Genomic DNA, 226963 nt, shown 5'->3' on the forward strand with positions numbered 1-226963 from the left:
ACGGTCGGACGGCCGCAGCACGCCTGCGGCGACTACTTCCCCGGCTTCCGGTACTCCGGCGGCTACCGCGAACCGTGGCGGCACCGGCACGTCGACACCGTGGAGATGTGCCGCGAGTGCAACGTGAAGCTGTTCTGCGGGGGTGGCGGCTGCCCGATCAAGGCGTGGGCGGCCAGCGGCGGCGACTTCAACACCTGCTACTGCCCGAAGGTCTCGACGATCAAGACCCGCGTCGAGAGCGAACTGGCCTACCTCCTGCCGATGGCCCTGCAGCGCAGGCAGTCCCGGACGGCGTCGGGGTCGCCGGAGAAAGGAATGGGAACATGGGATCAGATGACCACCGTGGGTTCGTTTCCCTGGATGACGTGATGAAGCCGCAGACGCCGACGACCGACGCCGGTGGCTGCTGCTCGTCCGGCGAGGCCGGCGCCGGGGCCTGCTGCGCCACCGAACCCACCGTCGTCGCGATCGCCTCGGTCCCGGTCGAGATCCAGGTGAAGGCCCGCTACGACGAACTGGCCGGGCAGGGCGCGAGCACACTCTGCTGCTCACCTCAGGCGGTCTACACCGACGAAGAGCTGGCCGGGATCCCGTCGTGGGTGCTGGAGCTCTCGAGCGGCTGTGGGTCGCCGCTCGACGCGATCGCCCTCGAACCCGGGCAAACCGTCGTGGACTTCGGCTGCGGCGCCGGGCTCGACCTGCTGATCGCGGCGCGCCGCGTCGGCCCGGCCGGCCGCGTGATCGGGATCGACGGCTCGATGAACATGGTGAAGACGGCCCGGCGCGCGGCCGCCGAGATGGGGCTGCGGAACATCGACGTCCGGGTCGGTGACATCCGCCGTCCCCCGGTCCGCGCGGAGACGGTGGACGTCCTGCTCAGCAACTGCGTGCTGGGCATGTTCCCCGACAAGCCCGAGGTGCTCGGCGCCATCGCGACAGTCCTGCGTCCCGGCGGGATGGCCGTGATCTCCGACGTCGTCTACGCCGACGGCACCCCGCCGGTCGACGTCACCACCGGGGACGCGGCCACCGCGGACGACTTCGCCCGGTGCGTGGTCGGCATGACCGAAACCGAGTACCGGGACATGGTCCTCGGTGCGGGCTTCGACCGGGTCGACTTCCGCAGCGACGGCCTCGTCCCCTACCGGGACGGCGCGCAGGTCACCAGCGCGATGATCTTCGCGCACCGCGGGACCGGCGAGCCCGCGCGGCCGTGCTGCTGACCGGCGGTGAGCCCGGCGTGTTCCGCCACGCCGGGCTCGCATCCGGGGACTACGCCGAGGTCCGGACCGAACGGACCCGGATTCTCGACATGGTCTGGCGTGGCGGCGACGTCGAGAGCGTCACCCTCAGCCGGGACGAGGGCCGGTGTGCGCGGGTCGTCGGTGCCGCCGGTTCGTCGTTCGTATCGTCCACTGAGGACAGTGCGACGGAGCTCGTCCGGCTGGCCAAGGCGAACGCCGCGCAGATCGCCGTGCCCGCCGGTGCCTTCGCGCCCGCGCGGCCCGGCGTGTCTTCGGATGACGTGCCTGGTGCCGACGTCGTCGAGTCCGTCCCGGTCGAGGAGAAGGCCGCTCTGCTCGGCGGCTACTACGATGCCGCGCTCAACGCCCACGCGAACGTGGCGGGCGCCCTGCTCTACTACCGCGAAGCCGTGTCGGACATCGACCTCGTGACCAGCGAGGGCCTCGCGCTGACGTGGCGCCGTCGCGACCTCACCCTCCAGCTCACCGTCTACGCCAGTGCAGCCGGCGACCGGACGGCCGGCTCGGTTTCGGTGGGCAGCGGCGGGGACTTCTCCGTGCTCCGGAAGCTCGACGAGCGGATCCAGGCCGCCGCCGAGACGGCGGTCGGCCTCGCGCGCGCTCCGGTGGTGGAGAGCGGCGGCTACGACGTCGTCTGCGACGGCCCGCTGGCCGGCGTCTGGGCCCACGAAACCATCGGTCATCTCTGCGAAGCCGATCACCACCTCGGGGACGCCGAGCTCCAGCGCGCCCTGCGCCCGGGCCGCGAACTCGGCTCGCCCCTGCTCACCATCACCGACGGTCCCGGGCTTCCCGGCGCACGCGGCTACGTACCGGTCGACGACGAAGGAACCGCCGGCCGCCCGATCCACCTCCTGCGTGACGGCGTCGTCGCGGCCGCGCGGCTCCACGACCGCGCCACGGCCGGCGCTTTCCGCGACGAGCCGACCGGCAACGCCCGATCCCTCGGCTATCGCCATCCCCCGCTCCCCCGCGTCCGAACGATCGCCATCGCCGCCGGCGACTCCTCCGACGCCGACCTCGTCGGCGGGATCGGGCGCGGGCTGCTCGCCCGCGGCGTCCTGGGCGGGCAGACCGACCGGGCCGGCTTCACCTTCCTGCCGGCCGAATGCCGGGAGATCCGTGACGGTCAGGTCGGCCGCCTGGTCCGCGGTGTCGTGCTCTCCGGCGGAGTCCTCGACGCGTTCCGGGCCGTCGACGGGGTCGGCCGGGACCAGTGGCGGGGAGACACCTCGGCCGGCTGCGGGAAACAGGGCCAGTACCCGTTGGCCGTCAGCTCGTGGGCGCCGTCGATCCGGCTGCGAGGTATCCATGTCCGCACTGGCTGAGTACGTCGACGCGATCGGCGAGGACGCCGGCCGCCGGTGTGACCGCTGGGAGGTCCTCGCGATCGACCGGGCCGACTCGGTCGTCGAGTTCGGTTCCGGAACACCCGACGCTTCCCGTGCGTCCCGCGAAACCAGCGTGTGTGTCCGGGTCCACGTCGCCGGCCGTGTCGGCACCGCGACCACCACCCGGCTCGACCGGCCCCGGGAGCTCATCGACGACGCCGTCCTCAGTGCGCGGTTCGGCCCGCGGACGCGATGGCCGGACCGACCGCCCGACGCACCCGCCCCGCGGCACGGCGAGGCATCCACCGAGAGCGCCGCCGAGCTGGCCCGGCAGGTCTGCGGTCTGCAGCGGTCCACCGGTCTCGCCGTCCACGGCACCGTCACCCGGACCCGGCAGCGGGTCCGGCGCGCGGACCGGCACCACTGCTCAGGAGACGACGAGACCTTCTTCCACCTCGCCGTCGTCGCCGAAGGCAGGCGGAATCCGCAGCTGCAGCTGCCCTGGACCGGCTGGACCCGCGCCGCCCGGCTGCCGGACGCGCTGCGCGAGTGGCTGACCACCGCGGCCGCCTGGGACGACCTGCCCGCCGACGTGGCCCCGCCTTCGCCGATGGGCGTCCTGCTCGGCCCGGCGGCCGTACACAGCCTCCTGACGCCGCTGATCGTCGGCCTCAGCGCCACGACCGCGGCGAGCGGCCGCTCTTTTGCCGCCGACGACCTCGGCACGCCCCTGCTGCACCGCGGGATCGACATCCGCGACGAACCCGTGCCGGCCGGCACCGGCTGCGGGCTGAGCTACCCGGCCGCGGACGACAACGGAGTCCCCACCGCTGCGCTGACGGTGGTGGAGAACGGCGCGCCCGCCCGGCTCTACCACAGCGTCCGCACCGCCGCCGACCTCGGCGTCGCCCCCACCGGCCACGGATTCCGGGGCAGTGCCGTCCGCAGGAAGCCTCGGCAACCGGTGACGCCGGTGCTCAACAACGCCACCTTCCACACCGACGGCGTCCCCGCCGCCGGCCTCGGCGACCTGATCACCGAACTGGACTCCGGCGTGTTCATCGACTCCCTGCTGGGCGGACACCAGCGGGCGGGGCTCTCCCCCGTGGTGGAAGGGCGGATCCGGCTCGGTTTCGTCGTCGAGCACGGCAAAGTGGTCGGCACGATGACCCCGGCCGCGGTCGCGCTCGACTTCCGGGAGATCCTCGGCTCCCGGCTCGCCGCCGTCTCGGCGCGCCACTGGGCGGTCAGCCGTACCTGGACGGGCCGATTGCCCTTCGTCCTCGCCGCCGCACGGAGGCCGTGATGTACGACGCGATCATCATCGGCGGCGGGGTCGCCGGGGCGGCAAGCGCGACACTGCTCGCGCGACGCGGGCTCCGTGTCCTGGTCACCGATCGAACCCCGCTGCCCGCGCCGGCGGTGTCCACGCACTTCTTCGGGCCGACCGTGCTGACGGCGCTCGACGAGCTCGGGCTGCTCGACCAGGTCCTCGCCACCGGCGCGCCGCCGTTGCGGCGCTGGCACCTCGAGGTCGAGGACGGTTACTACGGCGGCCCGATGCTGCCGCGGTCCGCCCACCCCTACAACCTCTGCGTCCGACGGGAAACGCTCAGCGGCATCCTGCTGGACGCCGCGGTGCGGGCGGGCGCCGAGGTCCGCGAGCGCTGCGCGGTGCGAACCCTGCTTCGAGACGGCGACCGCGTCATCGGCGTGGCCGGTGCCGGGTGGCAGGAGAAGAGCCACGTCGTCATCGGCGCCGACGGCCGGGGATCGGCGACAGCGCGACAGGCCGGCGCCGAGACCACGTTCGACGCCGGCGCCCTGCGGTGCACGTTCCACGCCTACTGGCGCGGCGTGGCCCCCCTTCCGGCAGCGTCCCTGGAGTTGTGGCACCACGACGGATCGCTGGTCCAGCTGGGCCCGTGCGACGGTGGGCTCTGGGTCGTCATGCTGTCCGCCCCGGTCGCCGGATTCGCCGCGTTGCGTGGCACGGATCGCGACGGCGTCAGCGGATACGAACACCGGCTCGCGGCCATCCCCGCCATGCGGACCCGGCTGGCGGACGCCGAGCGGATGTCGCCGGTGTTCGGATCCGGGACGCTGCGGAACTTCTCCCGTGCTCCGGCCGGCCCCGGCTGGCGGCTCGCCGGTGACGCGTACTGCCACAAGGATCCCCTGTTCGGTGCGGGAATCGCGGACGGTTTCGCGGCCGCCCGCGTGCTCGCGGACACGGTTCCCGGTGCGGTACAGGGGGAACTCCCCTGGGCGGAGGCGGAGACGAGGTACGCCGACGCGCTGGACGCACGGGTGGGCGCCCGGGTCCGATCGGGCATCGAGGGGCTGGACCTCGACCGGATCCGCCCCGAGCAACGCGCCTGGGTCCGCGGTGTGCTCGCGCACCCGGCGCTGGCACTCGAGCTGGTCCAGCAGTGCTCCGAGCTGTTCGCCGCGCTCCCGCCGGAGCGCCGGACGTTCTGGCAGGCCGTCGCGGACAGCACGGCAGACCTGCTCGACCTGCCCGCCCCCGCACGCATCGACACTCCGCGATGAGCCGCGGCACCGTCCCGGCGTACCTCGGCGACCACGCCGACGCCCTGACGACACTGCAGACCTCGCTCGCCGCCGAGCGCTGGCTGGTCAACACCGGCCAAGCCGAAACCCTCGGGCACCGACCGGGTTCCTGCCCGCCACTGGCCGACGGCACGCTGGTGCACGCCGCGCTCGACCACGGCGACCTCGGCTACGCGCGCGAGCTCGCCGCGTGGTACTTCCGGGAAAATCTGGTCGACGCGACGTCCGAACTCCGCCGCGCACAACGGTCGACGACCGTGGAAATCGGCGGCGTGCGACGCTCGATGGGCGAGCTGACCGCGTTGACCAGGTCCGCCACGTCGGCGACCGGACGATCGCAGGCCGCCGAGGCCCTCCGCCGGCTCGGCGGCGAGCTTCGGGCAGCTCGCCAGGCCTGGCTCAAAGCGCATGCCGCCGCCGTGCACCGGCTCGGGTTCGACACCCACGGTTCGCTGATCCGGGCCCTCCACCCGAGCGTCGACCGGTGGATCGAGCATGCCCGGCACTGGCTGTCCGACACTCGCGACGGCTACCTCGAGGAGGCGCGGTCGTGGCGGGAGCGCGACGGGCTGACGGCACCGGCGTTGAGCGACCCCCGGCTCGTCGCGGCGCGAGCCGTCGTCCCGGCCGGCGCCCCGCCCGCGCTGGCGGCCGTCCTGTCGACCATCCGCACCTGGGAGCTGGCGGAGCACACCCGGCACGTGCTCGTCGACGACGCCGACCGTCCGGGCAAGCTCGGGTTCGCGTTCTGCTCGCCGGTGTCCCCGCCGTCGGACATCCGGGTGTCCGTCGTCGACGGCCGGTCACTCGGGCACTACGCCACCCTCCTGCACGAATTCGGCCACGCGCTGCACTTCAGTGCCGGCATGACGCGGCCGCTCGACCTGTGGCGGCTGCCCACCGCCATGAGCGAGGCGTTCGGCTTCCTGCTGGAACGGCTGGTCCGCGAACCCGCCTGGCAGGAGCAGCAGCTCGGCGCGGCGCTGGGTGAGGAGGACGTCGAGCGGACGCGGTTCGGCCGCGAGCACGTCCGGCGGGTCGTCGCGGCCAGCCTGTGTTTCGAGATGACCGTGCACGACGGCGGCACCGACCCGGCCGGCGAGTATCGCCGGCTGTACGAGCGCGAATTCGGGGTCTCCGTCGACGGCGGCGCCGCGTGGGATCGGCTGCAGACATATCTGGAAGGGCAGCCCTGCTATCCGCTGGTGTACCACCAGGCGTTCACGACCCGGGACCGGCTGTGGACCGAGGCGGTGAGGCTGGCGGGTGAGCGGTGGTACACCTCACGCCGGGGCGGGCAAGCGGTCCGGTCGGTGCTGGACCTGCTCGACCGGGTCCGGCCCGACGATGTCATCGGGCCGGATTCCGGAGGGTGAGGGCGAGCAGGAGCTCCGCGCGTTCGTCCCGCACCAGCACTCGCAGGGCCGCCGGCAGGTCGGTGGCGAGCATCCGGTCGATGGTGTCCACTGTGTCCGGCGAGACCGCGGTGTGCGGGAAGAGACCGGTCACCGCCGCTCGGGTGATCTGGTGCGGCCGCTTGCGCCACAGGCCCGGGATGTCACGGACGTAGTCCTCCACGAAGGACTCGAGCAGCTTTCGCTGAGCCGGATGGCGGAACCCGGCGACGAGTGCGGTGAAACGCCCGGCCGGTGTCCCGGGATCCACGATCTCGCGCCAGGCTCCGGTCTTCGCCGCGAGGGTCGGCACCGAGGCGTCGAGCTGCGCTCGCGTCCGTTCGTCCGCGGCGGTCCGCGGCGACCGGTCTTCGGGCGGCGCGTGGCCGTGGGCGACGAGCGCGCGCAGCAACCGCCACCGGAGGTCGGCGTCCATCGGGAGCGCGCCGCCCAGCCACTCCCGGACGACGCCCTGCTGTTCCGTGGTCAAGGCCGCGGCGGCGACCGCCCGCGCGAACACGAGCCGGTGATCGGCGCCGGTCGCCGGGTCTTCGACCGCCGCGACCAGCGTGTCGACGAACCGCGGCCAGCCGACCCGGTCGGACCACCCGGGATCGGCATAGGCAGACAACACGGTCGCCGTCTGGCGCAGCACCCGTTGCACCACCGCGATCTGCGGCTCCTTCGCGAGTCCGCGGGCCGCCATCCTCAGGAACCCCGCCGCGGTCAGCCGGCCTCGGCGGGTCATGCCCCAGGCCGCGGACCAGCACAGCGACCGCGCCAGTGGGTCCGGGATGTCGGCGACCCGCTCGATCACCGTGGCCAGCGACCGGCTGTCCAGGTCCACCTGTGCGTAGGTCAGGTCGTCGTCGTTGGGCAGGACGAGCAGCCCGGCACGCTCACCGGCGAGCTGCGGCAGGTCCGTGACCGTGCCGGAGACGTCGAGGTCGATGCCGCGTACGCGGACGAGCGAACCTGTTCCGCTTTCGTCGTAGACGCCGACGGTGACGCGGTGGTCGAGCAACCCGGTGTCGCCGGACGCCGCGGGTTCCTGTGTGACGGCAGCCGAGGTGTACCGGCCTTCGGCGTCGATGCCGATGCAGGCGCGCAACGTCGTCGTCCCGGTGGTGGTCAGCCAGCTCCGGGCCCAGTCGCCGTCCGCGCCGAGGGCCCTGACCAGGTCGGCGAACTCGGCAACGCCGTAGGCGTGTTCGGCGAGGTACTTCCGGATCCCGTCGAAGAATCCGGCCGTGCCGAGGCGGGTGACCAGCTGCGACAGGACACTCGCACCCTTGTGGTAGGTCAGCGCGTCGAAAGTGACCATCGCGTGCTCGACGTCGGGGACGTCCGCGATGACCGGGTGCGCCGACGGGGCCTGGTCGAGTTCGTACGCGAGGCTCTTCTTCCGCGCGGCGAAGCCGGCCCAGGCGTCGGTGAACTCGGTGATCTGCGTCTGGGCGTGCAATGCGGCCCAGGTGGCGAACGCCTCGTTCAGCCACAGGTCGTCCCACCAACGGAAAGTAACCAGGTTGCCGAACCATTGATGGGAAACTTCGTGCAGCAGCATTTCCGACCGCTGCCGAAATGCCGCGCGCGTCACTTTCCGGTCGAAAACGAAACTTTCGCCCGCCATGACACACCCGGCGTTCTCCATGGCGCCGAAGCTGAACTCCGGGACGAAACACAGGTCGAGCTTGGCGAACGGGTAGCCGATGCCGAACCTTCCGGCGAAGAAATCGAGCCCGTCACGCAGCTGACCGGCCAGGTGATCGGCATCGACGTGCTCACGCAGTGACTTCCTGGCGTGCACCGCGAGCGGCGGGTTCCCGGTGAACCCCCAGCTCGCGAACGGGCCGGCCGCCAACGCGACGAGATAGGGACTGATCGGCGGAGTCGGCGCGAAGGTGTGCCGGGTCCCGGTGCTCGCCACGACCGGACCGTTCGAGACAGCGGTCCAGCCACGCGGCGTGGTCACGGTCAGCGAGAACGGCGCCTTCAGATCAGGTTGGTCGAAGCAGGCGAAGACGTGCGGGGCGTAGGCCGGCTGGAGGTGGCTGTAGACGTAGGTCTCGCCGTCGGCCGGGTCCACGAACCGGTGCAGGCCCTGCGACGACGTCGAGTAGTCGTGACTGCTCTCGACGATCAGCAGGTTGTCGACGTCAAGACCGGGCAGGACCAGGCGGTTTTCCTCGTGAGCGTCCTGGAGCGGGCGGCCGTTGAGCTCGACGGACGCGACCTGCCGTGCCACCAGATCCACCCAGCCGGCCGAGCCCGGTGAACGGCACGTGAATCTGATCACCGACCGCGACCAGAAGCCGTCGGCGCCGAGGTCGAGCGAGATTCGGTAGTCACCTACCGTGACTTCGCTCGCGCGCCGGGCTGCCTCGGCGCGGGTGAGCGGGAGGCCGTTCACCTCCTGGATCCTGAAGGATCGCCGCCTGATCGCCTAGACTGGACACCTGGTGCTCGTTCGTCCGAGACGACACGGGCCGGAGCGGAAGGAACCGACTTCGACATGGCGAAGCGTAGGGCGAGCTGCGACGACGCCGAGCTGAAGCCGGGCGAAAAGCTGCCGCCCGTGGAGCCGGAGGTGCCCCGCCCGCCCCGGATCGCGGAGCCGATGGACAGCGCTCGCAGCGCCACGCTTGCCGCGGGCTTCAAGGCGTTGGCCGACCCGGTGCGCCTCCGGCTGCTCTCCCTGGTCGCCTCGCATCTCGACGGAGAGGCGTGCGTCTGCGACCTCGTCGGCGCGTTCGACCTGACCCAGCCGACCATCAGCCACCACCTCAAGATCCTGCGCGACGCCGGACTCGTCGAGTCGACCCGCCGCGGGACGTGGGTGTACTACCGCCTCGTGCCCGAAGCCGTGACGGCACTGACCGGCGTCATCGGTATTCCACTGCCGGCCCGCTGACAAATTCGGCACTGCCGGAACAACAAGGCTGCCAGAACAACAAGAAAGCCCCCACGTCCCCTGACGGTATTTCCGCACTGTACTGATCAAATCGATGGTCATCAATACGGCGTTCAGGTGATGATCACGCCGTCACGTTTCCCCGCGGTTACGGCTGTCTTCGCTCTTGATGGCGGGGCAGGCGCTCGCTACCCTGCCTGAACGGGGGTTCTGTTTTCCCACCGCGTTGCGCACTCCCGAGCGAAGGGACGCAGAGCGATGATCACTTTTCTTGCCGTGAGCGGATTTCTGGGAGCCGGTAAGACGACGACGTTGATCGCCACGGCGAAACACCTTGAGGCGCAAGGCCGCCGCGTCGCGATCATCACCAACGACCAGGCCGCCGATCTGGTCGACACCCAGCTCGTCCGGTCCAGTGCGGCACGGGGTGCCGAGGTCACCGGCGGGTGCTTCTGTTGCCGCTTCGACGATCTGCTCACCGTCGCCCGGGAACTGGTCGACAGGCACGGCGTCGACACACTGCTGGCGGAGGCCGTCGGCAGCTGCACCGACCTGCAGGCAACGGTGATCCGTCCGTTGCGCGCCTACTACGGCGACACGTTCGCGGCCGGCCGGCTGGTCACCGTCGTCGAACCGCAGCGCCTGAGCGCGCTGCGCACGTCGCTCGCCCTCGACGACGCGGAGTCCGATCTGTCCTATCTCTTCGGCAAGCAGTTGCAGGAAGCCGACATCATCGCGGTGAACAAGCTCGACCTGCTGACCGGCAGCGCGGCGGCCTCGATCCTGGACCGGGTGCAGTCCTCGCACCCGTCGGCGACGGTCGTCGGCTACTCCGCGGCGACGGGCCGGGGGGTTGAAACGCTGGCCGAGCAGTGGCTCGGCGGCCACGAATCGCCGGACCGCGTCATCGACATCGACTACGACCGCTACGCCAACGCTGAAGCGGCACTCGCGTGGCTCAACCAGTCGCTCGTGGTCGGCTCCGCCGGCGGTTTCGATCCGGCTGCCTGGGCCAGAGCCCTGCTCGGCCACCTGTCGGCCACGTCCGCGGAGAACAGCTGGCTGATCGGGCACGCGAAGGCCGGCGTGCAGACCGCAGAAGGGCTGACGAAGTCGAGCGTGACCGAGGCCGGCGCCGAACCGACGATCGACGCCGCCGCCGTCACCTTCACGACGCTCGCGAACGTGACGATCAACGCCCGGGTCGCCTGCGCACCCGAACAGCTCGACATCGCCGTCAACTCCGCGGTCGAGCACGCGCTCGCAGCGACCGGCACCGTCCTTGCGGAGTCATCGACCTCACCGGCGTTCCAGCCCGGCTACCCGCGGCCGACGCACCGGCTGACCGCGAACTCACACTAGTCCAGGCCGGCGACGGCACTCCGGCGTTCGATGAACACGACGTCGCGCCACCGGTCACCGTGGCGCCCGATCCGCTCGCGGGTCCCCAGCACACGGAACCCGGCTCGCTCGTGCGCGACGAGGCTCGCCTTGTTCTCGGGGAAGATCCCGCTCTGGATCATCCACACGCCCGCCGCCTCCGTCGACGCGACCAAAGCCCTCAACAACGCCGGCCCGACACCGCGGCCCCGCGCATCCGCGGCCACGTAGACACTGTGCTCCACAACGCCGGCGTACACCGGCCTCGAGGAAACCCGGGTGACGGCGACCCAGCCGACGACGCGCCCGTCGACGTCCTCGGCGACGAGCCGGTGCTCGGCAAGGTGGGCCTCATCCCATGCGTCCCACGACGGCGCTTCGGTCTGGAAACTGGCGTCACCGGTGTCGAGCCCGTCCTGGTAGATCCTCAGCACGCTCTCCGCGTGGCGCGTCTCCATCGGAACGATCCGCACCGCCACCGGCTTCCTCGCCCGCACGATCACCGCCCGGCGCCCGCCTTCCATCCCTGCCGACGGCGTCACACTGACGTCGCCGAGCCCGGCGAGCTCGAGCAGCTCCGCGTACCGCGCTTCCGTCACCGCCCCGGCAAGGCAGTCCTCGTCGCACGGCGACGCGACCGCCCCTTCCTCGACGACGACGTCGGCGATCCCCACCCGGCCGCCGGGCTTCAACACCCGCGCGATCTCGCCGAACACCGCGGCCTTGTCCGGCGACAACGCGATCACGCAGTTGGAGATCACCACGTCGACCGACGCCTCCGGCAGCGGGACGTCCTCGATCCGTCCTTTGCGGAACTCCACATTGGACACCCCCGCGTTCGCGGCGTGCTCACGCGCGAGCTGCAGCATCTCGTCGGTCATGTCGATCCCGATCGCCCGCCCCGCCGGCCCCGCACGCTTCGCCGACAGCAGCACATCCAGGCCACCACCCGAACCGAGGTCCAGCACGACGTCCCCCGGCCGGATGTCCACCACCGCCAGCGGATTCCCGCACCCGAGACTGGCCTCGACGGCACGCGCCGGCACGCCGTCGACGTCGTGATACAGCGCCGGCCCGAGCTCAGCAGCTTCCTTGGCGTCCGTCAGCAGACCGGTCCCCTCCCCCGCCGCGACCCGCCGCGCCGCTGCCCGGTAGCGATCGTGCACCCTGCTCCACTGCTCGTCAGTCATCGCTCTCCCAGCGTCTGTAGCGTCAGTTCGTGGAGCTGCGGCGTTCGAGGAACACGGTGTCGTGCCAGACGCCGTCGCGTTGGGCGATGCGTTCGCGGACGCCGAGGGTGCGGTAGCCGGCCGCGCGGTGCAGCGCGATCGAGGCGCGGTTCTCGTTGAAGATTGACGTCTGCAGCGTCCAGAGCCCGGCGGCATCGGCTTCGGTGACCTGCGTGCGGATCAGCGCCTTGCCGACGCCGCGGCCACGATGGCCTTCGCCGACGTAGATCGAGGTTTCGGCGACCCCGGAGTAGCACTCCCGGGTGGACACCGGCGCTGCAGCGGCCCAGCCGACGACCTCGCCGTCGATCTCGGCGACCCAGCGGTGCCCGGGCAGCCACTTCGCATCCAGTTCGTCACGGCTGGGCACCGCGGTTTCGAACGCGGCGATACCGGTCGCGATGCCTTCGGCGTAGATGCGCCGGACCGCAGCCCAGTCGCCTCGGCGAAGAGGGCGCACGGCGACGTCGTCCGGGACGTCCTCGGGGCAGCAGGGGCGGGGAGCGAGCAGGCCCATGACCGCGTCGGCCGCGTGCGGCAGGCCGGCGCAGCAGGACTCGTTGACCGTGACGACCGTCGCGGTGCCGCGCTTGCGCATGTGCAGGAACCCGACGTCGGCGAGCTTGCGGACGTGGTGGGACACGTTGCCCTGGCTGATCTCCATGATCTCGGTCAGCCCGCCGATGGTGAGCTCGCGATTCGCGGTCGCCACGACGTGCAGGATCTTGACCCTGGTCGGTTCGGCCAGGCAGGCGAACCACTCGGCGTACCTGGCGGCCTCGGCTTCGGGCAGCAGCGGCGGCGTGACCGGCAGGGTCGTCGTCATGCCGCCAAGTATTGACCGCGGTCGATGGTTGCGTCAATCAATGCCGATCGATACATTGCTCGCCATCGCTTCATCAAGCAACGTCGATGAAAGGCCTGGGGATGGACGAGTTGCCTGTTGCCGTCGTCGGCGCCGGCCCGGTAGGGCTCGCCGCGGCCGCTGAGCTGCTGGAACGCGGCCTCGAACCGCTCGTGCTCGAACGAGGTGACCAGGCCGGGTCCGCCGTGGCGGCGTGGAACCACGTCCGCCTGTTCTCGCCCTGGTCGGAGCTGGTCGACCCGGCGGCCGCGCGGCTGCTGGAGCCAACCGGCTGGGCCCGGCCGAGTGGAGGCGTCCACCCGACGGGCGGCGAGTGGGCGCGGCGCTACCTCCAGCCGCTGGCTGAGGCACTCGGCGAGCGCGTGCGGTTCGGCGCCGAAGTGGTGGGGGTGGCCCGGCGCGGCCGGGACCGGATCGTCGACAGCGGCCGCGACGGCGAGCCGTTCTCCGTGCACGTCCGCTCCGCCGAGGGCGAGGAGCGGGTCCTGGCCCGCGCGGTGGTCGACGCGTCGGGGACGTGGACGACCCCGAACCCGCTCGGCGGCGAGGGCCTGCCCGCGATCGGAGAGCGGGCCGCGGCCGACCGGATCTCGTACCGGGTTCCTGACCTCGCGGCCGAACGAGTCCGGTACACGGGCAAGCACGTGGTCGTGGCGGGCAGCGGGCATTCCGCGCTGACGGCGCTGGCCGCGCTGGCCAGGCTCGGCGGTGGCACGCGGATCAGCTGGGTGCTGCGCCGAGGCGGGATCGGCAACACCTTCGGCGGCGGCGAGGCCGGCCAACTGCCCGCCCGCGGTGCTCTTGGCTTGCGCGCGAAGGAAGCGGTGGACGCGGGGCTGATCACGGTGGTGACCGGGTTCCGCACCGAAGCGGTCGAGCGCACCGGCGGATCGATCGCGCTGATCTCGGCGGACGGCCGACGGCTCGAAGACGTGGCCGAGGTGATCGCCCTGACCGGGTTCCGGCCCGAGCTGTCGTGGCTGTCGGAGATCCGCCTCGAACTGGACCCCACGCTGCAGGCGCCGGTCGCGCTGGCGCCGCTGGTCGACCCGAACGTCCACTCCTGCGGCACCGTCTACCCGCACGGCGCGAAGGAGCTGTCCCACCCGGAGCGGAACTTCTACCTCGCCGGGATGAAGAGCTACGGCCGCGCGCCGACGTTCCTGGCCCAGACCGGCTACGAGCAGGTCCGCAGCATCGCCGCCGAGCTGGCCGGTGACCACGAGGCCGCCGCGCGGGTCGAGCTGATCATGGCCGAAACGGGTGTCTGCGGCGGCGCCGGCCTGTTCGACGAGCCCGAGCTGCTGACGCTGTCGGCGCCGCCGGCCGCGTCGAACTGACCGGCGGTCTGCGTCACGGACCGGGCCTCCAGGGTCGGGATCGGGTGGATCAGGTGTCGAGGAGCTCGGCGAGCAGGCCGCGGACGCGGCGGTCGATCTCGTCCCGGATCGGGCGGACGGCGTCGACGCCCTGGCCGGCCGGGTCGTCCAGCGGCCAGTCCAGGTAGCGCTTGCCGGGGAAGATCGGGCAGGTGTCGCCGCAGCCCATGGTGATCACGACGTCGGAGGCTTCGACGTCCTCGGTCGAGAGCTTGGCCGGCACCTCGGCGGCGATGTCCAGGCCCCACTCGGCGAGCGCCGCGGCAGCGGCCGGGTTGACCTTGTCGGCCGGCTCGGACCCGGCCGAGCGGACGGCAACCCGGCCGAGCGCGTAGTGCCGCAGCAGCGCGGCGGCCAGCTGCGAGCGGCCGGCGTTGTGCACGCAGACGAACAGCACCTCGGGAGTGCGGGTCATCGGAATTCCTTTCACGGTTGGTCGCCGAGCTCGTCGAGCAGCCCGCGCACGTGACGGTCGATTTCGTCGCGGCTCGCCGGCCGGGTCGGGATGTCCCAGTCCACGTCGGGGCGCGCAGCACCATGAAGCACTCCTCGCGCGAACCGGCCTGGATCGAAGTCCGCCGCTGCGATTGAAGACGTTTGGATCGACTCTTGTCAATCCAGCTGCGGTACGCTCGACCACAAGCCGAGGCCGCCGAGTCGACAAGGAGATGCCGTGGCGACGCACAGCGGTCACGTCCGGTCGAAGCCGGTCGCGGTGGCGCTCCTGCCGGCCGGGCCCGCCGCCGTCGTCACCGACACCGAGGCCGAGACGGCCGCGAAACTGTTCAAAGCGCTGTCCGACCCGGTCCGGATCCGGCTCGTGTCCCTGATCCGGCGCTCCCCCGGCGGCGAAGCGTGCTTCTGCGACCTCGCCGAGGACTTCGCCATGCCTCAGCCGTCGCTGAGCCACCACCTGCGGGTCCTCGTCACCGCCGGCATCCTCACGCGCGAGCGCCGCGGCACCTGGAGCTGGTACCGCCTGGTCCCTGAGCCTCTCGAATCCCTCGGCTCTCTGCTTCGCGAAGGCGGCCCGCTCGCGGACCGGCCCGCGCCGTTACCGGACGAAGAGCGGAGCAAGCACCGCTGAGGCGAGCTCGCGCGCCTGCAGGTCTCACGCCCAAAATAGGTGAACGGAGCCCACAGGGTCGCCGGCGCACCGTGCTCACGTGCTTGCTCGATCGCCGAGCACCGGCCACAGTGCAGCCACGACCGCCGTTGAAGACGAACGTCACCGATCACCGCATGATCGCGGTGAGCACGTCGACTCCCATCGGCAGCAGGCGCTGGAGGTTCAGGCGGTGCTGGATCATCCGTCCGTCCCGGCGGGACACCAGCAGGCCCGCCTCGCGCAGGCGGCCGAGGTGGCGGGACACCTGCGGCACCGTCATACCGGTCCGGGCCGCGAGGTCGGAGGTCGTGATCGGCTCGTTGACCAGGTGGCGGCACAGCGACAGCCGGGCCGGGTCGGCGAGGATCGCCAGGCGCAGGCGAACCTGTGCCAGGGTGTCGCGGGCGCCGTCGCCCGCCACCGGGAAGTGCACGACCACCGGGTACTCCGGGTCGACCTTGACGATCAGGTGCGGCCGGGCGTGCACGGAGGGCACCAGCAGGCAGCGGCGACCGCGCAGGTCGGCGCGCAGCGACTGCAGCTTGTCGAACACCACCGACGCCGGATCGTGCCGGACCGACGCGTTCGGGCTCAGTGACGCCAGCACCTCGGCCACCGGCAGCGCACCCGCCCGGGCCCGCACCGCCGTGCACTCGGCTTCCAGCCGATGCGACACCCGCGCCCACTCGTCGGCGAAGAACTCCCCGGCGCAGGCGCGCAGCACGTCCAGCAGGTCCGCGCGGAAGGCCTCCGGATCGGCCACGAGGTGCCGGGCCAGCTCTCCACGGCCGAACGACCGCCGCTCACACGAGACGACATAGGCGTCCCTCGCCGCCGCGTCGGTCAGCAGGTCCCCGAGTTCGACCAGGCCGCCGTGGATCGCCTCCGCCGCGGTCGCGGCGAATCGACCGAGCGGCAAGGCTTCGATCCGCTGCAGCTCCGCCTCGAAGGTCTGGCCGAGCGGCAGCTCGAAGGGCAGCAACAGCCGGCAGCGGCGCCGGGCCCACAGGGGCGCGTAGGTCTTCAACCGGCCCTGCAGGTCCGCCGAGGTATCGGCGCGGATCCGGGTGAGCCACGGCCGGACCTCGAAGTGGTGTTCCGGCTCGGCGATCGAATGCAGGCACGCGAGCAGTTCGGCCAGCGGCGACACCCCCGTGACGAGGTCGGCCGCCCGCGCTCCCTGAACGGTCAGCACCACGGACATGACCGCAGCTTAGGACGGATGCTTACCGCGGTCGCGGTAAGCATCCGCGGCGCGGGCGGGAATCGGACCTAGCCTTCCGGGATCGCGACACGAGAGGCCAGGTCATGGACGACTTCCTCCGCACCTTCTTCGATCTCCGCGAGATCCTGGACGTGCTGCCCGCGCTGCTCACCGAGGGGCTGCGCAACACCTTGCTGATCGCCGCACTGGCGATCGTCTCCGGCGTCGTCGGCGGCGTGCTGCTGGCCATGCTCCTGCTGTCCCGGCGACGGCTGGTCCGGCTGCCCGCCCGGATCTACGTCGACGTCTTCCGCGGGCTGCCGGCGATCGTCACCGTCAGCCTGGTCGGCGTCGGCCTGCCCGCGGCGGGCCTGCGCCCGTTCGGCCGCGAACCGCTCGGCTACGCCGTGTTCGCCATCGCGCTGATCTCCGCCGCGTACTCGGCCGAGATCTTCCGCTCCGGCATCCAGGCGGTCCCGGCCGGTCAGCTGCACGCCGCACGCAGCCTCGGCATGCCGTACCTCACCGCCATGCGGGTGGTGGTCGTCCCGCAGGGCGTGCGGAACGTCCTGCCCGCACTGGCCGGTCAGTTCATCATCGACGTCAAGGAGAGCGCCCTGGTGTACCTGCTCGGGCTCGGCTTCGGCCAGCGGGAGCTGTACTTCATCGCCCAGGAACGGCAGGCGGCCACGTACAACTCGTCGGCGCTCGTCGCCGCAGGGCTCTGCTACCTGCTGCTGACCATTCCCCTCACCTACGCGGTGAACCGGCTCGACCGGCGCATGCGCGAAGGCCGGCGCTTCACCACGGCGGCGCCGGTGACGGCCGCCCCGGCGAAGGCGGCCGTCTGATGCCCGCGGTGTCCGTGCGCGGCCTGCACAAGCGGTACGGCCCGATCGAAGTGCTCCGCGACGTCGACCTCGACGTCGCCACCGGGGAGACCGTCTGCGTGATCGGGCGGTCCGGCTCCGGCAAGTCGACCCTGCTCAAATGCCTCAACCTGCTCGAGGAGCCGACGTCCGGGGAGATCCACATCGCCGGCGCGGCGATCACCGGCCAGGGCGTGGACGTCGATGCCGTCCGCACCCGCGTCGGCATGGTGTTCCAGCACTTCAACCTCTTCCCGCACCTGAGCGTGCTCAAGAACGTCACCGCCGCGCTGCGGCACGTCCGCCGCCTCGGCACAGAGGCGGCCGAAGCCGCCGCCATGACCCAGCTCGACCGGCTGGGCCTGGCGCACCTGGCCCACCAGCGGCCCGGCCGGCTCTCCGGCGGGCAGCAGCAGCGCGTCGCGATCGCCCGCGCGCTCGCCATGGAACCCGAGGTGATGCTCTTCGACGAGGCGACCTCCGCGCTCGACCCCGAACTGGTGAAGGACGTCCTCGACGTCATGCGCACGCTGGCCACGTCCGGCATGACCATGCTCGTCGTGACGCACGAGATCGGCTTCGCCCGCGAGGTGGCCGATCGCGTGGTGTTCATGGACGAAGGCCGCATCGCCGAAGCCGGTCCCGCTCGCACGACCCTCGAGGCCCCGGAAACCGCGCGGCTGCGCGACTTCCTCGCCCGCGTTCTCTGACGAAGCCCCGAAAGGATCACCCATGCGCTCATTCCTGATCGCCGCCGCGTGCGGGCTGCTGCTCGCCGGCTGCGGCGGCGGCGGTTCCGCTGCCGGCAACCCCTACGGCCTGATCGAGCCGGGCACCATCCGCGCCGCCACGCAGACGAGCCAGCCCCCGTTCGCCTTCGGCGACCCGTCGGGCAAGCCGGCCGGGTTCGTCATCGACCTCACCGACGAAGCCGCCAAACGGCTCGGGCTGAAGGTCGAGTACAAGTCGACCTCGGTCACGGCGTCACTGGCCGGTCTGACCAGCCGGCAGTACGACCTGGCCGCCGCGGGACTCGGCGTCACCGAGGAACGGCAGAAGAGTGTCTCCTTCACGAAACCGCTCTTCTGGAGCACCACGGCGGTGCTCACCACCGCGCAGAGCAGTGCGTCGAAGCTGACGGACTTCGCCGGCAAGAAGGTCGGCGCGGTGACCGGCTCGACGCAGGAACCGTTCGTCCCGGCCAAGCTGCCCGGCGCGGTCCCGATCGGGTTCCCCAACGCCAACGCCGCCGTGAGCCAGCTGCTCAACGGCAGCCTCGACGCCTTCGTCGTCGGCGGCCCCGACGCCGAGCACTTCCTCAAGCAGTACCCCGTCCTGCGCCAAGCCGCCTCGGCGCCGGTGGCGCACCCGACGTCGATGGCCGTGCCGAAGGACCACGGAGCACTGCTCACCGCGCTCGACAAGCAGCTCGGCGCGATGGTCGCCGACGGCACCTACGCGCGGCTGTACCGGAAGTACTTCACCACCGCTCCGCTCCCCCAGCTCGTGGCGGCCTGGCCCGACCTCGGCGCGCAGTTCGCGGGCGGGCTCTGATGGGCGGCTGGGAGCAGCTCGGTCCGGACTGCTGGCGGCTCGTGCTCGACGTCCCCGCGCGCGACGGCACCATCCTCGTCGCCGACCTCTACGCGCCCCGGCCGGATCCACCCGCCGGGCCGGTTCTCCTCGAGCGCACGCCGTACGGACGCCGGCTCGCGCGCCCCTCGGACGGCGCCGGCCCGCCGTCGCCCGAGGCGGTCGCTCGGCGGTTCGTCGCGGGCGGGTACTTGGTCGTGCGCCAGGACTGCCGCGGGCGGGGCGACTCCGGCGGCACGTTCACCAAGTACCTCAACGAGCCCGAAGACGGCTACGACACCGTCGAGTGGATCGCGGGCCGAGACTGGTGCGACGGCCGGGTCGCGACGATGGGCGTCTCCTATTCGGCGCACGCACAGACCGCCCTCGCGTCACTGGGTGCGCCCCACCTGGCGGCCATGTTCCTCGACTCCGGTGGATTCGCCAGCGCCTACGAAGCCGGCACCCGGATGGGCGGGGCGTTCGAGCTCAAGCAGGTGACGTGGGCGTTCCACCGTGCCCGCAGCAGCGCGAAGGTGCTCGCCGACCCGGTCCTGCGGGCCAGTCTGGACTCCGAAGACCTGCGGGCGTGGTTCACCCGGATGCCGTGGCGGCGCGGGGCGACCCCGTTGCGATTCGTCCCCGACTACGAGGACTACCTGCTGCAGCAGTGGGAACACGGCATCTTCGACGACTACTGGCGGCAGCCCGGCATTTTCGCCCGCGGCTTCTACGACCGCTTCCCGGACGTCCCGAGCCTGCACATCTCCAGCTGGTACGACCCCTACATCCGCACCGCGACCGAGAACTTCCGCGAGCTCGGCCGCAAGAAGCACAGCCCCGCCTACCTCGTGCTCGGGCCGTGGACCCACGGCGCACGCAGCGCGCAGCACGCCGGCGACGTCGACTTCGGCGAGGAAGCACCGCTGGAGGGAAACCTCGACGACGACTACGTGACGATGCGGCTCCGCTGGTTCGACGCGCACCTGGCCTCCTCCGGCGAGCCGCCCCCTCCGGTGCGGTACTTCCTGATGGGCGGCGGCTCCGGGCACCGCACGCCCGACGGGCGGCTCGACCACGGCGGCCGCTGGCTCACCGCCACGACGTGGCCGCCGGAGACAGCCGAAGAGCAGGTGTTCCACCTGGACGCCGACGGCGGTCTCACCCACGGCCCGAATCCGGCCGACGGCGGCTGCCTGGAGTACGACTACGACCCGGCGAACCCGGTGCCGACCCTCGGCGGCCAGGTCACCTCCGGCGAACCGGTGATGAGCGGCGGCGCCTTCCACCAGTGTCCCGACGAGCGGTTCTTCGGTGCGGCGCCGCCGTTCCTGCCCCTCGACAGCCGGCCCGACGTGCTCGTGTTCCAAACCCCGCCGCTGGCGCACGACGTCGCGGTCGCCGGGCCGGTGACCGTGCGGCTGGCCGTCTCTTCCACCGCGGCGGACACCGACTTCACCATCAAGCTGATCGACGTCCACCCACCGAGCACGGACTATCCCCGGGGCTTCGCGATGAACCTCACCGACGGCATCCTCCGCTGCCGCTACCGGAACTCCTTCGCCGAGCCGGAACCCCTCGTCCCGGGCGAGGTGTACGAGATCACCGTCGAAGCACCCGACACGGCCAACCTGTTCCGGGCCGGCCACCGGATCCGGCTCGACGTCAGCTCGAGCAACTTCCCCCGATTCGACGTCAACACCAACACCGGCGCCCGGGAGGTGGGCGACCGCCGGAAGGTCGTGGCCACCAACCGCGTCCACGTCGGCGGCCGTTCGTGGCTGACCCTGCCGGTGCTGCCGGACAGCGCCGAACGCCGGCACCGACAACGCTGAAACCGCCCCGCACCAGGTTCCAGGCCAGTTCGCCCGGCAGCTCATCCTGGTCTTCGACGGTGCCGACGCCCGGGCGGTGTGCCGAACCGACCGGACACGGGTCCACTTGCGACCGGAAACCTCAAAGCGGGCACCGGCGCTCCCCGCGTCCTGCTGCACACCGTCCGCACGCAGGCCGAGCACTTCCGCGCCCTGATTCCGCTGGTCGCGACCGGTACACCGGCTACGCCCCGACCTCCCCGGGATGCGCTACTCCGAGTTCGTGCCCGGCGCGTCCTACGAAGAGCCGGCGATGCGCGCGGGCGTCGGCCCCGTGATCACCGGGGGCAACCCAGGCTGGCCGCCCTTGGCTGCCCGCAACCCGCCTCTTGTCCGGCTCAGTCCGTCGATGAGCGGCCAAGCACGAGCCTGGTCCGGTCGCGAAGGGCGTCGAGTTCGGGGGAACCGCCTCTCACCTCGATGATGAGCTCGACGGCGGCCACCAGGTACTCGAGGGCGATGACGTGCTCGTCGAAGGGAGCGTCGACCTCGAACTCATCGAGCAGGACCTGGAAGTCGTCCAGTACCGCCTCGACGTGAGTGGCGGCTCGGTCGGGATCGCCGTTGCGCTGGATGCAGCGGGCCGACTCGATCATCACTCGCCCGACGAAGGCGTGACATTGGCCCAGCAGCCCGGTGACGATGCGTCCCACCAGTCCGAGGCCGCTCTCTTCGAGCTGCGGGTCGGGCTGGGCAGCGAACTTCGCGGTGACCTGACGGGCGGCCGCGGCGAGTGCGACACCGTCGACCCACTCCTGGGAACCCTCCGGGGCACAGGGCCGCTGCCCCAGCCGGGCGATGCACGCTTCGGCTGCGACCGACAGTGATGTCGCCGCTTCAAGGAGGAGATGGAAGCGTGTGCGCCCCGACTCCTGCGACGCGACCGCCAAGCGCGCGACCTCGAGCGCCACGGCGACGTCCTCCGTGCCATGCGTGGGCTCGCCACGGCGCGCTCGCTCCAGGAGCGCCTCCGCGGCCGCTTGCTCTGCCAAGGACGGCCCAGCCGCATCGTCGTCGACGGGCAGGCCGAGCTCGAGGCGGTAGGACATCCAGGCCAGCGGGTCCTTGACGGGGTCCGGCTCGTTGGCGGGGTTGCCGGACGCAGCCCGAACGGCTCCGCCCGCGACGCGGTCCATGGCGAGCCGCGCATCGTCGAACGGCAGCGCGAACCGTTCGGTCAAGACGGCAAGGACATCGCGACGGGACGCCCCCTCCGCGGGCGCCGCTCGCAGATACGAGACAAGGCCGCCCGTTGACGTTCCACGGGCAACGCGCACAGTCAGGTCGTCGGTCCACTCCACCGATCGATGATGCCCGTCCCGATCTTCAACGACAAGCGAGCCACGCTCGCGGTGAGTGCAACGTCGATGCAGCAGGTTGAGATCGACCAGCAGGACGTCGGCCTCGCCGCCAGAGCCTCGGAGCACTTCGTCGACGTCGTCTTCGGACGCTCTCATCCGGACCGGTACGCCCCCGGGCGCTCGGCCACGTCGAGGCACGCACGCACTTCGATCGAGGCGCAGGAACTCCGCGAGCCCGGTCAGCACGATCTTCCGCCGAGCGATCCTCAGTGCGACGTTGGAGCGGCTGGCGGTGCTCGACAACCCGGCTGGCTGACGCTACGTCCGCGCGTTGAGCACGATCACGCCGCACACGATCAGGACGATCCCGGCGAGTGCGGGACGGTGACGACCTCCGAGAACAGCACCGCGCCCGCCACGACGACCAGTGCGGACCCCGTTCCGGTCCAGACGATGTAGGCGATGCTCGCCGGAATCGTCGTGACGGTCCGGGCGAGCAGCACCACCGCGGCGAGGTAGCCGGCGAGCGCGCCGAGCGACGGCAGTGGCCGGGCGAAGCCGTCCGAGACCTTCAGCAGCAAAGTGGCGGTGACTTCGGCGGCGATCGTGAGTCCCAGGAGCAGCCGGCTCCGTGCCTTCGTCACAGGGCGCCGCCGACGTGGACCAGCGCGATGCCGCTGACGACCAGGCCGGCGCCGAGTGCATGGCGCCAGGTCAGCCGTTCCCCGAAGAACACGCGGTCGATGATGAGCAGCACCACGGCCGCGACGCCGCTCCACACGGCATAGACCACACCGACCGGCAGCACTTCCAGCAATCGGGCCAGCAGCACGGTGGCGCCGGTGTACGCGACAAGTGACCCGAGGGCCGGGCGCCACCGGCGGAATCCCCGGGAAAGCTTGACGAGCACGGTTCCCGCGACGCCGCAGAGCACGGCCGCCGCCAGCAGCAGGTAGGCCATCATACGTCGATGTTCGCAGCTACTTCCCGTTGAGGGTCAAGCTGTCGTCCTGCTTCCAGTTCGCCAGGATCTTCTGTGTGGTGCCGTCCGCCCGCAGCGCCGCGATGTCGGCGTTCAGGGCCTTCCCGAACTCGGTGTTGGTCTTGGCGAAGGGCATGTCGACGCCGTAGATCGGCTGCAGGTCCGGCGTCGCGGCACCGGGCACGAGGCGGGTCACCTGCAGTCCCGAGTAGCCGGACTTGTCGATCTGGTACCGCGCTTCGGCGGACGCGGCGACCGCGGCTTCCACCCGGTTGTTCTTCACGTCGGCGAGCAGGTCCGATGTGGACGGATACTCGCGGACGCGGTCGGCACCGAGTGCGGCACGCAGCGGTTCGACGTACGCGGCGCCCGACAGTGCACCGACCCGGCGTCCGCGCAGGGCGTCGATCGTGGCGGCCGGCGTCGCGGACACCGTCACGGTGTACTGGTAGTACAACGGATCCGTCTGCCCGACGACCTCGCCGCGCGCCGGGGTGATGTAGGCGCCCGCGGACAGCAGGTCGATCTTGCCCGCGTTCAGGCTCTGGATCGCGTCGGCGCCGCCGACCGCGACCGCGGTCACGGTCAGGCATTCCTTGGCCGCGATGGCCGCTCCGAATTCGGCGTCGATACCTTCCCACGTCTGGGAGACCGGGTTGACCGCGGAGTACGGCAGCGACGAGATCACCCCGACGGTCAGCGTCTTCGGCTTGACCGTCGGAAAAGTGTGAGCCGGTTTGCAGTCGGCGGCGACGGCGGGCGACGTTCCGGCGTCGGCACCGGAACAAGCGGCCAGCGACAGGGTGCCGAGGACGGCCACGGCGGCCATCGTGCGTCGAGCCATGGTGCGTCTGCCTTTCAGAGAGCGGGACGGCGCCGGTGCAACCGGGCCGCGAGCGCGAGGAACGGGATGCTGAGCGCGGCGTAGAAGACGGCGGCGAGCAGGATGTAGTAGGTGTAGGCGAACTGCTGCGCGCCCAGGCTCGTCGCGCGGGCGAACAGGTCGGACGCGCCGACCACGCTCGCCAGGGAAGTACCCTGGAACAGGATCACCGTCCAGGAGATCAGCGGGGGCGCCGCGGCCCGGATCGCCTGCGGCAGCACCACCTTGGTGTGCACGGTCCAGCGGGACAGCCCCAGCGCGTCCCCCGCCTCGACGTGGGCGTGGGGCACGGTGGCGATGGCCGCGGCCAGGATCGGTGCCGTGTAGGCGACGAACGTCAGCCCGAACGCGACACAGATGCTCAAGGTGTCGGTCAGGACGAAATCTGCCGCAGGTAGTCCGTAGTAGACGAAGTAGAGGGTGACCAGCGCGGGCATACCGCGGAGCACTTCGATCACGACGATCACGGGGACCGTCACCCCAGCGGCGGCCGCTGCGGAGGCAGACGGCGGCGACGACCGCAAGGGGCAGTCCCATCGCCAGGGTCAGCGCGGTCAGCCCGAGCGTGGTCACGAACCCCGGGAGAAGCAGCGCGAGGTCGTGCGGCACGCCGGTCATGACCGCCCCTGCAGGATGCGCTGTTCGACCCGGCGCGCGGGCACGGCGACAAGGACGCTCAGAACGATGTAGAACGCCGCGGCCACCGCGAACACCTGGATCGGCTCGCCGAGGGCCTGCCGGTACTGGTTCGCGCGGAAGGTCAGCTCCGACAGGGCGAGCAGGGAGGCCAGCGAGCTGTCCTTCAGCAACGAGATCGCGTACGACGCCGTGGACGCGGCCAGCAAAGCGGCCGTGTTCGGCAGCATCACGCGCCGGTACTTGTCCCAAATGGACAGTGCGAGCGCGTCAGCCGCGTCGATCTGCCCCTGCGGCACGGCCTCCAGCGCCGCCCGGTAGATCTCCGCCATGTAGGCGGCGCCGACCAGCCCGAGTGCCACGACGGCGGCCGCGATCGTCGGCAGCTCGACCACATTTCCCAGTCCATAGTAGACGGCCAGCAGCCAGGCAACCGGCGGAACTCCCCGGAGCACCGCCACGTACGCTCCCCCGGCGAGCCGCAGCACGGCGAGCGGGCTGCGCCTGGCGATCGTGACGAGGGCGCCGAGGACCGCGGCGACGGCGAACGCGCCGAGTGTCACCTGGACGGTCGCGAGGATGCCGCGGGCGAGAAAGTCGATCATCCCAGTGTCCCTTCCACCGCGGCCAGGAAGTTCCGCACCCGGTCGTGCCTCGGGTCGTCGAGCACCTGGCCCGGCGGGCCGCACTCGAGGACGGTGCCGGCGTCGAAGAACACGATCCGGTCGGCGACCTGCCGCGCGAAGCCGAGCTCGTGGGTCACGACGATCATCGTCATGCCGGCGTCGGCGAGGCCGCGCATGACGCGGAGGACCTCGATCCGCAGCTCCGGGTCGATCGCCGAGGTCGGCTCGTCGAACAGCATGATCTCCGGGTCGAGCGCGAGTGCGCGGGCGATCGCGACGCGCTGCTGCTGCCCGCCGGACAGCGTCAGCGGCCGCGCGCCGGCCTTGTCCGCCAGGCCCACCGACTCGAGCAGTTCGCGGGCCCGGCGCACGGCCGCGTCCCGGCTGCGGCCGAGGCTGCGGACCTGCGACATGGCCACGTTGTCCAGGACGGACATCGTGGGGAACAGGTGGAAGCCCTGGAACACCATCCCGATCCGGCGGCGCAGCTCCCGCAGCTCGCGCACCGACGGGCACACGGTGGCAGCGCCGTCGACGGCCTCGAAGACGAGGTCGCCGTCCAGCCGGACCGAGCCGGCATCGGGGCGTTCGAGCAGGTTGGTGCACCGCAGCGCGGTGCTCTTGCCCGAGCCGCTCGGGCCGATCATCGCGACGACTTCGCCGCGGCGGACGTCGAGGTCGACCCCGCGCAGCACCGGAACCTCCGCGTGGCGGTGCGGGTGGAAGGTCTTGGTCAGGCCTGACAGCCGCAGGACCGCGCCGGGCGTGGTCTGGACGGCGTCGAGGGCCGTCCGGGCTGGGGTGCTGTCCTGCATGATGCCCTCCGCTCTGGCGTGGGGTGCGGGAATCGTGGCAAGTCCGGACCCGCCGGGACGTCGTGCCGATGTCGGAACCTGGTGGCCGGCGCTGCTACAGCTGTCGAAGCCGGCGGCGCAGCGCACCGAACGCTCTCGGCCGATCGAGCGCGGCGACGGCCGTCACCCGGGTTTCGTCTTCGTAGACCCCTGCGAAGCTCTCGCCGTCCAGTTCCCCTTCGACGACGCGGAACGTGTCGCCCGGACCGGGGCGGCCCGCCAGCTGCAGCCGGCTCCCGTACTGGTCGGACCAGAAGTACGGCGGCCGGTCCCCGACCGCGGGGCCCGGCGAGCCGAGCAGCGCCGCGGCCGCGACCTGTGCCTGGTCGACGGCGTTCGTCCAGTGCTCGACCCTGGCCGGACCGCACGGGAACTCGGCCGTGGCGACGTCGCCGGCCGTGAACACCGACGGGACCGTGGTGCGGCAGTACCGGTCGGCGGCCACTCCGCCGTCCGCGGCGAGCGCGACGCCGGAGCCCCGCAACCAGTCCGTCTCCGGGACCGCGCCCACCGCGACCAGCACGACGTCGGCAGGCAGCTCGGTCCCGTCGCCGAGGACCACCGCGTGCGGCGTGATCGCCGAGACCGGAGCCCCGCAGACGACCCGGACGCCGTGTTCGCGGTGGGTCCGCAGCAGGCGGCCGGCCACGGCCGGTCCGAGCGGCGCGAGCACCGCCGGCCCCGCTTCCACGATGGTCACCTCGACGCCGAGGCCGCGGCCGGTCGCGGCGACTTCGCACCCGATGAACCCGCCCCCGACCACGACCAGGCGGGCACCCGGCAGCAGCACGGCGGCGAGCCGGCGGGCGTCCTCCAGCGTCCTCAGGACGTGCACCCCGCGCGGCGCCGGGATGCTCCTGGCTCGCGCGCCGGTCGCGACGACCACGGCATCCGCGCGGACGTCCGAACCGTCGTCGAGCCGGACCGCGCGGTCGCCGGGCACCAGCGACACGGCCCGGCGGCCGAGTCGCCATTCGACGTCGAGGTCTTCGTCGAGGGCGATGTCCGCGGCGGTCACCTTGCCCGCCAAGAGGTCCTTGGACAGCGGTGGCCGGTCGTAAGGCCGGTGGGGCTCCGCGCCGATCAACGTGACGCGTCCGTCGAAGCCGAGTTCGCGCAGCGCGCGGGCCGTGCCGGTACCGGCCAGGGACGCGCCGACGACGGCGACCGAGCCGATCACGGCGCCGGCCGGGTGACGAAGACGGAGCCGTCCCGGACGACCACCGGGTACGTCCGGACCGGACGCACGGCGGGCGGCCCGGACGGACGCCCGGTCCGCAGGTCGAAACAGGAGGCGTGGAGCGGGCATTCGACCGTGCGACCGTCGACGAAGCCTTTGGACAGGAACGCTTCCTGGTGGCTGCACCGGTCTTCGACGGCGAGGAACTCTCCGGCCACATTGAACACCGCGACCCGGGCGTCGAGTTCCACGACGACGGCGGCGCCCTCGGGGATGTCCGCCGCCCGCCCGGCGAAGACGGCCGCCCGCGTCATGCGACTTCTCCGAGCGAAGCCAGGTACCACTGGTAGAAGACGCCGATCTGGGTCTGCTCGCTGGGCACGAGCACGCCACCGTCGCGGTAGGCGCGCGAGGACATGTTCGGCTGGCACCACTGCGCGGCCGCGAAGTCCTGCTCGTTGACCTTGCCGAACAGCGCGATCGCGTCGCTGACGTCGTAGCCGCCCGAGTCGATGACCTCGGCCGGGAACAGCCACTCGCAGACGGCCTTGGTCCGGTCCGGGGCGAGCGGCTCGAAGCGGTGGACGATGACGTGGTCGGACACCAGGGAGATGAAGCAGTTCGGCCGGACGACCATGCCGTAGTAGAGCCGGTCGTCCTCCGGCAGCAGGTGGGGCAGCGTCGGCAGCACGGTGCGGCCGCTGAGCGAGAAGGAGTCCAGTTCGGCCGCGATGGCGTAGCCGGTCGGGTCATATCCGCCGGTGCCCATGGCCGGGGACTGGAACTCCGGGATCGTGTGCACCAGCTCCGGGTGGATCGTCCCGCAGTGGTAGCACTCCTGGAAGTTCTCGTAGATGAGCTTCCAGTTCGCCGCGACGTCGTACTCGACGCGCCCGCCGACCTTCAGTCCGCCCAGGTCGTACCGCTCGAACTTCGCGTAGTCGGCCAGCCGGGCCTCGATCTGCGGACGAAGCTGGTCCCGCAGGGGCTCGGGCCGCTCGGCGAGGCTGACCCACAACAGGCCTTCCCACTGCTCGACGTGCACGTCGTGCAGGCCGTACCCGTCCCGGTCGAGGCTGTCCATCGCCTGCCAGTTCGGCGCGGTGATCAGCCGGCCGTCCAGCCCGTAGGTCCAGGCGTGGTAAGGGCACCGGATCGCCTTTCCGGTGTCCCCCGTTTCGGTCAGGCACAGCTGCGCCCCGCGATGCCGGCAGACGTTGAGGAACCCGCGGATCACCTGGTCTCGCCCGCGCACCAGCAGGACGGTCTCGCGGCCGACCCGGCGGCGGAGGAACCGGCCGGGCGCCGGGATCTCGTCGGCGCGGCCGACGTAGTACCACTGGCTCTCGAAGATCAGCTCGTTCTCCGCCTCGAACACCGCGTCGTCGGTGTAGTAGTGGCTGCCCAGCGTCGGCATGAGGACGGAATCTCGGGTGGTGGACACGGTGTCTCCCGTTCTGTGGACGACCCGGAAACGGTAGGCAGGGCGCGAATTCACGCACGTCCGGCAGAAGTCGGGAGTTCCCGCCCCCGGCATCGACAGATGTAGGAGCGCGCGCCGAGACGGTTTCGTGACGGCGCCCGGCTGGCCACCCGTCCGTCGCTGTCGTAGCTTCGACAGATGTAGGAGTGAGGAGCGGACGATGCTGGAAGACGGCCTGCAGCTCGTCGTCGAACAGCTGGCCGAGCGCCTCGGGCGGTCGGTCATCGTCGACGACCCGGCGCTGCGCCCCCTGGCCGTCAGCGCCCAGCTGGGGCAGGTCGACCAGTCGCGGATCGACGCCGTGCTCCAGCGGCGCACGAGCGACCCGATCCGGGCGATGATCACCGAACACGGGCTCAGCCAGGCCCGCGGCCCGGTCCGCATCCCGGCCAACGCCGAGCTCGGCACGCTCCCCCGGCTGGCGATTCCTTTGGTGGACAAGGGGTACCACGTCGGCTACCTGTGGCTCATCGACGACCCCGCTCTCACCGAGGAGCAGGTCGGCGAAGCGGTCACGTGCGCGGCGGAGGTGGGCGGGCTGCTCGGCGAACGGCTCGCGCAGGAAACCGAGGAGACGGAGTCGACGCGCCGGTTGGTCGATGACCTTCTGCGACCCGACGCCGGGGTGCGCGAACGCGCTGCCGAGCGGATGCGTGACGTCCTCGACGGCACCGCACCCTACGTCGTCGGGGTGGTCCGCGCGCCCGGAGACCTCCGCCGGCTGGCGGGCGACGTGCGGCGCCGGGCGGGACGGCGGACCGTGGTGTGCGGCTCCGCCCGCACCGAGCTCGTGCTGATCACCCGCGAATCCCGGCGTGACCTCGTGGTCCGCGCCCTGCGGTCGGCCGCGCCCGGGTCCGTCATCGGCCTCCGCGGCGGCGTCGGATCCCTCGGGCTGGTCCGGGACGCCGGTGCGGACGCGCGATACGCCGCGGAGGTCGCCGAAGCAGTCACGACCTTCGACGGCCTGGCCGACTGGGCCGATCTCGGTCCGTACGCCGCTTTTCAGCACCTGGCGCGGACCGCGGACGGCCTGGAGCGGCTCTGCCCCGGGCGTGTCGGCGCTCTGGGACGGCAGCCACGAAATGTACGAGTCCACCATCCGCGCGTACCTGGACCACGGCGCGAACGCCCAGAAGACGGCGACCGCGTTGCACATCCACCGCACGACGCTCTACTGGCGGCTCGCCAACGCCGAACGCCTCCTGGGCCTCGACCTCGCCCGCGGCGACGACCGCCTGCGCCTGCACATGGCCCTGACGTTCGCCGACCTCGTGCCGATCCGACATCTGTCGCACGGCGCCGCCCCGGACCCCGACGATCGCCCGAGTCGGCACGCGACGCCGTCGGCCTAGGGTCAGCCGATGACCACAGCGGACGCGCAGACCGTCGTCATCGGAGCCGGTGCCCTCGGCAGCGCCGCGGCCTACTGGCTCGCCGAGCGCGGCCAGACCGACGTCGTCGTGCTCGAACAGTTCGACCTCGGCCACGGCAACGGCGCCTCGCAGGACCATTCGCGAGCCATCCGGCACAGCTACCACGACAACGCCTACGGCCGCCTGACCCAGGCGGCGTACGACAACTGGGACCGGCTCGCGACGGAGAGCGGCCAAGCCGTCCTGCTGCGGACCGGCGGCGTCGAGATCGGGCTGCGCGGGACCGTCGGCGAAGAGATGATCGGCCGGTACCGGAAGATCCTCGCCGACCAGGGCCACCCTTTCGAGGCGGGCGACAACGCCCTGCTCGCCGAGCGGTATCCGCAGTTCCGGGTGGACGAGCCCGCCACGGTGACCTTCCAGCCCGACATGGGACTCGTCGACATCGGCAAGGCCGGGCAGACCCACCGCGCGCTCGCCGCCGCGTCCGGCGTGACGTTCCGGCCGCGCACCACCGTGACCCGCCTCGAAAGCCTCGACGCCGCCGTGCGGGTCCACACCGGCTCCGGTTCGCTGCTGGCCCGGCACGTGGTCGTCACGGCCGGAGCCTGGACCGACTCGGTCCTCGCCGGGGCCGGCCAGACCTGGCGGACCACCGTCAGCCAGGAACAGGTCGCCTACTTCGTCCCCAAGGCACTGCGGCAGTTCACTCCCGACGTGTTCCCGGTGTGGGGCTGGTACGGTCCGACGCTGTTCTACGGTTTCCCGATCCACGGCGAGGTCGCGGTCAAGATCGCCCGCGACATGTCCGGCCGGTTCGTCACCACCTCGACCCGGTCGTTCGACCCCGTACCCGAGGAAACCGCTTTGCTGGAAGGGTTTTTGCGCGAGCGGCTGCCGGATGCGGCCGGGTTCGAGCTGTACAGCAAGACGTGCGTCTACGACATGCCCCCGGACCGCAACTTCGTCCTCGGCACCATGCCCGGCCACCCCCGGGTCGTCGTCGGGATCGGCGCCGGACACGCCGGGAAGTTCGCCGGGCTGTTCGGGGAGATCCTCTCCGAACTCGTCGTCGCGGGCCGGTCCCGCTACCCGATCGCCCCCTTCGCGGCCGACCGGCCGGCGCTCACCGACCCGTCGTTCACGCCGGTCTTCGCGCTCTAACCCATCACCGTGCCGGAGCTGCCGGAGTTGAGCGGCCGCCGGCGTGAGAAAGCCGCCAGCTCGATCTCCGCGCCGGTGTGCGGGGCGCGGAACCGCACCGGGAACTCGTCGTGGCTGCGGCCGTTCTCGACCTGCTCGACGATCGCGGCGAGGAACCGGCCCACGACCGGCGCGTTCTTGAACTGGTTGCCACTGGTCCCGATCGCCACGTAGAACCCGGGGAGATCGGTCTGGTCGTAGATCGGCGTCCAGTCGTCGGCGACGTCGTAGACACCGGCCACTCCCCTGGCCCGGTTCGGCACCGCCAGCTCCGGCAGCCGCCGCGCGGCCCGGGTCACCTGCGCGTCGAACACCGCTTGCGTCGGGTTCGGGTTCAGCGCGTCCGGGTCGTCGAGCCACTGCACCGGGTCGCACTCCGGCTCGGTCCCGCCCACCAGGAGACCGCCGCCGGTCTCGGGGCGGACGTAGGTGCCGAGATCCATGTCGGCGAAGCACATCCCCTTGGTGCGCAACGGCTCCGGCGCCGGCACGTGGTGCACCTCCTGCCGCATCGGCCGCAGCCCCACGGTGAAGTCCCCGCCGACCCCGGCGAGCGCGTTCACCCGGCTCGACCACGGCCCGGCCGCGTTCACCACGATGGCGCACGCGAGCCGTTCCCCGCCGGCGAGCCGGACACCGGTGACCCGCTCGCCCCGGTCGATGCCGATGACCTCGCGGCCCAGCCGGAACTCGGCGCCGCGCGTGGCGGCCGCGTCCGCGAGGTTCCGCGCGGCGAGCTGCGGATCGTTCACGTAACCACCGTCGGGCGTGTACACCGCGCCCAGCGTCGCCTCGGCGTCCTTCCAGAAAGCGTCGTCGTCGACGCGTTTCGGCGGCCAGTACTTGCCGACGTCGATCCCCGGCACCCGCGCGGCCAGCGTGACGGAATCCCATTCCTCATAAGGGATCCCGGCCGCGTCGAACAGGGGGAGGTAGGTCTTCCGCGGCGCGAGGTCGACGTCGAGCATCGCCAGCCCGGTCCGGACGTACCGGGCGAGGTCGTGGCCGGCCGGCAGCTCGAGGTGATCCGCCCAGCTCTCCCAACAGGCCCGCGACTCCCAAGCAGCATCGACACCGGCCGCGGTCGAGAAGTTGAAGCGCACCACCGCGCTCGACGCGCTGGTCGAGCCGTGCCCGACACCGGCCGCCTTGTCCACGACGACCACACCGTATCCGGCCTTGGCCAACTCGAAGGCGACCGACGCGCCCACCACCCCCGCCCCGATCACCACGACGTCCGCGCCCATGCTCGACTTCCTTCCCACCGGTCGTCCTTGCAGTGTCACGACCCGTCACACGACCGGCTTCAGGTCGCTGCCGAAGCTTGCCGAGGAGTTCTCCGACACCTGTAGGAGGTCGTCCCGATCACGGCGGCGGCCTGCCGCGTACGCTCCGCGATCGAGTACCTTGTCTACCGGCGCCTCGCCAGGCAGACCCGTCACCACACGTCGCCGTCGTTCCAGCCGCCGGGGTCCGGGTCGCCGTAGCAGTGGTCGCCGAACGCGTTGCTCAGCCCCTGGAACAGCAGCGCGCCACCGACGACCCCGCGGCCACCTTCAGGAAGCCTATCCAGTGCCGCCGGCGGCACTCACGTTCACGTACCCCATCATGCCGTTGTCCTCGTGGCCGGTGATGTGGCAGTGGAACATCCACTTCCCGGTGAAGTCGGTGAAGCGGATCCGGATCACCACTTTTCCGGCCACGCCGTCGACCGCGTGGGGAACGGTCACGCCGTCCATGTAGTCGGCCGGCGGCTGGGCCACACCGTTCACGCTGAGGACCTGGAACGGTGCGGTGTGGATGTGGAACGGGTGGTTCTGTCCACTGGTGTTCGTGAGCGTCCATTCTTCGACCGTGCCGAGGGTGGCCGGTTCCGCGAACGTCGGCTGCATGTCGAACAGCTTGCCGTTGATGGAGAAGTTGTTGCCGCCGTCGTCGTTGAGTTCCACGCTGCGAGACCGGGCGACCGGTTCCCCGGACAGATCGGGCAGGGCTCCCGGAAGCGGCCCGGCGACCTGGGGCGAGGCGCTCATGCCCGCGAGTCCAGCACCACCGCCCTGTTGGACGTCGACCTTCATCAGGGTCGTGTCGGGGTAGTTGTCGGCGGTCGGGCCGGTCGAGTAGGCCAGGGTTCGCAGCCAGGTCGATCCGGGGGCTCCGGCCGTCACCAGGACGTCGAAACGTCCGCCGGGTGGCAGCAGGAGGTGGTTCACCTGAGCCGGTGCCGCGGACGGGTTTCCGTCCTGGCCGACGATCGTGAAGCTGCCGCCGTCGAGCTGGAGGTCGTAGGCGATGGCGTAGCCCTCGTTGGCGATCCGCCACAACTGGGTTTCCCCGGCCGCCATGGTCAGCGTCGGCTGGTATTGGCCGTTGACCAGGCGAACCGTCGCCGAGGCGGGCTCGAGGACCCCGTCCGGGTAGACGATCGAACTGCCGTCTTTGAGCTGGGCGTCCTTGAGTGCCAGGGTGTGCGCGGTGACGCCGCGGTAGGCGGGCGGCAGCGATTCGCGGTTGTCCCCGACGATGATGGTTCCCGACAGCCCGGCCCCGATCTGGCTCTCGGTTCCGTCGCAGCGGCCGTTCGCCGGGTCGGCGGGCATCGTCATCCCGGGCATCGACTGGCCGCTCTTGGGGCACATGTCGTGGTCGTGGTACCAGTACGTCCCCGGCGGCTGGTTCGCGGGAATGTCGAGCTGGTAGGTCAGAGTCCGGCCGGGCTTGCCGGACAGGAAGATGTTGTCCGCGTTCCCCTCCGGGGACAGGTGCAGCCCGTGGAAGTGCAGGTTGGTCGACGTGCCCAGCTTGTTGACCAGGTTCAGGGTGACCCGCTGGCCGGGCACCACGTGCAGCGTCGGCCCGACGAGGCTCCCGTTGTAGGTCTCCGCCATCACCTTCTTGCCCGAGATCATCACCTCCTGCTGAACCGCCGTCAGCTCGACCGTCAGGTCCCCCGGGGCTGCCGGATTGAGGTCGGGCGGATCCGCCAGCGCGGCGCCGGGAACCATGCCGGACGCCTGCTCCTCGGCAGCCGGCACCTTCCCCCCTTTGGGCGCCGAGTCCGGCCCTGCGCTCTCGCACCCCACGAGGCAAGCGGACAACAGCGCGGCCCCGGCAGCGAGGGCCCCAAAGCGGGCAATGCGCGATTGAGGCGCGCTCGAGCGTGCGGTCAAGAAGGCCATTCCTCCCCGGGCGATCATCCCCGTTGAACGGGAAGATCATAAGTTCCCGGGGTGCACCTCCCGGGGCAAGCCATCTGACACAACCCGAAGGTGTGAGGACCGTGCCACGGCCCGCCTTCAGGCAGCGGTGCCCCGGGCGCCGAAGCCGGCGGCGGCCAGGACGCCCCGGCCGGTGTCGGTCAATCTCGCCGGGACCTGCTCGCCGATCCGGCCGGGCCTGGCCGGGCTGATCAGCCCGGCGTGGATCAGGGCGCGGGCGCCGGGTTGGTCGCTGAAGGCCAGGCCGTCGACGAAGATGTCCGGTTCGCAGCTGAGCGACACGTGGACGCGGCCGCACGCCGTCGCGCGGAGGATGGCGTGGGCTCGGTGCGTGAGCTGGGGGTTCGTCATGGTGGATCACCACTCGGTTCGTCCGCTGGGCTGCTGACCCCACCGACGTTAGGTGACCGGGGTCACTGCCGATATCCGCTGAGCGCGTCCGGCTGTCCGTTGTGCGACGCCAGCGCGGAAGCCGCGTTCGCCGAGGCGACCTTCCGCACGAACTCCGTGCCGCGGTGGGAAACTTGACCACGCGGGTCGTCGGCGCCCATCGTGAACGGCCAGTCGCTGCCGAGCACCATCCGGTCCTCCCCGAACACCGCGACGGCCTGGTCCACGAGCGCGGGGTCGTGGGCGAGGCAGTCGACGAACACGCGTCGCAACGCGACGAGGGGGTTCTCGGTCAGCGGCGCGACGCCCGGCCGGGCTGTGTCGACGCCGCGTTGCCAGCGTCCCGCGACCGTGGGCACGGCGCCGCCGCAGTGCACGAGCAGCACCCGCAGTCCCGGGTGGGTGGCGAGGACGTCGCCGAAGACGAGCTGCGCGGCCGCGACTGCCGTCTCGACCGGGTTGCCGAGCAGGTTGTGCAGGTAGAACGGGGAAAGCCGCTCGTCCGGCGACGTGCCGGGATGCAGCAGGAGCAGCCGCGAGTCCGTGTCCAGGACTTTCCACAGTGGACCGAAACGGGCGTCCGCGAGAGACAGGGACCGGCCGCCCGCGGCACCGCAGACCCCGGCGAACCGCGGTTCGGTCCGGACGCGGTCGTACTCGGCGGCCGCGAGTTCCGGTTCCTCCAGCGGAAGGTAGGCCAGCGGTCGCAGGCGCGGCCGCCCGTCGACCGCGCGCAGGATCCCGTCGTTGACCGCGCGCACCCACTCCGCCGTGGCGGGCTGCCGGAAGTACGGCGGCGGGATGGACACGACGCCCTCGTCCAGGCCCGCGCGGTCGAGGTGGGCCACGGCCTCGCCGGGCTGCTGGAGCAACGGCGGCCCCAGCGGATCCAGGCCGCGAGGAGCGAGGTGGACGTGCAGGTCGATCGACGTCATCAGGCCACCGCCGCGGTGTCGCGCAGGACTTCGTCGAGAGCCGCCGCGACGAGGTCGCGGACGACCCGCTGGCCGACGGTCGCGCCCGGGCCGCGGACGGCGACATCGGCGGCCCAGGACACGACCGTGGCCGTGCCGGAACGCGTGAACTCGAGCCGCAGCAGGACGTCCAGGGCGGTCGGGCCCCGGGTGCCGTGCACGGACAGCACCGCGGCCGCCGAGCCGGTTCGCTGGACCGCGATGGTGACCGCGAACGGCATGGGCACGAACGTGCTGCGCGGGGTGAAGACGGCGCGCAGCGTGCCCGAGGTGTCCAGGCGGACCTCCCTCAGGCTCGGCACCGCGGCCAGCGCCTCGGTCCCGCCGTGCAGGGAGAGCAGCGCGGCGGCACTCGCCGTCGTTTCGAACCGGCCGGTCAGTTTCATCGGGACACCTTGACCTTCTCCGCGTCGAGGCCCCGCAGCAGCGCCAGGACGCGTTCGGGCGGGTTGAACGATTCGAGCACCATGCCGTGGTCACCGACGGCGTCCTGGATGGCGGCACTCAGCGCGTGCAGCGGGGCGCCGCCGCCCTCCCCCATGCCCTTGGCGCCGATCGGGGTGAACGGCGACGGGCTCACGACGCTGCCGTAGGCGAAGCTGGGCAGGTCGAGCGCGGTGGCGGCGTGGTAGTCGTAGAAGTTGCCGGCGGCGAGCTGCCCGTCGCCGTCGTAAGCGAAGTGCTCGAACAGGGCGGCGGAGATGCCGTGCACGGTCGCGCCGTGGACCTGGCCCTCGATCACCATCGGGTTGATCGGGGTGCCGCAGTCGTCGACCATCGCGTACCGCAGCAGCTTCGTGTGTCCGGTTGCCTCATCGATCTCGACGACGCAGACGTGGATCTGGGTGGCATAGGTGAGGGTGAGGTTGCCGTACTTCCGGTCGAGGTCGGGCAGTTCGAACGGCGCCCGGTACACCGACCGGGCCACCAGGCCGACCTCTTCGGCGACGTCGGCGGGCAGGTCGGCCGGGGAAAAGTGGACGATCCCGGCGACGGCCGCGAGCGGCAGCGCGCGTTCGGGGTCACCGGCGACTCGCGCGGTGCCGTCGGCGAGTTCGATCTCCTCCGGGGTGCAGCCGAGCGTGGCCGCGGCGACCAGGGAGATCTCCCGGATCAGCCGTTTGGTGGCGTTGAGGATCGCGCCGATGCCGGTGACCGCGAACTGGGACGCGTACGAGCCCGAGAAACCGGTCTGCGCGGACAACGCCGAGTCGCTGCCACGCTGCACGTGGACGTCGTCGTAGCCGACGCCCAGCATGTCCGCGACGACCTGCGCGACGGTCGTTTCGTGGCCCTGGCCGAACGCGACGCCGCCGGTGGTGGCGTAGACGGACCCGTCCGCGCCAAGTTTCACCAGGCCGCCTTCGGTGTTGCCGCCGAAGGGCAGGTGCGCGTTGATCAGCCGAGCCTGGCCGAAGTTGTTCGTCCCGGAGTCCAATGTGGACCCGATGCCGATCCCGATCCGCTTGCCCGTACCGGCGACCTCCTGTTGCAGCTTCCGAGCCGAGCGGTAGTCGATGAGGTCGAGGGCCTTGCGCAGCGACAGCGGGAGGTCGCCGGAGTCGTAGACGCAGCCGTTGACCGTGGTGTACGGGTACTGGTCCGGCTGGACGTAGTTGTGCAGGCGGAACTCGACCGGGTCGAAGCCGAGCCGGTGCGCGGCGATGTCCATCATCCGCTCGACCAGCCACAGGTGCTGCATCCGGGAGTAGCCCCGGTTCGGGTGCACCGGGCCCTTGTTCGTGTACACCGATCGGTAGCGCACCTTGAGGTGCTTGAGCTGGTAGCAGGCGTTGGCGACCTGGGTCCAGATCACGCCGCCGAGCGGTTCGTAGCGGGTGTAGGCGCCGACGTCGTCGAGCGCGTCGTAGGTCAGGCCGAGGACGGTGCCGTCGGCCTGGAGCGCCATCTTGACGTTCCGGAACCAGCGTTCGTTGCCGTGCCCGCCCATCAGGTGCTGCTCGGAGCGGGTCTCGGTCCAGCGGACCGGCCGGCCGAGCTTGCGCGACAGCAGCGCCGCCGCGGTGGCCGGGATGTGGGTGTTGAGCTTGACGCCGAACGAGCCGCCGAAGTCCTTGCTCAGCACGCGCAGCCTGTTCGCCGGGTGCCGCAGGGCGACGGCCAGGTTGAACGTCGCGAGCTGCGGGGTCGCGAATCCGCCGGTGAAGGTGAAGGTGTCGACGCCGGCGTCGTACTCGACGGTGATCGCGCTGCATTCCAGGGGTGTCGAGGAGAACCGGTGGAAGTGCAGCTCGCCGACCTCGACGACGTGGTCGGCGTTCGCCAGTGCGAACTCGATGTCGCCCCAGTCGTAGAGCGTGTCGAAGGCGATGTTCGACCCGATTTGCGGGTGGACGAGCGGCGCGTCTTCACGGACGGCTTCACGCGCGTCGACGACGTGCGGCAGCGGCTCGTACTCGACGACGACCGCGGCGGCGGCATCCCGTGCGGCCTCGCGGGAGTCGCCCGCCACCGCGACGACCGGCTCGCCGGAGAACCGCACGCTGCCGCCGGAGGCCAGGCAGCGGTCCACTTCGGCGTCGCCGGGCGGGCCCTGCAGTTCCATGTACGGGTCGGTGAGCGTCTCGACCTCTTCCGGCAGCAGGCAGCCGAGGTAGCCGTCGACCTGCTCGGCCGCCGAGACGTCGATCGCGGTGATCCGGGCGTGCGCGTACGGGGACCGGACGAAGGCGAGGTAGCCGAGGTGCGCGACCGGGGTGTCGTCGCCGAACTCGCCCTGGGCCTTGAGCAGCCGGTCGTCCTCCTTGCGCGGCATCGGCTTCCCGGTGAACCGCCGGGTGGCCGGCCGCGCGATCTGTTCGGTGGTCACGGGCGCTCCCCGGCGGCGGCGCGGACGGCGCACACGATGTTGTGGTAGCCGGTGCAGCGGCAGATGTTGCCCTTGAGCGCCCGGCGGGTGGTCTCCTCGGTGACTTCCTCGCCGGAGTCGAGGAAGTCGGTGGCCGTCATGAGCATTCCGGATGTGCAGTAGCCGCACTGCAGGGCGTGGTGGTCCTTGAACGACTGCTGCAGCGGGTTGAGCGAGCCGTCCTCGTCGGACAGTGACGCGGCCGTCTCGACCGTACCGCCGTCGGCCTGCACGGCGAGCACCATGCACGACTTGACGAGCGTGTCGTCCCAGCGCACCGTGCAGGCGCCGCAGTTGCCGGTGTCGCAGCCGATCTTCGGGCCGCGTTTGTCGAGCGCGTCACGCAGCCAGTGCACCAGCAGCGTGCGGTCCTGGACCGCGGCGGTCTCGGGCTTGCCGTCCACCGTGACGGTGATCTCCCTGGTCATCGGGTGCTCCTCTGCACGGCGGCGAGCAGGGCCCGCCGCAGCTGGACTTCGGCCATCTCCCGGCGGTAGGCCGCCGAGCAGTGCACGTCGTCGGCGGCGTCGACGTCTCGGAGCACGCCGGCCACGTCCGCCAGGGACGGCGCCACCGCCGCTCCGACCAGGTGCCGTTCGACCTCGGGCAGCCGCAGCGGCGAACCGTAGACAGCGCCGAGGAAGACGCGCGCGTCGATGACGACGCCGTCGACGACGTCGAGCCGGACGACCGCCCGCGCGAGTGCCCACGAATCGGCCCCGACCTGCAGATGCTCGTGCGTGACGACGGCGTTGTCCGGCAGTGGCGGGATTTCGATCGCCGTCAGCAGTTCGCCGGGACGCACCGCCGTGGCCAGAGTGCCGAGGAAGAACTCGTCCGCGGGCAGCACCCGCTCCCCCGCCACGCCGAGAATCCGGAACCGGGCGCCGAGCGCCGACAGCAGCGGCGGGAAGTTGTTCGTCGGGTCGTTGAGACAACAGTTGCCGCCGATCGTGCCGCGGTTGCGCACCTGCCGGTCGACCAGGCCCGCCGCCATGTCGGCCACGGGATGGCCGTGCACGGCAGCCAGCGAGGCGTAGGTCGTCGCCGCGCCGATGACGAGCGTGCCGTCGTCGGCGGTCCGGACACCGCGGAGCCCGTCGATGCGGTGGACGTCGACCAGCGCCGACGGCTGGGCGAGGTCGAGCTTCAGCATGTTGAGCAACGTCTGCCCGCCGGCGAGCACGACGCTTCCGGCCACGTCGGACAGCATGGTGACGGCCTCGGCCGGGCTGGCGGGGCGCAGGTATTGCAGGGGCGGGAGGATCACGGGGACCGCCTCAGAACTCGGGGTGACGCGCGGCCACGTGGTACGCCCCGGCGTGGAACACCAGGGGCTCGCCGTCGCCGGTGTCGAAGCGCTCGACCTCGCCGAGGCAGATCAGGTGGTCGCCGGCGTCGACCCAGCGCACGGTCCGGCATTCGAACCGGACCAGCGCGCCGTCGATCAGCGGCACGCCGCCGAGGCCCTCCTGCACCACCACGCCGGCGAACTTGTCCGGAGCGCCGGTCGCGAACTGCCCGGACAGGTGGTGCTGGTCGGCGGCGAGCACGTTGACGGCGAAGTGCGTCGCCTGCTGCAGGTCGGGCAGGCTCGGTGCGCGCTTGGCCGGGCACCACGAAACGAGCGGCGGCTCCAGCGACACCGACGTGAACGAGTTCGCGGTGACGCCGATCCGGCGCCCGCCCGGCGCGCAGGCGGTGATCACGGTGACACCGGTGGCGTACCGGCCGAGGGCCGAACGCAGTTCGCGGGGGCCGAACTCGCGGGTCACGGGCAGCTCCGTCATGGCGGTCATGGCAGTCCTCCGGGTCAGGCCGCGACGGTGGCCAGGTAGCCCTGCGCGAGCGCGGGGTCCATGAACCAGTGGAAGAAGTCGCGCGGGTCGTCGAAGCCGTTGACGAACCGGCGCGCGATCCGCGGGTGCGCCCCGGCGGCGCCGAGCAGCTCCAGCGCGTGCGGCGGGGGCGGGGCCAGCAGGGCGTTCGTCCATCCGGCGACGTACTGCGCGTAGTCCCAGTACCGCTCGAAGGTCTGCCGCTGGAACTCGCGGTCGAACGGCCGGTCGCCGTGTTCGAGGATGCTGGACAGGTAGGACGTGGCGCATTTGCTCGCGTTGTTGGAGCCCTGGCCGGTGATCGGGTCGTTGAGCACGACGACGTCGGCCAGCCCCAGCACGGTGGCGCCCGACGGCAGCACGCCGACGGGCTTGCGGACGGTGGGCGGGAAGCGGCCGGCGAGCACGCCGTTGTCGTCGGTCAGGGCGAGGTCGCCGCAGCGTTCGGCCTCCCACGGCAGGAACTGCCGGACCAGCCGCAAGGACGTCTCGAGGTGCTCGGCGGGGGAACGGACGTCGCGCCAGCAGTCCAGCGGGCCGCCCGGGACGCCTTCGAAGACCATGATTTCGCACGGCCCGCTCGTGGTCAGTGCCGGGAAGACGAAGTACTCGCCGACGCCGGGGATGAGGTTGAACGAGACGGCGGAGTGTTCCTCGCGCGGGCGCATCCCGGTGACGTAGGTGAGCGCGAGCGACCGCTGCGGAGCGTCGTACGTCGACCGCTCGGTGTCGCGCTCGAAGAGGCGCGCGATGTCGCCCTTGCCCGCGGCCACGATCACCAGGTCGGACGACCGTGCGTAGCTCTCCAGGTGCTCGACGCCGGCGTCGGTGAAGTCGAGCTTGCCGCCGCGCAGCTCGAACTCGTTCATCCAGGCGGGCATCTTCACGCGCTGGTCGACCGACTGCGCGGGCACGTCGAGCCGCGAGGCCCACGAGATCGCCTTGCCGCCGCTGCCGTCGGGCACGGTGAACGAGATGCCCTCGACCGGTGGGCAGGCGTCGTCCCAGCGGTTGAGGCCCAGGCTGCGTTCGCGGGCGAGGGCGCCGCCGAACATGCACTGGCTGGACATGACCTTGCCGGCCCGGATCTCGTCCGGGGTCCGGTTCGAGACGATCGTGACGTCGTAGCCGTGGTCGAGCAGGCCGATGCCGAGCTGGAGCCCGGCCTGGCCGGCGCCGACGATGGTGATCGTGCGCATCGCTACCTCCGTGGGTCGCTGAGCTGGGGGATGGCCGGGACGGCCTGTTCGGGGCCCATCGCCGAGTAGCCGCCGTCGACGGCCCAGTCGGCTCCGGTGACGAAGGACGCCGCGTCGGAGCAGAGGAAGGCCACGACGTTCGCGACCTCTTCCGGGTCGCCGACCCGGCGCAGGACGTGGAAGGGGGCCGCGACCCGGTCGGTCCGGGCGCGGTCGGAGCCGGTGAGCTCGTCCATGACCTTCGACCAGGTCCAGCCGGGGCTGACCGAGTTCACCCGGATGCCGTCGCCGGCCAGGTCGAGGGCCATGTTCCGGGTCAGCTGGACCATCGCGGCCTTGCTCACCGGGTAGAGCCAGCGCCCGGTTTGGGCGACCTTGGCGGAGATGGACGTGAAGTTGACGATCGCGCCGCCGCGGGTGGCCAGGTGCGGGCGGACGGCCTGGGCGAACATCGCCGCGCTCACGACGTTGACGTCCAGGGCCTGCGCCCACTGCGCGCGGGTCGAGTCCGCACCCTCGTCGACGTAGGAACAGGCGAGGTTGACCAGGATGTCGATGCCGCTGAACCGGTCGACCGCGGTTTCGACGCACCGGCCGATCGCCGTGTCGTCGGTGATGTCGGTGGGCACGGCGACGACGTCGTCACCCAGTTCGTCGGCGACGGCCTTGGCGCCGGCGTCGTCGATGTCGGCGATGACGACCCTGGCGCCGGCGGTGTGCAGCGCGCGCACCACGGCCTGGCCGATGATCGTCGCGCCGCCGGTGACGACGGCGGTCCGTCCGGCGAGTCCCTGCATGGCACCTCCCTGTGTCCGGGTTGCCAGGGAAGGTAGGTCTGTGACGACGGCCTCAGCTATCCGTCCGGCGCGGCCACTGTGCGTTTTGCGCGGTCACCTGTCGCGTCGGGCGCCCGGAAAGCGGATAGTTACGGGTCAGCGGAGGTGACCCATGACCGACCAGGCGGAACCGGGTGCCGCCCTGCCCCTCGCGCACGGCGAGCACCTCAGCACCCGCGACGTCGACGAAGCGCGCGAGCTGGTGGCCCGTGCCTTCTGCTCGCACCAGCTCGTGCCGCTCGACGGCCACCGCAGCGTCGACGCGCGCTTCCACTCCGTGCGGCTCGGGCAGGTCGGGCTGCACTACCTCGACTACGGCGCCGAGGTCCGCATCGCGCCCGGGCAGTTGCAGGACTTCTTCCTCGTCCAGATGCCCCTGGCCGGCCGCGCCGAGATCACCTGCGGCAAGGAGTCCGTGGTATCCGACCCGCTGACCGCGTCGGTCCCGGCGCCCGACGAGGACCTCGTCATGCGGTGGGGCGCGGACAATCCGCAGCTCATCGTCTGGATCGACCGCGCCGGTCTCGAAGAGCACCTGAGCCGGATGCTCGGCAGGCCCCTGGTCCGGCCGCTGCGGTTCGACCTCGGGATGGACATGTCCCAGCAGGCCGTGCGGTCGTGGCGCAACGTCGTCGACCTGCTGCGCCGCGAGGTCGACACCGAGGGCGGCATCCCCGCCGAGCCGCTGGCGATGACCGAGCTGCAGCGGCTGCTGTTCAGCCAGCTCCTGCTCGCCCAGCCGAACAACTACAGCTCGGTGCTGCACCGCGAGCCGTTGCCGAGCGCGCCCAAGGTGATCAAGCAGGCCGTCGAGCTGATCGAGGCGCACGCGGCCGAGCCGCTGACCGTGGAGGACGTCGCGGAGGCGGTCGGGCTCGGCGTGCGGGCGCTGCAGGAGGGGTTCCGGCGGTTCCTCGACACGACGCCGATGAACCACCTGCGCGAGGTGCGGCTGCGGCGCGTCCACGAGGAGCTGCGGCTCGCCGACCCGGCCCGGACGAACGTCACGGAGGTCGCCGTGCGGTGGGGTTTCCTGCACGCGGGCCGGTTCTCGGTGCAGTACCGGCAGCGGTTCGGCGAATCGCCGTCGGCCACGCTGCGCGGCTAACGGCCTCGCTGAGCGGATAGCCGCCCGTTCTCCGCGCTCCTACCGTTTGCCGGAACGACCCGGCCGACGAAGGAGCGAGGTGCACGGTGGACGCAACCGACCCGGTGCCGATCGAGGAGCTGACCGGCGAGATCGGCCGGACCTTCGCCGCCGCGGGACTGTCCGCGAACGCCGCCCGCGTCGTCGCGGAGTCCCTTGTGGACGCCGATGCCCGCGGGATCCCCTCGCACGGCACGATGCTCGTCCCGATGTACCTCGAGCGGATCCGCCGCGGCTCGGTCAGCACGGAGGAAACCGCGGTCGTCGTCTCCGACGTCGGTGCGGTGGCCACTTTGGACGGTCGTAACGCGCTCGGGCAGCTCACCGGCGACCAGGCGATGCGGCTGGCGGTGGAAAAGGCAAAACGGTACGGCATCGGCGCCGTCACCGTCCGGCACGCGTTCCATTTCGGCGGCGCCTTCCGGTACGTCCTCGCCGCCGCCGAGCAGGGCTGCATCGGGATCGCCGCCGCGAACACCCGGCCGCTGATGCCCGCCCCGGGTGGCGCGGCGCCGGTCGTCGGCAACAACCCCTTGGCCCTGGCCGCCCCGGTTCCCGGTCGCGCGCCGATCGTCCTCGACATGGCCCTGTCCGAAGCCGCGCTCGGCAAGATCCGGCTCGCCGCGGCCGACGGCCGGACGATCCCCGCGACCTGGAGCACCGACGCCGACGGCGTCCCCACCACCGACCCGGCCGCCGCGCTCGCCGGGATGCTCCTGCCCGCAGCCGGCCCCAAGGGCTACGGCCTCGCCGTGCTGGTCGACGTCCTCACCGGCGTCCTGTCCGGCGGCGCGTCGGGCCCGGAGGTGGCCGGGCTCTACGCCGACACGGCCGTACCCAACGACTGCGCGCACTTCTTCCTCGCGCTCGACCCCGCCTGTTTCGGCGACGGCTTCCCCGAGCGGATCCGGACGTTCGCCGACCGGCTCGCGGCCTCGCCGGTCGCGCCGGGGCACGACCGCGTCTACCTGCCCGGTGAGCTGGAGGCCCTGCGGCACGAGCAGGCGCGGGCCGAAGGCATCCGGCTGACCCCGGCGGTCCGGGCCGCGCTGGCGGAGGAGGTGGGGGCGCGATGAACGAGTACGACGCCGTCGTCATCGGCTCCGGCATCAACGGCCTGGTCGCCGCCGCCGAGCTGGCCCGGGAGGGCTGGTCGGTCGCGGTGGCCGAGCGCAACGACACGCTCGGCGGCTTCATCGCGTCGGAGGAACGCACCCTGCCCGGCTACGTGCACGACACGTATTCGTCGTGGCACCCGCTGTTCGTCTCCGGCCCCGCCTACGCGGCGCTCGGCGACGACCTGCACCGGCTGGGCCTCGAGTACCGCAACACCGACGGCTGGGTGACCGCCAGCGTCGCCGACGACGGCCGCACGACCTACGCCCACCGCGACCCCGAGCGCACCGCCGCCCGCTTCGCCGACGGCCGCGACCGGGACACGTACCTGGCCGCGCTGAACGGATTCCTGGAGATCGCGGAACCCTTCGGCACGCTGATGGCGTCCGAGCTCAAGTCCGTGGCGGCGTTGCGGGCCGGGGCGAAGCTGGCCCGCCGGACGCGGCTGCTCCGTGACGCGGTGACGAGCGGGCGGTCGTTCTGCCGCCGCGAGTTCCGCGGGCCCGAGGTCGACCACCTGTGGACGCCGTGGCTGCTGCACGCCGGGCTGTCCCCCGACCACGCCGGGGGCGGGCTGATGGTCCCGGTGCTCGCCGCGACCATGCACGGCTTCGGCCTGCCGGTGGTCGCGGGCGGCTCGGCCCGGCTGGTCGACGCGTTCGGCAAGCTGTTCGCCGAACTCGGCGTCGAAGTCCACACCGGCACGGAGGTCGAGCACATCCTCGTCGAGGGCAAGCGCGCCGTCGGCGTCATCGCCGGCGGCCGCCGGCTGAAGGCCAAGACGGTGCTGGCGTCGTGCACCCCGACCGCGCTGGTCCGCGACCTGCTGCCACCCGGCGCGGTCGACGTCCGGTTCACCGGCGAGGCCGAGCGGTTCCGCTACGGACGTGGCGCGATGCAGATCCACGTCGCTCTGTCCGGTCCGCCGCGGTGGCGGGAGGACCGGCTCGCCGAGGTCCCGCTGATCCATCTCTCCGACGGCTCGGCGAGCACCGGGATCGCCTGCGCCCAGGCCGAAGCCGGGCTGCTGCCGGCGAAACCGACGGTCGTGGTGGGCAGGCAGGACGTCCTCGACCCGGCCCGCGTCCCGGACGGCGCGGCCGCCCTGTGGCTCCAGCTGCAGGAGGTGCCGTTCGCCCCGGCCGGGGACGCCGCCGGCGAGCTGGACACGACCGGCGGCTGGACGCCCGAGCTGGCCCGGGCGTTCGCGCGGCGCGTGCTCGACCGGGTCGCCGCCCACTCCCCCGGGCTGACGGACCTCGTCCGCGCGATCGACGTCGTCACGCCGGTGGACCTGGCCGCCCAGAACGTCAACGCCGTCCACGGCGATCCGTACGGCGGCTCGGCCGAGCTCGACCAGAACTTCCTCTGGCGCCCGACGCCTGCCGGCGCCCGGCACGCCACGCCGGTGCCCGGCCTCTGGCACATCGGCGCCTCGACCCACCCCGGTCCTGGCCTCGGCGGCGGCTCGGGTCACCTGGTCGCCCAGCGCCTGCTCCGCCACCGCTGACCCCTTCAGGAGGAGCCATGAATCCACCTTCGACGCCCAGGACGAGGTCCTGGTCGTGACCGGTGGCGCCCACGGCATCGGTGCCGCCACCGCCCGCGCCTTCGCCGAGCGCGGCGGCACCGCCATCGTCTTCGACGTCGTCCACGCCCCGGACCTCGACGGCCATGACCGGATCGAACAGCACCGCGTCGACGTCTCCGACCGGGAGCGCGTGCGGGACGCGGTCGACACCGTCCTGCTCCGGCACGGCCGGATCGACGCACTGGTGGCGGGCGCCGCGATCCAGCCGCGCTGCGACGTCGTCGGCATGGACCCCTACACGTGGCGGCAGACCCTGGCCGTGAACCTCGACGGCGTCGTCTGGAGCGCGCAGGCCGTGCTGCCCGGCATGATCGCCCGCCGGGCCGGCAGCATCGTGGTGTTCTCCTCCGGGCTCGCCCACGCCGGCCGCGCCCAGGCTTCCGCCTACGCGGCGAGCAAGGGCGCGTTGACGTCGTTCGCGAAGTCCCTGGCCGCCGAGGTCGCCGACTACCGCGTGCGGGTCAACACGATCTTCCCCGGCGTGATCGACACACCCCAGTTCCGCGCCGCCAACCCGGCCGGCGGCGAGCGCGAGCACTGGGCCGCGACGACCGGGATCGGCACCCCCGAGGACGTCGTCGGCTGCCTGCTCTTCCTGCTCTCGGACGCGGCCACGATGACCGGTTCCACGCTGACCCGCGACCGGGCATTCGCGCAGGAGGAATTGTGAGCGGACAGGAATCCCTGCCGGTCGCTGTCGTCGGCGGCGGTCCGATCGGTCTCATCACGGCGCTGGGGCTGGTCCGTTACGGCATCCCGGTCGTGGTGTTCGAAGAAGACGAGACGCTCTCGCTGGACACCAAGGCGGGCACCGTGCTCACCCGCACCCTCGAAGTCCTGCACCGCTACGACGCCGTGGACGACGTGCTGCGCGCGTCACTGCGGATCGACGAGATCGGCGACATCGACCGCGCCACCGGTACCGCCCGCGCAAGCGTCCACACCGGACTTCTCGGCGACGACACGCGCTTCCCGTTCGTGGTCAACATCCCGCAGCACCACCTCGAACCCGTGCTCCGCCGCAGGCTGGAGGAACTCGCCCCCGGTATTGTCCACATGGGACACCGGATGACCGGCTTCGACCAGCACGACGACCACGTCTCGCTCCGCCTGGACACGCCCACGGGTGAGCGGCGAGTGGCCGCGCGGTACCTGCTGGCCTGCGACGGCGGCCGGTCCCAGACCCGCGAACAGCTCGGCATCACCGTCGAAGGCCACACGCTGGACCAGCGGTACATGCTCGTCGACCTGGAGGCCGACCTCGACGTCGCCAATCCGCGCGACTACCCGTACCTCGCCTACTTCGGTGACCCCGCCGAGTGGATGATCCTCGTCCGGCAGCCGCACTGCTGGCGGTTCCTGTATCCCCTCGAACCCGGCGCGCCCGAGCCGGACCGGGCCGAACTCGCCGCGAAGGCGAAGCGGTTCATCGGCGACGTCGACGGGCTGCGCGTGCTCGGCACCAACATCTACCCGGTGCACCACCGGGTCGCCGACCGCTGGCGCGCCGGCCGTGTCTTCCTGATGGGCGACGCCGCCCACCTCATCACCCCGATGTGGGCGCTCGGCCTCAACACCGGCGTGCTCGACGCGTCGAACCTGCCCTGGCGGCTGGCGTGGGTGCTCCGCGGCTGGGCCGACGAGTCCCTCTTGGACGGCTACGAGCGCGAGCAGGCCCCGGTCGCGGTCCGCGGCTCCGGCGAGATGGCCGAAGCGGCCCGCGCCTACATGGACCGCCGCGACGACGGCGTGTCCGCGATGGCCGGCGGCGGCTGGGGCGTCGCGGTGACCCGCTCCCTGCTCGGCGTCCGCCTCGACGTCGACGGCACCGGGGACTGGTCGATGATCGCCACCGGCGAGACACCCCGCCCGCTGCGGGCCGGCGACCGGCTGCCGGACGTCCGCCTGTTCGGCCCGGACGGCGCCGTCCACGCGCACGACCTCTGCGCCGACACGTTCGTCGGCCTGTACTTCACCGACGCGCGCCGCAACCCGCGGCTACCCGCCGACGACACGCCCGGACTGCGCCGCCTCGTGGTCAGCCGGTGGGACGCCCCGCTGGACTCGCCCCTGCGCGACCGCGCCCTGTTCGACCCCGGTTCACGAGCCATGCGGCGGCTGGGCGTCGGGCCGGACACGGCGGTGCTGCTGCGGCCGGACGGCCACGTGGCGGCGATCGCCGCCTTCGACCCCACCATCGACGTCGACCCGCTCGGTGCCGCCCACGCGCGGATCACCGGCCGGGTCCCGGCGGAAGGAGCCCTGACGTGACCGCGGGAACCACCGTGCACGCACCGGACGGAACGCCGGTCGTGCTCGCCGAAATCGGCCAAACCGAACTCCTGGCCAACGACCACGTGCGCGTCTGGGAAGTGGCCCTGGAGCCCGGCGAGTCGCAGCCGTGGCACCTGCACCACCACCCGTACCTGGTCGTGAATCTCGAAGCCTCGCCGGGGCGGATGGACTGGCTCGACGGCTCGCCACCCCGGTTCGTGAACGAGTACGTCGGCGGCGTGATCTTCCGGCCGACCTCGCCCGTCCACATGCTCACCAACATCGGCCCGACACGGTACCGCAACCGGCTCGTCGAGCTGCTCGACCTCGGCGAACGAGTCGCCCCGGTGCCCGCCGAGCCGGTCGGCCACCACGTCGTGTTCGAAACCGACCTGGTGCGGGCGTGGGAAATCGTCCTCGACCCGGGCGCCTCGCTCGCGGGCCACCGGCACCGGCACCCGCACGTCGTGATCACCCTCGATGGTTCCGACACCCGCATCGACACCACCGACGGGCCGGGCCCGGTGGAGACCGAGGCACCCGGCGACGTCCGGTACCGCGAGCCCGGCGGCGTCCAGACCCTCGTCAACGTCGGGCCGACGCGTTACCGCAGCCGCCTGATCGAGCTGAAATACCTGGGAGAGAACCGATGACGACCAACCTCTCGACCCCCGCCGCGTACTCCGGCGAGGCCGCCGACCGCGCCCGCGTGGGTGAGCCTGGCGCGCTCAGCCGCTTCCGGGAGATCCTCGTCCAGACCCACGACCTGGACTGGATCGACAAGACCCTGGACGGCCTGTCCCACAAGATGCTCTGGCGCGACGACGAGACCGGCGCGTCGATCGCGCTCGTCCGGTTCCGGAAGGGCGCGGGCATTCCGTCCCGGCACGCCCACGCGTCGAACCAGTTCATGTTCTGCCTCAAGGGCCGCTACACGTACGTGCCGACCGGCATCACCCTCACCGAAGGCGCCTTCTACTGGAACCCCAAGGGATCCGAGCACGGCCCGACGCACGCCGACGAGGAGTCCGTGCTGCTCGAGATCTACGACGGCCCGCACTACCCGGCCCAGCCCGACTGGTATGACGACCCCGCCGACGCCCGCTGAAGGAACTCCCATGCCCAAACAGGAAATCGTCTCCCCGGACCTGGCCGTCCCCAATGGACACTTCGCGCAGGCGACCCGCGCGGGCCGGCTGGTCTTCATCTCCGGCATGACCGCTCGCAACGCCACCGGCGGCGTCACCGGCGTCGGCGACGTCAGCGCCCAGACCCACCAGGTGTGCCAGAACCTCGAAGCCGCGGTCAAGGCCGCCGGCGGCACGCTCGACGACATCGCGCGTGTCGACGTCTACGTCCGCAACATGGAGGACTTCGACGCCATCCACGCCGTGCGCCGGCAGTACTTCACCGGCGTGGCCCCCGCGTCGACCATGGTCGAAGTCTCGAAGTTCGTGAACAAGGACTACCTGATCGAGATCAACGCGATCGCCGTCCTCCCGGAGGACGCGCGATGAAGCTGGCCACGGTCCGCGTCGACGGCAGGGACCACCTCGGCGCGGTGGAGCCGGAGGAAGGCACGGTGACGATCCTGCCCGCCGCGGCCCCGACGCTCGACGACGTCGTCCGCGGCGACCTGGTGGACCTGCGCCACGGCACGCGCGTCACGTTGGACGCGGTCGAGATCGTCGCACCGCTGCGCCGGTTCAACCGCGACATCCTGTGCACGGGCTGGAACTACTGGGACCACTTCGAGGAATCCCGGGGCAAACGCGAGGGCCAGGACCCGGTCGACCGGCCGCAGCACCCGACGTTCTTCACCAAGGGCCCGGACACGGTGATCGGCCCGCACGACGACATCGCGTTCGACCCGGCGATCTCGGCCAAGTGGGACTACGAAGCCGAAGTCGCGCTGATCATCGGCAAGGACGGCCGGTCCATCCCGGAAGAGCGGGCCTGGGAGCACGTGTTCGGCCTGTGCGTCGCCAACGACGTGTCCCAGCGCGACCTGCAGCGCCGCCACGGCGGCCAATGGCTCAAGGGCAAGAGCATCGACGCGACCATGCCGCTGGGCCCCTGGATCACGACGTCCGACGAGGTCGCGGACCCGTACGACCTCACTGTGCGCTGCACCCTGAACGGCGAGGTCCTGCAGGAGGCCTCCACGCGCCAGGTCGCGTTCCGCTTCGAGCGCATCATCGCCGAACTGAGCTGGGGCATGACCCTGCGGGCCGGCGACGTGATCCTCACCGGAACCCCCAGCGGGATCGGCAACGCCCGCGAACCGCAAGTGTTCCTCGCGTCCGGGGACGAGGTCGTCACCTTCGTGAGCGGTCTCGGTGAGCTTCGCAACCGGGTTGTCGCGACCGACCTCAGCGGGCAGCCGTAGCATCACCAGCGGCGATTACGGCCCCGCCTCTCGACGAACGAATGTGCAACAGTAGTTGACGTACGTACAGAGGTAGCTAGCGTTACCTCGAACTCGGAAAGCTCCGATCAGTCGCCGGATGGAAAGGCACTCACCGGATGTCCGACAACCCGGGCGCACCCGCACAGGGAAAGCGCCCGCTTCGCTTCCCGGACGGCTTCCTCATCGGGGCGTCGACCGCGGGACACCAGACCGAGGGCAACAACACCAACTCGGACTGGTGGGAGTTCGAGCACCGCCCGGGTTCCCCGGTGCACGAGCCGTCGGGAGACGCCTGCGACTCCTACCATCGCTACCCCGAGGACATCGGTCTGGCCGCGGGCTCCGGGCTGAACGCCTACCGGTTCAGCGTCGAGTGGCCGCGGCTCGAGCCGGCCGAAGGGATGTTCTCCAGGGCCGAGACGGCACATTACCGCCGCGTGCTTGCCGCCTGCCACGAGCACGGCATCGTGCCCGTAGTGACCTACAACCACTTCACGCTGCCACTCTGGTTGCAGCGGCGCGGCGGTTTCGCGGCCGACGATTTCCCACAGCTCTTTCAGCGCTTCTGCACCCACATCACGCGGACTCTGGGCGATCTCATCGGCTGGGCGGTCACGATCAACGAACCGGAGGGAGCCGGTGATGCCGGATACGTCCTCGGCATCCACCCACCCGGCATCGTGGGCGACCGCGAGCTAGCTCACCGCGTCGCGGACAACGTGCTGACCGCCCACCACTTGGGAGTCAAGGCCATTCACGACCACGGTTCGATGCCGGTGGGAGTCTCCCTCGCCCTTCAGGACATGCAGTACGAAGACGGCGCGACACCCGGCAAAACCGAGTGGGAGCTCAACGCACTGATCAGCGAACGGTACATCGAAGCCGCCCAGGAGGACGACTTCGTCGGGCTGCAGACCTACACGCGCATCCGGTTCGGCCCCGAAGGGGAACGCGGACCGGGCCTGCACCCCGAGAGCAAGAACGGCCTTGCGGAAACCGACGACACGACGCAAGTCGGCTGGGAGTTCTACCCCGAAGCTCTCGACGGGGACGATCCGGCGGGTTCACCGAGTCAGCGGCGGCAAGCCGATCCTGCTCACCGAGAACGGCATCGCCACCACCCACGATCCGAAACGGGTGGCGTTCATGGACCGGGCGCTGCGCGCCGTGCACACGTGCCTGGCAGACGGTATCGACGTGCGCGGCTACCTCCACTGGTCACTTCTCGACAACTACGAGTGGTCAGGCGGATTCGAGCCGACCTTCGGTCTCGTCGCGGTCGACCGTCAGACCTTCGCTCGCCGGCCGAAGGAGAGCGCGTATTGGCTCGGAGACGTCGCACGTTCCCGATGCCTGCCGGCTGAGCCGGTGACGTGGCCCCCGCGGCGTAGGCGATCGGACAGGTCGTCAGCGCGGCGGCCACGGCTGGTTCTGTCTGCTCGAAGTGGGGCCGCGTTTCTTCGTCGGAGACGGCCTCGGGTCCAATGTGGACCACTGCTCGCCAAGAGCACCCAATGTATCGATGGCGTGGGCGACGTCTGCGGACGTCCACGGGAACGGATCCTGGTTGCCCCCCCCCCACATCGTCACGCTGCTGGCCTACGTCGTCCTGCTCTCCGGCGTCCTGCTCAACTTCCTGCCGCATTCCTGAAAGGACTTCCGATGACCGAGCAAAGCAGGGGACCAAGAAACGAGCCCGGCGTCTCATGCTTTCCAGTCACCTGGCTGGAAAGCCGTAGCCACCAGGCCGATGCGGATCTCGCGTAGGACCGGATACGGCGGAATCGCCACGACTGAGAAGACGCTGAGACCTGCGCACGGGCTCCTACCTTCGTCGAGTACCACCACCCGCACCGGCCGATAAAGTTCGACTTACCCGCGCTCCCCGAGCCGGGATTCGCCGAAACACCGTCCGCGACAGCCCTTATTTTTCTCCCCGTGATCGCGAGCAGCGCCGCCGAGGGCGCCTTCCGCCGTGCCCCGAGCAAGGCGGCCGCGCCGGCGTTCCACCACGCCTCTTCGGTCCCGGCCGTCAGCACGACACCCAGCGTGACGCAGATCCCGGTGACCGCCGCATCGACGATCAGCTCCCGGCTGCGTCCGCCGAGACCGTGCCACCGGGCCCCGAACCACTCGACAACGGAACTGTCCACGGCCACCAGTTTGACACCCTGCCGGAAGTCCGAAACCCGCGAGGTACTCGCTTGACACCATTCAGGCGTGGGCGGGGTCGTCCGGACGAGACAGGGAGGTGCGGACGCCCTTGCGGTCCGTGCCCAGCTTCGCCAGGATTCGAGCCACGTGTTTCTCGACCGTGCGGGGCGAGAGGAACAGGGTCTCGGCGATGTCGGAGTTGGTGGCACTGCGGCTGAGGAGTTCGGCGACCTCCAGCTCGCGGGGTGACAGCTCGTCGCCGTACCCCCGGCGTCCGCGCCGGCCTGATTCCTCGACCCCCAGCGCACGCAGAGTGTGCTGGCAGCGCAAGGCATCCGCGATCGCGCCGAGTCCGGTGTGGACACGTGCGGCGTCGGTGAGATGCGTGGCCGCGTCCTCGGGGCAGGAGGGCGCCAAGGCGTTCGCGAGGTGTTCCGCGGCCTGTGCCGCGTGGTAGGGCCTGCCGATGTCCTGCCATGTGGCGCGGGCCGCGGCGAAGTGCTCGGCGGCGGTGGCCGGTGCGCTGTCCCGCACGAGCAGTCCGGTGGCGAGCTCGAGTTCGGCCGTGGCAGCGGGAGCGTCCCGGCCCCGTACACCGCGTGCGGCATCGGCCACGAGCCGCTCGGCTTCCTCGCGGTGTCCATCGGCCAGTGCGGCTTCGACCGCGACCGAGACCAGGCCCGTGGTTCGCGTCCAGCTGCCGAGCCGGCGCAGCATGGTCACCGCTGGTTCGGCGCTCGCCCATGCCGCCCGCGGGTCCTTCTGTGCGAGTCGCACCGCGGTGAGGCCGGCGGCGATGCTCATGCTCACGTCCGCCTCGGACGTCTCACGTCCACGCCCGGCGGCGGCGAAGTGCTCAAGCGCCTGGGAGTGTCTGCCCTGGGCGAGCGCGAGATGTCCCCGATACAGGACGCGGTCGAGGTCGGCCTGCCGGACGTCGGGGTAGGCCCGGCACAGCACGTCGTACTGCTCGTCCAGACCGGCCCAGCGACCCGCCAGCCAGTCCGCGCGCAGCAGCCTGACCCGAGTGAGGCACTCGAGCGGGGCGTTCTCCGTGCGGGCGGCCAGCTCCTGGCTCTCCAGCATCAGGGCGCGGGCGCGCCGGTCGTGGCCGAGCTGGAGGGCCGCCTCGCTGAGGTTGTACAGCGCTTGGCACATCCGACGCAGCACGGGCTCGGCCGCGTCCCGGCGCGGCAGCCCGTCCACCAGCGGCCACACGGCCGGATCGCCGGCCCTGGCCATCAGCATGAGCCGGGTGACCTGGACGTCTGTCCGGGCCAGCTCATCAGTGCTGTCACACACGGCTTGCTCGGCCCGGTCGAGCCACTCCCACGCGTGCGCGGCGGCACCGTCGTACTCGTTCAGTGCCAGCGCGATCATGGCTCTGGCCGCTTTGTGCGGGAGCGTGCCCAGCTCGTCGACGGCGCGTTCGAGCTCGCAAAAACCCGCCGGGTCGCCCGCAAGGTTGAGCATGATCAGCCCCAGACCGAGGCGGATCTCGCCGCGGACCTCCTCCGGCAGCCGGTAGTCGGCGAGCACGGCGGTGAGCACGGAGGCGGTCGCGGCGTAGTCGACGCCGGCACTGGCAATCCTGGCGAGCCCGAGCGCGGCCCTGGACCGCCGGTCGGCGCCGATGTCCTGCCGGTTCAGGATCTGGCGCAGGAGGGTGGCGGTGGTGCCGGTGTCACCGAGCGCCACGGCCTGGTCGGCCGCTTGTTCCACGCGCACGAGCCAGGTTTCGTGGTCACCCGCGGCGAGCGTGTGGTGCGCGACCTGCACCAGCGGTGCCGGATCGTGGGTCTCGAACACCTCGACGGCCCGCCGGTGCAGGCGGATGCGACGCGGGCCGGGGATGTGCCGGTAGGCGACCTGCTGCGCCAGCACGTGCCGGAAGCCGTATCGGCCCGTGCCGACCTCCCTCAGCACGGCGGCGTCCAGTACGTCGATGATGCCCTGAGCGCCCTGCTCGGGATCCAGCCCGGCGATCTCCGCCAGCAGGGCTTCGGTGGCGGGGACGGCGAGCACGGCCGCCGCGTCGACCACCGCCGCCCCGGCCGGTGACAGGGCGACGAGCCGCTCGGTGATCGCCGCGCGCAGTCCTAGTGGCACGTCGGCGTGCTCCAGCGCGGCGGCGTCCTGGCGCGCCTGGTGGCGGAAGGTCAGCAGATCTTCCTCGGCGACCAGCGGCAACCCCTCGCTGCGGCGGTGCAGCACAGCGCAAAGCTCCGGTGTGGCCCTGGCACCCAGCACGGCCCCGGCCAGCTCGGCGACGTCGTTCTCGGTCAGCGGCGCCAGCCGGATCACCGTGGGGCGGCAGGCGCCACCGAGCACACAGGACCGCTCCTCGGCGCGCCAGGTCAGCACCAGGGCGAGGTGGTCGGGTAGGTCGCGGGCGAGCATCACGAGCAGCTCGCGGGTGGCGTCGTCGACCCAGTGCAGGTCCTCGACGACCACAATCACCCGGCCGAGCGAGGCGAGCACCGACCGCACGGCCTGGATCAGCTGGTGCCGGGCGACGCCCGGATCGTCCGGTGTCGACGGTGCGGGCGGCAGCAGGCCGGCGAGGTCCGGGAGCAGCGGTGCCAGCGCACCGGCTGTGGGCGGCAGCTCGGCACCCGGCAGCCAGGGGCCGACCTTGCGCAGCGCCTCCACCACGGGCCCGTAGGGCAACGGCTCGCGCAGCGGGTGGCAGAAGCCGGTCACCACCCGCCACCCCTCCCGCCCCAGGATCGTGGTGGCCTCACGCACCAGCCGGGACTTACCCATGCCGGCATCGCCTTCGACCACGACCACGGCCGGCGCGCGCCGGACGGCGTCGACCAGCTGCCCCAGTTCGTGACGGCGGCCGACGAATGCGAAACCCCGGCCAAATCCGGCATTCCGATCCACCGTGTCACCGCCCTCCCGCATACCCATCTTTTGCGCATACTACCCACTCAAATCCGTTTCCCATTGCCTTCGGCCTGCGCATGACCCGCATCGTCTGGATCGTTCCAGAGGCCGACGGCGCTTGCTGCCTCATAGGAGCACCACCAGGCCCGGGCGGTGCGGACCGGGCGCGGCGCACCTGCACTACACGCCCGCAGCCACGCCGCGAGCCGTGTCGTAGATCCAGGTCCGGAAGTCCGGCCAACTGGTGTAGACGGTCGGCGAGACTTCAGGTACTCGTCGGCAGCAAGGTGGCGAGCTACCTTGGCCGGAAGCCGGAGGACACGGCGACGGAGACGATTCACCCTGCCCCGCGCAGGCAGGTCCGGAGTCGGACGGAAACCCGCGCTCGTCCGGCCCCGTACGGAGCCATCAACGACACGGTACGCGGCGTCGTGGACCGGCCGGCGGCAATGCGGAGTGTGGACACCCTCGGCTGGAGGATCCGCGACAGTGGGAAGTGGCCCAATCCGTCCCTGATCGGGTCAAAACCCGGCGACATCGTGCTCATGCACGGCATCCGCCCCCACGACGGTCGCGGCCGCACCGAAATCCTCAATGGACTGAAAGAGGCCGGATACGACTTGTCACCGTCGGTGAGCTGTGACCTGGTGCGCTGGTGCTCGGCTGAGCAGCGGCATGCGGGAGTTCTCGACGAGGAACTGCCGGTCGGCCTCCGCATCACCGTCCTTTGCGGGCACCCTGCCCCCGGTCGGTCACGTGCAGTAATCGGGGCTGGGCAGGCGTCATCGGTTCTGCCCATCTATTGGGCGCAGCTACCCACTGAAATGCGTCCCCATTGTTTCGACCTGCCCAGGCTCGCATCGTCAATGCCGTCCACAAGCGTCAGTCCCGGACGCTTCCAGAGGCAGACATCGGTCTCTGGTCCCAAACAGCTGGAGAGTTCGGAGAACCATGTCCCACCCCGACGTCACGACGGCCGCCGAACCGGCGGTCACCTCCGTCAAGAAGCCCGCGCCCGCGAGGGCGTTCCGCAGGCTCCTCCCCACGACGTTCCTGGCGGCGACGCTCGCCGTAGCGACCCTCGTCTCCGAGGTCCACATCCCGGCCACACCCACGGTGCAGGCCGGCGGTGTCCCCGGTAGCAGCCAGAGCAGCCCGAGCATCAAGCTGGTCCAGGACCAGACCCCGATCTTCTGGTGGAACGGAAGCCGGTGGGACTACTTCGGCTTCATCAACGCGATCCGTCGTTCCATGAACGTCTACAACAACTATGTGCCGGGTTCCAGCAACACCATCGATCACACCGACCCGTGGAACCGCAGCGGCTCCTTGGACGTCGTCGTCGGGTCCCGGAACGGCCATCAGGTTCGCATCCGGCTGCGCCGCTCCGACATGTACGTCCTCGGCTGGTTCGACCGGAATGGCACGTACCAGTACCTCGGGAACTGGACCGAAGCCAACGGCCCGGGCGGCAGCAACATCCACCAGGCCCTGGACACGCCGTCCTACGACGGAATCGAACGGATGGCGAACCTCGGCAACCCCGGCCAGTGGCGCTCGCGCTACACAGCGCGGTTCAACCAGGACGTCGTCAGCGCTTCCGCGGACAACCTCTGGAACGCCGATTTCAACCACCCGGAACTCATCGGGCAGGCGCTGCTCGTGCTGGTGCAGTTCATCTCGGAAGCCACGCGGTTCCGTGGCATCTCGGACACGATCGGCTGGGGCGGGTTCGCCGACCGGTCGGCGGACAACTGGCAGTTCAACACCAACATCCCGTCGCAGCTCGTCGACATGGAGAACAACTGGGGGCAGCTGAGTGAGCGCTTCGACTGGATGCTGGAGAACAACGCGCAGGACAGCCCTGGCAACGCGTTCACCGGGTTCTGGCGGAACCCGGACGGCTCCATCGCCAGCCGGCTCCTGATCACCATGGCCGACTACGGGCTGGTGTTCAACCTCGTCAAGGGCTTCCCCGGTCGCCGGCAGTGACAACGAACAGATCTCCCCAGGGGGCCTGCCCTGGGGAGATCCGTCGTGCCCACCGGGTCAGCCGAAGATCGGCCAAGCCGAGCATTCCCACCCGCGAGTGACCCTGACAGTCGTCCGACGACCACGACATCCGGGGTGGGCGCGATCGTGGAGCACGGGACGACCGCCCGGCCTCACGGTGACAAGAGCGCACTGTGACGAGCGCAGCGGGAATCTCGCGCGGTCCGCCTGCTCCCTTCACCGCATCACCTTGATCAGCAGCCGGACGACAGCGAGGGAAGTGACCCGGTGCCCGCCGGGTGGAAGCGCGGCGGGCACCGGGTGTGGGTCACGGGCGGATGAGGTCGGCCCTGTCGTCCCACCAATCGTCCATGGGGCAATGATGACCATAGCGCCGCACGGCGGCTGTACGCCAGCCGGCACACGCCGGCGTCCGCCGAGGGTTGCCGAGCCGCACCGAAATCCGACACTACATATGCGTACATTGATCGCGAACGACGACGGGGCATCGGCTCGACACGCGAAACATGGTCCGAAGTGGACACCAGCCGGATCGGAATCGTAGCCCTGGTTCCTCGGCGACTACTACGCACCCCGCGCCGCGGCGTTCGAGAAGCGGTTCGCGCTCTGCGTCGCCTGGGGCGTCAACCCGGTCGATCAGCGCATGCCCGCGCTCGGAGGCATGGGCCAGGAACGTGTCGATCTGGCAGTTTCTCGATCCGCTTGCCTGCGGCCTGGCCGAAGAACACCGGCAACACCAGCAGGTCGTGGATCTCGGCCCGACCACACCCCGCGTCGCCTGATGTCCAGGCGCAGCGGCAAACGACACCAACTGTGCCTGCGCCGTACCCGAAAGCGCTGCGCGGACAACTTCGCGTCAGATCGCCGCTGGTGCTGAACCGTAGATTCCCAGCGGTCCTTCGGCGAGGTTGATGACGACTGCCTTGACTTGGGTGTAGTGGAGGAGCGTCTCGAAGGAGTTCTCCCGCCCGAAGCCGCTTTCCTTGTAGCCGCCGAGAGGTTGGCCCGGTACGAAGTTGTAGTACCGGTTGATCCAGACCGAGCCCGTCTGCATTTCGCGGGCGAACCTGTGGGCCCGGCCGAGGTCACGGGTCCAGACTCCGCCTCCGAGGCCGTACGGCGTCTCGTTGGCCAGGCGGAGGACCTCCTCCTCGTCGGTCCAGGCCTGGACGCAGGTGACCGGTCCGAAGATCTCCTCCTGCGCGATCCGCATGTCGTTCTCGACCTCGGTGAAGATGGTCGGTTCGATGAAGAGCCCCTTTTCCAGCCCAGGAATCCTCGCCGGAGCCCCACCCGTCAGCACCTTCGCGCCCTCCTGCGGACCGAGTTCGAGGTAGGACTTGACCTTGTCGAATTGCACCTGACTGGCCTGCGGGCCCAGCTGGGTCTCCGGCAGGGTCGGATCGCCCTGCGACACGCCGTGGAGGACGGTCTTCAGCTTCTCCAGGAACTCTTCCATGACCAGTTGCTGCACGAAGGTGCGGGTACCGGCGATGCAGACCTCGCCTTTGTTGAAGACCGTGGACATCACGACACCCTCGACCGCCGCGTCGAGATCCGCGTCCGCGCAGATGATGTTCGCCGACTTGCCGCCGAGTTCCATGGTCTGCGGGGCGATGTTCACCGCCGCGTACCCCATAATCTTGCGGGCCGTTGGCTTGGAGCCGGTGAACGACACCTTGCGGACGTCGGGGTGGGTCACCAGTGGCTCGCCGGTTTCGGGACCGTAACCGGTCACGATGTTGACGACGCCGGGAGGCAGGATGTCGGCACATTCGGCGAAGAACTCGAGGACAGCCAGACAGGTCGACTCGGCGGGCTTGAGAACCACCGTGTTGCCGGCGGCGAGCGCCGGCGCGAGCTTCAGCGCCGTGCAGTACATCGGGATGTTCCACGGCACGATCGCGGCGCACACGCCGAGGGGCTCACGGTGGACGAGCGAGACGGCGTCCGGGAAGTCCATGGTCTCGCCGCGCAGGTGCAGCGGCGTCGTCGAGTAGAAGTCGTAGACGGCCGCCGTGCCGGGCAGGTCGAACCCGGCGGAGTCGCGGATCGGTTTCCCGTTGTCGAGGGTCTCCATCATCGCGAAGTCGTCGATGCGGGCCGTCAACCGGCGCGCCATCTCCGCCAGCACGGCCTGGCGCTGCATCGGATGAGAACGTGACCAGGAGGGGAAGGCGGCCTTGGCGGCCGCCACCGCGCGGTTGACGTCCGCCGCGTCGCCTGCCTGGATCGTCGACAGCAACGTTCCATCGGCCGGGTTGGTGACGGGAATCGTTCGTCCGCTGTTGCCCTCCGTCCATTGGCCGCCGATGAAGTGGCCGTACTCCGCACGGAAGTACCGCTGTGCGCGTTCGGTCCTGGTCAGCACCTCGGACTCCGTCGTCATGGGCTCACTCCGTTCTGATCGGCCGCCTCGGCGCTCGGAGTGTAGACACAGCACAGACCCGAGTTCAACCTTACCGTCAATTTTTCGTACCAAGCGTCAAACGAGTGTGGCGGTCGGCACGGTGATCATCGTTGACGCGCTCAACTCACGCGTCTAACTTTCTACATAGACGACAAATTTGTGGTGCGGACCCCGCGCCTGCGTACAGGAAGACCTGGTCGAAGATGACGAAACTCAGAGATCGCCTCACGGCCGCGGACATCCGCGGTGCGTGGGCGATCATCCCGACACCCGCCACGGACGACGCTTCCGATTGGCGCGCGAGCAACACGGTGGACGTGGACGAGACGGCACGGGCGGTCGACGCCCTCGTCGAGGCCGGGATCGACGGCATTCTCAGTCTCGGCACGCTCGGCGAGACCGCCACACTCACCTGGGACGAGAAGCGCACCTTCATCACCACGATGGTCGAGGCCGCCGCGGGCCGGGTACCGGTGTTCGCCGGGACGTCGAGTCTGAGCACGCGCGAGACCATCCGGCAAACACGGGAAGCAAGCGATCTCGGTGTCGACGGAACCATGATCGGCCCGCCGATGTGGAACAGGCCGGACACCGCCACGGCCGCGCAGTTCTTCCGTGACGTGGCCGAGGCCGTGCCCGAAATCTCGATCTGCGTCTATGCCAACCCCGGCGTCTTCAAGTTCGGCTTCTCGCCCACGTTCTGGGCCCAGGTCGCCGACATCCCCCAGGTCGTCATGGCCAAGACCGCCGGGGCCGCGACCTACCTGCGTGACCTCGAGGCCAGTGCCGGCCGGATCCGGTTGATGCCGATCGACGCGGAGTTCTACTCCGCCGCCCGGATCGACCCGGACTCGGCCGTCGCGTTCTGGTCGAGCAGCGCCTCGTGCGGGCCGGCGCCGGCCATCGCCCTGCGGGAGCGGGTGGCCGAGGCGAAGCGCACCGGCGACTGGACCCTGGCCCGGAGGTTGAACGACCAGATCGGTGCGGCGGTACTGCCCACGATCGCCTACGGCGACATGGACACGTTCCAGACGCACAACATCGCCCTGGAGAAGGGGCGGATGAACGTGGCCGGCTTCCTCCGCGCCGGCCCGCACCGCCCACCGCACCACCTCGTGCCGGACCACATCGCCGAGCTCGGCCGGCTCGGCGGCGAAGCCTGGGCCGCGCTGCAGGAGGAATACCAGGAGTACGCGGCCTCGGTGACGCGTGCCGAAGTCCGGATCGGAGACCGCTGATGCCGCTCGTACCCCTCAACGGAATCGAGATCAACTACCGGGACGAGGGCCGGGGCGAAGACCTGCTGCTGGTCCACAACCTGACGTCGAACATCACGGGTTTCGATCGCAACTTCCCGGAGTTGTCCCGGCACTACCGCACAGTCGCGGCCGACCTGCGCGGACACGGCCTGACCACGCACGAGGAGAACGAGGCCGCCGCGGCGGGCTTCTACACGTTCGACAACATGGTCGACGACCAGCTGGCCCTGCTCGACAAGCTGGGCATCGAGCGGTTCTACCTATTCGGCCAGGCCTTCTGGGGCGCGAACGTCGCCCTGCACCTGTTCGACCGGGTCCCGGACCGGGTCAAGGGCCTCGTGATCTCGTCGACGTACATGATCATCAACGATGATCGCGAGAAGGCCTACGACGCCCTCGGGGAGAAGGCGCAGCAGAACTTCCGGCGCATGCACGAACAGGCGCGCACCGAGGGGATGATGACGGTCTACCAGGACCGGCTGGCTTCCGGGCAGTTCTGGGGCCCGAAGGTGCTGGGCAGCCCCGACATCCTCGAGGCGTTCGCCGCCGCCCACCGGCTCACCTCCCCCACCGCGTTCGTCACCATCCCTCAGCTGTCCCGCGAGCGGCGCGCCGGCATCGCCGCGAAGCTGTCCGACCGGGGGCTGCCCCTGATGCTGCTGCTCGGCGAGGACGAGACCCCGCACGAGCGGAAGCTGTTCATCGACGAGATGCGCGCCGACTATCCCGGCACCCACGTGCTGCTGCTGCCCGGCACCGGCCACTACCCGACCATCGAGAACCCCGCGGACTTCAACCGCGCGCTCCTCGACTTCTACGCAGGGGTCGCCCGGTACGGCGATACCCGCGCCGACACCGAGAACAACTCCGACACCACGCCCGAGGAGGCTTCCGCATGACCACCGCCGACTTCCGTTACCAGCGAGCCGGGTACGTCGCGCTCAACGTCACCGACCTCGCCCGCACCCACGACTTCGCCACCGGCATCTACGGCCTCACCTTCACCGGTGAGGGTCCATCGGGGGAAAGGTTCTACCGATCCGGCCCCCGGCACCACGAGGTGATGCTCCAGCCCGCGGCCGAGCCCGGCTTCGTGCGGGCCGGATGGGAGCTGGAGACCGAGGACGACGTCACGCGCGCGTTCCACCACTTCCTGCAGCTCGGCCTGAAGCCTCGCCGTGTCCCGGCGGAGGAGCGTGCCGCGCTGGGCCTGTCGATCAGCGACGCCTTCCGAGTGCGCGAGCCCGTCAACGGCGTCGAGTTCGAGTACTACTCGCGCATGGAGTACCTGAGCCGCCCGCTCGAGGGCGACCTGACGACCTTCAAGCGGTTCGCGCACGTCGGCATCGGTGTGCCGGACGTGCAGCGCTCCACCCAGTTCCTGCTGGACAACATGGGCTTTCTCGCATCCGACATCGTCGGCGACTACACCTCCGTCTTCATGCGGCCGTGGCCGGTGAGCGACCACCACGGCTTCGGATACCTGCCCACCCGCACCGGCGCCCCCGCGTTCCACCACCTCGCGTTCCTCGTCGACTCCATCGACGACATCGGCAAACTGTTCAACCGGATCGAGGAGCACGCCGTGGGACGCGCGTTCGGCATCGGCCGGCATCCCACCTCGGGCAGCGTCCACCTCTACATCACCGATCCCGACGGGATGCTCTGGGAGTACACGCTCGGCATGGAGCAGTTCCCGGAGACCGGTTACCGCGGGCCGCGCTTCATGTCGGCTGCCCCGGAGGACGCCGATCTGTGGCAGGCCAAGCCCAAGCCCGAGTTCGTGGGCAAGGGCGGCGTCGTGACCGGCGACGCCGGAATCGACGAGGCGCTCACCGAGCTCGTCGCGCAGGCCCGGAAGTGAGGAACTCCGCGATGAACGGCGACACCCCCGCTGCCGCGGGCCACGCGCCGAGGGCGATCGAGACCGCGGTCCTGGTCGTGGGCGCTGGCCCGGTGGGCCTGACCGCCGCGATGCAACTCGCTCACCGGGGCAACGACGTCGTGGTGATCGAGCAGCGCGGCGCCGACGTCCCGGCCAGCGCCAAGTGCAACCACATCAGCGCCCGGACGATGGAGATCTACCGCCGGCTCGACGTGGCCGACGCCATCCGGGCCGAGGGCCTGCCCGACGACTTCCCGAACGACGGCGTCTACGCCACCCGCCTCACCGGCTACGAACTCACCCGGTTCCGGATGCCCTGTCGCCGTGACCGCTTCGACGACCACGGCTACGACGACGGCGACCTGCCTTCGCCCGAGCGCGCGGCACGGGTCAGCCAGCTCTACCTCGAGCCGGTCCTGCGCCGTCACCTGCGCGAGCGGTTCAGCCAGGTGCCGGTGCTGCACGAGACCCGGTTCACCGGGTTCGAGCAGCACGACGACCACGTGATCTCGCACGCCGTGCGCGAGGACACCGGCGAGGAGCTCGAGATCCGCAGCCGGTACGTGATCGGAGCGGACGGCGCGTCCAGCAGCGTGCGCAAGGCGCTCGGACTGCGCCTGCGCGGTGACGACAACCTCACCCGGGCCCGTACCCGGTTGTTCCGGGCGCCGGATCTGCTGTCCCGCTTCAACTACCCACGGGCGTGGATGAACTGGTTCATCGTCGACGACATCTGGTCCTCGCTCATCGCCATCGACGGCGAGGAACTGTGGAACTTCCACTGCTTCATGCCGCCGACGCGCGAGTTCGCGGACCTCGACTTGGACAAGGCGCTACGCGACGCGCTGGGAGTGGGTCCGGACTTCACCTACGAGACCGTGCGCGACGAGGACTGGATCGGCCGCCGACTGGTCGCCGGCACCTTCCAGGTGGGCCGGGTGTTCCTCAGCGGGGATGCCGCCCACCTCTGGGTGCCCTACGGGGGCTACGGCATGAACGCCGGCATCGCGGACGTGGCCAACCTCGCCTGGATGATGGACGCCGTGCTCCAGGGGTGGGCGCCGGAATCACTCCTCACCGCACACGACGCCGAACGGCGGCCGGTCACCGAACAGGTGTCGGCCTTCGCCTCGAACTTCGTCGAGGTGCTCCAGGAGACCGAGTCGGAGGTCATCGAGGAGGACAGCGCGGCCGGTGCTGCGGCACGCCGGGCCTTCGGGCAGCGATTGCGCGACGCGAACATCCGGTCGATGGTGCCCACCGGGCTCAACTTCGGCTACGCGTACGGCACTTCACCGATCGTCGTGCACGACGGTGAGGAACCCCCGCCGTTCACGATGGGCGACTACCAGCCCTCCACGGCGCCGGGCGCCCGGCTGCCCCACTTCTGGTTCGCCGACGGAGAGTCGCTGTACGACGCCCTGCCGGACGGCTTCACACTGTTGCGCTTCGACGATAACGTCGACGTCGCGCCGTTGGCAGCCGCGGCCGCGGAGCGGAGCGTGCCGCTCCGGGTCATCAATGTCGACCCGGCCGAGGATGTCGAGAAGGGCATCGATCTCGCGGACCTGGGATACCGGCACGCTCTCGTGCTCGCCCGCCCCGACCAGCACGTCGCCTGGCGTGGGGCGGCACTGCCGCCCGACCCCGGCGCCCTGCTGGACCAGGTACGGGGCGCGGTGACCGCACAGTGCGACCGGCCGGAGCGTCAGGCGTCGAGGACCCTTTCCAGGTAGTCGAGGTCCTGGCGGAGCAGGGCCAGCGCGGCTTTCGGACCGGAGACCTCGGGGATCCGGTCGTCCGGCCGGATCACCATGGCCACGGCCATGTCGGCCACCAGCTCGGCGGCTTCTTCGTCGGTGTGCAGAGAGCCGCCGGGATGGTGCCACCACGCCACCCAGTTGCACATCCCGGCCACGGCGAGCGCCGCCGCCCGGGTGTCGACGGGCCGAAACCGGCCCTGCAGGACTCCCTGTTCCATCACGTGCATGAGACCGGTCAGGGCGGCGCGCTGGCCGGCTCTGTTCGCTTTGGCGGCGGCAGGCGGGAGGTCCGCCTCGGACCGGAGCAGCAACTGGAACCGGCTGGGGTTGCCGGCCCGCTGGAAGGCGATGAGATGAGCGATCTTGCGCAGCCTCGTGACCGGGTCGAGGGAGCCGTCCTGGGCAAGTGCCTCGATCTCCGCGGCGGGAGCTTCGGTCATCTGGGCCACGAGCTTGGCGAGCAGGTCGTCCTTGCTCTTCACGTAGTAGTAGAGCGCAGGCCGGGTGATGCCCATTGCGTCGGCGATGTCCTGGAGGTTCGTGCCGGCGAACCCGCGCTCCGCGAAGAGACGGGCGGCCTGCTCGAAGATCTCGTTCTCCACCAGTTCCCGCCGCGACGTGGGGCGCGTGGTGGTGTCCGCCGGCTTTTTCGGAGAGCGGCGTCCCGCCTCGCTCTTGGGCCGTGCTCGGCGCTGGCTCTCCGGCTTGGCACTCTTGGAGGCGTTCCCCGAGCGTTCCGTCATGTCTTGATACTAGCGACCGGCCTGAGTTCGGCACGCCGGGCACACATCGGCTCGAGTGCTGGTCAGCGCAGCCGCCGTTTCCCATTATTGACTCCATCGGCAAAACATGGACAGGCAAGTCAGCAAGATTTCCGGAAGGTCGATCATGAACAAGCCCGAACCCGACGTCGTGGTCGTGGGTGGGGGAATCGCCGGTCTCGCCGCGGCGTTCCGCCTCCAGCAGCAGGGCCGGACGGTCACCGTGTTCGAGGCAGCGGACTCCGTCGGCGGGATGATGCGGAGCACCCGGCGCGACGGCTTCGTGCTGAACCGCGCGGCGACGCTCCTCCCGGGTGGCCATGCCGCCGTCATCCGCCTCTGCGCTGACGCCGGCCTCGGCAACCCCTTCCGGCCGCTGCCCCTCAGCGTCGGCATTCCCCGTGACGGCAGGCTGCGGTCGCTGGGCGGGGAGGGCCTCGGCGCCGTCATGGAAAGTGTCCGCACCGACCTGTTGTCCTCGCGGAGCAAGTTGTTGCTGGGCCGGCTTCTCGTCGACCTGAGGCGGTGGAAGCGCCGGCTGGGGCACGACGACTACGAGGCGGCGGCCCGGCTGGACACCGAGACGGTGCCGACGTACGCGCGGCGCCGGCTGAACCAGGAGATCTACGACTACCTGATCGACCCCTTGCTCCGGGGCGTCTACCTGGAGGACCCGGCGAAGATGTCCGTCGTCGACCTCTTCGTGACGCTCGGCAAGTTCACCCAGGGCGGCCCGATGCGATATCCGACCGGTATCGACTTCTTGGCCAGGCACCTCGCCTCCCTGCTCGACGCGCGCACGGGAGCCACGGTCCAGGAGGTCCGGCGCACCGAGGCCGGGGTCCGGACCCGCTGGCACGACGCCGACGGCGACCACACGGTCGAGACCCGTGGCTGCGTGCTCGCCGTCAACGGTCCGGCGGTGCTGGACATCTATCCGGACCTGCCCGATGGCCAGCGCAAATTGATCGAGTCGATCCCGTACGCCGGTATCCTCAAAGGCATCTTCGCGCTCCGCCGTGCTCCGGCGAACCTGCCCGGCCTCATCGCCGTCCCCAGCAAGGCGGGTCTGAGCCTGGGCATCGTGACCTACGACTCCCGGTCCATGCCCGAGTCCGCGCCGGCCGGCAAAGCGGTCGTCTCCGGGCACTGGGTGGACAGCTACCTCACGGCGGCCGCCGGACGGCCGGACGACGAGCTGCTGGCCGAGATGCTGCGGCACATGGACGCCGTCGTCCCAGGATTCTCCGGTGAAGTGGAGTTCGCACAGCTCGAGCGCTGGGACGCCGCGGCGAACTCACGGTCCGTCGGGTTCTACCGGACGGTCGCGGAACTGCGCCGGCTGATGGACCCGGAGGACGTCGTCCAGCTCGCCGGGGACTACCTCGGGAACCCCAGCACCAATGGCTCGGCCGAGTCCGGTGAACGTGCCGCCGCCGCACTCGGCAATCGACTTCGGCGCCCATGACGGTGCATTCCTACGCGTCGCTGGTTTCCTCGGCCGCAAGGATCTCCGTGATCCTGGCCCGCAGGGCGCGCTTGTCGACCTTGGAGACGTTGGTGAGCGGGAACTCGCCGAGCGGCTCGATGCGCTCCGGCCACTTGAACTTCGCGACCCCGATCCCGTCGAGGTACCGCTGCACCTCGCCGAGGCCGGGGACCTGCGCACCATCCTTCGGGACGATGAAGGCACAGGCGCGTTCCCCGAGCCGTTCGTCGGGCATGGCCACCAAAGCCGCACGCTCCACGGCGGGATGACGGACGAGGAGGTTCTCCACCTCGGCCGCGTTGACCTTCTCGCCGCCCCGGTTGATGAGGTCCTTGATGCGGTCCTGGAGGCGATAGAAGCTGCGGCCGCCGTGCGGGACCTCGACGACGATGTCGCCGGTGCGGTAGAAGCCGTCGGAGGTGAAGGCTTCCGTGTTGCGCTCCGGCGCCCGGAAGTACCCGCGGATGGTCACCGGGCCACGGGCACAGAGCTCCCCCGGCGTGCCCGGCGGTACCGGGTCCTCGGTTCCCGGCGCGTACACGCGGATCTCGTCGAACGGGCTGAGCGGAGTGCCCACCGTCCGGTGCCTGATCTCGGCGGGCGCCGCGGCCGGGGTGGCCATGCACATCCCCTCGCCCATCCCGAACATCTGGATGATGGTGCGCGACGGCGTCTCGAACCTCGCCACGATGTCGGCAGGCAGAGGACCGTTCACCCACACGAGCCGGCGCAGGCCGGCCAGAGCGTCGAAGAGCCCGGGGTCCTGCGTCACCATGGCGGCCAGCGCCGGCGAGAGCATGGCGTGCGTGACCTGCGGGGCGATCACCTTGAGCTGGGCCGGCTCCGGTGCGGCGAGCGCGACACAGCCGCCCACGGAGTGCGCGGCGTGCAGCGCGCACACGATGCCCGCGTTGTGCACCATGGGCAGGAGATGGGCGACGGTGCCGGTGGAGTCGAGGTCGATGGCCTCGGCATAGGTCCGCGCATTGTACCAGTACTCGGTGTGCAACCGAGGAATCAGCTTGGGCGTGTTCGTGGTGCCGCCGGACGATCCGCCGACTCGAGCGACTCCAGGGTGATGGCGGCCGCGGGCGGTGTTGCCGTACCGATCGTGAGCAGCCGGCGCAGTGTCGGCTGCGCCTTGGTCACCTCGGCGGCGAGGGCGACCAGGTCGTGGCCGCGGAAGCCGGGTTCGATGAGATGGGCCACGGGTTCGGCCTGGCGGGCGATCTCGAGGATTTCGTGGCGGCGGTGCAGGGCCAGGGTGGCGATCGGCACCAGTCCGGCCTTGAGAAGCCCGTACCAGGCCAGCACCGCCCAGACGCCGTTGGTCACCTGCAGCAGCACCCGCTCGCCGGGCCGCAGCCCGAGATCGCGCAGCCCGAGAGCCAGCCGATCAGTGCGCCGGTCCAGCTCGGCGTAGGTCAGCCGGGCATCGGGGGTGATGACCGCTAGATGGCCGGGGTGGTAGTCGGCGATCGCGCGGAATTCCTGTGCCAGGGTCCGGTCGGACCACATGCCGGCCGCGCGGTAGCGGCGGATGACCTCCGGGGGAAATGGGACCAGGGTTTCCGGTGTCGACGCTGACTCGGATGTGGTCTTCATCGGCTCATGCGCTCCTCGGTCCAGGCAACCACTTCTCGTACGGTCACCGCGATCCCGGACTCGTCGCCTCCGGCGAGCGGCCTGCCGAAGTGGTCGGCCCAGATGCGCAGATGAGTGGAGTCCTCGGCCTTCAAGGCGGCGAGGGCGTCTTGGACGTCGCCGGGGAACACCGAGCAGTCCCCGGTGAACTCGATGGTCAGCGTCGGGATCGCCACTCCGCCGAGAGAACGGACGAGAGCGGCGTTCGACGAGAGGCCGGACCAGGTCGACAGCCAGGACTCCGGCGTGGTGAGGCGGCCGAAGCCGGTGACGCCGTAGTTCGACACGGACGGCCGCGCGCCGATCACCGAACCGTAGGGACGGTCGGACGGATCCAGGCGCAGGTCGGTGCAGCGTGGGTCGGCGTCCGTCCGATACGTGGTGATGATCGGCGTCAGGACACCGCGACGCCGGTCGGCGGGGTCGCCCGAGCCACTCTTGAACCGCTTCCGGGCCGCGAGCTGCCCGTCGATCAGGTCACGCGCCCGCTCGTCGATCCGCGCGACCCGCTCGTGCTGGGCCCGGCGGTACCGCTCGACGAACTCGGCCGGGTAGTGCGACCCCTCCGGCGCCTCGCCGAAGCCGTTCGCCGGGTGGTACGGGTCGAGATCCAGCTCCACCGAGAACGGATCGTTCTCATCCGTGACCGAGGGATCGATCATCGACAGCAGCAGACGCCCCTGGCCGGGGTGCGGCGCGACGAGAACGAGCCCGTCCGGCGCCGGCATTTCCGCCTCGGCCAGCCTGACCGGCGTCCCGCCCGGCGTCCGGGCGACGCGGTCGAAGGGGGCGGCGAGCGACTGCTCCGTGTAGAACGAGTAGAGGCCCGCTCCGCCCGAGTGACCGATGAGCACGATGTGCTCGAAGCCGCGCTCGCGCAGGAACTCCGTTCCGGCGGCCACGTCCAGCAGCGCGGTCTCGTGGACCAGCCGCAGGTCATTGCCCCCTTCACGTCCGGTCTGCGCCCAGACCGCGTGCCCGGCCGCCAGCAGCCCGGGGATCAACGGGTGCCGTTGGAGGTCCTGCCGGGGATGCATGAGGCAGAAGACTGTCCGGCTCGCCGTGCCGGGCTCGTAGAGGACGCCTCGGGACACCTCTCCGTCGTGAGTGATCAGGGTGCGCGGGCCGACAGCGGTCTTTTCCAGCAGGGACGCCGGGTACCAGTCCGTCGCCAGCGCTGCCCTGCCACGGCCGGACGGCACCCTGGCGGGGGCCGCGCTCACTCCTCCACCCTCAGCACCTCGCGGTCGAATCTCGTGATCCGGCCTTCCAGTCCACCCGCGGGCAGCGTGAACCACACCGCCAGGTTGAGCCCGGTTTCCCGGCGCCGGATCTCGAAGGGCCCACCGTGGATGACGACATAGCCGTCGCGCTGCTCGGTCTCGAGACCGGTCTTGCGCGCGAAGTCCACCGCGCCCTGCCACTCGGGTTGATCCACCACGTGGATCGCGGGGCCGCCGACCGGGGAGTTCGCCAGGGCCTTTGCCCGCCAGACGTCCTGGATGGACGTGCCGCCCGCGTCCAGGGCCGCGGTCAGCCCGTCCATCGTGCGCCTCGCGTCGTCGGCGTCGAGCCCGGTGAGGTCGCGCAGGGGACGGGTGAGCTCGAAGAAGATCCCGTTGGGGTCATCCACGTAGATCGATTCGATGGTCTCGTGCTCCACCGTCATGACCTCGTATCCGGCGGCCTGGAGTTTGTCCCGGAACGCCCGCAGGCCCGCCTCGTCCGGCACTTCGACGGCGATGTGGTTGGACTGCCGGAGCACCTGGTGGACCGGCTCCGGCCGCGGCCAGCCGAAGTAGTAGAAGAAAGCCAGGGTGTCGCCGTTCCCGATGTCGAAGAAGAAGTGGACCATATCGGGGTTGTCGTCCTTGCCCCAGCCGAGCGCGGGCACGGCGTGAACGAGGGGGAATCCGAGGATCTCCCCGTAGAACCGCATTGTCGCAACCGGGTCCCAGCAGGCGAACGCGGTGTGGTTGGCCCCGACGGTCCCGGCGCCGCTCACCTCGCCCTTGCCGGTGAAGAACTTCTGGGGAAGCACGACGTCTCCCTTCGCGAATATCCGAAGAATTTCTCCTGCGACTGCGCGCTCACGACCCGTCGCCTGTGCGGACGAGGTCCGCGCGGCCGGCCACGATGCCGTCCGCGGCGTGCCGCAGGTGTTCCGGGCTCGCCGTGACCTCGACGACGGCGGAGAGCTCCGTCTTGATCCGCTCCCCGATGGCCAGGCGGTCGAGGAGACCACTGCGTGAGTCCACGCCGGTGAGGCGGATGGCGTGGACGCCTTGACGCAGGAACTCCCTTGCCTGCGCCAAAACTTCGTCGGCGGCGAGTCCCCAGGCGTCCCCGGAGGTCACCTCGATGGACGCCGTGGGCTCGGCAGTCCCGGACTGCCTGTGCCGCTGTGCCGCCAACGGCCGGTCGAGCACCCAGTCGGTGATCCCCGAGCCGGGCACCTCGCTCGGCGCCACGTCGGCGAAGTCCACGAGGGCCAGCCTCACCAGCTGCGGGTCCGAGACGGCCAGGTCGTCGAGGGAGACGGCTCCGGAGCGGCTGAGGTAGGACACGGCCATGCGGGCGGGAGCGAGGTGCCGCCGAACTTCGAAGGACTCCCACCACAGCTGGCTGCGGGTGGCGCGTTCCTGGAGCCGTTCGACCTCGGGGCGCCGGGCGGCCTCGAAGCGCTCGAGGGCACCGGACACAGGTTCGTCCGTGAGGGTCGTCACCGCATCGACGAGGGCGATCGCGCTCTCCATGGCGATCTTCGTGCCGGAACCCAGGGAGGGGTGGGCGGTGGCCGCCGCGTCGCCCAGCAACACGGTCTTGCCGTGGTGCCAGCGGGTGCAGCGGACGGTGTTGAACCACCCCCACCGTGACCGGTTGCCGATGAAGGAGCCACCGCCGAGCAACTCGGAGAATGCCCTGGACAGGTACTCCAGGGCCGCCTCGTCCGACTCACCCTCGCCGGCCCATTGCCGGCCACCGAGGCCGGCTCTCGCCAAAGTCGAAGCAGACGCGTCGATGACGAAGCTGGACAGCCCCTCACCGTAGGGATAGCCGTGGGCGACGAAGAGTCCGTCCGGTGTGGTCACCGGCATGAAGATCCCGCCGTCGAGCGGCACTTCGGCGCCGCACCAGATGAGCCTGCCGCGCCCCGGGGTGACCTGGGCACCGAACTCCTGACGGAAGTGGTTACGGGTGGCGCTGGAGACCCCGTCGGCGGCGATCACGAGGTCCGCGTCTCCGAGTACTTCGGTGACCGTGCACGACCGGCCGATCTCCACCCGGACGCCCGCTTCGCGTGCTCCCTTCAGCAGCAGCCGGAGCAAGTGCGTGCGGGCGATCGCGCCACTGTGGAACCGGCCGAGCCGCGCCTCGCCCTGCGGAAGCCGGAAGCCGCTGGAAGAGAACCGGTACGCGGCATCCGTGATGCTCCGGTGCATGTCCGGGTCGGCCTCCTCCAACGCCCTGAGCAGGCCGCCGGTGAGGCCGATCGCGAAACCGAAGGTCTCCTCGGGAGGGTTCCGCTCGTACACGTGGACGTGCCAGCCGGGGCATCGGAGGGCCAGCAGCCGGGCCACGAAGAGGCCTGCGGGACCACCGCCGAGCACGTGCACACGTCGAGCTGTCATGGTCCAGGAGTACCGCCGTTTGACGTTAATGTCAATAATTCGCCGCATGCGTCACTCGCGAACGACCCCACGTGACGAGCAACACGGGAACCCTCGCCAAAACGGACCCGTGGGTCCGCTACCATCGAACCGGACCCACGGGTCCACTTGAGCTCCCGGCGTGAGGATTCCCGCAATGAGTCATGCCTGTATCAGCGAAGCCCTTCAGGCCCTGCTCTTCGAGCCCGACCTCGAACTGCACCAGGTCCTCGATCAGTACTACGCACCCGACTACACACACCGCAGCGACGGAAAGACGCTGAACCGCGACGAGTTCGCCAAGGTGATCCGTCGCGTGCGCAGCGAGGTCACCGGAGGCGCGGTCACCGTGCTCGACGAGCTCTGCGATGGTGTCACCTACGCCGAGCGGCACACCATCTGCCTGAGTCTCGCGGACGGTTCACTTCACCACCGGGAGATCGCGGTCTTCGGCACCTTCGCCGAGGACGGTCGCTTCCGGCGTCTGAGCGAGAGCGGCTTCGACATCGATCGACCTGACCAGGCTCCTTGATGGGCAGGGGTTTCGTCCTGTGAATTCGCCGAAAAATCCCGGACCGGCTCGACACGCGACTGCCTCGCCGGGGCGGGCAGACGCCCGCCGCAACCACGAACGGGTGATCACCGCCGCGATCGACCTGTTCCGCGAACACGGGGCGTTGGTCACGATTCCCCAGGTCGCCGCGAAAGCTCAGGTCGGCAAAGCAACGGTGTACCGAGGCTTTCCCACCAAGGAGGACTTGCTCGAGTCGATCACGCAGCTGGGCTTGGACGAGCTCGCACGACGCACAGCGAAGGCACGGCGCGAGGCCGACCCCTACGAGGGGTTCCGCGTCTATGTTTTCGAACTTTTCGATGTCCTGGCCCACGATCGCCTGCTGGCCGAACGGCTCGCGGACGCTGTTTCCCAGACCGCCCTGCCACTCCTGGAGCCGCTGATCGAGGTCATGGAGACCGCTCGGGCGACCGGGAAGCTGCGTGCGGACGCCACACCGCGGGACGTGCGTGTGCTCTTGTGCGGCGCGGCACTGCAGCTGGTGCGGTTCGGAGAACGTGACCCCGCGGTCTGGCGCCGATATGGGGACATGGTGCTACAGGCGCTATGCCATCGCCCCTGAATTGACCGTCCTAACGGGACAGTGCCACTCTCATCGCGCTGCGGTGTCGATCAACTGAGGAGAACCTGTCATGGATTTGAGGCTGAAGGACAAACGCGCGGTGGTCACCGGCGGCAGCCGGGGCATCGGCCTGGCAGTGGGCCGGGCTCTCGCCCAGGAAGGCGCCGATGTCGCACTCGTCGGCCGCAATGCGCAGGCGGCGGTCGAGCAGGCCACTCTGCTCGCCGCCGACACCGGGACACGCGTGATCGGGATCGGCGCGGACACCGGTGACGACGCCTCGGTAGCCGCCATGGCCACCACCGCCATCGAGCAACTGGGCGGCGTCGACATCCTGGTCAACAACGCGGCCATGACCAACCCCGGCGTGATCGCGGAGTCGGCGCTGGAAGCGGAGATCAACGTCAAAGTACGGGGCTATCTGCGTTGTGCCAGGGCGTTCGCGCCCGGCATGGTCGAGCGCGGCTGGGGCCGGATCATCAACGTCGGCGGCATCGCCGCGCGGCGCACCGGCTTGGTAACCGGCTCGGTACGCAACATCGCCGTTGCCGCGCTGACCAAGAACCTCGCCGACGAACTGGGCCCCCGTGGCGTGAACGTCACCGTCGTACACCCCGGCGCCACCAGCACCGACACCGCAACCAAGGCGCTCGCCGCCAAAGCCGAGTCCCGCGGGCTGACGCCGGAGGAGGTCGAACGCGAGTTCAGCGCGACGATCTCGATCGGCCGGATCGTCACCCCGGACGAGGTCGCCGCCGTGGTCGCGTTTCTGGCCAGCCCGCGCAGTGTCGCGCTCAACGGCGATCCGATCATCGCCGGCGGCGGTGATCTCGGTCCGATCTATTACTGATCTCCTGGCGGACCGGTCCGAACCACATCGACCACACACGAATCGAAGGGCGGGCAACCATGGCTCGTATCGGCTATCCGGAACTTCCCGCGGACGAAAGGACAGTCAACATCGTCCGCATGCTCGGGCATTCACCCGATATCGGCTCCGCCGTCAGCAAGCTGGGCGCAGCCCAGTTCGCCGCGGGGGCACTGCCCGCGGTCGACCGTGAGCTGGTCATCATGAACAGCGGCGTAGCGTTCTCGGCCCCGTACGAATGGGAGCAACACATCTCCATCTCGCGATCGGTGGGAGTCACCGACGCCCAGCGCGACGCGCTGGCCGCCCGCGACCTCACTTCCAGCGAGTTCACCGAGGCCCAGCGCACCCTGCTCGCGTTCGCCGACAGCGCCGCACGATCACCCGAAGTGCCGGACGAGATCTTCGAGGCGGCGCGCGGCCACTACACCGACCGACAACTGGTCGAGACCGTCATCATGGTCGGTTTCTACTTCCTCATTGCCCGCGTGAGCACCGTCTTCCAGCTGGAGATCGACCCACCCGACGACAGCTCGGTGCTCAACACGATCGTGGACGAATACAAGACTTCCCAGCAGCACATTCCGACATCTTGAGAAAGCGCCGGGATGAACCGCCGTGGTGCCGCCTGGTCGCCCTCGACGGCGACCGGGGGCAGTATCCGCTGTGCCGGCCGGCCGACGCCCCGTCCCGGGTGCCTCGCTGACCCGGCCGGGTTGCCGGTAGCCGAGCCGCGCACCTAACCTCGCGCCCATGACCAGCGAGCAGACCGCCCGGTCCGGGGCGGCGTCCCGGGGCAGGCCGAGAGACCCCGCGGTGGAGAGCGCGATCCTCAGGGCGACGTTGGAGCGGCTGGCGGCGGACGGATACGCGCGCACGTCCCTCGGAGACATCGCCAAGGCGGCCGGCGTCACGCGTCCGACGATCTACCTGCGCTGGGCGAACCTGCACGAGCTCGTGGTCGATGCGCTCGGCCTGATCGCACCGGGCGCGGCCGGTGCCGATGTGGACGGACTCGACCCGCAGGACGCCCTCAAGGCAGCCCTGCGCGCGGTGATGCCGGCAGAGGTGCGGGAGCGGGGCCTGGGCCTGATGGGCCACATCCTGGCTGACGCCGGACGCCACCCGGACCTGCTCGAGATCTTCCGGGAACGGACGATCGCTCCGCAGCTGAACATCCTGATCGACACGATGCGGCAGTTGCAGGACCACGGCTCGGTCAAGGCGGACGTCGACGTCGAGGTCCTCGCCGACCTGTGCCTGGGCAGCTACCTCGCGACCTTCCTGCGCACCGGCGAGCTCGATCCCGCCGAGGCCGACCGGGTGATCGACACCCTGTGGCCGTTGATCAGCACCGACGACTGAAACCCTCCCCAGCGATGACGCGGCGGCACTGCTGCCCGGGCTAGGACCCGAGACCGAGCAGTGCGGCGGCGTTGCCGCCGGCCACCTTCTGTTTGTCGGCGGGGGCGAGCGGCAGCGCGTCGAGCACGGCGCGGACCGGACCCATCTGAGTGAGCGGGTAGTCGACGCTGAACAGGACGCGGTCGACGCCGAAGACCTGCAGGGCGCACAGGACGGGCGGCAGCGCGGTGAGGGCGCTGGTGGTCACCCAGAAGTTCCGCAGGAAGTAGGCGGACGGCAGTTCCGCGAGCCCGGTCCGTTCCGGGAGCAGGAATTCGTCGATGCGGGCCATCATGAACGGCAGCATTTCCCCGCCGTGCCCCAGGACCACGCGCAGATCCGGGTGGCGCTCGAAGACGCCGGCCAGGACCATGCGCAGGCTGTGGAGCCCGAGTTCGGAGTGCCAGCCCCAGGCGGCCGTCTCGAGGAGGTGGCCGACGACCGGCGTGAAGCCGTCGAACAGCAGGTTCCGCAGGGCCTGCGGCGGTGCGGCAGGGTGGAGGTAGAGCGGCACGCCGAGCTGTTCGATCCGGGCGAGCAGCGGCTCGAACCGGGGGTCGTCCAGGAAGGCGCCGTTGGTGCCGAACGTGCTGTTCACCAGTGCCCCGGCGAGGCCGAGCTCGCTCACGGCCCGGTCCAGTTCGTCCGCGGCGGCCCGGGGGTCGTCCGTGGGCAGCGCGGCCCATCCCATGAATCGCGTCGGGTGTTCCCGCACGGCCTTGGCCAGCAGGTCGTTGGAGTTCCGGGCGGTCTGCACCGCCTCCTGACCGGTGAGCAGTTGCACGCCGGGCGAGAGGAGGGAAAGGACCTGGATGTCGATTCCGTGGGCGTCCATCTCCTGGAGCCGCCCTTCGCCGAGGTCGTCGAGTTGGCCGGCCAGCCAGTCCCCCTGCATCTCAGGGACCCACTTGCTGGCTGCCGGAACTCCGAAGTGTTCTTCAAGGGTGATCGTCTTCATGCCCCCAGCATGCGATTAATTTACAGTCTAGTCAAGTAAATTATTGTGAGGCTGGACACCAGACGCGCCCGGGTATCCGGCACCACTCGCGAACCCGGCCAGCACGAGCGCGATTGCGGCGTCCACCTCGGCCGTGAGCGCCCCGCGCGGCGGAGCCTCTTGGGAGAGCCGTCGCACGACTGCGCCCTGGAAGACGTCGTAGAGCACGTCCACGGTCAGGGCGGGATCGGCAGCGGGTGCCGGTCCGTTGCCCGGCCGCTCCCGTTGAGAGGCGAGCAGCCAGTCGCGCAGTTCCGCGGAAAGCTGCGAGCGGTGGGCCGGTGCGCCGTGTCCGCGCAGCAGCCCGGTTGTCATCTGCCGGGTCTCATCCCAGTCCCGCTCCGCCCGCAGGGCCAGCTCGTGGAAATACGCCCGCACCCGGCCTGCGGCCGAGGCGATGTGGCCGACGTCGCAGACCAGCGCGAACACCGCCTCCCCGACTCGTACGGCCCACTCGGTGGCGATGTCCGACTTCGCGGGGAAGTGATTGAACGCGGTCCGCCGGACCACGCCGGCCTCTGCCGCGATCTCGTCCATCGTGGCGGCGTCGTAGCCGCGCGAGGCGAACACCTTGATCGCTGCCGCATAGACGCGCTCCCGGTTGATCTGGGCGTTGCGCGTCCTGCCGTCCTGCTTCCCACCATCCGCCTGCCTCATGTTGACATTATTGCACTCCAGTGCAACCATCGAACTTGTTGCACCTGAGTGCAATTTGATGTGAGGAGAACGCGTCATGGACAAGATCAACGGCTGGGTGGACATCCACGCACATTTCACCCCGCCGACCACGGCAGAGGCCCGGGAAACCCAGTGGCGTCAACTGAGGGACGCACACCTCCTGACGCCCGAGCCCCACCACTGGCGACCCGAGATGATGCTCGCCACCATGGATCGCCTCGGCATCGCGACGCAGCTGCTCAGCCCGGCGCTACTCGATGCCCCGCTTCCGCAACTGCGCGCCTGGAACGACTACGGCGCCCAGCTCGTGGCCGACCACCCCGGCCGCTTCGGCCTGCTCGCCGCCTTGCCCACGGACGACCCCGACGCAGCTCTGGCCGAGATCGCGCGTGGCGACACCGAAACACACCCTGACGGCTACATCCTGTTCACCCGCTGGGCAGGTGTCGCGCTCGGGGACCCACGTCTGGCGCCGATGTGGGAGGAGCTCGACCGGCGCTCGGCCGTGCTGTTCGTCCACCCGAGCGCCGTAGCGCCCGTGTTCCGGCAGACCGCCGTCCTGGTCGAGTTTCCGTTCGAGACCACCCGGACCGTCGTGGACCTGCTCTACGCAGGATTCTTCCGCCGGTACCCCCGGCTCACGGTCGTCCTCGCCCACTGCGGCGGCGCCCTGCCCGCACTCTCCGGCCGCCTCGGGCTGCTGGGGGCGGAGGAGTACGTGTTCAACCCACTGGGCTTGACCGCCGAGGACATCCGCACCGACCTGGCGAAGCTCTACCTCGACACCGCCGCGTCCGGCACCGACGCCAACCTTGCCGCAGCAGTCACGATGGTGCCCCGCGACCACATCGTCTACGGGGCCGACGCCGGAGTCCCCTGCTCGAACGAGAACAACATGAAACGCAACATCGACGCGCTCCGGAACTCCCACGTCCTCGCACCGCAAGAAGTCGAGGAACTCGGCCGCCGAGCCTTCGACCTCTTCCCCGCAGCCGCCCAACGCCACCGCGACGCCATCGCAGCACCAGCCTGAGAGGCCGACGAGGCTACATCAGCCGGGCCTGAGCGCCGAGCAGGCGACCGCCATCCTGGACACCAACGCAGCCGCGATCTTCGGGCTCCAGGCCGGGCATGATCGCCGGCTGTGACGTGCGTCTGCGTCACCCGATCTTCCAGCCCGGGCCGGAGGGTCACGCGGTGCGATCTCGGCCGGTGCGCGCCATGTCCCTGAGGGCATCGGCGAGGTACTCGAGGGACAGGTCCACCTCTCGCAGCGACGGGGTCCGGTTGAGGTGACCGTGAGGCATGCCGGTGGCGAGGTACGCGTCCGCCGCCACCCCCACCTCGGCCAGCTGCTCGAGGAGCAGCTCCCCGGAGCCTCGCAGGTCGTCCAGCTCACTGAGCACCACGCTGGTCGGCGGCAAGCCCGAGAGGTCACCTGCACCAGGTATCGCGTCGGCAGGCAGGTCGGAGATGCGCCCGACGTAGTTGCGCACCGTCTCCGCGATCGTTGCCGGCTCGAAACGCATCGCCAGCGGCAGCAGCTGCATGTCGGCCGCGGTGCTGCTGTCGAGCGCAGGGACCGGGAAGTGCGCGAAGGGGTACGCCAGCAGCAACCGGTCCGGCCGGCGAGGCGAGGCGCGGTGGCGAAGAGCCGTCGAGAGCGCGAGCGTGGCGCCGGCGCTCGCACCACCGAGTGCGTAGGAGCCGGCATCCGGACAGCCCTGGTCGACCACCCAGCACCACGCTGCTTCCGCGTCGTCGACGGGTACCGGGTATCGCACGCCGTCCCGCGCGAGCCGGTACCCGACAGTCACCACGGTGACGCCCGCTCGGGCCGCCAGTTCGACCGCGACGACGTGCGACTCGGGCATGTCGACGTCCCCGCCGGAGAACCCGCCTCCGTGCAGCCAGACCAGCACGGCCTCCTGGCCTGCGGACGATCGGTAGCTGCGGATGGGAATGCGACCGCGCGGACCGTCGATCGTGCGGTCCTCGATCGAGACGCCTGGTGGCGTCACCCACGCGGCCGGGTCGACTTCGAACTCGGCAAAGCGGTGGGCCACGGCCGGGTCGTCACGATCGGCCCAGCTCAGGCCCTCGAGCAGATGGACTTTCGCGGCGAGAAAGGAGTCAAGCGGCACAGCAACCTACTTTCATCACTAGGGAAGGACGGACAGTGCACCGTCGGCGAGCCGTACTGAGATCGCGATCCCGCGATCTTCGGCATCGTCGGCGATCGTCAGCTCGTAGACCCCGTCCTTCTCGACCAGATCGTCGGCACCTTCGTCGTACGACAGCCAAGCCTGCGGCTCGACCACCACGGGAACTTCCACGCTCTCCCCCGGCGCCAGCGACACGCGCCGGAACGCGACGAGCCGCCGAGGCTCGGTGGCGGTCGTCTCCGGCCGCACGTAGACCTGGATCACGGCTTCCGTTGCCCGGCCCGACGTTTCGCTGACCCGCAAGCGAAGCCGGACCGAGGCTCCTTCGACGTCCGTCCCGATCAGCTCGTTCGCATGGACGCCGTACGAAAGACCATGACCGAAGGGGAAGAGCGCCGGCTTGCCGGCGGCGGCGAGGTGGCGGTACCCGACCAGGGTGCCCTCGTCGTAGGCGACGACTTCGGGGAACGAACCGGTGTCCGGGCGACCCGGGAGATCAGAGGCCGCCACCGGGAAGGTCACCGGAAGACGCCCACCGGGCGCGACGTCGCCGAAGACGATGTCCGCGAGCGCGTTGCCGAACTGCTCGCCCGGATACCACATCTCGAGCACTGCCCCGACTTCGTCGATCCAGGGCATCAAGACCGGCCCCGGCGTGTTGAGCACCACGATCGTCCGGGCGTTCACCGCCGCGATCCGCTCGACGAGGACGTCCTGATCACCAGGCAGGCCCAGGCCCGCGCGATCCATCCCCTCGCCCGATGCCGCGTTCACGAGGACGATCGCCGCGTCGCACCCGGCCGCCACGGCGGCCGCCTCCTCGTGCATGGCCGCCGGGTGCTGCCACCCGAGCCGGACCCCGGGAACGAGGTCCACCTCGGCCATCTCGATCGCGGGCCCGGGCTCGTAGGTCAACTCGAGCAGCACGCCTTGGTGCGCGGGCAGGGTGACAACAGCCTGCAACGGGTAAGCCGGACCGCCGAGAAATCGGGAAGCTTCCCGCGCCCCGGCCATGACTTTCGTTCCGTTCACTGACAGTTCGGCGTGGCCGCCCACCAGCAGCGAGAGCCGATAGTCACCACCCTGCTCGACGGTCAGGAACGTGCGCAGGGTGGCCTTCCAGGCACCCGCCACTCCCTCGGGCGCACCGATGAACGACATCATCGGGAGGACGTCTCGACGCTCTTGCTCGACTCCCCTCTCGTCCCGGTACGACAGCACGAGCTCGACGCCGGCACCGGCACCGTCCGGTGTCGTGAAGAGCTCCGCCGGGACGTCGGGCAGCGGTGCGTCTCCGAGGCTGCCCTGCGCGACTGCCAGCCGTACCTGTTCGCCGGCGCGCGCTTGAAGACCGGCGAGAGGCGTGACGACTCGTTGCGCTTCGAGAGAGACCGAGGCGGAGCCGCCCATGACATAGATCGCGTCGAGACCGGATGGGCCGACGACGGCGATCGAGCCGACGTTTCCGTCGAGCGGAAGCAAACCTTCGACGTTCTTGAGCAGCACGGCTCCACGAGTTGCCACCCGACGGGCGAGATCGCGATGTGCCGCGGTGGATGGGGAACCATCGCCGTCCGCCGTCACGCGGTCCATCATCCCGCTCGCGATCATGGCTCGGGCGACTCGACGGACCGAGGGAGCAGGATCGATGCCGCTTCGACGGACGATCTCGGCCGTTCGGCCGGAGTCTCCTTCGATCCCGGGCAGGTCCAGCCCCGCGCGCCAGGCCGACTCGACGTCGCGGACCGCGAAGATGTAGTCGGGCGCGAAGAATCCCAGCCAGCCCCAGCGCCGTCTCGGGATGTCCAAGAGGTCGCTCGACTCGCAGGTGTAATGGCCGTTCAACCGGTTGTAGGACCCCATGAAGGCCCAGGCGCCGGCCTGAGCGACCCGGCGGAACGGCCAGAGGTAGGTCTCCCAGAGGGCAGCCCTCCCGAGCCGGATGTCGACGCTGTCGCCACGCTCGAGGACTGGTCCCCAGCCGGTGCGGCGGGACTCGAAGTTGTTGGCCACGAAGTGCTTGACCATGACGAGGACGCCATTGTCCTGCACTCCGCGCACGTACGCCTCGCCGATACCAGCGACCAGCTCGGGGGCCTCGCCGTAGCCTTCGGGAAGCCGTCCGCCCGACGGGTCACGTGCGATGTCCAGACTCGGTCCCAGGAGACAGTTGTGCTGCGCGTGCTTGGCCTCCGCGGCGAGGACCTGTCCGTAGCCGTAGGCCTCTGCCGGATCGAACGTGGCCGCAAGGGCAACCGCGACCGGCAATGCCGTCGCGCCTTCCACGTCTCGCAGACCGCAGGGGCCATCGGTGTACGCCGGGGCCGGGACTCCCCGTTGCACGAACGGGCGGAAGTCGTTGCAGACGATGGATACCAGCTCGTCGTAATGCAAGTCCTCCATGATCGCGGCCACGCGGTCCTCCGCAGACAGGCTCCGGTCCGACCATGCTCCGGTCCGGCCGTTCAGCGCGCCTCCCACAGGCTCGCGCATCGTCGTGTCATCGAGTGGCATCGAGAACTCCCGGGTCATCGGCTGGGGCACGGAAGGGACACTCGAAAGAGTGCCGGCCAGGACCGACCTCGACTTCGGCGCGGCCGGGGAGCCGGACCCGCGCGAGTGTGCCGGTGGGGACCACGACATCCACGAACAACACCTCGTCGACACGACGCCACGAAACCTCTGCGCGGCCATACGGCGTCACGTGGGCGGTCCTTGCGGACGTGAGGCCGCCGCCGGGGTGTGGCGCGACATCGAGCACGCGATAGCCGGGGGCACCGGGAGCGAGCCCGCCGACCACGCGGTGCATCCAGTCGGCCACGGCTCCAAACGCGTAGTGGTTGAACGAGGTCATCTCGCCTGGGTTGATACGTCCGTTCGGCAAGAGTGCGTCCCAGCGCTCCCAGATGGTGGTGGCGCCCATGGTGACCGCATAGAGCCACGAGGGAGGCTCCGTCTGGGTCAACATGCCGTACGCGTCGTCAACCGCGCCAACTCTAGTGAGCGCGTCGAGGATCAGTGGCGTCCCCAGGAATCCGGTGGCGATCCGGTGCCCTTTGCTCCGGACCGCTTCCACGAGCCGTTGTGCAGCCACGCGCCGCTCACGGTCGTCGGCGAGCAGTGCGAACTCCAGGGCCAAGGCATACCCGGTTTGTGAGTCACCGAGGAGGCTGCCGTCCTGCCTGACGTACTTGTCCCGAAAGGCCTGTCGCACCGTTTCGGCCAGGTCGGCGTATTTGGCCGCATCGGCCTCCTCGCCGAGCAGGGTTGCCACTCGCGAGAGGAGATCGGCCGAGCGCGCGCGGTAGGCCGTGGCGACGAGAATCGGATCGGTCGCTCCGGCGGCGGGGTCCTCGGGAGGCGCCGCCGGGTCGAGCCAGTCTCCCAGCTGCGCGGCCGGCTCGTCGAACAACCCCCGGGTTCCCAGGATGCTGGTCACCCCGTCCACCCAGCCGCGCATGCTCGAGTACTGCCGGCGCAGGAATTCCCGGTCCCCGAACCGCTGGTACATGACCCACGGCACCATCACCGCAGCGTCGCCCCAGCCCGCGTAGGGCGTGACCTCGCCCCGGGACCGGTTTATGTCGACCCATGGGACGAACATGGGCACGATGCCTTCGGGAGTCTGGTCGGCAGCCAGGTCCTTGAGCCAGGACGAGAGGAATCCGGCACAGTCGTACAGGTAGGCCGCGGTCGGCGCGAACACCTGGATGTCCCCGGTCCAGCCGAGCCGCTCGTCACGCTGCGGACAGTCGGTGGGGACGTCCAGGAAGTTGCCCCGCATCCCCCACACCACGTTCTCGTGCAACCTCGTGAGCAACGGGTCCGAGCACTCGAACCAGCCGGTGCGCTCCATGTCCGAGTGGTGGACGACCGCCTTGACCGCGTCCGGATCCAGTTTTCCGGGCCAGCCGGTCACTTCGGCGTACCGGAAGCCGTGGAAGGTGAACATGGGCTCCCACGACTCCGGAGCCTCGTCCCCTCGGAGCGTGTAGCTGTCCGTCGCGGTAGCGGTACGCAGCGGTCGCACCGCCGGCTCTCCATCCTCAAGGACTTCGGCGTGCCGGAGAGTAACGACCGTGCCCGCGGGGCCACGTACCTTGATGCGCAGCTTCCCGACGAGGTTCTGTCCGAAATCGAGCAGCGTCCGCCCGGAAGGCGAGGTGATCACCTCTCGCACCGCCACTTCCTCGACGGCACGCACGGGCGGACCGTCGGGTGCCACCAGGATGCCGGCGTCGAACTCGTTCGGGGAACAAGGAAGCCAGTCGGTGTCGTCGAATCCGGGAAGCGACCACCCGGGTGGCTCGAGCCTCGCGTCGTGGTGCTCGCCCTCGTACAAGTCCGCCTTCAGGATCGGGCCCGTAGCGGAGCGCCACGACCCGTCGGTGGCCACGACGACTCGCTCTCCATCCTCGAGCACCACCTCGAGCTGCGCGAGCAGACCAAGCCGATTGCCGTAGACGTTTCGCTTGCCTTCAAGGAAGGTCAGCCGGCCGCGGAACCATCCGTCGGCCATCCTCGCGCCAAGGACGTTGTCACCGTCGCGAAGCAGGTCGGTCACGTCATAAGTCTGGTAGCGAAGGCGGCGGCGGTAGGTGGTCCAGCCGGGCGTGAACGCCTCGTCGCCGACCGGGCGGCCGTTGATCTCGGCCCGGTACAGCCCGTGCGCCGTGACGTAGAGCCGTGCCGACACGGCCCCACTCGGCAGCCGGAACGCACGCCGCACCAAGGGCGCCGGGTCCCCGTGCGGCGTGATCATCCACGCCTGCCAGTCGGCAGGACGCACCAAGCCCGCCTCGACGACCGACGGCTCGCTCCAGGACGACTTCGTGCCATCGACGCCCCGGACGCGCACCCGAACGGTTTTCCGCTCTCGCGATGTCAACGGTGGAGCCGGCCAAGGCACCAGCACCGACTCAGCCGAGTCCACCCGACGCACATCTGCGTCGATCATCAGCTCATAACCAGCCTGGCGCCACGACGGGCCCGCGGTGACACGCCACGACAGCCGCGGTGCCGTTTCAGCGACGCCCAGCGCCGATCGGTGCGCTTCGAACCGCACGGGAGACACACGAGGCCCTTCGGACACGACACTCCTAAGCCTTGTCGGTTGCCGACTTCAGGGCCTGCGAAGCTGCCTGGACGGTGGCGAGCTGGTCGAGCAGGAACGCAACGGTGGTATCGATGACGGCGTCGATGTCGCCGCCGAAGAAGCCGTGGTCGGCTCCCTCGACGAGCTCGAGCTTGCTGGGGACGCCGGCCTCGTCGAGCGCACCGTGGTACGCAATGCTCTGCTGGTGCGGGACCACCTGGTCGAGGGTGCCGTGGACGAGCAGGGTCGGGGCGGTCGCGTCGTTGATGTGCGCGATCGGGCTGGCGTGCCGGGCGAGTTCGGGGCGCTCGCCGACGGTGTGACCGATCAGGCGCGATTCCGGCGAGCCCGCAGCGCTGTGCGCGGTGAAGGGCGTCCCGGGGATGCTTTCGGCCTCCATCGTGTCCAGCCGGGTGGGCGGGTACCAGCCGACGCTTGCCGTTACCGCCGAGGAGGTGCCGGTCAGGCCGACGGTGCCCTCGAGCTCCGGCACGGTCGTGTTGGTGCCGAGGAAGACGGCGAGGTGGCCGCCGGCGGAGGCGCCGAGGCTCGCGATCCGGCCGGGGTCGATGCCGACGGCGGGCGCCGCGGTGCGCAACCACCGGATCGCGGCCTTGATGTCGTGCAGCTGGGCGGGGAAGGCCGCCTCCCCCGAGAGCCGGTACTGGACGGCGGCGACCGCGAACCCCTCCTCGTGCAGTCGCACCCGCACAGCGCCGAAGTCGTCGAGGCCGCCGAGCTGGATGTTCTTGGTTCCGCCCAGCCAGGCGCCACCGTGGATGAGCACGACCAGGGGAACCGGTCCGTGCGCGTCGGGGATGCTGAGGTCGAGAAGCAGCGGCCGGTACCCGGCGACGAGGGCGTATTCGACGTCCCGCCACCACCGGACACCGTCGGCCTCGACGGGCGTGAGGACCGCGGGGTCGACGAACGCGGGAGGCACGCCGTCGATGGGCACACGCAGCGGCATCTTGATCGTCATCGGTTCTCCATGGGGGACAGCGCGCTCCTGAGGCAGGCCCGGACTTTCCGGGCGAGCTCGAGTCCGGGCTGGTGGGCACCGGCGGGGGTGGGGACGCGGCTGGTGGTGTAGCCGAACGCGAGGTCGCGGGCGGGGTCGGCGAAGCCGATGGCGCCGCCGGCGCCGTCGTGGCCGAACGCCCACGGGCTTCCGTAGTCGAGGCGGGCGTCGGGGACCTGGAACACGAGTCCGAACCGGGTCTCGATACCGAGGACGAGGTCGGTGCCGTTGGCTTGGATCTGGCTCATCCTCCGGAGCGCGCCGACCGGGAAGAGACCGTCACCGAGGCCCTGGGCGTATAGGTGAGCCATGCTTCGTGCGTTCCCGAACCCTCCGAACCCGACCGGTCCGTTCGCGACCACGAGCGGGTGACGGACGAGCTCGCGCATCGGCGGCATGAGGCCACCTCCGAAGGCCAATTCGACCAGGCTCATCGGCTCCGGCTCTTCCGGTTGCTCCTCGTCCGCCTTCGGGGGCAGCGCCTCCACGATGCGTGCCTGGTCGGCTTCGGGGACGCCGAAGTGGAAGTCGGCTCCGATGGCGTCGATCACGTTGGTGCGGAAGAACGTCTGCAACGACGTGCCGGTGATGCGGGCGACGAGCTCGGCCATGATGGTGCCGATGGTGACGCCGTGGTAGCCGTGCGCTGCCCCGGGCACCCACAGCGGTGAGGCTGCGGCGAGCCGAGCGGCGAGGTCGTGGTGTTCGACGACGTCCTCGATGGTGAACCCGCCGGCGACTCCGATGAGCCCGGCTTGGTGCGACAACGCCGTGCGGACGGTGACCGCTTCCTTGCCGGCGGCGGCGAACTCGGGCCAGTAGCGCGCGACCGGGGCGTCCGGGTCGAGGTCTCCGGAGCCGAGGAGCAACGACAGGCTCAACGCGGCGATGCCCTTGCTGCAGGAGAACACGCTGATGAGGCTGTCCGCGGCCAAGTCGTCGCCGACGACGAGGTCGACGACCGTTTCGCCCTCGTGGACGGCGCAGACGTGAGCGCTGTACGTGGGGTCGGCATCGCCGAGTGCCTCGAGGGCGTCCGCGATGGACTCGAACCCGGCAACCGTCACGCCCTTCACACCGCTCATGCGGCCCTACCTCCTTGAGTGGATCTCGCGAGTTCGCGACTCCGGGATCGCGCGGGTGGGACAGGGATGGTGCTCAGCCCTTTATGCCGCCTTCGGCCAAACCACCGACCACCCGCCGCTGGACCAGCAGGTAGAGGAGGATCAACGGCAAGCTGGTGAGGACGATGTGGGCGAAGATCAGGTTCCAGCGCATCGCGGAGACGTCTGTCGATGCCGAGGCGAACTGGTACAGCGCGAGAGGCAGGGTGGCCCGATCGGAACCTTGGAGCAAGAAGGACGCGAAGAAGAAATCGTTCCAGGTGGAGATGATCAGGATGACGCAGCCGACCAGCAGCACGGGAACCAGCAGCGGCAGGATGATGATCCGGTAGACCTGCAGGCGGTTCGCGCCGTCGGTCAACGCTGCTTCCTCGAGGTCCCGTGGCAGGGCCTTGATGAAGCCGGTGGCCAGGAAGACGACCGTGCCTATCCGGGTGCCGGTCATGACGAGGAAGTAGCCCAGCCGGGTGCCGTCGATGTGCAGGGTCTGCAGCTCGTAGACCGTGGGCAGGATCGCCGGCGGCAAGAGGATGGAGAGCACGGTCAGGCTGTACGCGATCTTCATCGGCAGCGAGGACGAGCGCGCGTAGGCCCATGCGGCCATGGAGCCGAGCACGACCACGACGACCAGGGTGGGGACGATGACCAGGAGGCTGTTCGTCAAGGCCCGGCCGTAGTGGCCCTCGCCGAGCACGGTGGAGTAGTTGTCCCCCAACGCCCACTTGGCGGGCAGTGACAGCGAGAGCGAACTCGCTTCACTCAGTGGCTTGGCCGAGTTGACGAGCAGGAGCCACAGCGGCAGTACCACCCAGGGCAACGCGACCAGCAGCAGGACGAGGGGACGGATCAGGCGGCGGGACGTCTTGCTGATGCTGGTCATCCTTCGATCTCCCGTCGGCGCAGGAAGAAGATGAGGGGCACGCCGATCACCAGCACCAGGATCGTGACGATGAGGCTCAGGGCGCTGGACGTGCCGAAGAAACCGCTGGCGTACTGGTTGAACATGGCGACGTTGAGGACGGTCGTCGCGGTGCCGGGGCCGCCGTGCGTCGTCGCCATGGCGATGTCGAAGGCGTTCAGGGCACCGAGCAGCGTCACCACGACGGTGAAGGTGAACGCCGGGGCGAGGAGCGGGAACCGGATCTTCCAGAAGCGTTTCCAGCCGTTGGCGCCGTCGAGGGTGGCCGCCTCGATCAGCGACGCGGGAATGGCGTTCAGGCCCGCGATGTAGACCAGCGTGATCAGCCCGCTCCACTTCCAGGCGTCGATGAAGGCGACGGACGCCAATGCGCTGCCGGAGTGGCCCAGCCAGGCGTATTCGAAGCCCGGCTTGACGATCCCGATCGCCTTGTTGAGCGGGCCGGACGGCGCCAGGATCGCGCTCCAGATGTAGCCGGCCGCGACCGGTGCGATCAGGACCGGGATGAAGAACAGGGAACGGAAGAACCCGTTGACCCGTGTGCGGCGCTGGAGGAGCAGGGCCGCCGACAGGCTGAAGACGTTCTGCACCAGCATCGCGATCACGGCGTAGATCAAGGTTGCGCGAATGGCGTTCCAGAGCAGGTCCTGGTCCGCCAGCGTCCGGAAGTTGTCGAGTCCGTTCGCGGTGATGGCATCCGAGTAGCCGCTCCAGTCGGTGAAGGCGAAGCGGATGTTCAGCACGAACGGCACGACGAAGAACCCGGCGACCAGGACGAAGGCCGGCAGCGCGAAGGGCCACCACCGCCGAGCCGGACCTGGCCTGGGTGATCCCCGGCGCCGAGGCGGGCGGACCGTGCGCCCACCGGCCCCGGGTCCGGTGCCGGGGTCGATGGCGGTGACGCCCGTGCGGCCGGCCGTCGAGTCGTCGTCGAATCGGGTCATCGCAGCATCTCCACGCACGGTCGCCTACCAGCCGGGAAGCTTGGCCGTCTTGGCGCCCTGGGCCAGTGCTTTCTGCGCGAGCGCACCGACCTGCTCCGGCGAATACTGACCGCTGAGCAGCCCGGTCATCCAGGCGACGGACTGCGAGTTGAAGCCGACCAGGTTCGTGTTGAACGCGAGGGACCGGTTCGCCTCATAGGCCGCATGGATCTCCTGCTGGATTCCCGGCGTGTTGTCGGGCCCCTTCGCCCCGGTGAGGATCGGGAACGACTGCTGCGCGTTGACGTAGTCCTGGTAGCCGGCGCCGGTGATCCACTGCACGAAGGCCAACGCCGAGCTCTCCTTGTCGGTGTCGCCGGTCCGGGGGATGTACCAGGTGCCGCTGACCGACGGTGCCCACGCCGCGGTGGCGTCGGAAGCGGAGGGTGACGCCCAGCCGATGGCGTCACTGGCCTTGGCGAGGTCATCGCCGAACTGGGCGGCGAACATCGACACCAAATCGCTGTGCAGCGCGGTCATCGCCGTGGTCCCGCTGGCGACGGCCTTGATCGAGTCCTCGAACTTGGCGGTGGTGGCGTCCTTGTTGTAGCACCCCATGGAATGCAGCTTCTTGTACTCGGCCATCGCGGCGGTGAACGGGCCGGACGGGTCGTCCATCGTGGTCTTCTTGTTCAGCAGTTCGGTCGAGTAGCCCTTCGCCTTCTCCGCGTCGGCGACGTACAGCAGACTCAGGATCTGTGTCGGCCAGCCCGAGCCGCCGCTCTCCCAGAGCGGCGTGACCGTCGGGTTCTTCTGCTTCAACGTGGTGCAGATGTTCTCGATGTCCGCGAAGGTCTTGGGCGCCGACAGGCCGGCGTCGGCCAGTGTCTTCTTGTTGTAGTAGAGACCGAAAAGCACTGGAGCCGAGGTGATCGCGGCGTAGACCTTCCCCTGGTACGAGCCGCCGCTCTGGTACACGTCGCCCGACTTGGCCACGTACGGCATCTTGGACATGTCGATCATGTTCGAGGCCGGGTTCAACGCCCAGAAGAGCGACGTGGCGTGGTACTCGAGGAGGTCGGGGCGGTCGCCGCTGGCCCACTTGGTCTGAACCTGGCTCTCGAACGAGTCAGCCGGGATCTTGACGATGTTCATCGTGACACCGAACTTCTTCCCGAAGTCGGTGTATGCGTCGGTCACGTAGGCCGGGTCGGCCGCGTTCGTCCACACCGTGAGGCTCTTGGCCTTGACAGTGGCCGAGCCGTCGGCGGCGACGCCCGGCGTCGAGCCCCCCGAACTGCCGTTGTGGGCCGAGCAGGCCGACAGCGCGAGCCCGAATGCGGCGAGCACGCTCACGGCACGAAGCAACAGTTTCATGGCTGGTTCGACTCCTTCGTCGTCCGGGCGCAACCGGCGTACCGTGAAAAGTTGTGGACCGGTTTACATCGGCAGATGCTAGGTCCGCCCCCGCGCGGTCGTCAAGCGTCGGAAACCCGGTCATGGTCGAGCGCCAACTGACCCGGTGTCTTCCGGTGACGGCGCGGTGACCTGCGAATGCGAATCACCAACCCTGGAGCAGCGGCAGACGGTTGGCGGTTGTGGAGGTGCCTGCGATCCTGTAAAACGGTACACAATCGTTTGTCGCGACCTCGACGAGGAGACCATGAGGGCCACCGATCCGCGCAGTATCACCATTCGCGATGTCGCGCGCGAGGCCGGCGTGTCGCCGGCAGCGGTCTCCAAGGTGCTCAACAACGCCTACGGGGTCAGCGACGCCATGCGTGAGCGGGTCACCGCAGCGACCCGGAAGCTGGGATATCGCCCCAAGCCCGCCGCGCGGGCGATGCGAGGCCGTTCCTACACGATCGGCGTACTGCTGGCCGACGTGGCTTCGCCGTTCGCGCCGATGATCGTCGACGGGATTCAACGCGAGATCGACGACACCGGCCTGCAGGTCCTCCTCGGCCCGGGCGGCGCGTCGCCCGAGCGGCAGCAGCGAAGCATCGAAGCGATGGTCGACCGCCAGATGGACGGGCTGATCCTCATCGCCCCGAACGTGCCCACCACCTGGCTGGAAACGCTGGCCGAGGAGATCCCGGTCGTCGTCATCGCACGGCACGGCACGGGGCGCAACTACGACAGCGTGGTGGACGACGACGTCGCGGGCGCCGAGCTGGTCGTCAAGCACTTGAGCGAACTCGGCCACGAGCACATCACCCACATCGCGCATCCGATCGGCAAGCTGCGGCGACCTTCGGTGTTATCGCACACGGCGCGTGAGGACGGTTACTGCCGGGCCATGACCGACCGCGGGCTGGTCCCGCACGTCGTCACGACGTCCTACACCGAGGAAGGTGGCTACACCGGCGCGATGGCGGCCCTCCGTTCCGAGCGTCCGCCGACCGCCATCTTCGCCGGAGCCGACGTCGCCGCCTTCGGCGTGCTGCGCGCAGCCGCGGAGCTGGGGTTGGACGTACCGGGGGACGTGAGTGTGGTGGGCTACGACAACGTTGCCATCTCGGGCTTGCCGCAGATCTCGCTGACCACCGTCGACCAGTCGGGAGAGCTCACCGGATCGATGAGTGCCCGGTTGCTGCGCGAACGCCTGGACGGCCGTGACAAACCGGTCACCTTCTCCGTCTCGACCCGGCTCGTCGAACGCCGCAGCACGGCGGCGGTTCGTCCTGCGAAAGGCGCACCGTGACCCACACCGTCAGCGACGTCGACGTCGCACCCAGTCCCCCGACGTTCGAGCATCACCGGGACGCGTTCGGGATCGGCGACGTCCGGCCGCGCCTGTCGTGGCAGGTACCGCCGGCGGGCATCGCGTGGCGGCAAGCGGGCTACGAGATCGAGATCAGCGACCCGGACACGGCGACGGTCTCCAGGCACGTACGGGATTCCGAAGCCAGCGTGCTGGTGCCGTGGCCCGGTCCGGACCTCCTTTCCGGTCAACGTCTGACCGTCCGGGTGCGCGTACGGGGAACGAGCGGTGAGTGTTCACGCTGGAGCCGCCCCAGTTCCGTCGAGGCCGGCTTGCTCGAACCGGGCGACTGGTCGGCCGACCTCATCCGGCCCGGGGGCGTCCACCCATCCCCCGTCTTGTTCCGGCGCGAGTTCACCGCCCGGCACCCGATCGTCGCTGCTCGCCTCTACATCACGGCCCAGGGCGTGTACTCGGTGAGGCTCAACGGCACCCGAGTCGGCGAAGATACGCTGGCGCCCGGCTGGACGAGCTACGGCAGCCGCTTGCGCTACCAGACCTATGACGTCACCGATGCGCTGCGCACCGGCGACAACGCCATCGGGGTCACCGTGGCCGATGGTTGGTGGCGCGGGCGCCTCGGCTGGACCGGCCTGCGCAACGTCTTCGGCGACCGCCTCGGGCTGCTGGCGCAGCTCGTCATCACCCACGACGACGGATCGAAGACGACGCTCGTCAGCAACAGCGCCTGGCACTGGTCGACCGGGCCCGTGCAGACCGCTGACCTGTACGACGGGGAAACCCACGACGCCCGTCTGGCGCGGCCCGGATGGGCCGAGCCGGGCTACGACGAAACCGGCTGGAAACCGGTTGAAGCGACAGCCGCGCCGACCGAGCTGCTCTGCGCGCCGGATGGGCCCCCCGTACGCCGGACCGAAGAGATCCCGGCCAGGCAGGTGATCACGACACCGTCGGGCGCGACCGTCCTCGACTTCGGTCAGAACCTCGTCGGTCGCCTCCGCATCCGGGTAACGGGGCCTGCGGGGACCGAGATCACGCTGCGGCACGCCGAGGTCCTGGAGAACGGAGAACTCGGCGTTCGCCCACTGCGCAGCGCCAAGGCCACCGACACCTACGTCCTGCGCGGCGACGTCGAGGGTGAGGTGTGGGAGCCGGAGTTCACCTACCACGGGTTTCGCTACGCCGAGGTCACCGGTTGGCCGACCGCGTTGAACCCCGCGGACGTCGTCGCCGTCGTGCTGCACACCGACCTGCGACGCACCGGATGGTTCGAATGCTCCGATGAGCGGGTCAACCAGTTGCACGACAACGTCGTCTGGAGCATGCGAGGCAACTTCGTCGACCTGCCGACCGACTGCCCACAGCGTGACGAGAGACTCGGCTGGACGGGCGACATCCAGGTGTTCGCGCCCACGGCGAGCTACCTCTACGACTGCGCGGGCTTCCTCATCTCGTGGCTCAAGGACCTGGCGGCCGACCAGCGAGCCGACGGCGACGTGCCGGTGTTCATCCCCTTCGTGCCCATCCCCGGACAGACCGCCGGCGCGTTGGCCGGCCAAGCGGGTTGGGGTGATGCCGCGGTCATCGTCCCGTGGGTGCTCTACCAGCGGTTCGGCGACCTGGAAGTGCTGCGCACGCACTACGGCAGCATGTGTGCCTGGGTCGATCGCTTTCACACCGGCGATCCGTCCGGGCACGGCGGCGACAACCAATTCCAGCTGGGGGACTGGCTCGACCCGAACGCGCCACCGGATGATCCGGCACACGCCGAGACCGACCCCATCCTGGTCGCCACGGCTTACCGAGTACACGTCGCCCGTCTGCTCGCCCGCATCGCCGGGCTCCTCGACCAGGAGGCCGACTCCGGCAAGTACGACGACCTGGCCGACTGCCTTTGCGCGCGGTTCAACGACGAGTACGTCACGCCGAACGGCCGTCTCGTGAGCGACTCCCAAACCGCCTACGCCCTCGCGCTGAGCTTCGGCCTGCTCTCCGCCGACCGCACGCCGCACGCCGCCGAGCGATTGGTCGAGCTGGTCCGCGCAAAGGGTCACCGCATCAGTACCGGTTTCCTCGGGACGCCGCTGATCTGTGACGCGTTGACCCAGGCCGGCGCACTGGATGACGCCTACCGCATGCTGCTGCAAACCGAGTGCCCGTCGTGGCTCTACCCCGTCTCGATGGGGGCGACCACGATCTGGGAACGTTGGGACAGCATGCTGCCCGACGGCCGCATCAATCCGGGCGAGATGACGTCCTTCAACCACTACGCACTGGGGGCGGTGGCCGACTGGCTGCACCGCGTCGTCGGTGGGCTTCGATCGACAGCGCCCGGCTTCCGCACCTTCGACGTCACCCCGCAACCGGGCGGCGGCCTGAACTGGGCGCGCACCGCCCACGAGACCCCCTACGGGCTGGCCGAGGTGTCCTGGCGCCGTGCGGACGGCAGGTGGGAGGTCGACGTGACCGTGCCGTTCGGGAGCCAAGCGACGATCCACCTCCCCGTGCCGGAGTGGACGCCCGTCGTGGTCGGTGCCGGTCGCCATCGGTTCACCCACCCGGACACGCCCGGCCCCCTCGGCGACGCCACGCCTCCGGCTCAACGCTGAAAACGGCCCCCGCGCCCACCCACCGTGCGTTCGCCGGACACCCGGCGCTGCTCGACGGCATCCCAGCATTCGCCGACGCCTGACATCGTGGCGAAGCTTGAAGAATTCGCTGTCGCCACCGGTCTCGGAGAACCGAGTTCCAAGATCGGGAGACGTCGTCGGGGTGGCAGCGGGAGGTCGCCGAGGAGACGGTCCGCGGGCACGGTGTGATCGTGACGAAGGATGTTCGCGCCAGCTGGAAGCCGAGCAGGTAGCCGTGATCTACGGCTCGCCCGGCTACTTCCGCATCTCCTTCGCCACCTCCGACGACGTGCTCGCCGAAGCGGGCACCCGCATCGCGCGCGCCTGCGCCGCCCTCACCGAGGAGCCGTCATGACCCCGTTCACCCGCCCCGACCCGGCCCTGGTCAAGGACCTGAGCCGGTTCTCCGCGGCGACGATCCACGAAGCACAGGGCCGTCGCGGCGCGCTGGCGTCGTCGATCAAGCCGGTGGACCACCGCATGGCGCTGTGCGGCCCGGCTTTCCCGGTGCGCTGCGCCCCGCGCGACTACCTCATGCTGCAAGTGGCGATCTCCTGCGCGCAGCCGGGCGACGTCATCGTGGTATCGGCCGGCGAATACCCCGAGGCCGGCTCGTTCGGCGACGTGCTGGCCAACGCGTGCCTCGCGAAGGGCATCGCCGGCCTCGTCACCGACACCGGTGTGCGGGACACAGCCGAGCTGCGGGAACTCGGGTTCCCGGTGTTCTCCCGCAGCGTGTCGATCAAGGGAACGGTCAAGGAGACGGTCAGCCCGCTGGCGGAACCGGTGCTGATCGGCGGCGAACTGGTCCGCCCGGGGGACGTCGTCCGCGGCGACGCCGACGGGGTCGTCGTGGTCCGGCAGGAAGAGCTCGCCGAAGTCATCGACGCGTCTCAGGCTCGCGAAGCCGCCGAAGCCGCGTACATCGCGGCCTACCACGCCGGGAAATCGGTCATCGAGGTCAGCGGTCTCGCGCCCGTCCTGGCCGCGAAGGGGCTCGTCCTCGACTGACTCCCCCGGTCAGAGGTGACCGGCTCGCCGCAGCCGGGCGAAGGCGAACCAGCCCACCGGGACCCGGGACCAGAAGGTGACCACGCGGTGCAGCACGGCCGCCGCGAGCGCGACCGGGGGCTGGAGCCCCAGCGCGGTCAGCTGGGCCGCCAGGATCACCTCCGCCCCACCCGCTCCGCCGGGGACGGGCAGGACGCCGGCGAGCGCGCTGCCCGCCACGACGAGCAGGAGGTCGCCGAACGACCGCGTGGCGCCGAACGCCTGGACGGCCGCGGCCAGTGCCGCCGTCGTGCCCAGGGTCACCAGGAGGTTCCCGGCCAGCGCGAGCCCGGCTCGGCCCGGCGTGGCCAGCGCGAGCCGGAACGCCGTGAGCGTGGCGGCGGCGACCGACCGCACCCGGCCCGTCCACCGGCGGCCGGTCGCCGTGCACCGCAGCGCCGCCGCGGCGGCGGCGAGCAGCACCAGCACGACGATCGTCACCACCGGAACCGAAACCAGCGCACCGGCACCGGCCAGCCGCCCCGAGGCGATCAGGCCCGGCAGCGCCAGCGACACCGTCACGGCCACCGCGGCGGCCTGTGCCGCCCCGACCGCGCCCGCCGCGCCGGTGGTCGCGACCCCGCGCCGGTGCAGGAACCGGACGTTGGTGGCCATCCCGCCGAGGTTGGCGGGCGCGACCAGGTTCCCGAACGCGCCCGCCAGCTGCGCGGCCGTCGTCAGCCCCCACGGCAGCCGCACCGGCGCGACGGCCCGCAAGGCCAGCACGTTGCCGAGCAACGGCACGAGGAACACCGCCACCGCCGCGAAAACCCAGGCGGGGTCGGCGGTCCCGAAGACCGCACCGAGGTCGGCGACGCCGGCCGTGCGGACGAAGGACACCAACGCCACCACGACGACCACGACGGCCGCGACACGGATCAGCAAGTTGGCCGTGATCCGGCGTTTCGCGGGCGGGCAAGCAGCATTTCGGGTGTCGATCACGGATCCATGCTCGGCGGCGCGGCCCCGGAAATCGTCAACCCCGCGCGGTCATCTCGCTACCGCAGCCGCGGTACTCGGTAGGGTGCGGTCGTGGGCCAGACGATCGCGCTGGTGGGAATGTTCGCGGTGAGCTGCCGGAAGTCGGCGGCGGGCACCGCTCCCTGGTCGCGCAGGGCGGTGGCGACGAGCCGGGCCACCTCGATCGCCCCGAGCGCCTGGAAGTGCGTGTTGTCCGCGCTGCCACTGGGGTAGTTCGGGTACTTGCCCGCCGGGAAGATCATGAAGTAGTTCTTCGTCCCTTCGACGCCCGCGCGGTTCCACAGCGCCGTGCTCAGCACGGTCAGGTCGACCAACGGCACCCGCTTGGCCGCCGCGAGTTCGCGCATCGCCCCCGGGTAGGCTCCGTGCGACGGGGCGATGACGCCCGCGCTGCCGAAGTGGCGGCGCTCGACCGGGGTCAGCCCGCCGCGCCGGCGGCGGTCATGCTGAGGAACGTCCGGCGTTGCATGGTCATGACTGACTCCCGGGGTGAGGGGTGGGCGGCTACTTGAGGTAGCCGGCGAGGCCGATCTTCTGGTCGCGCAGCGCCTTCGCCACGACCCGCGCGATCCGGTCCGCGCCCGCGGCCTCGAAGTGCGTGTGGTCGTTGCAGAAGAACGCACCTACGGCACCCTTGCTGTAGTCACCGTCGTTCGGGCACAGCTTGAGGGCGTTGTAGAGGGTGTAGCTCAGCTTGTGCAGGTCGATCACGGGCGCGCCGGTGGCGGTGCCCGCGGCCGTGGTCGGAGTGAGGAACCCCCGGTTCCCGACGGCCGTGCTGCCGCTGCAGGTGATGGCCGCGACGGGGGTCAGCAGGACCGGGTGCGCGCCACGGCTCTTCGCCGCGTCGGCCATCATGGTGAGCAGGCTCTGGTAGCGTGCCGAGCCGACGTGCCGCGGACAGTTCGCATCGCCGTCGTTGATGCCGAACTGGATGAACAGGTAGTCGCCCGCGTGCATCCCGTTCACCGGATCGAGCATGTCCCGCCACCGCTGGGCGAACGCGTTCGGGCTCACCACGCATTCACCGGCGGAGTTCTTGGTGCCGGTCACGTTCGACTCGTACAGCCACGTTTGGATGCTGCGGCCCGACACGGCCTTGTTGACCACGCTCACCTGGTCGGTGAACAGCGCGTCGAACCGGTTGCCCCAGCCGACCGGGCACGACGACCTCGGATCTGCCATCGTCGAGTCACCAGCGAGCCAGACCTTGACCGTGGACGCTGCCGCCGCGGCCGGCCTCGCCGGCCGCGCCGCACAGGCCGGTGCGGCGCCCGTCCGCAGAAACGCCGCGGCGGGCAGGTGAGCGTCGGCCATGCCCTGGGTGACGAGGCCGGCCATGACCGTTCCGCCGTGCTCGGAGAAATGCGTCGAGTCCTGGACCCCGTCGTGCTGAGTGGTCAGGTAGATCGGCCAGGAAGCGCTTTCTCCGAGCTTTTCCAGCAGGGCCCGGCTGCGCGCGGTGAGGTCGACCAACGGCGTGCCGAGCTTGCCGGCGACGTCGCGGATGACCGCGGGCAGGTCGACACCGAGGGTGTTGACTACCAGTCCGGTCGGGGTGAGCTTGCCGTTCGCCCCGAACAGGTGCCGCACCGGCGGGGTGACCAGGACGGGCAGCCCACCACGCTGACGGACGCCGTCGACGAGCTTGCCCAGGTTGGCCCGGAACGTGCTTTCGGGCGTGGTCTTGTCGTTGTGCGCCAGCTGGATCAGCACTTGGTCGCCGGCCCGGATCAACGGCTGCACGGTGGCGAACAGCCGCGGGTTGCTCAGCCAGCTCACGGTGCTCTCCCCCGAGTCCGCGTAGTTGGCGACCACGGTCCCCGGCTTGAGCAGCTGCGGCAGTTTCTGCGCCCAGCCCCGCTTCGGGCCGTTGAGCCAGTCCGACGCGGTGGAGTCGCTGATCACGAACAGCCGGGGCCGGCGCACGGGTGTCACGGAGACGTTCGACGCGGCAGGCCGGCTTCCGGTGAGGTGGACCTGCAGGCCGGGCTTCCCCGTTCCCTCCTCGCCGGTGGGCATGCTTTCCGGGCTGCGCACGTTCACCGCCAGCACCTCCCGGCGGAACTCCCCGGCGCGGGTGCTCACCGGCGCGAGCATCGTGCGGCGCGCTTCGACCTGCACACCGGTCTGCGCGGCCTGGCTCGCGCTGCCCAAGTTCACCGTGACCTCGTAGTCGCCGGGCGCGACGTTGAAGGAGTAGTCGACAGCGGTCGGCGTGGCGGCGCCGGCAGCCCCCTCGGTCACGGCGAGCCCGGCCACGAGCAGCACGGCGGCTCCGGCAGTGCGCCGCACCCGGCTCACCGGAACCCGTCCATGATGGCGGTGGGCCGGCGGGTGGCGGCGTCCCAGGCGACGTTGGCGTAGCCGGTGAACGGCGAGTAGCCCTCGGGTTCCCAGTAGAAGAGGCCCTGCCCGCCGTTGCTCTTGAGCGCGTTGAGGTAGGCGACCAATGAGGCCTTGGTGGCGGAGACCTTGCTGACGGGACCGCCGAACTCGCTCTGCATGAACGGCTTGCGGTAGGCGTCGGAGATCTTCTTCATGTTCCCGACGATCCCGGCAGCCAGGCTCGCGCTGCCGTAGGAGGAGAACACGGACATGTCCCACTTGCCGCCGTTGCCCGCGTACCGGCTGAAGAAGGTCTGCATCGAATCGTACTTCTGGGGCTGGGCGAGGTGGATGCACACGGTCGTGTACGGCGAGACCTGCTTGACCTGGTTGTAGGCCGCATTCAGCAGGCCGGTCATCTGACCTGGGTTCGAAACGCCGCCGATCGGGCGGCAGATGCCACTGTTGATCTCATTGCCGATCTGAACCCACGTGGGGAGCACGTCGTTGCTCTTCATGACGTTCATCGTCTGGTTGACGTAGGAGTTCATGGCCGACAACATCTGGTTGTAGTTCATGTTCTTCCACGCCCCTGGCGGGTTCTGCACGCCGACGGAGTTCCAGGTGTCGCCGAACATGTAGTCCAGCATGATGGCCATACCCGCAGCCTTGATCCGCTTGGCGAAGGTGGCGACTTCGGTGATGCTGCAGTGGCCGTTGGCCGGGTCGCCGGGCGGGTTGACGAACGTGCGCAACCGGATGGCGTTGATGCCGTAGCCCTTGAGGATGGTCAGCAGGTCCTGGCTCTGCCCGGCGGCGTTCTTCCAAGTGTAGCCACGGGCTTCCATCTGCGGCGCCCAGCTGATGTCGGCGCCTTTGAAGAAGGCGGCCGCGGCATTCGCGGTATGCGCTCCCAAGGCGAGCGCGCCCACGCCGGCGGCCGCGCCGAGGAGCACGCTGCGGCGCGCCAGCCGGGTCGAGCCGATTCCTGGCTTTTCGTCCGGAGTTCCACAACCGGTCATTCGATCTCCCTTGATCGACGACAAGCCGCGCGGGTCCGAATTGAACGTTCAAAACCTATGCGCGGTATTGGTGATAATGGAACCTCATATGCGCCGTCCTGACAAGACTCCATTGATTGGAGTTATTCGTTCCCGTCGGTCGAATTCATCGAATCGCGCCGCTGCCACTGATGGCTATCCACATAGGACTCGATGCGTGCCCGGTCCCACGCTCCGTTCCCCACCACGACGCGGTAACACAGTCGCAAGGTTTCCCCCGGCTCGAGGACGAGCTTGTCGAAGAACGCGAAGGAAGGGTTCACCGCGGGGAACGGGTCGGTGCGCACGAACCAGCGCGTGACCTCGTTGCCCGGGTGGTCGAGGAACACCAGCGTCGACGCCCGGTCCACCTCGTCGTGCTGCCCGACATAGGCGAGCCAGGACGCCCCCTTGCCCATCATCTCCGGACCACCCTGCCCGTCCGCGGCGATGACCTCCCCACCGGTGAACGCCCGCGGCCCGCGCCAGAACAGTCCCGTGTACCCGGCCAGGTCCCGCCCGCTCGTCGTCGGGCTGCCGAAGACAAGCGGCTCGCCGCGGACGTTCGTCAGCTCGGTGCTGAACCGCAAGGCCCACGAGTCGCTTTCGACGTCCTGAACGGCGAGCTCCCGGATCTCGTCCACCCAGTGCTCGCCGGCCTGGGTGTGCCAGGTCAGCCGTTCGGCGAAGCCGGTGGCGTGCGGCACCAGCTCCTCGTGCCGCATGGTGCCGACGTTCGCCAGTTCCAGGTAGCCGCGGTCCCGCACATAGGTCACCCCGCCCCAGAAGTTCTGCCCGGACACGTCCGTGGCGGTCATCTGGATCCCCTTGTGCCACCGGTGGTCGTTCGGCCGGTAGGCCGTCACGACGTCGCCCGCCAGCGTGCGCACGGGGTGTAGGTACGGCTTCGGGCCTTCGAACGCCGATCCCTCCGGCCGGTACACGTAGCGGAACAGCTCGGCATCCCCGGCGCGCACCGTCAGGACGTCATCCACCCGGTCGATGGCGAGGTTCATCGGGCCACCACCGCCCACGGTGCTCCGGTGCCGTCCATCCGCTGGTAGAACGGGCTCTCCGGAGTTATCTCTCCACACTGGACCGGTTGCCCGGTGAACGCGGAGGCGTACAGCGCCGCGATGAATTCCATGGTGTTCCGCGCGTCCGCACTCGTCACCGGCGGCGGGTCGCCCCGGTCGAGCGCGTCGAGCACCGCCACCACCTGGCTTTCGTGGCTGCTGGGTGAACTCGGCTTGCCGTGGGGCCACCGCGCCAGGGCGTCCTCGTGCCCGCGGGCCGGGGTCACCGTCCAGTCCTCGTCGGTGTAGCCGTACAAGTGCTCCACCTCCACCGTGGCGTGCTCGTAGTCGAATCTCAGCGAGGACGTCTCTCTCGGCGAGAGCACGGAGTTCACGACCGTCGCCACCGCTCCGCACGCGAAGGTGACCAGCGCCATCGACACGTCCTCGGTACTCACCGCGCGCGCCTGCCGCGCGGCGAGCGCCCGGACCTCCCGCCAGGGGCCGAGCACGGACAGCAGCAGGTCGAACTGGTGGATGCCGTGGCCCATCGTCGGGCCGCCGCCCTCGCTGTCCCAGGACCCTCGCCACGGCACCGCGAAGTAGTCGTCGTCGCGGTACCAGAGAGTGGCGCAGGTGGCCAGCAAGGGCCTGCCCAGCTGTCCCGCTTCGGTCAACGCGCGCAGCCGGACGGCCGCGGCCCCGAAACGGTGCTGGAAGACGGTGGCGACCTGGGCACTCGAACGCCGCTCCGCCGCGACCAGTTCGTCCATCTCCGCCAGGGACCGCGCCGGCGGCTTCTCCACCAGCACGGTGACCCCCGCGTCCAGGCACTCGATCGCCAGTGGCGCGTGCTGCCCCGGCGGGGTGCACAGGTGCACCAGGTCCACGTCCTCGTGCGCGAGCTGCTCGGTCAGGTTCGGGTACTTGCGGGGAACGCCGTGCTCGGCGGCGAAGGCCCGGGCCCGGCCGAGGTCGAGGTCGACGACCGCGACCAGGCGGGCCCGCTCGCCCGCGGCGCGTACGGCCGAGGCGTGGGCGTTCGCGATCGCCCCGGTTCCGACGATCGCGGTGCGGTGGATCCGCGCCGGCATGGCGCTCCCTTCTCCGGTCCGGAGACCTACTTGGCGGCGTCGACGTCGGCCTGCAGTTCGGTGCGGAACGCCTTCGCGGCCGCGTCCGGCGTGGCCCGGGCGAACAGGACGTCCTCGGCGTGCCGCTTGAGGATCGTCTCGACGGTGCTGGCGCCGTTGGGCGTCACCCGTGGCGGGTCACTGACCTTGAGCTGGTTCAGGAAGTCGGCCGCGGCCTTGTCGGTGGGCTTGAGACTGCCGTCGATGCCCGCGCGGATCTTCGGGTTGGCCGGGACGCCGCGGTCGGTCAGCATGATCTTCGCCGCGTCCGGGTCGTTGGCGAGGAAGTCCAGCAGCAGCGCGGCTTCCGCCGGGTGCTTCGAACGAGCCGAGACGGACCAGAACATCGAGGGCTTGTAGTACGCGGCGGGCGTCGTGGCCTCACCGGGCATCCTGAGCAGCTTCAGTTTCTGGCCGCTGGCCGCCGATAGCGCGGTCAGCTGGGTGTTCCAGCAGAAGCCGAACGCGGTCGCGTGGGTGGCCACGGCCGTCTGGGCGAGCGTGCCGCCCGCCTTCTCGATGGTGACCGAAGGCGGCGGTGCGGCCCCACCGTGGGCCAGGTCGAGCAGGTAGGCGAAGTAGCGGGTGAGGACTTCGGGTTTGACGGCGACGTTGCCCTTGTCGTCGAACAGTGACCCGCCCGCCTGCCGGGCCCAGACCTGCAGCCCGCCTGCGTCGCTGAACCCGGGCGACTGCACGCCCCACACCGAGCCGCCGCCGGCCTTCGACACCTGTTCCCCGACCCGCTTCAGGTCGTCCCACGTCCAGGTGTTGTCGTTCGGAAGCGGGACGTGGTATTTGGCCAGCAGGTCGGTGTTGGCCACGATGGCGTACGAGCCGAGGCCCACCGGCAAGCCGTACTGCTGTCCGTCGATCGCACCGGTGGCCAGCGCCTTGGCGTCGAAGTCGGCCGTGTTCAGGTGCGACTTCTCGGTGTTCAGGTCCAGCAACGCGCCGCGCTGGGCGTAGGAAGCCAGGTAGAGCTCGTCCATCTGGATGACGTCCGGCGCATCGTTCGCCGCGACGGTGGTCGCCAGGCTGTCCCAGTAGCTGTTCCAGTCCTTGAACTCCCCGCGCACGGTGATGTTCGGGTGCTTCTTCTGGAACAGCTCGATCACCTGCTGGGTCCGCTTGTGCCGGTCGTCGGCGCCCCACCAGGAGAAGCGCAGCGTCACCGGCCCCGCCGAGAGCTCGTCACCCCCGCCTGAGGAGGACGAACAAGCGACCGCCAAGGACGCGGTCATCGACAGCAGGACCGCCCACACGAGGTGTCTCGTCCGCATGGCCTTGTTTCCTTTCCGGGGCTACTTGCCCCCGGTCGTGGCGATTCCGCGGACGAGGTAGCGCTGTCCGAAGAGGAAGGCCAGGAAGATCGGGAGGAGTGAGAGCACGCTCATCGCGAACAGCGAGCCCCACGAGGTGGTCGACGTGGCGTCGACGAACGAGCGCAGGGCGACCGGCACGGTGTACATCTGCGGGTCGGTCAGGTAGATCAGCTGGCTGAAGAAGTCGTTCCACGTCCAGATGAACGTGAAGATCGTCGTGGTGGCCAGCGCCGGCTTCATCAGCGGCAGGATGACGCGCAGGAAAATCCTCGGGTGCCCGCAGCCGTCGATGCGGGCCGCCTCGTCCAGCTCCCGCGGCAGCCCGCGGATGAACTGCACCATGAGGAAGACGAAGAACGCGTCGGTGGCCAGCACCTTCGGCACGATCAGCGGCAGGAACGTGTTCACCCAGCCCAGCTGGGAGAACAGGATGTACTGCGGCACGATGATCACGTGGATCGGCAGCATGATGGTGCCGAGCATGACGGCGAACCACCAGCGCTTGCCGGTGAATTCCAAGCGCGCGAACGCATAAGCCGCCATGGAGCAGGACACCAGGTTGCCGAGGATGCAGCCCAGGACGACGATCGCCGAGTTGATCAGGTAGTGGCCGAACGGCGACGCGAGCGCGTTCCAGCCGTCGGCGTAGTTCTGCACCCGCAGGTGGTCCAGCACCAGGCCGGGGCTGCGGAAGATCTCGTCGTTCGGCCGCAGCGAGCTGACGACCATCCACAGCACGGGGTAGAGCATGACCACGGCGAGCAGCACCAGGCCGAGGTGCTTGCCGGCGGCCCGCAGGCGCGTGAGCTCAGTTGTCATAGAACACCCAGAACCTCGACGCCCAGAAGTTGAGACCGGTGATCCCGGCGATCATCAGCAGCAGCGACCACGCCAGCGCCGAGGCGTAACCCATGTCGAAGCGCGCGAAACCCTGCTGGTACAGGTAAAGCGTGTAGAGCATGGTGGAGTCCGAGGGACCGCCGGTGCCGCCGGAGACGACGAACGCCTGGGTGAACGACTGGAACGCGTGGATGATCTGCAGCACCACGTTGAAGAAGACGATCGGTGACAGCAGCGGCAGCGTAATCCGCCGGAATCGCGTCCACCGGCCCGCACCGTCGATGGCGGCGGCCTCGTAGTACATCGCCGGGATCTGCCGCAGCCCGGCCAGGAAGATGACCATCGGCGCGCCGAACGTCCACACGTTGAGCACGATCAGGGTGGACAGCGCGGAAGACGGGTCGGAGATCCAGCCGTGCCCGCTGATCCCGACAAGGCCGAGCGCGCGGTTGACCAGTCCCTCGGTGCCGAAGATCTGCCGCCACAGCACCGCGATCGCGACGCTCGAGCCCAGCAGCGACGGCAGGTAGAACGCCGATCGGTAGAACGCCAGCCCGCGCATACCCCGGTCCAGCAGCATCGCGATCCCCAGTGCGCACGCCAGCTGCAAAGGCACGGACACCAGGACGTAGGTGAAGGTCACGCCCAATGCGTTGTGCAGCCGTTCGTCGGTGAAGATCCGGGCGAAGTTGCCCAGCCCGATGAACCGGGGCGGCTGGATCAGGTTGTACTTGGTGAACCCGAGCCCGAGTGACGCCGCGATCGGCCCGGCGGTGAAGAACACCAGGCCGGCGAACCACGGCAGCAGGAACCAGAACGCGGCCTTGTTGTTCCGCCCGGAGGACCGCACGCCGCGGCGCCGCAGTCCACGGAGTTCGTCGAGGCTGCTCACCCCGTCGACTCTTCGGCGAGTCTCGGAAAACGCATTCCTGGAGTGTGGCGCGCGACACCCCGACCGTCAAGAGCCGATCAGCGGGTGCGTTCGGCGGTGCTGTCCCGGACCACCAGGCGTCCTTCGACGGTCACGTGGGTGATCGCTCCGGGGTCGCCCAGCGCGAGGCGGATCGCCTCGGTGCCGGCGTAGGCCAGTGGCAGCGCCACGGTGGTGAGCCTCGGCGTGACGTTGACCGCCAGCCGGATGTCGTCGAACCCGGTCAGCGACACGTCGGCCGGCACCGACACCCCCGCCTCGCGGAAGGCCCGGAGCACGCCGACCGCGATCAGGTCGTTGGCCGCCACCACGGCGTCGGTCCCGGCCAGCCCCTCGGCGACCAGCCGGCGGCCCGCCTCGATACCGCCCTCCCGGCTCACCGCGCAGTGCACGATCCGCACCTCGGCCTCCGTGACACCGCCCGCCCGGAGCCCGTCGAGGAACCCGGCGGTCCGGGCGGCCGGAGCGGCCTGGTCACGGGCGCCCGCGATGATCGTGACGCGCCGGTGTCCCGTCCCGGCCACGAACTCGCCGAGCCGGCGGGCGGCGCCCCGGTTGTCGAACCCGACCGAGTGGAACGGCAGGTCCGTGTCGCCGACGACCACCACCCGCCCCCCGTCGCGCTCGTAGGCGCGCAGTTCTTCGAGGAGCCGGCCGGCCAGCGCGCCGGCCTCCACCCGGCCCGAGGTCAGGACCAGCGCCCGCGGCCGCAGCGCCCGGACGTTGCGGATGGTCTCCAGCTGCCGCCCGGGATCGCCGTGGGTCGCCGACACCGTGACGAACGCGCCGGTCGTACTGGCCGCCCGCTCCATCGCCGACACCACGATCGCCATCGACGGCGTGGTGAGGTCATCGGCAACCAGCGCCAGCGACCCGCTCGTCCCCCGCATCGCCCGCGCGGACGCGTCCGCGGTGTACCGCAGCCGCTCGGCCGCAGCCAGCACGCGCTCCCGGTACTCGGGCGCAACGGTCCGTGAGCTGGCGCCCAGCACCCGCGAGGCGGTGGCCAGCGACACCCCGGCCGCCGCCGCCACGTCGTGCAGCGTCACCGTGTCCCGTGCCGGATGCGGCATCCCCACCCCACTTCGAACGCGCCGACGTCCGGACACCATAAGCTCCGGGCAGCCGCCGGGGAATTGCCTGTCATCGTCGAGTCACTGTCGGAAAACGTATTCCATCACCTATCGTCGGGCTTGACAAGAACCTCGCGAAGCAAGGGAAAGAGTTCGCCCCGTATGACAGAGCAAGGCACCGGCTCCTCCCCCACCCTGCTGGACGTCGCCAGGGAAGCAGGCGTGTCGGCGGCCACGGCCTCGCGCGCGCTCAACGGCAGTACCCGCACCGTCAGTGCGGAGAAGCTGGCCCTGGTGCTCCAGGCCGCGGAGCGGCTCGGCTACGCGCCGAACCTTTCCGCGCAGGCCACCGCCCGGGGCTCGACGAAGACGGTGGCGCTGATCGTGCACGACATCGCCGACCCGTACTTCTCCTCCATCGCCGCGGGGATCGTGGAAGGCGCCGAGGCCGCGGGGCTGACCGTGACCATGGCGGTCACCGGCCGGTCACCGGACCGGGAACTGGAGATCGTTTCGATCCTGCGTGGCCACCGGCCGCACGCCATCGTGCTCGCCGGCAGCCGGATCGGGGACGACCAGGAAACCCTCGCCGGGGAGCTGCGCGCGTACCGGACCGCGGGCGGACGCGTGGCGGTAGTGAGCCAGCCGGGACTGCCGCACGGAACCGTCACGATCGACAACCGCGCGGGGGCCGAGGCACTGGCGGACGCGCTGGTCGCGCACGGGTACCGGCGATTCGCCATCCTGCGTGGGCCGGACGCCCTCCACACCTCCCGCGACCGAGCGGACGGGTTCGCCGCCGGGCTGGCCCGGGCCGGGATCGAGGCGCTCGACGCGGTCGAAGCCGAATTCACCGAAGACGGTGGCCACGCTGCCATGACCGGCCTGCTCGGCCGCGGCAGCGACGACATCGAGCTCGTGTTCGCGGTCAACGATGTCATGGCGATCGGCGCCATGCGAGCACTGCGCGACGCGGGCCTGGTTCCCGGACGCGACCTCGCCGTGGCGGGGTTCGACGACGTCGCCGCGGCCGTCGACGTCGACCCCGCCCTGACCACCGTCACCGTGCCCACGCGGGCGATGGGCCTGCGCGCAATCGAACTCGCACTGGCCGGGGCGGACGAGCCCGAGCTCGTGTGGCTGCCGACGAGCGTCGTCCTGCGGGAAAGCACTCCTCGGCGCGGCTAGGCCTTGTGGTAGGCCCGGAAGTAGTCGACCACGAACTCCTTCGGCCTCGGGTCCTTCGGGTCCACGGTGCCCGTCCAGCCCGCGTTCTCGTAGATGCCCAGCAGGAACACCGAGGCGTAGGCCGGGGAGGCATTGATCGTCTTCGTGAGCTTGTTGTCGACGTAGAGCTTGAGCTGCGTCGGCGTCCACTCGAGCCCGTAGATGTGCATCCCGCCCGCCAGGTCGAAGCCGGTCCCGATCGAGTTGTTGACCTCCGGGACAGCCGGATCCGACCACTTGTGCAGGCTGAAGTTGAAGTTGCGCGGCGTGCGGCCCGGGTGCTCCATGATGTCGATTTCGGCGTTCTGGGTCGCCGTGTCCTGCTTCCCGACCGTCCAGAACGCGGCGTGGAGACCGCTTCTCGCGGAGGTCCTGCCGCGGATCTCGAAGTACCCGTACTTGGGCGCGTACTTCCAGACGGCGGGGATCGTGTGGTCCTGCGGGGAGGTCTTGTGCAGTCCGGTCCGCTGCCCGGTCTGGATGCTGGAGACCTTCATCGGATCGCCGGCGTAGTAGGTCGGCTGGTCGTCGTCGATCCGCAGCACGAGGGCGCCGTTGCGGAACCCGTACCGTGCACGCGAACGCCATTCCGGCGTGCGCGATTCCAGGTAGTGCGTGACCCAGAGGTTTGGGTCGAGACTCCCGTTGAACTCGTCGTGCCGGTCGAGTACCCACCCGGGCTTGTCCAGCGGGTTCGGCGGCGTGTCCGCCCCCTGGGCGGCGGGGGCGAACCCGACGCAGGCCAGCACCGCGGCGGCCAGCGCCGGCCAGACGGAGGTTCTTCCGGTGAAGCGTCGCATGCCTGTCATGGTTCTCCCGCCCGTCCGGTGGCTCCGATGCCTTGGAAAGCGTTTTCCGACCTGTCGGCCCATGATGCCGCAAAACTCCGACCGGCAACACCCCTTCGACTGATCTACCTCGATCGAAGTGCAGCTGACCCGGCCATCGGTTCGGAACGCGTTTTCCGAAAGTTCGATCGACAGTCCTGCGTGCGCCCGAGTGGCCTCGTACGATGCGGGAGCAAGATCGACACCGGCGGGAAAGGCTGGACGTATGACCGAGGCACTCTTCGTGGTCACCGGAGCGGACCACTGGACCTTGACCGACGGCACGAAGCACCCGACCGGCTACTGGGCCGAGGAGCTGGCGGAGCCGCACCGGATCTTCCGCGAAGCGGGTTTCACGATCACGGTCGTCACCCCGGGTGGCGTAGCGCCCACGGTGGACGGCACCAGCCGGTCCGCGGCGGGCAACGGCGGCGACGAGCAGCGCGCCCACCGGCTCGGCGAGTACCTCGACGGCATCAAGGCCGAACTCGACCACCCCGCCCGGCTCGAAGAGGTGAACCCGGAGGACTACGACCTGGTGTTCGTCCCCGGCGGACACGGCCCCATGGAAGACCTCGCCGTCTCCCCCGCCACCGGCCGGCTCCTGACCTCCACCCTCGACGCCGGCAAGATCCTCGGAGTCCTTTGCCACGCACCCGCCGCCCTGCTCGCAGCCGAGCGCCCGGACGGCTCGTGGCCCTTCGCGGGCTACCGCATGACTTCGTTCACCAACGCCGAAGAAGCGGCGAACGGCTTCGCGGCCAAAGCCCCATGGCTGGTCGAGGACCGCCTCCGAGCCCTCGGAGCGGATTTCGTCGCGGCGGCGCCGTGGTCGTCGCACGTCGTCGTCGACCGCAACCTCTACACCGGGCAGAACCCCTTCTCCTCGGTGGAGCTCGCGAACACGATCGTCACCGCGACCGGTCGGTGATCCCTCGTGTCAGGCCACTCCTGAGATGGTCGAGTCTGCCGCTGATCGAGGCCCGAACCTATGCGGCCCGCTGATATTGCCGCGCACTGGACAGGTCTCGCTGGCGGCGTGCCGCGAGCGGGTGGGGCTCCCCCGTCATGGCTGCAAGAGCAGCACCGACTTCGTGGAGATCGGCGCGGACGTAGGTGGTCGTGGTGCCGGCGTCGCTTTTACCGGTATGTCCCGCATACTCCCGCACGATCCCGTACCCGAAGTTCCGCTCGACCCAGGTCAGGGTCGTGTGCCGTAGCCAGTGCGTGGTGACCCCCTGCCTCGCGACCCACGGCAGGTGCTTGCCCAAGCGCGTCCACTTCTCGGTGTGCAGCCGCAGGATGAGCAGGTCGAGTTCCGGGTCGTTTCCGGTCGCCGCGGCGACGTCGTTGATCTCGGCGAGCCGATCGTTCGGCAAGGCTCGTCGGGTGCTGGCCGGCCGCCGAGGCTTGGGAACGCGTGTCGCCGGGTTGTCCGCCTCGGCGATCAGCTGATCGGCGACAGCGTGCCGGTACATGCACCGGAGCGCAGCGATCAAATGCTCGCTTGATCAGCGTGTTGAAGTTCAAACGACCGGCTGACCGGGGACGTCGACCACCGGTCAGAGGCGTCGCCCGTCGCCTGCGCGACGACGGCCTGGGCCGCTGCTCCCCGCTTGGACCCGAACCAAGAACCCTCCGGTTGACTGGAGGTTCCAGAGGTGGGGCGGCGTCAGTCGATCAAGCTGGGATGTTTGCATTCGCCCTTACCCTGATTCGGTGTCAATCGACACCGTTCATGGAGCATGAATACTCCCTCGTTTTTGATCATCAAGCGACGAAGGCAGCTCGTCAGGGTGACCTGATCGTGACGATCGGGAAGCCCTCTATTTTCGGCATGCTTCGCCTGACGCCAATCAACTCGGCTTCGCCCAACCTCCCGGCCGACGGCGTTGCTACGCGAGCCGAACGTCTCGACTTTGCCGCCTCTGCCCCGGTCTCGCGTGGAGTTCCTGCTGGTGCTCGACGGCGAGCCGGACGATGTCGGCGACGTGGGGGTCGTCGAGGATGTAGATCTGGTGCTTGCCCTTGCGCCGGGAGCGGACCAGGCCGGCGAGTTTGAGCTTGCCGAGGTGGTGGCTGACCGTGGCGACGCTCTGCCCGGTTTCCTCGGCGAGGGTGCCGACGTCGTGTTCGGACCGGGTGAGCAGCCAGAGCAGGTGCAGCCTGACCGTTCCGGACAGCAGGCCGAAGGTGGCGGCCGCGTCCTGGAGCACGTCGGGTGGCAGCGGATCAGGTGGGGCGGTCACGGGTTCATCCTTCCGGGTGTCCGGGCAGTGTGACTCACCCCCCGTCACTTGGACAAGTGTTTGACTGTTCCGGTCCTGGTGCGCTGTACTGGGTCCCGGCCGCCGCCCTGCCGGGTGGTGGCGCGTGTCCGGGGAAGGAGGTGAGCCGGGTGACCGGCGAAGGAAGTAGTTGCCGCGGCCGCGCGGCGATCCGGTCCTTTCCCGCCGAGCCGGGGTAGGCCGGGCACGTCCGTGTGGTCCGGGCCCGCCGCCGTTCTGGTGGCTCCGACCTCGATGGACAGGACCTCCCCCGATGACCCGTTTTCCTGCCGTACGTGCCCAGCGCACGATCGGTGACAACCTGCTGGCCGGGCTGGGTGAAGCCCCCGTGCTCACCGTCTTCCAGCAGCTCGAGAGCTCGCCCAAGGGGCTGACCGAGACGGACGCCGCCGAGCGGCTCGGCCGGTGCGCTGACAACGACGCCGGACCGGCTGGTGCCCCGGGGCGGCTGCGGCGGGGTTGGGCGGCCGCGCGCAGCCCGTTCGTCGCGCTGCTGACCGGGCTCGGGGTCGTGTTCGTGGTGGTCGGTGACGCGCGGGGGGCGCTGACCACCGGCGTGATGGTGCTGCTGAGCGTCGTCTTGCGGTTCTGGCAGCAGACGCGCTCCGAGCGCGCGGTCTCCGCGTTGCGGGCGCGGGTCAGCACGACGGTGACGGTGCGGCGCCGGGCCGGTGAGCGGTTTCCCGGTGTCGAGCGTGAGGTGCCGGTGGCCGACCTCGTGCCCGGCGACGTGGTGCTGCTGGGTCCCGGTGACGTCGTGCCGGCCGACTTGCGGGTGGTGGCCGCCGCGGACCTGATAGTGGACCAGTCGGCCTTGTCGGGCGAGGCGCTGCCGGTGGTGAAGCGCGTCCCCACCCGGCCTCGGCACGCGGCGCCGCGGCCGGAGCTGGTGGACGCGCCCGGTCTGGTGTTCGCGGGGACGTCCGTGGTGGGCGGGACCGCGACCGCGGTGGTCGCCGCCACCGGCGCCGGGACATACGGCGGCATGCTGGCCGCGCAGGCCGCCGCACCGCGGGCGGAGTCGAGCTTCGACGCCGGCGTGCGGCGGGTCGGCTGGACGCTGGTCCGGTTCATGCTGGTGATGGTGCCGATCGTGCTGGTCGTCAACGGCACGGTCACGGGCGACTGGGCGCAGGCGGCGACGTTCGCCCTCGCCGTCGCGGTCGGGCTGACGCCGGAGATGCTGCCGGTCGTCGTGACGACGAACCTGGCGCGCGGCGCGGTGCGGCTCTCCCGGCAGCGGGTGATCGTCAAGCGGCTCAACGCGATCCAGGACCTCGCCGCGATGGACGTGCTGTGCGTGGACAAGACCGGCACGCTCACCGAGGACCGGGCCGCCTACGCCCACAGCATCGACCTGGCCGGCCGCCCGGACGGCGAGGCCGCCGAGTACGCCCACCTGGCCGTGCACTTCCAGGCCGACCGGCGCGACCGCCTGGACGAGGCGATCCTCGCGCAGCTCGCCGACGACGACGCGCCGGCGACCGAGGCAGTGTTCAGCAAGGTCGACGAGATCGGCTTCGACCACACCCGCCGCCGCGCCACCGTCGTCGTCCGCCGCGGCGACGAGCACCTGCTGATCACCAAGGGCGATCCGGACGAGATCCTGCCGCGCTGCGGCCACGCCCACCGCCTCGGCGCCGTGGTCGCGCTGGCCGACGACCTCCGCCGCGACACCGAAGAGCTGGTCCGCGGCTACGCCGAGCACGGGATGCGAATCCTCGCCGTCGCGGCCCGGGAACTGCCCGCCCGCCCCGGCGGCTACGGCGAGGACGACGAACGTGGACTGGTGCTGGTCGGGTTCGTCGGGTTCGTCGACCCCGTGCGCGACGGCGCCGCCGCGGCCGTCCGCGCGCTGGCCGAGCACGGTGTCGGGGTCAAGATCCTCACCGGGGACAACCGGCACGTCGCCGCCCGCGTCGCCCAGGATGTCGGCGTCCCGGTCGGCGAGATCGTGCCAGGCCACCGGATCGACGTCACCGACGACGCCGAACTGCGGGAACTCGCCGAGCGCACGACCGTGTTCGCCAAGCTCACCCCGGCCCACAAGGCCCGGCTGGTCACCGCGTTGCGGGAGAACGGGCACGCGGTCGGATTCGTCGGCGACGGCGTCAACGACGTCACCGCGCTGCGGGCCGCCGACGTCGGGATAGCCCCGGACACCGCGACCGACGTCGCGAAGGACGCCGCGGACCTCGTGCTGCTCGAACGGGACCTCGGGGTACTGGCCCGCGGGGTCGTCGAGGGCCGGCGGACGCTGGGCAACACGCTCAAGTACGTGCACATCACCGCGAGCTCGAACTTCGGGAACGTGTTGACGGTGCTGGCCGCGGGCGCCTTCCTGCCGTTCCTGCCGATGCTGCCGGTCCAGCTGATGGTGGCCAACCTGCTCTACGACGCCGCGCAGCTCGCGCTGGCCTGGGACCGGGTCGACGAGCACTATCTGCGCGCGCCGCGACGCTGGGACGCGCGCGGCCTGGCCCGGTTCATGCTCGTGTTCGGGCCGCTGTCCTCGCTGTTCGACCTGTCGACGTTCGCGGTCCTGTGGTGGGCGTTCGACGCGAGCACCGATCCGCTTGCGTTCCAGACCGGCTGGTTCGTCGAAAGCCTGCTCTCCCAGCTGCTGATCGTCCTCGCTCTGCGCAGCCGCGCGGCTTCAGGGCGCGGTTCGCGGCCGTCCCGGCCGGTGCTGCTCGCGGCCCCGATCGCGGCCCTGACGGCGCTGGCGCTGCCGGTGTCCCCGCTGGCCGGGTTCCTGCACCTGACCCCGTTACCCATGAGCTATTTCCCCTGGCTGGCAACGATCCTGCTCACCTATGCGCTCGCCGCGCAGCTGATCAAACGACTGTACGTGCGCCGCACGGCCACCTGGCTGTAGCCGTCTCTCGACACGGAGAAGAAAACTGATGTCTTTGCTGCGCGATTTTCCCAGCCGCGGGGTGCTGGCCCGGCCCCGGCGGACCGCCGCCGACGTCGTGGTGTTCCTCGGCGCCGCGGCGCTGCTGTGGCTGATCGTGCGGCTCGCCCACGGCGTCACGGTGCCGTGGGACGAGGTCACCGCACCGTCCACAGTGTCCACCGACCCGGCGGAACTGCCTTACTACGCGGCGCGATCGCTGCTGCGGATGTTCGCCGCACTCGTGGTGTCGGTGCTGTTCACCTTCGTCTACGCCACCGCCGCGGCCCGGCTGCGCCGGGCGGAGAAGGTCCTGATCCCGTTGCTGGACATCCTGCAGTCGGTACCGATCCTCGGGTTCCTGTCGGTGACGATCACCGGGTTCATCGCGCTGTTCCCGGGTTCGCAGCTCGGCTTGGAGTGCGCCTCGGTTTTCGCGATCTTCACTTCCCAGGCCTGGAACATGACCTTCGCCTTCTACCACTCGCTGGTGTCCCAGCCGCGGGAGCTGGACGAGGCGGCGCGGCTGCTGCGGCTGTCGAAGTGGCAGCGGTTCTGGCGGCTGGACGTGCCGGGCGGGATGATCCCGCTGACTTGGAACGGGATGATGAGCTTCGGCGGCGGCTGGTTCTTCCTCGTCGCCTCCGAAGCCCTGAGCGTCAACAACCACAACTGGGCGCTGCCCGGCGTCGGCGCCTATGTCGCCGCCGCCACCGGCGAGGGCGACCTGGGCAAGGTGCTGCTCGCGATCGCGGTGATGATCGTCATGGTGGTCGGGGTGAACGTGCTGTTCTGGCGGCCGCTGACCGCGTGGGCCGAACGGTTCCGGGTCGAGGAGTCCGAGGCCGCCGAGACACCTCGCAGCGTCACGCTCACCCTGCTGCGCCGTTCCCGCATTCCGGCTTTCCTGGGCCGGCTGCTGGGGAGGCTGGTGTTCCCGCTCGACCGGGTGATGGCGGTGTTCGGGCGCGCGGAGTACCCGCTTCGGACGTCTCCGGTCCGGCGCCGGGTCGGTGACGTCGTGTTCGCGGTGGTCGTGCTCGCCTTGATCGGGTACGGCGTGGCCCGGATGCTCGGGTTCATCGCCGGCACCGCCGGGTTCGGCGAAGTCGGGCACGCGCTGCTGCTCGGCCTGGTCACCTTCGGCCGGGTCGTCGTCCTGGTGCTCGTCGCGACGGTGGTCTGGGTGCCGGTCGGGGTGTGGATCGGGCTCAACCCGCGCGTGTCCCGGCTGGCGCAGCCGGTCGTGCAGGTCCTCGCATCGTTTCCGGCGAACTTCCTGTTCCCGCTGATCACCGGCGTGCTGGTCGCCACCGGGATTTCGCTGAACTGGGGCGGGATCCTGCTCATGGCACTGGGCGCGCAGTGGTACATCCTGTTCAACGTCATCGCCGGCGCCTCGGCCATCCCCCACGACCTGCGCGAAGCCGCCGCCAACCTGCGGCTCCCGCGCGCCCTGTGGTGGCGCAGGCTGATCCTGCCCGCGATCTTCCCCAGCTACGTCACCGGCGGCATCACCGCCGCCGGCGGCGCCTGGAACGCCTCGATCGTCGCCGAAATCGTCAGCTACGGCACCACCACCCTGACCGCCACCGGCCTCGGCGCCTACATCAAGGACGCCACCAGCACCGGCGACGCCGCCCGGATCCTGATCGGCGTCGCCGTGATGAGCCTCTACGTCGTCGGCCTCAACCGCCTGTTCTGGCGCCGCCTCTACACCCTGGCCGAACGCCGCTTCTCCCTCTGAAACCCCGAATTGCGAAGGGCACTCCCATGACCCCGTTGATCACCGTCGAGAAGGTGAGCAAGAGCTTCACCGGCTCGGAAGGCGACGAACTGCGCGTCCTCGACGACATCACCCTCGAACTGCGCGCCGGGGAGATCGTCGCGCTGCTCGGCCGCTCCGGCTCCGGCAAGTCCACCCTCCTGCGCACGATCGCCGGGCTGATCGCCCTCACCGGCGGCTCGGTCCGCTACCGCGGGGAGGAGCTCAACGGCGCCAACCCCGGCACCGCGATGGTGTTCCAGTCGTTCGCGCTGATGCCGTGGCTGACCGTGCAGGACAACGTCGAACTCGGTCTCGCCGCTCGCGGCGTCCCCCCGGCCGAACGCCGCGAGCGGGCGCTGGCCGCGATCGACCTGATCGGGCTCGACGGCTTCGAATCCGCCTACCCCAAAGAACTCTCCGGCGGCATGCGCCAGCGCGTCGGGTTCGCCCGCGCCCTCGTGCTCGAACCCGACCTGCTGCTCATGGACGAGCCCTTCTCCGCCCTCGACGTCCTCACCTCGGAGAACCTGCGCACCGAGCTGATGAGCCTGTGGACCGGACAGCGGTTCCCCACCAAGGCAATCTGCATCGTCACCCACAACATCGAAGAAGCCGTCCAGCTCGCCGACCGGGTCCTCGTGCTCGGCGCCAACCCCGGCCACCTCCGCGCCGAAGTCACCATCGACCTCGCCCGGCCCCGCGACCGCAAATCACCCGCGTTCGCCGCGCTGGTCGACCGGCTCTACGACCTGCTCACCGGCCGCAAACCCGACCTCACCGAGCCCGAGCCGACCGAGGCCACGCCCACCGCCCGGCCGCTGCCCGCCGCGTCGGTCGGCGGCCTGGCCGGGCTCGCCGAGATCGTCCACGCCCGCGGTGGCCGCGCCGACCTGCCCGACCTCGCCGCCGAACTCAACTTCGAGGTCGACGACCTGCTGCCCCTCGTCGACGCAGCCGCGCAGCTCGGCCTGCTGTTCGTCGCCGGCGCCGACCTCCACCTCACCCCGATCGGGCAGGCGTTCACCACCGCCGACATCCAGCAGAGCAAGAAGATTTTCGCCGAACAGGCCCGCGACCGCGCCCCGCTGGTCCGCACCATCTACAAGGCCCTCGCGGCCAGCGCCGACGGCAGCCTGCGCGCCGGGTTCTTCCTCGACCTGCTCCGCCGCGGCTTCTCCGCCGAGGACGCCCAGCAACAGCTCGACACCGCGATCGACTGGGGACGCTACGGAGAGCTGTTCGACTTCGACACCGACACCGGGCAAATCGCCCTCGACCCCGCCCACCGGGCCACGGCCGAGCGCGCTCCAGCCTGATCACCAGTCCGGACGGTCCGGTGAACGCCGGACCGTCCGGCCGCCGCTGTGCCATCCTGAACCCGCGCCGAGGAGAAGGAGACCGGGGTATGCGAGCAGCCGCCGCTGTGTCGATCAACGCTGTGTCGATCAACGCTGTATCGATCATCGCTGTTTTGCTCGGCGTGCTCACCGCCTGCACCTCCGCCCCGGCCGGGCCGCAGCGTCTCTCGCCTCCCATCGCCGCAGACCCCATCGACCTCACCTCGTTCGCGGCGGCCCCGTGTGGACTACTGCCGGCCCAACAGCTCGCGCACTACTTCGTCACCGCTCCCGGCGTCGTGCACCCACCGGCCTGCGTCTGGACCCCGAGCGACACCCAGGCGCTCACCTACCAGGCCGCGGTCCACGTCACCTCCGGCGGGCTCGAGAACCTCTACCAGCACCGCGCCACCATCGCCGGCTTCGACCCCACCGACGTCCACAGCTACCCGGGCATCCACCGCGACACCGGCACCGGCCGCTGCACCGTCGACGTCGGCGTCGCGAACGACACCATTCTCGCCGTCACCGTCGACGCCACCGACCCGCAGCTGTCCGCCCACGCCGACCCCTGCGGCGAAGCCGACCGCTTCGCCGGAACCGTCATCGGCTACCAAGGCCACCGGGCACCGTGAGCACCACACCTGGCAAGGTGGCGTGAATGACGTCCCCGGCCACTGACCCCTCGGCGAGCCGCGAGAGGCCGTCACTGACCTCGGTGGTCGACTGCGCGGTCTACGTCGACGGCGTCCGGCAGCCCGGGCGCTGGACCCACGACGAAGCCATCGCCGAAGTCCGCCGGCGCGGCACCGGCTTCGTGTGGATCGGGTTGTTCGAGCCCGGCGCCGACCAGATCCAGGGCATAGCCGCGACGTTCGGCCTGCACGAGCTGGCCGTCGAAGACGCGGTGTGCGCGCACCAGCGGCCGAAGCTGGACCGCTACGGCGAGACGCTCTTCATGGTGCTCAAAACCGTCCGGTACGTCGAGCACGAGTCACCCACCACGGCGAACGAGATCGTGGAAAGCGGCGAAATCATGGCGTTCGTCGGCCACGACTTCGTCGTCACCGTCCGCCACGGCGACCACTCCCAGCTGGGCGTGCTGCGCGCCGACCTCGAAGGCGCTCCGGAGCGGCTGCAAGCCGGGCCCGCCGCGGTCCTGTACGGGCTCACCGACCACGTCATCGACAACTACCTGGCCGTGACCGAGGCCTTCGAGAGCGACATCGACCAGATCGAGGCGTTGGTGTTCGCCCCGCGCAGCCCTGTCGAAGTCGAGCAGATGTACCTGATGAAACGGGAGATCCTCGAGCTACGCCGCGCGGTGGCCCCGCTGCAGGCACCGCTGCGCCGGCTGGCCGAAGGGGCGGACCGAGTGGTGCCCGACCAGATCCGCTCGTACTTCCGCAATGCCGAAGACCACCTGACGGTCGTGGCCGAGCGGGTGGCCGGCTTCGACGACCTGCTGACCACGCTGGTGAACGTGACGGCGGCGAAGGTGTCGCTGCAACAGAACGGCGACATGCGCAAGATCACCGCGTGGGCGGCGATCGTCGCGGTGCCGACAATGGTGGTCGGCATCTACGGGATGAACTTCGACCACATGCCCGAGCTGCACTGGACGTTCGGCTACCCGCTCGTGATGGGCGTGGTCCTGCTCGCCTGCCTCCTGCTGTACCGGACCTTCCGGCGCAATAACTGGCTGTGACCATCCGCATCGGACGCGACCGGGTTCACACGTCGATGTGCGAGCCCATGATGACCGTGCGGTCGCGCGGCAGGCCGAAGTACTCGGCGGCGTCGGCTGTGATGTAGGAGGTGGCGATGAACAGCCGTTTGCGCCAGCTCGCCATGGTCGGTTCCGGACCGCGCTGCAGCTCGATCTTGGACAGGAAGTACGACGCCTCGTCCAGCTGCAGCCGGCCTTCGGTCTGCGCCGGGTCCAGCCGGGCGAGCGCGCCCGGGACGTCCGGGGTCTCCATGTAGCCGTAGCGAGCGGTGACGAAGACGATCCCGTCGTCGGCGTGGCCCAGGTCTTCGACGGTCACCCGCTGCTCGACCGGTACCCGCGGCACCGGCTCGGTCTCCAGCGACAGGATCACGACGTGCTCGTGCCGCACGTGGTTGTGCTCGGCGTTCGCCCGCAACGCCAAGGGCGCGGTCTGCCCGCCGCGGTTGAGGAACACAGCCGTCCCCGGAACCCGCTGCACCGGGGCCTCGCGCAGTCCCTCGACGAACTCCGGCAGCGAACCCTCCCGGCGCTCCCGCTCGGCGGTGACGATCCGGCGGCCACGCTGCCAGGTCGTCATGATCGTGAACGCCGTCAAGCCGATCAGCAACGGCAACCACGCACCGTGCACCAGCTTCGTCAGGTTGGCCGCCACGAACAGCAAATCCACGCCCAATAGCACGGTCGCGCCGACCCCGATCAGCCAGCGCGGTGTTCCCCACCGAGACCGGGCGATGTAGAAGAACAGCAGGGTCGTGATCGTGATCGTGCCGGTCACCGCCATGCCGAACGCGAAGGCCAGCGCGGCGGAGCTGCGGAAGGCGAACACCAGCGTGAGCACCGAGACCATCAGCAGCCAGTTGATCCACGGCACGTAGATCTGGCCCCGCTCGGTCTCGGAGGTGTGCGCGATCCGCAGCCGCGGCAGGTAGCCGAGCTGGGCGGCCTGGGCGGCGACCGAGTACGCGCCGGTGATCACCGCCTGGGACGCGATCACCGTCGCCGCCGTCGCCAGCACCACCAGGGGCAGCCGCGCCCAGGAGGGTACGAGCAGGAAGAACGGGCTGCTGACGTTCGCCGGGTTCTCCAGGATCAGCGCGCCCTGGCCGAGGTAGCTGAGCACACAGGCGGGCAGCACCAGCAGCAGCCAGCCACGGGTGATCGCCCGCCGGCCGAAGTGGCCCATGTCGGCGTAAAGGGCTTCGGCACCGGTCACCGACAGCACCACCGCGGCCAGCGCGAAGAACGCGATGTCGAAATGACCTGCCATGAACCCGATCGCATAGGTCGGCGAGAGCGCCTTGAGGATGTCCGGGTGCCCGGCGATGCCGACCACGCCGAACCCGCCGACGGTGACGAACCAGGCGATCATCACCGGCCCGAACACCCGCCCGACCGCGGCCGTCCCCCGCCGCTGCACCAGGAACAACCCGACGATGATCACCGCGGTGATCGGCACGATCCAGTCCTCGAGACCGTCGGAGACGACCTTGAGCCCCTCGACCGCGGAGAGCACGGAGATCGCCGGGGTGATCATGCTGTCGCCGAAGAACAACGCGGCGCCGAAGATGCCCAGCCCGGCCAGCACGACGGCGGCGCGTTTGCCGCGTTGCGCACCCCAGCGACGCAGCAGGGTGATCAGGGCCATGATGCCGCCCTCACCGTCGTTGTCGGCGCGCATGGCGAGCAGCACGTACGTGACGGTGACGATGATCATCACCGACCAAAAGATCAGCGACACCACCCCGAACACGTTGTCCGTGCTCACCGGCACCGGGTGCGGATCGGCCGGATTGAACACCGTCTGCAGCGTGTAGATCGGGCTGGTCCCGATGTCCCCGAAGACGACGCCGAGCGCGCCGACCACGAGCCCGAGTCGCACGACGTCATGCGCGGGCGACGTCGCCGGTGTCTTGCTGGTCGTCGCCTGACTCACGCACTTCCCCCTGCCTCGCCGGTCACGACGCGGACCCTACCGGTCCACTGTGGCCGGACGCCGGTCATCGTGGCGGGTCCGAGGCGGCCTTTACGCGTCTTTACGAAACTTTAGCGCCGACGCGCGCGAACGTACCGGATCGGATGAACGACCCAGTAGAAGTTCAGGTTGTACCCCCAGCCGAACGTCTTCGGCGTCCACAACCGCGGATCGCCGGCGTTCCACACCCGGGCCCGGATTCGCTCCGCGGTGGGTGAGCGCCAGTCGTAGGGCAGCCCGGCCGCACGGCCTTGAGGCGGCTCGACCGGCCGCTTGCCGTCGTCGTCGGTATCGGCCATGACCACCACGGTCCACCCAGACGCGTTCCGTGGTCAAGGCGGCGTCAAAGTTGCGCCGACGGGCTCGCCCGGCCGGCAGGCCGGGTCCATCCCTCTGTTCCATGAGCGATTTCTGGTGGGCGTTGACGCTGATGGGCGGCTTCACGCTGGTGGCCATCCTCCTGCGGCTCGCCGGCACGTGGCTCGGAACCCCCGACGACGATCCCCGGTGGGCCCCGCTCAGTCCTCCAGCCCCGCGTGTTCCAGGTCCAGCAACCGCTGGATGCGTCGCCGGGTGCCATCGGTGATCTCGCCCGCCTCGAACAGCCTCGTCAGCTCGGCCGCTTCCACGTCGATCAGCTCGCGCTTCAAGGCGCGGTAGTCGATCCCGCGCACCCAGTCCTCCGCCTCCTCGCCGGTGTCGCCGCGAATGTGGTCGAGCCGGGCCTGCCAGCCCGCCCGCAGCTGGTCGACCACAAACGCTGACGCCGACTCGGTTTCGGCCAGGTGGTCCACGTGCGAGAGACCGGCTTCGGCGAGCTTCCGGCGCGCGGTGGCGTATTCGGTGCGCAGGTCGGCCGGATCGAGCGCGATGCCCGCCCGGCGCACCAGCGGGGCCAGCGTGAAGCCCTGGACCACCAGCGTCAGCACGATCACCGCCGTCGTCAGCAACAGGACGAGGTCACGCGCGGGCAGCTCGGAACCGTCCAAGGTGGCCACTGGCAGGGACAGCGCCGCCGCCAGCGGCACCACGCCCCGCGCGCCAGCCCACGACACGACCGCCGGCACCTGCCAGGAGATCCGGCCGTCCTCCCGCCGCTGCCGCACCGCCGAGAGCACGAACACCAGCAGCAGCCGCGCCACGACCAGAGTCGCCGCGATGGCGAGCGCCTGCAACAGCCACCACGGCCCGCCGCCCGCCACCCGGCGCATCAGGGCGGGCAGCTGCAGGCCGATCAGGCCGAACACGACGCTCTCCAGCAGGAACACCACGGTCTGGTACACCGCGCCGACCTGCAGCCGGATGCGTGCCGTCGTCAGCCGCTCGGCCTGGGTCCCGAGGATCACGCTCGCCACCACGACCGCGGTCACCCCCGATCCACCGAACGACTCCGCCACGACGTACCCCGCGTACGGCGTGACCAGGGAGATCACCGTCTCCAGCACTGGATCTTCGGTACGTCGCCGGATCAGGAACGCGCCGAGCGCGGTCAGCACGCCGACGGCGACGCCGCCGCCCGCGAGCACCCCGAACTCGGCCAGCGTCCGGCCCCACGACGCGGCCCCGCCGGCGACGGCGAGGAACAGCGCCACCCGGAACAGCAGCAGGCTGGTCGCGTCGTTGAAGAGGCTCTCGGCCTGGATCAGTGCCTGCACCCGCGGCGGCAGGGCCAGCCGCCGCGCCAGCGCCGTCACCGCGACCGGGTCGGTGCTCGCCAGCACCGCACCCAGCACGAACGCCATCCCGACCGGCAACGGCGTCACCACGACCGCGACCCCGATCACCGCCGCGGCCGACAGCAGCACCAGCCCGACCGACAGCACCGCGACCGGCCGCCCGACCGCCCGCAGGTCCCGCCACGGCAACTCCTCCCCCGCCGCGAACAGCAACGGCGGGAGCACGATCAGGCTGATCACCTCGGGCGTCACCTGCACGACGGGCACGCCGGGCAGCAGTCCGACCACCACGCCGACGACGACCAGCAGCGACGGCGCCGGCACCCGCAGCCGCCGGGCGAACGTGGCCACCACGGTCGCCACGACCACGAGGAACAGGACAGTTTCGACCCCGCGCATCAGCCGGTCCTTCCGATCCGAATCCGGATGCCGACCAGACTTCCCGGCGCGCCGCGCTCAGCCTACGTGAGCCACCCCATCGGCGACACACGCGTCACCGAAGGTACGTCTCGGCCATGGCATGGAAGGACTTCTTCGGCGCGAGGCTGCCATCGGGCATCACCTTGCAGACCCCGTAGGAGGCCACGTCGAGGTCGAGACGCGGGTCGGCGTGATGTGGGTATTCGTAGCCGGCGAAGGTGAACCAGAACGCGGTGTCCACGCCTTCCTCGTCGAAGAGCGCGATCATCTCGCGCAGGTAGCGGGCCTGTTCGTCCTCGTCGCGCAGGTAATTTCCGGTGACGTGGGGCGGATCGGCGTCGTGGTCGACGACGCCCAGCCAGCCCATGCCGCCGCGCTCGGCGGCGCCCCGGTAGGTGCAGCAGCCGAACTCGGTCGCCGCATGCGGCTTTCCGTGCCGTCGGTATTCCCGCAGGCCCTGGCGGAACGCGTCACCGGGATCGCCATAGGCGTCGGCGCTCACGATGTCGAAGGGCGTCCAGTCGATCTGCTCCCACGTTCCGGAGGCGTAGGTGAGCTTGCCGCGGAACCGGGTACGCACCGCGTCCGCGATGCCGGCCAGCAACGTGTCCAGCTTCGCGGGCACCTCGGCGACCTGAGCCAATGCCTCGGGGGCGCCGCCAACCAGGGCGTCGATCCTGGCCAGGCTGTCGCCGCCCAAGAAGAAACCGGGGGCGAACAGGCTCAGCTCGCAGCCGGCGACGAAGACCTCCGCCCCCACCTCTTCGGCACGGTCCGCGCAGTCGGCGAAGTACGGCACCAGCTCCGCCTCGGACAGTTCGCAGGGGAACGGGGAGAACCAGACCTCCAGCCCGGCGTCGGCGGCGTACCGGGCCGCGACGGCCAGCCGCTCGGGGTCGCCGCCGGTGATCCGCACCGCGTCGCAGTGCAGGTCTTCGGCGATCACGTGGATCTCCCGTCGCACTGCCTCGGCGTCGAAAACGGGCCGCGAACACCGCCCGCCGGGCGTGAAGCCGGTGTCGTACGTGATACCTCGAGCTCTCATCGGATTTCCCCACAGGGTTGCCGGACAACTGTCGAGCCGGAACGTTAGGAGTGAGCCGAACTCCGATCAACGAGAACAGCCGGTGATCGACGCGATTTGCGCAGTTCAGGGCCGAAGTGATCATTGCAATGACCTTGCCGGCTAATGCACGCGAACGCCGACGCGTTGCAAAGATCGAAGAGCGGCACGAATACTGGCCGCACCACCACGGGAACGGGGGAGCCGACCAGATGCCAGGACTGAGGCTGACCAGCACTGACCGGCAGCGGATCGCCGAGGGGCTGGCCAAGGACCTGGATTACGCGGAGATCGCGCGCGGCCTCGGCCGTCCGACCTCGACAGTGAGCCGCGAGGTCGCGCGCAACGGTGGGCCGGGCCGCTACCGCGCCGAGCTGGCGCAGCTCGCGACCACCCACCGCGCCCGGCGCCGGCCGCGCCCGCCCGGCACGCGGGAAACCGGCGACCACCCCGGCCCGGATCTCGACGCGGCAACGGCGTTCGTCACCGAACTCACCACGGCTCTCGTCCATACCGGCATGCCGCGCACCGCCGCCGGCGTGCTGGCCTGCCTGTTCACCTCCGATAGCGGCAGCCACACGGCCGCCGAATTGGCGCAGCACCTGCGGGTCAGCGCGGCGACCATCTCGCACGCGGTCACCGTGCTGGACGACCACGGCCTGATCCGCCGCGGCCGCGACGGCCGGCGACACCGCTACTTCCTCGACGAGAACGCGGGCATCCGCTCAGCGGTGACCGGCGCCCGCGCCAACCAGCAGCTCGCCACCACGGTGCTGCGCGGCGCCGGCATCTTCGCCGACACGACCGTCGGAACCCGCCTCGCTGCCGCCAGCCGGTTCCTCGAACAATTCGGCGACGACGTCCTCCGCGCCGCTGAAAGACACGCACGCGCCGGAGCCGAACACACCGTGCGATGAGCCGCCCGCCGCGCTGAACCCGTATCAGCCGACCGCAGCCGCCGCTCCGGTCCGGCGGTCGCCGGCCGCTGGGTTCGGCCTCTTGCCTCGTCCGGGCGAACACGGTGCACCCGCCACTAGCCTGAGGCGGTGACGATCGAGCTGGTCCTGCTGCCGCGAGTGGCCTACCGCGGCCGGGAGATCACCAGCCCCCGCCTGGGCGGGCTGCTTGCCCTGCTCGCTGACGACCTCCGGACCGGCGCGAGCACCGCCCGTCTCATCGAAGGGCTCTGGCCCGACGAGCGACCGAAACACCCGGCCAAGGCGCTGCAGGTCCTGGTGTCCCGCGCTCGAGCGCAGCTCGGCCCCGACGTCATCGAGGCCACGCCGTCCGGCTACCGGCTCGCCCTGGCCGACGATCAGGTCGACGCCGCCGCCCTGGTGCTCAGCGCGACGGCCTGCGCCCGGCTCTCCCGCGCCGGCGACCACGAAGCCGCGCTCGCCCACGCCGAGGCGGGCTTGGCGCTCTGGACGGCGCACGACGACCCGGGCCGCGCCGATCCGCTCGGCGCGCTGCGGGCGGCCCGTGCGTCGACCGGCCGGTGGCTGGTCCGGGCCCGCGCGCTGTCCCGCTCGCAGCTGGGCCGGGCCGCGGAGGCGATCGACGAGCTGACCGAGCTGGTGGCCGAACGACCGCGCGACGAGGAACTGCTCCTGGAACTGCTGCGCAGCGAAGCCGCGACGGCCGGGGCCGCCGCCGCGCTGGCCCGCTACGAGGACTACCGGCGCCGGGTCCGCGACGAGCTCGGCAGTGATCCCGGACCGGCGCTGCGTGAGCTGCACCAACAGCTCCTGCAGGGCGAAGCACCCGTAGTGCGCCACGGTGTCGCCCATGAGCCGAACCCGCTGCTGGGCCGGGACGCCGACCTGGCCGCCGTCGCCGGGCTGCTCCGGACGTCCCGGGTCACGTCGATCGTCGGTGCGGGCGGGCTGGGCAAGACCCGGCTGGCCCATGCCGTCAGCCGCCGTGCCGAGCAGCGGATCGTGCACTTCGTGCCGCTCGCCGGCATCACCCGTGACGACGAGGTCGCCGCGGAAGTCGCTTCGGCGGTCGGTGGCGCCGAGGTGGGAGGCCCGCGGGGCAGCCGTCCGGCCGCCCCGCGCGACGCCGTGACCGCCGTCCTCGACGGGCTCGGCCCTGGCCCGGCGCTGCTGGTGCTCGACAACTGCGAACACGTCGTGCGCGGCGCGGCCGACTTGGTCCGGACGCTGGTCGCGCTCAGCGCCGACCTGCGGGTGCTCACGACCAGCCGGACTCCCCTCGCCCTCTCCTCCGAAGCGGTCCACGCCCTGCCAGAGCTGACTGCGACGGCCGCCGCGGAGCTGTTCCGGCAGCGGGCCCGCGCTGTCCGTCCGGACGTCGAGCTGCCGGAGGAGGCCGTCCGGGAGCTGTGTGCGCACCTTGACGGCCTGCCCCTTGCCATCGAGCTGGCCGCGGCCCGCAGCCGGGTCATGTCGGTCCCCGAGATCGCCCGCCACCTCGACGACCGGTTCGCGCTGCTGCGGGGCGGCGCCCGCGACGCCCCGCCGCGTCACCACACGCTGCACGCCGTCATCGACTGGAGCTGGTCCCTTCTGGACCAGCGGGGGCAGGCCGCCATGCGGGCCCTGTCGGTCTTTCCCGACGGCTTCACCGCCGAGGCCGCCCGGCCGCTGCTCTTGGCCGGCGAGCTGGTCGACCTGCTCGACCAGCTCGCCGGCCACTCGCTGCTCAAGGTTCAGAACACCCCGGTGGGGACGCGGTTCCGGATGCTGGAGACGGTCCGCGAGTTCAGCGCCGCTCGCCGCGAGGAAGCGGGCGAGACCGAAAAGGCCACCACCGGCTTCCTGGCCTGGGTGGTCGACTTCGCGCTGGCCCACCGTGAATCCCTCTTCGCCGCCGACCTCGTGCCGGCCATGCGCCGGGTCTGTGCCGAGCAGGACAACTTGGTGCACGCGCTGCGGCTCGGTATCGACCACGAGGACGGCGCGCTCGTGGCGGCGACGACCGCCGTCCTGGCCGGGTTGTGGACGTTCGAGTCGAATTTCGGCCGCACGGCCGCCCTCGTCGAGGACACCGCCTGGCTGCTCTCGCACTACCGACCCGAGCCCGGCTTCGTGGCCGCGACCCGGGCGGCGCTGGTGTTGAGCGCCGTGAACAGCTTCCTGTTGCAAGGGCCGCGGCCCGCTCGCGCGCTGATCGCCCTCCGCCGTCTTCCGCCCGCCGCACCTGGCACTTTGGTGCACGCCGTCGAGACGGTGCTCCTCACTGTGGCCGCGCCGGACTTCGCTCCGTTGTTCGCGTTGTGCGGTGACGACGACCCGCTCGTCGCCGGGCTGGCCGAGGGCGTCGCCAGCTATGCGTGGTCGGCACTCGATGATCCCGAGCGCGCGCTGGCCGCGGCCGAGCGCATGGTCGCGGTGTTCGACGGCCGGGAGTCGCCGTGGCTGCGCGCCGTCGCCCACGCCCGGGTCGGCGAGCTGTGCCTCGAACTGGAACGCGGCGAAGAAGCACGGCGGTCGATCGGCACGGTGCTCGCGGTACTCGACGAGACCGGCACCTGGTCCGGCGGCGCCCGCATCCGGGGCGCGCTGGTGCTCGCCAACCTGCAGAGCGGCGCGATCGACGAAGCGGAACACTGGCTCGAACAGGCCATGCTGACCGGCGGCAGCGAGGTCGCCGGGGCGTCCATGGTGGACGTCGGCGCCCGCGCGGAGATCCTGCTCGCCCGCGGCGACATCGAGACGGGCCTGCGCCTGTGGCGGCAGGCCGCAGAACGACTCCGGTCCACAAAGGATACTGGGCCCGGCGCCGACGGCTGGGCGTGGGAAACCCAGGCCGTCACTGTGGTGGCCCACGCCCACCACGGACGCCTCGACCTCGTCACCGAGATCACCGACGACCTCCTCCGCGCACTGCCCGGCCTCCTCGAAGACCCGGGGACGTCGGTCCCGGTCTGCGGTGCCCTGCTGCTGGCGCTGGCCCTGACCGACCTCGACCGCGCGCAGACGGCCGCCGAGCGCGCCACGGCAGTACGAATGATCGCCCTGGCTGAGCGCTTCCGGTACGTGCGGGGCTTCCACCCGACGATGTCTTCGGCCCGCATCCGCGCCCTGGCCGAGCAGGCCGACGAGCCGGCGTACACCGACGCGCTGTCGGAATACGCCGGCCTCGCCCGCGAAGAGCTACGCGCCACGGCACTCGCGGCGCTGACGGTCAGGCCGCGGGATCGCGCCTGAACAACGCCCGCGCCCAGACGTACCCCGCGAGCGCGAACCCGGCGCACCACGCCACGGCGATCCACGCACTGCTCCCGACCGGCGTGCCCAGCAGCAACCCGCGCAGGGTGTCGATCACCGGGGTGAACGGCTCGTTTCGGGCGAACCAGCGCACGGCTCCCGACATCGTGTCCGTGGGCACGAACGCGCTGCTGACAAAGGGCAGCACCTGCACGAGGAGGATGAACAGGTTCGCGCCTTCGGCGTTCTTCGCCGCCAGCCCGACAGCGACCGCCAACCAGGTCAGCGCCAACGCCAGCAGGACCACCAGCCCCAGCGTCGCCAACCAGCCGGCCGGCCCCGCGGCGGGCCGGAACCCGAACAGCAGCGCCACGCCGACGACGAGGACCGCGCTGACCACGGTGCGGAGCAGCGCGCCCAGGACGTGGCCGGTCAGCACCGACACCCGGGCGATCGCCATGGTCCGGAACCGCGAGATGATCCCCTCGGTCATGTCCCGGTTCACCGCCAGCGCCGTCATCGACGCCCCGTACCCCACGGTCATCAGCAGGATTCCCGGCACCAGATAGTCGACGTACGCCCCGGTGCGGACACCCGCCTGCATCGCGCCGCCGAACACCCCGACGAACAGCAGCAGGAGCAGCACCGGCATGCCCAGCGCCATGATCATCATCCCGGGGTACCGGCGCAGGTGCTTCAGGTTGCGCCGCAGCATGGTCGCCGAATCGCGCACCGCGTAGCTCATCGGACGGCCTCCTTCTCGGTCGTGAGGGCGAAGAAGACGTCGTCGAGGTCCGGGGTGTGCACCGACAGGCTGTCGACGTCGACCCCGGCACCGTCCAAGCGGTCGAGGAGGTCGCGCAACGAGCGGACCCCGCCGTCGCCGGGCACCGACAGCGTGAACGCGGACTCGTCGCGCGTCCCTTCGCCGAGCGCCCGGGCGGCGACGTCGAGACTGGCGGCGTCGGCAAACTGCAGCCGGACGTGCCCGCCCGGGACCCGCCGCTTGAGCTCGTCCGGTGTGCCCTCGGCGACCACCCGCCCGTGGTCGAGCACCGCGACCCGGCCGGCCAGCTCGTCGGCCTCCTCCAGGTACTGCGTCGTCAGGAAGACGGTGACACCGCCGGCGACGAGGTCCCGGATGATCCGCCACATCGTGTGCCGACTGCGCGGGTCGAGCCCGGTCGTCGGCTCGTCGAGGAAAAGCACGCGCGGCGCACCGGTGAGGGTCATCGCCAGGTCGAGCCGCCGCCGCATCCCACCGGAGTAGGCGGACACCAGTTTGCCCGCGGACTCGACGAGGTCGAACCGCTCGAGCAAGTCGGCCGCCTTCCGCCGCCCCTCGGTGCGGCCGAGGTGGTGCAGGTCCGCCATCAGCAGCAGGTTCTCCTCGCCGGTCAGCAGATTGTCGACCGCCGAGAACTGCCCGGTGACGCCGATCGCGGCCCGAACTGCGTCCGGGTCGGCGGCCACGTCGTGCCCCGCGACGGAAGCCTGCCCGCCGTCCGCGCGGATCAGGGTGGACAGGATCCGCACCGCGGTCGTCTTGCCCGCGCCGTTGGGCCCGAGCAGGGCGAAGATCGTGCCCTCGGCGACCTGCAGATCGATGCCGTCGAGCACGACCTGGTCGCGGAAGGTTTTGCGCAGCCCGCTGGCCGCTATCGCGGGGGTGGTCACGGTTCTCCTCTCGTCCGCCGTGACCTCGGCGGCCACGGCTGCGACGAGAGTGCGTGACCCGGGTTTCAGTCCGGTTTCACGCCGCTTTCCGGCTGCTTCTCACCCTTGTCCTTGAGCGACTCCTGGTAGCGGTCGGCGTAGGTCGGCGAGTCCTTGATCAGCTCGTCGCAGAACGCGGCGACGTCCTCGCCGATCACTTCGAGGACTCCCCGGCCGGTCGTGGCGCTTTCGGCGAAGAAGTCGACGATCCCCGAGAGCAGGTTTCCCTCGAGCAGGTCGACCGGGCCGACCTTGAACAGGTACTTCTGCATCTCCTTGTAGACGATCTGGTAGTCCGGCGGCAGGGCTTTGACCCGGGCCATGTGCGCCCGCCACTGCTTCTTGCCTTCGATGACGTCCTGGATGCCCATCTCAGCCTCCCAGCCGACCCAGTTTTTTCGCGACATTCCGGTTCAACTGCTTCCGCCACCGGTCACGGAAGTTCTTGGCGCCTTCACCGCCGGCGAGCGCCGCACAGAAACCCTCGACGTCATCTCCCAGCACGTCGTGGACGCTCTGCCCCTCCGCCGCGGTTTCTTCGAGCAGTCCCAGCGCGCCGTCGAGGATCGGCATCAGATTGCGGCCCGAGAAATCCCCGTACGGGAAGAGGTGTGCCTTGATCTGTTCCCACGCCGCCCGGTAGTCCTCCGGCAACGCCCCGGCCCTGGCCTCGAAAGCCTGGTACTCCCGGGTCATGTCGCTGCCGGTGATGGTCTCCCAGAAGTTCATTCCCCACCTTCCTTCAGTTTGTCGATGCGCGAAGAGACGTACTGCCACTTCGCCCAGAACCGCCCAAGCTCTTCGCGACCGGCGTCGTTGAGCGCGTAGAACTTGCGCGGCGGCCCCTTCTCCGACGGCCGCTTCGTCACCTGGACCAGCTTGTTCTTCTCCAGCCGCAACAGGATCGTGTACACCGTTCCCTCGACGACGTCGCCGAAGCCGAGGTCGTTCAGCCGACGCGTGATGGCGTAGCCGTAGGTCTCCTCCTTGCCGATGATCTCGAGCACACAGCCTTCAAGGGTGCCCTTCAACATCTCCGTCAGGTCGTCCATCGCTCCTCCGAGCTCACCCTGGCACCACTACCCAGTAGCACTGTATACCAGTACTCAGCAGTACTGACTAGCTGGATGAGGGGATGACCGATGACAGCGATACGAGTTCGTGGCCTCGAGAAGTCGTACAAACAGCTGCACGTCTTGCGCGGCGTGGACTTCGACGTGGCACGGGGCAGCATCTTCGCCTTGCTCGGCTCGAACGGCGCCGGCAAGACCACCGTCGTACGAATCCTGGCTACGCTGCTGAAGCCGGACGCGGGGACCGCCACCGTCAACGGCTTCGACGTCGTCACTCAGGCCGACGACGTGCGCGCGGCGATCAGCCTCACCGGGCAGTTCGCCGCAGTCGACGAAATCCTCAGCGGCCGGGAAAACCTCGTCCTCATCGCCAGGCTGCGCCGCCTGAAGCACCCCGGCAAGATCGCCGACGACCTGCTGGCGCGCTTCTCCCTGACCGAGGCGGCCACGCGGAAGGTGTCGACGTACTCCGGGGGCATGCGACGGCGTCTGGACATCGCCATGAGCCTCATCGGCGATCCCCGGTGATCTTCCTGGACGAGCCGACCACCGGCCTCGACCCCGAAGCCCGCGTCGAGGTGTGGGACGCGGTGAAGGGCCTCGCCGCGCGCGGCACGACGGTGCTGCTGACCACCCAGTACCTGGACGAGGCCGAGCAGCTCGCCGACCGGATCACGATCCTGCACGAGGGCCGGATCATTCTTCGCCGTCGTCAGCAATCGCACGGAAAGCGAGACCCGATGACCACGGACACCACCATCCTTTTGGGACGGTCGCTGCGTCACATCACCCGCAGCCTGGACACGATCATTACGACCGTCATCACGCCGGTCGCCATGATGCTGATGTTCGTCTACGTCTTCGGCGGCGCGATCGACACCGGATCGGGCTCCTATATCGACTACATGCTGCCCGGCATCCTGCTGATCACCATCGCCTCCGGCATCGCCTACACCGCGCTGCGCCTGTTCACCGACCTCAAAAGCGGGATCTTCGAACGCTTCCACTCCATGCCGATCACCCGCTCGGCCGTGCTGTGGGCGCACGTGCTGACCTCGCTGGTCGCCAACCTGATCTCGCTCGTGATCGTCGTGGGCGTCGCACTGGTCATGGGCTTCCGCTCCGGAGCGGGACCACTGGCGTGGCTCGCGATCACCGGCATCCTGCTCCTGTTCACCCTGGCCCTGACCTGGGTCGCGTTGATCGCCGGCCTCACCGCGAAGACCGCGGAAGGCGGCGGCGCGTTCTCCTACCCGCTCATCTTCCTGCCATTCCTCAGCTCGGCCTTCGTCCCCACCGCCACGATGCCCGGCCCGGTGCGCTGGTTCGCCGAACACCAGCCGGTGACGTCCATCGTCAACACCATCCGCGCCCTGTTCACCCAAGCGCCGGTCGGCACCGACATCTGGATCGCCCTCGCCTGGTGCGCCGGGATCCTCGTCGTCGCCTACGTCTTCGCCACCGCGGCGTACCGCCGCAAGGTCTCCTGAGTTTCGAAGCAGAAGGGATCACCGCACGACTTCGACGACTCCGATGTCGCGGTCGGTGCCGCCACGACATTCTCAGAGCCGTGGCGGGCTGATCCTCATTGAGCCGATCCTCGCCGCATCGTTCCCCTGGCGAAGGCTGCGAACAAGACATTGAGACCGAAACCGAGCGCCGCGAACAACCTTTGACTGCCGGCGAGCTCGTGCAGGTACTCGGTGCGGGTGATCGGTGTGCTGCCGAGCCGGGTGTAAAGCTGATAGCCAGTGGCAGTCACCTCGGGTGTTCCGTTGCGGAGCCCCGCAGCAGCTATCGCCGCAACCACACCTGCCGCGAGAACAAGAATCGCAGCAGCCCACCGCTCCCCCGACGACAACGATCTGCCCGCTCCGAACACCGCGTGCACTGGCGACTCACGCTCACGTCGGAGCGCCAGTGCCGCCGCGACGACGAGCACGATCGGAAACACACCGACCAACGGGACCACCCACAGCACACTAGGAAGATGCGGGGCCCATTCGGTGAACGAGTCGATGATTCCGGCCAGGCAGCCTACTGTAGCCAAGCTGCACCAGATCAGCATTGCACGCACGGTTAAAGTTACCATTCACTGAAACAGCCCGAACATAGAGAAATTGACGTGTTTGTGGTCACTGTGCGTGTACCGAGCCGAGGTTCCACGCCTTCGTGTAGGTGGTGCCACCCCACAAGCCCATCCCGAGCCCGAACGCGATGCCGAACACGCTGACGAAGCCGTCGTCGGACGGGCCACCGAAGTACGACGCCCCGAACGGGCCCAGACCGGACGCCGACCCGCCCGTGAACGGGCCGCCGAGGTCATCCGGTTTGCGGGCGTTCGACGAGAAGCCCGTGATCCCGATCTCGCCGCCGGCTCCGCAGATACGCCCGCCGGTCGCGGTGATGCCATAGCTGGATCCGCTCGCGGTGAGGCAGACGCTGCCGGTGATTCCCTCGCCGACGGCGATTGTGCCACCGATGCAGATCCCGGCGGTACCGGTACTGAAGGGGTGGGCGGCATTCCAGGCGGCATCGGCACAGCCTGGCCCGTCGGTGTTGAACCGGGGGCAGCGGTCCGGGTTGGCGGTGTAGGCCGGCGGCTTGCAGTAGCGGTCCATCATCGCCGTGTCGTGTTTTTCCTGTGCGCCGGTACACAGGCTGGCCAGCCCGCTGGGATCAGTGGCGTTGGCAGGGTTTCCGCCCGCGTACGAATAGGGCGCGTGCGTCGTGTCGACCTGCGGGTCGACGGTGAGGAACTCCGCGGTCGAGGGGTCGTAGTAGCGGGCCCGCAGGTACAGGAAACCCGATTCGGCATCGGCGTACTGGCCGGTGTACTGCAACGGTGTCACCGCAGTGCCGCTGTAGATCGGCGTGCCGTAGGCGTCGTAGCTGTATCTTGCCGCGTTGGCACCTGTGTTGTTCGTCAGCGCGATGGTCGAGCCGACGTTGTCGTGGACGTACCAGAAGCTGCCGCTCGCCCCGGTTTGCTCGAGCGGCAGACCGTCCGGGCCGTAGAGGTAGCTCGTGGTGCCGTCGCTGAGCAGGTTGGCATTCTCGGAGTTGTCCCAGACGAACGACGTCGTCGCGGTCCCGATGGTCTTGCCGGTGCGCCGCCCGAGGCCGTCGTACTGGTAGGCCGCCGTGCCGCCGGGGCCGGTGAAGGTGGTGAGCCGGCCGGCCTGGTCGTAGCCGAGCGTGCTGTGGGGCCCGGTGGCCGGGATGGCACCGGTGCGCTGGGCTTCGGAGTTGAACGTGTAGGTCGTGGCCCCCGCGGGTGTCGTCGCGCAAGCCGGGTTGGTGAGCGTGCCCGTGGGCAGGGTCCAGCACAGCTGGCCGGCGGCATCGAACGTCTGGGTGGCGGTTCCGACGCGGACCGGGTTGTCGGCGGCGTCGTTGTCGTAGCCGGTACTGGCGCTCCCGACGGTGACCGTGGACAGCTGTTCGCGCGGAGTGTACCCGAAGCCCTGGCCGACACCGTCGGTGGTGCGCGTGGTGACCTGACCGAGCGGATCGCGGTCGTAGGTCAGGGAGACGTCGGTGACTGTTCCCGTGACGGCGTTCGTGCTGTGCAACCGCGCTGCCGGGTCGTAGCCGTTGGTGACGACGACGCCGTTCGGGTAGGTGGTGGTCTGGACGTCACCGTCCCGGGTGTAACCGAATCCGGTCGTGTTGCCTCCGGCGTCGGTGACGCTGGACATGCGGTCGGCGAGGTCGAACTGCCGGGCGACCGCGGTGGTCTGCGCCGGGTAGGTGATCGAGGTCTGGTTGCCGTTGTCGTCGTAGCCGTAGGCGACCGTGGCCCCGGAGCCTTGCTTGCTGCTCGTGAGCTCACCGAAGGTGTCGTAGGTCCAGGACGAGGTCCCCGTGCCGTCGGTCATCGTGGTCCGGTGGCCGACCGGGTCGTAGCCGTAGCCGACCGGCGGGGTGACGCCGTCGGAGTAGGTGATCGAGGTGAGTTTCCCGGCGGCGTCGTAGCCCATGGTCGTTGTGCGGTTGTCCGGGTCGGTCAGGGTGAGTGGCCGGCCGGCTGGGTCGAGGTGCCTGGTCGTGCTGCGGTTGTCGGGATCGGTGCGACGCTGGGGACGACCTTGGCCGTCGTAGCCGAAGACGGTCTGCTTTCCGAGACCGTCGATGGTGTCCGCAGCCGTCCCGTCCGGGTTGTAGTCGGTGACGCGGGTGGTCGTGTCCGGCAGTGTCGTCTTCACCAACCTGGCCGCGGAGTCGAAGGTGTATCCGGTGGTCTGGCCGTTCGCGTCGACGGAGGAGCTCTTGTTCCCGTCGGCGTCGTAGGTGTTGCTGGTGGAGTTGCCGAGCGCGTCGGTGGTCTGCAGCAGCTGCCCCTTGACGTCATAGCGGTAGGTGGTGCAGCCCGTTGCCGGTGGCGTGCAGCCGGGCGTGACGCCGGCGGCGGTACCGACCGCGTCCACGGTGGAGGTTCGCAGGCCGGTCGCCGTGTCGTAGCCGTATTGCGTCTTGTCCCCGGCGGGATCGGTCACCGAGGTGCTGTCGCCGAAGGCGTCGTAGGTTTCGGTGGTGGTGTGTCCCTTGGGATCGGTCGTGCGGGTGCGGTCGGCCGGGTGCGCCGCATCGTCGTAGAAGTAGCTGACGCTGCGCGTCGGTTCCGGGCCGAAGTTCCCCGTGGTCGACTCGACGACGTTGTTCACCAGCGTGGTGGTCGTGGACGTGAGGTCACGCAGTCCCGCCGCGCCGCTCGGGATCTGCCCGGCCTGGTCGAACTGGTTGACCGTGGCGACACCGTTCGCGTCGATCGTCTCGACAACGTCGCCTGCGTCGTCGTAGGCGTAGTTCGTCGTGTACCCCAGTGCGTCGGACTCGGAGGTCTTGTTGCCGTGGTCGTCGTAGGCGAAGGTCTCGACGTATCCGTCCGGGTCGGTCTGGGTCGACACGCCGAGGGTGACCGGGTCGTAGGTGTAGGAGGTGGTCCCCGCGTCCGCCGTTCCGTATCCCTTGGCCTCGCTGGTCAGCAGGCCGTTCTGGTAGGTGTCGAGTGTTTTGTGCCCGGAGGGGTCCGTTACCAGCGTCTGCCCGGCGGCGAGCCCTCCGTCGGGGCCGTAGGTGAAGGTGGTGGTGTTGCCGTCGGCGTCGGTCTGGGTGTGGACCCGTTCAGCGGAGTCGTAGGCCATCGCGGTGACCGCGGCAGCCGCGCCGCCGAAGTTGCGCGGGGTACGCATCGACGTCATCAGGTGGTGGGCGTCGTAGGTGTACTGCGCGTGGTCGTCGTCCTTGCGCGTCGGTGTCCGCGTGGTGCCCACTCCGTAGACGTCGGTGAGGTTGCCGGCCGCATCGTAGCCGTAGGTGACGGTGCGGCCGGCGTCGTCGCTGAGGGCGGTGATGTGGTTCCCGGTCCAGGCGAGGGTGTACTTGCGTTGTGCCGGGTCGGTGATGGTCGCCAGGTGCCCGCTGGTGTCGTACGTGAAGGTGGTTTGGTACGGCGGAGTGGCTTTGGTGCCGGCCAAGTCGGTTTCGGCGGTGAGGTGGCCGCTGGCTGGCCGTGGCATCGTGATTTGGCCCCGGTTCGGCACCGTTAGCGGGCCCCACCGATCGGGCGAATTCCTGCTCGTGGTGTGCGAGTCGGTGGGTCGAGGAGAGGGTCCTGGGTGGACAGTGCCGGGGAGGGGCCGTCCGCGTGGGAGCCGGGATGGTGTCCAGGGTGGAGTTGTTCGCGCTGATCCGGCGAGATGCCCGGGTGGAAGGCCTGTCTGTCCGGGCGCTGGCTGACCGGCATGGGGTGCATCGCCGGACGGTGCGTCAGGCGCTCGGCTCGGCCGTCCCGCCGCCGCGGAAGACACCAGCCCGGTCCTCGCCGGTGACGGGTCCGCTGCGTGAGGCGATGGACGAGATCCTGCGAGCGGATCTGGACGCGCCGCGCAAGCAGCGGCATACCGCGCACCGGATCTGGGAGCGGCTGGTCGACGAGCACGACGCCGAGATCGCCTACCGCACCGTGTCGAAGTACGTCGCCCGCCGCCGCCCGGAGATCCTGCTGGAAGCCAGAAACCGGGCAGGAGTGATGGACGGATTTGTTCCACAGACGCATCTTCCGGGCCAGGACGCTGAGGTCGACTTCGCCGAGGTCTGGGTCAACGTCGGCGGTGTCGACACCAAGTGCTTCCTCTTCACGCTGCGAATGTCCTTTTCTGGTAAGGCAATTCATCGCGTCTACTCCTCGCAAGGGCAGGAAGCGTTCTTTGCCGGGCATGTCGCAGCGTTCACCGAACTTGGCGGTGTCCCGGCCGGGGAGATCCGTTACGACAACCTGTCCTCGGCGGTCCGGCGGGTCTGCTTCGGACGATCACGAGTGGAAACCGAGAAGTGGGTGCTGTTCAAGTCCGCCTACGGTGTCACCAGTTTCTATTGCATGCCAGGCAAAGAAGGCGCCCACGAGAAGGGTGGTGTCGAAGGCGAAGGCGGGCGGTTCCGGCGACGCTGGTTCGTCCCGGTCCCGAAAATCGCCGACATCTCCGGCCTGGCCGGCATCAACGACCGGCTCGCCGCAGCCGACCATGCGGAGGACGCCCGGCACATCGACCAGCGGACGGCCACGATCGGGCAGGACTTCGCGCTCGAAGCACCGCTGCTGGCGGCGTTGCCGGTCGACGAGTTCGACATCGCGCTGACCACGACACCGCGCGTCGACCGCTACGCCAGGATCACCGTCCGCCAAGCGCTCTACTCAGTTCCCGCGCGGCTGATCGGGCAGACGGTCCGGGCAAAGCTCGACGCGGAGGAACTGGTGGTATTGCACGGATCCGCCGAGGTCGCCCGGCACCCGCGGCTGACCACCAAGGGCGGCCAGCACCTGGTGCTCGATCACTACCTCGAAGTCCTGGCCGGCAAACCGGGTGCGCTGCGCGGGGCGACTGCGTTGGTCCACGCACGGCAGAAGGGCTGGTTCACCGCCACCCACGACGCGTTCTGGGCCGCCGCCCGCGCCAAACACGGCGACCAGGCCGGCACCCGGCTGCTAATCGAGGTTCTGCTGCTGCACCGGCGGATGGCCCACGCGCATGTGATCGCTGGGATCCGCGTCACGCTGGAGGCCGGGTCGGTCTCGCCGGACGTGGTCGCGATCGAGGCCCGCAAACACGCCGCCGCAGCAGGAAGCACCGCCGGCGATGTCGAAGTTGAGCCTCCGGGGCCGCAGCGCAGCCGCAGCAAAGTCGTCTCGCTGCCCGAACGCCGCCGCGACTCCGACCTGCCACCGGACTCCCGCCCCGCCCCGTCGGTCGCCGCCTACGACCAGTTACTCAGCAATACTCCGAAGAAGGGGAACGCGTCATGACCCGCACCACCAGCCGCGGCCGGGACCAGCTCACCGAGGAAGCCGCCGACGCCGCGATCGAGCAGGCCTGCCGGATCCTGCGGCTGCCGACGATCCGCGACCGCTTCGGCGACCAGGCCGCCGCCGCGGCCCGCCAGCAGGCCACCTACAAGAGCTTCCTGTCCGAGCTGCTGTTCATCGAGTGCGAGGACCGCGAGGTCCGCCGCAAGGCCCGCCTGGTCAAGCAGGCCGGTTTCCCGCGCACCAAACGCATCGAGGACTTCGACTTCGCCGCGAACCCGAACGTCCCGCCCGCCCTCGTGCACACCCTCGCCAAGGGCGCCTGGATCCGCGCCGGGCAACCGGTCTGCCTGATCGGCGACTCCGGCACCGGCAAGTCCCACCTGCTGATCGGGCTCGGCACCGCCGCCGCGGAAGCCGGGTTCAAGGTCCGTTATGTCACCGCCGCCGCGCTGGTTAACGAGCTCGTCGAGGCCGCCGACGACAAGCACCTGTCCAAGACCATCGCCCGCTACGGCCGAGTCGACCTGCTTTGCCTCGACGAACTGGGGTATCTCGAGCTCGATCGGCGCGGCGCGGAGCTGCTGTTCCAGGTGTTCACCGAGCGGGAGGAACGCTCCAGCATCGCCATCGCCAGCAACTCGGCGTTCAGCGAGTGGGCTCGCACCTTCACCGACCCGCGGCTCTGCGCCGCGATCGTCGACCGCTTGACGTTCGACGCCTCGATCATCGAGACCGGCACCGAGTCGTTCCGGCTGCGCACCACCAAACGCCGCCGCAGCAGCACCCGGGCCAGCTGAATACCCGGGTCAGAACGGCGCGTCGCGCCAGTCCACCTCGACCGGCCCGGTCGGCGGGACACGGATCGTTCCCGCGTCGATCTCGACCCGGTCGCCGGCGGCGATCTCGGCCGCGAACACGTCCAACGTGTCCTCATCCAGCCGGCAGTCCCACGTCTCGCAGGCGGCCTCCAACTCGCGGCGGACCACCGCGACCGGCCGGCCCGCGAACCCGATGAACACCTCGTCCAGCGCCCACACCAACGTCACCACTGGGCCGGGCTCACGCTCGCTCACCACGCCATCGTGACCAGCCAGCACTCGACTCGACCAGCAGAAACACCCGAACGAGGTGGGGCCAAATCAGAATGCCGCCCCGACGCCAACGGCGGCAGGTGGGGCCACATCAAGATGCCGACCGATCCCGCAACCCAGCCGCCGGGGCCAAATCAGAATGCCGAACCGGGGCCAAATCAACTTGCCGAAATCAGCTGGCCGCGTCGAAGGTGAAGAACTGGCTGCCGCGGCGGGCGTAGACGTAGCTGGTGCCGTTCTTGGTCAGAGACGCATCGTAGCGTGGCGCAGCCGGGGTGTAGGTCCCCGCGGTGTCGACGAAGGACACGGCGGAACCGTCCTCTTGATGGACCGTGACGTTCCCGGTGCCCGCGTCGGTGCCGGCGGCGAGGTTGTAGGAGTCGGTCCAGCCGTAGCCGAACGGACCGTCCGCGGCGAGGGTGCCGTTCGGGCCCCCGGGGTCGGCGATGCTTTCGGCGTAGCTGCGGGTGAACTTCAGGGTCATCCCGCGGCCCGGGGTGGCCAGGTCGGTGAAATCCTGGCCGAAGTAGCCGGTCGAGGTGTCGACCGGATCACCGGCCGTGCGGCGGGCGCAGCCGCAGGCGATGAACGCCGGGTTCGATCCCTTGGGCGCGTCCTGGATGCCAGGCGGGCCACCGATGGGCTGCCCCGGGGTGCCGCCCATCGGGATGAAGGCGATCGCGTCCCAGGCGACGTCGAAGTCGGCGAGGTTGGTGTTGCCGGTGTTCACGTTGGCGCTCTGGTTGGTCAGGACGACGTTCGCGCCGTTCTGCATCGCGAATGTGCCGATGGTGACCCACTGTTCGGAGTTCCATGCCTGGTTGACCCGGAAACGCCACGGCGACGCGCCGCCGCCGGGGTTGATGGTGTAGACGACGTTCGTGGCGTCCGCGCCGAGGCCGGGGATGTGGAGCTTCATCTTGTAGTACTGCAGCGACGGCAGGTTCGGCGTCCAGGTTCCGGTGTTGATCAGGCTGGGCTCGGAACCGGATTCGGTGTGGCTGAACAGGATGTGGCCGCCCAAGCCCGTGCCGAGCTGGTGGGTGTCGATCGCGCCGATCGGGTCGCCGGCGGAGTTCGCGCCGTAATGGAACGAGAACGAGCCGTTACTGGACCAATTCGAGCTGCCACAGCCCTGCAGGTTCAGCGGCAGGGACGGTTCGTCGTCCACGATGATGGCGTTGGCCGCTACCTTCGCGGTGTCGAGCGTGCACGTCGGCGGATTGCGCGTGGGATTGGCGGGTTCGGACGAGCCGGTACCGACCGCGTAGGCGCTCGTGGCGCAGGTCGTGGCGCACGTCGGGATCCAAGTGACCGGCTTGTGCCACCAACACTGGAAGTCGTTGAGCATGCAGTGGCTGGCGCCGGGGTTGCTCGGGTTCGTGTTGTTCGGGTCGCACTGGTTGTCCGTCAGCGTGCAGAAAGTGGCGAACGGCGCGGGCTGGATCCAGCTCGCCCCGCCGTTGTAGGTCGGCTTGGCGTAGGCCCGGCTGCCGTAGCGGATGAGCGGGCTGGCCATCCAGCCGAGCACACGTTCCTGGTACGGCCAGCTCGCCGGGTGCGCTGCGTCGGCGTAAGTGTCCTTCAGGTACGGATCACGGTTGGGCGGGTAGTCCAGGTTGTCCGGGTTGTTCGTCCAGCCCAGTCCCCACGTCCCGTGTGGCCCGGTGCAGGTCGGCCCAGGCGTGCACCCTGTGGTGTTGCCATTGGCCGCGTTCGGCTGGATGCCCGAGTTGTAGGCCCAGATCGCGAAGTACCAGTTCTCCAGGTACTTCGGGTCGCCGTTGTTGGCGACGATGCCGTCGGTGTAGAGCTGGTTCCACGTGTCCTCGAGGATCTGCAGCGCCGCAGCGATGTTTTCCTGGTAGTCGACCGCGACCTTGATCTGGCCGTGGGCGGACAGCGCATGGTCGCCGACGTGCATGCCGGAGGTGACCTGGCCGATGCCGTAGCCGCAGTCGGCGCCGGCGTAGTTGATCGAACGGATGTCGCCGCCGGCGCCGTAGTAGTCGGCGATCAACGGGTCACCGGCGGTGCCGGCGGGTGCGTGCCACGAGGCCTGCGACCAGTTCGACTCCTGGGCCATGATGCCCTCGAACACGGATCGGGGAACCGTGCTCCAGCCGCCTGTCGGGTGTTGGAGCGGGATCAGCGGAAAGTCGCTGTTCGGCGCGTAGGCGACGAGGCCCAGGTTGTCGAAACCGGCGGGCCGGGTGTAGGCACTGCCAGTGAGCAGGCCCTGTTCGGCCATCTGCGCCGCCCAGTCGACCTGAGCCGGGGCAGGCTGCATGACCTGCTTCGCCGTGTCGAGCCGAGGCACCGCGCAAGTCGGAGTCTGCGCGGTTGTCGTGGCTTGCGTGTTCGGTGAAACCTGCACCGGTGCGGCGTCGGCCTTGGGCTGGGTGCGTCCCGACGGCGCAGCATTCGGCACGGCCGGTTCCGACGCGTGATAAGACGGCAACGCAGTCGTGGGTGTGGCTGAGCGCTTGGTCGCAGCAGGCGTGAGCACCTTGCCGGTCCGCGATGATCGCGCTAGCAGATCACTCTTCGTGCCGTCGGCATCCGCGCCGAGCAGCGCATCACCGTCGAGCGACGATGTCGCCGCAGCATGGGCGAGACCGGTGTCAGGCACGTCACGGACACTCAGGGTCTTGAGCAACGCGGGCTCGGTGTGCTGAGCACCAGTCAGGACAGCGCGGCCGGCCCGGCCGGGAAACAGCTGCAGGCGCGTGCGGTCACCGGTCGCGAAGGCGGTGATCTTTCCGTTGTTCTCGTGTCCGGCGGTCGCCGTGGCGGCACCTGCCTTGGTGGCGAGGAAATTGACGCCGCCGTCCACGGACGGACGGACGTCGAAGACGTCGCCGTCGGCGGTGGCGAGAATGGTGGTCCGATCGGTGGCCACGGACACGAGCCGGTTGCCTGCCACCCCGACGATCCCGTTGCCGACCGGTACGGCGGAGGTGATCTGCCCGGATGCAGTGATCGAGCCGTCGACCTTGCCCATGGCCAGGTTCGCGGTCAGCAGCTGGGTGTTCTGATCATTCGCGCCGACCTCCAGGGTGAAGACCGCTTGATCGCCCATACCACAGCCGGGCGAGTAGTACTTGAGCCCGACCCCGGTGGCGATCGGCTTGACCACACCCGAAGCGACATCGATCGCATAGGCGAACGCACCGTGGTCCCGGGCAGCCTGCTGATTGACGGCCGAACCGGGCAGCACCGCAACCGCGACGAAACGCCCGTCCCCGGACAAGCACTGATACCCGGTCCAGGACGCCTCATCGAAGCCGGCCGGGCTGATCAGAGCGATCTCCTGCCACGCGAACCCGGCATTCTCCTTGGCTACCCGGACGTGGTAGCCCGCCTGGTCGCCCCACCCGTCCACGGCGAGATCGCCGGATCGCACAGCGTCCGGACCGAAGTCACCCGGCCCGGCGACGGTTGCCGTCTTCGCTGAGGCCGCCTCGGCCGGCGCAACGATCGGGACAGCCGTCACGACAGTGGCGGCCAAGCCGACGATCACCAAGAGAGCGACGAATGTTCTTCCGGACAGCAGAGATCTCCGCGCATTGCGCACAGCACAAGCCTTCCCACCCCAGTACGGCTTCAACAGCCGTCCAGCTCGCGCGTGCCCGCAATCCGGGCCGCTCAGCGAAAACTACGCACAGGTGACCAAAAATGGGATCGACCATTCGGGGGAATATGGCAAGCCGACCGTAAGAAAAGCATTAAAAGTCACCAAGAGCTTTCTTTACCAGGGTATTGAAAACGCTTGAATCGATCTGGCCAAATTGAACTTTTCGTATGTTTGCAGGCGTCCCGATCCTACGGCCCCGGCGGGCTCCCTGGTCGCGCCCTCAGCCGTCGGCACGGCCAAGAGTCGTGACCTCGCGGACAGCCGCGGCGACGGCCGGCGCATCTTTCTTCAGGATCGCCCCGTGGTTGCTCTTGACCTTCGAGCTCACCTTGATGTTCGAGTTGCGGTCGGTCACCCCGTCGAGGCTGACACGCAGACGTTCCTGTTCATCATCCTTGCTTCCGAAGGACGTGCCCGAAGCGACCACGTACCGCACTGGAACGGTGATCCCGTCCAGCACCGGGCCCAGCTCGCGCTCGCGCGACAGCACTCCCAGTTCGATGTTGCTCTCGGCCTGCTGCTCGGCGCTCATCCGCGGGGTCAGGCCGGTCGGGCGCAGCAAGGGCATGACCAGGTTCAGCCGCTTGAACAGCTTCCGGATGCGCTGCTCCATCGCCTCGTCGAGCCAGTCGTACGGGTACGCCCCGTCCACCAGGACCGCCCCCATCGCCCGCTGCGGGTTCCGCTCGGCCCAGTGCGCCGCGACCACCGCCCCGTAGGACCAGCCCACCACCAACGCCCGCTCCACACCTCGCGCCGCCAGCACGGCGTCGACGTCCCGGACAGCGGCTTCGAAGGAGTAGTCCGCCGACCGCTTCGACTTGCCGCGGGCCCGCTCGTCGAAGGTGATGTGCCGGAATTCGCCGCCGAGTTCGGCCAGCACCCGTCGCCAGTAGCCCTGGGTGGCGAACTGGCCGTTGCAGTAGAGCACCGGGATGCCGGTGCCACCGGTGTCAGTGACGGCGAGGGCCGTGTCGTCGACCGGGAGCATGCCGGTCCAGGCCGAGCCGGTGGAGGAAGCGTTGCTGTTCGTCATGCCGCTACTGTCGGCGGTTCGCCTGACATGCCCCTGACTCCGCTCTGACACGGGCTCCGGCAGGTGGCCAACCCTGAGTTTTCCCCTGATCTCGGAACACTTCCGAACCGCAAACCCTCGCCTTCTCCGACGATCGGGCGACCTGACCAGGGGTGTTGCCATGCTTCGACCGCTCACGAGATCACGCGCCGTCGTCCTCGCCGTCTGGATTCAGCTGCTGACCGCGCTGTCGTTCGTGCTGTCGATCATCGTCGTCTGGACCTCCGGAGCCGATGCACAGGCCGCAGCAGAAGCCGAACTCGCCCGGCAGGGACTGCCCGCGTCCTTGCTCGCCGAGCACGGGGTCAGCTTCGGCTCGAACACCGCCGAGACGCCGTTGCCGGCGGCGATCATCACCGTCCTCGTCGTGCTGGCACGGTTGAACCTGACCGGGCGGCGGGCCGGTCAGGTGCTGTCCTGGGTCTTCCATCCGTTGCTGGCGGTGGCCGGGGCGCTGATCGTGCCGGCTCAGCTGTTCACGGCCACGTTCCTCGCCACGAGCTTCCGGGACTCCGGCGATCCGGTGCTCCGGCAGGTCGACGTCCCGAAGCTGGTCGACGCCGCTCGCGAGGCCATGCCGAGCTGGCTTCCGGTCGTCGACGGCGCGAAGCTGGTCCTGACCACGGCCGGTTCCCTGCTGGTGATCGTCCTGCTGGCGCTACCGGCGTCGCGTGCGTTCTTCCGGGGGCGAAAGCGGATCAATCCAACGTCAAAATCCGAGAGCACAGCGTGAAAGACATGCCGGTGCGACGTGTGCGGGCGGCCACGGCACGCCATCGTTCGGTGACGAAGTTCCGGCGATCCGAAGGATTTCGATGAGCGACCTGGCCTACACGCTGATGCTGATCGGCGGTTTCGTTGCACTGGCTGTGGTGCTCCGTGTGGCGGAACGCTGGTGCCAGGAGCACCCGCGCCGGGACGAGCGGTACTAGCTACGTACGGTTCCTGGCTATTCGCCTTCGATCTCGGCGAGCACCTCGGCCGCGGTCTGGCTGCCTTCGTCGGCGAGCCGGCGGAGTTCGTCGAGGTCTTCTCGTTCGGTGGCGAGCTCGATGAGCAGGTCGACGGCGTCGGAATGCCCGGCGGCAGCCCACCTGCGCAGTTCGGCGGTGTCGCCGCGCGCGGCCGCCAGCTCGATGGCTTCGCTGGGATCGATCACGGTGACTCCTCCGGGACGAAGCGGTACCCGATGCCGGTCTCGGTGATCAGGTACCGCGGGTGGGACGGCTCGGGTTCGAGCTTGCGCCGCAGCTGTGCCATGTAGACGCGCAGATAGTGCCCACGGTCCGCGTAGTCCGGTCCCCAGACCTTGGTCAGCAGATGTTTACCACTGATCAGCGAGTCGGGGTTGCGGACGAGCTGTTCGAGGATGGCCCATTCCGTGCGGGTCAGGTGCACCGCCACGTCACCCCGGCGGACAGTCTTCGATGAGACGTCCACGGTGAACGCGGCGGTCTCGACGACGAGGTCCGGTTCGGGCGGCGCGCCGAGGGCCAGCCGCCGTTCCGCGACGCGCAGGCACGCGAACAGCTCGTCCATCCCGAACGGCTTGGTGACGTAGGTGTCGGCACCGGTGTCGAGGGCCCGGATCTTGTCCGCGGACCGGTCCCGGGCCGAGAGCACGATGATCGGCATCGCGCTCCAGGTCCGCAGCTCGCGGATCACCTCGATGCCGTCGATGTCGGGCAACCCGAGGTCGAGCAGCACCAGGTCCGGGTGCTCGGTCGCCGCGGTCAGCAGCGCCGAGGCACCGTCGGTGGCCGTGACCACGGAGTAGCCGCGGGCGGTGAGGTTGATCCGCAGCGCCCGCACGAGCGCGGTTTCGTCGTCGACCACGAGCACAGACGTCATCGCGTCACCTCCGGCAGGGACACCACGATCGTCAGGCCGCCACCCGGGGTGTCCTCGGCCCGGATGTCCCCGTCCATCGCCTCCACGAACCCCTTCGCGACCGACAGCCCCAGCCCGACACCGGGAGTTGTGTTGCGGTCGCCGAGCCGCTGGAACGGCGCGAACGCCGAATCGGCCGTGCCTTTCGGCAAGCCGGGGCCGTGGTCGACGATCCGCAGCTCGACGCGGCCCCCGTACGCGCTCGCGCGCACGGCGACCTCGCCGCCGCCGTGGCGGAGCGCGTTGTCGATCACGTTGGCGATCGCCCGTTCCAGCAGGCCGGGATCAGCGGTGACCGCGGGCAGCCGGTCGTCGATGTCGACCGCGATCTTCGCGCCGCCGTCCACCGCGGCCAGCGCCGTCGCGACGACCTCGTCGTACCCGACCGGCCGGAGCAGCGGCTGCACCGCGCCGGTCGCCAGGCGCGACGAATCCAGGAGGTTGTCGACCAGCCCGGAAAGCCGGTCCGTCGACTCTTCACCGGCACTCAGCAGTTCCTCGGTGTCCTCTTCGGACAAGCTGATGTCGTGGGCGCGCAGCCCGCCGAAGACGGCCTTGATGGACGTGAGCGGGGTGCGCAGGTCGTGGCCGATGGCCGAGAGCAAGGCCGTCCGCAGCTCGGTGGTTTCCGCCCGCCGCTGTGCCTCCTGCGTCTGCGCGGCCATCCGCTGCTGCCGCAGGGCGAGCAGGGCCTGACCCGCCGCGGCCTCGAGCACCCGCTGGTCGTGTGCCGGCAGCGTCCGGCCGCGCAACGCGAGGTGGACGTCGTCGGTGACCGGGACGTCGACGTCGGCTTCGTCCGGGTCGTCGCACGGCCGTTCCCCCGTGCAGGCCGCGCGGACCCATTCGTCGTCCTGTTTCTCCAGCAGCGAGACGGATTCGAGCCCGAAGTTCTCCCGCACCTTTTCCAGCAGCCGCTGCAGTGGGTCGCCGTCGCCGAGCACGGTCCGTGCGTAGGAGGCCAGCAGCGCGGCCTCGGTCCGGGCCCGCGCGGCGGCGTCGGCCCGGCGGGAGGCCCGGTCGACGACGAGCGCGAAGGCCACCGCGACGACGACCATCGCGATCAGCGTGATGATGTTCTGCTGGGCGTCGACGGTCAGCGTGTACAGCGGCGGGGTGAAGAAGAAGTTCAGCAGCAACGCGCTCGCGATCGACGCGAACAGCGCGGGCCCGAGCCCGCCGACGAGGGCCACGATGATCGTCGCGAGGAAGTAGTCGATCACGTTGGTGGACAGAATCAGCGTCTGCCGCAGCACCACGCCGATCAGCGTCGCCACCGCAGGCAGGAGCAGCGCGAGCGCCCAGCCGAGCACCTGCCGCCGCCGGGCCAGAGAGCTGCGCGGGAACAGCTTCGCGCGCAGGCGCCCGCCGGACTCGTCGTGGGTGACCATGTGCACGTCGATCGGCCCGGACTCCTGCACCACCGTGGCGCCGATGCCCTCGTCGAACAGCCGCGCCACCCGGGAGCGCCGGGACGTGCCCACGACGACCTGCGTCGCGTTCACGCCGCGGGCGAAGTCGAGCAGCGCGGTCGGGACGTCGTCGCCAACCACGGTGTGGAAGGTGGCGCCGACGTCTTCGGCGAGCTTGCGGTACTCGGCGATCGCCTGCGGGGATGCCCCAGCCAGGCCGTCGCCGCGCAGGATCTGGAGCACCAACAGTTCGGCGCCGGCCCGTTTGGCGATGCGGCGGGCCCGCCGGATCAGCGTCTCGCTCTCCCGGCCGCCGCTGATCGCCACGACCACCCGCTCCCGCGCCTCCCACGTGTCGGTGATGTCGCGCTCGCTGCGATAGCGCTGCAGCGCGACGTCGACCTGATCGGCCACCCACAGCAGGGCGAGCTCCCGCAGTGCGGTGAGGTTGCCGGGCCGGAAGTAGTTGCCCAGCGCGGCGTCGATCCGGTTGGCCGGGTAGACGTTGCCGTGCGCGAGCCGCCGCCGCAGCGCCTCGGGCGTGATGTCGACCAGTTCGAGTTGCTCGGCGCGGCGGACGACCTCGTCCGGGACGGTCTCCTGCTGGGCGATGCCGGTGATCCGCTCGACGACGTCGTTGAGACTCTCCAGGTGCTGCACGTTCACCGTCGAGAGCACGTCGATCCCGGCGTCCAGGAGTTCCTCGATGTCCTGCCAGCGCTTCTCGTTGCGCGAGCCGGCCACGTTGGTGTGCGCCAGCTCGTCCACGACCGCGACTTCCGGGGCGCGGGCGAGGATCGCATCGACGTCCATCTCCTCAAAGTCGTGCCCGCGGTAGGCCAGCGTGTGCCGCGGGACAGCTTCGAGCCCGTCCAGGAGCTCAGCGGTCTTGCGCCGGCCGTGCGTCTCCACCAGGCCGACGACGACGTCGGTGCCGCGGCCGAGCCGGCGGCGGGCCTCCCCGAGCATGGCGAAGGTCTTCCCCACGCCCGGGGCGGCCCCCAGGTAGATCCGCAGCTCACCGCGACGGCGCTTGCCCGCGTCCGCTGTCGTCACCGGTCAGTGCCTGGCCGCCGCGACGGCGAGGTTGAGCTGCAGCACGGTGACCGCCGGGTCGCCGAGCACGCCGAGCCCACGCCCGGTCGTGTTCTCGGCGACGAGCTTGCGGACCTCGTCCTCGCTCAGGCCGTTCTCCCGTGCGACCCGCGGCACCTGCAGCTCGGCGTAGGCCGGGCTGATCTGCGGATCGAGGCCCGAGGCCGACGCGGTGACGGCGTCGGCCGGGATCTTCGAGACGTCGACGCCTTCGCGCTTGGCGATCAGCTCCTGCCGCTGCTTGACCAGCGCGAGCAGGTCGTCGTTGCCGGTGCCCTTGTTCGACGCACCCGAGGTGGACGGGTCACCCGGGCCGAGCGGGTCCTTCGACCCCGCCGAGGGCCGGTTGTGGAAGTACGGGTCGTGGGCCGGGTCCTTCGCCACCGGGTCGACGCCGATCAGCGACGACCCGACGGCTTGCCCGTTCTGCGTGACGATCGAGCCTTCGGCCTGGTCCGAGAGGCCGGGGATCCGGGCCACCGCCCAGACGGCCAGGGGGTAGACGACGCCCAGCAGCACGGTCAGCACCAGCAGCATCTTCAGGCCGGCGACGGTCTGCTTGTACAGCACCTTCATGATCACATTCCCGGAATCAGTCGGACGAGCAGGTCGATCAGCCAGATCCCGGCGAACGGCGTCACGATGCCGCCGAGGCCGTAGATCAGCAGGTTGCGTCGCAGCAGCGCCTTCGCGGTGGAGGGCTTGTACCGCACGCCACGCAGCGCCAGCGGGATCAGCGCCACGATGATCAGCGCGTTGAAGATGACCGCGGACAGGATCGCCGAGTTCGGCGAGTGCAGCCGCATGATGTTGAGCGTGTCGAGCTGCGGGTAGATCGCCGCGAACATCGCGGGCAGGATCGCGAAGTACTTCGCCAGGTCGTTGGCGATGGAGAACGTCGTCAGCGCACCGCGGGTGATGAGCAGCTGCTTGCCGATCTCGACGATCTCGATCAGCTTCGTCGGGTTGGAGTCGAGGTCGACCATGTTGCCGGCCTCCTTGGCCGCCATGGTCCCGGTGTTCATCGCCACCCCGACGTCCGCTTGCGCGAGGGCGGGGGCGTCGTTGGTGCCGTCGCCGGTCATCGCGACCAGCCGGCCACCCTCCTGCTCCTTCTTGATCAGCGCCATCTTGTCTTCGGGCTTGGCCTCGGCCAGGAAGTCGTCGACGCCGGCCTCCGCGGCGATCGCCCGCGCGGTGAGCGGGTTGTCCCCGGTGATCATGACGGTCTTGATGCCCATCGTGCGCAGCTCGGCGAAGCGCTCCTTCATGCCGGGCTTGACGACGTCGGACAGCCGGATCACCCCTCGCACGGCGGCGACGCCTTCGACTTGTTCGGCGACGACGAGCGGGGTACCACCTTCGGCGCTGATCGTGTCGACGATGGTGTGCACCTCGTCCGGCACGGTGCCACCGTGCTCCGCGACCCAGGCCCGCACGGCGCTGGCGGCGCCCTTGCGGACGATCCGGCCGTTCAGGTCGATGCCGGACATCCGGGTCTGCGCGGTGAACGGCACGAATTCGCCGGACTTCTCCGCTTCGTTCGGCTCGGCCGCGAGGTCGTGCTCGCGGCCGCACAGGTCGACGATGCTGCGGCCTTCGGGCGTGCCGTCGGCCAGGCTCGAGAGCCGCGCCGCGATCGCCAGGTCCTCCACCGTGGACGATCCGGCGGGCAGCAACTCGGTCGCCTGGCGGTTGCCGAAGGTGATCGTGCCGGTCTTGTCCAGCAGCAGCGTCGATACGTCGCCGGCGGCCTCGACCGCGCGGCCGCTGGTCGCCAGCACGTTGCGCTGGACCAGGCGGTCCATGCCCGCGATGCCGATGGCGCTCAGCAGGGCGCCGATCGTCGTGGGGATCAGGCAAACCAGCAGTGCGGTCAGCACGATCACCGAGACCAGGCCGCCCGAGTAGCCGGCCATCGGCTGCAGCGCCACGACCGCGAGGACGAAGATGATCGTCAGCACGGCCAGCAGGATGGTCAGCGCGATCTCGTTCGGCGTCTTCTGCCGCGAAGCGCCCTCCACCAAGGCGATCATGCGGTCCACGAAGGACTCGCCCGGCTTGGTCGTGATCTTGACGACGATCCGGTCGCTCAGCACGGTCGTGCCGCCGGTGACCGCGGACCGGTCGCCGCCGGACTCGCGGATGACCGGGGCCGACTCACCCGTGATGGCCGACTCGTCGACGGTCGCGATGCCCTCGACGACGTCGCCGTCACCCGGGATCACCTCGCCCGCCTCGACGACCACCAGGTCACCGATCCGCAGGTCGACGCCCGGTACACGCTCCTCGGAACCGTCCTCGGTCAGGCGGCGGGCGACGGTCTCCTTCTTGGTCTTGCGGAGGGACTCGGCTTGGGCCTTGCCACGGCCTTCGGCGACAGCTTCGGCGAGGTTGGCGAACAGGACGGTGAACCACAGCCACAGCGCGACGCCGATGTTGAACACGCCCGGGTCGGTGATCGCGAAGACGGTCACCAGCACCGACCCGACCCAGACCACGAACATGACGGGGTTGCGCAGCTGGTGGCGCGGGCTGAGCTTGCGGAAGGCGTCCGGCAGGGACGTCCAGAGCTGGCGGGGGTTGAACACGCCCGCGCCGACCCGGCCGGCGTTCTCGACGTGGTGCTGGGTGGCTTCCTCGGGGGTGCGGTCGGTGGTCATGGTCATGCGAGAGCCTCGGCAATCGGCCCGAGGGCCAGGGCGGGGATGAAGGTCAGGGCCGCGACCAGCACAACCGTGCCGGCGAGCATCGTCGCGAACAGCGGGCTGGTGGTCGGCAGCGTGCCGGCGGTCTCCGGCACCTTCTTCTGCGCGGCCAGCGAACCGGCCAAGCAGAGCACAGCGAGGATGGGGATGAACCGGCCCAGCGCCATGCAGACACCGAGAGTCGACTGGTACCAGTCGTTGGTCACGGTGATTCCGGCGAAGGCGCTGCCGTTGTTGTTGCTGGCCGAGGTGTAGGCGTAGAGCAGCTCGGAGAAGCCGTGCGCGCCCGGGTTGTTGAACGCGGCGGTGTTGCCCGGGATCAGCAGGGCTGCGCCCGCGCCGATCAGCACCACGGCAGGCATGGCCAGCATCGCGATCGAGGCGCAGGTGACCTCACGCTTGCCGAGCTTCTTGCCCAGGTACTCCGGCGTGCGCCCGACCATCAGGCCGGCCAGGAACATGGCGATGATCGCCATCACCAGGATGCTGTAGAGGCCGGTGCCGACACCGCCGGGCGAGAGCTCGCCGAACATCATGTTCAGCAGCGTCCCGAAGCCGCCGAGCCCGGTGAAGCTGTCGTGCATCGAGTTCACCGCACCGGTCGACGTGCCGGTCGTCGAGTCGGCGAACAACGCCGACCCCGCGATCCCGAAGCGGGTTTCCTTGCCCTCCAGGGCCGCGCCGGCCAGCCTGGCAGCCGCACCGTTCGCGTGCGTCTCGCCCCACCAGATCACCGCGAGCATCCCAGCCCACAACGCACCCATGACGCTGAGGAGGACGTAACCCTGCTTGGTGTTGCCCACCAGCTTGCCGAAGGTGCGGGTCAGGGCGACCGGGATCACCAGCAGCAGGAAGATCTCGATCAGGTTGGACCACGAGTTCGGGTTCTCGAACGGGTGGGCGGAGTTGGCGTTGAAGATGCCGCCGCCGTTGGTGCCGATCTCCTTGATCGCCTCCTGGCTCGCCGCCGGCGCGAGCGCGATGGTGCTGGCCGAGCCGTCCGGGTTGAGCACCGAGACGCCGGACTTGAGGCTCTGCACCACGCCGAGCGCGACCAGCACGATCGCGAAGAGGAACGACAGCGGCAGCAGGATCCGGACCGTGCCGCGGGTCAGGTCGACCCAGAAGTTGCCGAGCCGGTCGCTCTGCGAGCGGACGAACGCACGGGTCAGCGCGATCGCCACCGCCAGGCCGACGCCGGCGGAGACGAAGTTCTGCACGGTCAGCCCGGCCATCTGGACCACGTGGCCCATGACGCCCTCGGGGACGTAGGACTGCCAGTTCGTGTTGGTGACGAAACTGATCGCGGTGTTGAAGGCGACCCCGGGGTCGACGGTGCGGCCGAAGTTCAGCGGCAGCAGCGGCTGAATGCGCTGCAGCAGGTAGAGGAACAGCACCGAGACGAACGAGAAGCCCAGCACGCCCGAGGCATAGGTCTTCCAGTGCTGCTCGGACTCCGGATCCGCGCGCACGATCTTGTAAACGGCCTTCTCCAGCCGCCAATGTTTCGTGCTCGTGAACACGCGGTGCATGTAGTCGCCCAGCGGCCGGTACACCAGCGCCAGGGCGAGCAGGAGGAGGCCGACCTGTCCCAGGCCGGCCCACGTCGAGGACATCAGAACTTCTCCGGTTTGATCAGCGCGATGAACAGGTAGACGATCAGGGCCAACGCCAGGACGCCGCCGACGACGTTGGCGACCACGCCGGTGCCGCTCACAACCGCTCCAATCCACGCAGGGTCAAGGCCAGCACGGCGAACACCACGATCGCCAGCAGCACATAGGCCAGATCGGCCATCGCACTGCTCCTTTCTCACGCACGACAAACCCGAGGTCGACCAGAATGGTGACCGGGCTTGCGGAAGCCTGCCTCCCGGATCTCCCGTTCGGATGTCACCTGACAGAGTCTTGATGCCTTGCCACGGCGCGTTGACGCGTTCTTGACGGAGCGCCGGATGTCCATTCCGGACTTGGTCACAACTCGGCGTCGACGGGGTGAACGGCTCGCATCGCGGGGAATTCGGGGCCACTCTTGAACGATCACGTCTTCAGCCCGATCCGGATCTCATCCCGGGAGTTCTCCTTGGCAGCCGACCCCGAGCTCCGCACGTCCCTTCCCCGCCAGAGCAGCGTCCAGGTGAGCCACAGCAGTCACGACGGCGCTATCTCGGTCGTCGTGACCCTCGACGGCCAGGTGCGCGATCTGCAACTGGCCGACACCGTGTCCACCCGCCCGGCGGCCCAGCTGGCGCGCGACATCCTCGAGTGCATCCACGACGCGCAGGCCTTGTTCGACCTGGGCCCGGCTACCCGTTGAGGTAGCGCTCGTACACCTCGACCCACACGTCCAATTCAGACAATCCGGCAACAAACCGGTGGCCGACGGCGGTGAGGGAGAACATCACCTCATCGCCCGGCCGGCCGTCCCAGGTACCCACCACTGAACGTCGGATCGCGCCTTCGGCCGCCAGCGCCCGCAACGCGGGGGCGAGCACTCGCCGCGGGACCGCCCGGCGCAGCGCGGCGACGGTACGGGCGCCGGACGCGAGTTCGTCGAGCAGCTCCACCGCACCGGGGCAGCGGATCACGCGCGTGAGACCAGCTTCGGCCATGGCAGCTCCCGGGGACGATGTGCCGGAACCGTAGGCAGGTGACCGCGGAGGACCAGCGCCGTTGACGAGAACCTGACGATCACCCGGGCGACACTTACGATTTCCCTACGCCGATGCTCGCATCTTGACGGTTTCTCTACGCCGATCCGCCGCGGCACCAGGCACGCTGCGATGTGTGCCAGCACCCACGTCATGGCTCAAACGGCTGGTACTCGGACGGCCGTTCCGGAGCGACACCCTCGGCGAGACCCTGCTGCCCAAATGGCTCGCGCTGCCGATCTTCGCCAGTGACCCGCTGTCGTCGGTCGCCTACGCGACCCAGGAGATCCTGCTCATCCTGAGCATCGGCGGCCTGGCGTACCTCACACTCGCGCCGTGGATCGGCCTCGCGGTCGCTGTGCTGCTGACCGTCGTCGTGATCTCCTACCGCCAGGTCGTGAAGGCCTACCCCAGTGGCGGTGGCTCCTACGAAGTCGCTTCACGCAACCTCGGGAGCTCCGCGGGACTCGTCGTCGCCGGCGCCCTGATGGTCGACTACATCATGACGGTCGCGGTATCGGTGGCGTCCGGTGTGGACAACATCATCTCCGCGGTGCCCGAGCTCAACGACCACCGCATCGCCTTGAACCTGGGCTTCATCGTGGTGCTGATGGCGATGAACCTGCGCGGCATCCGGGAGTCCGGCCGCGCGTTCGCCATCCCGACCTACCTGTTCATCGGCGGGGTCGTGCTGATGATCGCGCTCGGCCTCGGCCAGGCCGTCGCCGGCCACGCGCCGGTCGCCGAGAGCGCCGGCTACGAAGTCCGCCCCGAACAGGTCGGACTGACCGGCCTGGCACTGGTGTTCCTGCTGCTGCGGTCGTTCTCCTCCGGCTGCACCGCGCTCACCGGTGTCGAAGCGATCTCCAACGGCGTGCCCGCGTTCCGCAAACCCAAGAGCGCCAACGCCGCGCGCACCATGACGGCGATGGGCGTCATCGCCGTCACCATGTTCGGCGGCATCACCGCGCTGGCCATGATCAGCCACGTGCGGATCGCCGAGAACACCTGCGACCTCACCGGGTTCCGCGGCGACTGCACCACCGACCCGCAGCGCACGGTGATCAGCCAGATCGCCGCCGCGGTGTTCGGCGGCGACCACTCGGTGCTGTTCTACTTCCTCCAGGCCGCCACCGCGCTGATCCTGATCCTCGCGGCGAACACCGCGTTCAACGGGTTCCCGCTGCTGGCCTCGATCCTGGCCCAGGACCGCTACCTGCCCCGCCAGCTGCACACCCGCGGCGACCGGCTCGCCTTCTCCAACGGGATCGTCGCGCTCGCGGTCGTCGCCGGGATCCTGATCTTCGCCTTCGACGGCTCGACCACCCGCCTGATCCAGCTCTACATCCTCGGCGTCTTCACGTCGTTCACGCTGTGCCAGGCCGGCATGGTTCGGCACTGGAACCGCGCGCTGGCCGACAGCACCGACGCCCGCGAACGCCGGTCGATCCACCGTTCCCGGCTGATCAACGCCGTCGGTGCGGTGCTCACCGCCGTGGTCCTGGTAGTCGTGATGATCACCAAGTTCACCCACGGCGCCTACCTCGTCGTCATCGCCATCCCGGTGCTCTATGTCCTCATGCGGGGCATCCACCGCCACTACACCCACGTCCGCGAGGAACTCCAGCCCGACGACGAGTTCGAATTGCTCCCGAGCCGCGTCCACGCGATCGTGCTCGTGTCCACATTGCACAAGCCCAGCCAGCGCGCGATCGCGTTCGGCCGTGCTACCCGCCCCGACACGCTCAGCGCCATCACCGTCAACGTCGACGATGCCGACACCCGCGAACTGCAACGACAGTGGGAACAGCGCTCGATGAAGATCCCGCTCAAGGTGATCGAATCCCCCTACCGCGAGATCACCCGCCCCATCGTCCAGTACATCAAGAACCTCCGCCGCGACAGCCCCCGCGACGTGGTCTGCATCTACATCCCCGAATACGTCGTCGGCCGCTGGTGGGAGAACGTCCTCCACAACCAGAGCTCCCTGCGGCTCAAGGGACGTCTCCTGTTCGAGCCCGGGGTGATGGTGACGAGCGTGCCGTGGCAGCTCAGCTCCACCAACCGCCGCGACCTCCAGCGCGTCCGCCCCCTCCCCGGCGACATCCGCCGCGGCGTCACCACCCAGCGCCGATCCTGACCGCTCACCCGCTCGGGTGTGGTATCGAGTCACCCTGTCGCGGAAGCGGGATGGTCACCTGGCCGACGTGATTGTGTTCGTGCGCCGGAACGCGGGCCGCGCGCAGAGTGGATGCGAAACCCAGCGCGGTGAGGGCGCACAAGCCCAGCACGAGCGCGGCATGGCCGGCTTGGGGCGTGAAGACCGGCTCGCCGTTCCGGTCGAGGACGAAACCGATGTCGAGCGCCCAGCAGACGGCCGCAGTCGCCAAGGTGGCCCAGACGGTCGTGACCATGGCGATCGCGTCGACCACCGCCACCATCGCGACAAGCGAGATGATCGGAACGCTCCTGGCACCGGCGGCGACCGACAACACTGTGGCGGTCGCGCCAAGCGCCATTCCGAGCGCGATCCCGAACCCCGCTGGGACAGGCGGAGCTATGCGCATGTCGGCAAGTTCAGCCGGTCGCGGGCGTGGCGGCGATGCTGCATACGTGTTCCGGACGGGGCAGCGGCCGTTATTGATGTTTTGTTGTCACCGCCTTCGAACAGAATTTCGTGCGGATTCGATGATCAGGTGGCCGCCGCGGCCGGCTCAGCAGCCGTGGCAGCCGGTCGCCGAGACGCTCCGGAATCGGTCGGCGTGCTGTTCGCCGAAGGCAAGATCCGGTCGTCCGGACCGCCGCTCAGGCCGTGGTCCGGCGCGTGGTCGACAAGTTTGCCGGCCGAGTGCCTGTGGTCCGGCGAACTGTGCGCAGCGGTCGCGCCCAGCCCGCGAACGGCCCACACCCCGGCCGGGCGCGCTACCTGCTCAGCCCGGTCCTTTCCCGAGCGAGCCGCCCCGGTTGAGCGCGAGATCCGTTCACATCGGTGGCACGATGCAGCGCCAGGCGTCGCCATGACACCTGGCGCTGCCGGCCTTCAGGCGGTACAGAATTCTTTTTGCAGCAGGCTTTGCACAGCCTTCTGGTAAGCCGCCGTGGGGGCGATCCCGGTGTCCACGTAGGTCACCGATGCCTGCAGCGTCTTCCTGCCGTCGGGTGTGCTGTACACCAGGGTTCCGTAGCCTTGGACGCTGCCGTTGTGCGTCAGCAGCATTTCACCGCTGCAGTTCGCGTCCGCGTGCAGCTCGAAGATCCCGAGGCCGTAGTCGCTCGTCGAGTCGGGAGTCGCGTGCGGCTTCAGCATCTCGGCCAGCTGCGGGGCGGGGAGGAGCTTTCCGCCCAGCAGCGCGGAGAAGAACCTGCCGAGGTCCTTGGTCGTCGAGATCATCTCGCCGGCGCTGGAGATCCAGGAGGGGTTCTGCCGGCTGATGTCGACCGTCTTCTCCTGCCCGCCGTCGGAGTACCGGTAGTAGGCGTGGGCGTGCGGCCCGGGCAGCTCCGGCGAGGTGCCCGGCACCACCGTGTCACGCAGCCCGAGCGGACGCAGCACCCGCCGTTGCATCTCGTCGGCGTAGGAGTGACCGGTGACCTTCTCGATCAGCAGCCGGGCGACGACGTAGTTGGTGTTGGCGTAGCTCCAGCCGGTGCCCGGCGCGAACCGCGCTGGCCTGGCCAGCGAGTACCGCACGAGGTCCTGCGGCGGGTAGGTGTGGAACCGGTTGTCCACCCACTCCTTACCCGACCACGGGATCCCCGGTGCGACCGTCCCGTCGTCGTAGTACTCGCCGGTGTAGTTGAACAGTCCACTGGTGTGCTGCGGCAGCATCCGCACCGTGATCCGCCGGTCGAAGCCGAAGTCGGGCAGGTATCCGGCGACCGGGGCGTCCAGCCCGATCCGGCCGTCGGCCACCAGCTGTAGCACCAGGACCGCGGTGAAGGTCTTGGTGGTGCTGCCGATCCGGAACCGCCCGTCCGTCGGCGGTTGCGCGGTCCCGCCCAGCGCGCGACCCAGCGCTGCCGGTCCAGTCGCCGCGCCGGTCGTGCACCCGCAGCTGCACCCCGGTGAACCCGGAGTCGACGATCTCCTGGATCGCCGCCCGCAGCTCCGGCCGGTCCGGCCCGGCAGCGGCGACCGGGGCGACCACCCCGGCCAGCAGCGTGACGGCCAGCGCCGTCACCCCCACGCGCCGCAACACCCGCGCCCTGTTCACCCTGCTCATGTTCCGAACCTCTCGTTCGTCGTCGCTCGCCGTCACGACAACCACGGTCACGGAACGCGCTGACGCGAAGAAGACATCGCGCTGACACGGTGCTACTTCTCCGCGGCGAGGGGTCGATCTACATCATCCTGGACAATCTCTCCGCCCACCGCGGCCAGCCGATCCGCACCCGGGCGGCCCGCAACAAGGTCGAGCTGTGCTTCACCCCCGACCTACTCGTCATGGGCCAACCCGATCGAGGCGCACTTCGGGCCGCTGCGCAAGTTCGTCATCGCCGGATCGAACCACACCAACCACCCGGTGCTGGCTCGTCGATTGCACGACTATCTGCCCTGGCGCAACGCCAACGCCCGCCACCCTGACCTGCTCACCGCACAACGTCGTGAACGCGCACGAGTCCGCAGCGAGAAGGGCATCCGCTGGGGCGGGCAACACCTCACCCCAGCCGCCTGACCAACCCGGCGAACCTATCTGGAAAGGGCACTTAGCGTCCTCACCCATGCGTTGATCGCTTCAGCCTCGCCGCGTACGTCGTTATACGGGATCGTTCAGCCGATCCGTTGCGCCGAACGGGCGAACGAACTCGAACACGCCGTCATAAGGTGCCCGCCTCGCCATCGGTCCAACGTGCATCCGCATCAACAACACCCAGCTCTGTTCCCTCCAGCGGACGACGCCGCGGACATGCTCGCGCAGTGGATAAGCAGTAAGAACCAGGCTGGCGCAGGATCCACAGACTCTCCGGTCAACGGCCTACGGTTCGCCTTCTACGGCCGCACGTCGACCACCCGCCATCAAGATCGTGTGTCGTCACAGGGCTGGCAGCGCGACATCGCTGAGGAGTTGGTCGCGGGTCACGGCCAGGTCGTCGCCACCTACTTCGACGCCGGCACCTCACGCCGCGTCCCATGGACACAACGGCCGCACGCAGCGCGGCTCATGGCCGAGATCGTCAGGTCAGATCAGACGATCGATGCGATCGTGGTCGGCGAGTACGAGCGAGCCTTCACCGGCACCCAGTTCGCCACCCTCTACACCTGGTGCACTCGGCATGGCCTCCAGCTGTGGCTGCCCGAGACGGGAGGCCCGGTCGACCTCGGCAACCGCGATCACCGGGTCCTGCTGGCGCTGCTGGCCACCCAGTCGCAACGGGAGGTGCTGCGTGCCCGGCACCGAGTACTGGCAGCGATGCACAACCAGGTCACCCAGCAGGGCCGCTACCTCGGCGGAAGGCCGCCCTACGGCTACCGGCTCGTCGACGCCGGCCCGCACCCCAACCCCGCAAACGCCCGCTGGGGCCGACGACTACAGCGCCTCGCGCCCGACGAACGCACAGCACCACACGTCACTTGGATGTTCCGGCAGCGTCTGGCCGGACACAGCGTCGCGAGCATCGCCCGACACCTCAACGAACGCGGTGTCCCCTGTCCATCCAGCGCCGACCCGGACCGCAATCGCCATCGAACCCGTAGGACCTGGACCCTACGTACCGTCGCTGTCATTCTTGCCAACCCGCGCTATACCGGCCGACAGGCCTGGAACCGGCGCGCTACCCACACCAGCGGCCCAGCCTCATCGCCGGCGCCTTCGGCGAAGGCGGCACATCCGGCACTCGTCACGGAGCAGGACTTCATCGCCGCTCAGCAAATCCGAGCCGCACGACCAACCACGGACGGCGGACCTCGCCGGTTTGCGCTCGCGGGTCTGATCCACTGCGGCGTTTGCGATCGCCGCCTGGACTCGCACTGGAACCACGGGCGTCCGACCTACCGCTGCCGCCACGGCCACACCAGCACCCAACTCGCCGGCCACCCGCGACCGAAGACGCTCTACATCCGCGAGGACCACCTCGTCGAGGCGATCCGTATCCGACTTGGAGATCAAGACGGTGACGGCCACGCCACGCTGGAGTCTGATCGGACACGAAGCAGCCGTGTTGCATCAGCTTTGCGCAACTCAGGGCGGTTCGTTGTCTGCGACAACGCCGGTTGGCAACTGGAGGAGATCGATTCGAGCTGAGCTAGAATCGACCCAGCTTCAAGATCGCGTTTCGCGATCCGTGGGGTAATACTGTGTCCGAGGGGGGACTTGAACCCCCACGCCCGTTAAGGGCACTAGCACCTCAAGCTAGCGCGTCTGCCATTCCGCCACTCGGACCTGCTGAAGAAAGAGTATACGGCCCCCCGCGCCCCTCGTTCAGGGGGGTGCACATCGACCTCTCGACCCCCTCTGGCATGATCGACAGGTTTCGACTCCCTGCATCGATCCAGCTGCGCTCCGTCACCCGGGAACCTCCTGGTGATGCAGGCCGTCAAATGGTCACCTGGCTGCGAAACCCGTTTGTCCACATGGTTTACAAGACCGGTTTCGCTTCCTAGGATTCGCCGGGCAAGCCAGCGCGTTCGAGCGCCCCTCAGGACCTGGAGGTTCCGGTTATGGCGCGCGCCGGGTGGCGGCCTGATGATGAGGTCTCCGTTGACGATCTGCTGCGGGAAACCGGGGCCATGCCTCGGTCGCTGGGGGCCTACTCGCCCCTCACTCGGCCGCGGGAAGACGACACCGGGGTCGGGTACCGGGAACGGCTCGAGCAGCGTGCCAAAGAGGCCGCCGCCGCTCAGCAGCGGGCCGGGCGGCGGATTCGGTGGGTTTCCGCTCTCTGTGGGGGCCTTGTTGTCGTCGGGAGCCTCGTGATCATTGCCGTCACCTCCGAAAGCTCGCCCGGGCGGCAAGCCGCCGTTGCGCCCGACTCGCTTGCTCCCGCCACCACCACTCCGCGGGCGCTGACCAGCTCCTCCGCTCCGGCGCCGGTGCCCACCGTCATCCGGCAGACCTCCGCCTCCCCCACCACCTCCGCGCCCAAGACCACGGCCGGCTCCACCAGCCCGACGCAGGCCCCTCCGCCGCCGCCTGCTCCGGTTGCCTCGTGCACCGTTCGGTATGCCGTCACCGATCAGTGGCCCAACGGCTTCACCGCCAACGTCTGGGTCACCAACACCGGCAACCAGACGCTCAACCCGTGGACCTCCACCTGGAACTTCACCGCCGGGCAGCGGGTCACCCACAGCTGGAACGGCGACTTCTCCCAGAGCGGTTCGCGGGTCACCATGAAAGCGGTTTCCTACAACCTGAGCCTCGCCCCCGGCGCGACCGTCAACATCGGCTTCAACGGCTCCTTCGACCGCAGCAACCCGACGCCCGTCGGGTTCACCCTCTCCGGCGCGCGCTGCACCACGACCTAACCCAGCACCTCGCGCATGAACCCCACCAGCCAGTGCTGGGCCGGGCTGCGGGCGTGCGTGTGCCGCGTGTACACCGACACCTGGGCCGGCTCGACCTCGAGCGGCAGCTCGAACAGCCGGACCCGGTGGTCGGCCGCGAACATCTCCGCCACCAGGCGCGGGACCATCGCCACCAGCTCGCCGTCCTGGACCAGGTACGGCAGGGCCGCGAAGCGCGTCACCTCGAGGACCACGCGGTCGAGCAGGCCGGACGTCTCCAGCGCGCGACGCGGGCCGTCGTGGCCGGTCGGGCCGAACACCGTCACGTGGCGCTCCGCCGCCAGCTGCTCCACCGAGACCGCCGAGGAAAGCCGCGGGTGGTCCGCCGCCACCATGCCCAGGTAGCCCTCGGAAAACAGCGGGATCCGGGCGACGCGCTGGGAACTGATCAGCGAAGACGCGATGAACGCGTCGATCTCGCCGCGGCCGAGCTGGTCGGCCGCGCGGTCGACGTCCAGCGGCCGGACCGTCAGCGTCACCCCGGGCGCCCGCGCCGGCAGCGCCGCCATCAGGCGCGGCAGCAACGAGATCTCCCCCAGGTCCGACAGGCACAGCGTGAACGCCGCCCGAGCCGTCGACGGCGAGAACGACTTCGCCCCGCTCACCGCCGTCTCGATCTCCGACAGCGCGCTGTGCAGGGGCTCGTACAGCGCGCGGGCCGTCGTCGTCGGGACCAGGCCGCCGCCGGTGCGGCGGAACAGCTCGTCCGAGAACCGGCGCCGCAGCTTCTGCAGGCTGTAGCTGATCGTCGGCTGCGTGACGTGCAGGGACTCGGCCGTCGCCGTGACGCTGCGGGTCTCGTACAGCAGCACGAACGTGCGCACCAGGTTCAGGTCGAAGTCGCGCATCATCGATCCCATCTATGAACGACCGAGCCAACATTTATTGGAACACAGGCCGCCGTGCTCCATAGGGTCCGCCCATGCCCACTGTCCGCCGCCTCGCCCACGAGTTCCTGGACCGCCGTGGCCTGACCACGGTCTTCGGCAACCCCGGGTCCAACGAGCTCCCCTTCCTCGCCGAGCTGCCCGGGAACTTCCGGTACGTCCTCGGCCTGCACGAAGGCGCCGTCGTCGGGATGGCCGACGGCTACGCCCAGGTGACCGGCCGCCCGGTGCTGGTCAACCTGCACGCCGCCGCCGGCTCCGGCAACGCGATGGGCGCGCTCACCAACGCCGTCTACTCGCGCTCTCCCCTGGTGCTCACCGCCGGCCAGCAGGTCCGGACCGCGATCGGGCCGGAGGCCATGCTCGCCAACGTCGACGCGACGCAGCTGATGCGGCCCCTGGTCGGCTGGGCCGGCGAGCCGAGCTGCGCCGCGGACGTCCCGCGCTCGCTCGCGCAGGCCGTGTTCGAGGCCGAGCTGCAGCGGCGTCCGACCTACCTCTCCGTGCCCTACGACGACTGGGCCGCCGAGCTGCCCGAGACGGCGACGCTCGACCGGCAGGTCCAGCGAGGCTTCACGCCGAGCGCAGCCCAGCTCGACGATCTCGCCGCGAGCGTCGCCGGGGCGAAGAACCCGGCACTGGTCCTGGGCGGCGACATCGACGCCACCGGGCTCTTCGACCGGGCCGTCGCGCTGGCCGAGCACCTCGGCCTGCCGACCTGGGTGGCGCCGTCGCCGCACCGGCTGCCCTTCCCCAACCGGCACCCGCTCTTCCGCGGCGTGCTGCCCGCCGGCATCGCGCCGGTTTCGGCCGCGCTGACCGGGCACGACCTCGTGCTGGTGCTCGGCGCGCCGGTCTTCCGCTACCACCAGCACGTTCCCGGCGCCTACCTGCCCGACGGCACCCGGCTGGTCCAGGTCACCGACGACGTCGGCGCCGCGGCCCGCGCGCCGATGGGCGAGGCGCTGGTCGCCGACCCCGCGCCGGTGATCGAAGCGCTGCTGGAGAAGGTCCCCGCCCGCAGAACAGAACGCACTTACGTCGAGAACCCGCAGCCCCGGACCGGTGAGAAAGCGCTGCACCCGGAGCAGGTGTTCGCCGCCCTGCGCGACACCCAGGCCGCCGACACGCGGTACGTCGTCGAGTCGACGTCGACGAATTCCGCCTGGTGGCGGCAGATGGACCTGCGGCGCGCAGGCTCCTACTTCTTCCCGGCCGCCGGCGGGCTCGGGTTCGGCCTGCCCGCCGCCGTCGGCGTGGCGATGGGCGACCCGGACCGCCCGGTCGTCGGCGTCATCGGCGACGGCTCGGCCAACTACGGCATCACGGCGCTGTGGACCGCCGCGCACTACCGCGTGCCGGTCACCTTCGTGATCCTGCGCAACGGCGTCTACGGCGCCCTGCAGTGGTTCGGCGAGCTGCTCGGGACGCCGGACGTGCCCGGCACGCAGATCCCCGGCATGGACTTCACGGCCATCGCCGCCGGATACGGCGTCGAAGCCACGGCTGTCACCAGCGAAGACGACTTGCGCGCCCAGCTCAAGACGACCCCGGACGGCCCGCGGCTGATCCAGGTCGACACCGAACCGACCACACCGGAGTGATCATGCTGGAGAACGAATTCCGCGGCGGCAGCGGCGGGACCCACCAGGTCGTCGAACCGGCCACCGGCACCGTGCTGGGCCAGGTGGGCATCGCGACGCCGGGCGACGTCGCCGAAGCCGCCGCGATCGCCGCGAAGGCCCAGCGCGACTGGGCCCGGCGCAAGCCCGCCGAACGCGCCGCGGTGCTGCGCCGCGCCGGCGAGCTGTGGGAGACGCACGCCGCCGAGGTGCAGGACTGGATCGTCCGCGAGGCCGGTTCGACGAGGCCCAAGGCCGGGATCGAGACCGAGATGGCGGCCGGGATCTGCTTCGAGGCCGCCGCCCTGCCCGCCCATCCGCTCGGCGAGGTGCTGAGCACCGGCGAACCCCGCTGGTCGCTGGCCCGGCGGGTGCCGGCCGGCGTCGTTTCGGTGATCTCGCCGTTCAACTTCCCGCTGATCCTGGCCATCCGCTCGGTCGCGCCCGCCCTCGCGCTCGGCAACGCCGTGCTGCTCAAGCCCGACCTGCGGACCGCGGTGTGCGGCGGCGTGAGCATCCTGCGCGTCTTCGAAGCGGCCGGGCTGCCCGAGGGGCTGCTGCACCTGCTGCCCGGGGACACGGGAGTCGGCGCCGCCGTGGTCGACGCGCCGGAGGTGTCGGTCGTGTCGTTCACCGGCTCGACCGCGGCCGGGCGGAAGGTCGGCGAGGCCGCCGCGCGCTCGCTCAAGCGCGTGCACCTGGAGCTGGGCGGGAACAACGCGCTCGTCGTGCTGCCGGGCGCCGACGTCGCCAAGGCGGCCTCCGCCGGCGCGTTCGGGTCCTTCCTGCACCAGGGCCAGATCTGCATGACCACCGGCCGCCACCTCGTCCACGAGTCCCAGGTGGACGAATACGTCGCGGCCCTGGCGGAGAAGGCACGCCTGCTGCCCGTGGGGAACCCGGCCGAGGGCGACGTCGCGCTCGGCCCGATCATCGACGACCGCCAGCTCGCGCACGTCACCGACGTCGTCGACCGCAGCGTCGCGGCCGGCGCGCAGGTGCTGGCGGGCGGCAAGCCCGACGCTCCGTTCTACCCGCCGACCGTCCTCTTCGGACTCGACGACGCGAGCCCGGCTTGGCGCGAGGAGATCTTCGGCCCGGTCGCGCCGGTGCGCGCCTACCGCGACCTCGACGAGGCCGCGCGGCTGGTCAACGACTCCGAGTACGGCCTGTCGGTGGGCATCCTCGGCGACGTCGGCACGGCGATGAAGCTGGCCGAGGAGGTCCGCTCGGGCAAGGTGCACATCAACGAGCAGACCGTCGGCGACGAGCCGACCGCGCCCTTCGGCGGCGTCGGCGACTCCGGCAACGGCTCCCGCTTCGGCGGGGCGAAGGCCAACATCGAGGCCTTCACCGAGACCCAGTGGCTGACCGTCCGCGCGGACATCGCGCCCTACCCGTTCTGAGGAGCACGACGATGAAGACGTCCGCATGGACGGCGGTCCTCTGCTGGCTGACCGTCCTGCTCGAGGGCTACGACCTGGTCGCGCTCGGCGCCACCATCCCGACCCTGCTCAAGAGCGGCCACCTCGGCTTCACCGCGGCCGGCGCGACCGCGGTCGCCACGGTGTCGCTGATCGGCGTGGCCGTCGGCGCGGCGTTCCTCGGCCCGCTCACCGACCGCTTCGGCCGCCGCGTGCTGCTGATCGGCTCGGTCCTGCTGTTCTCGCTGTTCACCCTGCTGACGCCGCTCGCGCCGAACGTGGCGACGTTCGGCGTGTTCCGGTTCGCCGCCGGGCTCGGCCTCGGCGCGTGCATGCCGGTGGCGCTCACGGTCATGTCGGAGAACCTGCCCGCCCGGCGGCGCGCCAGCGCGAGCACGTTCACCATGACCGGTTACCACGTCGGCGCGGTGCTGACGTCGGTCCTCGCGCTGTCCGCGCAGGAGAACTGGCACCTGCTGTTCTACGGCGGCGGGATCGCCGGGCTGCTGGCCGTGCCGCTGATGTGGTGGCGGCTGCCGGAGTCCGCCGCCTACCTCGCCGCCCGGGAGGAGCCCGAGCGCGTGGCGCTGAAGGACCTGCTGGGCGGGAGGTTCCGGCGGATCAGCATCGCCGTGTGGACCGGGTCGTTCATGGGCCTGCTGCTGGTCTACGGGCTCAACACGTGGCTGCCGCAGCTGATGCGGACGGCGGGCTACCCGATCTCGACGTCGATCACCCTGCTGCTGGTGCTCAACATCGGCGCGGTGCTCGGGCTGGTGCTGGCCGGCACGATCGCCGACCGCTTCGGCATCCGGCCGATCGCGCGGATCTGGTTCGGCGCCGGCGCGGTGCTGCTCGCCGCGCTGAGCCTGAAGATCGGCAACGCCGTCCTGCTCAACGCGGTCGTGCTGCTCACCGGCGTGTTCGTGTTCTCCGCGCAGGTGCTGATCTACGGCTACGTCGCCCACGCGTTCCCGGCGTCGGCACGGGGCACCGCGCTCGGGCTGACGTCGGCGGTCGGCAGGCTGGGCTCGATCCTCGGCCCGTTCGTCACCGGGGCGCTGGTCACCGCCGGTATCGCCTACCCGTGGGGCTTCTGGTTCTTCGCCGTCGTGGCCGCGCTCGGCTTGGTCGCGGTCCTGCAGCTGCGCGGCGAGGAGCGGTTGACGCCGGTGTCCGCCGGGTAGCCGCGAAGGAAGGCCACCTGCAAGGAGGAGCGATGTCGCAGCCGCACGACGAGACCGGCGAAGTCGACTCGAGCGGGAATCCCGTGGACGAGCCGCCCCGCGAAGAACCCGACGGGCCGTTGGAAGACGACGACGCGAAGGCGCGGCCGGGACACCCGGGCGCGCAGGAGAACTTCCGCGGCGGCGGCTAGACGAGTAATGCGTAACTCGGTCAGTGGTCGTAGGCGGTCAGTGATCGGGTGATGGGTTGGCCGGTGGCGCGGTTGTGCCAGATGGCGGCGGTGAGGGCCAGGAGGCGTTGGGCGACGCGGACGCCGACGCCTTCGATGGTGCGTCCACCGTGCTGTTCCAGGTTCAGCTGGCCCTTGAGGGTGTCGTTGACCGACTCGATGAGCTGGCGGATGGACTTGAGCAGCGGCTCACCGGGATGCGGCTTGCGGTTGCGGTAGGACGGCCGGATCAGCCGGACCCCGCGCTCGGCCAGGAAGCGGTCCAGTTCCGCGGAGACGTAGCCCTTGTCGGCGATGATCAGCAGCCCCGGACGTTCGGTGAGCAGGTGGGGTTCGTGGTCGCAGATGGCCATGAGCACCTGCCGCTCGTCGACCTTCGGGTCGGCCAGCGCCCAGGCGACCGGGAGTCCGGCCGGGGTGCAGACCAGATGCAGCCGCAGTCCCCAGAACCAGCGCGAGTGGGAGCGGCAGAAGCCATACTTTGCCCAGCCGGCCAACTCCGAACGCTGGACCGTGGGTCGGGAGCGACCGCATTCGACCGGGGTGGAGTCCACGATCCAGGTGGTGTCGGTCCACAGGTCGGTGTCCGCCGCCAGCCAGCGCATGACCTGCTTGACCAGCGGCAACGCGGCACGCAGCCGACGGTTGTAGCCGGACTGGCCAGGCAGATAGCGGAACGCGCCGGGCATCCGGGCGGGCAGGAACCGCAGCCAGCGGGCCTCGGAGGTGAACCCCAGCAACGCCTGGGCCACGGCCAAGGTCACCAGCTCCGCGTCGGTCAGCTTCGGCGGCCTGCCCACCCGCCGCCTGCCGGCGAGGTGGTCGTCGATCTTGACGTAGAGTGCGGTGAGAAGGGTGTTCAGGTCTGTCGTCACAAACCGATCTTGAACACCCTTCGCCCATCTCCAGCCACCACCCAGACTTACGCATTACTCGTCTAGACCGTGTCCTCGGGCTTGCGGCGCCCCAGCGTCGCCTCCGGGTGCTCGGTGCGGCGGTCGGAGTCGCGCAGGACCTCGCGGGCCTGGCCCTCGGGGTCCGCGCTGTCGACGGCCTGTTCTTCGGGCAGCAGCTCGGCCCGGGTTTCGGTCCGGTCAGGGGTGTCGTCCATGCTTCGCGGGTACCCGGATCTCAGATACGCAACCAGCCGACGGCCAGCGCGATCACGAGTCCGGCGACCATCAGCACGAGCACGCCGGTGAGGACCAGCCACAGCACCGGCATCGCCTTCGACGGCATCGGCTGCGGGTGGGACAGGCCCGACGTCTGGGCGGAGTCGGGCGGCGTGCTGCCCGGGGGCACCCCGCCCCCGGGGTCGAGGTCCGGGGTCCGGCGGGGATCCGGATCCGGGGGTTCGGCGGTCATGGCGGCACCGTCCTTCCGTCGCTCCCGCCGCGGGTGCCCGGCACGCGGCCGGGCAAACCCGGTCACTCCCGGGCGCGGCGGTTGCCGGCGGCGTCCCGGCGCAGCTGGTCGGTGTGGGCGGAGATCTCCCCGAGCTGCTCGGCCAGCGCGCCGGTCAGGTGCGGCCGGGCGGCGGCCAGCGGCGGGAGCAGCGTCGCCGGGTCGTCGTCGCCGAGGGCCGCGCCGAGGCGGTCGGCGCTCTCCTGCGCGGCGGGCCCCAGCCCGTCGAGCGCGCTGACCCGGCCGGCGAGCTGGCGCAGGATGGCGGAGTTGCGCCGGGCCCAGTCGGCGACCGCCCGGTCGCCCGCGCGCCGGTCACGTTCCGCGTCGACCCGCGCCTCGCCGGTCTTCTCGCCCGTGTGCGACGGCTGCAGCCGCAGGTAACGCCGTTCGGCGGCCTGGCGGCTGGCGACGCCCAGCGCGGGCGCGAGCGCCACCCAGCTGGCGCCGGCCGCCCTGGCCGCCGTGATCAGCTCCGGTTCCCAGCGCGCCAGCTCCTCCCGCAGCAGCCGCAGGCCGGTCAGCGCCGCCAGCACCTGGTCCTGGTCACCGGCCCCGGCCCGGGCGGCCGTGACCACCTCCTGGATCCGGCGCACCGTGCCGGTGGGGTCGATTACGTCCATCGCGTCATCCTTTCGACGACCCATATCTTGTCATCGTTTTGACGACATGCTAGAACAGACCCGCGTGTTGACACCAGAGCTGTCAAATCCAGGAGGTGGATCCCGATGTTGATGCGCACCGATCCGTTCCGCGACTTCGACCGGCTCGCCCAGCAGGTCTTCGGTGCCGGCACCTGGTCGAAACCGGCCGCGATGCCGATGGACGCCTACCGCTCCGGCGACGAGTTCGTGGTGTGCTTCGACCTCCCCGGCGTCGATCCCGATGCCGTCGAGCTGGACGTCGAGCGCAATGTCCTCACGGTCAAGGCCGAGCGACGGCCCCTGCCGACCGGTGACGACGTCCGGATGCACGTTTCCGAGCGGCGGCTGGGCGTGTTCTCCCGCCAGCTGTTCCTCGGCGACACCCTGGACACCGAGCACATCACCGCGAGCTACGACGCCGGGGTGCTGACCGTCCGCATCCCGATCGTCGAGAAGGCGAAGCCGCGGCGCATCGCGGTCGACGGCACCGGCGACCACCAGCAGATCAAGGCCTGACCTCCGATCGAGGCGGGGCCGGCGTGCACCGGCCCCGCCTCCACCGCGCCGAGGAGGGTTTGCGGTGACTGTCATTCCCACGACGCACGGAATCAGCTCCTTGCTGGAGGAACTCCTCGCGCGGATCGCCGACGACGTGCCGGGCGCACTCGGCGCCGCGTTGTCCGTGCACCACCGCGGCGGCCCCCCGCTCGTGGCGGCCGCACACGGGCTCTCCGCGGCTCTGGTCCCGGCCCAGCTGGACAGGTTCGGCGGGCCGGTCCCGACCGCGGGCCGCACCGGCGAGCCGGTGGTGACCGCGGACGTCTACGCCGACGACCGCTGGCCGCACCTGACGCTGAGCGGCCTGCTGGAGCACCACCCCGCCCACGCCGCGTACTGGCCGCGCGTGCGCGGGATCGCGGCCCTGCCCTCGACGTGGGACACCGAAGGGACGCTGGTCCTGTCGGTGGCGCTCGACCGGCCCGCCACCGAAGAGACCCTGGACGTGCTGCGGCGCCACGAGCGGCTCGCCGCGATGGCACTGGTCGTCGCCGAGGCGACCCGGCCGGACCGGACCGACCAGATGCTGGAGCTCCTGCAGTCGCGCGCGGCGCTGGAGGAGGCCAAGGGCATCGTCATCGCCCTCCGCCGCTGCGACCCCGAGGAAGCCTGGCACACGCTGCGCCGGGCGAGCCAGGAGCGCAACGTCAAGGTCCGCGAGCTCGCCGTCGCGCTGGTGGAACTGCTCGCCGGCGCACCGGCACCCCAGCCGGACGGCGAGCGCACGATCCACCCGGCTCCGGAGGCCCGCCGCGCGGCCCGGCAGCTGCTGCGCGCCCTCGAACGACGCCGCTGAGTCAGCCCTGTTCCACCCGGAAGACCGCGATGTGGCCGGCGGCCGCCGCGACGGCGTCCGGTGTCGGCGCCGCGGCCAGGCCGGTCGTCACGAACCGCTTCCCCACGCTCGCCGGGCTCGTCTCGACCAGCCGGCGCAGCACCGGGCCCCGCTCCTCCACCGGCAGCTCGACCAGCCGCGCGGCCGACGAGCGGCGGCCCCGGGTGAGCGTCACCTCGCCGGCGGCCCGCACGTTCGCCACCCAGGCCGCCTTCGGATAGGCCTGGACGACGTAGTGGTGCCCGTCGATCGGGTTGACCGCGATCGGGAAGGTGCGGGGAACGCCGGTGCGCCGCCCGGGCACGGTGAGCAGCTGCATCGGACCGAAGGCGACGCCGAGGCGCTGCAGTCCGACGACGATCTTGTTGCCGGTGTTGACCAGCCGGCGGTAGCTCTGCGCTGTTGTCATGCCTCGACGGTACACAAGTTTGTATGGAACTCATATGATCTGACTCTCGTAGTTAATCTCGCTCGGGTCCCGGCTTCGGTTCGGGCGGCACCGGGTCCGGCACGGGCACGCCGGGGTCCGGGAGTGGGTCCGGACCCGGCCCGGGCGGCCCCGGATCAGGGACAGCAGGATGGGGCAAGCCAGGGTCGGGCACGACGGGATCAGGCAGGCCGGGATCGGGCTGGACGGGTTCGGGCGACACCGGGGGTGCGGTCGACATCGGTCATCCCCTCCGCCACGCTGCACCGCCCGCGATTCGGGCGGCGATCACCAGAGGGGCTACCCCCTGCGGCGGGCCGGGGAAACGCCGATCAGCGGTTCACGGGTGGTGGGCGTGGTCGCCCGCGGGGATGTCGCGGTCCACGTGGTCCGCGTGGTGCAGGGCCTGGGCCAGCAGGCCGCGGACGTGGTTGTCGGCCGCCGAGTAGTAGACGAACGTGCCTTCGCGGCGGCCCTTCACCAGGCCCGCCAGGCGCAGCTTGGCCAGGTGCTGGCTGACCGCCGTCGGGGCGGCGCCGGCCAGCTCGGCCAGGCAGGCCACCGACGATTCGCCCTGGAGCAGGGCCCACAGCACCTTGATGCGGGTCGGGTCGGCCAGCAGGCGGAACGACTCCGCCGCCAGGTGGACCTGCTCTTCGGTGGGCATGTCGAACTCCGGCAGCGACGCGTGCATGACCACAACCTTACTACTTGCGTATCTGCGTGCTTGCGCAGATAGACTCAGCCCCATGACCGGACACGGACACGGGCACCGCCACTCGCGGTGGCGGCCGCACAGCCACGACAGCGCCGACCGGGTCGACCGCGCCCTCGAAACCAGCCGGCGCGGCCTGCGGGTGCTCGGGTGGTCGTTCGCCGCGCTCTTCGTCACCGCCGTCGCGCAGCTCGTGCTCGTGCTGCTCACCGGCTCGGTCGCGCTGCTGGGCGACACCGTCCACAACTTCGCCGACGCGCTGACCGCCGTCCCGCTCGGGGTGGCCTTCCTGCTCGGCCGTCGGGCGGCGACCCGGCGCTACACCTACGGTTTCGGCCGCGCCGAAGACCTGGCCGGCGTGGTCGTCGTGCTCGTCGTCGCCGCTTCGGCCGCGATCGCCGGCTACGAATCGGTGGTGCGGCTGCTCGACCCGCAGCCGGTCGCGCACCCGTGGGTGGTCGCCGCGGCCGGTGTGATCGGCTTCGCCGGCAACGAACTCGTGGCGCGGTACCGGATCAAGGTCGGCCGCGAGATCGGCTCGGCCGCGCTGGTCGCCGACGGCGTGCACGCCCGCACGGACGGCTTCACGTCGCTGGCGGTCGTCGGCGGGGCCGCGGGCGTCGCGTTCGGCTTTCCCGCCGCCGACCCGATCGTCGGGCTCGGGATCACGGTCGCCATCCTGTTCGTCCTGCGCGACACGGCCAAAGAAGTCTTCCGGCGGCTGCTGGACGCCGTCGACCCGGCGTCGGTCGAGCTGGCCGAACGGACGGCCCGCGAGGTCGACGGCGTACTCGGGGCGCGGGACCTGCGGATGCGCTGGATCGGGCACCACCTGCGGGCCGAGCTGGCGGTGACGGTGGCCGCCGGCCTGACCATCGAGGCCGCCCACGCACTGGCCCACGAGGTGGAACACCGGCTGCTGCACACGATCCCGCGCCTCACCGCGGTCGTCGTCCACACGGAACCGGCCCGCGGGGCGGATCAGGCCCACGAAACCGTTGCCCACCACCGCTGATCCGGTTTTTGTCGGTGCCGGCCGCTAACGTCGGGTCCGTGATCGACCACGAAGCGGAGATCGAGCGGATCCTGGACGGACCGCCGGGCCGGCTCGCGTTCCGGGCGCTGTGCGGCGTCCTCGGCCGGGCCGGCAGCCCGGGGCCCCTCGTCGAGCGGTGCGAACAACGGCTCGCGGTCTGGCCCGACGAGGTCCGGGAAGCGCCGTGGTCGTGGCTCGCGGCGTTGCACGCGGGCCACTCGCGGCCGGGCTGGCGACTCGCGCGCTCGATCGCGCTGAAGTCCTTGCACTACAGCACGGTCGACCCGCCGTTCCCGGATCCCCTCACCCAGCCGGAGTTCCGCGCGATCACCGGTCTCGACCTCGGCTCGTTCGCCGCCGACCAGCTCGCGGCGGTCGTCCGCGATCTGCCGCACTGGGAAAGCCTGCGCTCGCTGCGCATCGGCTTCCTCACGGAGATGGACGGCGAGCTGGTCGCGGACTTCGCGGCGGCGCCCGGCCTCGCGCGGTTCGAGGCGCTGAACCTCATCGACATCCACGAAGACATGTGGCACTTCGAGAAACCGCCGTTCCGCCCGCCCGCCGGGCGGCCGCTGCGGCTGCGGCACGCCGGGCTGCGCGCGCCCGACCTGGTGTCCCTGCTGCGCTCGGACCTCGTCCCCAGGCTGCGCTCGGCCGACGTCCTCGTGTGCAGCGCCGGCGAAGCGCGTGACCTCGCGGCCTGCCCGGAGCTCGCCGGCGTCGAGCGGCTGGCGATCGGCTTCCGCTGTGGCCGCAACGGAAGCCAGCCGCTGTGGGAGCCGTTCTTCGGCAACGTCATCGCCGAAGACGACGAAGCCGCCGAAATCTTCTTCGGGCAGGCCGACCTCTCCGGGCTGAAAGCGCTGACGCTGCAGGGAACTCCGATGGGGCTGGGGCGCGAAGGCCTCGGCGCGCGCGGCGTCGCGGCCACCGCCGGCCTGCTCCCCCAGCTGACCGAGCTGACGCTCACCCAGCTGCCCCTCGGCGACGGCCCGCTCACGCGCGTGCTCGGCGCGCTCGACCCCGAGCGCCTCGAAAAGCTGGCTCTCGTCGACGTCGTGGCGACCGACGTGACGGCCGCGGCGTTCCCCGGGTCCTTCCCACGGCTGCGCCGCCTCGACCTGAGCCGGAACCAGCTGACCGGAGCCGGCGCGCGGCACCTGGCGGCCGAGGTCCGGTTCCCCGCGTTGGCACACCTCGACCTGTCCGGCTGGACCAGCTCGCCGTACTACTCGCGGCCCGCCGTCCAGCCGATCGGCGACGACGGCGCCCGCGCCTGGGCCGGCTCTCCCCATGCGGCCGGCCTGAAGTCGCTGAACCTGTCCGCCACCGGGCTCGGGAGCGAGGGACTGCTCGCCCTCCTGCACTCCGCACGCCTGGCAAGCCTCGCCGAGCTGGACCTGTCCGGCAACAGGCTGGCCGGCTGGCCCGCGGACGTCCCGCTCCCACCCACCGTGCGCACGGTGGACGTCTCCGACTGCGGTCTCGACGACAACGCGATCCGAGCACTGACGTCGTCCGGGCCGACACCCGCGCTGACCGCGATTTCACTGGCCTACAACACCATCGGCACGGCGGGCGCCCAGGCGCTGGCGGTGTGGGACGCGCTGCCCGGGCTGTGGCAGCTGAACCTGTACGACAACGTCATCGGCGACGACGGCCTGACCGCGCTGGCCACTTCGCGGGCGGCGCAGTTGCTGGTCGAGCTGGATCTCCAGCAGGACTGCTGGAACAGCGCACGCCGGCCGCTCGCCGAACCGCTCCCGGCCGAAGTCGTCGATCCGGCGTCGTTCCCGAACCTCGACGCGATCTTTCTCGGCGTCGTCGACGAATACCACGGCGCGCGGTACTCCAGCGGGTTCCCGCCGCACGTCCGGGAACAGCTCGCCACGGCGGAGACGACCCGCCCCGAGCTGGTCGCGTTCCTCACGCACCTCGAGCTGAGCGAACAGGAAACCGGCACGGGCGGCGACCGCGACTTCCGGCCCACGGCCGCCGAAAAGCACCGCGAACACGTGGCCGAGGCCCGCGAGTTCGCCCGGCGCATGCGGGAGGGCGCCCCTGGCTGATCACCCGACGGGCTGCTCCACCGGTTCCGGCTTCGGGCTCAGCACCCCGGCGAACAGGGCCGCCAGCACGCACAGCACCACGGGCACCGCGAAGGCGACGTTCAGCGGCATCCAGTGCGTCAGCCCGCCGATGAGCGCCGGGCCGGCCAGCAGGCCGACGTAGCCGAGGCCGACCACCCGGGCCATCAGCGCGCCGGACGCCCGCGTGTCCAGGTTGCCTGCCGCGGTGAACAGCTGCGGGACGCCACCCGAAAGGCCCAGGCCGAACAGCGCCCAGCCGACCAGGGACACCGGCACCCACGGCGCCGCCGCGGCCACGGTCAGCCCCACCGCGGCCAGCACGGCGCCGTAGCGGACGATCGCGGCCGGGCCCGCCCAGGCGGCGACACGGTCGGTGAGGAACCGGCCGGTCGTCATCGCCACCGCGAACGCGCCGTACGCCAGCGCGGCCGTCGACGCCGAGGTGCCGAGCACCTTCTCCATGTGCAGGGCGGCCCAGTCGTTCGCGACGCCCTCCGACAGCATCAGCGCCAGCGCCAGCAGGCCGAGCAGCCACACCGTGCGACCCGGGGTCCGGCGGCGCGCGGCCGGCTCGTCGGCGGTGTCATCGTCGTCAGCAGAAGCGACAGTGGCAGCGGCCCCCGAGGCGGCCGGCTCCATCAGGAACCGCGCCGACACCAGGGAAAGCAGCACACACACCAGGCCGGTGCCGGTGAGCGTGACCCCGGTGGGCACGCCCGCGCCGAGCGTCGCCGCGCCGATCACCGCGGCGATCGCGCCGCCGATCGACCACATCGCGTGGAAGGCCGCCATGATCGGGCGCGGGTAGGCCCGTTCCACCACGACCGCGTGGGCGTTCATCCCGACGTCGATGGCACCGTTGCCGAACCCGAAGCCGATCAGCGCCAACCCGAGTGCCCACCACGAATCCGCGAACCCGGGCAGGCACACCGCGAGGCCGAGCAGGATCCCGGCGGCCGGCACCAGCCGCCGCTGCCCGAGCCGGTCGACGAGCGGGCCGGCCACCTGCATGCCCAGGAACGCGGCGCCGCCGAGCACCAGCAGCAGCGCGCCCAGCGTGCTGTGCGAGATGCCCGTCGCGCGCTCGACGTTCGGGATGTGCACCACCCACATGCCCATCGCGAAGCCGTTGAGGCCGAAGAACATGAAGGTCGCGAACCGGGCGGCACGCAGGCGGGACAGGACGGTCGTCATCGGCTCTCCGTGGGGGTGGGGACAGCAACGTGCACCAGCACGCCGCGCTCGGTCAGCGCGGCACGCTGGTCTTCGGGGGCGCCGGGATCGGTGATGACCACGTCGGCGCGGTCGGCGGGACAGATGCAGGCGAGCGTGGCGCGGCCCCACTTGGCGCCGTCGGCGAGCACGACCGCCCGCGCCGAGACGTCGAGCGCGGTCCGCTTGACCTCGGCGTCGTCCAGGTCGAAGGCGGTGAACCCGGAGTCGACGCCGACCGCGCACGGGCTCAGCACGGCGATGTCGAACCGCAGCGACCGCAGCGACGCGCACGTCAGCGGGCCCACCAGGGCCTGCTCTCCCGGCCGCGCTTCGCCGCCGGGCAGCAGCAGCCGGACGCCGGGTTCCGCCGCCAGCTCGTGGGCCGCGTGCAGGGACAGGGGCACCACGGTGATCGAGCGTCCGCGCAGCAGCCGCGCCAGTTCCAGCGCCGTCGTGCCGCTGTCGAGGACGACCGTCTCGCCGTCGCGGATCAGCTCGGCCGCGGCGGCGGCGATGGCCTGCTTCGCCGCGACCGCGGTCGCGGCCCGGGCGGCGAACGGCGGTTCGACCCCGGACGGCGTGGCCGGGACCGCGCCGCCGTGCACCCGGCGCACCAGGCCACGGGACGCCAGCTGGTCGAGGTCACGGCGGACGGTCATCTCCGACGCGCCGGTCGCCGCGGCCAGTTCGGCGACGCCCACCTGCTCGGCGTCACGCAACCGCTCCACGATCATCCGGTGCCGTTCCGCGCTTTTCACGCCCCGATCCTCCCAAGCCGCGAGAATTCGCACAATCGCTTTGTTCGTTCGATCACGCGGTTTGTGCGAACTATCGCTGCGGCATGATGGTGCCGTGCACGCCGCCGAGACCACCGCGACCCCGTGACCGGGGGCTACCTGAAGGGCCGGATCCGCCGCGAGGACATCATCACGGCGGCGGCCGCGGCGTACGGCGAACTCGGCTACCACGGCTCGTCGCTGCGGGAGATCGCCAAGCGCGTCGGGATCTCGCACGCGGGCCTCCTGTACTACTTCCCCACCAAGGAAGCCCTGCTCGCCGCCGTGCTCGAACGCCGGGACGCCGAGGACTCCGAGCGCGAGCAGCTCACCGTGCCACCCGGGCTCGCGGTCTTGCGCCACTTCGTCGCGCTCGCCGAGCACAACGTCCGCCACCCCGGGATCGTCGACCTCTACTCGCGGCTCGCCGCCGAAGCGGTCGCCCCGGACCACCCGGCGCACGAGTACTTCGTGCGCCACTACCGGGCCGCCCGCGACGGCGTCCACGAGTCGTTCGCCGCCCTCGCGGCCCGCGGCGAACTGCGGGACGGCGTCGAGCCCGCGCTGGCGGCGCTGACGTTCATCGCCCTGATGGACGGCCTGCAGGTGCAGTGGCTGACCGTGCCCGGCGACGTCGACCTGGTCGGCTCGCTGCGCTTCTACCTGCAGAACCTGCTCACCGTCCCGCTCTAGAGCGTCTTCGCGTACGGGTCCCAGCCCGCCGGCAGCAGCGGCGGGACGTCGACCGTGCTCGCGACCTCCACGCTCTGCCCGCGGGTCATGGACTCGTCGATGGCCAGCATCGCGTCGAGCACGTGGTAGGCCAGCTCCCCCGACGCGCGTTCCGGCACCCCGGCCCGGATGGCCCGCGCGAGTTCCAGCGCGCCGGTGCCGCGGGAAGCCGGATGTCCCTGCGGCGCCAGCTCTTCCGGCTCGTCCCGGTCGAGCAGGTGCAGCCGGGTCGGCTCGTCGAACCGGTTGGGGTCGGGCAGCACGGCGGTGCCGAGCGTGCCGGTGAGCTCGGCCAGCGCCGGCCGCTTGAGCGCCGAGTCGAAGCTCAGGACCAGCTGGGCCGACGCGCGTTCGAACTCGACGAGCGCGGTGACCGTGGTCGCCACCGACACGGGGAACTCGGTGCCCGCCCGCGGCCCGGACCCGACGACCCGGGTGTCCCGCGCCCGCCCGCCGGCCCCGGTGACGCGCCGGATCGGGCCGAGCAGGTGCACCAGCGCCGTCAGGTAGTACGGGCCCATGTCGAGCAGCGGCCCGCCGCCGGGCTGGAAGTAGAACTCCGGCGCCGGGTGCCACAGCTCCGGGCCCGGCACCTGGAACAGCGCCAGCGCGGTCAGCGGACGGCCGATCCGGCCCGTGTCGACGGCGTGGCGCGCGGTCTGCAGCGCGGCGCCGAGCACGGTGTCGGGCGCGCAGGCCACCCGCAGGTTCTTTTCCCGGGCGCGGTCGAGGAGCTTGCGGCCGGTCTGGCGGTCGAGCGCGAGGGGCTTCTCCGTCCACACGTGCTTGCCCGCTTCGAGCGCGGCGAGCCCGACCTCGACGTGCGCGGCCGGGATGGTCAGGTTGACGACCAGCTCGACGTCCGGGTCGGCGAGCAGCTCGGCCACGGTGCCCGAGCGCGGCACGCCGTACTCGGCCGCGCGCGCCGCCGCGCGGGCGGTGTCGAGGTCGGCGACCCGCACCACGCGGACGTCCGGGAACGCGGTGAGGTTCTCGAGGTAGGTGCCGCTGATGACGCCGGTGCCGATGATGCCGACACCGACCGGCCCGCCGGTCACCGGTCCGCGCCGGTCAGGAAGGCGTGGCTGGCGGCGAGGGCCTCGAAGAGGTCGCCGTCGAAGGCGTCGAACTCCACCACGCGCAGGGCGTCCGGCGCGGCGGCCAGGACCTCGGCGAGCGGCACGCGGCCCTGGCCGGCCGGGACCTGGCCGGTGGCGTCGGTGGCGAGCCCGCCGTCCTTGACGTGGATGGCGCGCACGCGCTCGCCGAGCCGTCGCAGCAGGGCGGGGGCGTCCTCGCCGCCCGCGGTGGCCCAGTAGGCGTCGACCTCGAGGGCGACCGCCGGGTCGAGCTGGTCGGCGAACACCTCGAAGGCGCTGCGGCCGTCGATCCGGGATTCCAGTTCCCACCAGTGGTTGTGGTAGCCGACGCGGACGCCGTGCTCGGCCGCGAGCTTCGCGGCGGCGTTGAGCCCGTCGGCGGTGGCCGCGATGTCGGCCGCCTCCTGCCACCGCTCCGGCGGCACGAACGGGTCGATCACCAGGCCGATGCCCAGCTCGGCCGCGGCGGCGAACACGGCGTGCTGGTCGGTGCCGAGCAGCTGCGCGTGCGCGGTCGGGGCGGTCAGGCCGGTGGCGGGCAGCCCGGTTCGCAGTGCTTCGACGTTTTCGACGACACCGTACGGCTCGACCTGCGTGAACCCGATCGCGGCGAGCCGCCGCAGGGTGTCGGCGGGGTCGGCCGCGAAGGCGTCTCGGACCGAGTACAGCTGCACGGAAGGCACGCTCATCGCCGGCTCCTCCAGCTCCGGTGGCGGCCGTCCGCCACGGCTCCTCAATTTCTACCACCTGGTCAAAATTGTGACCAGGGCTTTCCTCCGGACGGCCGCCCGCGTGCCCCGACTCACGCCGACCCGTGTTTTGGCAAGCGCCCGATGGGGCAGTAACGCCAAGAGCAGGCAGCCAGGGCGGATCCGGGAGGTGCCGGGAGTGGACAGGGCAGGGGACGAAAGGGACACGGGGGCCGCCACCGGGCGCCCGAGGTCCCGTCGCGACCTGACGGACCTGTCCGAGGCCGCGCGCGACCTCGACCGGCGGATCGAACAGCACCTCGAACGGCTGCGCCGGGAGCGCGCCCAGCGCGCCGCCGACATCCCGGACCAGCGGCTCCGGCCCAGCGGCTGAGCGGACCACCTCGCGTTCACCGCGCGGACGCGACCTACTACTCTGGGTGGCCCCACGCCACGCCGAAGTCCTGCGAGGTCGCCATGTCCGTGTCCCCGAGCCAGACGCCGGTGGGGGTCGACCCGACCCGACCGAGCATCGCGCGGATCTACGACGGCTTCCTCGGCGGCAACAACTTCTACGAGGTCGACCGCGTGGTGATGGACAAGATCCGCGCCGCGGTCCCGGAGGCGGTGGACATCGCCCGCGGCAACCGCGGCTTCCACAACCGCGCGCTGCGGATGCTGGCCGGCCAGACGAAGATCCGCCAGTACGTCGACTGCGGGTCCGGGCTGCCGACGGCCGAGAACACCCACCAGATCGTGCAGCGCATCGACAAGGACAACACGGTCGTCTACCTCGACAACGACCCGGTGGTCCTCGCCCACGGCCGCGCGCTGCTCGTCGAGAACGACTTCACGCACATGGTCGAGGCGGACATCTTCAAGCCGCAGGAAGTGCTGGGGCACCCCGAAGTCCTGGCGCACGTCGATTTCACCGAGCCGGTCGCCCTGCTGCAGGTGGGCACGATGCACCACTGCGAGGGCGACGGCGTCTTCGACATCATGCGCGAGTACATCGACGCGCTGCCGTCGGGCTCGTACGTGGTGCTGTCGCACTTCTTCGACCCCGAAGTGCCCGAGCTGACTGCGATCGCCAAGCGCATCGAGCAGATCCTCGTCTCCGGCCCGCTCGGCGCCGGCCGGTTCCGCACCCGCGCGGAGATCGAAGCGATGATGACCGGCCTCGAGATCGTGCAGCCGAACGCGACGTCCGCACCGGGCATGGCGGTCTGCGACGAGTGGTGGCCGGACGGTCCCCGGCTCACGCCGCTGAGCGACTCGGCCCGGTGCGTCGCGGGGATCGTCGGCTACAAGCCGTAGCGCGTCACCCTTCCGGTTCCGCGGGCGCTTCTTCGGACGGCGCCGCCCCTTCGCGCACCCACTTCAGCTTGACCTCGAACTGGCCCTGCAGACCGGTGCGCGCGATCACCGCACCGGCCTGGGCGTCGAGCTTGACGCCGAACTTGAGCTCGACCTCGTCCGGGCCCAGGTTGCGGAACTGGGCCAGCGCCGCGGCCGCGGCCGTGCGGACCTCGCCCAGCGCGTGCTCGAACGTCGTGGACGCCTTGCGCAGCACGCCCGAGGGCACCGAGGCTCGTTCCAGGCCCGGCTCCCCTTCGACCTCGACGACGACCGTTCCGCCGTCGGCCAGCGGGAACCGCACGAACTCCTGCACGAAATCTCCTTCGGTAGTGACGATTCTCAGCACGGCAGGTCGAGCCACTGGTCCCGGCCGATGTCCCGGCGGACCCGGTCCAGCTGGTCGAGCAGGGTGGGCAGCCGGGCCGGGTCGGCCAGGTACTCCAGCACCGCCTGGTAGAAGGCGCTGGTCATCGCCGCGGGCATCAGGTCCGACGCGTCGAAGCACAGGTTGCCGCCCTTGGCGAGGGTCGTCGCGATCCGCCGGGTGACGTCGCTGCGGTAGACGTCCTCGTCGACGAGGCGCTGGTGCACCGAGAACGTGGTCCCGCCGGACGGCCAGATCCGCTGGCCCGCCGCCCCGGCCAGGTAGGCCATGAGCCGCCGCGCGGCGGGCGTGTCGCGGAACATCCCGGCGAGGTCGGCCGAGACCTCCGACGGCCCGGTACCGCCGGCGCCGGGGAACGGGAAGAACCGGAAGTCCCGGTCGGGTACCGGTGGCCCGGCCGGCCGCGGGACGGCGGCGTACCCGCCGATCGCGAACGAGCCGAGGTGCTCCAGCGCGCACCCGGGCGGGTCGGCGAACATGGCTCGGCCGGCGTCGGCGAACGAGGTGAGCAGGGCCGCCGTGCTGCCGCCGCCGGGCGCCGGCACCAGCGCGCCCCAGCTCTGCCACGCGTCGGCGACCGCGGGGTCGGTCCAGGCCAGCCGGCCCGCCGCCCAGCTGCTGTAGACGCCCGGCCCGGCGCGGTGCAGCAGGATGTCCTCGAGCCAGTCCGTGCCGGGGAACCCGGAGTTCGGCGGGGCGCCCATGCCGAGGCACCACGGCCGCTGCCCGGCCGCGGCCAGCCGCCGCGACACGGCCACCAGTTCGTCCCAAGTGGACGGAACCGGCCCGGGGAACGACTTGGGCGTGTACCAGACGATGCTCTTCAGGTCGGCCTTCACCACCACCGCGTACACGGCGTTGCCGCCGAGCTGCTGCAGCCGCCGCCACTGCGGGCTGTAGGCCGCGCGGACCTCCGCGTCGAGAACGGCGTCCAGGGGTTTCACGTCGCCGGAGCCCACGTACCCCGCGAGTTCGGCCGGGTTGGACAGCACCGCCACGTGGGGCGGGGTGCCCTGCTGCAGGTCGCCGCGCAGCACCTGGTTCTGCGCGCGGGTGCCCTGGTAGTCCACCGGGATCCCGGTCTCCCGGGTGAAGCCGTCGAGCACCTGCCGGAACGCCTTCTGCTCGTCGCCGGTCCACGGCCCCAGCACCGTCACGACCTCCGTGCCGCTCCCGGCGGCACACCCGGACAGCAGCAGGACGACGACCAGCACCAGGCCGGCACAGCGATTCACGACGCTCTCCTCGTGCGGAACCGGTATTCGTCGAGGCGGGGTTGCAGGCCACCCACCGCCAGGACGCCGATCCCGGCGGCCAGCAGGGGGATGCCGTACCCGAGGACGCCGCTCCAGCCGGGTTCGGTGAGCCCCGGCCCCAGCAGGGCCGCCTCGTCGACCTCGGGAGGCGGCTGGGCCCCGACGGTCGGCGGCACGGGCGTGGCCGCGGCGAACGCGGCGACCGTGTCGCCACAGGCGGCCACGCCTCCCGGGCACTGGACGGCCAGTACCTGGACGAGCGTCCACCGGGTCACCCCGGCGACCGCCGCGGTGGCGGCGGAGCGGGTGTCCACGGTCCGTTCCAGCGCGGCGGCGCTGTCGCGCGCGTCGGCCTGGACGCCCAGCAGCAGCGCGGTTCCCGTGCCCAGCAGCACGCACGCCGCCGTGGCGGCCAGCAGCGCGGCGTTCACGGTGCGCCGGAACCGCCGGGCGAGGAACCGCTGGGTCCACGCCAGCGTGCCGAGCAGGACGGCCAGCGGCAGCGCCCAGAGCACCGTGATCGCGGGGTCCAGCCAGTCGGCGCCCAGCTGGACGTCGAGGGCGGCGCGCTGGGCGGCTTCGAGCGTGTCGAGCCGCGCGAGGATGCCGTTTTCCGGCGCGGTCAGCAGATCCGACGCCGAGAGCAGGTAGCTCGCGCCGAGCGGCCCGCCCGTGTCCTGGCGGAAGTGGGCGTCGGCCTGCCCGATGAAGCTGTTGTACGCCGGCAGCAGCCCTTCGATCAGCTGGAGCGTCCGGCTGCCCTGTGCCCCGGCCGCGTTGTGCTCCGCGACCTGCGCGAGCTGCTGGCTGGCGAGGGCGATTCCGTCTTCGTACTGCTCGCTGGGCCCGGTCAGTTTCGCCTGGCCGTGGTCGAAGGCCCGCACCGCCGCGTCGTGCGCGTGCACGAGCGCCTCCTTGGCCAGCGACACCTCGAGCACCGCGGGCGCGGTCCGCTCCCGCACCTCGGCGATGCTGGACCGGACGCCGAGGAAGGTCGCCAGCGCGGTCCCGAGCACCAGCACGCTGCCGGCCACCAGGCCCAGCCGCAGCCACCACAGGGTCTGCCGGGTCGTGCTGACCGCGGTCACGACGGCGAGCCTTCGAACGGTTCACCACAGTGCCCGCACCGCTTCGCCGACGGCCGCGCTTTGTGTCCACAGTGGACGCACTGGCGCGGTGCCCCGCCGGGTTCGGGTGGCACGGCGACGGCGGCGGGTTCCACCGCCCCGGTGTAGGTCGAGATGGTCGAGCCGAGCACCAGGGAGAAGCCATCGCGCGGGCGTACGCCGTCCTTGATCGTGACGGCGCCGTCGTCGCGCACGTCGACGAGCCGGCCCAGGCGCTTGAGGATCTCCGCGTTGCCCAGCTCGGTCGCGAGCCGGACCGCGGTGCCCCATTCGCGCGCCGCCACCGCCCGGTCTTCGCGCTCGAACGCGTCCCAGCCCGCCCGGACCGCGCAGCCCAGCTCGGCCTGCCCGGTGACGCGGGCGACGTTGTCGTCCGGGACGCTGGACAGCGCGAGGTCGTCGGTCAGGTACCCCACGACGGCCTGCGGCTCGCCGACCGGCTCGCCCGCGAAGAGCGTGACGGTGCCCAGCAGCCTGTCCTCGTACCGCGTCAGCTCCCCCGCCTCGACGTCGAGGCAGAGGTGGTACTCGCGCAGCTCGTCGCCCCACGCGCCGGTGGGCAGCTCGACCAGGCGATCCCGGGTCCGGCACTGCCCGGTGAGCTCCACCTCGGCCGGGAACACCTGCTTGACGAAGCGCAGCCTGCTGTAGGGCATCGTGGTCAGCCGCAGCCGCAGGTCCGGCACGGTCCGGCCCATCGCCCGCTCGACCAGCTGCCGGAAGTCGCCGGCGAGTTCGCTGTCCTCCAGCACGGCGTCCGCGCTGCCGCGCAGGACCGACGCGATGCGCTGCAGCTCCCGCGGCTCCCAGTCGTCCCCGATTCCCCTGGCATCGCAGGCGAACTGCCCCCGGCACCGGTCGAGCGCGGCGTCCAGCGCCCCCGTGCGCTCGGATTCGTTGCGGCCGTCGGTGAGCAGCACGGCGTGCCGGATCGCGGCCGGGGTCTGCTCGAACAGGGTCCTGGCCAGGTCCAGCCACGTGCTCATCGCGGTGCCGCCGCCGGCGATCAGGCCGGCGGCCGCCGCCTTCGCCGCCCGGCGGGTCCGCTCGCCGGCCACCGCCAGCGGCGGCTCGGCCGGGTACACCAGCCGGGCGCGCCCGGTGCCTTCGACGACCCCGAACAGCACGCCGTCCCGCAGCGAGCCGATCGCCGCCCGGCAGGCGTGCCGCGCGGCCTCGATCTTCGTCGGCGGCCAGTCCATCGAGCTGGAGCAGTCCACCAGCAGCAGCTCGGCGGTGGCCGGCGGCCCGGCCGCGGCGACACCGGCGTCGCCCACCCGCACCGTGAGGACGACGTCCATCCGGTCGTCGCTCGGCGCCAGGTACTTGTTCTGGCTCAGCTGGAGGGTGAACGACGGGCGGTCCGGGTCGGGCATCCGATCACCTTCTCGTCTTCGGCCGGACGGAGTTCGCGAGGTCGACGAGCACGCCGTGGGCGTCGCGGTCGGCCGCCTGCTCGGCGAGCCGGCGCAGGGACTGCTCCAGCAGCGACCGCAGGCCGCGTTCGGAGACGCGCTCGCCGAGGAGCGCGCCGCCGTCCCAGCCGTACGGGCCGATTTCCCCGGCCAGTGCGGGCAGCGCGGCCAGTGCGGCCTCGCGCACGAGCGCCTCCAGCCGGTCCTGCGCCTCCCGGTCGAGGTAGAGCTCGGGCAGCCGCCGCGCCGCGTCGGCGAAGTCGTCCCGGTCCGGTGCCCCGTACGACAGGCGCCCGGCCCGGATCCGCACGGCCGCGATCCGCGCCGCGTCGTAGTGGCGCGAGATCGGCGGAACGGCGTCCAGCAGGGCGACCGCGGCATCGCGGCCCGCGGTCCGCAGGTAGCAGCGGGCCAGGCCGAAGGCCGCGCTGGCCTGGTTGTGGTCGCGGTGCCACACCGAGCGGTACCAGCGTTCCGCCTGCGCGGTGTGCCCGCGCAGTTCGGCGCAGAACCCGAGCGCCAGCTTCGGCGCGATCTCGCCGGGCCAGCTGCGGTGCACCCGGTCGAACGCGGCCGCGGCCTGCTCGGCGTCTTCGCGGGCCAGCGCCAGCAGGCCGTGGTGCCAGGCCGCCCGCCAGTCGCGCGCGGCCTCGGCCCCCAGCTGCTCTTCGGCGTTCGCCAGTGCCGCGGCCGCCGCCGCGGCGTCGCCCAGCGCGACCAGCGCCCGCGTCCGGGCGAACGCGATCTCCACCGAGCTCTCGCCGAACATCGCGAGCTTGTCCAGCCAGCGGTGCGGCCCGGGCGCGCCCGCGATGGCGATGAACTCGGCCGCGGCGTCGTCGGCCGCCACCCGCGGGATCGGCAGCCGGCCCGCGCCGTCGGCGGCGCCCGGCAGGCCGAGGTCCAGCGGGCCGGCGGCCCCTTCGCCGGCGACCCAGTGGTCGAGGCCGGGTACCGCGCCGAGGCCGTCGTCGAGCAGCTCCGCCGTGTCCTCGAACAGCGCCGACGGCACCGGCCGCGGCCGTTCGTCGCGCAGCGACAGGATTTCCCGGCGCACGCCGTCGAGCTGCTCGGCCGTCTCCGACGCCGTGGCGAACCGCCGCTCGAACGGCGCGACCGCGCGTTCGAGCACCCGGTGCAGCGAGTCCAGCCCGCCGGCGATCCGGTCCGGGGCGACGTCTTCGCTCGCGGCTTCGAGCAGCACCTGCAGCGTCCGGCCGACGGTGTGCAGGTCCGAGCGCACGGTCAGGCCGTGCCGGGCCAGCTCGTGCGCCGGTGCCTGGAAGCCTTCGGTGCCGACGCTCGGCCCGGTCCGGTCGCCGATCGGGCGGGCCGCGCCGAGGTCGATGACCTTGACCCGCTTGTCGCCGTGGATCACGTTCTCCGGCTTCATGTCGCAGTAGAGCAGGCCTTCGCCGTGGAGGTAGTCGAGCGCGCCGAGGATCGCCCGGCCGTAGACGATCACGTGCTCGACCCGCGGCGGCGGCCCCTGCCGCAGGAGATCGCGCAGCGACCGCCCGCCGACGTACTCCATCACCAGGTAGGTGTCCGGCTCGCCGCCGCCGGGCGGCGGGTGCTCGACGAAGTCGCTGATGCGCACGATGTTCGGGTGGTCGAGCCGGACGAGCACGTCGCGCTCGACCCGCGCGAGCGCGCGCAGCACGGCGTTGCCGCTGTTGATCACGCCCTTGAGCGCGACGTGCTGGCCGGCGAGCGCGGTGTCGGCGGCCAGGTACACCCAGCCGAGCCCGCCGCGGGCGAAGCAGCCGAGGACGTCGTAGCGGTCACCGACCCGTTCGCCGCGTTTCAGCTTGGGCAGGAAGGAGAAGCGCTCGCCGCAGTTCTCGCAGAACCCCTCGGCGAACGCCGGTTCACCGGCGTAGGCGCGGCCGACGGGTTCCCCGCAGTGGCCGCAGAACCGGTGCTGCTCGGGGTAGTCCGGGTCGGCGAGGACGAGCTTCTCCGGGTCCGGCACCTCGATGGCAGGCAGGGACTGGAAGTCCGCTTCGCCGCTCCAGAGTTCGACACTGCGTTTGAATTCGATACTGCGGTGGGTGCTCTCCGGCGCCGGCACCGACGGGGCGGACGGTGCCACCGGCACCCGGCGGCGCCCGCACACCTCGCAGAACCCGATGGGCCCGACCGGCCGCCCGTGGCACCACGTGGTCGTCACGCGCCCTCCAGCCTGCGGCGCACCGCGCGCACGTACCGCTCGACCGGCTCGGCCGCCGCCTCCGGTTCGGCCGGCCGCGTGGTCAGCACCGCCATGGCCGCGCGGTACAGCTCGCCCAGCTCTTCGTCCTCCATCAGGCCCGCGCCGGTCGCCTTGGCGTTGTAGCCGCGCAGCCGTCCGCGCAGTTCGTCGTGCCGGTCGGCCAGCGCGTCGAGCCTGCCGTACAGCCGGACCAGCTCCCACCGGGCCGCTTCCGCGTCGCGTTCGGTCGCCGCCAGCGCGCGCCGCACGCGCCCCGGCTCGATCCGCTCGCCCGCCGAACGCAGCGCGGCCAGCCGCAGGCGCAGGTCCGCGGAACCGCCGGGCACCGCCACCGGCGAACCGAGCCGGGCGGCCCGCTCCCGCGTGCGTTCCTCTTCGTGCTCCACCATTTCGACCAGCAGCGCCAGCCGGTCCAGGCGCCGCGCGTTGCGCTCGATCTCCCAGCGCCGCGCCAGCCGCACCCCGGGCGAGTCCGGCGTGCTGAACTGGACCAGCACGGTGGCGCCCTTGTCGACCAGCGGCCGCACCACGTCGGTGAGCACTTCCTCCGGTGCCCGCGCGTCTTCGACGCCGGTCACCGCCACCGCGACGTCCTCGGGGTTGGTCTCCAGGACGGTGAGCACCTCGCCGGTGCTGATGCCCGCACTGACGTGCTCGGCCACCTCGCCGGTGGTCTTGCCGGTCGCGTCCACGATCGCGTCGAGCCGCTCGCCGGAGATCCGGGATCCCCGGCGCTCGCGCCGCACCTGCGCCAGGAAACCCTGCCGGACGGCCGAGTCGCGGTCGCCGATGACCACGATCAGCGGTCCCGCCGGCGGCCGCGGCGGCTCGCCCACCCACCGGGCGACGTCCGGCACGTGCCGGACGATCACCTCGACCGGGATCAGGTAGGCGAGCCCGGCCCGTTCGTCGGTGTACTCGGTGACCACCATGCCCAGCACGGCACCGGTCGCCTTGTCGATCACGCCGGCACCGCTGAAGCCGCGCCGGACCCGCTCGCCGGGCAGCGGCGAGTTGAGCTGGATCCACTCCCCGGCGGCGCCGGCCGGACCGGCCAGCTCGGCGTTGTTCACCCAGACGCCGTACCGGTGCGGCGCCGGAAAGCCGTAGGTGTGGACCACCCGGTCGCGCACCGCACCCAGGCGCACCAGCGGGGCGCCGGGCACGTGCGGGAACGCTTCGGCGAGGTCGAGCAGGGCGATGTCACCCCGGCCGTCGTCCGTCTGCGGCACCCAGCAGCCGGGCCGCACGGTGGCCTGCGCTTCCGGCATGCCCGTCAGGCCGACGAACCGCACCAGCACGGGCCCGCCCGAAAGCGCTTCCTCCCCGGCTGCCTGCACCACGTGCGCGCAGGTGAGCACCGTGGCTTCGCCCAGCAGCATCCCGGCGCCCAGTGCCCGGCCCGACGAGTCCGACAGGCACACCCGCCACGGTTCCGGATCCCCCGCGCGCCCCTCGGCAGAACCGTTGTGCTCCCTCACCGCAAGCGACCTTACGACCCGGCACCGGCACTCCGGGGCGGGTTCGCCCGCTTACCCGGGCAGATCACCCGATCGGCCGCAGCACGGCCGGCGACCGTGGAAAACTCACGAACCCGCGGCCCGGTCAGGCGATCGTGCGCACCCGGTGGAGAGCGAAGAGCACGAGCACCGCCGCCAGGAGCACGAAGATCCCGGCTTCGATGCCCTGGAAGAGCCAGAACCGGTCCCCCGGCTGGAACTGCACCCAGTTCTGCGCGCCGGGACCGGCGACGGTGTCGAAGCAGCCATCGGGCGGGCACGGGCCGAGCTGGGCGTTCGGCAGGACGAGGTCACCGGCCGCGTTGCGGACACCGACGTCCATCACCCAGTTGCCGGCCCCGGGGTTCGGCGTCTGCCCGCCGGCCGGCGCGAACGTGAGGTTCTGCGCGGGCAGGAACCGCGGCCGGGCGAGCACCTCGACCGCGATGCGGACCACCGCGAAGCCGACCAGGGAGATCCCCATGGCGGGCAGGACTTTCCGCCAGTACGTCCCGGCGAAGACGCCCAGCGCCAATGCGAACAGCGTGTACGCGACCGGGACGATCCCCTGCACGTCGAACGAGAAGTAGCCCAGCCGGCCGTTGCCCGCGCTGACCAGCGGCCGGAACCACCACGACACGCCCAGCGCGTACCCGATCGCCAGCACGGCGGTCATCGCCCCGACCAGCCCGAACTTCGCCAGCGCCCACTGCAGGCGGGTCACCCCCTGTGTCCACACCAGACGGTGGGTGCCCTGTTCGACCTCGCGGGCGACCAGCGGCGCGCCGAAGAACACGCCGACCAGCACCGGCAGGACCACGAACAGGATGGCGACGAACACCATGCCGCCGAACTCCTGCTGGAACTCGTGGCCGAGGTTTTCGCAGCGGGCAACCGCGTCGGTCTGCGTGATCATCGACGCACCGCCGAGCGCGGCCCGGCAGGCGGCCAGCCCCATGCTGTCGTACTTCGCGTGCATCGCCAGGCCTGTGGGCACCATCAGCGCGCCGAGCGCGGCCAGTGCGGCGAGGGTGAACAGCACCTGCTTGCGGTGCTGCCGCCAGATCAGCCAGATCACGCCGGCACCCCCCACGCGGACGCCGGGACGCGGGTCTCGGCGTCGGCCTCGGCGAGGTGGGCCAGCACCACGTCTTCCAGGGTCACTTCATGCTCCGTCCACAGTGGATCGATCGGCCCGTCGCCGCGGCGGACCAGCAGCGTCGACTGGCGTTCGGTGTGGCTCGCCCGGACGACCTCCGCCACCCCGGCGATGGATTCGCTGCCGGCCCGCGGCCCGGTGAGCGTGCGGTGGCCGGCGAGCAGCTCGTCGACCGCGCCCGCCAGCCGGACGCGGGACCACTGCAGGACGATCAGGTGGTCGCAGCTGCGTTCGAGGTCGGCGAGCAGGTGCGAGGACAGCAGCACGGTCGTCTCGCTGTCGGCCACGGCACCCATCAGCGTCTGCATGAACTCCCGGCGCGCGAGGGGGTCGAGGCTGGCGATGGGTTCGTCGAGCAGCAGCAGCCGGGGCCGCTTGGCCAGTGCCAGTGCCAGCGCGACCTGGGCGCGTTGCCCGCCGGACAGCTTCCCGACCGGCTTGTCCGGCGGGATGCCGAGCGCGGCGAGCCGGTCGCGGGCCAGCGCGGCGTCCCAGCGGCGGCGGTTGAGCTTGCCGCCCATGGTGACCAGCTCCGCCGCGGTGAAGTCGCGGTAGAGCGGGGTGTCCTGCGCGACGAACCCGATGTCCGGCAGCGCTTCCCCCGGCGCCCGCCCGAAGACGCGCACCTCGCCCGCGTCGGGTTTCAGCAGGCCGACGGCCAGGTGCAGCAGCGTCGTCTTGCCCGCGCCGTTGGGGCCGACGAGCGCGGCGATCCGCCCGGCAGGCACCTCCAGCGCGCAGTCGCGCAACGCCCAGGTGCGGCCGTAGCGCTTGCCCAGCGCCGCGGCTTCCACCGCCAGTTCCATTCCGGACTCCCTACGACAGGTCGTGCGGCACCCGGGTGCCGCGGATCGTGGTTTCGATGAGGGCGGCGATGTCGTCGGGCGACATCCCCGCGGCTTCGGCGCGCTCCAGCCAGGTCTTCAGCTCGTCGCGCAGCTGTCCCTGGTGGCCCAGCGAGGGCCCGGCCAGGCTGCCGGTGACGAACGTGCCCACCCCCGGGCGGCCTTCGGCGAGCCCCTCCAGCACCAGCTCGCGGTAGGCCTTGAGCACGGTGTTCGGGTTGATCGCCAGCGCCTCGGCCACGTCCCGCACCTTCGGCAGCTGGTCGCCGGGCCGCAGGAGGCCGACGCGCAGCGCCTGCTTCACCTGGACGACGAGCTGCATGTACGTGGCCACCCGGGAACGGCCGTCGAGCACGAACTCGATCACCCTGCCCACCCTCCTATTGTCTTACGACATTAAGACAACACCTGACGGCGCCCGGCTGTCAAGGCATAGAGTTCTCGATCGAGACGCACACCGGCACCGGGAGGCAGGCATGTCGTTGTTGGACGGGCTGAGCAAGGCGATCGCGGGCGGGGCGGTCGAGATCGTCGACCTCACCGCGCCCCTGAGCTCGAGCACGCCGATCCTGCGGCTGCCGGAACCGTTCGCCAACACGATCCCGTTCCGGCTGGAGGAGATCAGCCGCTACGACGAGCGCGGCCCGCGGTGGTACTGGAACGACATCCACACCGGCGAGCACACCGGCACCCACCTGGACGTCCCGGTGCACTGGCTGTCCGGAAAGGACGGTCACGACGTCTCGCAGGTGCCGCTGGAGACGCTGGTGGCGCCCGCGGTCGTGCTCGACTTCTCGGCGCGGGCGGCCGAGGACCCGGACTTCCTGCTCTCGGTCGACGACGTCCGGGCGTGGACGGCGGAGCACGGGCCCCTGCCCGACGGCGGCTGGCTGCTGTACCGCACCGGCTGGGACACCCGCAGCGGCGACCAGGAGGAGTTCCTCAACGCCGACGAAACCGGCTCGCACACCCCGGGCGTGTCCCCCGACTGCGCGCGGTGGCTCGCCGAGGAAACGCCGATCACCGGGCTCGGCGTCGAGACGGTCGGCACGGACGCGGGTCAGGCGCCCGGCCTGGAGCCGATGTTCCCCTGCCACGAACTGCTGCTGGGCGCGGGCAAGCACGGCCTGACGCAGCTGCAGAACCTCGCGACCCTGCCGCCGACCGGCGTGCTGCTGGTGGTTTCCCCGTTGCCGATCGTCGGCGGCTCGGGCAGTCCCGCCCGGGTGCTGGCCCTGGTGGAGCGGTGAACGTCGCCGAACTGGTCGGCCGGACACTGGCCGGCCTCGGCGCCGGCCCGGCGTTCGGCGTGGTGGGCAGCGGCAACTTCGAGGTGACGAACGCGCTGCGCGCGGGCGGCGTCCGGTTCGTCGCGGCCCGCCACGAGGGCGGCGCGGCGAGCATGGCCGACGCCTACGCCCGGATCAGCGGCAAGGTGTCGGTGCTGTCGCTGCACCAGGGCTGCGGCCTGACCAACGCCGTCACCGGGATCACCGAAGCGGCCAAGAGCCGGACGCCGCTGCTGGTGCTCACGGCGGACTCGGCGGGCGCGTCGGTGCTGTCGAACTTCCGCATCGACCAGGACGGCCTGGCCACGGCGGTCGGCGCGGTGCCCGAGCGCGTGCACTCGGCCGCGAGCGCGGTGGCCGACACGGTCCGGGCGTTCCGGACGGCGCACCAGCAGCGCCGGACGGTGGTGCTGAACCTGCCCCTCGACGTCCAGGCGGCGCCGGCGCCCGACTTGCCCGCGCTGCCGGTGGTGGCCGGGGCCGCCCCGGTGCGGCCGGACGCCGCCTCGGCGGCCGCGTTGTCGGCCGAGTTGGCCGGGCCCGCCGCGGTGCGGCCGGACGCCGCGTCGGCGGCCGCGTTGGCGGACCTGCTGGCGGCTGCCGAGCGGCCGGTGTTCATCGCCGGCCGGGGCGCCCGTTCGAGTGGCGACGTGCTGCGGGAGCTGGCCGCGCGGTGCGGTGCGCTGCTGGCGACGTCCGCCGTGGCGCACGGCCTGTTCCAAGGCGACCCGTTCGCGCTGGGCATCTCGGGCGGCTTCGCGTCCCCGGCGGCGGCCGAGCTGATCGTGGGCGCCGACCTGGTCGTCGGCTGGGGGTGCGCGCTGAACATGTGGACGACCCGCCACGGCAAGCTGCTCAGCCCGCACGCCAAGCTGGCCCAGGTCGACGTCGAGCAGGCGGCGCTGGGCGCCCACCGCCCGAACGACCTGGGCGTGGTCGGCGACGTCGCGTGCACCGTGTCGGACGTCCTCGCCCTGACCCCCGCGCGCCCGGGCTACCGCACGGACGAGGTGGCGGCCCGGATCGCGGCCGGCCGCTGGAACGACGTCTTGTACGAGGACCTGTCCGGCGACGGCCGGATCGACCCGCGGACGTTGAGCAGGCTCCTGGACGAGCTGCTCCCGGCCGAGCGGATCGTCTCGATCGACTCGGGCAACTTCATGGGCTACCCGAGCGCGTACCTGTCGGTCCCCGACGAGCAGGGGTTCTGCTTCACGCAGGCGTTCCAGAGCATCGGCCTGGGCCTGGGCACGGCGATCGGGGCGGCACTGGCCCGCCCGGACCGCCTGCCGGTACTGGGCACGGGCGACGGCGGTTTCCACATGGCACTGTCCGAACTGGACACGGCGGTCCGCCTGGGCCTGCCGCTGGTGGTGATCGTCTACAACGACGCGGCGTACGGAGCGGAGATCCACCACTTCGGCGACGCGGACATGACGACGGTCCGCTTCCCGGACTCGGACCTGGCGGCGATCGCCCGCGGCTTCGGCTGCACGGGCATCACGGTGCGGTCGCCGGGTGATCTGCCGGCGGTGCGCGAATGGCTTGCGGGACCGCGTTCGGCGCCGCTGGTGATCGACGCCAAGATCGCCGACGACGGCGGATCGTGGTGGCTGGCGGAGGCGTTCCGCCACTGACCCAGCCTTGACACGGTCCAGCAGGCCCTGAATGCTGGCCGAGTTGTCTTACAGTCGTAGGACAGTGGGGAAACTAGCCGAGGAGCTTCGATGCGACTCTTGATGGCCGTGCTCGCGGCCGCGGCCCTGCTGGTCTCACCGGCGGACGCGGCCCCGCAACGCCCCGACCCGGCGGGCGCGCTGCTCGCGGCGTTCGACAGCCACGCGATAGTGGCGAAGTCCAGCCCGGACGTGGGAACGTTCGTGTTCGACCTGATCCGCGACCCCCGGTTCCCGGGCCGGGTGAACGACGTGGCGGTCGAGTGCGGCAACGCGCGCCTCCAGCCGTTGCTGGACGCGTACATTTTCGGGGCAGCGGTCCCGGAGATCAGCCACGTGTGGCGCGACACGACGCAGCCGAGCTGCGGCTTCTCGACGTTTTACGAGCAACTGTTCGCGTTGATCCGGCAGGTCAACACGACACTGCCTTCTTCGCGGAAGATCCGCGTGCTGGCCGGTGATCCGCCGATCGACTGGAGCCGGGTCCACACCCCGGCGGACCTGGAGCCGTTCCTGGACCGCGACGCCTCGATCACGTCGGTGGTGAAAACCCAGGTGCTGCAGCGAAATCGCAAGGTCTTGATGCTGTTCGGCTTGGGTCATTTGACGCACAACGGAGGAAGCGCGGCGGTGGCCCAGCTGGAGCGCGAGTACCCGGGGGCGGCGTATGTGATCGCGGACCACCGGGGGTTCACCTCGGACAACGCGCGCCTGGAGCAGCGGTTGGGTCGGTGGCCGGCTTTGGTGCCGGTGCAGGGTTCGTGGCTGGGTTCGCTGGAGACGACGTACTTCCCGGTGAACCGGGACTATCCGCCGGGCACCCGGGGGTATCCGGGCGTGGACGCGTATATGTACGAGGGGCCGGCGGATCTGTTGGTGCGCGAGCCGTTGTCGGCTCGGGCGGTGTTGGACACGGAGTACCTGACGGAGCTTCGACGTCGCGCATCGGCGATCGATGCGCCGCCGGATTCGATCGAGTGGCCGGAGACGTTCTTCGAGCGCGAACGCAGCTCGGGAGTGCTGTTGCGGGGCTAGTTCGATGGGCGGGACCGGCCCGCTGGGCGGCTCGTGCTGACCGAGGGCGCCGGAAGTGCTGGTTCGCTGCGGGGCGGGTTTGTTCCGAGGAAGCGGCTTCGGTAGCGCCGGCTGGACTTGCGGTGAGTGCGGGGCGGTCGGCCGGCCGAGGTTGAGGGGTTCGCTGTTCTCGCCCAGGACTGCGGGGATGACCATGGCATCACAGGCATGCACCCGGGCCTCGGCTGCGGTCATGGTTCCGGCTTCGCCGCAGCGTTGTGGGGTGGCGCGGAAGTCGGGGCCGTCGTCGCCAGTGCGGCGCTCGGCCAAGGCATCGAGCAACGCACTGGCGCGGGTGCCGGTCTCGTCGTCGAACCGGCCGCTCAGCTCCCACACCCCGGTTCTTTTGCGGCGCAGGAACACCTCCCGCGCCGGCGCCACCGGCTCGGTGTCATCCGGGGCGGAACCGTCGGGAGCCAGGTGGGCGAGGATGCGGGCACCGAGAGCAGTCACTGCCGCGTTGTCGGTCATACCTCCAAGCTACCGACCATCGAACACACAGGCATCACTCGATCGGGCAAGAATCCCGAGTCACCCGATGAGACACCCACACATTGGGCTCCACGTACACCGCAAAGTCGTCCAAAGTAGACACAAGCACCGGCGCAAGAGCCCCGGCAACAACAACGCCACCACCACGATCAAAGGGCAACCCGGTCCACCGCCGCCAGTCGGCCAACGGCGCCTGCACGGTCGCGGAACACGAAGCAACGCCCTCGATCCGCCCTCCAGCCCGGACATGGGTACGCAACCACCGATCCTCAGGCAACCCGTCCGAACGAACCGAGCGCGCATACTCCTTCATGGACAAACCAGGCACCAAAGCCTTGTCCGGCGGACGCACCGGAATCACCAGCGACGCAAGACCGGAATCAGCAACCGCGTCCCGCATGGCCGCCAGGACAACGGAAGACAGCCCCCGTCCCTGCCACGCGGGATGCACGGCGATCTCCAAACCACAAGCGGTATCCGGAGCAACACCGTCGAGCGCGTCCTCGGCCGCCCAGACGGCGACCGCGTCCCAGCCGAGGTCCGGCAACACCGAACGGCTGCGGAACGGCACCATGATCCCCCGCGCGACAGGCACAGCGTCTTCCACCAACGCCACGACCAAGTGCGGCCACAACCGCGCCACGCGACGACCGCGCACCAGCAAGCTCGTCAGGCTGCCCGCCATGAACCGCGGCGAGCCCGGCGGATAAGGAATCGCGTACACCGCATCGGCGAGATCGGGCCGCTGCGCCAGCGATACGGCTACCGGGACCATGACTCGAGGGCGATCAACGTCTTCGTGCCCGTCACCTGGTGGTGCCGGCGGATCTCGTCGATCGTCTTCTGCAGGTGCGCCATGTCGCGGACCCGCAGCCACACCAGCGCGTCCGGGTCGCCCGCGATCGTGAACACCGCCTGGGCCTCGGGCATCCGCGTTGTCGTGCGGAGGATCTCCGCCACCTTCGTATTCCCCACGAACCTCAGTTCCGTGAACGCCTCGATGCCCCAGCCCAGCTTCGCGTGGTCGACCTGGACCGTGAACCCGGTGATCACCCCGCTCTCCCGCAGCCGGTCGATGCGGCGCTTGACCGCCGCCGTCGACAGCGTCACCCGGCCCGCGATGTCGGACAGCGTGCGGCGGGCGTCCTCGCGGAGCAGGCCGAGGATCTCGTGGTCGGTGGCGTCGAGCAGCTCTTCGGGCATGCGCCCCAGCCTAGACGCAAAGAAGAAGGCCAAATAGCGACACAACCCGGGGAATTTTGCGTTCAAGACCGCGCAACAGGCATGCCTGTTGCGCCACTGTGGCCCACGTCGCATCGTGCCTCCGACGAAGGGAGCGCGCCGTGGAGACGTTCACGCTGGAGGACCGTTACCTGCGGGAAGCGGGGACCGTGCACCTGACCGGGGTCCAGGCCCTGGTCCGGCTGCTGTTCGACCGCGTCCGCCACGACCGCGCCCGCGGGGGCGACCCCGCCGTCTTCGTCTCGGGCTACGAGGGCTCGCCATTGGCCGGCTACGACCTCGAGCTCGGGCGCCGCGCGACACTGCTGGAGAAGCACGACGTCGTCCACCGGCCCGGGCTCAACGAGGAACTCGCCGCGACGTCGGTCATGGGCAGCCAGCTCGTCGCGGGGGCCGGCGCGAACCGCGGCGTCACCGGCTTCTGGTACGGCAAGGCACCCGGCCTCGACCGCGCCTCCGACGCCCTCCGCCACGCCAACCTGGCCGGGACCGATCCGCGGGGCGGCGCGGTCGCGCTCGTCGGCGACGACCCGAACGCGAAGTCCTCCACCGTCCCCTGCGCGTCCGAGCTCGCCCTCGCCGACCTCGCCATCCCGGTGCTCTTCCCCGCCGACGCCCAGGACGTCCTCGACCTCGGGATGCACGCCGTCGAGCTGTCGCGGGCCAGCGGACTGTGGGCGTCGCTGAAGATCGTCGCCAACGTCGCCGACGCCTCCGGCACCGCCACCGTCAGTCCACAGTGGAACCCGCCCCGGATCGAGAAGGGCTACCGGCACCAGCCGACGTCACGGCTGCTCGGCACCAGCCTCGCCGAGCTGGAACGCAGCCTCTTCACCGTCCGGCTCCCGCTGGTCCTCGACTACCTGCGCGCGAGCGGGATCAACCGGATCACCGCCCGAGGACCGGCCGACCGGATCGGCATCGTCACCGCCGGCAAGTCCTACTTGGACCTCCAGCAGGCCCTGCGCATCCTCGGCCTGGACACCGAACCCCACGGCATCCGCATCCTCAAGCTCGGCGCGATCCACCCCGTCGAGCCCACGATCGTCCGTGAGTTCGCCGAGGGCCTCGACGAGATCATCGTCGTCGAGGAGAAGCGCGCCTTCGTCGAACTCGCACTCAAGGAAATCCTGTACGGACGAGCGAACGCCCCGAAGATCACCGGAAAGAAGGACCTCGACGGCCGCACGCTGTTCACCGAGCTGGGCGAGCTGGACCCGGACGGCATCGCCACCGGGCTGGCGAAACGGCTGCCCGCGGGCATTCCGCAGGTCGACGCCTACCGGAGCCGGCGCCGTCGCGAACGCATCGCCGTGCCGCTGCTCGCCCGCACGCCGTACTTCTGCTCGGGCTGCCCGCACAACTCCTCGACGAAGGTCCCGGAAGGCACGCTGGTCGGCGGCGGCATCGGCTGCCACACCATGGCCCTGTTCATGGAGCCCGACCAGGTCGGCACCGTGCTCGGCGTGACGCAGATGGGCGGCGAGGGCACGCAGTGGATCGGCATGGCGCCGTTCGTCGAGGCCGAGCACTTCGTCCAGAATATCGGTGACGGCACCTTCACCCACTCCGGCAGCCTCGCCGTGCGCGCGGCGGTCGCCGCCGGCGTCAACATCACCTACAAGCTGCTCTACAACTCCGCCGTGGCGATGACCGGCGGCCAGGACGCGGTCGGCGGGCTGCCCGTCGAGAAGATCGCCCAGCTGCTGCTCCTGGAGGGCGCGAAGCGGGTCGTGATCACCAGCGACACGCCCGCGAAGCACCGGAAGCCGCCCGCCGGCGTCGAGGTCCGCGACCGCGGCGAACTCCTGCGCACGCAGGCGGAACTGGCCGCGATCAAGGGCGTCACCGTGCTGATCCACGAGCAGGAGTGCGCGGCCGAAAAGCGCCGGAAACGCCGTCGGGGCAAGCAGACCGCGCCCGCGACGCGGGTGGTCGTCAACCAGCGCGTCTGCGAGGGCTGCGGCGACTGCGGCACCAAGTCGAACTGCCTGTCCGTGCAGCCGGTGGACACCGAGTTCGGCCGCAAGACCACGATCCACCAGTCGTCGTGCAACGTCGACTACTCGTGCCTGGCCGGGGACTGCCCGTCGTTCGTCACCGTGGTGCCGTCCGGGAAGAAGAGGCGCCGCAAGACCGCCGAACTGGCCGCCGACGCCGTCCCCGCGCCGAACACCGGAAAGCGCGACTTCACCGTGCGGATCACCGGGATCGGCGGCACCGGCGTGGTCACCGTGACGCAGATCCTCGCGACCGCCGCGGTCCTCGACGGGCGGCACGTCCGCACGCTCGACCAGACCGGCCTCGCGCAGAAGGGCGGCGCCGTCGTCTCCGACCTGAAGGTGACGGCGGAACTCCTCGAACAGGCCCCGAAGCTCGCCGCCGGCGAATGCGACCTCTACCTCGCCTGCGACGCCCTCGTCGGCGCCGACGCGGCGAACCTGAAAGTCGCCGACCCGGCCCGCACGACCGCCGTCGTCTCGACGACCGAGGTGCCCACCGGCCGGATGGTCGTCGACACGACGGTGTCCTTCCCGGACCCCGGCAGCGTGCTCGCGCCGATCGAAGCCGCGGCAACGCGCACGGTGTCGCTGGACGCGCGCAGCCTGGCCGAGCAGTTCTTCGACGACGACCAGTTCGCCAACGTCCTGCAGCTCGGCGCGGCCTTCCAGACCGGCGCGATCCCGCTGCCCGCGTCGGTGATCGAACGGGCCATCGAGCTGAACGGCACGCAGGTCGCCGCGAACCTCCAGGCGTTCCGCCGCGGCCGCCTGCTCGTCACCGAGCCCCCGGCAGAGGCTCCGCAGCCCGCGACGGCGAAGCCGCACCCGCTGCGAGCCCTGGTGCACGCCGAGCCCGGCTCCGAGCTGGCGCGGCTGCTGGACATCCGCATCCCCGACCTGGTGGCCTACCAGGACAAGGCCTACGCCCGCGCGTACGCGGAGTTCGTCGAGCGGGTGCGGGTGCTGGAGGACGGGCCGACGGAGGTCACCGAAGCCGTCGCGAAGCACCTGTACAAGCTGATGGCGTACAAGGACGAGTACGAGGTCGCCCGGCTGTCGCTGGACCCGGCGTTCACCGACGGCCTCGAGGAGCAGTTCGGCGTGGGGACGCCGTACGCCTACCGGCTGCACCCGCCCGTGTTGCGAGCGCTCGGGATGCGCCGCAAGATCAGCCTCGGCCCGTGGTTCCGGCCGGCGTTCCGGCTGCTCCACGCACTGCGGAGGCTGCGCGGCACCCGCTTCGACCCGTTCGGCCGCGCCGAGGTGCGCAAGGTCGAGCGCGCGCTGATCGAGGACTACCGCACCGTGGTCCTGGAGGCGTTGCGGGCCGGGGAGGTCGAGAAGACGCGGGCCCTGGCCGAGCTGCCCGACCTCGTCCGCGGCTATGAGGACGTCAAGCTCGCCAACGTGGCCAAGTACCGCGAAAAGCAGGCCGAGGTCCTCACGCCCGCAGGTAGCTGAGCATCGCCTGGGCGCCGTCGGGGACGCGCAGCTTCGTGCTGACGTCCCCGGCGTGCTGCCGGGCCGCGGTGGTGCCGATGCCGAGCAGCCGCCCGATCGTCGGCACCGAGTGCCCTTCCGCCAGCAGCGCCACGACCTCGCGCTCGCGGGCGGTGAGCGTCGCCACCGGGTCGCCCGGCCGGGGCCGGGCCAACTGGACCGCGACCACGTCCCGGTCGAGGACCGTGCCGCCGGCGGCGACGCGCCGGAGGGCGTCGAGGAACTCCTCGGGCTTGCCGACGCGCTCCTTGAGCAGGTATCCGGCGCCCCCGCCGCCCGCGGCCAGGAGGTCGCCCGCGTAGCCGTCTTCGACGAACGCCGACAGCGCGAGGATCGCCAGTCCCGGCACCCGGCGCCGGGCTTCGAGGGCGGCCCGGAGCCCTTCGTCGGTGAACGTCGGCGGCATCCGGACGTCGACGACGGCCAGGTCCGGTGCCACGGTCTCGACCGACGTCACCAGGTCGTCCGGGTGGTCGACGGCGGCGACGACCTCGAAACCCTCGCTGCCCAGGAGCAGGACCAGCCCTTCGCGCAGCAGGGTGTCGTCCTCCGCGATCACGATCCGCACGGCGGCTGCCTCCTCGCGTCCACGTCGGCCCCTGCCTGGATGCACGGACGCGCGGGCGACCGGGTTCAGCTCTGGCCGGACCAGCCGCTCAGCCGGGTCAGCAGGCGTTCCAGGACCTCGGGGTCGGCGGCCACCGGATCGCCGGAGACGGGCTCGTCGACGAGCGTCCGGCGGTCCTGGCGCCGCGGCAGGCGCACCTGGCGCGCGGTCATCCCGCCCGGCAGCGGCAGTTCGCACCAGGTGGTGCGGCCGCCGCCGTCGGCGGGCGAGACGCCCAGCCGCTCGCCGGGCCGGGCCGGGGTGTCCGGGCGGCCGGGCACGTCGTCGTCGACCTCGATCGAAAGCACTTCGGCGCGAAGCCGCAGCCGCAGCGTGACGAAGGCCGGCGCCTTCGGGTCGCTGGCGTCGATCACGGCTCCGACCAGCCGTTTCGCGGTGGCTGTCACCTGCTCCAGCATCGGCAGCAGGGACCAGTCGGTGAGAATCAGGCGGACGAACAGCTCGGTGACCGGCAGCGCGCTGGGCTGCGCGACGAGCCGGATGTCGTCCATCTGGGAGGTGTGCGCGCTCAAACCCGACCTTCCTCGCCCCGGCGCGGCCCGTGCCGCACCACGTCAGTCCGCCCGCCGCGGCACGGTACCGCCCGGCCCGGGCGTTGCTACCGTCGGGGCCATGGGTGAGCTGCTCGAGGACGAGGCACTGCGCGTCGAACGGCTGCTCGACGCGCAGGCGAAGGCGGTCGAGCTGTTCGCGGCGGTGGCCGAGCGCGGCATCCTCGCCCCGGGGGTCCGGGAGACCGAGGCGAGCGACGCGATCCGCGACCTGGCCGGTGACCTGCTGGGCATCCGCCGGTACTGGCACAAGCGGATCGTCCGGGCGGGGGTCAACACGCTGCGGCCGTACCGCGAGAACCCGCCGGACCGGGTCCTGGCCGCCGACGACATCGTGTTCGCCGACTTCGGCCCGATCTTCGAGGAGTTCGAGGCGGACTTCGGGCGGACGTTCGTGCTGGGCGACGACCCGGTCAAGCACCGGCTGCGCGACACCCTGCCGCCGGTGTTCGACGCCGGCCGCGCGTACTTCGCCGCGCGGCCGGACATCACGGGTGCCGAGTTGTACGCGCACATGGTGGCGCTGGCGCGCGAGGCGGGCTGGGAGTTCGGCGGCGAGATCGCCGGTCACCTCGTGGGGCAGTTCCCGCACGAGACGATCGACGGCGCCCGCATCGACTCCTACATCGCCCCCGGCAGCGACGGCCCGATGCGGCGGCCGGACCGCACCGGGCAGGTGTCGCACTGGATCCTCGAGGTGCACCTCGTGGACCGGGAGCTGGGCATCGGCGGGTTCTTCGAACAGCTCCTCGACATCGGGCCTGCCGCCGCGGACTCCTGACCCGGCTTCAGACCCGGGCGGGTGCCCACAGCTCGTCGATGGCGCGTTCCGCGGCCGCGAGGCTCTCCTCGGCGAGCGGGACGAGGTCCGCCATCGGCGGCCGGACCGGCGCGAGCGTCAGCTCCGCGGTGATGAAGCGCGGCTCGAGGCCGGTCAGGGAAAGGCCGTGCGGCAGCCACGGCTGGGCGTGGTCCCAGCCCGCGCGGGGCGTGCCTTCGCCGTAGCCGCCGCCCCGGCTGGCCAGCACGACGAACTCGCGGCCGCCGAGCAGGCCGGTGTAGGTCTCCTGGTCGACGGAGAGCCCCGGGGCGATGAGGTGGTCGACCCACGTCTTGACGCTGCTCGGCGGGCCGAAGTTGTACAGCGGCAGGCCCAGCAGCACGGTGTCGGCCGCCTTCACCTCGTTGACCACCTCGACGATCCGCGCCCAGGTCGCCGCCTGCTCCGGCGTGTGCTGATCGGGGGCCACCTGACTGGCGAGGCCGCCCGCCGCGTCGAAGTGCGGGAGCGGATCCACCCCCAGGTCGCGGTAGGTGACCGTGCCGTCGGGGTGCGCCGACCGCCACGCGGCCGCCGCCCGCGCGCTGAGCCGCCGGCTCACCGAGGCGTCGCCCTGGATGCTCGAGTCGATGTGCAGGAGATGAGCCATGTCGTTAGCCGTCCATAGATCGTTGGTGTGTGACAAACTATTGATAGCACATCGACCATCAGTCTGCCCATATACTGGGCACATGACCTCGCTCCCGGTCGTCAACCAGCCCCCGCACCGCTGCGGCGCGCTGGTCGACCACCTCGCGCGCCGGCTGCGGCTGCGCAGCGAGTCGGTGCTGGCCCCGCTCGGCCTGCGGCCGCGCCACCTGATCGCCCTCACCGTGCTGCGCGACGCCGGCGGCAGCTCGCAGCAGGACCTGGCGAAGATCCTCGAGATGGACAGCACGAACGTGGTCACCCTGCTCAACGAGCTGGAGACCGAGAACCTGATCGAGCGCCGCCGGTCACCCGCCGACCGAAGGCGTCACCTGGTCGAGCTGACCGACGTCGGCGCGAAGCTGCTGGCGCGCGCCGAATTCGCGCTGGCCGCGGTCGAGGACGAGGTGTTCAGCGGGTTGAGCGACGAGCAGCGGGAGACGCTCTACACGCTGTTGCAGCAGGCGAGCAGCAAGACGGCCGTGGAGGCCTGCCGGGAGACGCGGCCCTGCTGAGCCGTCAGGCGCCGGCGATGTCCTTCGCCAGCTGCTGTGCTTCCGGCATGGTGAACTTCCCGGTGATCTGGGTGACGCCGTCGGTGATGGCGGACTGGATCTGCGGCGCGGTGAGGACCCGGCTCCGCACGACCATCGCGACCTGCTTGCCGACGTTGCCCCCGGTCCACTCCGCCCAGGTCCGCGCCCCGGCGGCGGTGAAGTTCAAGGCCACGAGGGCGCTTCCGGTCGCCGGGTCGAGCCGGGCCTCCACCCAGCCGACGTCCGCGCCGCTGAGGAAGGCCGGGCCGAGGACGTACCGCGCGCCCTGCGTCGGGTCGCAGCTGACCAGCGGGAGGGCGGGGTCGTCACGGCCGTCGAGGGCGTCCGGCGTGCCCGGCTCGCAGTCGAGTGCGCGCGCCGCGGCCTCCTGCGTGGCGGGGTCCGTGCTCTGCCGCTGCCCCGGCGCGCCGGCCGGCGGCCCGGGCGGCAGCTCGGTCAGCACCGGGCGGAACCGCAGCCGCGTCGCGTCCTTCACGACGAATCCGTCCGCGGAAGCTCGGCCGGGCACCTCGGCCTGGCACCCGGCGAGGACGAGAGCGGCGACAGCCGCGAGGAGGATCCGCACAGGAGTCATCCTGGCGTGCCCACACCGGGCGAGTCGAGCGTTTCGGGCGGGAAGAGGCGCGGCATGAACGCCAGCATCAGCGCCGACCACACCACGTGCGTCAGCAGCGGCGCCTGCACCCCGCCCGACCGGCCGCGCTGCCACGCGAACAGCGTGCCCATCACCGCCGAGGCCAGCACCAGCGCGGGATTCCGGGTCGCCGTCGTGGAAAGCACGTACACCGCCGTGGAAACCCTCGCGCCCGACGCGTCGTAGAGCGCGCCGCGGAAGAACACCTCTTCCGCCGCGCCCGTGAGCAACGTCGTCGCCGCCACCGTGGCCGTCGGCCCGCGGTGGGCGTGGTCGAGCACGCCGGTGATCGCCCGGCGCAGCGGCGGGATGCGGCGGGCCACCAGCGCGCACCCGTGGAACACGCCGAACGCGGCGGCGCCCGCGGCCACCGGCTGGACGACGTCCCGGCGGCCCCGCGGCACCGGTCCGGCCGCCCGGGCCCCGGCGAGCCACGTCGCCGCGACCGACGCCGTGAGCGCGTGGAACCGGCGTGATCCGGGGCGGCTGGCCAGTGACGCGCCGAGCAGCCCGGACCCGGCGGCGGTCACCGCGGCGAGGACCGGCTTCACGCCGGCCGCCTGCTCTTCGCCCGCTCGCCGAGTGCCTGCAGAACCGCTTCGTCGTACCCCATCGGCTCGAACTCGACGATCCGGCGGATCGCGTCGTCGCGGACGACGACCTCGTTGGTCATCGAGTCGATCAGCGCCCGGCCGGTGGTGACGTCGATGTCCGTCACCAGCGAAAGCCAGTACGACGACAGGCGCGGCGACAGCAGCGGCACCGGCAGGATGAGCAACGGCCTGCCCTCGATCGCCGCCACCCGCTGCAGCATGTCCCGGTACGCCAGCACTTCCGGGCCGCCGATGTCGAACGTCCGCCCGGCGGCCTCCGGGTGGTCGAGGACGCCGACCAGGTAGCGGACGACGTCGGCGACGGCGATCGGCTGGGTGCGCGTGTCCACCCAGCGCGGGGTCACCATCGCCGGCAGGTGCTCGACCAGCTGCCGGGTGAGCTCCCACGACGTGCCGCCGTGGCCGATCACGATGCCGGCGCGCAGCACCGTCACCGGCACGCCGGTCTCCCCCAGCAGCCGCTCGACCTCGCGGCGGCTGGCCAGGTGCTCCGACAGCGCATCGTCGTCGTCGCCGAGCCCGCCGAGGTAGACGATCCGGCGCAGGCCCGCTCCGGCTCTCGCGAAGGCCCGCGCGGCGTCGGCGTCACGGCGCTTGAAGTCCGCACTGTCGAGTGAATGCACGAGGTAGTAGGCGGCTTCGACGCCCTTGAGCGCGTCACGCAGGGAACCGACGTCGGCGACGTCGCCGCGGACGGCTTTCCCGGCGCCACGGTACTTCGCGGGGTGGCGGGTCATCGCGAGCACCTCGTGGCCGGCCGCCTCCAGCGCCGGGCACAGGCGGCTGCCGACGAACCCCGACGCCCCCGCCACCAGCACCCGCATGCCCGCGACGTTAGCCGGGAAGGTCGGTGCGCGCAGATCTTCCGCCGCCGGCGAAGCAGACCGCGGCGACGACTCCCGCGCACCCGATCAGCTGCGCCCACCCGGGCGTCTCGCCGAGCAGGCCGATGCCGAGCAGCACGGCGCCGACCGGCTGCAGCAGCATCAGCGTCGCCCCGGTGGTGGCGGACATCCGCGGCAGTGCGGCGGAGATGAGCAGCCAGCCCGCCAGCTGGCCGATCCCGGCCAGCGCGAGCAGCCAGCCGAGCTCCGGCCAGCCCGGCGTCAGGTCGAGCGTGCCGGTCGGGACGCCGAGCACGACCGCGACCACCCCGGCGGACACCGTGGCCAGCACCAGCGAGTGCGCCTGCGTGCCGGTGCGGCCGCTGAGCCGGATCAGGAAGAGGTAACCGGCGTACCCGGCGCCGGCGAGCAGGGCCGCGACGGCGCCGGTGACCGGGTCCGGGCCGAACGAGCCGGTGCCGGCGAACCCGCCGGCCAGCACGATCCCGCCGAGCAGCACGGGCACCGCGGCGAGGAACCGCTTCGACGGCCGTTCGGCCAGGAACGCGAACGCCAGCAGCGGCACGATCACCACCTGCACGGCGAGGAGCACGGTCGCGATACCGGCGCCGACCCGCGGGATCGCCTCGCCCCAGAGCACGAAGTCCAGGCCGAGTCCGGCGCCGGCCAGCAGCGGGAAGAGCACGCGGCGACGGGACACCGGGCTCCGGCGCCGTTCCCTCCCGGCGAGCAGGAGCAGCACCGGCAGCGCGAACAGGCAGCGCCAGAACGCGCTCGTGCTGCCGCTGACGTGCGAAACCTTGATGAAAACCGACGACAGCGAGATGCAGAAGCTGCCGAGCGCGGCGAGCAGCCGCGGGTCGAAGCGGTGGGTGGACGTCGGCGCGGGGACGGTCGTGAGCACATCTCCAGCGTGCGAGCGCCGACTGTCAAGAACAAGCGAATGTTTCTGCCTGGAACCCGGTAGCATTCCTACCGTGTTCGGACTCGAGCGGATGCGGGCGCTGCACGCCGTCGCGACCCACGGCTCGGTCGCCGCGGCGGCCGGCGCCCTGCACGTCACGCCGTCCGGGGTGTCGCAGCAGCTGGCGAAGCTGGAGCGGGAGGCCGGCCAGCCACTGCTGGAGCCGCGCGGGCGCGGCGTCCGGCTGACGAAGGCGGGCCAGGTGCTGGCCGGGCACGCGGAGCGGATCCTCGCCCAGGTCGCCGCGGCGAAGGCGGACCTGGAGCTGCTGCGCGAGGACGTCATCGGGCCGCTGCGGATCGGCGCGATCCCGACGACGGTGCACGCGCTGCTGCCGCCCGCGCTGGCCGCCCTCGCCGCCCAGCACCCGCGGCTGGCGGTGACCCTGCACGAGGGCGAGGCCGAGCAGACGATGCCCCGCGTGCTGGCAGGCGACCTCGACGTCGCCGTGCTGGAGAGCTGGAACGACCGCCCGACGGTGCTCCCGCCGTCGACGACGCGGATCGAGCTGTTCTCCGACGTCGCCGACCTCGCCCTGCCCGCCGGGCACCGGCTGGCCCACCGCAAGGCGGTCGATCTGTCCGAAGTGGACGACCTGCCGTGGATCGGCTGGAGCGCCGGGTCCGGCTGTTACGAGTGGCTGGTGCAGGTGCTGCGCAAGCAGCGGCTGGAGCCGCGGATCAGCTGCACCGTCGGCGGGTACCCGACCCAGCTGGCCCTGGTGGCCGGCAACGTCGGCGCGGCGCTGGTGCCCCGGCTGGCCCGCGACCGGCTGCCCGACGGCGTCCGCATCCTGACCACGCGCCCGGCGCTGACTCGCACGATCCACGCGATCTGCCGGGCCGGCGAGGAGGACCGCGGGGCCGTGCGGGCGTGCCTGGACGCGTTGCGGGCCGCGTCGGCGCGGTTCGAGAGCGCGGGACGGGTCACCGGCTGAGCCGCGCCACCATCTCGGTCACCAGCGTTCCCGGCCGCCGGTGGTGCACCAGGAAGATCTCCCGCGCCGGCCGCGCGTCCGCCGCGTCACGCACCTCGACGCGTTCCGGGCCCACCCGGTCGAGCACGCTCTCCGGCACGAACGCGATGCCCAGCCCGGCCTCGACCAGCGCCACGATCACCTGGTAGTCCCGGGTTTCGTACGCCACCCGCAGCCGGACGCCCGCAGTGCCGGCGAGCTCCTCCAGGCAGGCGCGGTTGGGCACGCCGGGGCTGCCGGAAATCCAGTCCTCCGCGGCCAGCTCCCGCAGCGTGAGCCGGCGGGCGCGGGCCTTCGGGTGGCCCTGCGGCAGGATCAGCCGGAAGCGTTCCGAGCGCAGCAGCGTGCGTTCGAGACCGCGCGGGTCCGGCAGCGGCGCGCCGGGATAGCGGTGGGTGATCAGCAGGTCGAGGTCGCGGGAGCTGACCAGGCCGTACCCGTCGGGCGGCTCGAGGTCCAGCAGCCGCAGCGCCACCCCGGGGTGGTCGCGGCGGAACTCGGCGAGCGCGGCAGGCACCAGGGTCATGCCCGCGCTCGCGAACGTGCCCACCGTCAGCTCCTCGTCGAGCAGCGCCCGGACCGTCCGCTCGGCCAAGCGCAGCTCCCCGACGATCGCCTCGGCGTGGACGAGCAGCGCCTCCCCGGCCGGGGTGAGCGTGACGCCGCGGGCGTGGCGGTGCAGCAGGCGGGCGCCGACGTCGCGTTCCAGCTTGGCCACCTGCTGCGAGACGGCGGACGGCGTGAAGGAAAGCGCCTGGGCGGCCGCGGCGATCGAGCCGGCGTGCGCGACCTCGGCCAGCACGGCCAGGCGGTGGGCGTCGAGCACGGCAACCTCCAGCCTTAAGCGTCGCTAACGCCAGCATAGGAGACGTCACTGGTGCTTACGGCCGACCCCGCGCATGCTGGGGACATGATCAGCACTGCGGATGTCGAACGGGCGGCCGCGCGCATCGAGGGCCGGGTCCGCCGGACGCCGGTGCTCGCCGCGGACGAGGGCGTGTGGTTCAAGCTGGAACACCTGCAGCACACGGGATCGTTCAAGGCCAGGGGCGCGTTCAACCGGATCATCGCCTCGGGCGAGCAGACCGGCGTGGTGGCCGCTTCGGGCGGCAACGCCGGTCTCGCCGTCGCCTACGCCGCCCGCGAATTCGGCCTGCCGGCCCGGGTGTACGTCCCGGCGACCGCGCCCGCGGTGAAGGTCGCGAAGCTGCGGCAGCTCGGCGCGGCGGTGGAGCTGGTCGGCGAGAAGTACGCCGACGCCTACGACGCGGCCGTGAAGCACGCCGCGGACACCGGCGAGCTCTTCTGCCACGCCTACGACCAGCCGGACATCTGCGCCGGGCAGGGCACGCTCGGCCTGGAACTGCTGGCGCAGGCCGGCGACCTGGACACGATCCTCGTCGCGGTCGGCGGGGGCGGGTTGCTGGCCGGGGTCGCCGCCGCGGTCGAAGGCCGGGCGCGCGTGGTCGGCGTCGAGCCGCGCACGATCCCGACGCTGCACGCGGCGCTGGCCGCCGGCGAGCCGGTCGCGGTCGACGTCTCGGGCGTCGCCGCCGACTCCCTCGGCGCGACCCGGCTCGGCGACATCGCCTTCGCGGTCGCCACCCGCACGGACGCGGGGTCGGTGCTGGTGGACGACACCGCGATCGTCGAGGCCAGGGCTGCGTTGTGGGACCACTACCGCCTCGCCGTCGAACCCGGTGGCGCGACGGCGTTCGCCGCGCTGCGCTCCGGCGCCTACCGGCCCGCGCCGGGCGAGCGGGTCGCCGTCCTGCTCTGCGGGGCCAACACCGACCCGGCGACGCTCACTTCCCCGACAGCAGCGCCACCACCGGGGCGAAGTCCTCGAGAAACGCGCCGTTGACGCTGATGTAGGACACGCCGAGTTCGTCCCGCCGCCGCTGGAGCTCCGCCGCCATGTCGTCGGCATTGCCGCGGAGCATGGCCAGGGAGTCGTGCTCGACGAGGGTCTCGGCGTCGACACCGAAGAAGCCGCGCATCCACGGCGGCATCTCCTCGCCGACGACCAGGATGTTCATGGCCAGCTCGACGTCGCGAGCACCGGCGGCGTCCTGGATCTCCCCGACGTACTCGGCGGTTTCCTCGCGGGTCGTCAGCGGACTGCCCGCCAGCGCGATGATGTCGGCCTTCAACCCGGCGAGGCGGCGCGCCTTCGGCCCGCCCGCGGCGATCATCACCGGCGTGTGCGCGTCGCCGTCGAGCCTTCGCACGTGGTCGACCGTCTCGGAAACCGAGTCCAGGCGGTCCTGGCCCGAGCCGTAGGGCAGCCCGAGTTCTTCGGCCTGCTGCCGCATTTCCGGCCGTCCGGTGCCGAGGCCGAGCTCGAACCGGCCACCGGTGACGACGGTCAGGCTGTGCGCCTCCCAGGCCGCCGCCCGCGCGGTGCGCAGCGGGCTGGCCAGCACGAACGAGCCGACGCGCAGCTCGGTCGTCGCCGCGGCGGCCGCCGCGAGGGCCGCCGTCGGCGACGGCATGTTCAGGTTGTCCGGGCACAGCAGCGTCGAATAGCCGAGCTCTTCGGCCCGGCGGGCGGTGGCGAGCCACTGCGCGCCGCCCTCGGTCGCGCCCGCGACCACACCGAACCGGAATGCCTTCTGCGGCATCGAAGTACCCCCAAGGTCGTCGGTCCTTCGATCAAACCACCGGTGCGCCCGGCCGTGCCACCACGGCCGGGCGCACCCCCGGCGTCAGCTGCGCTGGTACTCCTCCCAGGTGACCTTGGTGACCTGGGGGCCGTCGTCGGCGCCGCGGCCGGCGAGGCCGTTCATGCCCAGGTAGTAGTCACCGGTCTGGTGCTGCGCCCCCGAGGACAGGTCCGGGTCGGAGACCGCCATCGCGTGGATGTGGTAGTCGAAGCCCTGCGCCGGCGTGCGCAGCCAGGCCGCGAACCCGACCTTGCGCAGCGCGGTCAGCAGCTTCGTCCGGTTCGCCGAGGAGATGTTCAGGACCGAGATGTCCATCGCGCCGCCGCCGTCGTGGGTGCCTGCCGAAGCGTCGACGCCGCCCGCGTTGTACGAGCCCTGGGTGAGGGTCACCTGCGCGCCGTAGAGCCGCTCCGCCTCGACGAGCATCGCCTTGGTGCGGGTGTTGAGGGTCTTGCTGTGGTAAGTCACCTGGCTGCCGGCGGAGACCGGGTTCGTGACCGTGTAGCGGCCTTCGCCCAGCTTCTCCAGCGAGGTCTTGCCCGGCAGGCCGGAAGCGTCGAGACCGGTGTAGCCCAGCGACTTCTGGTACTGCGAGTACGCCGAGATCGTGGTGGTGCCGAAGTAGCCGTCGACGTACTGGCTGTCGAGCAGGCCCTTCGCCTGCAGCGCCTGCTCGACGAGCAGGACGCTGTCGTGCGCACCCGGGGTCTGGGTGCTGTCGGCCCGGCGCGGGTCGATCTGGGCCGCCTTCAGCACGGCTTCCATGTTCGCGCCCGGCAGAACCGTCGTGGCCGCAGTCTCGGCCTGAGCCGGTGCGGCCACGGCGAACGTCGCGGCGGTGAGCGCCGTGAGTACGGCGGCCTTCGTGAACATCCTTGTCCTCCATGGTTCGTCAGTTCCAACGGCCATGAGGATCAAGCAACCGGATACAAGGGACGTACAAACCGGTTTCCCCCGGCTTGGACACAACCGGACACGGCAAAGGTCCACAACGGACGCCGTGTCGCCCCTCCAATCACGCGTGTCGCCCCTCCAATCACGGGTGTCGTCCCTCCAATCACGGGTGTCGTCCCTCCAATCACGCGAGATCCGCCTCCAGACACGCCGAATCCGCCCCCAATCACGCGAGATCCGCCTCCAGACACGCCGAATCCGCCCTCAATCCCGCGTGACTACGTGTAATCCCAGCCACATCCGAGTGCGTTTGCACTGGTCCAGCCGTGTTGTCGATCGTCACGCAGAGTTTCCGGCACCCCCGACTGGACTCCCCCCGTGCTCGTTTCGTAACCTGTTCGAGATCTCGCGGCCCCCGGTCGTCCCCAAGACGGCGACGCGAGATCGCCGCCGACACCCCCTGCCGGGTACCGGACCCCACCGCGGGCTCTCCCTGTTGCGGTCGAGCGCGCCCTGGGCACGGGCGAGGCCCCCGACTCGCCGTCCCGGTACCCGTCCGGCGGCCGATCAGCAAAGGAGACCCGCGCGAGAATGCGTTCGCATCCCGTGAAGCGCGTGGTGTCAGGTGCCCTCGCCGCGGCCTCGGTGATCACCGTCGTCACCATGGCCCAGCCGGCCACCGCCGCCCCCGTCCCCGTCCTCCAGGCGCCGCCCACCGGCTCCGACGCCCTCGCCAAGTACCGCGACCTCGCGGCGCAGGCGGAAAAGCTCAACGAAGACCTGCTCGCGGCCCAGGCCGACCTGACCGCGAAGCAAGGCCAGCTCGACAAGGCCAACGCCGACGTCGACGCCGCGAAGAACGCCGGCGCCCAGGCCGTCGAAGCCAAGCAGAAGTACCAGTCCGAAGTGGACAAGTTCGCCGGCGCGTCGTTCACCAGCGGCGTCCAGATGAACAAGCTGTCGGCGCTGCTGGCCGGAACGTCCACTCAGGACTTCCTGGACCGGTCCGCGGCCCTGGAAGTCATCGCGACCGACAAGAACGCCGCGATGGACAACCTCAGCGACGCGGCGGCCAAGGCCGAGGCAGCCGAGCGCACGGCCGCCGACGCGGCGAAGCGGGCGCAGGACGCCCGGGACGCGGCGGCGAAGCTGGCGTCGGACATCGAAGCCAAGAAGAAGGACCTGCAGGGCCAGATCGACCAGATCGAGGCCCAGAGCCGGAGCCTCAGCAACGCCGACCGGGCCGCCCAGAAGGACACCGGCGGGGCGGCGCCGAACGTCAAGGCGCCCACCGCCGCCGCGCAGGCCGCGGTCAACGCGGCGCTGAGCAAGCTCGGCAGCGCCTACGTCTGGGGCGCCACCGGGCCGAGCACGTTCGACTGCTCCGGCCTGATGCAGTGGGCGTACAAGCAGGCCGGCATCACCCTGCCGCGGAACTCCGCGGCGCAGGCCGGGTTCGGCACCCCGGTGTCGCGCAGCCAGCTGCAGCCCGGCGACCTGGTCGCCTACTACTCCCCCGTGTCCCACATCGGGATGTACATCGGCGACGGCAAGATGGTGCACGCGCCGACGAGCGGCGACGTCGTCAAGATCTCGCCGCTGATGAGCGAGTACGCGGGAGCCACGCGCCCCACGGCGTGAGTTTCCGGGCCCGGTGTCCCGTTCCGCGAGGTGTAGAAATCGCGGAACGGGGCACTTTTCGCACATGAACGAGACCCCTGACGCCGCCACCGTCGAAGCCGTCGGCAAGGTGACCGAGGCGCTCGAGACGATCGAGCGCGCCCGTGGCCACCTCTACTCCTTCCACCAGCTGACCGGGAGCGCGGACCTGGCCCTCGGCGAGGCCGTGACGCAGCTCGAGAAGGCCGGCCACGGCGACTGGGCGCGGCGGATCTCCGAAGAGCTCATCGGGCTCAACGTATTACCCGATCGGTGGACTTTTCAGGTCGTCGAGGAGTACGACGACGGCTACTACAAGGCGTGCCGCGACCTCGAGCGCGAGCTGCTTGCTTCGCTCACCAGAGGGCGCCGCCACCTGCACGAACAGCAGATGAAGGACGACCGCCGGACGCACGGGCGACCGGGCCACGAGGCGGGCGCCCCGAGCACACCCTCCGCCGGTGCGTGACCGGATTTTGTCGGACCCCCGCGCTACAGTCGACCGCAAACGAACAAACGTTCGATGGGAGCTGACATGACCGACCAGGTGGAGCCGAACCCCGAGAAGGACCCGAGCGACTGGACCACCGGCGACGAGCCGATGACCGGGCCGCAGAAGTCGTACCTGCAGACGCTGGCGCAGGAAGCCGGCGAGGAGGTGCCGGACGACCTGACGAAGGCGCAGGCGTCCGAGCGGATCGACGCCCTGCAGAAGGCGACCGGCCGCGGCACGTGAGGGGTCAGCGCGGCGGCCGTCCGGCGGGGATCCGCCACAGCACGGCCGCCTGCCGCTCACCGCGCCGGGCCCGGGCCCGCACGGCGAGCAGCCAGCCGACGCCGATCACCGACACCAGGGCGAGGCCACCCCAGGAGAGCACGGTGAAGACGTCGGCCTGCAGCGCGGTGGGCTGCGGCTGGTAGCCCTGTTCCAGCTGCACGTACTGCCACGGCGTGCCGGTGAGCAGCAGGGTGAGCACGAGGGCGATGCCGTGCATGGCGTCCCAGAGCGCGTGGAGGAGGGCGACACCGAGGTAGCTGAGGAGCAGGCGGAGCGTCAGGGCGAAGTGGCGGTGGTCACTGGCGGAGAAGAGCACGCCGCCGAGGATCGCGGTCCACAGGCCGTGGCCGACGGGGGCGAGCACGCCGCGGAGCAGCTCGGTCTGGACGAGGTCCATGAGCGAGAGCCCGCGTTCGGTGAACAGCGCGGTGAAGGCGTAGCCGGCGGATTCGAAGGCGGCGAACCCGAACCCGACGGTGGCGCCGAGCACGAGCCCGTCGGTGGCGAACTTGACCCGAAGGTGCCGCGTGAGCACGGCCAGCACGGCGAGCTTGACGGCTTCTTCGATCAGCCCGACCCCGGCGAAGAGCCAAGCGGAGGGGTGCAGCAGGTAGGACTCGAGCAGCGAGGCGGCAAGCACACCGAGCACCCCACCGGCGACGAAGGTGCTGAAGAGCAGTTCGGAGGTGACTTCCCCGCTCCGCCGCCGCCCGAACGCCCAGGCGACGAAGGTGACGGGCACGAGAAAGCTCCCGAGCAGCACAACGGTGGGCACGAGGTTGGGGTTGCCGGTGACGAAGGTGACGACAACGGCGAGCACCCACAGGAGGGCACCGGTGAGGAACATCCGCAGCCAGACCCGGCGTGGCCGGGCGGTGGCGGTCGCGGGCCGAGCGGGCGGAAGGGTCATGGAGGTTACTGTGCCCCGGTTTCCGCAGGTCCGCACCCGCTGAGCCAGACGCGGTGGGCGGCTGCCGCGCCGCAGCCCGGCCGTAAGGGCCGCCTGCACGCCGGCTGCCTGGCTGCAGCCCGAGGCAGGGCAGAAGCCCCGGCTGCCGGTCGGGGCCTTCTCGCGGGCTTCCCAGGCCCCGCCGGCTGCCATGGCGCGCCGATCACCGCTCCAGCCGAGCGCATCCCGCCACCGGCCGTCGGCCCGCGACCTCGCTCTGCCGGGTCGTGCCCTGCCCGTCCGGAGCCTGCCTCCGCCTCCCCGGCGGTGTGCCCGACACCACGGCTTGTCCCTCGCCCACGCGGGTAATCACCCACCTGATGCCCGACTCCCGAAGGAGGACATCCCGTGTACCTGACCGTGCTGCTCGCCATCCTCGCCGGGCTGCTCGTGCTCGGCGCCGTGGCCGTCCGGGAGCTGCCGAAGGCCTATCCGGTCACCGCCAAGCGGACCCTCGTTGCGGGCTGGCTGGTTGCCGCCTGCGGGTTCGGGTGGTGGGTGGTTGCGCCCGGGGCTGCGGCGCTCGTTGTCGCCGTTGTCGGGTTCGGCTTTCTCGTTGCCGCCCTGAACCGGGGGCCCGAACGCCCGTCCTATCCGCGTTCGACGCCCTACCAGCCGCCGCGATGAGTGATCGCTCGCGCGCCGGGTACCTCAGGGGCATGTCGCAGCCGAACGAACAGCAGCCCGAGATCGCGCGGGCCCGGCACTCCCGATCCCGGGCGCGCCGAAGACCCGCTCTACCGCGCCGGTGAGGGGGAACCGCCGGACAGTCCCGAAGAGGCTCGCGGTGCCGGCGCGAAAGTGATCGGTGAGCTGCGGGAGCGGCGCAACGACTAGGCCGCTTCCGGCAGCGCTGCCGCGCCCGTCACGCGGAGCAGGAACTCGGCGTTGGAGCCGGTCTTGCGGAGCTGCTCCAGCAGCTGCTCGATCGCGTTCGGTCCCGGCAGCGCCCGCCGGACTTCGCGCATGGCCGCCAGTTCGCCCGGCGTGACCAGGAGTTCTTCGCGGCGGGTGCCGGAGGCCACCACGTCGACCGCCGGGAAGATGCGGCGCTCGGCCGCCTTGCGGTCGAGCTTGAGTTCGGCGTTGCCGGTACTCTTCAGCTCCTCGAAGAACACCGTGTCGGCGAGCGAACCCGTCTCCACCAGGGCCGTCGCGATGATCGTGAGCGAACCGCCGCCTTCGACGTTCCTTGCCGCGCCGAGGATCCGTTTCATCGGCTGCAACGCGGCCGCGTCGACGCCGCCGGACAGCGTCCGGCCGGACTGGCGCGCCGAAAGGTTGTACGCGCGGCCGAGCCGGGTGAGCGAGTCGAGCAGCAGCACGACGTCTTCGCCGCGCTCCACCAAGCGTTTCGCGCGCTCGACCGTGAGTTCCGCCACCGCAACGTGTTCCGCGGGCGGACGGTCGAAAGTGGACGCGATCACCTCGCCGCGCACGGTCCGGCTCAGCTCGGTGACCTCTTCCGGACGCTCGTCGGCGAGCAGCACCAGCAGCCGGCAGTCGGGGTGGTTGACCGACAGCCCGTGGCCGATTTCCTGCAGCACAGTGGTTTTCCCCGCTTTGGGCGGCGAGACGACCAGCGCGCGCTGCCCCCGGCCCAGCGGGGTGACGAGGTCGATGACGCGGGGCAGCAGCCGCGTCGGCGTGGTTTCGAGCAGCAGCCGCCGGTCCGGGTGCACCGGGACGAGGTCGGCGAACCGCGGGCGCGGTTCGTCCGGGTCGGCACCGTTGACGCTGGTGATCTTGTCGGCGATGCCGGTGATTTCGTCGCCGGGCCGCAGGTTGTGCTTGCGGACCAGGGCAAGCGGGACGGCGACGTCGTCGGGCGCCGGTCGGTAACCGGGCCGGGCGAACGCGGTTTTGCCGGACAGGTCGAGAATTCCGTGAAAAGACATGGGTGTCTCCTGGTGTGGTGAGGGGGCCTGCGCACGGACGGCGAGGCCGGGAAAAGGAAAGAGGCCGAGTGGCCTGGATCCGGGGAGCTGCCTCCGGGCGGCCGAGGGGCCGGCATCCGCGAGGAGCGTCTCCACTGTAGCGACACATCTCACGAAGCACAACGGGTAAGACTCCGTGGCGGTGGGTAGTCCACCAGAGAAGCCCGCTGAAACGGGGGAACCGCGGCTGAACGATGGGAGCGAATCGTGTATCGACATACCCCGGAAACTGGCGTCGATACGGGCGAGAGCACCGACGCCGACCAAGCCGGGACCACGGCCCCGGAGCGCTTCGCCGCCGGAGCCGTGGTCGCCTCGACCTTCGAAGAGCTGGCGCCGGCCCTGCCCAACGAGATGGCCGGCCTGCGCCGCAAGCTGATCCACTGGCTGGGCGAGTTTTCGCTCGACCCGGACAGCACGCACGACATCACGCTGGCGACGTACGAAGCACTGGCCAACGTGGCGGCACACGCCTACCCGGACGGCCACGGCTGGGCCCGCTTGCAGGCCCGCCGGGCGGATGACGCGATCACGGTGACGGTGACGGACACCGGCTGCGGAATCCCGGCGACCCGCCCCCGCGTGGCGGGACTGCGCACTTCGGGAGGCCGCGGCCTGCTGTTGATCGACCAGGTGACGGACCAGTCCGACATCGACTCGGACGCCAAGGGAACCACGGTCCGCATGACCTGGCGCCCACCGGCTCTCCGCAACGCAGGTTAGGCACGGCACGCACGACACTGCACGCAGGCGCCTGCGCCCGCCGGCCCGGTCACGACGCGCCCGCCAACCCGGGCCACGCGGCGCTTACCGAGCCGGCCGCGCGGCGCCCGCCAGCCCGGTTACACCGCGCCTACCGATCCGGTCGCGCGACGCCCGCCGACGCACAGCATCGCGCCTGCCAACCCCGGCCGCACTGCACCCGACGACCCAGTCACACGGCGCCCGCCGACCCGGCCACACAAAGGCGCGCCCGCGGCCCGGCCCTCCCAGGCCACTGCCAAGCCGACCCGGCGAAAGCGGCGATCGGCTCCGCCAACCGATTGCCGGCTCACCCCACAACCGCCGGCGCGCGCTTCATGCGTGCCAGCGGGTGTTTCCCCTCCACACCCCCAGTTCCCTCCCTCAAGCCACGTCGGCCAACCGCACCAACCGGTTCCGCGGGTAAGAAACCAGCTCCCGCTCCTCGTCCGTTGTGAAGATCTCCACCGAATCCTCCAGCAGCTCGGCGGAGTTCACCTGCAGCTGCCACGCGGGCAGCCCCGGCGCCGGCTCGTGCCAGAACCACTGGCCCTTGGTGAGCTGGTGCGCCGGGACTGCTGCGTCGTCCGTTTTCATGCGCTGAGGCTATCCGTCACCACCGACAGTTTTCGCAGCGCCTCGAACCCTGTGATCACGACCACTACCCACTCGCGCAGGTCACCGTGGGCGGTGTCAGGTTGCCGCCGTGCTGGACCGTGAAGCCGATGACGTTGCCGCTGCCGTTGGGCCTTGCCGTCAGGACGTAGCCCGTGCTGTCCCACGTTCCCGTGTAGTTCCAGCTGCCGATCACCTTCTGCGGTGCCTGGAACGTGATCGTCAGCACCCAGTTGTTCGTGCCCGTCACCGTCACCTGGCCGTTGAACCCGACGTTCCACTCCGCCGTCTTGACGTACGCCGCCGCACAGCCGCCGGGTGAAGTGGGCACGGTGGAAGAAGTCGGCGGAGCCGGGTCGCCGTTCAGCGCCTCGAGGGTCGCCGTGTACGCCGCCTTCTTCTGGCCGTTGCCGTCGAACAGCAACGGTGTTCCCGACGCCCGCCACGAATCCGTGTCGCGGATGCCCCACACCGTGATTCCGGTGCAGCGCGAGACCGCGAGGCACGCGGACGTCACCGTGCGGAAGTTGTTCGCCTGGGCCGTCCCCGAGCCCTCGATGTCCAGCTCGGTGATCTGCACGTCCACGCCCAGGTTCGCGAAGTTCTGCAGCGTGGTCTGGTAGTTCGACGGCACCGGGCTGTTGGGGTTGAAGTGCGACTGGAACCCGACGCAGTCGATCGGCACGCCGCGGGCCTTGAAGTCCTGCACCATCCGGTACACGGCCTGCGTCTTCGCGTGAGTCCAGTCGTCGGTGTTGTAGTCGTTGTAGCACAGCTTCGCGCCCGGGTCGGCCGCGCGCGCCGCGGTGAACGCCGCCTCGATCCAGTCGTTGCCCGTGCGCTGCAGGTTGGAATTGCGCCGGGCGCCGGAACCGCCGTCCTCAAAGGCCTCGTTCACCACGTCCCACGCGTAGATCTTGCCTCGGTAGTGCGTGGCGACCTGGGTGACGTGGTTGAGCATCGCCTGCCGCAGCGCCGTGCCCTCCATGCCCTGCATCCAGCCCGGCTGCTGCTGGTGCCAGGCCAGCGTGTGCCCGCGCAGCCGGGCGCCCTGGCTCGTCGCCTGGTTCACGATCCGGTCCGCGTTGGCGTACGAGAACTGGTTCTGCGACGGCTCGGTCGCGTCGATCTTCATCTCGTTCTCCGCGGTGATCATGGAGAACTCGCGGCTCAGGATCCCGGTGTACACGCTGTCCGACAGCTTGCTCGCCGAGACCGCCGTCCCGAAGTAGCGCCCGGTCCGCGCCGCCGCGCTGCCCAGCGTGCCGCCGGTGGGCGGCGTGGACGACGTGGGCGTCGTCGTCGTGGTACCACCGCTGTTCAGGCCGAGGAACGCGATCGCGTACGCGATCATCCCGTTCTGCGGCAGCGAATGCCCGGCACCCTGGACGCTGATGCCCTCGACCGGCGCCTGCGTGCCGGTCGCGCCGTAGCGGGTGCGCGTCCAGCTCGACTGCGGGGAGTCACTCGACGACGGCGTCTGCGAGAGCCCGTGCAGGTTCGTCCACTGCTTGATCTCCTCGCCGAAGTTCGGGTAGCGCAGGGTGTCGTCCGCCGTGCCGTGCCACAGCTGCATCCGCGGGAACGGGCCGGTGCGCCCGCCGCTCATCTGGCGTGCCTGGTCGCCCCACTGCTGCGCGGTCTTGACGAGCTGACCACCCGAGCACTGGCTGTTCCAGCTCGACCCGTCCGTGGTCGCGAAGCACCCGGCCGGCACGCCCATGAACGCCGAGCCGGCGGCGAACACGTCCGGGTACTCCGCGGCGAGCACGTTCGTCATCATCGCGCCGGAGGAGAACCCGGTGACGTACACGCGGGAGGAGTCGACGTTGTAGCGCTGCTTGGCCCAGTTGACCATCGAGAGGATGCCGACCGGGTCGCTGCCGCCGCCGCGGGTGAGGGCCTGCGGCGAGGAGACGTCGAAGCACTGCCCGCTGCGGGTGGCCTCCGGGAACACGATGACGTACCCGTACTGGTCGGCCGCGGTGACGTAGTCGCGGGCGTAGCCGTTGAAGATCGCCGACGCCGAGCCGGTGCAGTAGTGGACGGCCACCAGCAGCGCCGGGCGCGCGGCGACGCGGTCCGGGACGTAGGTGTACATGTTGAGGTTGCTGGGGTTGCTGCCGAAGTCGGTGACCCGCGTCAACGTGGCCGCGGACGCCGGCTGCGCCGCCACGACCAGCACGATCGACGCGGCGATCGCCAGCAGGGCAGCGGAAAGGGCAGTGAGGATTCTTCGCACTCGAGGAAATCCTTTCCGGGGACGGGAACGCAGCTGGGACGATGGTTCGTCGCGCGGCCCGGCCGGTCAACGATTATCGAAACCTTTCGGGAACTTTCGAACGCTTCACCGATCGGCCGTACCGGCGAGGTTCTGACAGGATTCCCGGATGACCGAGCTGCTCCTGGGCCCGCTGCTGCGGCACGTCGACGCGACCTCGGCGACGATCTGGGTCGAGACCGACGGCCCGTGCGAAGTGCGTGTCGGCGACGCCGCCGCCGGGACGTTCGAGGTCGCCGGCCACCACTACGCGCTGGTCGTGCTCACCGGGCTGGCCCCCGGGCGGAGCACGCCGTACGAAGTCAAGCTCGACGGCGAGGTCGTCTGGCCCGAGCCCGACAGCGAGCTGCCGCCGAGCCGGATCCGGACGCTGGCCCCCGGCGACCCGCGGTTCCGGCTGGTGTTCGGGTCCTGCCGCAAGCCGCGGGAGGAGGACGCGCTGGGCCCGGACGCGCTCGCCGGCTACGCCCACCGGATCGCCGGCCTCGACGAGGCCGAATGGCCGGAATCGCTGCTGCTGCTCGGCGATCAGGTCTACGCCGACGAGACCACCGACGCGACGCAGGAGTGGCTCGCCACCCGGCGTGACACCAAGCAGCCGCCCGGCACCGAGGTCGCCGACTTCGAGGAGTACTGCCACCTGTACTTCGAGGCGTGGTGCGATCCGGCGGTGCGCTGGCTGCTCTCGACCGTGCCGACGTCGATGATCTTCGACGACCACGACGTGCGCGACGACTGGAACACCTCGCAGGCCTGGCGCGAGAAGATGGCGCGGACGTCCTGGTGGCCGGAGCGGATCCGCGGCGCGCTGGTCTCGTACTGGGTCTACCAGCACCTGGGCAACCTGGGGACGGCCGAGCTGGCCGAAGACGACGTCTACCAACAGGTGATCAAGTCCGGCACGGACAACGCCGAGCTGCTGCGCGAGTTCGCCGACCGGGCCGACCGGGAGGCCGACGGCGCCAAGGGCACCCGGTGGTCCTACCGGCGCGACTTCGGCCCGGTCCGGCTGCTGGTGATCGACTCGCGGGCCGGGCGGATCCTCGAGGACGGGCAGCGGTCGATGATCGGCGAGGCCGAGTTCCGCTGGATCGAGGAGCAGGCGTCGGGCGAGTTCGACCACCTGCTGATCGGCACGTCGCTGCCGTGGCTGCTGCCCACCGCGCTGTCGGCCGCGCAGTCGGTCAACGAGCGGCTCTGCGCCCGGCCGGGGCTCGTCGGGCGGGTCAGCGAGTGGTTCCGGCAGCTGGTGGACCTGGAGCACTGGCCGGCGTTCCGCGCGTCGTTCGAGCGGCTGGCGAAGCTCGTCGCCCGGGTCGCCGACGACGGACCGGCGTCGGTCACCGTGCTGTCGGGCGACGTGCACCACGCCTACGTCGCCAAGGCCGAGTTTCCCGGCGGGACCGCGGCGCCGGTCCACCAGCTGACCTGCTCGCCGGTGCACAACACCGTGCCGTGGTACATGAACCGGCTGTTCCGGGCCGGCTGGTGGCGGCCGCTGACCAGGGCCGGCGAGTGGCTGGCGCGCCGCACCGGCGTCCGGCCCGCGCCGCTGTCGTGGCACTGCGTGTCCGGGCCGCATTTCGGGAACGCCGTGATGACGCTGGACGTCGACGGGCGCACCGCCACGGCGACGCTGCTGCGGCCGGACGCCGACGAGCGGCCCGTCCGGCTGGTCTGAGGGTGGGTGCGCCACGGCCACCCTCGCTCGCCGGATCCGGGCTAGCCTCGGGAACGTGGTCAAGGAGAACACCCTCGGAGAGTTCCTCCGGGCCCGCCGTCAGCAGGTGGGCCCGGAAGAGCTGGGCCTGCCCGCGGGCGGGTCGCGCCGGGTGGCTGGCCTGCGCCGCGAGGAGGTGGCGGTGCTGGCCGGCGTCAGCACCGACTACTACATCCGGCTCGAGCAGGGCCGGGAGCGGAACCCGTCGGCGCAGGTCGTCGACGCGCTCGCCCGCGGGCTGGCGCTGGACGACGACGCCGCGGCCCACCTGCACCGGCTCGCCCGGCCGGCCCCGGAACGCCGTCGGCGCGCCCGGCGGCGGGAGGCGGTCAGCCCGAACCTGCTGCGCCTGCTGGACGGCTGGCCGTCGACGCCCGCGGTGGTACTGGGCCGGTGTCTCGACGTGCTCGCGCACAACGCGCTGGGCGAGGCGCTGTTCGCCGGGCACGCCCACAGCGGTGACCTGGTCCGCCTGGTGTTCCTCGACCCGGACGCCCGCGAGTTCTACCCGGACTGGGAGCGCGTGGCCGTCAACACGGTCGGCGGCCTGCGGGCGGCCGCCGGGCTCGACCCCGACGACCCGCAGCTCATCGACACCGTCGGCGAGCTGTCGGTCAAGAGCGCGGACTTCCGCCGGCTGTGGGCGCGCCACGACATCCGGCAGAAGACCCACGAGACCAAACGGTTCTGCCACCGGCTGGTCGGCGAGCTGGTGCTGAGCTACGAGGCGCTGACCGTCAACAGCGCTCCCGGCCAGCAGCTGATCGTCTACCAGGCCGAGCCGGGCAGCGCGTCGGAAGCCGCGCTGGCCCTGCTGGGCAGTCTCGCCGCCTCCTGAAAACCTCTTTTTCGAATCCATCCACAATGGACGGAGTACTTCGTCGTGCCCGAAAACCCGGTATTTTTCATCACCGGCTGCTCCAGCGGCCTCGGCCGCGCGCTGGCCGAAGCGGTCCTCGACCGCGGCCTGCGCGCTGTTGTCACCGCCCGCGATCCGGCGCGGGTCGCCGACCTCGTCGCGGCCCACGGCGACCGCGCGCCGGCCCTGCCGCTCGACGTCACCGACCACGCCCAGGTCGTCGACGCGGTGAAGCGGGCCGAAACGGCGTTCGGCCGGATCGACGTCCTGGTCGGCAACGCCGGCTACGGCTACCTCGCCGCGGTCGAGGAAGGCGAGGACGAGGAGATCCGAAAGCTGTTCGACACCAACGTGTTCGGCCTCGCCGACGTCACCAGGGCAGTGCTGCCGGGCATGCGGGCGCGGCGCAGCGGCCACATCGTCACGGTGTCGTCCCTCGGCGGGTTGGCGGCTTTCGGCGCCACCGGTTACTACCACGCGACGAAGTTCGCCGTGGAGGGACTTTCGGAGTCCCTGGCCGCGGAAGTGGCGCCGCTGGGCATCAAGGTGACCATCGTGGAGCCCGCCGCGTTCCGCACCCACTGGTCCGGCCCGTCGATGCGGCAGTCGGCGATCCGCATCGACGACTACGCCGAGACCGCGGGCGCCCGCCGCAAAGCGACCCTCGCGACGTACGGACGGCAGCCGGGCGACCCGGCCCGCGCGGCCGAAGCGATCCTCGCCGCCGTCGGCAGCGACGAACCGCCACTGCGCCTGCTCCTCGGCCGGGCCGCCTACGACATCGCCACCGCCCGCCTCGACACCCTCCGCGCCACCTTCGACACCTGGCGCGAAACCACCCTCGCCACCGACTTCCCGGAAGGAACCCCGTGAAGACCGTCCTCATCACCGGAGCCAGCAGCGGCATCGGCCGCGCCACCGCCCTGCGCCTGGCCCGCGAAGGCCACCACGTCGTGCTCGGCGCCCGCCGCGAAGACCGGCTGACCGCGCTGGCGAAGGAAATCCACGACGCCGGCGGGACCGCCGACGTGCACCGCCTCGACGTCACCGACCGCGCGAACGTCGCCGCGTTCGCCGGCGCCGCCGTCGAAGCGCACGGACGGCTCGACGCCTTCGTCGCCAACGCCGGCGTGATGCCGTTGTCGCGGTTGGACTCCCTGCACGTCGACGAGTGGGACCGGATGATCGACGTCAACGTCCGCGGCCTGCTGCACTCGATCGCGGCGGTCCTCCCGCACTTCCGCCGGCAGGGCGGCGGCCACTTCGTGACGATCGCCTCCACGGGCGCGCACGAGGTCGTCCCGACGGCCGCGGTCTACTGCGGCACCAAGTACGCGGCCCGGGCGATCACCGAAGGCCTGCGGCTCGAAGCCGACCCGGGCATCCGCGTGACGACCGTCTCCCCCGGCGTCACCGAGTCCGAACTCGCGGACACGATCACCGAACCGGGTGCCCGGGAAGCGATGCGCACCTACCGCGCGGTCACCCTCCCGGCGGACGCGATCGCCGGGGCGGTGGCCTACGCGCTCGGGCAGCCGGAGGACGTCGACGTCAACGAGATCATCGTCCGGCCGACCGCCCAGCGCTGACGCCGTGTCGTCCCCCGGATCACGCGTGTCGACCCTCTGATCACGCGTGTCGACCCTTCCGGCACGTTGCGGCACCGCGGGAAGGCGGAAATGCCGGCGTCCCGGCCGGTGGCGGCGTTCAGGGACCTCGGCCGCTTCGACGCCGAACGGCTCGAGGAAGCGGGAGCCGGGACCGCGCGGCTCGACATCACCCGCGGCCGTCGCCGCCGTCGGGGAACTCGAGTTCGAGTGGACCTACTCCTCACGCGTGTCGACCCTTCCGGCACGGCGGCCGGAGCGGCCGGCGTGATCAGGGAGCCAACACGCGTGATCAGGAGGTCGACACGCGTGATTGAAGGGTCGACACGGGTCAGCGCTCCAGCTCGGCGATGACCCGCGGGATCTCCGCCACCAGCTCGCGGGCCAGCAGGCCGGTGCTGCCGGTGTCCGGGATCAGCCGCTGGCCGGCGACCGCGTGGACGTGCGTGGCCCAGCAGGCCGCCTGCTCGACCGCCGCGCCGCGGGCCAGGAAGCCGCCGGTCAAGCCCGCCAGGACGTCGCCGCTGCCGGACGTCGCCAGGCCGACGTGGCCGCTGCCGTCGCGCCATGCGCGGCCGTCCGGGGCGGCGACCACTCCCATCAGGAGCACCGCGCCGCCGTAGCGGCCGGCGATGCGCACGGCCGTCTCCAGGTCGTCGACGTCCTTCTCCTCGCAGCCGTCGAGGTATGCGGCTTCGACCCGGTTCGGCGTGAGGAGGAGCCGGCCGGCCAGGGGTTCCGCCAGGGACGGGTCCCGGCTCAGCGCGCCGAGCGCGAACGCGTCGAGCACCACCCGCGCGTCCGGGGCGATGGCAGGCACCAGGCGCCGCAGCAGGTCTTCGGTCTCCTCGGCGCCGGTCAGGCCGGGGCCGACCACGACCGTGCCCGCGCCGGGCAGCACCTCGGCCAGCCGGTCGACGGCGTCGGCGGCGATCGCCCCGGACGGCGTCTCCGGCAGTCCGAACACCGACGACTCGGGGACCGAGACGCCGAGTGCCGTCGCGTGCCGTTCGGCGACCGCCACCTGCAGCGTGCCCGCTCCGGCGCGCAGGGCGGCCGTGCCGGACAGCGCCGGTGCGCCCGGCACCGTCCGGGCGCCGCCGACGACGAGCACCGTGCCGCGGTCGTCCGCGCCGATCCGCCAGTCCCGCAGCAGGGCCGGGCTGATCGGCGCCGGGTCAGGAGAGCTGCTGCGCGGCATCGTCGTCCGCCGTCGGCGGGGTGTCGGTGGCGTGCAGGTGGCCGACCTCCTGGGCCAGCACCATGGTGAACCCGCCGTCGGCGTCGCGTTCCCAGGCCGTCACCGAGCCGTTCGGGACCTCGGTGGCGTTCGCGGCGCGCAGCAGGTCGGGTTCGGGCAGCCCTTCGAGCAGGTAGCGCAGGGCGAAGACGGTCATCTCGTGCGCGGCCAGCAGAACGCGCTTTCCGGCGTGCTCCACGCTCAGCTCGGCGAGCAGGGAACGCAGCCGCAGCACGACGTCCGCCCAGGACTCCCCGCCCGGCGGCCGGTAGTAGAACTTGCCCAGCCGCCGCTTGCGCCGCAGCTCGTCGGGCCAGCGCTCGCGGACGCCGTGCGAGGTCAGCAGGTCCAGGACGCCGAGCTCGCGGTCGCGCAGCCGTTCGTCCGGGATGATCGGCACGCCCTCGGGCGCGGCCAGCCGGGCGGTGTCCCAGGCCCGGCGGTAGGTGGAGGTGACGACGACGTCCGGGGGCGCCTCGGCGAGGAACTTCCCCGCCGCCGCAGCCTGTTCCCGCCCCAGGTCCGTCAGCGGCACGTCGGCGTCGCGTTCGGCGATGTCGATCACGTCCGCGCCGGCCGACTCCGCTTCCTCCCTGGCCACGTTCCCGGTGCTCTGGCCGTGCCGCAGCACACCCACCCAGTCCAAGTCGACGTTCACGCCGCTCTGGTTACCCCGGGAGACCCGCCGTCGAAACCCGGGATGGTTAGGCCCGCAAAGGAGTTGCGGCTAGGGTCGTCGCATGTCGCGAAGTCTCGACGCCCACGACCGGCTGCAGCAGCTGGAGGCGATCCTCGGTGCCCCGGCCGCGCACCTCGGGCTGGCCGAGATGCTCGCCGAGACCCTCCAGCGGCTGCGCGAGGTCATGGCGGTCGACACCGCGACCGTGCTGCGGTACCAGCACAGTGGCCGCCAGCTGGTGGCCTTCGCGGCGGCCGGCATCGAGGAGGAGGTCCACCAGGGCGTCCGGGTGCCGGTGGGCAGCGGGTTCGCCGGCCGGGTCGCCCTCGAGCGGGCGCCCGTCATCATCGACCACGTCGACGACACCACCGTCGTGAACTCCCTGCTGTGGGAACGCGGTCTGCACTCGATGCTCGGCGTGCCCATGCTCGCCGGGACCGAGCTCGTCGGCGTGCTGCACATCGGTTCGGTGATGCCCAAGGCGTTCGACGAGTCCGAAGTGGCCACCCTCCAGCTGGTCGCCGACCGCCTCGCGCTGGCCGTGCAGGTGGAGGCGCTGGAGGAGAACCGCACCGCCACCATGGCGCTGCAGCGCAGCCTGCTGCCCGCCAGCCTGCCCGCCGTGCCCGGCCTGGACTTCGGCGCCCGGTACGTGCCCGGCGCGGAGACCGGGCTCGGCGGCGACTGGTACGACCTGTTCTCGCTGCCGGGTGACCGGCTCGGCGTCGTGATGGGCGACGTCTCCGGCCACGGCCTCGACGCGGCCGTCATCATGGGGCGGCTGCGCAGCGCGCTGCGGGCCTACGCCCTCGACTGCGAAAGCCCCGCCGAAGTCCTCGCCAAGCTCGACCGCAAGGCGAACCACTTCGAGCACGGGGCGATGGCCACGGTGGCCTACGGGATCATCGGTCCCGACCGCGAAGCGCTGACGCTGTCGCTGGCAGGTCACCTGCCCCCCGTGCTCGCCCGGGCAGGCAGGGCGGGGCAGCTGGTGGACGCACCCCCGGATCCCCCGATCGGGTTGACCATCGGCGCTCCCGAACGCCGCACCACGGTGGTCGAGCTGCCGGCGGACGGGGTGCTGGTGTTCTACACCGACGGGCTGGTCGAGCGCCGGGACCGGCCGGTGGACGTGGGGATGCAGCAGCTGGCGGCCGCCACGCGCGCCGCGGACCCCGAGCGGGTCTGCGCGCAGGTCATGGCCGCGATGATCGGCAACCGGGCGGCCCAGGACGACGTCGCCGTGCTGGCCCTCCGGCGCCGCACCGTCCCGGCCGGCGGCTGACGCGGCCGGGACGACACGCTCAGGATCCGGCCAGTGCCGCTTCCCGGGTCGGGAAGAGCGAAAGGCTCTCCTCCAGACCGGTCAGCTGGATCGGGCGCAGGGTCGCCCGGCCGGACGCGACGATCCGGACCGCGGTGCCGGTGCCGGCGTTGCGGTGGATCGTCAGCAACGCGGTCAGGCCGGGCGAGGCGAGGAACTCCACGCGGCTCAGGTCGACCACCAGCACCGGCGGCTGCTCCGCCAGTGCTTCGTCCGCCGCCTGCACGAGCGCCGGTGCGGTGGTCGTGTCCACGTCTCCGGCGACCTCGACGACGACCGCTCCTTCTTGCTCCGTCCGGGCGATCCGGAACTCCCCGAACGGCACAGCGGTGGCCGAGCTTTCGAAGTGGGTGGGCTCGGTCATGACGATTTCTCCTCGCCTTCGGCAGCACCGCCGGGCAACCCGGCGGGCGTGCGTGATCACGAAGGCTGTCTGCTCAACCGCTGTCAATCATGCCTGCCCGGA

Annotated in this window: 211 protein-coding genes, 1 tRNA gene and 2 pseudogenes (1 of these 214 only partly in view); 92 read left to right on the forward strand and 122 right to left on the reverse strand. The window is 70.7% G+C overall.

Annotated elements, in window-relative coordinates; all coding sequences use genetic code 11:
• The 6 genes in view from BLW76_RS31855 to BLW76_RS31880 are tightly spaced (each overlapping or abutting the next) and all read left to right on the forward strand, a layout consistent with a single transcriptional unit that may run on beyond the window.
• A protein-coding gene (locus BLW76_RS31855) for a radical SAM/SPASM domain-containing protein (protein ID WP_091314397.1) crosses the window boundary here: on the forward strand, nucleotides 1–369 show its 3' portion. 1161 nt of this gene lie to the left of the window's left edge; 369 of the gene's 1530 nt are visible here — the last part of the coding sequence; the start codon falls outside the window, past its left edge; the stop codon is at nucleotides 367–369.
• Complete coding sequence (locus BLW76_RS31860) at nucleotides 369–1223, forward strand: methyltransferase domain-containing protein (protein WP_244170695.1); 855 nt, start codon at nucleotides 369–371, stop codon at nucleotides 1221–1223. Before BLW76_RS31855 ends, BLW76_RS31860 begins: the two co-directional genes overlap by 1 nt.
• Entirely contained in the window at nucleotides 1214–2593 is a 1380-nt protein-coding gene (locus BLW76_RS31865; RefSeq protein ID WP_091314401.1) for a TldD/PmbA family protein, read from the forward strand. The genes BLW76_RS31860 and BLW76_RS31865 overlap by 10 nt, the downstream gene beginning before the upstream one ends.
• Nucleotides 2577–3902 carry a metallopeptidase TldD-related protein gene (locus BLW76_RS31870; protein ID WP_091314403.1) on the forward strand — a complete coding sequence of 442 codons (1326 nt, stop codon included), beginning with the start codon at nucleotides 2577–2579 and terminating at the stop codon, nucleotides 3900–3902. The genes BLW76_RS31865 and BLW76_RS31870 overlap by 17 nt, the downstream gene beginning before the upstream one ends.
• Nucleotides 3902–5149, forward strand: a complete 1248-nt coding sequence (locus tag BLW76_RS31875; protein ID WP_091314406.1) for an NAD(P)/FAD-dependent oxidoreductase — start codon at nucleotides 3902–3904, stop codon at nucleotides 5147–5149. The genes BLW76_RS31870 and BLW76_RS31875 overlap by 1 nt, the downstream gene beginning before the upstream one ends.
• Nucleotides 5146–6546, forward strand: a complete 1401-nt coding sequence (locus BLW76_RS31880) for a gluzincin family metallopeptidase (protein WP_091314409.1) — start codon at nucleotides 5146–5148, stop codon at nucleotides 6544–6546. The genes BLW76_RS31875 and BLW76_RS31880 overlap by 4 nt, the downstream gene beginning before the upstream one ends.
• Here BLW76_RS31880 and pepN read toward each other — a convergent pair.
• Nucleotides 6521–8977 carry an aminopeptidase N gene (gene pepN / locus BLW76_RS31885; protein ID WP_167384800.1) on the reverse strand — a complete coding sequence of 819 codons (2457 nt, stop codon included), beginning with the start codon at nucleotides 8975–8977 and terminating at the stop codon, nucleotides 6521–6523. The genes BLW76_RS31880 and pepN overlap by 26 nt on opposite strands.
• A gap of 102 nt (nucleotides 8978–9079) precedes the next feature.
• Here pepN and BLW76_RS31890 point away from each other — a divergent pair, with 102 nt between their 5' ends.
• Nucleotides 9080–9478, forward strand: a complete 399-nt coding sequence (locus BLW76_RS31890; RefSeq protein WP_091314413.1) for an ArsR/SmtB family transcription factor — start codon at nucleotides 9080–9082, stop codon at nucleotides 9476–9478.
• Nucleotides 9479–9736: 258 nt separating this feature from the next.
• Nucleotides 9737–10840, forward strand: a complete 1104-nt coding sequence (locus BLW76_RS31895; protein ID WP_091314415.1) for a GTP-binding protein — start codon at nucleotides 9737–9739, stop codon at nucleotides 10838–10840.
• Here the strand turns inward: BLW76_RS31895 and BLW76_RS31900 are convergent.
• Nucleotides 10837–12048: a GNAT family N-acetyltransferase gene (locus tag BLW76_RS31900; protein WP_091314417.1), complete on the reverse strand. Its 1212-nt coding sequence runs from the start codon at nucleotides 12046–12048 to the stop codon at nucleotides 10837–10839. The genes BLW76_RS31895 and BLW76_RS31900 overlap by 4 nt on opposite strands.
• Before the next feature lie 22 nt (nucleotides 12049–12070).
• Nucleotides 12071–12913 carry a helix-turn-helix domain-containing GNAT family N-acetyltransferase gene (locus BLW76_RS31905; protein WP_091314419.1) on the reverse strand — a complete coding sequence of 281 codons (843 nt, stop codon included), beginning with the start codon at nucleotides 12911–12913 and terminating at the stop codon, nucleotides 12071–12073.
• Nucleotides 12914–13014: 101 nt separating this feature from the next.
• Between BLW76_RS31905 and BLW76_RS31910 the strand changes: the two genes are divergently transcribed.
• Nucleotides 13015–14292, forward strand: a complete 1278-nt coding sequence (locus BLW76_RS31910; RefSeq protein ID WP_091314422.1) for an FAD-dependent oxidoreductase — start codon at nucleotides 13015–13017, stop codon at nucleotides 14290–14292.
• Nucleotides 14293–14341: 49 nt separating this feature from the next.
• Here the strand turns inward: BLW76_RS31910 and BLW76_RS31915 are convergent, their stop codons facing one another.
• Entirely contained in the window at nucleotides 14342–14746 is a 405-nt protein-coding gene (locus tag BLW76_RS31915; protein ID WP_091314424.1) for an arsenate reductase ArsC, read from the reverse strand.
• 258 nt (nucleotides 14747–15004) lie between these two features.
• Between BLW76_RS31915 and BLW76_RS31920 the strand changes: the two genes are divergently transcribed.
• Complete coding sequence (locus tag BLW76_RS31920; protein WP_091314427.1) at nucleotides 15005–15418, forward strand: ArsR/SmtB family transcription factor; 414 nt, start codon at nucleotides 15005–15007, stop codon at nucleotides 15416–15418.
• A gap of 148 nt (nucleotides 15419–15566) precedes the next feature.
• Here BLW76_RS31920 and BLW76_RS31925 read toward each other — a convergent pair whose 3' ends face one another.
• Nucleotides 15567–16643 (reverse strand): DUF5937 family protein, encoded by a 1077-nt coding sequence (locus BLW76_RS31925; protein ID WP_091314429.1) that lies wholly within the window; start codon nucleotides 16641–16643, stop codon nucleotides 15567–15569.
• 104 nt (nucleotides 16644–16747) lie between these two features.
• On the opposite strand from BLW76_RS31925, the gene BLW76_RS31930 reads away from it, so the two are divergent.
• From BLW76_RS31930 to BLW76_RS31945, 4 genes are read left to right on the forward strand one after another with little or no spacing between them, the layout of a single operon-like run.
• Nucleotides 16748–17494 (forward strand): amino acid ABC transporter permease, encoded by a 747-nt coding sequence (locus tag BLW76_RS31930; RefSeq protein ID WP_091314431.1) that lies wholly within the window; start codon nucleotides 16748–16750, stop codon nucleotides 17492–17494.
• Nucleotides 17494–18222: an amino acid ABC transporter ATP-binding protein gene (locus BLW76_RS31935; RefSeq protein ID WP_091314434.1), complete on the forward strand. Its 729-nt coding sequence runs from the start codon at nucleotides 17494–17496 to the stop codon at nucleotides 18220–18222. The genes BLW76_RS31930 and BLW76_RS31935 overlap by 1 nt, the downstream gene beginning before the upstream one ends.
• Before the next feature lie 22 nt (nucleotides 18223–18244).
• Complete coding sequence (locus tag BLW76_RS31940) at nucleotides 18245–19066, forward strand: ABC transporter substrate-binding protein (RefSeq protein WP_091314436.1); 822 nt, start codon at nucleotides 18245–18247, stop codon at nucleotides 19064–19066.
• Nucleotides 19066–20919 carry a CocE/NonD family hydrolase gene (locus BLW76_RS31945; RefSeq protein WP_091314439.1) on the forward strand — a complete coding sequence of 618 codons (1854 nt, stop codon included), beginning with the start codon at nucleotides 19066–19068 and terminating at the stop codon, nucleotides 20917–20919. Before BLW76_RS31940 ends, BLW76_RS31945 begins: the two co-directional genes overlap by 1 nt.
• Before the next feature lie 377 nt (nucleotides 20920–21296).
• On the opposite strand, the gene BLW76_RS48015 is transcribed toward BLW76_RS31945, so the two are convergent.
• The 10 genes from BLW76_RS48015 to BLW76_RS32005 all read right to left on the reverse strand — a co-directional run bounded on the left by BLW76_RS48015 (nucleotide 21297) and on the right by BLW76_RS32005 (nucleotide 28864).
• The gene (locus tag BLW76_RS48015) at nucleotides 21297–22562 is read right to left on the reverse strand and encodes a hypothetical protein (RefSeq protein ID WP_143060722.1); all 1266 of its coding nucleotides are present in this window, start codon (nucleotides 22560–22562) and stop codon (nucleotides 21297–21299) included.
• Between the two features lie 53 nt (nucleotides 22563–22615).
• A complete protein-coding gene (locus BLW76_RS31965; RefSeq protein WP_208613431.1) occupies nucleotides 22616–22903 on the reverse strand; it encodes a DMT family transporter in 288 nt (95 codons plus the stop codon).
• Nucleotides 22900–23223, reverse strand: coding sequence for a DMT family transporter (locus tag BLW76_RS31970; RefSeq protein ID WP_091314444.1), 324 nt, complete (start codon nucleotides 23221–23223; stop codon nucleotides 22900–22902). The genes BLW76_RS31965 and BLW76_RS31970 overlap by 4 nt, the downstream gene beginning before the upstream one ends.
• Nucleotides 23224–23239: 16 nt before the next feature.
• A complete protein-coding gene (locus tag BLW76_RS31975; protein ID WP_091314447.1) occupies nucleotides 23240–24085 on the reverse strand; it encodes a substrate-binding periplasmic protein in 846 nt (281 codons plus the stop codon).
• Nucleotides 24086–24099: 14 nt separating this feature from the next.
• Entirely contained in the window at nucleotides 24100–24591 is a 492-nt protein-coding gene (locus BLW76_RS31980) for an ABC transporter permease subunit (RefSeq protein WP_091314448.1), read from the reverse strand.
• A 147-nt stretch (nucleotides 24592–24738) separates the two neighbouring features.
• Nucleotides 24739–25365 (reverse strand): amino acid ABC transporter permease, encoded by a 627-nt coding sequence (locus BLW76_RS31985; RefSeq protein ID WP_091314451.1) that lies wholly within the window; start codon nucleotides 25363–25365, stop codon nucleotides 24739–24741.
• Nucleotides 25362–26201: an amino acid ABC transporter ATP-binding protein gene (locus BLW76_RS31990; protein WP_091314453.1), complete on the reverse strand. Its 840-nt coding sequence runs from the start codon at nucleotides 26199–26201 to the stop codon at nucleotides 25362–25364. Before BLW76_RS31990 ends, BLW76_RS31985 begins: the two co-directional genes overlap by 4 nt.
• Before the next feature lie 94 nt (nucleotides 26202–26295).
• Nucleotides 26296–27420 carry an NAD(P)/FAD-dependent oxidoreductase gene (locus BLW76_RS31995; protein WP_341866517.1) on the reverse strand — a complete coding sequence of 375 codons (1125 nt, stop codon included), beginning with the start codon at nucleotides 27418–27420 and terminating at the stop codon, nucleotides 26296–26298.
• On the reverse strand, nucleotides 27417–27734 hold the full coding sequence (locus tag BLW76_RS32000; RefSeq protein WP_091314455.1) for a bifunctional 3-phenylpropionate/cinnamic acid dioxygenase ferredoxin subunit: 318 nt from the start codon (nucleotides 27732–27734) through the stop codon (nucleotides 27417–27419). The genes BLW76_RS31995 and BLW76_RS32000 overlap by 4 nt, the downstream gene beginning before the upstream one ends.
• A complete protein-coding gene (locus BLW76_RS32005; protein ID WP_244170416.1) occupies nucleotides 27731–28864 on the reverse strand; it encodes an aromatic ring-hydroxylating oxygenase subunit alpha in 1134 nt (377 codons plus the stop codon). Before BLW76_RS32005 ends, BLW76_RS32000 begins: the two co-directional genes overlap by 4 nt.
• Nucleotides 28865–29988: 1124 nt before the next feature.
• Here BLW76_RS32005 and BLW76_RS32010 point away from each other — a divergent pair.
• Nucleotides 29989–30258 (forward strand): PucR family transcriptional regulator, encoded by a 270-nt coding sequence (locus BLW76_RS32010; protein WP_143060723.1) that lies wholly within the window; start codon nucleotides 29989–29991, stop codon nucleotides 30256–30258.
• A 9-nt stretch (nucleotides 30259–30267) separates the two neighbouring features.
• Entirely contained in the window at nucleotides 30268–31443 is a 1176-nt protein-coding gene (locus BLW76_RS32015; RefSeq protein ID WP_091314462.1) for an FAD-dependent oxidoreductase, read from the forward strand.
• Here BLW76_RS32015 and BLW76_RS32020 read toward each other — a convergent pair.
• The 12 genes from BLW76_RS32020 to BLW76_RS32065 all read right to left on the reverse strand — a co-directional run bounded on the left by BLW76_RS32020 (nucleotide 31440) and on the right by BLW76_RS32065 (nucleotide 42767).
• Nucleotides 31440–32747 (reverse strand): NAD(P)/FAD-dependent oxidoreductase, encoded by a 1308-nt coding sequence (locus BLW76_RS32020; RefSeq protein ID WP_244170417.1) that lies wholly within the window; start codon nucleotides 32745–32747, stop codon nucleotides 31440–31442. The genes BLW76_RS32015 and BLW76_RS32020 overlap by 4 nt on opposite strands.
• 173 nt (nucleotides 32748–32920) lie before the next feature.
• Complete coding sequence (locus BLW76_RS48885) at nucleotides 32921–33070, reverse strand: hypothetical protein (RefSeq protein WP_167384801.1); 150 nt, start codon at nucleotides 33068–33070, stop codon at nucleotides 32921–32923.
• Complete coding sequence (locus BLW76_RS32025) at nucleotides 33048–34517, reverse strand: multicopper oxidase family protein (RefSeq protein WP_143060724.1); 1470 nt, start codon at nucleotides 34515–34517, stop codon at nucleotides 33048–33050. The genes BLW76_RS48885 and BLW76_RS32025 overlap by 23 nt, the downstream gene beginning before the upstream one ends.
• A gap of 261 nt (nucleotides 34518–34778) precedes the next feature.
• Complete coding sequence (locus tag BLW76_RS32030) at nucleotides 34779–35051, reverse strand: hypothetical protein (protein ID WP_091314468.1); 273 nt, start codon at nucleotides 35049–35051, stop codon at nucleotides 34779–34781.
• Nucleotides 35052–35113: 62 nt separating this feature from the next.
• Nucleotides 35114–36025: an amidohydrolase family protein gene (locus tag BLW76_RS32035; RefSeq protein ID WP_091314470.1), complete on the reverse strand. Its 912-nt coding sequence runs from the start codon at nucleotides 36023–36025 to the stop codon at nucleotides 35114–35116.
• The gene (locus BLW76_RS32040) at nucleotides 36025–36450 is read right to left on the reverse strand and encodes an SRPBCC domain-containing protein (protein ID WP_091314472.1); all 426 of its coding nucleotides are present in this window, start codon (nucleotides 36448–36450) and stop codon (nucleotides 36025–36027) included. The genes BLW76_RS32035 and BLW76_RS32040 overlap by 1 nt, the downstream gene beginning before the upstream one ends.
• Entirely contained in the window at nucleotides 36447–38894 is a 2448-nt protein-coding gene (locus BLW76_RS32045; RefSeq protein ID WP_208613432.1) for a xanthine dehydrogenase family protein molybdopterin-binding subunit, read from the reverse strand. Before BLW76_RS32045 ends, BLW76_RS32040 begins: the two co-directional genes overlap by 4 nt.
• Nucleotides 38891–39361 carry a (2Fe-2S)-binding protein gene (locus tag BLW76_RS32050; protein WP_091314474.1) on the reverse strand — a complete coding sequence of 157 codons (471 nt, stop codon included), beginning with the start codon at nucleotides 39359–39361 and terminating at the stop codon, nucleotides 38891–38893. Before BLW76_RS32050 ends, BLW76_RS32045 begins: the two co-directional genes overlap by 4 nt.
• Nucleotides 39358–40203 (reverse strand): FAD binding domain-containing protein, encoded by an 846-nt coding sequence (locus BLW76_RS32055; protein ID WP_091314475.1) that lies wholly within the window; start codon nucleotides 40201–40203, stop codon nucleotides 39358–39360. Before BLW76_RS32055 ends, BLW76_RS32050 begins: the two co-directional genes overlap by 4 nt.
• 10 nt (nucleotides 40204–40213) lie before the next feature.
• Nucleotides 40214–40732, reverse strand: a complete 519-nt coding sequence (locus BLW76_RS48890) for a flavin reductase family protein (protein WP_208613433.1) — start codon at nucleotides 40730–40732, stop codon at nucleotides 40214–40216.
• 14 nt (nucleotides 40733–40746) lie between these two features.
• Nucleotides 40747–41970, reverse strand: coding sequence for a styrene monooxygenase/indole monooxygenase family protein (locus tag BLW76_RS32060; protein WP_167384803.1), 1224 nt, complete (start codon nucleotides 41968–41970; stop codon nucleotides 40747–40749).
• Between the two features lie 2 nt (nucleotides 41971–41972).
• Complete coding sequence (locus BLW76_RS32065) at nucleotides 41973–42767, reverse strand: SDR family oxidoreductase (RefSeq protein ID WP_091314478.1); 795 nt, start codon at nucleotides 42765–42767, stop codon at nucleotides 41973–41975.
• A 151-nt stretch (nucleotides 42768–42918) separates the two neighbouring features.
• Here BLW76_RS32065 and BLW76_RS32070 point away from each other — a divergent pair, with 151 nt between their 5' ends.
• From BLW76_RS32070 to BLW76_RS48025, 12 genes and pseudogenes are all read left to right on the forward strand, one after another.
• Nucleotides 42919–43914, forward strand: a complete 996-nt coding sequence (locus BLW76_RS32070) for an AraC family transcriptional regulator (RefSeq protein WP_091314479.1) — start codon at nucleotides 42919–42921, stop codon at nucleotides 43912–43914.
• 86 nt (nucleotides 43915–44000) lie between these two features.
• Nucleotides 44001–45029, forward strand: a complete 1029-nt coding sequence (locus BLW76_RS32075; RefSeq protein ID WP_208613434.1) for an Ldh family oxidoreductase — start codon at nucleotides 44001–44003, stop codon at nucleotides 45027–45029.
• Entirely contained in the window at nucleotides 45026–46579 is a 1554-nt protein-coding gene (locus BLW76_RS32080) for a phytoene desaturase family protein (RefSeq protein ID WP_091314482.1), read from the forward strand. The genes BLW76_RS32075 and BLW76_RS32080 overlap by 4 nt, the downstream gene beginning before the upstream one ends.
• 55 nt (nucleotides 46580–46634) lie before the next feature.
• Nucleotides 46635–47330, forward strand: coding sequence for an SDR family NAD(P)-dependent oxidoreductase (locus BLW76_RS32085; RefSeq protein ID WP_208613435.1), 696 nt, complete (start codon nucleotides 46635–46637; stop codon nucleotides 47328–47330).
• Nucleotides 47327–48931: an FAD-dependent monooxygenase gene (locus BLW76_RS32090; RefSeq protein WP_208613436.1), complete on the forward strand. Its 1605-nt coding sequence runs from the start codon at nucleotides 47327–47329 to the stop codon at nucleotides 48929–48931. Before BLW76_RS32085 ends, BLW76_RS32090 begins: the two co-directional genes overlap by 4 nt.
• Nucleotides 48928–49587 carry a cupin domain-containing protein gene (locus tag BLW76_RS49305; RefSeq protein ID WP_208613437.1) on the forward strand — a complete coding sequence of 220 codons (660 nt, stop codon included), beginning with the start codon at nucleotides 48928–48930 and terminating at the stop codon, nucleotides 49585–49587. The genes BLW76_RS32090 and BLW76_RS49305 overlap by 4 nt, the downstream gene beginning before the upstream one ends.
• Complete coding sequence (locus BLW76_RS32100) at nucleotides 49584–50042, forward strand: cupin domain-containing protein (protein WP_244170418.1); 459 nt, start codon at nucleotides 49584–49586, stop codon at nucleotides 50040–50042. The genes BLW76_RS49305 and BLW76_RS32100 overlap by 4 nt, the downstream gene beginning before the upstream one ends.
• 10 nt (nucleotides 50043–50052) lie before the next feature.
• Nucleotides 50053–50451 (forward strand): RidA family protein, encoded by a 399-nt coding sequence (locus BLW76_RS32105; RefSeq protein WP_091314484.1) that lies wholly within the window; start codon nucleotides 50053–50055, stop codon nucleotides 50449–50451.
• Complete coding sequence (locus BLW76_RS32110; RefSeq protein ID WP_091314485.1) at nucleotides 50448–51323, forward strand: fumarylacetoacetate hydrolase family protein; 876 nt, start codon at nucleotides 50448–50450, stop codon at nucleotides 51321–51323. The genes BLW76_RS32105 and BLW76_RS32110 overlap by 4 nt, the downstream gene beginning before the upstream one ends.
• Nucleotides 51324–51460: 137 nt before the next feature.
• A pseudogene (locus BLW76_RS50020) lies at nucleotides 51461–52081 on the forward strand (family 1 glycosylhydrolase); the annotation flags it as partial.
• 250 nt (nucleotides 52082–52331) lie between these two features.
• Nucleotides 52332–53111 (forward strand): family 1 glycosylhydrolase, encoded by a 780-nt coding sequence (locus BLW76_RS50025; RefSeq protein WP_244170697.1) that lies wholly within the window; start codon nucleotides 52332–52334, stop codon nucleotides 53109–53111.
• A gap of 171 nt (nucleotides 53112–53282) precedes the next feature.
• Entirely contained in the window at nucleotides 53283–53552 is a 270-nt protein-coding gene (locus BLW76_RS48025) for a hypothetical protein (RefSeq protein WP_143060725.1), read from the forward strand.
• 6 nt (nucleotides 53553–53558) lie between these two features.
• On the opposite strand, the gene BLW76_RS32120 is transcribed toward BLW76_RS48025, so the two are convergent.
• A complete protein-coding gene (locus tag BLW76_RS32120; protein ID WP_244170419.1) occupies nucleotides 53559–56387 on the reverse strand; it encodes a helix-turn-helix transcriptional regulator in 2829 nt (942 codons plus the stop codon).
• Between the two features lie 954 nt (nucleotides 56388–57341).
• On the opposite strand from BLW76_RS32120, the gene BLW76_RS32125 reads away from it, so the two are divergent.
• On the forward strand, nucleotides 57342–58382 hold the full coding sequence (locus tag BLW76_RS32125) for a ribosome-inactivating family protein (RefSeq protein WP_091314490.1): 1041 nt from the start codon (nucleotides 57342–57344) through the stop codon (nucleotides 58380–58382).
• An 877-nt stretch (nucleotides 58383–59259) separates the two neighbouring features.
• Here BLW76_RS32125 and BLW76_RS32130 read toward each other — a convergent pair.
• Nucleotides 59260–60885: an aldehyde dehydrogenase family protein gene (locus BLW76_RS32130; protein WP_244170420.1), complete on the reverse strand. Its 1626-nt coding sequence runs from the start codon at nucleotides 60883–60885 to the stop codon at nucleotides 59260–59262.
• 131 nt (nucleotides 60886–61016) lie between these two features.
• Between BLW76_RS32130 and BLW76_RS32135 the strand changes: the two genes are divergently transcribed.
• The 4 genes from BLW76_RS32135 to BLW76_RS32150 are packed head-to-tail and all read left to right on the forward strand — an operon-like array spanning nucleotide 61017 to nucleotide 65693.
• Nucleotides 61017–62051 (forward strand): dihydrodipicolinate synthase family protein, encoded by a 1035-nt coding sequence (locus tag BLW76_RS32135; RefSeq protein WP_091314494.1) that lies wholly within the window; start codon nucleotides 61017–61019, stop codon nucleotides 62049–62051.
• Nucleotides 62051–62971, forward strand: a complete 921-nt coding sequence (locus BLW76_RS32140) for an alpha/beta fold hydrolase (RefSeq protein ID WP_091314496.1) — start codon at nucleotides 62051–62053, stop codon at nucleotides 62969–62971. The genes BLW76_RS32135 and BLW76_RS32140 overlap by 1 nt, the downstream gene beginning before the upstream one ends.
• Nucleotides 62968–63936, forward strand: coding sequence for a VOC family protein (locus BLW76_RS32145; protein WP_091314497.1), 969 nt, complete (start codon nucleotides 62968–62970; stop codon nucleotides 63934–63936). Before BLW76_RS32140 ends, BLW76_RS32145 begins: the two co-directional genes overlap by 4 nt.
• Before the next feature lie 11 nt (nucleotides 63937–63947).
• Complete coding sequence (locus tag BLW76_RS32150) at nucleotides 63948–65693, forward strand: FAD-dependent oxidoreductase (RefSeq protein WP_091314500.1); 1746 nt, start codon at nucleotides 63948–63950, stop codon at nucleotides 65691–65693.
• On the opposite strand, the gene BLW76_RS32155 is transcribed toward BLW76_RS32150, so the two are convergent.
• Nucleotides 65666–66463, reverse strand: a complete 798-nt coding sequence (locus BLW76_RS32155) for a TetR/AcrR family transcriptional regulator (RefSeq protein ID WP_244170421.1) — start codon at nucleotides 66461–66463, stop codon at nucleotides 65666–65668. The genes BLW76_RS32150 and BLW76_RS32155 overlap by 28 nt on opposite strands.
• Before the next feature lie 145 nt (nucleotides 66464–66608).
• Between BLW76_RS32155 and BLW76_RS32160 the strand changes: the two genes are divergently transcribed.
• Nucleotides 66609–67949, forward strand: coding sequence for a protoporphyrinogen/coproporphyrinogen oxidase (locus BLW76_RS32160; RefSeq protein ID WP_244170422.1), 1341 nt, complete (start codon nucleotides 66609–66611; stop codon nucleotides 67947–67949).
• A gap of 10 nt (nucleotides 67950–67959) precedes the next feature.
• Here BLW76_RS32160 and BLW76_RS50555 read toward each other — a convergent pair whose 3' ends face one another.
• The 5 genes from BLW76_RS50555 to BLW76_RS32180 are packed head-to-tail and all read right to left on the reverse strand — an operon-like array spanning nucleotide 67960 to nucleotide 73246.
• Entirely contained in the window at nucleotides 67960–68979 is a 1020-nt protein-coding gene (locus tag BLW76_RS50555) for an AMP-binding protein (RefSeq protein ID WP_279627715.1), read from the reverse strand.
• An 8-nt stretch (nucleotides 68980–68987) separates the two neighbouring features.
• A complete protein-coding gene (locus tag BLW76_RS50560) occupies nucleotides 68988–69575 on the reverse strand; it encodes an AMP-binding protein (protein ID WP_279627716.1) in 588 nt (195 codons plus the stop codon).
• On the reverse strand, nucleotides 69572–70837 hold the full coding sequence (locus BLW76_RS32170) for an alpha/beta hydrolase (RefSeq protein ID WP_167384804.1): 1266 nt from the start codon (nucleotides 70835–70837) through the stop codon (nucleotides 69572–69574). Before BLW76_RS32170 ends, BLW76_RS50560 begins: the two co-directional genes overlap by 4 nt.
• The gene (locus BLW76_RS32175; RefSeq protein WP_091314505.1) at nucleotides 70834–71655 is read right to left on the reverse strand and encodes a VOC family protein; all 822 of its coding nucleotides are present in this window, start codon (nucleotides 71653–71655) and stop codon (nucleotides 70834–70836) included. The genes BLW76_RS32170 and BLW76_RS32175 overlap by 4 nt, the downstream gene beginning before the upstream one ends.
• A gap of 49 nt (nucleotides 71656–71704) precedes the next feature.
• Nucleotides 71705–73246: an FAD-dependent monooxygenase gene (locus tag BLW76_RS32180; protein ID WP_244170423.1), complete on the reverse strand. Its 1542-nt coding sequence runs from the start codon at nucleotides 73244–73246 to the stop codon at nucleotides 71705–71707.
• A gap of 160 nt (nucleotides 73247–73406) precedes the next feature.
• Between BLW76_RS32180 and BLW76_RS32185 the strand changes: the two genes are divergently transcribed.
• The 5 genes from BLW76_RS32185 (at nucleotide 73407) to BLW76_RS32205 (ending at nucleotide 76633) form a co-directional block, all read left to right on the forward strand.
• Nucleotides 73407–73796 (forward strand): nuclear transport factor 2 family protein, encoded by a 390-nt coding sequence (locus BLW76_RS32185; protein WP_244170424.1) that lies wholly within the window; start codon nucleotides 73407–73409, stop codon nucleotides 73794–73796.
• Between the two features lie 103 nt (nucleotides 73797–73899).
• Nucleotides 73900–74400: a TetR/AcrR family transcriptional regulator gene (locus BLW76_RS32190; protein WP_208613438.1), complete on the forward strand. Its 501-nt coding sequence runs from the start codon at nucleotides 73900–73902 to the stop codon at nucleotides 74398–74400.
• A 70-nt stretch (nucleotides 74401–74470) separates the two neighbouring features.
• Nucleotides 74471–75250, forward strand: a complete 780-nt coding sequence (locus BLW76_RS32195; RefSeq protein ID WP_091314515.1) for an SDR family NAD(P)-dependent oxidoreductase — start codon at nucleotides 74471–74473, stop codon at nucleotides 75248–75250.
• 59 nt (nucleotides 75251–75309) lie between these two features.
• Complete coding sequence (locus BLW76_RS32200) at nucleotides 75310–75864, forward strand: carboxymuconolactone decarboxylase family protein (RefSeq protein WP_091314518.1); 555 nt, start codon at nucleotides 75310–75312, stop codon at nucleotides 75862–75864.
• 157 nt (nucleotides 75865–76021) lie between these two features.
• Nucleotides 76022–76633 (forward strand): TetR/AcrR family transcriptional regulator, encoded by a 612-nt coding sequence (locus tag BLW76_RS32205; RefSeq protein ID WP_091314520.1) that lies wholly within the window; start codon nucleotides 76022–76024, stop codon nucleotides 76631–76633.
• Between the two features lie 40 nt (nucleotides 76634–76673).
• Here BLW76_RS32205 and BLW76_RS32210 read toward each other — a convergent pair whose 3' ends face one another.
• Nucleotides 76674–77630: an amidohydrolase family protein gene (locus BLW76_RS32210; RefSeq protein ID WP_244170425.1), complete on the reverse strand. Its 957-nt coding sequence runs from the start codon at nucleotides 77628–77630 to the stop codon at nucleotides 76674–76676.
• Between the two features lie 27 nt (nucleotides 77631–77657).
• Nucleotides 77658–78356: a TetR/AcrR family transcriptional regulator gene (locus BLW76_RS32215; protein WP_167384805.1), complete on the reverse strand. Its 699-nt coding sequence runs from the start codon at nucleotides 78354–78356 to the stop codon at nucleotides 77658–77660.
• 46 nt (nucleotides 78357–78402) lie between these two features.
• Here BLW76_RS32215 and BLW76_RS32220 point away from each other — a divergent pair, with 46 nt between their 5' ends.
• Nucleotides 78403–79380 carry an amidohydrolase family protein gene (locus tag BLW76_RS32220; protein WP_091314528.1) on the forward strand — a complete coding sequence of 326 codons (978 nt, stop codon included), beginning with the start codon at nucleotides 78403–78405 and terminating at the stop codon, nucleotides 79378–79380.
• Nucleotides 79381–79537: 157 nt separating this feature from the next.
• Here the strand turns inward: BLW76_RS32220 and BLW76_RS32225 are convergent, their stop codons facing one another.
• The 8 genes from BLW76_RS32225 to BLW76_RS32260 all read right to left on the reverse strand — a co-directional run bounded on the left by BLW76_RS32225 (nucleotide 79538) and on the right by BLW76_RS32260 (nucleotide 90971).
• Nucleotides 79538–80491, reverse strand: coding sequence for an alpha/beta hydrolase fold domain-containing protein (locus tag BLW76_RS32225; RefSeq protein WP_091314530.1), 954 nt, complete (start codon nucleotides 80489–80491; stop codon nucleotides 79538–79540).
• An 18-nt stretch (nucleotides 80492–80509) separates the two neighbouring features.
• On the reverse strand, nucleotides 80510–83026 hold the full coding sequence (locus tag BLW76_RS32230; protein ID WP_167384806.1) for a glycoside hydrolase family 3 protein: 2517 nt from the start codon (nucleotides 83024–83026) through the stop codon (nucleotides 80510–80512).
• Nucleotides 83013–85577, reverse strand: coding sequence for an alpha-L-rhamnosidase (locus tag BLW76_RS32235; RefSeq protein ID WP_244170426.1), 2565 nt, complete (start codon nucleotides 85575–85577; stop codon nucleotides 83013–83015). The genes BLW76_RS32230 and BLW76_RS32235 overlap by 14 nt, the downstream gene beginning before the upstream one ends.
• Nucleotides 85578–85611: 34 nt before the next feature.
• Entirely contained in the window at nucleotides 85612–86589 is a 978-nt protein-coding gene (locus BLW76_RS32240; RefSeq protein ID WP_208613439.1) for an alpha/beta hydrolase, read from the reverse strand.
• Nucleotides 86586–87713 (reverse strand): serine hydrolase domain-containing protein, encoded by a 1128-nt coding sequence (locus BLW76_RS32245; protein ID WP_091314539.1) that lies wholly within the window; start codon nucleotides 87711–87713, stop codon nucleotides 86586–86588. Before BLW76_RS32245 ends, BLW76_RS32240 begins: the two co-directional genes overlap by 4 nt.
• A gap of 73 nt (nucleotides 87714–87786) precedes the next feature.
• A complete protein-coding gene (locus BLW76_RS32250; RefSeq protein ID WP_091314541.1) occupies nucleotides 87787–88632 on the reverse strand; it encodes a carbohydrate ABC transporter permease in 846 nt (281 codons plus the stop codon).
• Nucleotides 88629–89615 (reverse strand): carbohydrate ABC transporter permease, encoded by a 987-nt coding sequence (locus BLW76_RS32255; RefSeq protein ID WP_091314543.1) that lies wholly within the window; start codon nucleotides 89613–89615, stop codon nucleotides 88629–88631. The genes BLW76_RS32250 and BLW76_RS32255 overlap by 4 nt, the downstream gene beginning before the upstream one ends.
• Before the next feature lie 24 nt (nucleotides 89616–89639).
• Nucleotides 89640–90971: an ABC transporter substrate-binding protein gene (locus BLW76_RS32260; protein WP_091314545.1), complete on the reverse strand. Its 1332-nt coding sequence runs from the start codon at nucleotides 90969–90971 to the stop codon at nucleotides 89640–89642.
• 286 nt (nucleotides 90972–91257) lie between these two features.
• Here BLW76_RS32260 and BLW76_RS32265 point away from each other — a divergent pair, with 286 nt between their 5' ends.
• From BLW76_RS32265 to BLW76_RS32280, 3 genes are all read left to right on the forward strand, one after another.
• Complete coding sequence (locus tag BLW76_RS32265) at nucleotides 91258–92298, forward strand: LacI family DNA-binding transcriptional regulator (RefSeq protein ID WP_091314547.1); 1041 nt, start codon at nucleotides 91258–91260, stop codon at nucleotides 92296–92298.
• The gene (locus BLW76_RS32270; RefSeq protein ID WP_091314549.1) at nucleotides 92295–94928 is read left to right on the forward strand and encodes a glycoside hydrolase family 78 protein; all 2634 of its coding nucleotides are present in this window, start codon (nucleotides 92295–92297) and stop codon (nucleotides 94926–94928) included. Before BLW76_RS32265 ends, BLW76_RS32270 begins: the two co-directional genes overlap by 4 nt.
• A 372-nt stretch (nucleotides 94929–95300) precedes the next feature.
• On the forward strand, nucleotides 95301–95960 hold the full coding sequence (locus tag BLW76_RS32280; protein ID WP_091314553.1) for a 4-carboxy-4-hydroxy-2-oxoadipate aldolase/oxaloacetate decarboxylase: 660 nt from the start codon (nucleotides 95301–95303) through the stop codon (nucleotides 95958–95960).
• A 9-nt stretch (nucleotides 95961–95969) separates the two neighbouring features.
• Here the strand turns inward: BLW76_RS32280 and BLW76_RS32285 are convergent, their stop codons facing one another.
• From BLW76_RS32285 to BLW76_RS32340, 10 genes are all read right to left on the reverse strand, one after another.
• The gene (locus BLW76_RS32285; RefSeq protein ID WP_167384807.1) at nucleotides 95970–96884 is read right to left on the reverse strand and encodes a lysylphosphatidylglycerol synthase transmembrane domain-containing protein; all 915 of its coding nucleotides are present in this window, start codon (nucleotides 96882–96884) and stop codon (nucleotides 95970–95972) included.
• A gap of 113 nt (nucleotides 96885–96997) precedes the next feature.
• Complete coding sequence (locus BLW76_RS32290) at nucleotides 96998–97327, reverse strand: SGNH/GDSL hydrolase family protein (RefSeq protein ID WP_208613440.1); 330 nt, start codon at nucleotides 97325–97327, stop codon at nucleotides 96998–97000.
• Nucleotides 97328–97484: 157 nt separating this feature from the next.
• Nucleotides 97485–99275: a GDSL-type esterase/lipase family protein gene (locus tag BLW76_RS50035; RefSeq protein WP_244170427.1), complete on the reverse strand. Its 1791-nt coding sequence runs from the start codon at nucleotides 99273–99275 to the stop codon at nucleotides 97485–97487.
• Nucleotides 99276–99280: 5 nt separating this feature from the next.
• Nucleotides 99281–100330, reverse strand: a complete 1050-nt coding sequence (locus tag BLW76_RS32310) for a glycosyl hydrolase 53 family protein (RefSeq protein ID WP_091314559.1) — start codon at nucleotides 100328–100330, stop codon at nucleotides 99281–99283.
• Between the two features lie 122 nt (nucleotides 100331–100452).
• Nucleotides 100453–101364: a DUF6807 domain-containing protein gene (locus BLW76_RS32315; protein ID WP_091320147.1), complete on the reverse strand. Its 912-nt coding sequence runs from the start codon at nucleotides 101362–101364 to the stop codon at nucleotides 100453–100455.
• A complete protein-coding gene (locus tag BLW76_RS32320; protein ID WP_091314561.1) occupies nucleotides 101361–102458 on the reverse strand; it encodes a Gfo/Idh/MocA family protein in 1098 nt (365 codons plus the stop codon). Before BLW76_RS32320 ends, BLW76_RS32315 begins: the two co-directional genes overlap by 4 nt.
• Before the next feature lie 26 nt (nucleotides 102459–102484).
• Nucleotides 102485–103780 carry an ABC transporter substrate-binding protein gene (locus tag BLW76_RS32325; RefSeq protein ID WP_091314564.1) on the reverse strand — a complete coding sequence of 432 codons (1296 nt, stop codon included), beginning with the start codon at nucleotides 103778–103780 and terminating at the stop codon, nucleotides 102485–102487.
• 21 nt (nucleotides 103781–103801) lie between these two features.
• The gene (locus BLW76_RS32330; RefSeq protein ID WP_091314565.1) at nucleotides 103802–104641 is read right to left on the reverse strand and encodes a carbohydrate ABC transporter permease; all 840 of its coding nucleotides are present in this window, start codon (nucleotides 104639–104641) and stop codon (nucleotides 103802–103804) included.
• Complete coding sequence (locus BLW76_RS32335) at nucleotides 104631–105554, reverse strand: carbohydrate ABC transporter permease (protein WP_091314568.1); 924 nt, start codon at nucleotides 105552–105554, stop codon at nucleotides 104631–104633. The genes BLW76_RS32330 and BLW76_RS32335 overlap by 11 nt, the downstream gene beginning before the upstream one ends.
• A 77-nt stretch (nucleotides 105555–105631) precedes the next feature.
• Complete coding sequence (locus BLW76_RS32340) at nucleotides 105632–106666, reverse strand: LacI family DNA-binding transcriptional regulator (protein WP_167384808.1); 1035 nt, start codon at nucleotides 106664–106666, stop codon at nucleotides 105632–105634.
• A 162-nt stretch (nucleotides 106667–106828) separates the two neighbouring features.
• On the opposite strand from BLW76_RS32340, the gene BLW76_RS32345 reads away from it, so the two are divergent.
• The gene (locus BLW76_RS32345) at nucleotides 106829–107854 is read left to right on the forward strand and encodes a LacI family DNA-binding transcriptional regulator (protein ID WP_091314572.1); all 1026 of its coding nucleotides are present in this window, start codon (nucleotides 106829–106831) and stop codon (nucleotides 107852–107854) included.
• Here BLW76_RS32345 and BLW76_RS32350 read toward each other — a convergent pair.
• A complete protein-coding gene (locus tag BLW76_RS32350; RefSeq protein ID WP_143060726.1) occupies nucleotides 107851–108693 on the reverse strand; it encodes a glycoside hydrolase family 16 protein in 843 nt (280 codons plus the stop codon). The two genes, BLW76_RS32345 and BLW76_RS32350, sit on opposite strands and share 4 nt — an antisense overlap.
• A 253-nt stretch (nucleotides 108694–108946) precedes the next feature.
• On the opposite strand from BLW76_RS32350, the gene BLW76_RS32355 reads away from it, so the two are divergent.
• Nucleotides 108947–109651 carry a type 1 glutamine amidotransferase domain-containing protein gene (locus tag BLW76_RS32355; protein ID WP_091314577.1) on the forward strand — a complete coding sequence of 235 codons (705 nt, stop codon included), beginning with the start codon at nucleotides 108947–108949 and terminating at the stop codon, nucleotides 109649–109651.
• Nucleotides 109652–109709: 58 nt separating this feature from the next.
• Here BLW76_RS32355 and BLW76_RS32360 read toward each other — a convergent pair whose 3' ends face one another.
• Together BLW76_RS32360 and BLW76_RS32365 are read right to left on the reverse strand one after the other, a co-directional pair.
• Nucleotides 109710–110198, reverse strand: coding sequence for a hypothetical protein (locus BLW76_RS32360; protein WP_091314578.1), 489 nt, complete (start codon nucleotides 110196–110198; stop codon nucleotides 109710–109712).
• A 417-nt stretch (nucleotides 110199–110615) separates the two neighbouring features.
• A complete protein-coding gene (locus BLW76_RS32365) occupies nucleotides 110616–110969 on the reverse strand; it encodes an ArsR/SmtB family transcription factor (RefSeq protein ID WP_091314580.1) in 354 nt (117 codons plus the stop codon).
• Between the two features lie 292 nt (nucleotides 110970–111261).
• Here BLW76_RS32365 and mgtA point away from each other — a divergent pair, with 292 nt between their 5' ends.
• The 5 genes from mgtA to BLW76_RS32390 all read left to right on the forward strand — a co-directional run bounded on the left by mgtA (nucleotide 111262) and on the right by BLW76_RS32390 (nucleotide 118717).
• Nucleotides 111262–113886 (forward strand): magnesium-translocating P-type ATPase, encoded by a 2625-nt coding sequence (gene mgtA / locus BLW76_RS32370; RefSeq protein WP_091314582.1) that lies wholly within the window; start codon nucleotides 111262–111264, stop codon nucleotides 113884–113886.
• A gap of 28 nt (nucleotides 113887–113914) precedes the next feature.
• Nucleotides 113915–115651 (forward strand): ABC transporter permease, encoded by a 1737-nt coding sequence (locus BLW76_RS32375; protein WP_091314584.1) that lies wholly within the window; start codon nucleotides 113915–113917, stop codon nucleotides 115649–115651.
• A gap of 26 nt (nucleotides 115652–115677) precedes the next feature.
• Nucleotides 115678–116988, forward strand: coding sequence for an ABC transporter ATP-binding protein (locus tag BLW76_RS32380; RefSeq protein WP_091314587.1), 1311 nt, complete (start codon nucleotides 115678–115680; stop codon nucleotides 116986–116988).
• An 89-nt stretch (nucleotides 116989–117077) separates the two neighbouring features.
• Entirely contained in the window at nucleotides 117078–117644 is a 567-nt protein-coding gene (locus BLW76_RS32385; RefSeq protein WP_091314589.1) for a DUF3558 domain-containing protein, read from the forward strand.
• A gap of 26 nt (nucleotides 117645–117670) precedes the next feature.
• On the forward strand, nucleotides 117671–118717 hold the full coding sequence (locus BLW76_RS32390; RefSeq protein ID WP_091314592.1) for a magnesium and cobalt transport protein CorA: 1047 nt from the start codon (nucleotides 117671–117673) through the stop codon (nucleotides 118715–118717).
• A gap of 25 nt (nucleotides 118718–118742) precedes the next feature.
• Here the strand turns inward: BLW76_RS32390 and BLW76_RS32395 are convergent, their stop codons facing one another.
• The 4 genes from BLW76_RS32395 to BLW76_RS32410 all read right to left on the reverse strand — a co-directional run bounded on the left by BLW76_RS32395 (nucleotide 118743) and on the right by BLW76_RS32410 (nucleotide 123854).
• Nucleotides 118743–120674, reverse strand: a complete 1932-nt coding sequence (locus BLW76_RS32395; protein ID WP_091314594.1) for a potassium transporter Kup — start codon at nucleotides 120672–120674, stop codon at nucleotides 118743–118745.
• 110 nt (nucleotides 120675–120784) lie between these two features.
• Nucleotides 120785–121012, reverse strand: coding sequence for a hypothetical protein (locus BLW76_RS32400; RefSeq protein ID WP_091320150.1), 228 nt, complete (start codon nucleotides 121010–121012; stop codon nucleotides 120785–120787).
• A gap of 219 nt (nucleotides 121013–121231) precedes the next feature.
• Complete coding sequence (locus BLW76_RS32405; protein WP_091314596.1) at nucleotides 121232–122788, reverse strand: Na+/H+ antiporter; 1557 nt, start codon at nucleotides 122786–122788, stop codon at nucleotides 121232–121234.
• Nucleotides 122789–122882: 94 nt separating this feature from the next.
• Complete coding sequence (locus BLW76_RS32410; RefSeq protein ID WP_091314598.1) at nucleotides 122883–123854, reverse strand: hypothetical protein; 972 nt, start codon at nucleotides 123852–123854, stop codon at nucleotides 122883–122885.
• Between the two features lie 128 nt (nucleotides 123855–123982).
• Between BLW76_RS32410 and BLW76_RS32415 the strand changes: the two genes are divergently transcribed.
• Nucleotides 123983–124789, forward strand: a complete 807-nt coding sequence (locus BLW76_RS32415) for a helix-turn-helix domain-containing protein (protein WP_244170428.1) — start codon at nucleotides 123983–123985, stop codon at nucleotides 124787–124789.
• A 129-nt stretch (nucleotides 124790–124918) separates the two neighbouring features.
• On the forward strand, nucleotides 124919–128047 hold the full coding sequence (locus BLW76_RS32420; RefSeq protein WP_091314603.1) for an ATP-binding protein: 3129 nt from the start codon (nucleotides 124919–124921) through the stop codon (nucleotides 128045–128047).
• Here the strand turns inward: BLW76_RS32420 and BLW76_RS32425 are convergent.
• The 5 genes from BLW76_RS32425 to BLW76_RS32445 form a co-directional block, all read right to left on the reverse strand.
• The gene (locus BLW76_RS32425; RefSeq protein ID WP_091314605.1) at nucleotides 128025–128792 is read right to left on the reverse strand and encodes an ABC transporter permease; all 768 of its coding nucleotides are present in this window, start codon (nucleotides 128790–128792) and stop codon (nucleotides 128025–128027) included. The genes BLW76_RS32420 and BLW76_RS32425 overlap by 23 nt on opposite strands.
• Complete coding sequence (locus BLW76_RS32430) at nucleotides 128789–129724, reverse strand: ATP-binding cassette domain-containing protein (RefSeq protein WP_091314608.1); 936 nt, start codon at nucleotides 129722–129724, stop codon at nucleotides 128789–128791. Before BLW76_RS32430 ends, BLW76_RS32425 begins: the two co-directional genes overlap by 4 nt.
• Before the next feature lie 65 nt (nucleotides 129725–129789).
• A complete protein-coding gene (locus BLW76_RS32435; RefSeq protein ID WP_091314610.1) occupies nucleotides 129790–130134 on the reverse strand; it encodes a DUF1048 domain-containing protein in 345 nt (114 codons plus the stop codon).
• 1 nt (nucleotide 130135) lies between these two features.
• The gene (locus tag BLW76_RS32440; protein WP_091314613.1) at nucleotides 130136–130492 is read right to left on the reverse strand and encodes a DUF1048 domain-containing protein; all 357 of its coding nucleotides are present in this window, start codon (nucleotides 130490–130492) and stop codon (nucleotides 130136–130138) included.
• Nucleotides 130489–130815, reverse strand: coding sequence for a PadR family transcriptional regulator (locus tag BLW76_RS32445; RefSeq protein WP_091314614.1), 327 nt, complete (start codon nucleotides 130813–130815; stop codon nucleotides 130489–130491). Before BLW76_RS32445 ends, BLW76_RS32440 begins: the two co-directional genes overlap by 4 nt.
• Nucleotides 130816–130905: 90 nt before the next feature.
• Between BLW76_RS32445 and BLW76_RS32450 the strand changes: the two are divergent.
• Together BLW76_RS32450 and BLW76_RS32455 are read left to right on the forward strand one after the other, a co-directional pair.
• Nucleotides 130906–131540, forward strand: a pseudogene (locus BLW76_RS32450) (ABC transporter ATP-binding protein); the annotation flags it as partial.
• 36 nt (nucleotides 131541–131576) lie between these two features.
• Nucleotides 131577–132326, forward strand: a complete 750-nt coding sequence (locus tag BLW76_RS32455) for an ABC transporter permease (protein ID WP_091320153.1) — start codon at nucleotides 131577–131579, stop codon at nucleotides 132324–132326.
• 95 nt (nucleotides 132327–132421) lie between these two features.
• Here BLW76_RS32455 and BLW76_RS48040 read toward each other — a convergent pair whose 3' ends face one another.
• On the reverse strand, nucleotides 132422–132904 hold the full coding sequence (locus BLW76_RS48040; RefSeq protein ID WP_143060727.1) for a hypothetical protein: 483 nt from the start codon (nucleotides 132902–132904) through the stop codon (nucleotides 132422–132424).
• A 67-nt stretch (nucleotides 132905–132971) separates the two neighbouring features.
• A complete protein-coding gene (locus tag BLW76_RS32460) occupies nucleotides 132972–136358 on the reverse strand; it encodes an RHS repeat-associated core domain-containing protein (protein WP_091320156.1) in 3387 nt (1128 codons plus the stop codon).
• A 140-nt stretch (nucleotides 136359–136498) separates the two neighbouring features.
• On the opposite strand from BLW76_RS32460, the gene istA reads away from it, so the two are divergent.
• Nucleotides 136499–138142 carry an IS21 family transposase gene (gene istA / locus BLW76_RS32465; protein ID WP_091305599.1) on the forward strand — a complete coding sequence of 548 codons (1644 nt, stop codon included), beginning with the start codon at nucleotides 136499–136501 and terminating at the stop codon, nucleotides 138140–138142.
• The gene (gene istB / locus BLW76_RS32470) at nucleotides 138139–138942 is read left to right on the forward strand and encodes an IS21-like element helper ATPase IstB (RefSeq protein ID WP_091305597.1); all 804 of its coding nucleotides are present in this window, start codon (nucleotides 138139–138141) and stop codon (nucleotides 138940–138942) included. The genes istA and istB overlap by 4 nt, the downstream gene beginning before the upstream one ends.
• 9 nt (nucleotides 138943–138951) lie before the next feature.
• Here the strand turns inward: istB and BLW76_RS32475 are convergent, their stop codons facing one another.
• Entirely contained in the window at nucleotides 138952–139218 is a 267-nt protein-coding gene (locus tag BLW76_RS32475; RefSeq protein ID WP_244170108.1) for a hypothetical protein, read from the reverse strand.
• A gap of 190 nt (nucleotides 139219–139408) precedes the next feature.
• The gene (locus tag BLW76_RS32480) at nucleotides 139409–142759 is read right to left on the reverse strand and encodes a DUF6531 domain-containing protein (protein ID WP_244170429.1); all 3351 of its coding nucleotides are present in this window, start codon (nucleotides 142757–142759) and stop codon (nucleotides 139409–139411) included.
• Here BLW76_RS32480 and BLW76_RS48045 point away from each other — a divergent pair.
• Entirely contained in the window at nucleotides 142737–143012 is a 276-nt protein-coding gene (locus BLW76_RS48045; protein WP_143060728.1) for a hypothetical protein, read from the forward strand. The two genes, BLW76_RS32480 and BLW76_RS48045, sit on opposite strands and share 23 nt — an antisense overlap.
• Before the next feature lie 81 nt (nucleotides 143013–143093).
• On the opposite strand, the gene BLW76_RS32485 is transcribed toward BLW76_RS48045, so the two are convergent.
• Entirely contained in the window at nucleotides 143094–143909 is an 816-nt protein-coding gene (locus tag BLW76_RS32485; protein ID WP_091314618.1) for an alpha/beta fold hydrolase, read from the reverse strand.
• Between the two features lie 160 nt (nucleotides 143910–144069).
• Here BLW76_RS32485 and BLW76_RS32490 point away from each other — a divergent pair, with 160 nt between their 5' ends.
• Nucleotides 144070–144681 carry a hypothetical protein gene (locus BLW76_RS32490; RefSeq protein ID WP_091314621.1) on the forward strand — a complete coding sequence of 204 codons (612 nt, stop codon included), beginning with the start codon at nucleotides 144070–144072 and terminating at the stop codon, nucleotides 144679–144681.
• Nucleotides 144682–144897: 216 nt separating this feature from the next.
• Here the strand turns inward: BLW76_RS32490 and BLW76_RS32495 are convergent, their stop codons facing one another.
• Genes BLW76_RS32495 through kdpF form a run of 7 tightly spaced genes read right to left on the reverse strand, consistent with a single transcriptional unit; the run spans nucleotide 144898 to nucleotide 152770 of the window.
• The gene (locus tag BLW76_RS32495; protein ID WP_091314624.1) at nucleotides 144898–145107 is read right to left on the reverse strand and encodes a hypothetical protein; all 210 of its coding nucleotides are present in this window, start codon (nucleotides 145105–145107) and stop codon (nucleotides 144898–144900) included.
• Nucleotides 145104–145799, reverse strand: a complete 696-nt coding sequence (locus tag BLW76_RS32500; RefSeq protein ID WP_091314626.1) for a response regulator — start codon at nucleotides 145797–145799, stop codon at nucleotides 145104–145106. The genes BLW76_RS32495 and BLW76_RS32500 overlap by 4 nt, the downstream gene beginning before the upstream one ends.
• Nucleotides 145796–148306: a sensor histidine kinase gene (locus BLW76_RS32505; RefSeq protein WP_091314628.1), complete on the reverse strand. Its 2511-nt coding sequence runs from the start codon at nucleotides 148304–148306 to the stop codon at nucleotides 145796–145798. The genes BLW76_RS32500 and BLW76_RS32505 overlap by 4 nt, the downstream gene beginning before the upstream one ends.
• A 3-nt stretch (nucleotides 148307–148309) precedes the next feature.
• Nucleotides 148310–148921, reverse strand: coding sequence for a K(+)-transporting ATPase subunit C (kdpC, locus tag BLW76_RS32510; protein WP_167384809.1), 612 nt, complete (start codon nucleotides 148919–148921; stop codon nucleotides 148310–148312).
• Nucleotides 148922–148923: 2 nt separating this feature from the next.
• Entirely contained in the window at nucleotides 148924–151014 is a 2091-nt protein-coding gene (gene kdpB / locus BLW76_RS32515; RefSeq protein ID WP_091314632.1) for a potassium-transporting ATPase subunit KdpB, read from the reverse strand.
• The gene (kdpA, locus tag BLW76_RS32520) at nucleotides 151011–152669 is read right to left on the reverse strand and encodes a potassium-transporting ATPase subunit KdpA (RefSeq protein WP_091314635.1); all 1659 of its coding nucleotides are present in this window, start codon (nucleotides 152667–152669) and stop codon (nucleotides 151011–151013) included. The genes kdpB and kdpA overlap by 4 nt, the downstream gene beginning before the upstream one ends.
• Nucleotides 152669–152770, reverse strand: a complete 102-nt coding sequence (gene kdpF / locus BLW76_RS32525; RefSeq protein ID WP_020639212.1) for a K(+)-transporting ATPase subunit F — start codon at nucleotides 152768–152770, stop codon at nucleotides 152669–152671. Before kdpF ends, kdpA begins: the two co-directional genes overlap by 1 nt.
• A gap of 419 nt (nucleotides 152771–153189) precedes the next feature.
• Between kdpF and BLW76_RS48050 the strand changes: the two genes are divergently transcribed.
• Nucleotides 153190–153369 (forward strand): YbaB/EbfC family nucleoid-associated protein, encoded by a 180-nt coding sequence (locus tag BLW76_RS48050; protein WP_143060729.1) that lies wholly within the window; start codon nucleotides 153190–153192, stop codon nucleotides 153367–153369.
• Here the strand turns inward: BLW76_RS48050 and BLW76_RS32535 are convergent.
• The gene (locus BLW76_RS32535; protein WP_091314639.1) at nucleotides 153359–153664 is read right to left on the reverse strand and encodes a winged helix-turn-helix transcriptional regulator; all 306 of its coding nucleotides are present in this window, start codon (nucleotides 153662–153664) and stop codon (nucleotides 153359–153361) included. The genes BLW76_RS48050 and BLW76_RS32535 overlap by 11 nt on opposite strands.
• A 175-nt stretch (nucleotides 153665–153839) precedes the next feature.
• On the opposite strand from BLW76_RS32535, the gene BLW76_RS32540 reads away from it, so the two are divergent.
• Nucleotides 153840–155843 carry an APC family permease gene (locus BLW76_RS32540; protein ID WP_091314642.1) on the forward strand — a complete coding sequence of 668 codons (2004 nt, stop codon included), beginning with the start codon at nucleotides 153840–153842 and terminating at the stop codon, nucleotides 155841–155843.
• 4 nt (nucleotides 155844–155847) lie between these two features.
• Here the strand turns inward: BLW76_RS32540 and BLW76_RS32545 are convergent, their stop codons facing one another.
• The gene (locus tag BLW76_RS32545) at nucleotides 155848–156222 is read right to left on the reverse strand and encodes a hypothetical protein (protein ID WP_091314644.1); all 375 of its coding nucleotides are present in this window, start codon (nucleotides 156220–156222) and stop codon (nucleotides 155848–155850) included.
• Between the two features lie 521 nt (nucleotides 156223–156743).
• Nucleotides 156744–157718, reverse strand: coding sequence for a serine hydrolase domain-containing protein (locus BLW76_RS32550; protein ID WP_341866550.1), 975 nt, complete (start codon nucleotides 157716–157718; stop codon nucleotides 156744–156746).
• Between the two features lie 50 nt (nucleotides 157719–157768).
• Between BLW76_RS32550 and BLW76_RS50040 the strand changes: the two genes are divergently transcribed.
• Both BLW76_RS50040 and BLW76_RS32560 read left to right on the forward strand, forming a co-directional pair.
• Nucleotides 157769–158011 carry a hypothetical protein gene (locus tag BLW76_RS50040; RefSeq protein WP_244170738.1) on the forward strand — a complete coding sequence of 81 codons (243 nt, stop codon included), beginning with the start codon at nucleotides 157769–157771 and terminating at the stop codon, nucleotides 158009–158011.
• A gap of 599 nt (nucleotides 158012–158610) precedes the next feature.
• On the forward strand, nucleotides 158611–159945 hold the full coding sequence (locus BLW76_RS32560) for a recombinase family protein (protein WP_091314646.1): 1335 nt from the start codon (nucleotides 158611–158613) through the stop codon (nucleotides 159943–159945).
• Nucleotides 159946–159999: 54 nt separating this feature from the next.
• On the opposite strand, the gene BLW76_RS32565 is transcribed toward BLW76_RS32560, so the two are convergent.
• Nucleotides 160000–160083, reverse strand: a tRNA-Leu gene (locus BLW76_RS32565).
• A gap of 278 nt (nucleotides 160084–160361) precedes the next feature.
• On the opposite strand from BLW76_RS32565, the gene BLW76_RS50045 reads away from it, so the two are divergent.
• The gene (locus tag BLW76_RS50045; RefSeq protein WP_244170430.1) at nucleotides 160362–161165 is read left to right on the forward strand and encodes a cellulose-binding domain-containing protein; all 804 of its coding nucleotides are present in this window, start codon (nucleotides 160362–160364) and stop codon (nucleotides 161163–161165) included.
• Here BLW76_RS50045 and BLW76_RS32575 read toward each other — a convergent pair.
• Nucleotides 161162–162052 carry a LysR family transcriptional regulator gene (locus tag BLW76_RS32575; RefSeq protein ID WP_091314651.1) on the reverse strand — a complete coding sequence of 297 codons (891 nt, stop codon included), beginning with the start codon at nucleotides 162050–162052 and terminating at the stop codon, nucleotides 161162–161164. The two genes, BLW76_RS50045 and BLW76_RS32575, sit on opposite strands and share 4 nt — an antisense overlap.
• Before the next feature lie 74 nt (nucleotides 162053–162126).
• Between BLW76_RS32575 and mdlC the strand changes: the two genes are divergently transcribed.
• The 4 genes from mdlC to BLW76_RS48900 are packed head-to-tail and all read left to right on the forward strand — an operon-like array spanning nucleotide 162127 to nucleotide 166515.
• Nucleotides 162127–163695 (forward strand): benzoylformate decarboxylase, encoded by a 1569-nt coding sequence (gene mdlC, locus BLW76_RS32580; protein ID WP_091314654.1) that lies wholly within the window; start codon nucleotides 162127–162129, stop codon nucleotides 163693–163695.
• A 2-nt stretch (nucleotides 163696–163697) separates the two neighbouring features.
• The gene (locus tag BLW76_RS32585) at nucleotides 163698–165119 is read left to right on the forward strand and encodes a benzaldehyde dehydrogenase (RefSeq protein ID WP_208613441.1); all 1422 of its coding nucleotides are present in this window, start codon (nucleotides 163698–163700) and stop codon (nucleotides 165117–165119) included.
• 11 nt (nucleotides 165120–165130) lie between these two features.
• Entirely contained in the window at nucleotides 165131–166324 is a 1194-nt protein-coding gene (locus tag BLW76_RS32590) for an MFS transporter (protein ID WP_091314659.1), read from the forward strand.
• A gap of 32 nt (nucleotides 166325–166356) precedes the next feature.
• On the forward strand, nucleotides 166357–166515 hold the full coding sequence (locus tag BLW76_RS48900) for a hypothetical protein (protein WP_167384810.1): 159 nt from the start codon (nucleotides 166357–166359) through the stop codon (nucleotides 166513–166515).
• Nucleotides 166516–166535: 20 nt separating this feature from the next.
• On the opposite strand, the gene BLW76_RS32595 is transcribed toward BLW76_RS48900, so the two are convergent.
• The 4 genes from BLW76_RS32595 to BLW76_RS32605 all read right to left on the reverse strand — a co-directional run bounded on the left by BLW76_RS32595 (nucleotide 166536) and on the right by BLW76_RS32605 (nucleotide 168581).
• On the reverse strand, nucleotides 166536–167429 hold the full coding sequence (locus tag BLW76_RS32595; RefSeq protein ID WP_091304040.1) for an IS982 family transposase: 894 nt from the start codon (nucleotides 167427–167429) through the stop codon (nucleotides 166536–166538).
• Nucleotides 167430–167491: 62 nt separating this feature from the next.
• The gene (locus BLW76_RS48905) at nucleotides 167492–167665 is read right to left on the reverse strand and encodes a hypothetical protein (protein WP_167344367.1); all 174 of its coding nucleotides are present in this window, start codon (nucleotides 167663–167665) and stop codon (nucleotides 167492–167494) included.
• A 20-nt stretch (nucleotides 167666–167685) separates the two neighbouring features.
• Nucleotides 167686–167919 carry a DUF6480 family protein gene (locus tag BLW76_RS32600; RefSeq protein ID WP_091314661.1) on the reverse strand — a complete coding sequence of 78 codons (234 nt, stop codon included), beginning with the start codon at nucleotides 167917–167919 and terminating at the stop codon, nucleotides 167686–167688.
• Between the two features lie 62 nt (nucleotides 167920–167981).
• Nucleotides 167982–168581, reverse strand: coding sequence for an HSP18 transcriptional regulator (locus tag BLW76_RS32605; RefSeq protein ID WP_091314663.1), 600 nt, complete (start codon nucleotides 168579–168581; stop codon nucleotides 167982–167984).
• Between the two features lie 105 nt (nucleotides 168582–168686).
• On the opposite strand from BLW76_RS32605, the gene BLW76_RS32610 reads away from it, so the two are divergent.
• Nucleotides 168687–169118: an Hsp20/alpha crystallin family protein gene (locus tag BLW76_RS32610; RefSeq protein ID WP_091314666.1), complete on the forward strand. Its 432-nt coding sequence runs from the start codon at nucleotides 168687–168689 to the stop codon at nucleotides 169116–169118.
• Nucleotides 169119–169182: 64 nt separating this feature from the next.
• Nucleotides 169183–169956: an ANTAR domain-containing protein gene (locus BLW76_RS32615; RefSeq protein WP_091314667.1), complete on the forward strand. Its 774-nt coding sequence runs from the start codon at nucleotides 169183–169185 to the stop codon at nucleotides 169954–169956.
• Between the two features lies 1 nt (nucleotide 169957).
• Here BLW76_RS32615 and BLW76_RS32620 read toward each other — a convergent pair whose 3' ends face one another.
• Both BLW76_RS32620 and BLW76_RS32630 read right to left on the reverse strand, forming a co-directional pair.
• Nucleotides 169958–170404 (reverse strand): nitroreductase family deazaflavin-dependent oxidoreductase, encoded by a 447-nt coding sequence (locus BLW76_RS32620; RefSeq protein WP_244170431.1) that lies wholly within the window; start codon nucleotides 170402–170404, stop codon nucleotides 169958–169960.
• 358 nt (nucleotides 170405–170762) lie between these two features.
• Entirely contained in the window at nucleotides 170763–171116 is a 354-nt protein-coding gene (locus BLW76_RS32630) for an ArsR/SmtB family transcription factor (protein WP_091314673.1), read from the reverse strand.
• A 55-nt stretch (nucleotides 171117–171171) separates the two neighbouring features.
• Between BLW76_RS32630 and BLW76_RS32635 the strand changes: the two genes are divergently transcribed.
• Both BLW76_RS32635 and BLW76_RS32640 read left to right on the forward strand, forming a co-directional pair.
• Nucleotides 171172–172152 carry a cation diffusion facilitator family transporter gene (locus BLW76_RS32635; RefSeq protein WP_091314675.1) on the forward strand — a complete coding sequence of 327 codons (981 nt, stop codon included), beginning with the start codon at nucleotides 171172–171174 and terminating at the stop codon, nucleotides 172150–172152.
• Nucleotides 172153–172190: 38 nt separating this feature from the next.
• Nucleotides 172191–174242 (forward strand): leucine-rich repeat domain-containing protein, encoded by a 2052-nt coding sequence (locus tag BLW76_RS32640; protein WP_091320160.1) that lies wholly within the window; start codon nucleotides 172191–172193, stop codon nucleotides 174240–174242.
• Here the strand turns inward: BLW76_RS32640 and BLW76_RS32645 are convergent, their stop codons facing one another.
• Nucleotides 174243–175457, reverse strand: coding sequence for an MFS transporter (locus tag BLW76_RS32645; protein WP_091314677.1), 1215 nt, complete (start codon nucleotides 175455–175457; stop codon nucleotides 174243–174245). It abuts the gene before it with no gap.
• A complete protein-coding gene (locus BLW76_RS32650; protein WP_091320163.1) occupies nucleotides 175454–176212 on the reverse strand; it encodes a DeoR/GlpR family DNA-binding transcription regulator in 759 nt (252 codons plus the stop codon). Before BLW76_RS32650 ends, BLW76_RS32645 begins: the two co-directional genes overlap by 4 nt.
• A gap of 147 nt (nucleotides 176213–176359) precedes the next feature.
• Here BLW76_RS32650 and BLW76_RS32655 point away from each other — a divergent pair, with 147 nt between their 5' ends.
• A complete protein-coding gene (locus tag BLW76_RS32655; RefSeq protein WP_091314682.1) occupies nucleotides 176360–176947 on the forward strand; it encodes a TetR/AcrR family transcriptional regulator in 588 nt (195 codons plus the stop codon).
• Here BLW76_RS32655 and BLW76_RS32660 read toward each other — a convergent pair.
• A complete protein-coding gene (locus tag BLW76_RS32660) occupies nucleotides 176944–178044 on the reverse strand; it encodes a Gfo/Idh/MocA family protein (protein ID WP_091314684.1) in 1101 nt (366 codons plus the stop codon). The two genes, BLW76_RS32655 and BLW76_RS32660, sit on opposite strands and share 4 nt — an antisense overlap.
• A complete protein-coding gene (locus BLW76_RS32665; protein WP_091314687.1) occupies nucleotides 178041–178775 on the reverse strand; it encodes a sugar phosphate isomerase/epimerase family protein in 735 nt (244 codons plus the stop codon). Before BLW76_RS32665 ends, BLW76_RS32660 begins: the two co-directional genes overlap by 4 nt.
• 199 nt (nucleotides 178776–178974) lie before the next feature.
• On the opposite strand from BLW76_RS32665, the gene BLW76_RS32670 reads away from it, so the two are divergent.
• Together BLW76_RS32670 and BLW76_RS32675 are read left to right on the forward strand one after the other, a co-directional pair.
• The gene (locus BLW76_RS32670) at nucleotides 178975–179169 is read left to right on the forward strand and encodes a hypothetical protein (protein ID WP_091314689.1); all 195 of its coding nucleotides are present in this window, start codon (nucleotides 178975–178977) and stop codon (nucleotides 179167–179169) included.
• Nucleotides 179170–179252: 83 nt separating this feature from the next.
• Nucleotides 179253–180092, forward strand: a complete 840-nt coding sequence (locus tag BLW76_RS32675) for an SAM-dependent methyltransferase (protein WP_091314692.1) — start codon at nucleotides 179253–179255, stop codon at nucleotides 180090–180092.
• A gap of 4 nt (nucleotides 180093–180096) precedes the next feature.
• On the opposite strand, the gene BLW76_RS32680 is transcribed toward BLW76_RS32675, so the two are convergent.
• The 9 genes from BLW76_RS32680 to BLW76_RS32720 all read right to left on the reverse strand — a co-directional run bounded on the left by BLW76_RS32680 (nucleotide 180097) and on the right by BLW76_RS32720 (nucleotide 190402).
• Nucleotides 180097–180447, reverse strand: a complete 351-nt coding sequence (locus BLW76_RS32680; protein ID WP_091314694.1) for a CU044_2847 family protein — start codon at nucleotides 180445–180447, stop codon at nucleotides 180097–180099.
• A 26-nt stretch (nucleotides 180448–180473) separates the two neighbouring features.
• A complete protein-coding gene (locus BLW76_RS32685; RefSeq protein WP_091314696.1) occupies nucleotides 180474–181754 on the reverse strand; it encodes an ABC transporter substrate-binding protein in 1281 nt (426 codons plus the stop codon).
• Nucleotides 181751–182863, reverse strand: coding sequence for a hypothetical protein (locus BLW76_RS32690; protein ID WP_091314699.1), 1113 nt, complete (start codon nucleotides 182861–182863; stop codon nucleotides 181751–181753). Before BLW76_RS32690 ends, BLW76_RS32685 begins: the two co-directional genes overlap by 4 nt.
• Nucleotides 182860–184278, reverse strand: a complete 1419-nt coding sequence (locus BLW76_RS32695) for a VWA domain-containing protein (RefSeq protein WP_091314700.1) — start codon at nucleotides 184276–184278, stop codon at nucleotides 182860–182862. The genes BLW76_RS32690 and BLW76_RS32695 overlap by 4 nt, the downstream gene beginning before the upstream one ends.
• A 4-nt stretch (nucleotides 184279–184282) precedes the next feature.
• Complete coding sequence (locus BLW76_RS32700; protein WP_091314703.1) at nucleotides 184283–186490, reverse strand: serine/threonine-protein kinase; 2208 nt, start codon at nucleotides 186488–186490, stop codon at nucleotides 184283–184285.
• Entirely contained in the window at nucleotides 186487–188013 is a 1527-nt protein-coding gene (locus tag BLW76_RS32705) for a trypsin-like peptidase domain-containing protein (protein WP_244170432.1), read from the reverse strand. Before BLW76_RS32705 ends, BLW76_RS32700 begins: the two co-directional genes overlap by 4 nt.
• Before the next feature lie 124 nt (nucleotides 188014–188137).
• Nucleotides 188138–189109 carry an ABC transporter permease gene (locus BLW76_RS32710; RefSeq protein WP_091320165.1) on the reverse strand — a complete coding sequence of 324 codons (972 nt, stop codon included), beginning with the start codon at nucleotides 189107–189109 and terminating at the stop codon, nucleotides 188138–188140.
• Nucleotides 189106–189996, reverse strand: coding sequence for an ABC transporter ATP-binding protein (locus tag BLW76_RS32715; RefSeq protein ID WP_091314707.1), 891 nt, complete (start codon nucleotides 189994–189996; stop codon nucleotides 189106–189108). Before BLW76_RS32715 ends, BLW76_RS32710 begins: the two co-directional genes overlap by 4 nt.
• A gap of 10 nt (nucleotides 189997–190006) precedes the next feature.
• Nucleotides 190007–190402 (reverse strand): GntR family transcriptional regulator, encoded by a 396-nt coding sequence (locus tag BLW76_RS32720; protein WP_091314710.1) that lies wholly within the window; start codon nucleotides 190400–190402, stop codon nucleotides 190007–190009.
• A 109-nt stretch (nucleotides 190403–190511) separates the two neighbouring features.
• On the opposite strand from BLW76_RS32720, the gene BLW76_RS32725 reads away from it, so the two are divergent.
• The 3 genes from BLW76_RS32725 (at nucleotide 190512) to BLW76_RS32735 (ending at nucleotide 194035) form a co-directional block, all read left to right on the forward strand.
• Nucleotides 190512–191285, forward strand: a complete 774-nt coding sequence (locus BLW76_RS32725; protein ID WP_091314713.1) for a cyclase family protein — start codon at nucleotides 190512–190514, stop codon at nucleotides 191283–191285.
• Nucleotides 191282–192961, forward strand: a complete 1680-nt coding sequence (locus BLW76_RS32730) for a thiamine pyrophosphate-binding protein (RefSeq protein WP_091314714.1) — start codon at nucleotides 191282–191284, stop codon at nucleotides 192959–192961. The genes BLW76_RS32725 and BLW76_RS32730 overlap by 4 nt, the downstream gene beginning before the upstream one ends.
• 90 nt (nucleotides 192962–193051) lie before the next feature.
• Entirely contained in the window at nucleotides 193052–194035 is a 984-nt protein-coding gene (locus BLW76_RS32735) for a hypothetical protein (protein WP_091314717.1), read from the forward strand.
• A 544-nt stretch (nucleotides 194036–194579) separates the two neighbouring features.
• Here BLW76_RS32735 and BLW76_RS32745 read toward each other — a convergent pair.
• Together BLW76_RS32745 and BLW76_RS32750 are read right to left on the reverse strand one after the other, a co-directional pair.
• Nucleotides 194580–195341, reverse strand: a complete 762-nt coding sequence (locus BLW76_RS32745) for a GNAT family protein (protein WP_091314718.1) — start codon at nucleotides 195339–195341, stop codon at nucleotides 194580–194582.
• Nucleotides 195329–195769, reverse strand: a complete 441-nt coding sequence (locus tag BLW76_RS32750; RefSeq protein WP_013227655.1) for an Lrp/AsnC family transcriptional regulator — start codon at nucleotides 195767–195769, stop codon at nucleotides 195329–195331. Before BLW76_RS32750 ends, BLW76_RS32745 begins: the two co-directional genes overlap by 13 nt.
• A 140-nt stretch (nucleotides 195770–195909) precedes the next feature.
• Between BLW76_RS32750 and BLW76_RS32755 the strand changes: the two genes are divergently transcribed.
• Nucleotides 195910–199272, forward strand: coding sequence for an indolepyruvate ferredoxin oxidoreductase family protein (locus BLW76_RS32755; protein ID WP_091314720.1), 3363 nt, complete (start codon nucleotides 195910–195912; stop codon nucleotides 199270–199272).
• On the opposite strand, the gene BLW76_RS32760 is transcribed toward BLW76_RS32755, so the two are convergent.
• Nucleotides 199253–199879 carry a response regulator gene (locus BLW76_RS32760; protein ID WP_091314723.1) on the reverse strand — a complete coding sequence of 209 codons (627 nt, stop codon included), beginning with the start codon at nucleotides 199877–199879 and terminating at the stop codon, nucleotides 199253–199255. The two genes, BLW76_RS32755 and BLW76_RS32760, sit on opposite strands and share 20 nt — an antisense overlap.
• A gap of 65 nt (nucleotides 199880–199944) precedes the next feature.
• Entirely contained in the window at nucleotides 199945–200451 is a 507-nt protein-coding gene (locus tag BLW76_RS32765) for a histidine kinase (RefSeq protein WP_091314726.1), read from the reverse strand.
• A gap of 100 nt (nucleotides 200452–200551) precedes the next feature.
• On the opposite strand from BLW76_RS32765, the gene BLW76_RS32770 reads away from it, so the two are divergent.
• Complete coding sequence (locus BLW76_RS32770) at nucleotides 200552–201271, forward strand: M24 family metallopeptidase (RefSeq protein ID WP_208613442.1); 720 nt, start codon at nucleotides 200552–200554, stop codon at nucleotides 201269–201271.
• 7 nt (nucleotides 201272–201278) lie between these two features.
• On the opposite strand, the gene BLW76_RS32775 is transcribed toward BLW76_RS32770, so the two are convergent.
• Nucleotides 201279–201920, reverse strand: a complete 642-nt coding sequence (locus BLW76_RS32775) for an FMN-dependent NADH-azoreductase (RefSeq protein WP_091314728.1) — start codon at nucleotides 201918–201920, stop codon at nucleotides 201279–201281.
• An 82-nt stretch (nucleotides 201921–202002) separates the two neighbouring features.
• Between BLW76_RS32775 and BLW76_RS32780 the strand changes: the two genes are divergently transcribed.
• Nucleotides 202003–202473 carry a MarR family winged helix-turn-helix transcriptional regulator gene (locus BLW76_RS32780; RefSeq protein WP_091314731.1) on the forward strand — a complete coding sequence of 157 codons (471 nt, stop codon included), beginning with the start codon at nucleotides 202003–202005 and terminating at the stop codon, nucleotides 202471–202473.
• Between the two features lie 4 nt (nucleotides 202474–202477).
• Here the strand turns inward: BLW76_RS32780 and BLW76_RS32785 are convergent, their stop codons facing one another.
• From BLW76_RS32785 to BLW76_RS32800, 4 genes are read right to left on the reverse strand one after another with little or no spacing between them, the layout of a single operon-like run.
• Nucleotides 202478–203080 carry a SecDF P1 head subdomain-containing protein gene (locus BLW76_RS32785; protein ID WP_091314733.1) on the reverse strand — a complete coding sequence of 201 codons (603 nt, stop codon included), beginning with the start codon at nucleotides 203078–203080 and terminating at the stop codon, nucleotides 202478–202480.
• Between the two features lie 5 nt (nucleotides 203081–203085).
• Nucleotides 203086–203700: a CPBP family intramembrane glutamic endopeptidase gene (locus BLW76_RS32790; RefSeq protein WP_091314736.1), complete on the reverse strand. Its 615-nt coding sequence runs from the start codon at nucleotides 203698–203700 to the stop codon at nucleotides 203086–203088.
• Entirely contained in the window at nucleotides 203697–204587 is an 891-nt protein-coding gene (locus BLW76_RS32795; protein ID WP_091314738.1) for an NAD(P)H-binding protein, read from the reverse strand. Before BLW76_RS32795 ends, BLW76_RS32790 begins: the two co-directional genes overlap by 4 nt.
• A gap of 10 nt (nucleotides 204588–204597) precedes the next feature.
• Complete coding sequence (locus BLW76_RS32800; protein ID WP_091314741.1) at nucleotides 204598–205512, reverse strand: DMT family transporter; 915 nt, start codon at nucleotides 205510–205512, stop codon at nucleotides 204598–204600.
• Between the two features lie 73 nt (nucleotides 205513–205585).
• On the opposite strand from BLW76_RS32800, the gene BLW76_RS32805 reads away from it, so the two are divergent.
• A complete protein-coding gene (locus tag BLW76_RS32805; RefSeq protein ID WP_091314744.1) occupies nucleotides 205586–206509 on the forward strand; it encodes a LysR family transcriptional regulator in 924 nt (307 codons plus the stop codon).
• Here the strand turns inward: BLW76_RS32805 and BLW76_RS32810 are convergent.
• Complete coding sequence (locus BLW76_RS32810) at nucleotides 206499–207374, reverse strand: LysR family transcriptional regulator (protein WP_143060730.1); 876 nt, start codon at nucleotides 207372–207374, stop codon at nucleotides 206499–206501. The two genes, BLW76_RS32805 and BLW76_RS32810, sit on opposite strands and share 11 nt — an antisense overlap.
• An 84-nt stretch (nucleotides 207375–207458) precedes the next feature.
• Here BLW76_RS32810 and BLW76_RS32820 point away from each other — a divergent pair, with 84 nt between their 5' ends.
• A complete protein-coding gene (locus tag BLW76_RS32820; RefSeq protein WP_091314747.1) occupies nucleotides 207459–208412 on the forward strand; it encodes a threonine/serine dehydratase in 954 nt (317 codons plus the stop codon).
• On the opposite strand, the gene BLW76_RS32825 is transcribed toward BLW76_RS32820, so the two are convergent.
• Both BLW76_RS32825 and BLW76_RS32830 read right to left on the reverse strand, forming a co-directional pair.
• The gene (locus BLW76_RS32825; protein WP_091314749.1) at nucleotides 208354–209172 is read right to left on the reverse strand and encodes an LLM class flavin-dependent oxidoreductase; all 819 of its coding nucleotides are present in this window, start codon (nucleotides 209170–209172) and stop codon (nucleotides 208354–208356) included. The genes BLW76_RS32820 and BLW76_RS32825 overlap by 59 nt on opposite strands.
• Before the next feature lie 84 nt (nucleotides 209173–209256).
• Nucleotides 209257–210087, reverse strand: coding sequence for a peptidoglycan-binding domain-containing protein (locus BLW76_RS32830; protein WP_091314752.1), 831 nt, complete (start codon nucleotides 210085–210087; stop codon nucleotides 209257–209259).
• 612 nt (nucleotides 210088–210699) lie between these two features.
• Here BLW76_RS32830 and BLW76_RS32835 point away from each other — a divergent pair.
• From BLW76_RS32835 to BLW76_RS32845, 3 genes are all read left to right on the forward strand, one after another.
• The gene (locus tag BLW76_RS32835; protein ID WP_091314753.1) at nucleotides 210700–211749 is read left to right on the forward strand and encodes a C40 family peptidase; all 1050 of its coding nucleotides are present in this window, start codon (nucleotides 210700–210702) and stop codon (nucleotides 211747–211749) included.
• 64 nt (nucleotides 211750–211813) lie between these two features.
• Nucleotides 211814–212236: a hypothetical protein gene (locus BLW76_RS32840; RefSeq protein ID WP_091314756.1), complete on the forward strand. Its 423-nt coding sequence runs from the start codon at nucleotides 211814–211816 to the stop codon at nucleotides 212234–212236.
• Between the two features lie 66 nt (nucleotides 212237–212302).
• Entirely contained in the window at nucleotides 212303–212503 is a 201-nt protein-coding gene (locus tag BLW76_RS32845) for a DUF3072 domain-containing protein (RefSeq protein ID WP_091314757.1), read from the forward strand.
• Nucleotides 212504–212507: 4 nt separating this feature from the next.
• Here the strand turns inward: BLW76_RS32845 and BLW76_RS32850 are convergent, their stop codons facing one another.
• On the reverse strand, nucleotides 212508–213455 hold the full coding sequence (locus BLW76_RS32850; RefSeq protein ID WP_091314760.1) for a PrsW family intramembrane metalloprotease: 948 nt from the start codon (nucleotides 213453–213455) through the stop codon (nucleotides 212508–212510).
• A 387-nt stretch (nucleotides 213456–213842) separates the two neighbouring features.
• Between BLW76_RS32850 and BLW76_RS32855 the strand changes: the two genes are divergently transcribed.
• Nucleotides 213843–214121 carry a hypothetical protein gene (locus BLW76_RS32855; RefSeq protein WP_091314762.1) on the forward strand — a complete coding sequence of 93 codons (279 nt, stop codon included), beginning with the start codon at nucleotides 213843–213845 and terminating at the stop codon, nucleotides 214119–214121.
• Between the two features lie 206 nt (nucleotides 214122–214327).
• Here the strand turns inward: BLW76_RS32855 and rho are convergent, their stop codons facing one another.
• Nucleotides 214328–215392 carry a transcription termination factor Rho gene (rho, locus tag BLW76_RS32860; protein ID WP_091314764.1) on the reverse strand — a complete coding sequence of 355 codons (1065 nt, stop codon included), beginning with the start codon at nucleotides 215390–215392 and terminating at the stop codon, nucleotides 214328–214330.
• Nucleotides 215393–215638: 246 nt separating this feature from the next.
• On the opposite strand from rho, the gene BLW76_RS32865 reads away from it, so the two are divergent.
• Complete coding sequence (locus tag BLW76_RS32865) at nucleotides 215639–216154, forward strand: ATP-binding protein (protein WP_244170433.1); 516 nt, start codon at nucleotides 215639–215641, stop codon at nucleotides 216152–216154.
• Nucleotides 216155–216556: 402 nt separating this feature from the next.
• Here the strand turns inward: BLW76_RS32865 and BLW76_RS32870 are convergent, their stop codons facing one another.
• Together BLW76_RS32870 and BLW76_RS50565 are read right to left on the reverse strand one after the other, a co-directional pair.
• Complete coding sequence (locus BLW76_RS32870; RefSeq protein WP_091314768.1) at nucleotides 216557–216769, reverse strand: hypothetical protein; 213 nt, start codon at nucleotides 216767–216769, stop codon at nucleotides 216557–216559.
• Nucleotides 216770–216833: 64 nt separating this feature from the next.
• Nucleotides 216834–219029 (reverse strand): extracellular catalytic domain type 1 short-chain-length polyhydroxyalkanoate depolymerase, encoded by a 2196-nt coding sequence (locus tag BLW76_RS50565; RefSeq protein WP_091314771.1) that lies wholly within the window; start codon nucleotides 219027–219029, stop codon nucleotides 216834–216836.
• A 148-nt stretch (nucleotides 219030–219177) separates the two neighbouring features.
• Here BLW76_RS50565 and BLW76_RS32880 point away from each other — a divergent pair, with 148 nt between their 5' ends.
• From BLW76_RS32880 to BLW76_RS32895, 4 genes are read left to right on the forward strand one after another with little or no spacing between them, the layout of a single operon-like run.
• Nucleotides 219178–220749 carry an alkaline phosphatase D family protein gene (locus BLW76_RS32880; RefSeq protein WP_091314774.1) on the forward strand — a complete coding sequence of 524 codons (1572 nt, stop codon included), beginning with the start codon at nucleotides 219178–219180 and terminating at the stop codon, nucleotides 220747–220749.
• A 55-nt stretch (nucleotides 220750–220804) separates the two neighbouring features.
• Entirely contained in the window at nucleotides 220805–221626 is an 822-nt protein-coding gene (locus tag BLW76_RS32885) for a helix-turn-helix transcriptional regulator (protein ID WP_091314777.1), read from the forward strand.
• A gap of 45 nt (nucleotides 221627–221671) precedes the next feature.
• Nucleotides 221672–222520, forward strand: a complete 849-nt coding sequence (locus BLW76_RS32890) for an oxidoreductase (RefSeq protein ID WP_091314779.1) — start codon at nucleotides 221672–221674, stop codon at nucleotides 222518–222520.
• The gene (locus BLW76_RS32895) at nucleotides 222517–223236 is read left to right on the forward strand and encodes an SDR family oxidoreductase (RefSeq protein WP_091314780.1); all 720 of its coding nucleotides are present in this window, start codon (nucleotides 222517–222519) and stop codon (nucleotides 223234–223236) included. Before BLW76_RS32890 ends, BLW76_RS32895 begins: the two co-directional genes overlap by 4 nt.
• Nucleotides 223237–223585: 349 nt before the next feature.
• Here the strand turns inward: BLW76_RS32895 and BLW76_RS32900 are convergent, their stop codons facing one another.
• On the reverse strand, nucleotides 223586–224455 hold the full coding sequence (locus BLW76_RS32900) for an NAD(P)H-hydrate dehydratase (protein WP_091314782.1): 870 nt from the start codon (nucleotides 224453–224455) through the stop codon (nucleotides 223586–223588).
• Nucleotides 224433–225152, reverse strand: coding sequence for a histidine phosphatase family protein (locus tag BLW76_RS32905; RefSeq protein WP_091314785.1), 720 nt, complete (start codon nucleotides 225150–225152; stop codon nucleotides 224433–224435). The genes BLW76_RS32900 and BLW76_RS32905 overlap by 23 nt, the downstream gene beginning before the upstream one ends.
• Nucleotides 225153–225234: 82 nt before the next feature.
• On the opposite strand from BLW76_RS32905, the gene BLW76_RS32910 reads away from it, so the two are divergent.
• On the forward strand, nucleotides 225235–226458 hold the full coding sequence (locus tag BLW76_RS32910; protein ID WP_091314787.1) for a PP2C family protein-serine/threonine phosphatase: 1224 nt from the start codon (nucleotides 225235–225237) through the stop codon (nucleotides 226456–226458).
• Between the two features lie 19 nt (nucleotides 226459–226477).
• Here the strand turns inward: BLW76_RS32910 and BLW76_RS32915 are convergent, their stop codons facing one another.
• A complete protein-coding gene (locus BLW76_RS32915) occupies nucleotides 226478–226861 on the reverse strand; it encodes an STAS domain-containing protein (RefSeq protein WP_091314789.1) in 384 nt (127 codons plus the stop codon).
• Nucleotides 226862–226963 lie beyond the last annotated feature (102 nt).

Source organism: Amycolatopsis tolypomycina (assembly GCF_900105945.1).
GTDB lineage: Bacteria > Actinomycetota > Actinomycetes > Mycobacteriales > Pseudonocardiaceae > Amycolatopsis > Amycolatopsis tolypomycina.

What these genes read in the sequence shown, in the direction of transcription:
- BLW76_RS32410 (WP_091314598.1), bottom strand. Translation starts at nt 123,854, where the DNA reads ATGAGAGCTCGAGGTATCACGTACGACACCGGCTTCACGCCCGGCGGG.
- BLW76_RS32845 (WP_091314757.1), top strand. Translation starts at nt 212,303, where the DNA reads ATGACCGACCAGGTGGAGCCGAACCCCGAGAAGGACCCGAGCGACTGG.
- BLW76_RS48040 (WP_143060727.1), bottom strand. Translation starts at nt 132,904, where the DNA reads ATGCTGATCTGGTGCAGCTTGGCTACAGTAGGCTGCCTGGCCGGAATC.
- BLW76_RS32735 (WP_091314717.1), top strand. Translation starts at nt 193,052, where the DNA reads ATGCGACTCTTGATGGCCGTGCTCGCGGCCGCGGCCCTGCTGGTCTCA.
- BLW76_RS32135 (WP_091314494.1), top strand. Translation starts at nt 61,017, where the DNA reads ATGACGAAACTCAGAGATCGCCTCACGGCCGCGGACATCCGCGGTGCG.
- BLW76_RS32695 (WP_091314700.1), bottom strand. Translation starts at nt 184,278, where the DNA reads ATGCCCGACCCGGACCGCCCGTCGTTCACCCTCCAGCTGAGCCAGAAC.
- BLW76_RS32195 (WP_091314515.1), top strand. Translation starts at nt 74,471, where the DNA reads ATGGATTTGAGGCTGAAGGACAAACGCGCGGTGGTCACCGGCGGCAGC.
- BLW76_RS32385 (WP_091314589.1), top strand. Translation starts at nt 117,078, where the DNA reads ATGCGAGCAGCCGCCGCTGTGTCGATCAACGCTGTGTCGATCAACGCT.
- BLW76_RS32870 (WP_091314768.1), bottom strand. Translation starts at nt 216,769, where the DNA reads ATGAAAACGGACGACGCAGCAGTCCCGGCGCACCAGCTCACCAAGGGC.
- BLW76_RS32750 (WP_013227655.1), bottom strand. Translation starts at nt 195,769, where the DNA reads ATGCCCGAAGAGCTGCTCGACGCCACCGACCACGAGATCCTCGGCCTG.
- BLW76_RS32585 (WP_208613441.1), top strand. Translation starts at nt 163,698, where the DNA reads ATGCTGGAGAACGAATTCCGCGGCGGCAGCGGCGGGACCCACCAGGTC.
- BLW76_RS32535 (WP_091314639.1), bottom strand. Translation starts at nt 153,664, where the DNA reads ATGGCCGAAGCTGGTCTCACGCGCGTGATCCGCTGCCCCGGTGCGGTG.
- BLW76_RS32100 (WP_244170418.1), top strand. Translation starts at nt 49,584, where the DNA reads ATGACGACCAACCTCTCGACCCCCGCCGCGTACTCCGGCGAGGCCGCC.
- BLW76_RS32575 (WP_091314651.1), bottom strand. Translation starts at nt 162,052, where the DNA reads ATGCGCGACTTCGACCTGAACCTGGTGCGCACGTTCGTGCTGCTGTAC.
- BLW76_RS32260 (WP_091314545.1), bottom strand. Translation starts at nt 90,971, where the DNA reads ATGAAACTGTTGCTTCGTGCCGTGAGCGTGCTCGCCGCATTCGGGCTC.
- BLW76_RS31930 (WP_091314431.1), top strand. Translation starts at nt 16,748, where the DNA reads ATGGACGACTTCCTCCGCACCTTCTTCGATCTCCGCGAGATCCTGGAC.
- BLW76_RS32445 (WP_091314614.1), bottom strand. Translation starts at nt 130,815, where the DNA reads ATGGACGACCTGACGGAGATGTTGAAGGGCACCCTTGAAGGCTGTGTG.
- BLW76_RS32380 (WP_091314587.1), top strand. Translation starts at nt 115,678, where the DNA reads ATGACCCCGTTGATCACCGTCGAGAAGGTGAGCAAGAGCTTCACCGGC.
- BLW76_RS32160 (WP_244170422.1), top strand. Translation starts at nt 66,609, where the DNA reads ATGAACAAGCCCGAACCCGACGTCGTGGTCGTGGGTGGGGGAATCGCC.
- BLW76_RS32250 (WP_091314541.1), bottom strand. Translation starts at nt 88,632, where the DNA reads ATGACCAGCATCAGCAAGACGTCCCGCCGCCTGATCCGTCCCCTCGTC.
- BLW76_RS32255 (WP_091314543.1), bottom strand. Translation starts at nt 89,615, where the DNA reads ATGACCCGATTCGACGACGACTCGACGGCCGGCCGCACGGGCGTCACC.
- BLW76_RS32150 (WP_091314500.1), top strand. Translation starts at nt 63,948, where the DNA reads ATGAACGGCGACACCCCCGCTGCCGCGGGCCACGCGCCGAGGGCGATC.
- BLW76_RS32910 (WP_091314787.1), top strand. Translation starts at nt 225,235, where the DNA reads ATGTCGCGAAGTCTCGACGCCCACGACCGGCTGCAGCAGCTGGAGGCG.
- BLW76_RS32620 (WP_244170431.1), bottom strand. Translation starts at nt 170,404, where the DNA reads ATGACAACAGCGCAGAGCTACCGCCGGCTGGTCAACACCGGCAACAAG.
- BLW76_RS48905 (WP_167344367.1), bottom strand. Translation starts at nt 167,665, where the DNA reads ATGGACGACACCCCTGACCGGACCGAAACCCGGGCCGAGCTGCTGCCC.
- BLW76_RS32770 (WP_208613442.1), top strand. Translation starts at nt 200,552, where the DNA reads ATGGGTGAGCTGCTCGAGGACGAGGCACTGCGCGTCGAACGGCTGCTC.
- BLW76_RS32105 (WP_091314484.1), top strand. Translation starts at nt 50,053, where the DNA reads ATGCCCAAACAGGAAATCGTCTCCCCGGACCTGGCCGTCCCCAATGGA.
- BLW76_RS32155 (WP_244170421.1), bottom strand. Translation starts at nt 66,463, where the DNA reads ATGACGGAACGCTCGGGGAACGCCTCCAAGAGTGCCAAGCCGGAGAGC.
- BLW76_RS32435 (WP_091314610.1), bottom strand. Translation starts at nt 130,134, where the DNA reads ATGGGCATCCAGGACGTCATCGAAGGCAAGAAGCAGTGGCGGGCGCAC.
- BLW76_RS31935 (WP_091314434.1), top strand. Translation starts at nt 17,494, where the DNA reads ATGCCCGCGGTGTCCGTGCGCGGCCTGCACAAGCGGTACGGCCCGATC.
- BLW76_RS32210 (WP_244170425.1), bottom strand. Translation starts at nt 77,630, where the DNA reads ATGAAGACGATCACCCTTGAAGAACACTTCGGAGTTCCGGCAGCCAGC.
- BLW76_RS32125 (WP_091314490.1), top strand. Translation starts at nt 57,342, where the DNA reads ATGTCCCACCCCGACGTCACGACGGCCGCCGAACCGGCGGTCACCTCC.
- BLW76_RS50045 (WP_244170430.1), top strand. Translation starts at nt 160,362, where the DNA reads ATGGCGCGCGCCGGGTGGCGGCCTGATGATGAGGTCTCCGTTGACGAT.
- BLW76_RS32035 (WP_091314470.1), bottom strand. Translation starts at nt 36,025, where the DNA reads ATGACGTCGATCGACCTGCACGTCCACCTCGCTCCTCGCGGCCTGGAT.
- BLW76_RS32355 (WP_091314577.1), top strand. Translation starts at nt 108,947, where the DNA reads ATGACCGAGGCACTCTTCGTGGTCACCGGAGCGGACCACTGGACCTTG.
- BLW76_RS31925 (WP_091314429.1), bottom strand. Translation starts at nt 16,643, where the DNA reads ATGTCCGTGGTGCTGACCGTTCAGGGAGCGCGGGCGGCCGACCTCGTC.
- BLW76_RS32290 (WP_208613440.1), bottom strand. Translation starts at nt 97,327, where the DNA reads ATGCGCGAACTCGCGGCGGCCAAGCGGGTGCCGTTGGTCGACCTGACC.
- BLW76_RS31940 (WP_091314436.1), top strand. Translation starts at nt 18,245, where the DNA reads ATGCGCTCATTCCTGATCGCCGCCGCGTGCGGGCTGCTGCTCGCCGGC.
- BLW76_RS32400 (WP_091320150.1), bottom strand. Translation starts at nt 121,012, where the DNA reads ATGGCCGATACCGACGACGACGGCAAGCGGCCGGTCGAGCCGCCTCAA.
- BLW76_RS31895 (WP_091314415.1), top strand. Translation starts at nt 9,737, where the DNA reads ATGATCACTTTTCTTGCCGTGAGCGGATTTCTGGGAGCCGGTAAGACG.
- BLW76_RS31975 (WP_091314447.1), bottom strand. Translation starts at nt 24,085, where the DNA reads ATGGCTCGACGCACGATGGCCGCCGTGGCCGTCCTCGGCACCCTGTCG.
- BLW76_RS32425 (WP_091314605.1), bottom strand. Translation starts at nt 128,792, where the DNA reads ATGAGCTACGCGGTGCGCGATTCGGCGACCATGCTGCGGCGCAACCTG.
- BLW76_RS32015 (WP_091314462.1), top strand. Translation starts at nt 30,268, where the DNA reads ATGACCACAGCGGACGCGCAGACCGTCGTCATCGGAGCCGGTGCCCTC.
- BLW76_RS32180 (WP_244170423.1), bottom strand. Translation starts at nt 73,246, where the DNA reads ATGACAGCTCGACGTGTGCACGTGCTCGGCGGTGGTCCCGCAGGCCTC.
- BLW76_RS32060 (WP_167384803.1), bottom strand. Translation starts at nt 41,970, where the DNA reads ATGCGCACGATCACCATCGTCGGCGCCGGCCAGGCCGGGCTCCAGCTC.
- BLW76_RS32645 (WP_091314677.1), bottom strand. Translation starts at nt 175,457, where the DNA reads ATGACGACCGTCCTGTCCCGCCTGCGTGCCGCCCGGTTCGCGACCTTC.
- BLW76_RS31905 (WP_091314419.1), bottom strand. Translation starts at nt 12,913, where the DNA reads ATGACGACGACCCTGCCGGTCACGCCGCCGCTGCTGCCCGAAGCCGAG.
- BLW76_RS32795 (WP_091314738.1), bottom strand. Translation starts at nt 204,587, where the DNA reads ATGCGGGTGCTGGTGGCGGGGGCGTCGGGGTTCGTCGGCAGCCGCCTG.
- BLW76_RS32460 (WP_091320156.1), bottom strand. Translation starts at nt 136,358, where the DNA reads ATGCCACGGCCAGCCAGCGGCCACCTCACCGCCGAAACCGACTTGGCC.
- BLW76_RS32375 (WP_091314584.1), top strand. Translation starts at nt 113,915, where the DNA reads ATGTCTTTGCTGCGCGATTTTCCCAGCCGCGGGGTGCTGGCCCGGCCC.
- BLW76_RS32320 (WP_091314561.1), bottom strand. Translation starts at nt 102,458, where the DNA reads ATGCCGGCGCGGATCCACCGCACCGCGATCGTCGGAACCGGGGCGATC.
- BLW76_RS32350 (WP_143060726.1), bottom strand. Translation starts at nt 108,693, where the DNA reads ATGCGACGCTTCACCGGAAGAACCTCCGTCTGGCCGGCGCTGGCCGCC.
- BLW76_RS32110 (WP_091314485.1), top strand. Translation starts at nt 50,448, where the DNA reads ATGAAGCTGGCCACGGTCCGCGTCGACGGCAGGGACCACCTCGGCGCG.
- BLW76_RS32455 (WP_091320153.1), top strand. Translation starts at nt 131,577, where the DNA reads ATGACCACGGACACCACCATCCTTTTGGGACGGTCGCTGCGTCACATC.
- BLW76_RS32205 (WP_091314520.1), top strand. Translation starts at nt 76,022, where the DNA reads ATGACCAGCGAGCAGACCGCCCGGTCCGGGGCGGCGTCCCGGGGCAGG.
- BLW76_RS32675 (WP_091314692.1), top strand. Translation starts at nt 179,253, where the DNA reads ATGTCCGTGTCCCCGAGCCAGACGCCGGTGGGGGTCGACCCGACCCGA.
- istA (WP_091305599.1), top strand. Translation starts at nt 136,499, where the DNA reads ATGGTGTCCAGGGTGGAGTTGTTCGCGCTGATCCGGCGAGATGCCCGG.
- BLW76_RS32080 (WP_091314482.1), top strand. Translation starts at nt 45,026, where the DNA reads ATGAACGAGTACGACGCCGTCGTCATCGGCTCCGGCATCAACGGCCTG.
- BLW76_RS31910 (WP_091314422.1), top strand. Translation starts at nt 13,015, where the DNA reads ATGGACGAGTTGCCTGTTGCCGTCGTCGGCGCCGGCCCGGTAGGGCTC.
- BLW76_RS32240 (WP_208613439.1), bottom strand. Translation starts at nt 86,589, where the DNA reads ATGACGATCAAGATGCCGCTGCGTGTGCCCATCGACGGCGTGCCTCCC.
- BLW76_RS32635 (WP_091314675.1), top strand. Translation starts at nt 171,172, where the DNA reads ATGACCGGACACGGACACGGGCACCGCCACTCGCGGTGGCGGCCGCAC.
- BLW76_RS32000 (WP_091314455.1), bottom strand. Translation starts at nt 27,734, where the DNA reads ATGACGCGGGCGGCCGTCTTCGCCGGGCGGGCGGCGGACATCCCCGAG.
- kdpB (WP_091314632.1), bottom strand. Translation starts at nt 151,014, where the DNA reads ATGACCATGACCACCGACCGCACCCCCGAGGAAGCCACCCAGCACCAC.
- BLW76_RS32145 (WP_091314497.1), top strand. Translation starts at nt 62,968, where the DNA reads ATGACCACCGCCGACTTCCGTTACCAGCGAGCCGGGTACGTCGCGCTC.
- rho (WP_091314764.1), bottom strand. Translation starts at nt 215,392, where the DNA reads ATGTCTTTTCACGGAATTCTCGACCTGTCCGGCAAAACCGCGTTCGCC.
- BLW76_RS32825 (WP_091314749.1), bottom strand. Translation starts at nt 209,172, where the DNA reads ATGCCGCAGAAGGCATTCCGGTTCGGTGTGGTCGCGGGCGCGACCGAG.
- BLW76_RS32545 (WP_091314644.1), bottom strand. Translation starts at nt 156,222, where the DNA reads ATGGCGCTTGGCGCGACCGCCACAGTGTTGTCGGTCGCCGCCGGTGCC.
- BLW76_RS32140 (WP_091314496.1), top strand. Translation starts at nt 62,051, where the DNA reads ATGCCGCTCGTACCCCTCAACGGAATCGAGATCAACTACCGGGACGAG.
- mdlC (WP_091314654.1), top strand. Translation starts at nt 162,127, where the DNA reads ATGCCCACTGTCCGCCGCCTCGCCCACGAGTTCCTGGACCGCCGTGGC.
- BLW76_RS32030 (WP_091314468.1), bottom strand. Translation starts at nt 35,051, where the DNA reads ATGACGAACCCCCAGCTCACGCACCGAGCCCACGCCATCCTCCGCGCG.
- BLW76_RS31890 (WP_091314413.1), top strand. Translation starts at nt 9,080, where the DNA reads ATGGCGAAGCGTAGGGCGAGCTGCGACGACGCCGAGCTGAAGCCGGGC.
- BLW76_RS31990 (WP_091314453.1), bottom strand. Translation starts at nt 26,201, where the DNA reads ATGCAGGACAGCACCCCAGCCCGGACGGCCCTCGACGCCGTCCAGACC.
- BLW76_RS32610 (WP_091314666.1), top strand. Translation starts at nt 168,687, where the DNA reads ATGTTGATGCGCACCGATCCGTTCCGCGACTTCGACCGGCTCGCCCAG.
- BLW76_RS32040 (WP_091314472.1), bottom strand. Translation starts at nt 36,450, where the DNA reads ATGAAACTGACCGGCCGGTTCGAAACGACGGCGAGTGCCGCCGCGCTG.
- mgtA (WP_091314582.1), top strand. Translation starts at nt 111,262, where the DNA reads ATGACCCGTTTTCCTGCCGTACGTGCCCAGCGCACGATCGGTGACAAC.
- BLW76_RS32010 (WP_143060723.1), top strand. Translation starts at nt 29,989, where the DNA reads ATGTACGAGTCCACCATCCGCGCGTACCTGGACCACGGCGCGAACGCC.
- BLW76_RS31970 (WP_091314444.1), bottom strand. Translation starts at nt 23,223, where the DNA reads ATGATGGCCTACCTGCTGCTGGCGGCGGCCGTGCTCTGCGGCGTCGCG.
- BLW76_RS32915 (WP_091314789.1), bottom strand. Translation starts at nt 226,861, where the DNA reads ATGACCGAGCCCACCCACTTCGAAAGCTCGGCCACCGCTGTGCCGTTC.
- BLW76_RS31870 (WP_091314403.1), top strand. Translation starts at nt 2,577, where the DNA reads ATGTCCGCACTGGCTGAGTACGTCGACGCGATCGGCGAGGACGCCGGC.
- BLW76_RS32245 (WP_091314539.1), bottom strand. Translation starts at nt 87,713, where the DNA reads ATGAGCGGTGTGAAGGGCGTGACGGTTGCCGGGTTCGAGTCCATCGCG.
- BLW76_RS32440 (WP_091314613.1), bottom strand. Translation starts at nt 130,492, where the DNA reads ATGAACTTCTGGGAGACCATCACCGGCAGCGACATGACCCGGGAGTAC.
- BLW76_RS31875 (WP_091314406.1), top strand. Translation starts at nt 3,902, where the DNA reads ATGTACGACGCGATCATCATCGGCGGCGGGGTCGCCGGGGCGGCAAGC.
- BLW76_RS32415 (WP_244170428.1), top strand. Translation starts at nt 123,983, where the DNA reads ATGACCTTGCCGGCTAATGCACGCGAACGCCGACGCGTTGCAAAGATC.
- BLW76_RS48890 (WP_208613433.1), bottom strand. Translation starts at nt 40,732, where the DNA reads ATGACCGCCATGACGGAGCTGCCCGTGACCCGCGAGTTCGGCCCCCGC.
- BLW76_RS32325 (WP_091314564.1), bottom strand. Translation starts at nt 103,780, where the DNA reads ATGCGGACGAGACACCTCGTGTGGGCGGTCCTGCTGTCGATGACCGCG.
- BLW76_RS32485 (WP_091314618.1), bottom strand. Translation starts at nt 143,909, where the DNA reads ATGACGAACAGCAACGCTTCCTCCACCGGCTCGGCCTGGACCGGCATG.
- BLW76_RS32310 (WP_091314559.1), bottom strand. Translation starts at nt 100,330, where the DNA reads ATGACCGGTTGTGGAACTCCGGACGAAAAGCCAGGAATCGGCTCGACC.
- BLW76_RS31915 (WP_091314424.1), bottom strand. Translation starts at nt 14,746, where the DNA reads ATGACCCGCACTCCCGAGGTGCTGTTCGTCTGCGTGCACAACGCCGGC.
- BLW76_RS32630 (WP_091314673.1), bottom strand. Translation starts at nt 171,116, where the DNA reads ATGCACGCGTCGCTGCCGGAGTTCGACATGCCCACCGAAGAGCAGGTC.
- BLW76_RS32715 (WP_091314707.1), bottom strand. Translation starts at nt 189,996, where the DNA reads ATGGAACTGGCGGTGGAAGCCGCGGCGCTGGGCAAGCGCTACGGCCGC.
- BLW76_RS32230 (WP_167384806.1), bottom strand. Translation starts at nt 83,026, where the DNA reads ATGCCACTCGATGACACGACGATGCGCGAGCCTGTGGGAGGCGCGCTG.
- BLW76_RS32590 (WP_091314659.1), top strand. Translation starts at nt 165,131, where the DNA reads ATGAAGACGTCCGCATGGACGGCGGTCCTCTGCTGGCTGACCGTCCTG.
- BLW76_RS32560 (WP_091314646.1), top strand. Translation starts at nt 158,611, where the DNA reads ATGCTCGCGCAGTGGATAAGCAGTAAGAACCAGGCTGGCGCAGGATCC.
- BLW76_RS32840 (WP_091314756.1), top strand. Translation starts at nt 211,814, where the DNA reads ATGAACGAGACCCCTGACGCCGCCACCGTCGAAGCCGTCGGCAAGGTG.
- BLW76_RS50560 (WP_279627716.1), bottom strand. Translation starts at nt 69,575, where the DNA reads ATGAAGACCACATCCGAGTCAGCGTCGACACCGGAAACCCTGGTCCCA.
- BLW76_RS32600 (WP_091314661.1), bottom strand. Translation starts at nt 167,919, where the DNA reads ATGACCGCCGAACCCCCGGATCCGGATCCCCGCCGGACCCCGGACCTC.
- kdpA (WP_091314635.1), bottom strand. Translation starts at nt 152,669, where the DNA reads ATGTCCTCGACGTGGGCCGGCCTGGGACAGGTCGGCCTCCTCCTGCTC.
- kdpC (WP_167384809.1), bottom strand. Translation starts at nt 148,921, where the DNA reads ATGAAGGTGCTGTACAAGCAGACCGTCGCCGGCCTGAAGATGCTGCTG.
- BLW76_RS32215 (WP_167384805.1), bottom strand. Translation starts at nt 78,356, where the DNA reads ATGGTTGCACTGGAGTGCAATAATGTCAACATGAGGCAGGCGGATGGT.
- BLW76_RS32315 (WP_091320147.1), bottom strand. Translation starts at nt 101,364, where the DNA reads ATGAACCTCGCCATCGACCGGGTGGATGACGTCCTGACGGTGCGCGCC.
- BLW76_RS32220 (WP_091314528.1), top strand. Translation starts at nt 78,403, where the DNA reads ATGGACAAGATCAACGGCTGGGTGGACATCCACGCACATTTCACCCCG.
- BLW76_RS32880 (WP_091314774.1), top strand. Translation starts at nt 219,178, where the DNA reads ATGACCGAGCTGCTCCTGGGCCCGCTGCTGCGGCACGTCGACGCGACC.
- BLW76_RS32490 (WP_091314621.1), top strand. Translation starts at nt 144,070, where the DNA reads ATGCTTCGACCGCTCACGAGATCACGCGCCGTCGTCCTCGCCGTCTGG.
- BLW76_RS31985 (WP_091314451.1), bottom strand. Translation starts at nt 25,365, where the DNA reads ATGATCGACTTTCTCGCCCGCGGCATCCTCGCGACCGTCCAGGTGACA.
- BLW76_RS32745 (WP_091314718.1), bottom strand. Translation starts at nt 195,341, where the DNA reads ATGGTCCCGGTAGCCGTATCGCTGGCGCAGCGGCCCGATCTCGCCGAT.
- BLW76_RS32830 (WP_091314752.1), bottom strand. Translation starts at nt 210,087, where the DNA reads ATGTTCACGAAGGCCGCCGTACTCACGGCGCTCACCGCCGCGACGTTC.
- BLW76_RS32360 (WP_091314578.1), bottom strand. Translation starts at nt 110,198, where the DNA reads ATGTACCGGCACGCTGTCGCCGATCAGCTGATCGCCGAGGCGGACAAC.
- BLW76_RS31945 (WP_091314439.1), top strand. Translation starts at nt 19,066, where the DNA reads ATGGGCGGCTGGGAGCAGCTCGGTCCGGACTGCTGGCGGCTCGTGCTC.
- BLW76_RS31880 (WP_091314409.1), top strand. Translation starts at nt 5,146, where the DNA reads ATGAGCCGCGGCACCGTCCCGGCGTACCTCGGCGACCACGCCGACGCC.
- BLW76_RS32665 (WP_091314687.1), bottom strand. Translation starts at nt 178,775, where the DNA reads ATGAGCGTGCCTTCCGTGCAGCTGTACTCGGTCCGAGACGCCTTCGCG.
- BLW76_RS32775 (WP_091314728.1), bottom strand. Translation starts at nt 201,920, where the DNA reads ATGGCTCATCTCCTGCACATCGACTCGAGCATCCAGGGCGACGCCTCG.
- BLW76_RS32900 (WP_091314782.1), bottom strand. Translation starts at nt 224,455, where the DNA reads ATGCCGCGCAGCAGCTCTCCTGACCCGGCGCCGATCAGCCCGGCCCTG.
- BLW76_RS31860 (WP_244170695.1), top strand. Translation starts at nt 369, where the DNA reads ATGAAGCCGCAGACGCCGACGACCGACGCCGGTGGCTGCTGCTCGTCC.
- BLW76_RS32265 (WP_091314547.1), top strand. Translation starts at nt 91,258, where the DNA reads ATGAGGGCCACCGATCCGCGCAGTATCACCATTCGCGATGTCGCGCGC.
- BLW76_RS32820 (WP_091314747.1), top strand. Translation starts at nt 207,459, where the DNA reads ATGATCAGCACTGCGGATGTCGAACGGGCGGCCGCGCGCATCGAGGGC.
- BLW76_RS32050 (WP_091314474.1), bottom strand. Translation starts at nt 39,361, where the DNA reads ATGACCAGGGAGATCACCGTCACGGTGGACGGCAAGCCCGAGACCGCC.
- istB (WP_091305597.1), top strand. Translation starts at nt 138,139, where the DNA reads ATGACCCGCACCACCAGCCGCGGCCGGGACCAGCTCACCGAGGAAGCC.
- BLW76_RS32340 (WP_167384808.1), bottom strand. Translation starts at nt 106,666, where the DNA reads ATGCCGCATCCGGCACGGGACACGGTGACGCTGCACGACGTGGCGGCG.
- BLW76_RS32070 (WP_091314479.1), top strand. Translation starts at nt 42,919, where the DNA reads ATGACCGACCAGGCGGAACCGGGTGCCGCCCTGCCCCTCGCGCACGGC.
- BLW76_RS32390 (WP_091314592.1), top strand. Translation starts at nt 117,671, where the DNA reads ATGACGTCCCCGGCCACTGACCCCTCGGCGAGCCGCGAGAGGCCGTCA.
- BLW76_RS32405 (WP_091314596.1), bottom strand. Translation starts at nt 122,788, where the DNA reads ATGCGCGGGGTCGAAACTGTCCTGTTCCTCGTGGTCGTGGCGACCGTG.
- BLW76_RS32780 (WP_091314731.1), top strand. Translation starts at nt 202,003, where the DNA reads ATGACCTCGCTCCCGGTCGTCAACCAGCCCCCGCACCGCTGCGGCGCG.
- BLW76_RS32835 (WP_091314753.1), top strand. Translation starts at nt 210,700, where the DNA reads ATGCGTTCGCATCCCGTGAAGCGCGTGGTGTCAGGTGCCCTCGCCGCG.
- BLW76_RS48900 (WP_167384810.1), top strand. Translation starts at nt 166,357, where the DNA reads ATGTCGCAGCCGCACGACGAGACCGGCGAAGTCGACTCGAGCGGGAAT.
- BLW76_RS32065 (WP_091314478.1), bottom strand. Translation starts at nt 42,767, where the DNA reads ATGCAGGGACTCGCCGGACGGACCGCCGTCGTCACCGGCGGCGCGACG.
- BLW76_RS32650 (WP_091320163.1), bottom strand. Translation starts at nt 176,212, where the DNA reads ATGATCGTGGAGCGGTTGCGTGACGCCGAGCAGGTGGGCGTCGCCGAA.
- BLW76_RS32200 (WP_091314518.1), top strand. Translation starts at nt 75,310, where the DNA reads ATGGCTCGTATCGGCTATCCGGAACTTCCCGCGGACGAAAGGACAGTC.
- BLW76_RS32605 (WP_091314663.1), bottom strand. Translation starts at nt 168,581, where the DNA reads ATGGACGTAATCGACCCCACCGGCACGGTGCGCCGGATCCAGGAGGTG.
- BLW76_RS32725 (WP_091314713.1), top strand. Translation starts at nt 190,512, where the DNA reads ATGTCGTTGTTGGACGGGCTGAGCAAGGCGATCGCGGGCGGGGCGGTC.
- BLW76_RS32345 (WP_091314572.1), top strand. Translation starts at nt 106,829, where the DNA reads ATGACAGAGCAAGGCACCGGCTCCTCCCCCACCCTGCTGGACGTCGCC.
- BLW76_RS32330 (WP_091314565.1), bottom strand. Translation starts at nt 104,641, where the DNA reads ATGACAACTGAGCTCACGCGCCTGCGGGCCGCCGGCAAGCACCTCGGC.
- BLW76_RS32280 (WP_091314553.1), top strand. Translation starts at nt 95,301, where the DNA reads ATGACCCCGTTCACCCGCCCCGACCCGGCCCTGGTCAAGGACCTGAGC.
- BLW76_RS32850 (WP_091314760.1), bottom strand. Translation starts at nt 213,455, where the DNA reads ATGACCCTTCCGCCCGCTCGGCCCGCGACCGCCACCGCCCGGCCACGC.
- BLW76_RS31900 (WP_091314417.1), bottom strand. Translation starts at nt 12,048, where the DNA reads ATGACTGACGAGCAGTGGAGCAGGGTGCACGATCGCTACCGGGCAGCG.
- BLW76_RS32500 (WP_091314626.1), bottom strand. Translation starts at nt 145,799, where the DNA reads ATGACGTCTGTGCTCGTGGTCGACGACGAAACCGCGCTCGTGCGGGCG.